This is a genomic window from Changchengzhania lutea (assembly GCF_006974145.1).
Classification (GTDB): Bacteria; Bacteroidota; Bacteroidia; order Flavobacteriales; family Flavobacteriaceae; genus Changchengzhania; species Changchengzhania lutea.
Map to the genome: position 1 here is coordinate 57672 of NZ_CP039456.1, position 230686 is coordinate 288357.

Sequence of the window (230686 nt, forward strand, 5' to 3'; positions counted from 1 at the left end):
ATGGCGGCAACAATGCCCTTATTTACAGCTGCAGGAAATACAAAACCATCATTATAATCGGTATGTTCACCAATGATATTGATCCTTCCAGGAGAAAATATCATTAATGGTTCTGTCTTAAAAGTCTCCTGAAAACTTGTTCTTATTTTATGTATTAAATTGGTATTCATGGTTGTGGTTTAATTATTATCTATTTTCAGATTCCAACTCATGTGATAAGTGTCATCAGGCTGAAGTACTTTTAAACCAATACCATTATTAAAACTATCTGAAACGCCAGTTGTTGGCTCTATGGCTATAGTATTTTTATGAGGTGGCGTATATAGTTGTAAAAAACAATCTTTTTCAGTGGACGTTATGGCTAGATTGTAATCCGGTGTTTGAAATAAGACACGGTTAGAGTCTAACATAAAACAATCATCCAAGAACCGGTCTTTTATTTTAAGGCCACCATCATACCCGTTAGGAATAATTCCTTCAGTTATATTACGTTTATCTAGCTTTAGTTTTAAATTAGAGTCAAAAATAAATGAACTGTTATACAGGTCGCTGCTCAAAAAATAAGGATGCCAGCCTAATGTAAAAGGAAATGCTTTAGAGTCGGTGTTTTTTATTTCTACATTTAAATCTAGCGTGCTTTCTGTCAAAACATACTCTAAATAAATGGAATACGTGAAAGGGAATCCATTGGTCGTTTGTGTTTCATGATATACAAACTTTAATGCGGCATATGCTTTAGTAGTCTTTTCATCAATAAGCTTAAAGGTTTTATTATAAACCAAGCCATGTAGGGCATTGTTTAGCTTCTTTTCATTAATATCAAATTGATAGGTGTTACCTTTAAATTCATATATACCATCCTTTATTCTATTCGCAAATGGAAATAAAATTGAGGAAGCATAGGTGTTGGCATAAGTCAAAGGACTTAAATTTTTTATTATATGATGATTCTTTAGAACTAACTCTTGCAGACTTCCACCCTCATTCAGATAAATTTTAGCATATAGGTTATTTTCAGAATTTTTAACTTCTAAATGGTTTAAATCTCTATGGTGTTTAATTCTAAACATTTTAATTACTTATAAAGATTAATTACTTATAAAGAATTTCTAATGATTAAATGGTGTGGGTTTTCTATTTGAATATGTTCATTGTTTGAAATCATTTCTGCCAATCGTTTCCCCATAGCATCAAAATCTGTTGAGATGGTTGTAATACCCCCTTCAACAATTTCTTTAAGTAGGGTATCATTATATGATATCACTCCTATATCTTTTGCAAGAACAAATGATTTTTGTTTCATTTTTTTGATGACCTCCAGTAAGCTCCTATCATCAGGAATAATATATAGTTCACCTTTTTCTATGTCCTTATTTTGTAAAGCGTTTATAATCTCAAAAGACATTTTGCTTTTTTGACAAAACCTATTAAACCCTTTTAACATGCCTTGAGGTTGTTTATCTTCAGCAAAGACTAATACAAGCTTCTTATATTTTTCTATCAAGTGATAAGCCTTATTAAGGTTATCAAAAATGGCATTTTCAAAATTTTGGTAAATAGCAGGGTATTCAGACAGGTCTTCATGAATTTGATCTAATATGTATACTCTGTCACTTGGCAACATTTTCACAAAATTATTTGCGCTTTTTATATTTGCGGGCATGATTACATAATAGTTGTAACTCCCTGAGTTATCTTCTATTAATTTTCTGAAACTATTTTCATTGAAATGATGAAAGTAGATTTCCACTTGAATATTATCTCCTAAATTTTCTAAAAACGAATTATATAAATCTTCTTTAAAAGAATTTAACTCATCAAACAGTAAAAAGATTTTTTGTACAACGTCTATATTCACACTTGAAACGTAATAACCTTTGCCTACTATGGACTGGATTATTCCTCGTGCCTTTAATTCATTAAAAGCAGTAAGCACAGTATCTCTTGAGAGCGAATTTTGGTCTTTTATACTATTTAGCGAAGGTAGTTTATCGCCTTTTTTTAAAGCACCACTTACTATAGCGTCTTCAACTGAAGTAACAATTTGTTTGTACTTAGGAGTACCTGATGATTCTTTAATTGCTACGATTCCCATGGAACAAAAGTATAAAAAAATCTACAAAAAACCAAACTAGTAGGTACTAGTAGCTAAATACTAAATAAAAATTATATATTTGTATCTAGGATTTAATAGGATAACGATGAGAAGTAAAATTATAGTAACACGCGGTTGCGGTTATATTGGATCGCACACAGTCATAGAATTAATTGAAAACGATTTTGAGGTTGTGATACTGGATGACTTATCAAATTCAACTAAAAAAAACGCTAGTGCGTATAAATAAAATAACTGGCGTAAATCCTAAATTCATAAAAATTGATTTAAAAGATACACTAGCAACACATAGTGTCTTTAATGAACATAAGGACGCAAGTGGTGTTATACATTTTGTGGCTCACAAAGCTGTAGGAGAAGCTGTGGACCAACCCCTTAAATATTATAAAAACAACTTCTATTCGTTATTAAACACTTTAGAGGCCCAAAGTAAGAATGGTATAAATAACTTTATATTTTCTTCTTCTTCTGCAACATTATATGGAATACCAGATATTTTGCTTATAACTGAAAAAAACGAAACTCAACGCCCATTTTCACCTTATGGAAACACGAAAAAAGTTGCTGAAGAAATCTTAGATGATCTTATAAGATCTAATAAAGCATTTTCTGCAATTTCGTTAAGATATTTTAATTCTATCGGAGCTCATGAGTCAGGAGAAATTGGCGAACCGCCTAACGGTATCCCAAACAATTTAATGCCTTACATTACACAAACCGCAGTAGGTATACGTGAAAAATTAATGATTTATGTCAATGACTATCCAACCAAAGATGGAACGCCAATACGAGATTATATTCATATTGTAGATTTAGCAAAAGCACATGTTATTGCCGTAGAGCGTTTACTCAATAAAGACCAAGAAACAGCTTTAGAATTTTTTAATCTTGGTACTGGTATTGGGTATTCTGTACTAGACGTTATAAATGCTTTCGAGGCTGTTACTAACTCTAAGCTCAATTATGAAATTACAGGAAGAAGAGATGGTGATGTTCCTCAGTTTTATGCCGCAACTGATCTTACCAAAGAAAAACTAGGTTGGACAGTACAGAAAGGACTGGATGAAATTGTAAGCTCATCATGGAATTGGGAACAAAACCTTAGAAATGAAACTCAATAAATTATTGTGCTTCAATCTAAAAATACGATTTCGAAAATATCTAAATTGTCTTTAGAAGCATAGAGCGATTCTGTCGCAGCTGTCAATATTGATACAAATTCGATTTAAATGAGAAAATTATTTTTATTGATTTTCAACCACTTACTCTCCTGAAGGTTGTTATTATTATATAAATAGAGCTCATAACAGCTGCGACAGAACTTTTTAACTAGTTCCTATCTATATGCAAGTTTATTATTTATAATCGTTTTTCACGATAATGTTAAAAAAATAATAGTTTTTCACAAAAAAACAACCATTTTTCATGTTATATTTGTAACCATATTCCATAAAGAATAGCCATGAGTAATCGATTTTCACGCAAAGTAATCACTTTTCATGATAGAACACTACCTGAAGAGGGCGCTTTAGCAGGTTATGCCATGCTACTTTATATTTTAGAAGAAGAAACCGGTAGGCGTTTACCACTCCCTAACACTTTAGCACTGGTAACCCATAAACAACAACGTTACAATACCAACCAATGGCAGGTATTTGCAAACAGGTATATGCCTAAGGAAAATGAAATCGCCCATTTAACCTTTGCATTAAAATATGAGGGTATTGATTTACTGATTTTAAAGGAATTCTTTTTATACAGTGGCGACGGCCTTGTAAAGACCATGATGAAGAATGAACCCACCAGCCAATATTCAAGGCGGGTATGGTTTTTATACGAATGGCTATTGGGCGAAAATCTGGACATTCCAGATTTAAAGGTTGGAACCTACGTAGAACTTGTAAGCCCCAAGTTTCAATTTACCGGCCCAGCAGAAAACAGTACGAGACATCGTATAAAAAATAATCTACCTGGAACACGTGAATTTTGCCCGATGATCCGAAGGACAACGAAACTGGAAACCTATATCTCCATAAAATTTCCGGAAATCATAGAAAAAAACCTTAAGGGACGAAATAAAGGTTTAATCCGCAGAACGGCGGCGTTTCTTTTGTTAAAAGACTCCAAGGCCTCTTTTGCCATAGAAGGTGAATACCCCCCAAATATACGAGCCAGAAATTGGGGAAAAGCAATAGGTCAGGCTGGTAAAAAACCATTGACCATACTTGAGATAGAACGCTTACAAGAAATTGTCATAGGCGCTAAAAAACTAAAGCATATGGGAATTCGAACAAGTGAAGGATTTATAGGTGAGCACGACCGAGAAACCTTTATCCCAATGCCCGATCATATCTCAGCAAAGGTGAAGGATTTGAAATCTTTGATGAAAGGTTTGATCGATACCAACAATCTTCTTCAGAACAGTAATTACGATCCTGTTCTGGCTGCAGCCAGTATTGCTTTTGGCTTTGTTTTTATCCACCCACTATCTGACGGAAATGGGCGTATCCATCGCTATTTGATACACCATATTTTGGTACTTATGGGATATACGCAACGTGATATAATTTTTCCTGTTTCGGCAGCAATATTAAACAATATTGGAGATTATCAGGATATTCTGGAAGCATTTTCGTCTCCGAGGCTTGATTTAATTGAATGGAAAGCTACACCCGACCATAATGTCGAAATCACAAATGACACTATTGACCTGTACCGTTATTTTGATGCCACACTTCAAGCTGAATTTCTTTACGAATGTGTCGAGGAAACAATTGATAAAGTAATTCCAGAAGAGCTTGATTTTCTTGAAAAATATGATCAGATGACCCACCAAATCAATGCCTTGGTAACATTACCAGATACCAAAGTAGATTTGCTCATCAAGTTTCTGAACCAGAATAATGGGAAACTTTCAAAGAACAAAAGAGCGAAGGAATTTGAGGAATTGACCAATACGGAAATCAACACTATTGAGGAATTATATGCTACTTTTTTTTGAATTAAGAAACCATTTGGGTTATAAAACCCCTAAAGAAATGTAATTAGAATTTTATCAAAAAAATGTAGCATAGGCTCTAGAAAATTTGTCCGACTTTTTGTTGCAACCCCAACTTAAAATTTAGATCTTTTTATACTCAATGAAATACAAAAATTTTTAATAATACTGACCACTATAATGCAAGTTGTTTATAAAGCAAATTTGACTCTTATAGCTATTTGCTTATTAATGTTTTTTTGAGTAAAAACGTGAATATGCATTAGAAAAATATTTATAAGTACATCAAGATTAACTATATTTGAATTTTGAATGCAATTGCATTCAATTAAGTTCATTTAATTTAAATGTTAAAATCAGGTGCGTTAATCGGTGCCTATATTTGTTAAGCATATACTAACTTTTTGAATATCAGTTGTTTAAAATAATGATTCGAGCCCCAGCCCGGTCACAAAAAAGTTAAGCACTATTGCTTAACTTTTTTTATTTTTACCAACTATATTAATGCGCACGTGGCGGAATTGGTAGACGCGCTGGCTTGAGGGGCCAGTATCCGTTTTAGGATGTGGAAGTTCGAATCTTCTCGTGCGCACATTAATAAGTTCTTGGTTAATTAAACAATTTTACTCCTACCAATCATAAACGCTCACTCCTTTAGAATAAATTTCAACTAAATTTAAATAAATTCTAAAGCCACGCATTGATTTCTAAACTAATATTCCTATTTTTGTTTAATAAAAATGGATTTTAAATGAACAACATTCAGGTTAGCTTCAGTATTAAAGACCTAGAAAACCTTACAGGCATTAAGGCCCATACCATAAGAATTTGGGAAAAACGATACAATTTACTTTGTCCGAATAGAACAGATACGAATATTAGAAATTATAGTTTAGAGAGTTTCCAAAAGCTTCTTAATATTTCATATTTAAATAATAATGGTTTAAAAATTTCTAAAATAGCAAATTTAAAAGAAGAAGAAATCCCTATAAAAGTCAGAGAAATTGCATCTAGAGCCAAAGTAGAGGATCACGCTATTAATGCTTTAAAAATGGCCATGATTAATTTTGATCAGGTTTTATTTTACAGCACGTATAATAACTTACTTGAGAATAAAACCTTCAGTGAAATTTTTTATTCCGTATTCCTACCGTTATTAAATGAAATTGGTCTACTTTGGCAAACAAATACCATTACGCCGGCACATGAACATTTTATTTCCGTTCATATTAAGCAAAAAATATTATTAAATATTGAAAGGCTTCAAAGTTTAGAACCTCAACCTACAACTCGGACTTTCATTTTATTTCTACCAGAAAATGAAATACATGACATCGGTTTGTTGTTTATTAATTATCAATTACGCAGTAAAGGCTACCATACCATATTTTTAGGTGAAAGCGTACCCATGAAAAGCCTTTGTGACTTATTAGAGTTTTTTAAAGAAGTAACATTTGTTTCTTATTTTACAGTGCAACCAGATGAAGCTAGTATTCCAAAATACATTAATGAATTTAATGATTTACTTTTACAAAAATCCAACACCAACTTCTACCTTATGGGGCCAAAATTGGCCTCTTTAAATTTAAAATCTATTCCAAAGCAAATCCATACCTTCACTTCAATTGAAAGTTTAGTGAAAGAACTGTGAAATTTTATTGATATTGTTTAACTTTTAATTATATTTGTTAAACATTATGGAAAGATCTATTAGTATAATCGGTTCTGGGTTTTCATCACTAGCGGCATCTTGCTATCTGGCAAAAGCAGGCCATGACGTTACCATCTTTGAAAAAAACAACACCATTGGAGGTCGTGCAAGGCAATTAAAGCGTGACGGATTCACATTCGATATTGGGCCTACATGGTATTGGATGCCTGATGTTTTCGAACGTTTCTTTTCTGACTTTGGAAAATCTCCAAGCGATTATTACACTTTAGAAAAGCTAAATCCTGCCTACAGCGTTTACTTTGGAAAAAATGACTATATCACTATTGAAGATACTTTAGACAAAATATCTAAAGCCTTTGAGGCAGAAGAACCTGGTAGTTCACTGAAACTTAAAAAGTTTATCGACAATGCAAAAGATAATTATGATATTGCCATTAAAGATTTAGTTTATAATCCAGGTGTAAGTCCTATGGAACTGGTAACTCCTGCCACCATTAAAAAGCTCAATCAATTTTTTAGCAATATAAAAAAGGACGTTAGAAAAGAGTTTAAAAATGACCGCTTAGCCAAAATACTTGAATTCCCTGTACTTTTTTTAGGTGCAAAACCAAGCGACACACCATCCTTTTACAGTTTTATGAATTATGCCGATTTCGGCTTAGGCACATTCCATCCTAAAAATGGCATGTACCAAGTGATATTAGGCATGGAACATTTAGCTAAATCTCTCGGGGTAAAAATAAAAACCAGTGCACCAATTGATTCTATTAGCATAGAACGGGATGTAGCAAATGGTGTAGTTTCAAACGGTGAATCGTTTCCATCAGATATCGTGTTGAGTGGTGCAGACTATCATCATACAGAAACCCTTATTGATAAGACTTACAGACAATATTCTGAAGCCTACTGGAGTAAAAAAACCTTTGCACCGTCGTCGTTGCTTTTCTATGTCGGTTTTGATAAAAAGTTAATCAACGTAAACCATCATACCTTATTTTTTGATGTTGACTTTGATGTACATGCAGCCGATATTTATGACGATCCTAAATGGCCAGACAATCCGCTTTTTTACGCAAGTTTCCCAAGTATAACCGATGAAAATGCAGCACCCGATGGAAAAGAAGCAGGTATATTTTTAATTCCTTTAGCTCCGGGTATTGAAGACTCAGAAGAATTAAGAACGCTGTATTTTGATAAGATTATGACCCGGTTTGAGTCTTTAACATCTCAAAATGTAAAAAATCACGTTATATTTCAAGAGTCCTTTTGTCTAAACGATTTTATTAAAGATTACAACTCTTATAAAGGAAATGCATATGGTATGGCAAATACACTTTTGCAAACTGCCTTTTTAAGACCAAAACTGAAAAGCAAAAAAGTAAGAAATTTATTCTTTACTGGACAGCTAACCGTACCTGGACCTGGTGTTCCACCATCTTTAATATCCGGTAAATTAGTCGCCAATTTAATAATTAAACACTGTAGCAATTAAATATGAAAGCTCTTTTTGATACCGTATCTTATGAGTGCAGTAAAGTGGTTACCAACACTTACAGTACCTCGTTTTCATTGGCTACCAAAATGCTATATAAGTCTATTCGAGGTGATATTTATAACATTTATGGCTTTGTGCGTTTTGCTGATGAAATTGTTGATTCATTTCATGATTATAATAAGGCTGAACTCTTTGAACGGTTCTCACAAGATTTGGATAAGGCTTTGATAGATAAAATTAGTCTAAACCCTATATTAAACTCGTTTCAGCATACATTCCACAAATATCAAATAGATAAAAATCTAGTAGATGCATTTATGAAAAGTATGCGATTAGATTTGCATAAGACGACCTATCTAACAGAACAAGAATATAAAGATTATATTTATGGTTCGGCAGATGTGGTTGGTTTAATGTGCTTGAAAGTATTTGTTAAAGGAGATGCTCAAAAATATGAAGAATTGAAAGATATGGCGATGTCATTGGGTTCTGCGTTTCAGAAGGTTAATTTTTTACGGGATTTGAAAGCCGATCATGAGACCTTAAACCGAACGTATTTTCCTAACACCGATTTGAACCAGCTAGATGAAATTTCAAAAAAAGCGATAATTGATGATATCGAAAGTGATTTTGAAAAAGGCTTGAACGGAATAAAAAAATTGCCTATCGAGGCTAAATTCGGGGTTTTTATGGCATATCGCTACTATAGACAGCTATTAAAAAAGCTAAGACACACTCCCGCATTACAAATAAAAGAGTCAAGAATTAGAGTGTCTAATCCTAAAAAAGTTGAATTGTTCATGCGTAGTTATGTGAAATATCAATTAAAATTAATATAATATCGAGTCATGCAAACACTACTTTGGATATTGGTTTTTTTAGCAACCTATGCCTTTATGGAATTTATGGCGTGGTTTACGCATAAGTACATCATGCATGGTTTTTTATGGAGCCTTCACAAAGACCACCATAAAAAGGACCATGACAGTTGGTTTGAACGCAATGATGCCTTTTTTATTTTCTATGCTGTGGTAAGTATCGGCTTTTTTCTGCTTTGGAAATATACTACCTTTTGGGAAGGCTTACCCATTGGTTTAGGCATATTTGCCTACGGACTGTCTTATTTTATCGTTCATGACATCTTTATTCACCAGCGGTTTAAATTATTTAGAAATGCCAATAATTGGTACGCTAAAGGTGTGAGAAGAGCTCACAAAATGCACCATAAGCACTTAGGAAAATCGGACGGAGAGTGTTTCGGTATGCTATTCGTTCCATTTAAATATTTTAAGAAACCTTAGTGATGGAATTTCTTTATCTCTGGCTTAATTTAGGATCGCTTTCAGTGCCATTTCTTTATAGTTTTCATCCCAAATTAAAATTTTACAAAAAGTGGCCTGGGTTGTTTTTAGGCATCTTTACCATGATGCTTATTTTTATTCCTTGGGATATTATTTTTACCAATTCTGGATTTTGGGGTTTTAACGAAACTTACTTCTTGGGCATTAGCCTTTTTAATCTACCTATTGAAGAATGGTTGTTTTTCATATGTATCCCGTATGCCTGTATATTCACGCATTACGCCCTTTTGCACTACTTCCCGAATATGAAACTTTCTAATAGCATAACCAAAAAAATGAGTTATTTATGTTTCATTGTATTCATGACATTAGCAATTTATAACTATGATAAATGGTACACTTTTGTAAACTTCATCCTAGCAAGTATTTTAATTGTAGTGGTTATTAAGATGAATTTCAACTTGCTCAAATCCTTTTATTTGACTTATTTGGTGATGTTGATTCCCTTTTTTATAGTGAATGGCGTATTAACAGGCAGTTTTATTAAAGATGAAGTGGTTTGGTATAATGATGCAGAAAATTTAGGCCTTCGGTTATTTACCATTCCTATTGAAGATACTATTTATGCCTTCACACTTATTTTAATGACGCTATTTGTTATGAATTTAAAAGGGTTTAAAAAACATAAAGGCTGATTAGTTATTTCATTTTTTTAGCTTCTTCCCAGAATACGTCCATTTCTGCCAAGGTCATGTCCTTTAATGGTTTATTCAACACCTTTGCTTTAGCTTCTAGATATTGAAAGCGCTTTAGAAACTTTTTATTGGTACGTTCTAAGGCATTTTCTGGATTAATATCCAGAAATCTGGCATAATTAACCATAGAAAATAATACGTCTCCAAACTCGCTTTCCATAGCATCCCGATTGCCTAAATCCACTTCGTCCTTAAATTCATAAAGTTCTTCTTCCACTTTTTCCCAAACCTGATTGGGTTCTTCCCAGTCAAATCCAACACCTGCCACTTTTTCCTGAATTCTATTGGCCTTTACTAATGCGGGAAGACTTTTAGGCACACCCTCCAGCACACTTGTTTTACCTTCTTTTAACTTTAAATTTTCCCAATTCCGTTTTACATCCGCTTCATTATCCACTTTCACATCTCCATAAATATGCGGATGTCTACTGATGAGCTTTTCACAGATTCCATTGCAGACATCGGCGATATCAAAATCATGGGTTTCACTTCCAATTTTAGAATAAAAGACGATATGGAGTAGCACATCGCCTAATTCCTTTTTAATCTCATTTAGATCATTATCTAAAATGGCGTCCCCTAATTCATAAGTTTCTTCAATGGTTAAATGCCTTAAGGTTTCCATAGTCTGTTTTTTATCCCACGGACACTGTGCACGCAATTCATCCATAATCGTGAGCAACCTATCAAAAGCCTGTAATTGTTTTTCTCTGGAATTCATTCTATAATGTTTAGGTAATACCAATTATAATGAAAGTTTTTTTGAACAGCAAGAAAACAAAAAATCCAGCTCGAAGCTGGACTTTTTTAAAATCTATTTCTATAAATTATGCATTTAATTTCTTAATTAAATTCAACGCAGAACCATCATTATACCAGCCTATTTGAGCAGCATTATAAGTATGGTTCAATTTGATAAGGTCTTTAGACCCATCGGCATGAACGGCTTCTAAGGTTAATGGCTTACCTGGTGCGAATTCATTTAGATCTATAAAGTTGAATGTGTCATCTTCCAATATTAAATCGTAATCATCTTCTTTCGCAAAAGTTAGCCCCAACATACCTTGTTTTTTAAGGTTTGTTTCATGAATACGAGCAAATGATTTTACAATCACGGCCGCCACTCCCAAGTGTCTTGGTTGCATGGCTGCATGCTCACGAGAAGAGCCTTCTCCATAATTGTGATCACCTACAACAATGGTTTTAATACCTGCTTTTTTATATTCGCGCTGTACATTTGGTACGCCTCCATATTCACCAGTAAGTTGATTCTTTACAAAATTCGTCTTTTGATTGAATGCATTTACCGCTCCAATTAACGTATTATTAGATATATTATCTAAATGACCTCTATAACGCAACCAAGGTCCTGCCATGGAAATATGATCTGTAGTACATTTCCCAAAGGCTTTAATTAGTAATTTAGCCCCTGTTATAGAATCTCCAATAGGTTCAAAAGGGGTTAAAAGCTGTAAGCGCTCAGAATCATCTTTTACAAATACTTCCACCTCGCTACCGTCTTTTTCAGGAGCCAAATAGCCATTATCTTTTACTTCAAAACCTTTTGGTGGTAATTCCCATCCTGTTGGTTCATCAAACATGACTTCCTCGCCGTTCTCATTTATCAACGTATCCTTGAGTGGATTAAAATCTAAACGACCTGCTACAGCAATAGCAGCAGTTAATTCAGGAGACGCCACGAAAGCATGTGTGTTCGGATTTCCATCCGCACGCTTTGCAAAATTTCGATTAAAAGAATGCACAATACTATTTTTTGGTGCATTTTTAGGATCACTATAACGTGCCCATTGTCCAATACATGGTCCACAAGCATTCGTGAATATTTTAGCATCTAGTTTTTCAAAAACATCAAGGATCCCATCACGTTCTGCTGTATACCGCACTTGTTCTGAACCTGGGTTAATCCCCAATTCAGATTTCATTTTCAAGCCTTTATCCAACGCTTGTTGTGCTATAGATGATGCCCGCGATAAATCTTCATAAGAAGAATTGGTACAAGACCCAATTAATCCCCATTCTACTTTAATTGGCCAATCGTTAGCCTTTGCTTTTAAAGACATGGCATCGCCAACTTCTGTAGATAAATCTGGTGTAAACGGTCCGTTTAAAAGTGGCCCTAATTCAGAAAGATCAATATCAATAACCTGATCAAAATACTGCTCAGGATTTGAATATACTTCAGCATCTGCCGTTAAATACTTTCTAATTTTATTCGCTTCATCAGCAACATCTTCTCTATCTGTAGCACGTAAATAACGTTCCATGGAGTCATCATACCCAAAGGTAGAAGTGGTCGCCCCTATTTCGGCACCCATATTACAAATGGTTCCTTTTCCTGTACAGGACATAGACGTTGCTCCAGGTCCAAAATATTCTACAATAGCACCCGTTCCACCTTTCACGGTTAGAATTTCAGCTACTTTTAAAATCACATCTTTAGGTGCGGTCCAACCTGAAAGTTTTCCTGTTAATCTTACACCAATAAGTTTTGGGAATTTCAGCTCCCAAGCCATACCTGCCATGACATCAACAGCATCAGCACCACCAACTCCAATAGCGACCATACCAAGTCCCCCAGCGTTCACCGTATGAGAGTCTGTACCTATCATCATACCACCTGGAAATGCATAATTCTCGAGAACGACTTGATGAATAATTCCAGCTCCTGGTTTCCAAAAACCGATCCCATATTTATTAGACACCGATTCTAAAAAGTCAAAAACTTCGCTACTCACATCGTTAGCGTGTTTTAAATCTGTTTTTGCGCCATCTTTGGCCTGTATAAGGTGATCACAATGTACTGTAGTGGGTACCGCGACTTTAGGCTTTCCAGCTTGCATAAATTGCAATAATGCCATTTGTGCTGTGGCATCTTGACAGGCTATTCTATCTGGAGCAAAGTCTACATAATCTTTTCCCCTTTCAAATGCCTTGGTGGCATTACCATCCCAGAGATGCGAATATAAAATCTTTTCTGAAAGTGTTAATGGTTTTCCTACTATCTCACGTGCTTTATCAACACGCTCTGTCATTTTGGTGTAAACACCCTTAATCATATCTATGTCAAATGCCATTCTGTATTTTGATTAATTATTTTTTAAGTAAAACAAAAGTACAAATAATTGATTCTATTTTAAAATATCTAATGAATACATGAAAATTTAGACTATAATTGAATATTCACCATCATTAACTCCAAAAAACAAAGCTTTTAATAATTTTTATTATAATTAAATGATGAATTGTCAATAATATTAACTATCAAACTGATTTTATGAATATTGAATTATCAAATAATTGAATAATGATTCTCTATACAAGCACATGAATCATCGAATAGACTATCTAAGTTTTAACAAACAGGCTTTTTATAAATTTTGAATCTCTCCACTTCAAAATAGGCTTTTCAAAATATAAATACAATAGATAAGAAGCATAAAATGATCCCATCCAATACAACAATAATATTAATAATTTCATTCCTTGGGACAATGCATCTACTTTTACAAAGTGTTGAATGGTTAACAATACCAATGAATAATTTATAAGGTAGAGACCATAGGACAAAACACTTATCGTCGTTATTTGCTTTTTGAATATTCCATTATCCTTCCATTGAGAAAAGAACGGAAAAAACATAAGCGAGCTAATTGAAACTAGAGGTAGATAAAATACATTATAAAACAATGGTGCATTATCAGGTTGTAAACCATATTTAAAAATAAGCCCATGCATTCCAAAAAATAAAGCGATACCCAAATAGAAGAAAGGTCTCTTAATTTCCTTCCAAATGCTGTTATAATTAGTTGCTAAAAATGCGCCAATAAACCCATAATATATACTGTCGATTCTATAAATTACTACTTTTCTAATATTGTGACTCCAATCCTGCATAGAAACTACATCATAATTTATATGATAATAAATTCTAAAACAAATACTAGCACAAATCACAATTAATGTCATACTTATGAATAGCTCACTCGTGTGACGATTTTTAAAAAATAATATTAAAACATATAATAATAGCGGACCAAAAATATAGGCATATTCTTCAACTGATAAGCTCCAAGCTTCTGTAAAAAAGTCTGGATGTGGATGTGAAAAGTTCTGAAAAAAGGCAAAAAAACTAGCAACGCCAGTAACAACAGTTTTATACAAAAAATAGAATACAATTATATTTAAGATCAGAATTAATAAATAGTTAGGTAAAGTCCTTAACCATCGTCTCATCCAGAAATGGAGAAAATCCTTAAATGAGGTTCTACCCTCATTTATTTGTTTTAAAATAATTTTCCCAATCAAAAATCCACTTAACACAAAAAAGAGATCGACTCCAATGGCACCAAAAAAACGAATGCTTGTTAATAAGAAGTTGGTTTCATTTTTAAAAAGTAACAGTGTGGAATGTGAACATAAAACCATCAAAATAGCTAGTGCTCTAACAACATCTAATCCGAAAATTCTATTTTTATAATTTATATACATCGAAGAAAGCTCAATGTTCGATTAATTAGAATAAGCTCTTAATAATCTGGCCTTCTGAAACGCCTTCGGCTTCGGCTTTGTAGTTTTTAATAATTCTGTGCCGTAAAATACTATGAGCCACCGCTTGTACGTTTTCGATGTCCGGAGAAAATTTACCATGAATCACAGCATGCGTTTTAGCTGCCAATATTAAATTTTGGGAAGCTCTAGGACCTGCACCCCAATCGACATAATTTTTAACTAAATCGCTAGGTGAGTCGCCATTTGGTCTGGTTTTAGACACTATGGTTACTGCATATTCAATAACATTATCTGCCACTGGTATACGTCGAATCAAGTGTTGAAAATCAATTATTTCCTGTGCAGAAAATAACGGGTTCACTTGTACTATGTTATCCGTTGTAGTTGCTTTTACGACTTCTACCTCTTCTTTATAAGATGGATAATCTAAATTGATTGCAAACATGAATCGATCCAACTGCGCCTCCGGCAATGGGTACGTCCCTTCTTGCTCTATCGGGTTTTGTGTAGCCAACACAAAATATGGCAAACTTAATTGATAATGATGCCCGGCAACGGTAACTGACCGTTCTTGCATGGCTTCTAATAAAGCGGCTTGAGTTTTTGGTGGAGTTCTATTAATCTCATCAGCAAGAATGATATTAGCGAAAATAGGTCCTTTAATGAATTTAAAGTGCCGGTCTTCATCGAGTATTTCACTTCCAAGAATATCACTTGGCATTAAATCTGGCGTGAATTGAATACGTTTAAAATCAAGACCTAAAGCCTGAGCTATGGTATTGACCATGAGTGTTTTTGCCAACCCTGGCACACCAATAAGCAATGAGTGTCCGCCAGAAAAAATTGAAATCAATATTTGATTTACGACGTCGTCTTGCCCAATGATAACCTTGGCTATTTCAGTTCTTAAATCTTTATATCGATTAACAAATTGTTCTACAGCAGCAACATCTGACATTTAATGTTATTGTTTTAACCAGTTACCAGAAAACTCACAATTTTTATGAGAATCGCCAATTTTAATATAAGTGTCTAAAATTTTCTCTTCTTGCCATTTCTCAATAGTTTGAACACGCTTTTCATTAAGCGCCAATTCTTTGATTTTTAAATAATCACGGGCATAATCAGCTTCATGTTCATCAATTCTATCTGTAACCATTAAAATTTTGAATTTTTTGTTACCCGTTCGGTCTTCTTCTGTTAAAACAAGACTAACTTCATTGTCTTTTAAATTTTGGATTTGAGAATACAATTCCGGATCCATTCGGGTCAATTCAAAATTATAATCTTGTGTTTGCGGATTAATAAGCTGCCCACCATCATTACGTGTTTCTTTCTCATCACTAGCTTCACGAGCGGCATCAGCAAAAGAAATATCACCTTTAACAATACGTTCTCGAACTTTATTCAATCGTTCTCGAGCTTCCTTAACAGCATCATCTGATACTTTAGGAATTAGTAGAATGTGACTTACATCATATTCCTGCCCTCTAATTTTTTCTAAATAAATAATATGATATCCATACTCTGTCTCAACAGGCTCAGAAATTTCACCCTCTTGAAGTGAAAATGCCGCTTGCCTAAATTCCTTTACCATTCTAGGCTGTTTTCTGTTTAATACATATTTTCCACCTGTACTTATAGAAGCCTTATCGTCTGTGTACAACACCACTTTTGAACGAAAACTTGCTCCGTTTTCCAATACGTCTGCTTTAAAGCCTTTAAGCCTATCGATAACCTTTTGTTTTTCATCTTCAGCAACCTTTGGCTCTGCTACAATTTGTGCTACTTTTAATTCGGTTCCAAATGTAGGACGCTCTTCCTTTGGTATTTTATTAAAGAAAATTCGAACTTCTTCTGGTGTTACTTCTAACTCTTCAACAATTTTAGCTTGCATTTTTTGAGCAAGTTGGTTGCTTTTGTTGATTTCGAACATCTCATCCTTAAAACTCTTTTCATCATCCTTTTTATAGAATTCCAGAAGTTTTTCCATAGAGCCATTAAATTGAGGTAAAAATTGTTCAATTTGATAATCTACATTTTTACGAATTTCGGCATCAGAGACAACAATACTATCCTGAATGGCATGATGCGCATATAATTTATCCTCTAGTAATTTTCCGAACAACTGACATGGTTCGATCTCTTTTGTATTTACACCTTGGGCTTCTAATTGCAAAAATGCCTTATCTATGTCTGATTCTAAAACAATAAAATCGCCAACAACAGCCGCAACACCATCTACTTTTCGCGGCTTCATGGTAGTTACTGAGTCTACTTTTACGGTTTGTGGCACTACTAACGAATCTACTTCCTGACTCGCTTCGACAACTTCCGTTTCATCTTTTATGATTTCTTGAGCTTGGGCTACATTCATAACACACAGCCCCATGCTTAAGATAAATAGGTGCTTCAAATTAATCGTAAACTTCAAATTCTTTGTTTTTAATAGCATCTTTTGTTATATCTTTTTCTAATTCCCTAATACGTTCTAACTTTCTTTTATTAATAACAATTTGATTTATGGTAGGTCTTACATATTCAAGTGGTGCTGTATCACTACGTAATAAAACGTCATTAATTTGCATCAAATATACTCCTAATGAATCTTTGAGTTGTACAAAATTAGATTTTTTTAACAGTTGTTTTTTGTTCTCTTGGGTTACCGCTGGAATTTTATCGACAACCTGACTTAATTTAATCCAAATGGAATCATTTAATGAATAGGATTTAAACTGAATGGACATGGAATCCAATTCTCTTTTATCCGTTTCATTGAAGCGCTGAAACTTATTTTTAATATTCCTGAAATCTATAATATCTTCCTCAACGTGAATGTATCTGAATTTCAAAAGTTCTTCGTTAAGTTTAAATACAGCTTTATTGGCATTATAGTAATCTTCGGCTTCTTGTTTGGTAATTAAGGAGTCCATGCTCCGTCTTACCAAAGCTTCAATATAGGCCTTCGTATATAAATCGTCCTTATACTGAACAACCAATTTATCAAAGGCTTCTTGTTTTTCATCGCTTAAATTACGCATGGCGCCATCAACAAATAATTGCTGTGTTGCCCAGCGATTGATAAAATTTTGAACCACCAGTGTACTATCTTCTGCGGTGGCATCTTCTGAAACTAAATCTTTTAAATCTTCTTGGTACAAGTACGTATCGTTAACACGTGCCACTGGTATTCTTTCGTCCGCGGTTTTAAAAACCTCACAAGACGTTAAGACTACTAATACGAATATTACAATGAGACCTTTAAATCGCACTTATTGATTTTTAATGATTGATTTTACTTTATCCAAACTTTCCTGATTAATGACAACCTTATATTTATTATGAAGTTCTTCCATCCACTGCGCTTCTTTAAAGGTTTGGTAATCCCCTATAACCATACCTCTAGCCTCTTCAAAAGATTTTTGAGATTTTGGTAATATAGCTGTTACTTGGATAACTACAAAGCCATCGTTGTGATTGTATATTTTGGAAACGCCCTTTTTGAATTGAAAATCTTTGGGGATGGCTTGATGACTAACGTCCATGGTATCTGTAGTAAAGATAACATTAATGTCTTCATTACTATTTACAAGAGATTTAATTTGTTCGATAGCCATACCTTTTTCCAATAGCTTTCTAACTTTTTTAAGTGTTTTTTGTTGAGCGGAAGACGCTACAGTCGCCTCTATACGTTTTGGGAACGTATAATCATTCTTATGTGTATCATAGAAATTCCTGATTTCTGTTGAATCAGTTTTAGACGTATTCCAAATGGTGGTTTCCATTAAATCAAACAACAACAGGCCGTCTCTATATTCTGCAAGGATATTGGCAAATTCTTTATTTTCATATTCCAGATTAGCCTCTTGATAATCAACCAAATTCTTGTTTAAAAATGCTTGATATTTTGATGCTAACATGTCTGCTATAGATTTATTAATACGCATAGAACCTTGTGTTTTTAAAAGGTAATCTGCAAAATCCTGAAACAAAAACTGCTTATTTCCTATTTTTACCAGTGGTTTGTCCGCTTCGAAATCACTATTCAATTGCCATGTGTTTTTAAAGTAATCGTCATTTAAAATAGCTTCAAAATAAGGTAGTGCTGGTTGATTATCTGATATATCATATTTTGCTTTTAACTTTCTTATCAAAGCATCGTCAATTAAATTAGAACGATCATCGCGTTTTACCTTAGCTTCTAGCTCAGATTTCATTTCCTCAAATATACCTATTGGCTTTTTAGCTAGGAGCTTTACAATATGCCATCCAAATTTACTTTGAAACGGTTTCGAAACATCACCAACATCCTCTAATGCAAAGGCAGCATCCTCAAATTTTGAAGCGCTTAATTCACCTCCCGAAAACGGATTTAACACTCCTCCCTTTCCTGCTGAATTGGTATCGTCTGAAAATTCCTTTGCTAACGCTTCAAAATCTCCGCCTTGATTTAATCTTTTGTAAATCTCTTTTATTTTTTCTTCCGGGCTTTCATTTAGGCTGTCGTTAGGTTTACTAACTTTCATTATATGAGCAACGGTACGTTCTCCTCGAGACTTTCGTTTATCCAGAACTTTTAGGAAATGATACCCAAACCGGGTTCTAAATATTTCTGAGATTTCGCCAACTTCTGTATTAAAAGCTACCGTTTCAAATGTATACACCATTTTAAAACCAGAAAAATAGCCCAATTCTTCTCCAAAAATAGTTTTGCCATTATGCACCTCTTTTCTCAGGCTTTCAAAATCTCCATTTAAAGCGCGCTCCCTTAACTTTGAAATAGTATTGTAAGCCACTAAGGTGTCTGCTGGACTGGCATTGTCTAAAACACGTACCAAAATATGGTTGGCTTTGACCTCATTGGAAATTCTATCATAGGCTTCAGCTACCAATTCTTCAGTAACCTCAGTATTCGTTAAAAAGCCTTTGGCCAATTGCTTTTTGTAATTAGCCAATTCTCTTTTATAACTCTCCTTTTCATTCAAACTTAAAGCCTGTGCTTCCTTTAGCTTTAATTTATAATTAGTAAATAATTTTAAATATTCATTGACATCTTTTTGAGATTCATCTTGAACCAAGTCTAAATTCTTGTTATATACCCGAATAAATTCTGACACATAAACAGGGGTTCCGTCCACAGTAAAAAGGATTTTTTTCTGACTTGATTGGGCATTTATTTTTAATAGAGCAACCGTTAGTAATAACGTGATGATATATTTTAATTTCATGTAGGTGATTTTTTAATGGTTACAAAAATACTAATATTAACCTATAATACAAGTTGCATTAACAAACGCTTTTCATGTTAATTTAGTATCTTTCATTTTAATAATACGGCTTTTGTTTTAAGTCATTTATATTAATACCTGATATTAAAAAATCTATGCGTCAATTAAAACTTATCTGGGATTTTCGTGGTCCTGATGCAAATAAAATAGCACAACACCATGAAATTCATCTCAAGGAATATATTATTTCAGAAAAATTAGACATTACCATTACAGGCGTTGAAAACCTGAGCGATATACATACTATAGCTTTTCTGGTTGTTAATGAAGATATGATGAAACCGATTAGAAATACCTTAAAACCGCACAGAGGTCAAGTCTATTTAGCCAGTTCGTAGTAATGTGAGTTCCACGTAAAAGCAGTTCTGTTTTAGGATAAAAGCTAATTATATTGGTAATTGTTCCCTTGAGCATTAACGAGGTCAAAATATATTTTGATCGAAGGTAGCTTACGAAGTAAGTCGAAAGGCCTTGAAAATCGATAAATTTTATAGGTTTCGACTGTGCTCAACCTGACATTAAAACATAAATTACTTATTTATAATTAATTATAGACATGGTTATATTGAACTCACGTTAGTAGATTAACTCGCAATTGTTGGTCTCTAAATTGTTAAAAAAGCACACCGTATTTGGACTTTATGACAAGTTTTCTAAGACTTTAAGGAAATTACCTAGAATAATTAGGGGACTCTTTAGTAATAGTCACGTCATGCGGATGGCTTTCATTAATTCCGCTAGCGGTAATTTTCACAAACTGACCTGTTTCTTTTAACATTTCAATATCTTTTGCACCACAATAACCCATACCTGCGCGTAAACCACCAATAAATTGGTGAATGCTTTCATATAAATCACCTTTATAAGGCACACGCCCTACAATACCTTCTGGAACCAGTTTTTTTATATCGTCTTCGACGTCTTGAAAATAACGGTCTTTACTGCCTTCTTTCATGGCTTCTACTGAACCCATGCCTCGATAGGATTTAAATTTACGCCCTTCATAAATAATAGTTTCCCCAGGAGATTCCTTGGTTCCTGCCAATAATGATCCTAGCATCACGGTATCTGCTCCTGCCGCTATAGCTTTGGGGATATCACCTGTGTAACGGATACCACCATCTGCGATAACTGGAACTCCAGTACCTTTAATGGCACTAGCCACGTCTAAAACGGCTGAGAATTGTGGAAAACCAACGCCTGCAACAACTCGTGTTGTACAAATAGAACCTGGACCAATCCCCACTTTAACGGCATCGGCACCCGCTTCGACTAAATATTTCGCAGCTGCTCCTGTTGCGATATTACCAACAATTACATCAAGTTTTGGGAACTTTCCCTTTATTTCCTTTAATACAGATACCACTCCTTTAGTGTGGCCATGTGCGGTATCAATAACCACTGCATCTACACCAGCGTTAACTAAAGCTTCTGCTCTTTCTACTGCATCAGCTGTAACGCCTATGGCAGCAGCTACCCGTAATCGACCAAACTGGTCTTTATTGGCATTTGGTTTTTGACTAAGTTTTGTGATATCTCTAAATGTGATTAATCCTGATAACTTAAAATCATCATCAACAATTAATAATTTTTCGATTTTATGTTCCTGAAGAATTTTTTCAGCATCATGCAAAGAGGTGCCAACTGCAGCGGTAACCAAATTTTCACTGGTCATAACTTCGGTAATGGGTCTTTTGTTTTCATGCTCAAAACGTAAATCACGATTGGTTACGATACCCTTTAAAGTCCCATGGTCATCAACAATAGGAATACCTCCAATGCCATATTCTGCCATATAACGTTTGGCATGCTTAACTTTTGCTGTTAATGGCAAGGTCACAGGATCGATAATCATCCCACTTTCTGCACGTTTTACACGTCTCACCTTTAGCGCTTGAGCTTCGATAGACATGTTTTTATGTAACACGCCTATACCACCCTCTTGCGCCATGGCAATAGCCATTTTGCTTTCTGTAACCGTATCCATGGCCGCAGAAACAATGGGCACATTAATGGTTATGTTACGCGTGAATTTTGTTTGAATACTAACTTCCCGAGGAAGCACTTCTGAAAAGGCAGGAACTAAAAGAACGTCATCATAGGTTAAACCTTCTCCGACTATTTTATCTTGATGTGAATTCATGTTGCAATTACGTTATAATTGCATGCAAATCTACGCATTTTTTTTCATTTGAAATTATAAAACAATATCCAAATAAGGGGTGCTTGAAATTTAAATGAATTCGCTAAACCCGCGATGCTATTTACTTGTGGGTCGCAGTAGTTGTTTTAGAATGATTGCCACAGAAAAAGTAAATGTAAGTGTCATTAAAACACCAGAAATCATGACGATATATTTCATCCAAATAAATCCTGACCACATTAAGTATAAGCCACCAAAAGTGAGTAGGACAGAGAAGAAAGGTTCAATCATTAAAAATAATTTGAGTTTTCCATTGAGCTTGGTAATACTGACCAATCCTCCTAATAAAAAGAATATAATAGACATAGAAAGAATGTGTCCATGCACTAAGGTTAGCATTTCTCGATCACTCTTTTTAAAGCGCAGTATCTCGGCTTTTTCATCTGCCTCATTTCCTAAATAATGCTCTTCAATACCATTCGGGTTTGCTGAGGATGTTTCTTCTACAAAAAGCAATCCTGTGTAGAACCCAATACTTAATACCACAACAAAAGCCCCTATTAATAATTTAATCTCTTTGGGGAGCGTTACTATTAATCCGTTTAATGGCATTTACAAAATGTTTTTGGTGTGAAGTATTTTTAAAGATTGTAATAAATTATTCATAGCATTGGTCATAGATCGCACCGAAATAGTGGCTCCTGAAATACCAACAATATTATCACCATATTTTAATATATCGTTCTGGGTTTTTCCTATAAACTGCTTGAGCCAACGTTTACTTCCTATCTCACCTCCATATTCTTCTCGATATATGAGTACTTTGGTTTTTAGCACAATCAGGTTTTTATCTAATATTACCAAATAATCAAACTGAGCTGTTTTACTTACAGCTTTAGATATATAGGCATACCCCAAAAGCGCCTCGTTGGACTCTATTTTGAATAAGTTATCTTTTCCAAATTTTGAAGGAAGTTCTTTGTTGGTTTCTGACTCTAAAATGATGTTCGTTAAATTGAAATCTTCAATGCTAAATACGTTTCTTATTTCTTTATCTACTTTCTTTTGAATATTCTTAGGAAGACCAAAGGAGAGCATCATTAAAGCCAAAAAAAATAAAGAAGCCAATTTATAATTCATGTTGCAAAAGTATTACTTTTATTATTATTGCAAGTACAATGCCAATGAGGCATTGTACTGCATATTTTTGATACTTCTAGTTATGGCAATTGAATTCCTGATTGGATTAGAACCAAACTCCAATCCCAAAATTAAGCCTGTTCGCTACATCTGCCCCAGCTTGTGCATTATCTCTAAACTGATAATCTCCTTTTAAAACAACCCCCGATGCAATGTGATAGCTTAAACCCGTGGTTAAATCATTTCTGTTATAAGCATCATTTCGTGGTAAACTGCCATCTGTATTTGCATGGGTGTCATATTGCTCGTAACGGGCAAAGGCAAACAAACGTTGTTGTTTTTCTTGAGATAACAGATTAAACGCACCTTCTAGATACCAACCTTGAAGCGCACTACCTAAATCTTTTCCTGTCAGATCATTATACGCTTCAGTTCCTGAAAGCGAGCCGTACACGTATTGACCTCTTGCCGTAAACCTTTGGAATGCGTAACGCGCATCCAATCCTACCATAGAAATACCAATATTGGCACCGTCAATGTCCTCGACATCATCATCGGCTTGAGTATCACCAAAATAGCCTGAAAGCCCTAATCGCAATCCTGGAATTCCGTAATAGTCAAACTTAGCAGAAAATGTTGGACTATCAATAGTTGATTGAATGGCTTTTTGACGACCACTGCGCAATCCGTTAGATCCTTTTAAATAACCATTAACACCTCCTGAGCCATCAAAAGATGTGGATTTAAAACCATTGAAAATATAAGCTTGATAGCCTAAAGAAATTTCATTGAATCTCCCCGCTACACCAAACCCGATTTCACGCCATGTACTTGGTATAATTACATTGTCTACAGCTGGACGTTCCACTCCGTTAAACGTTGTAGGTTCATGAAATTCATTAATAATACCGAAAGGCACAAGCATTAATCCACCACGCAAACTCACGCTATTGCCAACAGCATAATTTACAAAGGCCTGTTCAATGAATACCTCTTCTACATGTTCAAATTCTACCTCAGTTACAAATTGCGTTTTATCATTAAACTTATACCCAAATAACAACACCAAACGTTGCACATCTAACTCACCGTTTAGAGCTTCTGGTTGGTTGTATGTAACTTCTCCATAGGCACCAACCGTCACAGCCTTACCATAATTACCTGATAAAAGGCGTTGTGCTGCATTAAGTTGTTGCTGAGGGTTAAATGTTATGGAATCTTGTAAAGTTTGGGCACTTGCTATAGATGCCAGCAGGACAGAAAAAAGGAATACTGATTTTCTCATTTTAAAATTGATTTGTTATTTTTATTTAGACTAATTATAAATAATACTTGATTTAAAGTTGCAAATATAAAAGACATAATTAATTGCACAAAGTTTATTTAGAATAAATTTAAATAAACTTTTATAAGAAACATAAATACTTATTATACAGCACATTAAAAAATAAAAAAATTAATGATATATACTAAATATTTTTGTCGCCTCATTATATGCACTCTCAAAACTAAGGGCATTGAGGGTATTATTTTTTTTGGAAGTAAAATAGGACAGTAATTTTTCTGTAGGCATATTGCCTGTTAGTTCATCCTTAGCCATGGGGCAACCACCAAAGCCTTGAATGGCACCATCAAAACGATTGCAGCCTGCTTTGTATGCAGCATCAACCTTTTCGAACCAAGTGCTAGGTGTGGTATGTAAATGTGCTCCAAATTCAATATTGGAATATGACGGTATTAGACTGGAGAACAGGTACCCAATACTTTCTGGATCTGAACTTCCTATGGTATCACTTAAGGATAGTATCTTTACGCCCATATTGCTCAAGCGTTCGGTCCATTGCCCTACTATCTCAACATTCCACGGGTCACCGTAGGGGTTTCCAAATCCCATAGAAATATAAACCACAACTTCCTTATTCACCTTGTTAGCAATTTCTAAAATTTCAGAAAGTGTCACTACAGACTGTGCAATGGTTTTATGCGTATTTCGCATTTGAAAGTTTTCGGAAATAGAAAACGGATAGCCTAAATAATCAATTTCTTTATATTGACAAGCATCTTGAGCACCTCTTTGATTGGCTACAATAGCTAATAATTTACTATTGGTTTTTGACAGATCCAATTGTGCCAAAACCTCAGCAGTGTCTACCATTTGAGGAATGGCTTTAGGCGACACAAAGCTACCAAAATCGATACTATCAAAACCCACACGAAGCAACGATTGGATATACTGAACCTTTTTTTCGGTAGGTATAAAGGCCTTAATGCCTTGCATAGCATCTCTAGGGCACTCAATAATTTTTAATGGTTTTGGCATGGCATCTTCAATATAGAACGATAAAAATACTATTTATTTTGTAAGAGGACATCATTGTAATCAACATAAAATACTCTTAATATTAATGAAATTTTATATGAAATAATTATCCTCTTATATTCTATCTGTAAAAGAAAAATTTGGAATGCGTTGAGCCGTTTCAAAACCTTCGTTAAAGAGGGATTATTGTCTAAATTCAATTTGAATCCTCATTTATTAAAGCACCTTTATCCAATTTACTTTATATCTAAAATTTACAATTCAATATAAAAACGCTTCATTCTATAGTAGAAAAGTTTGATTTATTGAAATTAGCCGAAAAATTCAGCGCTTAAACGTCTTTATTCTTATTGGGTACTTTATGGATTTACATTTGTTAAAATGTTTCGCCCCAATGAAAAATTTTATCACAAAAACCTATGTCTTCTTGATGCCTATACTCCTATTGGTATCCTTTCAAATTTCTGGACAAAATACATTAGATACATCTTGCGGAACAATAACGACTGAGCAATCTCTCGAATATTTTAAGCACATAAAATCGCAAATAAAAGTTCACGAACAAAATTTCATGACACTAGCAACTGCAAAGTCAAGTTCAAAACGTGAGGTTATAAATTCCATTCCTGTAAAGGCACATATTATTAGGACGTCGAATGGAACTGGCGGATTTAATAATTCAGATTTAGATGCTGCCATAGCTCACATGAATAGTATTTATGCCGATGCTTATATGGAATTTTTTCTATGTGATGGCATTAACTATATTCACGATGACGCCTATTATAGTTTTAACAAATCTACTGAAGGTGATTTAACAGAAACCCATAATGTGAATGGATTGATAAATATTTATTTCACCAATCACATTACCAACAATTCAGACACCAGTATTTGTGGTTATACAAATAACGAAGCTAGAAATGACTTTATAGTAATAAAAAATGATTGTGCCAAAAACAACTCGACGCTGGCTCATGAAATGGGACATTTCTTCTCACTAATGCATACACACGGTCCTGACGATATTGAATTGACTACAGAACGCGTTGATGGCAGTAATTGTGACACCGATGGTGACGGTATTTGTGATACACCTGCAGACCCATTGCTAACTCATACTACAGTAAACAATTTTTGTCAATATACAGGAGATAAAACTGATGCCAATGGAGATACATATGCCCCAGATACCAATAACATCATGTCGTATTCTAGAAAAGGTTGCAGAAATCAGTTTACACCACAGCAATTGGCGCGTATATATGCTTTTTATCAAACAGCAAAAAGCTATTTAGCTTGCCCTTCATTTAATGCTAATTTTAGTGCAGATATTTCACAAACTTGTGAAGAATCACTAACCGTAAATTTTACGAATAACTGCTCGGATATTACACAATGGCAATGGGATATTGATAGCGACGGCATTATAGATTACAATATTCAAAACCCAGCACACACATATTCTACAGGTAATTATGATGTAACACTCACTGCATCCAATAAATCAAAAACCATTACCAAAACATTCTCTAATTTTATTAAAGTAGGCGTCCAAACCGATTTTTTAAATGAGGAATTTGAAAATATTGCTATGATTGGTGAAAGTGGGTGGACAGCAAATGATCTGTCGGGAAACGGCTATAATTGGTTACTAAAAAAAGGCGAAACAAATTCAGAAAATACAGGTCCTCTTTTGAAAAACCCTGAAAATAAAGTCAATACTTATATTTATGCTGAAGCTACTGGAGTAAAACCAAATGACGTAACAGAACTCATTTCCCCTTGCATATATGTAGCCCATCAAAACTCTGCCATCGAATTTGCATATCACATGTTTGGAAATGGTGTCGGCGAATTACACGTAGATATAAAAACAGATTACGGTTATATTTACAATGATGTTATTGAGCCATTATATGGAAGTCAACAAAATAATCAAAGTGATGGTTTTTTTACCCAGGATATTGATTTATCATCCTATGCAAACCAAACTATCTCTATTCGTTTTAGAGCTGTAAGAGGTGTTAATTGGGATGGAGATATAGCCCTTGACAACATTTTTGTTAAAATCATTTCAGTTCCTATTTCCGATGATCCTGTTAAAGTGTACCCAAACCCCATAAAAGGGGATGTTGTCTATGTGAAAACAAATAGTTTCCAAGAGTTATCTACTACCTACAATATTTCCAATTTAGAAGGACAAATATTTGCATCAGGTACTTTATCAGGTACAAATCAGCCTATTAATATTAGTTTACTATCTTCCGGAATGTATTTGTTGACTATCAAAAACAAGGAAACTTCTATTACAAAAAAGATAATAAAATAGATTTATTTTTCTTTAAACCTAAGTTCGAGTCATTCGGAAAATCCAAGATATATTTTCTACACATTATTTTTATTGCCATGTTGAGTGCAGATGAAACCTCAGTAATCTTTAAGTTTTAAGCACCTTTCAACAAGTTTCACCTGCTACTTTCAATGAAAACTCACTTTCGTTTCAGTAATGCTCAAGACGCTATTTGCCTAAATTTTGTGTTTAAAATTCAAGGATTTTAATTTATTATTTATCGCACTCAGGTTTTAAAAAGAATGGCTTTGTTAATGCGTTTGATTAAGCTCGGTCCCTCATAAATAAACCCTGTGTAAATTTGAATTAAATCGGCACCAGCATCAAGCTTTTCTATAGCGTCCTCTGCTGAGTGAATGCCGCCAACCCCAATAATGGGGAATGCCTTTTTACTTTTTTCGGCAAGGTATTTTATAACCTGAGTGCTCTTATCTTTAATAGGCTGTCCGCTTAATCCACCATTTCCAATGGAAGCCAGTTGTTCGTCTGATGCCTTCAATCCCCTTCTGTCAACCGATGTATTGCTAGCTATCACACCGTCAAGTTTGGTGGTCGCAACAAGTTCCACAATTTCATCTAATTGGTTATTGTTTAAATCTGGTGCTATTTTTAGTAAAATTGGCTTTTGAATTTTAAACAAATTATTTGCTTTTTTTACCGCTCCAATTAATTCTTCTAAATAATCCTTGTCATTTAATTTAGCATGACTCCCTACATTGGGGCAACTTACATTGAGCACAAAATAATCCACATAAGGGTGCAGCGCTCTAAAACAAGTGAGGTAATCTTCGGTGTAATGCTCTGGCTTTGTATTCGTGTTTTTTCCAATATTTCCACCTATGATTAATTTACCTTTATTCTTTTTAAGTTGATGTATGGCGGCTTCCAATCCTTCATTATTAAAGCCCATACGATTAATAATCCCTTTATCATCTTTAAGCCTAAACAGTCTTTTCTTTGGATTGCCTGATTGTCCTTTAGGCGTAACGGTTCCTATTTCTATAAAACCAAATCCGAAATTAGCCAGTTCATTGTACAACACCGCATTTTTATCAAATCCTGCCGCTAATCCTACAGGATTTTTGAAGCTTAGACCGAATAACTGGCGCTCCAATCTTTTGTCTTCAATCACAAAAAGACTTCTTAAAAGCGACGTGAAACCAGGGATCTTCGATGAGAATTTAATTAAAGAAAAGGTGACGTGATGAATTTTTTCAGGATCGAAACAAAAAAATAAAGGACGGAGTAAGGTTTTGTACATCAGTATTATTTATGCAAAAATACTTCTAATTAAAAAATCAAACAATTCAAAACCAAAAAAAATTAATAGTTGTATTTTTGATAGCAGATTGAACCTTTTCTTATAGACCGAAAAATTCCTTCTATTTTACTCAAAATTTGCTAAACTTTACATCATTATGATTTCAAAAGAACACATTATAAAACGCTTTGTTAATTACGTTACTATTGATACCGAATCTGACCCTAATTCTGATACCACGCCTAGCACCATGAAACAATGGGATTTGGCAAACAAATTAGTAGAGGAATTAAAAGGCATTGGTATGACCGATGTGACCATTGATGATAATGCATATATTATGGCCACGCTACCAAGTAATGTAGCGCATGAAGTTCCTACTATTGGTTTTGTGTCGCATTTTGATACGTCGCCAGATTTTACAGGAAAAAATGTAAAACCACAGATTATTGAAAATTATGATGGTAATGATATTCTGTTAAACGAAGAAAAAAATATTGTGCTATCGCCCAGTTATTTTGATGATTTATTGCTGTACAAAGGGCAAACCTTAATCACTACCGATGGCACCACGCTATTAGGCGCTGATGATAAAGCGGGTATTTGCGAAATTGTTAGTGCTATGGAATATCTACTTCAGCATCCAGAGATTAAACACGGAAAGATTCGTGTTGGATTTACCCCCGATGAAGAAATAGGCAGAGGCGCCCATAAATTCGATGTGGAAAAATTTGGTGCAGATTGGGCCTATACCATGGATGGGAGTCAAGTTGGCGAATTAGAATATGAAAATTTTAATGCCGCAGGAGCTGTCGTAAAAGTAGAAGGCAAAATAGTGCATCCTGGATATGCCAAGGGAAAAATGGTAAATTCTATGTATATCGCTCAGGAATTTATAAACTCCCTCCCACGCTTAGAAACTCCAGAACATACGCAAGATTACGAAGGCTTTTTTCACTTAAGTTCTATTGAAGGTAAGGTAGAAGAAACCGTATTACACTATATTATTAGAGACCATGATATGGGGCATTTTGAAGCACGTAAAGAGGTGATGGAAAAGCTAACGAACGAATTAAACGCTCAATATGGTAGAGAAGTGATTCAAATCACTATTACAGACCAGTATTTCAATATGAAAGAAAAAGTAGAACCCGTCATGCATATTGTTGACATTGCCGAAGAGGCGATGAAACAACTAGGTATTAGACCCTTAATTAAACCTATAAGAGGTGGAACGGATGGTTCTCAATTAAGTTATATGGGATTACCCTGCCCTAATATTTTTGCAGGTGGCCATAACTTTCATGGGCGTTACGAATATGTACCTGTAGAGAGCATGATAAAGGCTACTGAGGTTATTTGTAAGATTGCGGAACTGACTGCTATTGCTAAGAATTAGTATCTTGTAAAAGATTAAAAGAAACTCAAAAAATTCTCGATATGAAAAAAATCCATTCCGTTGAAGAATACATAGAAGATCACGCTCATTTTTCTGATGCTTTAGTTCTTCTACGAGATATTATTAATGCAACTGAATTGTCTGAAAGCATAAAATGGAACAGCCCCGTTTATACCCTAAATGATAAAAATGTTTTAGGTTTAGGGGCTTTTAAAAATCACTTTGGTATTTGGTTTTTTAATGGCGTGTTTTTAAAAGATGAACACAACCTGTTAATGAACACTCAAGAAGAAAAGACAAAAGCCTTGCGCCAGATGCGGTTTGAATCTATTAAAGCTATTGATAAAAACGTGGTTTTAGCTTATATAAAAGAAGCTATTGAAAATCAAAAACTAGGTAAGGAAATTAAACCTGACCGTAAAACCAAAACGGTTACTATTCCAGAATTATTGAAAACCGCTATAAATACAAACAGCTCATTAAAAAAAAGCTTTGCTGCCTTATCACCATATAAGCAACGTGAGTATTGTGAATACATTGCTACTGCAAAACGAGACGCTACAAAACTAACACGCTTAGAAAAAATAAAACCCTTGATACTTCAAGGGCTTGGATTAAACGATAAATATAAGAACTGTTAATTTCTTATAATAACGTGAATAATGGATAAGAAAAAGAGTGTTTTTAATTTGAATTAATATCTGATATTCAGTCTATTAATAGTATAGAAACACTCAAAATGCTTAGAGATAAAGTTACAGAATTCTTTGTGAAATTAGATGATTTCGGGCAAGAATTTGCTCAAAACATGGAAAATCATCCAAAATTAGTAGAGACCAAGGTTAAAAGACGTAATCGAAAAGGCAAATTATCTGATTCCGAGATGATGGGCATCTATCTGCTTTTTCATTTTGGACAGTTTGCAAACTTCAAACATTTTTATCTGCAATATGTTTGTAAACATTTAAACGACCTGTTCCCTGATCTGGTGAGCTATGAACGTTTTACGGCACGTCAAGAAAGAGTGCTGCTGTATTTGAAATATAGAGGTCTGGGCAAGTCAAGAGGAATCAATTATATCGATTCCACACTTCTAAGGGTATGCCATATCAAAAGAGAGAAACAGAACAAAGTATTCAAGGGTATGGCAGAAAAGGGAAAATCCACAATGGGCTGGTTCTTAGGCTTCAAACTGCATTTGATCATTAATGGCAAAGGGGAGCTCTTATCCTTTTACCTGACCAAGGGCAATGTAGGTGACAGGAATATTGAGCTTATGGCCGCCATGACAAAAGAAGTCTTCGGTAAGTTGTTTGGGGATAAAGGTTATATATCAAGAGCCCTTTCAGAGCTTTTGTTTCAAGATGGTATCCAGCTTGACACCAAAGTGAGAAAGAACATGAAAAAGCAAAACCTGTCTGATGTGGATGCTATCCTGCTAAGAAAAAGGGCTTTGGTGGAGTCTGTAAATGACGAACTTAAGAACAGTGCCTATTTAAGTCGCATGCTTAGAAAAAATAAAGCCCTTGATAAGAGTCGCCTTCCAATTTTAATATAGTTGCTTTTCAACGATTTGTTAAATGCGTTTTGCCTTTTTGGCAAGTTTTGCAGCCTTCTTCTCTTTAGGAGTTAAGGCGGCTTCTTTCTTTACATTCTTTTTTGAGTCTTGTGATTTTGCCATTATAATTTATATTAGGATTAAAATTTTTAAATATTATGCTTTCAGTACAACTCTAAATCTAGCTTTGCCTTCTTCAAGATGGGCTAATGCTTCATTAACTTCATCCATTTTGAATTCTTCAACCGTAGGGTAAATGTCATGTCTTACGCAGAATTCCAACATTTTTCTAGTTAATGCAATGCTTCCCAAAGGACTTCCTCCAACAGATTTTTCTGCTGAGATCAAACTAAATGCAGGGATTTCCATAGGTTCTAACACGGCACCTACGGTGTGCAACTTTCCTTGAGGGGCTAGTGCCGTTAAATAGGAATTCCAATCTAAACTCACATTGGTCGTATTTAAAATAAAGTTTAAACTACCAGCTATACCCTCTAGTTCTTTTGGATCTCTGGAATTGATCACTTGGTGTGCGCCCATTTTCAGAATCTGATCTTTTTTATCTGGGTTAGAACTAAAAGCGATGACCTCACATCCCCAAGCTTTTAAAAACTTAAGTGCCAAATGGCCTAAACCACCTATGCCAATAACGCCCACTTTATCTGTAGGTTGAACTCCTGATAATACAATGGGGTTAAAAACCGTAATGCCTCCACAAAATAAAGGTCCAGCCTTTGCCATGTCTAGCCCCTCTGGTAAGAGAGTTGTCCAAGACCAATGACCTCTAACCACATCTGCAAAACCACCGTGTCGTCCAATAATAGTGCCTTCTGCGTCGCCGCATAAATGCTGTTTCCCATCAACACATTGGTTGCAATGCATACAGGATGCCGAGTACCAGCCCATGCCTACTTTATCACCAACTTTTAAACTTTTTACTTCGCTGCCTACCGCCGAAACTTCACCAACAATTTCATGACCTGGCACAAAGGGATATTGCGTCATGCCCCACTCATTATTTAGCATGCTTAAATCTGAATGGCACACACCACAATAATGAACTTTAATATCTACTTGCTCATTTCCTGTTTCCGGTAATTCATATTGAAAATTTTCTAGCTTACCTCCTAGCTCTGAGGCTGCATATGCATTTACTTTCATATTTTATTTTTTTATTTAGCAATTTTTCTGATTGTGTTAAAGATACTGTATAAAAAGCCACATTGAAAATATTCAATGGTTATTTAGCTTGAATTTTCATTATAGCACAAAAGTTTATTTTCAATAACGAATGGAACTGGGATTCAATACCTGCTCCTTTTTCTGAAAATATTACGAAAGACAAAACCTCACCCAAGCATGGAAATAAAAAAATCCTATAGACTATGATCCATAATCTCCTGTACCACTTCAGGATTTAATAAGGTGCTCGTATCTCCTAAATTATCGGTCTCTTTACAAGCAATCTTACGTAAAATACGCCGCATGATTTTGCCGGAACGTGTTTTTGGCAAACCGCTTGTAAACTGAATTTTATCCAGTTTAGCAATAGGGCCGATTTGTTCTGTGATAATCTGATTAATTTCCATTTTAAGATTATTTTGATCTCTGCCCTTACCTGTTTCTTTCAAAATAACATAACCATACAAAGCATTGCCTTTAATATCATGCGGAAAGCCTACGATAGCAGATTCTGCAACAGCCGGGTGTTCATTCACGGCATCTTCAATAGGCGCTGTTCCTAAATTATGACCTGATACGATAATAACATCATCCACGCGACCGGTAATCCTGTAATAACCAACCTCATCACGTAATGCACCATCACCCGTAAAATATTGGTTTTTAAAAGCTGAAAAATAGGTGTCTTTATAACGCTGATGATTGCCCCAAATGGTACGTGCCATACTTGGCCATGGAAATTTAATACACAGACGCCCATCCACTTGATTGCCGGTAATTTCCTGCCCGTTTTCATCCATTAATGCGGGTTGAATACCAGGAAACGGCAAGGTGGCATAGGTTGGTTTTGTCGGAGTGACAAAAGGAATCGGTGTTATCATAATCCCACCTGTTTCGGTTTGCCACCATGTATCTACAATGGGGCTTTTCTTTTTACCTATATTATCATTATACCAATGCCATGCCTCTTCATTAATAGGTTCGCCTACTGACCCAAGCACTTTTAATGATGATAGGTCGTGCTTTTCAACAAGTCCAACACCTTCTTTTGCTAATGCACGAATGGCGGTTGGTGCCGTATAGAACTGATTGATCTTATGCTTATCTATAATTTCCCAAAAGCGCCCGAAATCCGGATAACTCGGCACGCCTTCAAACATTACCGTCGTAGAGCCATTAGCTAAAGGGCCGTAAACAATATAACTGTGGCCCGTTATCCAGCCAATATCTGCGGTGCACCAATAGATGTCATCTTCTTTGTATTGGAAAACGTTTTTAAAGGTGTAGGCCGTATAAACCATATAACCTGCCGTGGTATGCACCATTCCCTTTGGTTTTCCTGTTGAACCAGATGTATACAGGATGAACAATGGATCTTCCGCATCCATAATTTCGGCTTTACAGTCTACTGAGGCGGCATCTAATAGTGGCGTTAACCAATGGTCGCGACCATCTTTCATAGTAATATCAGAGTTTGTTCGCTTTGCAACCAAAACCGTATGCACACCATCACAACTTTCTAGTGCTTCATCCACGATACCTTTTAAATCAATAGTTTTTGTACCTCGATACGAACCATCACTGGTTATTACCATGTTACAATCTGAATCATTAATTCGTGTGGATAAGGCTATCGCGGAAAAACCAGCAAATACCACGGAATGGATAGCACCGATTCTTGCACAGGCCAATACTGAAATAGCCAATTCTGGAATCATAGGTAAATAAATACACACCCGGTCTCCTTTTTTAATCCCTTGCTCTTTTAAAACATTGGCAAACTGATTGACCCGTTTATATAATTGATAGTATGTAATATGTTCTGCTTCTTCTGAAGGATTGTTGGGTTCAAATAAAATAGCCGTTTTATCACCTCGTGTCGCTAAATGTCTGTCGATACAGTTTTCGGTAATATTTAGTTTTGCTCCCTCAAACCATTTGACTTCTGGTTTTGAAAAATCCCAACTGAGTACCTTATCCCATTTTTTACGCCACATAAAATGCTCTTCGGCAATTTCTTCCCAAAAATTTTCGGGTTCACGAATGGACTTTCTGTATACTTGATAATACTCTTCTAAATGTTTGATGTGGTAATTACTCATCTTTATTCCTTGTTGATTTGTTTATGCGTTGATTTGTTCCATTGATAAATCAGTTAATGGTTTAATCGTTGAACTCTTAATTATCAATTGCCAATTGTCAATTTTTTAATGATCAGTTGCTTCACTTGCTCCACTTGGTATTCTAATATTTTCTACAATCTCTTGAACCTCTAGGGGCGGTGGCGGTGTGAATTTCATAATACTAATAGACACTATAAAATTAAGAATCATTGCCACACTTCCAAAACCTTCTGGAGAAATTCCAAACCACCATTCACTTTTATCTGGTAAAACTTCATCAAACCAACCTAACTTGTATTTAATCATATAGAGCAGCATTGCAATAATACCGACGATCATACCTGCTATAGCTCCCTCTTTGTTCATGCGTTTATAAAAAATTCCTAAAATTATGGCTGGAAAAAATGAGGCTGCGGCCAAACCAAAGGCCAATGCCACTACAGCTGCAACAAAGCCCGGTGGATTAATTCCGAAGTAACCTGCAACACATACCGCACCAACAGCAGACAAACGGGCTGCAATGAGTTCTCCTTTTTCTGTGATTGACGGCTTTATAATTTTCTTTATTAAATCATGTGATACTGATGAGGAAATCACTAATAATAATCCTGCAGCGGTGGAGAGTGCTGCTGCTAAACCTCCTGCTGCCACTAAGGCAATAACCCAATTTGGTAATTTTGCGATTTCAGGATTGGCTAGTACCATAATATCACGGTCTACAGTTAATTCATTATTGCTTTCATCAGCAACATATTGGATTAAACCATCTTTATTTTTATCATTGAAGGTTATCAATCCCGTTGTTTCCCACTTCTTGAACCATTGTGGCACTGCATTATAAGGTTGATTGGAAACCGTTTCAATCATATTTGTTCTTGCAAAAACGGCAACAGCAGGAGCTGTAGTATATAAAATCACAATTAACAACAGCGCGATTCCTGCCGATTTACGAGCGTCCTTTACGCGCTTCACTGTAAAAAATCGAACAATAACGTGTGGCAATCCGGCAGTTCCTACCATGAGTGCTAATGTAATGGCGAAGACATCGATTAATGACTTTGAACCCTCGGTATATTCGGCAAAACCAAGTTCAGTACTTAATCCGTCTAATTTATCTAATAAATAAGTTCCTGATCCATCTGCCAACTCACTTCCAAAACCTAATTGCGGAATCGGATTTCCCGTCATCTGAATCGAAATAAAGATGGCAGGCACCATAAAAGCAAAAATAAGGACACAATACTGAGCTACCTGAGTATATGTAATGCCTTTCATTCCTCCCAAAACAGCATAAAATAAAACAATGAGCATGCCTATAATAACCCCTGTATTGATATCGACCTCCAAGAACCTAGAGAACACAATACCCACACCTCGCATTTGTCCGGCGACATATGTGAAGGACACTAAAAGCGCACAAAACACGGCAACAATTCTTGCCGTTTTTGAATAGTATCGATCCCCAATAAAATCTGGAACGGTGAATTTTCCAAACTTACGTAAATAAGGCGCTAGTAATAAGGCCAGCAAAACGTAGCCTCCTGTCCAACCCATGAGGTACACAGCACCATCATAGCCTGCAAATGAGATGATTCCTGCCATGGAAATAAAAGAGGCAGCGCTCATCCAATCTGCTGCAGTGGCCATGCCATTAGCCAATGGGGACACACCACCACCAGCAACATAAAATTCTTTTGTAGAGCCTGCTCTTGACCAAATGGCAATCCCGATGTACAATGTAAAGGTGATCCCTACTAAAATATAGGTCCAGTTTTGGATACTTAGTGATTCTGCGACCAATAAACTATTCATCATATCCGAATTTTTTATCGAGTTTATTCATTAATCTCACATACACAAAAATCAATATTACAAACACATACATAGACCCCTGTTGCGCAAACCAAAAGCCTAATTTAAAGCCACCAACCTTAATGGTGTTAAGAGCGTCTTTAAATATAATTCCTGCACCGTAGGATACTGCAAACCAAATGGCAAGCAATATCAGCACATATTTAATATTGGCGTTCCAATATGCTGTGGCGTGAGTTTGTTTCATAATGATTTATGTTCTTTTAATCGTTTTGTGTACGCTTTAAATTCTTTAACCACTTTTGGGGCAAGGATTAAAGTAGCGGTCATCGTGGGAATCGCCATTAGGGCAAATGCACCATCAATTAAATTTAACATCATGCTAAATGGTGTCGTTACCGCCAATATGATACTGATAATATAGATGTAATTATAATAGTGTTTCTTATCGTCTCCAATTAAAAATGACATGCATTTTGTCCCGTAATAAGAATAAGAAAACAAAGAACTCACGCTAAAAATCAAGACACAGAGCATGAGTAAATAATTCCCGATTCCGGGCATCGCGTTATTAAATGCTGAAGCTGTTAAACTCACGCCGTTATTGGATGTGGTTTCCCAAACACCCGTCACTAAAATAGCCAAAGCCGTAAGTGTACATACTACCAAAGTATCGATGGCAGGCCCTAACATAGCGACCAAACCTTCTCTTACAGGTTCATCTGTTTTTGCGGCACCGTGTGCCATAGGCGCTGTACCAATACCAGCCTCATTTGAAAACGCACCACGCCTTATTCCCAATAAAATCAATGCCCCTAGAACACCTCCTAAAAATGGATCCCCTTTAAAGTTATCGGCGCTAAATGCATCGGTAATTATCAACAAGAAATATTTTGGAACAACATCATAATTAATAACCAATATAATAATGACTAAAACGAAATACAAGATCACCATAGATGGTACCATTTTAGAGGCTGCGTTACTTATGCGGTCCAATCCGCCTAGAATAATAAAACTCGTTAAGGTGACTAAAACAAATGCTATAACTGCATTAGAAGCGAGACCGACTTCGACACCATTCGGGATTAAAACAATATCGTTGATGGCTTGCGTTAGCTGATTAACATTTACTACTGGCAAAGCGCCTATCATTCCAAAAAAGCTAAACATAATAGCTAGGGGTTTCCATGATTTGCCAAGACCTTCCATAATAAAATACATGGGGCCTCCTTGCAATTGGCCGGCGCTATCTTTCCCACGATACATAATGGCTAAGGTTGATGTAAAAAACTTTGTAGACATGCCAACTACGGCGCTCACCCACATCCAAAACATGGCTCCAGGACCACCAATGGAGATAGCCACCGCAACCCCAGCAATATTCCCCATGCCAATGGTTGAGGATAGTGCTGTCGTTAGAGCTTTGAAGTGACTGATTTGTCCGGGATCATTTGGATCATCGTATTTACCACGCAACACCTGAACAGCATGTCCTATAAAACGAAAGGGAATGAATCGTGATAATATTAACAAGTATAAACCGCCACCAATAAGCAAAATGACCAAAGGTAATCCCCATGCATATGCAGCAAACTGTTCTACGATTTCATTCATATGATCCTCATTTGTTTATATGAGTCTATAAATATATCAATTAACTTTACATCAATTCACTTTTCTTTGAAATTCATAATTTATGATCAAATAGCCACTATTCATTTATGTAAAAAACTAACTTCGCATAATTTTAAAAACCTAAAAACTCAAATGATAGTTTCCCCAACACTATAACTATGGATTTACAAGATGACTTTACTAATGAAACCATAACGCTTACGCCTGATTATGAAGGAGACGTGATAGCAACGCTCATTTCTTCTAAAAATAACAAAGGCAATCGAGGTAGCCTGTTATATCTTCATGGATATATCGATTATTTTTTTCACCCTCATGTAAGTGAACAATCCCATGCCAATGGGTTAGACTTTTATGCGCTTGATCTTCGGAAATATGGAAGGTCTCTTTTAGAACATCAACATCCCAATTATTGCAAGACTATTGAAGAATATTATGAAGAACTGTCTATCGTGCTTCGTAAAATAAAAAATGAAAATAAGGCGCCTTTACACATATTGGCGCACTCTACAGGAGGATTGATAGCGAGTAACTATATGAATAATGGTGAGGAAAGGCATCTCGTTTCTGGGCTTATTCTAAATTCCCCTTTTCTTAACTTAAATCAGCCAAGAATTTTAAAATCATTGAGTTCTATAGTATCTCGGGGTATTTCTAGATTATTTCCATATGCAAAAGTCAATGGTGCTCTCGCCTCCGTTTATGCCAAAAGCATTCATCAAGATTTTTATGGTGAATGGGATTTTAACTTGGATTTGAAACCCATAAAAGGATTCCCCACTTATTTTAAATGGGTTGTTGCCGTAATGGAAAGCCAGAAAAAATTGGAGCAGTCAAAAATTGAAGTTCCCATTCTGGTTATGCACGCCTCTAAATCTGCAAAAATATCAACATTTTCTGAGGAAGCGATGCGAAAAGATATTGTGCTCAATGTTGACGATATAAAACGTATAGGGATGACCTTAGGTGAAAACGTAACACTTTTAGAAATTGAAGATGCACAGCATGATATTCTTCTATCTTCAAAAGAAGTTAGAACGAAAGCTTTTGAAAAACTTTTTGATTGGTTAGCAGAAAATTGATTGATTGCTGTTATTGCAGTACATGACAAAAATGTCGCAGCCATTGATATTTTGGATATCGGTAATTTGATGGAAATTAAAATAATTGATGATTATTATCCAGGTGCTGATAAGACCAATAATATTTTAAAAATTTAAAAACAGATAATTTTAGCTTAAAAAATAGCTTATTCCCGCCTACTCTTAAAGTTCTTGTATTAATGTAAAAGTGGTTTCTGGTTACAAAAATTCATTCTAATCCCGAGAACTATGGCTCTAGTTTACTAGTGCGTTGTTTTAGTAATATGTCTTCAACATAAACATGTTTGACACATTAGATAATTAAAAGTAAACCTACTTGCAGGAACGATCGTAAATCTGAGGATAATAGATAAGAAATTAAAGTATTAAGCCACGAATTACACTAATTAGCACGAATAAATGAGCTTAGCCCATTTAAAATTCGTGGAGTGATTGAACAAAATGATATCACGAATAGAAAAATCTAAAGATTTTTCAAACATTAGTGATCATTAGTGTAATTCGTGGCAAATACCAATAATATCAACGCACTAGTAAACTAGAGCCAAAACTATTTATAACCAACAATAGTAACATGAGACCTTATAAGATTTACGTCGTGCGTTTTGATCGACTAAGAAATAATTCGGTCTTTAAACATATCTTTGTTGTTTATATGTTATCTATTTTCTACCAATTCATGCACAATAAATTAATCATAGTTTTACTTTTATTCTTTGGATTTAGCTTTGCCTCTGCTCAAAATTCTCAGATTCTAATTACTGGAAAAGTTTTAGAAAGCAATAATAACCTGCCTGTAGAGTATGCCACAATATCAGTATTAGACAACAATTCAAAAAAACCTTTAACAGGAACCATAACGTCTCAAGATGGTACATTCTCTATTAAAACAAACGGCACCAACTTCTATATTGAAGTTAGTTTTATGGGCTACAAAACTAAGGCTTTTCAAAATTTCGAAATTATAAAAAATACAGTTGATTTAAAAACAATCATTTTATCTGAAGACAATCAATCTTTAGATGAAGTTGTTATTCGTGCCGAAAAATCTCAAATGGAATTTAAATTGGACAAACGGGTATTTAATGTAGGTACCGATTTAAGTTCATCGGGCGCCAGTTCGCTAGAGGTTTTAAATAGTATCCCATCAGTTAACGTAAATATCGAGGGTACAGTAAGTTTAAGAGGTAGCCAAGGTGTGCAAATACTTATCAACGGTAAGCCATCGGTTCTCGCAAGTGCAGATGGCAATGCCTTAGGAAGTATTACCGCAGATATGATTGATAAAATAGAGGTTATTACCAATCCCTCTGCAAAGTATGATGCCGAAGGCACTTCAGGTATCATAAACATCATTCTTAAAAAGTCTGAAAAAAAAGGTTTAAACGGGTCTGCTACTTTAAATTTTGGAGTTCCCAATAGCAACAGTTTTGGTTTAAGCGTAAACAAACGTACCGAAAAGTTTAATCTGTTTAGCCAATTGGGTTTTGGGATTCGCACCTATCCAGATACGCGTAAATCCATTAATCAAGATTTATTAAATAATACCACTATCAATAGCTTTGGTGAAAGTGAATTTGATGAGAAATTCAGTAACATACTCATTGGAACCGATTATCATATTAACGATAATAACGTGATAACCCTTTCGGGGTCTTATGCTTATGAAGTAGAAGACCAAAGTTCAATAACTAATTTTAATAAAAGTGATGGGTCCAACACAACGACGGATAGCTGGTTACGTAATGAAAGAACAGAAGCTAAAAACCCAAAATTACGTTACGAATTACAGTATAAAAAGAATTTTAAAAGACATGAAGACCAAAGTTTATTGTTTAGCGCTTTAGGAAGTTCTTTTCGTAAAGACCAATTTTCAGATTTTAAAAATAATACTATTGTTGGCGATGATGACGATTTTCAACAAAAAACACGCACCGATTACACCTTAGAAGATTACACGTTTAAATTAGACTATACGCATCCGTTTTTAGAAAAATACACTATAGAAACAGGCTCACAATATGCTATAAATAGCGTATCCAACGATTTTGCAGTCAGCGACTTCATTAATAACGACTGGGTCAACAATCCAGATTTAACCAATATTTTTGATTTTGATCAAAAGGTTTTAGGCATTTATACCACTGCCGCTTACGAAGGTGATATTTGGGGACTTAAACTTGGGATTCGATTAGAAAACACAAATCTTAGTACGGTATTAAAAACCACTAATGAACGAAATGAAAGCGATTACACTAACTTGTTTCCTAGTATTCACACGTCGTATAAAATGAATGATAATTTTTCATTACAAGCTGGGTATTCAAAACGAATAAGACGCCCCGGTTTAAGGGATTTAAATCCGTTTTCAAACATTCGAAATAATTTTAGTATCTCGACCGGTAACCCAGATTTACAGCCAGAATACACAGATTCTTATGAGGTTACCAGCATCCATAAAATTGGTAAAGCCTCATTGAGTTTTAGTTTATATAACCGCTATACGGTTGATGTAGTAGAACGTATTTCAACATTTAAAAATAATGTAAGCCTCTCCCAACCAGAAAATGTGGGCACCAATACCACCACGGGTTTTGAGGCCAACGGAAAATATGCGCCCACAAATTGGTTCTCAATACATGGCGATTTTAATATAAATTACTTTTCTAGAAAAGGTTTTTTTGAAATGGTGTCTTTTGATTTTAAAGGCAATCAATGGGCCACTAACCTGACCACTAAATTTAAACTTCCGGCGGAATTTGATTTAGAAATCTCTGGCGATTATAGATCTAAATATAAAACCGTTCAAAACGACATTGCAGATAATCTTTTTGCTGATCTTGGTTTAAGAAAAAAGATTCTTAAGGGAAAAGTGATTTTAAACTTAAGTATTCGCGATGTTTTTGCATCTAGAATAGACCAAACCACCACAACGCAACCAGACTTTTACTTGTTTAATAGCAGGCAACGCGGACGCTTTGTAACTTTTGGTGTTAGTTATGGTTTTGGTAAAGGTGAGGCTATGGAGTTTTCAGGACAACGCAGACGCTAGCCATTTTTAAAGTTTAGATAAAAAGAAAACCTAATAGTTAATAAATCTTCGTAAATATCTTCAAAACATGACAAAAGTAAGCTTTTTGACTCTGTGATATTAGTAATTTTATAGCATAAAAATTTATCATATTATGAAAACGAAACTTAGTTTACTTTTTTTAACTATTTTATTAGCTGCAGTGTCTTGCAAACAAGCACCTAAAACAGCGCATACTATAGAAAACGAAAATACTCATCACTGGAGTTATTCCGGTGAAACCTCACCAGAACATTGGATAGAAATTGAAAAAAACTCCAATTGTGACGGTAAGCACCAATCACCTATTAACATCATTAATAAAGATGTAGACTCCATAAATTCAAAAAGTGATTTAAAGATTTTATATACACCAACCACGCTTATTAGCAAAGTAGAAAACAACGGACATTCCATTCAATTTGATTTTGAAGCGGGAGATTCCATAAATTATAAAAATAACACCTATAACCTAAAACAAATTCATTTCCACGAGCCCTCTGAACACAAAATAAATGGCGTTATCTATCCTATTGAAATGCATTTGGTCCACGTGAGCAAATCAGGAAAACTGACAGTTTTAGGCTTTTTGGGAGAAGAGGGGGATGAAAGCCAATTATTTGAGTTTTTTGAAAGTTTTTTACCTATAGAAAATGAAACCACAAAAGACATTCATCAAGAAATTGATTTATCCAGTATGTTTTTAAATGCCAAAAATTATTATTCATATTCTGGCTCCTTAACCACACCACCATGTACCGAAGGTGTTAATTGGATTGTATTTAAACAGCCTATTATTTTGTCTGTTGAAGAAGTACTAAAGCTTAAAAACAATATGCCCATTAATAATTATAGAAATGAACAGCCTTTGAATGAGCGGGTTGTTGAGTATAATCACTAACGTTTAAATATTTATAACTTTTTCTTCATTATTGACTGCTCCAATACCAATGATATTGAGCTGCCAACCGGCGGAAGCGACGGGCAAGTTCATAAAGAAGGGTAGTTCTGGAAACTACGCTTGGGTAAACCAAACCGCAGATTATGAGTAGTATCGTGGAACTATTTTAAATACGCCAGAACATTCGCTTCAATACGCTCCTGAATGTTTGAGACATCCCCTTTTATAAATGTCTCACCAGTAATATTTTCATACAGCTCGATGTAACGTTCGCTCACCGTTTCAATATACTCATCGCTCATGGCAGGTACTGTTTGCCCTTCCAGACCTTGAAAATTATTGGCAATCAACCATTGGCGTACAAATTCTTTAGAGAGTTGCTTTTGCGCTTCTCCGCTATCTTGTCGCTTTTGATAGCCATCCGCATAAAAATAACGTGAGGAATCGGGTGTGTGTATTTCATCAATGAGCACAATTTGTCCGTCTTTGGTCTTTCCAAACTCGTATTTGGTATCCACTAAAATTAAACCTCTTGATGCCGCAATCTCACTTCCACGCTGAAACAATTTACGTGTATAATCTTCTAATACCAGATAATCTTCTTCGGAAACAATGCCCCGCTTTAAAATATCTTCTCTAGAAATATCCTCATCGTGGTCGCCCATTTCCGCTTTGGTGGCTGGGGTAATAATGGGTTCTGGAAACTTATCGTTTTCTTTAAGGCCCTCTGGCATATAGACGCCACATAATATACGCTTTCCAGCTTTATACTCTCGGGCAGCGTGTCCAGACATATAACCGCGAATGACCATTTCTACCTTGAATGGTTCACATAAATGACCGACGGCTACATTCGGATCTGGAGTGGCCAGTAACCAATTGGGAACAAGATCTTGAGTTGCTGCCATCATTTTAGTGGCAATCTGATTAAGTATTTGCCCTTTGTAAGGAATGCCTTTGGGCATCACAACATCAAAAGCAGAAAGTCGATCTGTAGCAACCATTACCAATTGCTTATCATCTATGTTATATACTTCTCGTACTTTTCCTTTATAAACACTTTTTTTACCTGGAAAATTAAAATTGGTATCTATTATGGTGTTACTCATTATTGTTTATTCGTTTATGAGTTGATTTGTTTAATTGTTTAATTGTTTAATTTTAAAAACTACATACTGCGACAGAAAACTGATCACTGATTGACGTTTAGCCCCGATTGATGCGGCATCCTTTTTTGCCATTAAAGCAAAAAAGATATAGCGGAAAGCGGGATATAGCTTCAAAAAAAAAAAATACTTTAATACTTTTTCATCGTACTTCAATAAACACTATGTGACATATAGTTTTCCTGCCATACGGCAACTGAATGCGGCCCACTGAACTCCTACTCCCTATTCTCTATGCTTTTATAGGCTTCGATCACTTTCTTAACGAGTTTATGACGAATAACGTCTTTGTCATCCAGAAAAACCATCCCGACACCATCTACATTCTTTAAAATCAGTAGCGCCTCTTTAAGCCCGGAAATGGTACGTCGCGGTAAATCGATTTGTCCAGGATCTCCCGTTAACAAGAACTTAGCATGTTTACCCATTCGTGTTAAAAACATTTTCATTTGGGCATGCGTGGTATTCTGCCCTTCATCTAAAATAACAAAAGCATTATCCAGCGTTCGCCCGCGCATAAATGCCAATGGTGCAATTTGGATGGTTCCATTTTCGATATAGTGCGTTAACTTTTCTGGCGCAATCATATCTCGTAAGGCATCGTATAGGGGTTGCATGTATGGATCTAATTTTTCTTTTAAATCGCCTGGTAAAAACCCAAGGTTCTCCCCAGCTTCAACCGCTGGCCGAGTTAAAATAATGCGCTTCACTTCTTTGTTTTTAAGCGCTTGAACCGCTAAAGCTACCCCCGTATAGGTTTTTCCTGTACCTGCGGGACCAATGGCGAATACCATATCGTTTTTACGCATGAGCTCAACCATCTTGCGCTGGTTGGCTGTTTGGGCTTTTATAAGCTTTCCCCCTACGCCATGAACAATGACTTCGCCACTTTGTTTGGAGGTTGAGTAATCGTCGCTACTTTGACTGGTTAAAACACGCTCGATCACATTTTCATCTAGCTTATTGTATTTGGCAAAATGCTTTAAGAGCATGGTGATACGACGGTCAAATTCTTCAAGTAATTCCTCATCGCCAAAAGCTTTAATGGTATTCCCTCGGGCGACGATCTTAAGTTTGGGGAAGTATTTTTTTAGAAGTTCAATATTGGCGTTTTGGGCTCCAAAAAATTCTTTTGGAGTGATTTCTTCAAGTTCGATTATAATTTCGTTCAAAGGCTAGGTTTTAGATTAAATTCAACAAAATATTTTATGCTATAATTTGTTATTAAGATTAAATGATAGATTCAGTTTCTAAAATTTTTTAATATTTAAAACTCTTTATAAATCTATGCATTTTCTGCTATAATCCTAAAACGAAAACGAAAAATTTATGTAGGTTTGTTAAAACTCAAATATATATAAATTTGAGTGACCTAACGTTAAAAACATATCAACAATTTGCCAATGGCAATCATCACATTAACAACCGATTTTGGTGAAAAAGATCACTTTGCTGGCGCAACAAAAGGCGCTATATACAGTGAGCTCCCCGATGTTAAAATTGTTGATATCTCGCATTCTGTATCGCCATTTAGTATTCCAGAGGCGGCCTATATCATTCAAAATGCCTATAGTAGTTTTCCTAAGGGGACGATTCATATTATAGGAATTGATTCTGAGATAAATCCTGAAAACAAACATATTGCCATTAAGCTGGACGATCATTTTTTTATTTGTGCCAATAATGGGATTATGAGTATGATCTGTTCTGAAATTGTTCCTGAAAAAATTGTTGAAATTAATATTCATGATAAAATCCAAACCAGTTTTCCTGTTTTGGATGTTTTTGTAAAAGTAGCCTGTCATATTGCACGAGGTGGTACGTTAGAAGTGATAGGGAAAAGCATTGAAAACATAAAACCGATAAAACATATTGTGCCTTATGTTAATGACGATAAAACACAAATTATTGGTAGTGTGATTTACATCGATAACTATGGTAATGTGGTGACCAATATTAAGCGATCATTTTTTGAAGCGGTGCAAAAGGGACGCAATTTTGAAATTTCTGCACGTAATTACAAATTCAAAAAAATACATCATAAATACAGCGACATTGTAAACTTTGAAATAGATGAAGACAAACGCAATGATGAAGGCCGTAAATTAGTCGTTTTTAATTCAGGTAATTTTCTGGAAATTGCCTTGTATAAAAGCAATACGACTACGGTTGGTAGTGCCTCTAGTTTAATGGGGCTTGGTATTATGGATACGGTGAGCATTAATTTTACGGCATCCTCCGCACTTCCAAAAGCAAATGAAGGTCTTTTATAAATAAATTATGATAGTAAGAATTGTTAAAATGGGATTTCAGGAGGATAAAATTGATGAATTTCTGAACCATTTTAATACCAATAAAAATAACATTAGGGATTTTGAAGGTTGTGAATTTTTAGAATTGTATCGAGATAAAAACGAACAGCATATTTTTTTTACTTATAGTTACTGGCAGTCCGAAAATCATTTGAGTACATACAGAAGCTCTGACTTATTCAAATTGGTTTGGTCTAAAACAAAACCATTATTCAGTCAAAAACCAGAGGCTTGGAGTGTAGAAAAATTAGAAAGTTTAAAATAGTCAATACATGCTAGCCATTTTTAAAAAAGAGATTAACGCCTTTTTCGCCTCACCAATTGGCTATTTGGTGATTGCCATCTTCCTATTGCTTAATGGTTTGTTTTTATGGCTTTTTAAAGGCGAATTCAATATTCTGGATTATGGCTTTGCCGACCTATCCGCATTCTTCTTATTATCCCCTTGGATTTTGACTTTCTTAATTCCTGCGGTAACCATGCGGAGTTTTTCAGATGAAAAAAAACAAGGTACTTTAGAGTTGCTACTCACCAAACCCATAACACATACCAATATTGTTTTAGGTAAATATTTTGGGGCCTTTACTCTAATTGTTATTGCCCTAATACCAACATTACTTTACGTTTACACGGTTTATCAATTAGGCAGTCCTATTGGCAATTTAGATATGGGAAGCATTATTTGCTCTTACTTTGGCTTACTCTTTTTAATAGCTGCGTATACGGCGATTGGTATATTTTCATCTACTCTTACAGATAATCAAATTGTGGCGTTCATCACAGCGGTACTTTTATCCTTGTTGTTCTATATTGGTTTTGAAGGCCTCGCGGAGGTTTTATCAAGTACGTTCATTGAGCAACTGGGGATAAATTACCACTATAGCAGCATGAGCAGAGGTGTTATAGATACGAGTGATATGCTTTATTTTTTAAGTATAACATTTGTATTTATTGGTTTTACTGTTAGAAGTATTAGAAACCGACCTTATAACAAGAAAGACCTTTTATACTTCTTATTGTTTCCATTGGTATTACTGATTGTGAATATTTTTACGAGCACCTTACATAACCGATTTGATCTAACCACAGACCAGCGTTACACTTTAAGCGATGCCGCTATTGGTATTATAAAAGATGTTGAATCGCCAATTTCTGTAGATGTGTTTTTGAATGGTGATGATTTTCCTTCTGAATTTAGACGCTTACAAAGCGAGACAAAACAACTGCTGGAAGAGTTTGCCGAAGAAAACAAATACATCCAGTTCCAATTCATTAATCCGTTACAGGACGATGCCATGCGCGATCGAAATATGCAACAATTGAGTGAGCGCGGATTGAAACCGATGCAGCTCAGCGTAACAGAAAACGGAAAATCGTCACAAGCCGTTATCTTCCCATGGGCGCTTGCAAGTTATAATGGCCAAACGGTAACTATCCCCTTGATTAAAAATAAAATTGGGATGTCTCAACAGGAATTGGTGACCAATTCTATTCAGAATTTAGAATATGCTTTTGCTGATGGATTTTCAAAACTCACAAAAACCAAAAGTAAAAAGATTGCCATATTAAAAGGAAATAAACAATTAGATGATATTTATATTGCAGACTTTCTGAAAAAACTGGGGGAATATTATTTAATTGCGCCTTTTACATTAGACAGTATTTCTAAAAACGCCTCACAAACCTTAACGAAATTAAAAAATTTCGATCTTATAATTTCTGCAAAACCTACTGAGCCTTTTTCAGAAGAAGAGAAATATGCTTTAGATCAGTATACCATGCATGGTGGTAAAAGTTTATGGCTCATCGATGCTGTGGCCATGGAAAAAGATAGTTTGTACAACGATACAGGAAGTAATTTTGCAGTCGCAAGAGATTTAAATCTAACCGATTTTTTCTTCACATATGGTCTTAGAATAAATCCGTTACTTGTTAGTACACTCTACTCTGCACCTATTACATTAGCTATGGGAACAGGCAGTGACTCACAATTTCAAAATTTACGTTGGCCATATTCACCATTAGCAGCTACCAATAACAAACATGCTATTGTGAATAATCTGAATTTCGTCCGGTTTGATTTTGCAAATCCCATCGATACCCTAAAAAATAATATTAAAAAAACCATTTTACTAGAAACTGCTGCATTAACCAACTTAGAAGGTATACCACGGGAAATTAGTTTAGATGTGGTAACCAAAGAACAAAACCTTGAGCAATTCAATAAAGGCAAACAAGCACTCGCTATATTATTAGAAGGTCAGTTTGCTTCAAACTATAAGAATCGTATCAAACCTTTTAGCCTTCAAAATCATAAGGATTCAGGAGAGCTTTCAAAGATTATAATCATTTCAGATGGTGATGTGATTAAAAATGATGTCATTAAAAATGCGCCTCAAGAATTAGGTTTCGACCGTTGGACGGGACAGACCTATGCTAATAAAGAATTTTTATTGAACGCTGTAAATTATTTACTCGATGATACGGGACTTATAAACATTCGATCCAAGGAAATTACCGTGGTCTTTTTGGATCAGCAAAAAATAGCCTCCCAAAAAATCATGTGGCAAGTTGTTAACATCCTGTTACCGATCGTCTTACTCGCACTCTTTGGGTTCTTATTTTTATTCATTAGAAAGAAAAAATACAGCACTTAAATGTTAATAAGTTTGTTTCTTAAATTACGCTGTAAAGGATATATTTGTAGGTAGTATTAGTCAAAATTTAAACGCAGTAACTTAGATGAAATTTATAGTATCAAGTACCTATTTATTAAAGCAACTTCAAGTTTTAGGCGGTGTTATTAACAGTTCAAACACTTTACCTATTTTAGATAATTTCTTATTTGAATTAGACCATACAAAACTAACCGTTTCAGCGAGTGATTTAGAAACCACAATGGCTTCTACTTTAGATGTTGAAAGCGATAGTGAAGGTAGCGTGGCTATTCCAGCACGATTGTTACTAGATACTTTAAAAACATTTCCAGAACAACCGCTAACCTTTGTGGTTGAAGATAATAATACGGTAGAAATTAGCTCCAACCATGGTAAATATGCTTTGGCTTATGCTAATGGTGAAGAGTTTCCAAAGGCTGTCGCTTTAGAAGATCCTAGCACGACCATTGTTACAGGCGATGTTTTAGCTACAGCAATAAGTAAAACTATTTTTGCAGCTGGAAATGACGATTTAAGACCCGTAATGAGCGGCGTCTTTTTTCAATTTTCAACCGAAGGCTTAACTTTTGTTGCTACAGATGCCCACAAACTGGTGAAGTACACACGTGAAGACGTTAAAGCAAATCAAGTGGCTGAATTCATTATGCCTAAAAAACCCTTAACTTTATTAAAGGGTATTTTAGTGGCTAGTGAGGATGATGTGACTATTGAATATAATGAATCTAACGCTAAATTTACTTTTGAAAATTCTGAATTAATTTGTCGTTTAATTGACGGTAAATACCCTAATTATGAAGCGGTCATACCAAAAGAAAACCCGAATAAATTGGTTATAGATAGAACGCAGTTTCTAAATTCTGTGCGCCGTGTTAGTATTTTCTCTAATAAGACCACGCACCAAATCCGTTTAAAAATCGCTGGTGCAGAACTTAATATTTCTGCAGAAGATATAGATTATAGTAATAAAGCCGAGGAGCGTTTAACCTGTGATTATCAAGGGGACGATATGCAAATAGGCTTCAATTCAAGATTTTTAACCGAGATGTTAAATAATCTAAGCTCAGAAAATGTACAATTGGAAATGAGCATGCCAAATAGAGCAGGTATTTTAACACCCGTTGATGGCCTAGATGAAGGTGAGCATATTACGATGTTGGTTATGCCTGTTATGTTGAATAATTAATAGGCATTCCTGTAGATTCTGGAGTCTCATAATACAAAAGCAGTAATCTTAATTGGGTTGCTGCTTTTTTTTTACTCTTGGCTTTGTCAGAAAAAAATGATAACTTAGTTTAACAATCGATAAGTTTCATTGAAACTGAAACTTACCTTTGCCTTGTGCTTCATTAAAAAAACGAAATGAGAAATCAAATCTGGGCTGAATTATGTAATTTAAGATTCAAAGGCTATTGTCTGAATTTTTTAATGGGTAAATTTCAAAAATGGGATAGGAATATTAATATATTTTTAGCAGTAGCATCATCAGGAAGTATTGCAGCTTGGGCAATTTGGGACAGTAGTCCTCTACTTTGGGGAGGAATAATTGCTTTATCTCAAGTAATAACGGTGATAAAACCCTATTTCCCTTATTATAAGTATGTTAAAGAATTGAACTCAAAATATCTAAAAATTGATGTTTTAAATATTGAATTTGAGCGATTGTGGTACAAAATGCAAAATGGGTTAATTACAACTGAACAATCAGCTGACACATATTTTGAATATAAAAAAGAAATTGCAGAAATATTAAACTTCAATGATGACACTTTATTTGAAATAGGACAGAATATTAAAAATAAATCAAATTTAAGGATGAAGATTTATCTTAAAAATAATTACGGAATTGATATAAATATCAACAATTAAATATAACGATATGCCAGACAAAAAAGACAAAGGCTCTTTAAATGAAGACCAAGGAAGAAGAATTACTGAAAGACCAAATTCTGAACCTATAATTAAAAGTGACGTTCCTGATTTCGGATTTACACCTCCTCCGCCTGAACCTAATACAGACAGGACTGTGGAAGAAGGGAAAAAAGAATAACGAAAGCACAACACCGCTAAAAATAATTGCGGTTTAGTGCTAAAACAAAGGTAGTTGCGGGTTTGCTGCATCTAATTTTCCTGCGGAAAATCCTCGCACGCAAACCCGCAACTATTGTACATAAACGCTCCAAAAATAAAACAACTTTCGATTTAAAATTTAAACTAGCAAACTCCTGCGTTAAGGATTGCAGTGAAACATTTATGTTCATGAATTCATTAATATAAAATAGAAATTCATGAATAAAAGCTCGCAGTGAGGTACGAGCGAGAACTTGTAGCGAAAAGCCTGGCCCCCTTTTTGGGGTAACGCCCAAATTTTAAACAAAAAAAACGCCCACTAAAAGTGAGCATTTTATTTATCTCATAACTAATAAACTAATTAATAAAATTAAGAGATAAAGGATATTTTGGTGTTTCACCACGACTCGCTTTTACTGCATTTATTATGGGGAATATTACAGAAATTAAGCCTAAAGCTATAAATCCTAAAAGTCCCAAGCCGAATAATAATATGAGTGGGATACATAATAAACAGTATACGATTAAACTTAACTGAAAGTTTATGATGTTTTTACCATGTGCATCCATTTGATACACCTTTTCTTTTTGAGTTAGCCACAATATTAATGGTAAAATCAAACTTCCAAAACCAGTAACTAATGTAATTAACTGACTTAAATGGGCGATGACTATAAGTTGATTATCTTGTCTCATGATGATGATTTTTTGATTGATACTTATATGACGCATAGTTCATCAAAATGTTACAAAAATCATGAAAAATTAATCTATTAATAACCTAAGTTTAACACATAAACTTTTAATTATCAATTAGTTATTGAAATCCTGCAAGGTCTTATTTTGACCTTGTAGGTATTAGAATAACAAAATATACCTACAAGGTTTTCAAAACCTTGCAGGATATGAAAGAGAATTATTTGTTGTTGAAATTCAAGTTGTTGAGTTTTTGAATATGAATCGAACTCAGGTCAATAGACTAATTATCAGTATCTGACTTTAATATTAAAAGCGGAATATCTATTTTATAAGCAAAAGTTTCAACCGCATGCCTTTTAAATAAGCGTTCTAAAAAAGTATGTTTTTCACCTACCATGGCAAGCATGTCTACATCATTATTTATGATGAATTCCTGTACCGTTTCAAATAAATTAGTATTGGTGCTATTTAGAAAATCTTCAGAAGTTGCGTGACATAATTCTTTTATGGAATCTATATTTTGGGTTTGGTGGGGTGTTCTATTTTGCTCATAGTTAACATGCACGACCTTGATGTTTGAACTAAGAATCCGATGAATCTCAGACAAGGGTTTTAAAGTTTTTAAATCGTACGACGTGGAAAAACTATTTATTACAGCGATATTTTTTACTTCTTTAAATTTCGAGTCTTTTGGAATGACCAAAACTGGGGCTTTACAACGTTGAATGACTCTAACCGTATTGCTACCAAACACCACTTTTTCTATACCAGCAGCACCTTTGGTCCCCATAATTATTAAATCTATAGGTGTTTTTTCTGTTATTTGATTGATTGAATCAATAAAATTATCATAATCTACACTTGCGAAAAAGGTGTGTTTTTTATTTTTATATTTTCCTTCCGCTCGCGATATAATATTTGCAATCGATTGTTTGGCTGCCTTAATAATGGTGTTATAAATAGTAGTTGATGCTGAAACTATCAGCATATCATCAGTAATAAAGGATGATGCCTTTTGTACATTATGAATGTAGAACTCACAAGGGCTGTCTCTAAATAATTCCAAGGCATAATCAATGGCATTAAATGAATTATTTGAGAAATCCGTAGGTAACAAAATACGTGTCATCAGTTAAGAAATTGAAATCTTAGTAAAAGTATATCTCCATAAATTTATAAACTATGACAATTATCATTAAATCAGCTAATTGTGTTTTGGCATAAAAAAATGCCGACATTAAATGATATAACATGTTGTTTTTAATATAATTGATGACGTTGATTTTGAAGATATTGAAATAAATTAACATGTCTTTTCCTAGATATTAATATCTTCGTCTTTGTTTAAAATAATGTCTTTAAAATCAAAGGTTTAAAAATTATAATGTTTTGTTAACTTGCAGGCTTAAAGATGATTAAAAGTCGGACTCTAATATGAAATCGTTTTGCATACTTTTAGCCACATTTATGGTAGGTACCTGTGCCTCTCCAAGATATACTGCTAGAATTGAGAATATTAAAAATAACATCATCCTTTCAGATAGCGCACTAGTTATTAAGTATGCCAATACCATTACTTCCGAAGAACTAAAAAAACAGCTTTATATTTTTTCTTCAGATGAATTTGAAGGCCGTAAAACTGGAGAGATTGGTCAAAAGCGTGCCACTAAGTTTCTTAAAGATTATTATATTAAGGAAAATATTTCTTCACCATTAGGGGGTTCCAGTTATTATCAAACCGTGCCTGAAAGTTTTTTAAATGAAAGTAATACAGCATCTCAAAATGTCCTAGCGTATATAGAAGGGGCTCAAAAGCCTGATGAGGTAATTATTATATCGGCACATTTAGATCATTTAGGAGTTTCAGATGGTGGTGAAATTTTTAATGGGGCCGATGATGACGGCTCTGGCACAGTAGCCCTTATGGAAATGGCACAAGCCTTTCATATTGCAAAACTGGAAGGTCATGGGCCCAAACGCAGCATTTTATTCCTTCATGTAACAGCTGAAGAAATCGGCAAAAAAGGCTCTGAATACTATACACGATATCCCGTTTTTCCCCTAGAAAATACCGTTTGCAATCTCAATATAGATATGATAGGAAGAGTAGATGACGAACATAAAAACGACACGAACTATATCTATTTAATAGGAACGGATAGAATTAGCAGAGAACTGCATTACGTTTCTGAAAAAGTTAATAATACATATACTCATATTAATTTGGATTATAGATATAATATAGAGGATGAAAGCAATCATTATTATTCAAGATCCGACCAATATAACTTCGCGATACATGATATTCCAGTAATATTCTATTTCAACGGCGAGCATAAAGACTATCATGAAATCTCTGACACACCTGATAAAATAGCCTACGACTTACTTGAAAAACGCACCAAACTCATTTTTGCAACAGCATGGCAACTAGCCAATCAAACGTATCGCTTAAAAACAGATGAAAACAACGAACTGTTAAAATAGACTCAAAATTTATTGGTCTATAGCAACAATTTTGTAATATCGTCTTGTAATATCCAGTTAAATGAAAAAAACAGCACTTCTACTCCTTTCTTTTATAATGATGTCTTGTAGTACGTCACAAAATAAAAGTACAACTTCAAGTCAAGGCACCCCAAAAGTTTTCGCTAATAGCATCACCGCCACAGAACTTAAGGAAAACTTATATATGTATGCTTCCGACGAATTTGAAGGCAGGAAAACAGGGGAACCTGGACAAAAGAAAGCTGTCGAGTTTATAAAGAAATATTATATCGATAATGGCATCCCTTCTCCAATTTCTGAAGGTGATTATTTCCAAGAGATTCCAGCATCGTTTTTTAATGGAGGGATTAAGGACTCTGAGAATGTGTTAGCTTTTATAAAAGGCTCTGAAAAGCCAGATGAAATTATCGTGATTTCTGCTCATTTAGACCATATAGGTATCTCTGGGAACGACATCAATAATGGTGCAGACGATGATGGTTCTGGAACGGTAGCCATTTTGGAGATTGCCGAAGCATTTAAACAAGCCGCTGATAATGGACAATCGCCAAAGCGTTCTATTTTATTTTTGCATGTTACAGGTGAAGAAATTGGATTATACGGATCGCTTTATTATACAGATGTGGATCCAGTATTTCCGCTTGAAAATACGGTTGCTAACTTAAATATAGACATGATTGGACGTGTGGATCCCAAACATGAAGACAGCAGAAATTACGTCTATTTAATAGGTTCAGATAAACTGAGTCAGGAATTACATGATGTTTCAGAAGCTGTAAACAAAGCGTTTATTAATTTAGAATTTGATTATACGTATAATGACGATAATGACCCGAATCGCTTTTATTACCGTTCAGACCATTATAACTTTGCAAAAAACAATATCCCTGTCATATTTTATTTTAATGGCACACATGCAGATTATCACAGACCAACTGACACGCCTGATAAAATTGAATATGATTTACTGGAAACACGAACACGCTTGATTTTTCATACGGCCTGGGAATTGGCAAATCGTGAGGAGCGAATTAAGTTGGATTAATTTCGAATCTATAGAAACAAAAAAAGCCTTTCAAGAAATTGAAAGGCTTTTGCTTTTTGGGTGGAAGACCGGATTCGAACCGGCGACCCTTGGTACCACAAACCAATGCTCTAACCAACTGAGCTACAACCACCATGTAACTTGCATTTTGTAATGCGTGTGCAAATGTAATTGATTTCAATCTTTTCTACAAAGACTTTTTTTAATATTTTCTATTGTGAATCAAAATAAAATAGCCAGTTACCTTAACTACTTTAAATCGAACAAGCTATCAACAGCAACATAGCGCTCAACGGTAAAACCCTCTGCATGCTCCACACCGACCAATCGTCCTAAATCTCGGGATCTATATATTATGCTGTCCGTAAAATTTTTACTTGAAATGGGTGTCTCTGGTTCTTTGCTGTTTTTATCATAAAACTGTGTTTTATAAGCTAGTACAGAAGCCATTTTTTGATCAATAAATCCAGAAATGTCAACGGCGACATCAGGTTCTAAATTTTTCCACTGAATATAATGATATACCTGTTTAGGACGCCATGGCACCTGAGTTAAGCCAGCCTCATCTAAAGTTTCTACTTTAATCAATCCGCTTAAAAAACAGGCATTGCTCACCAAATCACTCCCCTTTCCATGGTCTATATGTCTATCGTCAATGGCATTACAAATCACAATGTCTGGTTGGTATTTTCGAATCATTTTTATGACTTCTAATTGATGATTTTTATCATTTATAAAAAACCCATCAGCAAATCCAAGGTTTTCTCGAACGCAAACACCCAAAATATGAGCAGCATCATGAGCTTCAACATTTCTGGTTTTGGCTGTGCCCCGAGTTCCTAATTCACCTCTAGTTAAATCGATAATACCCACTTTTTTTCCTTTTGAAACCTCTTTGGCCAGGGTGCCACCGCAACCCAATTCAACATCATCTGGATGTGCGCCAATGGCAAGAATATCTAATTTCATATGTTAATTCTCTTATTATGTCACTATAAAAATACGCTTTTAAGTATCATTTCTAAACACTTCAAATTGAATTTTACCAGAAATTTTACGAATATATAAAAACACACTACCACTATCACGTTTTCGTTTTCTGCATTGATAATTTAAAGAGTCCAAAACCTATAAATATTGAAAAGTGACACACTCCTTGAAAGTATGACATTAGTCATAATACGTCGTCTATATACAGTGTAATTTTATACTATATTTACTAACATATATTTAAGATATGATCTATTTAATGCTTCTCATTTTAGTTATCACCATCGGTCTCTTTGCTTGGGGGAAGTTTACACCAGATATTGTTGCATTGATTTCTATGTTGAGTTTGTTTTTAACAGGAATTTTAGACGCTACCGAAACTTTAAGTGGCTTTAGCAACCCAACCGTAATTATGATTGCCGCACTTTTTATTATAGGTGAAGGGATTGCTCAAACAGGCTGGACGGCCATGGCGGGAAAGAAATTTGTTGAATGGGCTGGAAAAAGCGTGCCAAAATTATTAGTTATCGTCACCTTAGGTGCTGGCGTATTGTCTGGATTTGTTAGTAATACAGGAACTGTCGCTACCTTGATGCCACTAACTATATCATCTGCCTGGAGCATAGGCACATTGCCTTCCAAAATGTTAATGCCTGTAGCTTTTGGTTCCAATACTGGCGGTTTATTAACCTTAACGGGGACGCCTCCAAACATTATTGCTAGCAATGCTTTAATAGATGCAGGTTTTAGAGGATTTTCATTTTTTGAATTTTCATTAATAGGTATTCCTTTATTAATTATTGCATTAGTTTATTTTAGATATATAGGATACAAACTGTTGCCTAAAAATAAAACCAATAACAAACCAGTAAATATAGAATCAACCTTACACAATTGGATTGAAGCTTATAAAATTGACACTGGTTATTACAGATTGAGAGTCAGATCCATATCACCACTATTAAACACTAAATTGGAAGAATGGCAATTTGAAAAAGAATATAATGTCTCTATTATTCGTGTAAAAAGAAGACATCCAAATGTTTTAAAAGGGATACCTGCTTTTATAGAGTTCCCTAATCCTACTACCGAGTTTCTTTACCATGATATTATTACGGTAAAAGGAGAAACTGAAGCCATCAATAAAATGATGATTACGTTCAGGTTGGGGCTTTTACCATTAGAACCTATTACCGATGAATTAAAGCATAACCTGATCAATCAAGAGGTTGGCATGACAGAAGTGATTGTAAACCCCAATTCCATGTTAGTTGGAAGAAAATACAAATTAGGAGATTACTTTAAACGATTTGGGATTCAGCTCCTAGCAGCATCAAGAAATACTAAACCTATACTAGACAAAGAAATAACTGTTAAAGCTGGTGATGCCTTTTTAATCCGTGGGACCTGGGAGCATATAGACGACTTAAAAAAGCAACACGAAAATCTAGTTATTATAGGAAGTCCAGAAGGTATGGCAAAAAACGTAGAAAGCCTTAATTCTAAATCGTATATCGCTCTAGCTGCCTTAATACTCATGATTGTGCTTATGGTCTTTAACATAGTTCCTGGATCTATTGCTGCCCTTATTTCAGCGGGAGTGGTCTTACTAACAGGTTGTGTACCTATTTCAAAAGCTTACAAAGGTATCAGCTGGACTAGTGTGGTTATGATTGCGGCTATGATACCTATGGGGATTGCGCTGCAAAAAACAGGAACCGCACAAGTTATTGCAAACGGATTGGTAAACTATTTAGGCGCTATACATCCTATACTATTACTTGGTGGTGTGTTTTTATTAACAACAACCTTTAGTCAAGTTATAAATAATTCCGCAACAGCGGTACTAATGGCACCAATTGCCATTCTAGCTGCGAGTTCCTTGAATCTATCGGCAGAACCATTTATGATAGTAGTCGCTATAAGTGCATCAACAGCATTTTTAACACCAATAGGTACAACAACAAACGCCATGGTAATGACTGCAGGTGGCTATAAGTTTATGAACTACTTAAAAGTAGGCGCACCGCTATTGCTCATGTTTTTTATAATAACACTCATACTCGTGCCAATAATATGGCCATTTTAAAATAAATTATCAATAAGAACCTTAAAATTGAATAAAAATGGAAACAACAGGAAAAACATTAAAATGTCCGGATTTAAAACAATACGGAATCAAAAATGCTAAAGTAAGTTGGAACTTAGCTCCAGAGGAGCTTCAGAAAATAACCATTGAAAAAGGCATGGGGAAAGAGACAGCAAACGGAACACTTGCCATTAACACCGGTAAATTTACGGGTCGTTCGCCTCAAGATCGTTTTCTTGTAAAAGACGATTATACGGCTGATAAAGTTTGGTGGGGAAAAACAAACAAAGCTGTTTCTCCTGAGAATTTTAATAAGCTAAAAAATGAAATTACAAAATATTTATCTGGTAAAGAAATTTATGCAAGAGATGGCTATGTTTGTGCAGAGCCAGAATATAGAACAAATATTAGAACAGTAACCGAATTACCTTGGTCTAATATGTTTGTTTACAACATGTTTTTAAGACCTAGTCAAAAAGAACTAGAAAACTTTAAAGAAGATTGGTTAATTCTTTGTGCTCCAGGATATGTTTGCCCAGAGCCAGCTGCTTTTGGTATCCGTCAAGGTAATTTCTCAATACTTGACTTTACTCAAAAAATTGCTTTAGTTGGAGGATCTGCTTATACAGGTGAAATGAAAAAAGGTATTTTCTCTGCATTAAACATGATTTTACCAACAGAAAGAAACGTGCTACCTATGCACTGTTCAGCAAATGTTGGCAAAAAAGGAGATACCGCGATATTCTTTGGATTATCAGGAACAGGAAAGACTACCTTATCTGCCGATCCAGACAGAAAACTTATTGGTGATGATGAACATGGTTGGACAGCAGATAATACTATTTTCAACTTTGAAGGTGGATGTTATGCAAAAGTAATTGACCTAACTGAAGAAAAAGAACCAGATATTTTTAGAGCGGTAAAACCAGGTGCTATACTTGAAAATGTTGTGTTTAAGGAAGATGGTGAACCTGATTATATGGATAGCAGCATTACACAAAATACACGTGTAAGTTACCCTATTCATCATATAGACAATATTCAGGAAACACTTTATGCAAACAACCCAAAAAATATCTTCTTTTTAACTTGTGATGCTTTTGGAGTTTTACCTCCAGTATCTAAATTGACACCAGGTCAAGCAGCATATCATTTTATTTCTGGATATACTGCTAAAGTAGCAGGAACAGAAGCGGGTATTACAGAGCCAGTGCCATCATTCTCTGCTTGTTTTGGTGAACCATTTATGCCATTACACCCTACTGTTTATGGAGAAATGTTAAGTAAAAAAATGACAGAAGCTGGTGTAAACGTTTGGTTAATTAATACAGGATGGAGCGCAGGACCTTACGGTGTTGGATCTCGAATAAAATTAAAATATACAAGAGCCATGATTACTGCAATCCTAAACGGAGAATTGGATAATGTTGATTACGAACAAAACTTCATATTTGGATTATTTATGCCAAAATATTGTCCTGGTGTGCCATCAGAGATTTTAGACCCCATGAATACTTGGTTACAAAAAGGAGCTTACGTTGGTAAAGCGATTCACTTAGCGCACTCATTTCACTTAAATTTTGAGAAATTTGCCCAACAAGCCTCTGAACAAATTATTGAAGGTGGACCACTAATTGATGAACATCATCACTTACACGAACACTTTTAATAGGTTCTTATTAACTGTAAAAGGAGCTCAAATTGAGCTCCTTTTACAGTTTTGTTATACTAATTTGTATTTCTGAACTTGTTTTCAGAACCTTGAATAAAAAAATTCTTGAAACCGACTATCCTCGAGGCAGAGCCATCGGAGAATTATTTAGATTAAACTTAATAATTATTAAAAGAGAACCTGAAACAAGCTCAGGTTGATGAAAAATAAAACATAAAACCATGAAGTACTTATTAATCACATTAGTGATTATTATTTCTATAACTAATGCCTTTTCACAAACAACTCCTGAAGATAAATTTGGAGCGTGGTACATGCTAGATGGCACGCATAGAATTTCAGATAAGGTTAGTATTAAAACAGGATTTCAATTGCGTTCTTTTGAAGTTTTAGATAACATGAATCTATTATTTTATTATACTGGAATCAATTACCATTTAAACAAAAAAACAACCCTAACAATTGCTTATAACTATTTGGATATTGATAGAAGTTTTTTAATTTCTGGTGAAAACCATCTTTATGAAAATAGACCTTATGAGCAAATTAGCTATAAACAGGAAACTTTCAAATTACCGATATATCATAGGTTAAGACTTGAGCATCGATTTTTAAACTTTAAACATCAACATACCACTTTAAATAGATTTCGTTATCGATTAGGAACAAAAATCAAGTTAAATGATAAGTTGTTTATAAACGTTAATAATGAAATTTTCGCTAACACGAAAGACCAAGTATTTACTGAAAATAGATTTTATGCGGCGTTAGGAATAAATATTTCAAAATCAAATAATATTCAAATAGGGTATTTAAATCACGAAATCAATAAATTGAATTTAAACCGACTACAAGTGGGTTTATTCTTTAAAACCGATTTAAGAAAGAAAAAAGAAAATTAAAATTTTAATATTTGGAGTGACGTTCAATTGATGAGGTATCGTAAGCTATATAAAATATAGTTTTCGATACTTTTTCATTTAAAAGTCCAAGCTACTATTCTTGAGATTTTATTTCCCTGGCTCATATTAATCGTTTTAACATCCGTTGCTCCTAACTTTTTTAGAGAGGTATACATCCCTTTTACTAAATCTTTTTTTGACACTAATATGGTAAACCAAATACATTGTGTTTTAAACAAAGAACTTTCATAAAGATAATTATGAATAAAAGCTTTTTCTCCGCCTTTATACCACAACTCGTTTTGAGTTCCTGAAAAGTTTCTAACAACCTTGTCTCCTTCCCTATTTAAGCCTTTTAGTTTTTTAGTAGTTACCTCTAAAGCTTCAGCTTCTGATTTATAAAATGGCGGATTACACATCGATACTGAAAACTTTTCGTCATCTTTTAATACACTTTTAAAAATTTGAGTGTCATCTTTTTGATGTCTTAAAGAAATGGAATCACTAAACCCATTTTTATCAATAATTTTCTGTGTATGATTTAATGCATTATTGTCAATATCTGTGGCTACAAAGTCCCAGCCATATTCGGCATGCCCTAAAATAGGATAAATGCAACTCGCTCCTGTGCCAATATCTAGAACTTTAATTTCTTTTGTAATCCCAGATTTTTTTAATAAATCTGAGAGGTTATGAATATAATCGACACGTCCAGGAATTGGAGGGCATAAATTCGTGTCTGGAAATTGCCAAAAATTGATTCCGTAATGTACTTTCAATAAAGCCGTATTCAAAGCTTTTACGGCTTTAGGATGTGCAAAATCAATAGTTTTTGTTTCGTATTTATTTACGAATACAAACGGTTCTAAATCTGGAAATGCCTTAAGTAACACATTAAAATCGTAACCAGACTTATGTTTATTATTCGGATGAAAATTGGGTTTTTTATTGATAGTTTTCTGTTTTTAAATATTAAACTTCAACACGTTTCCAGTGTCCTTTTTTAAACCAAATGATGGCTACAATAGCAATCAAAACTTCTGCTAAGGTAATCGCCCAAAATACGCCGCTAGGTCCAAAATCTAAAGTGATGGCCATGACATAGGCAAACGGTAATTGTAATAACCAAAAGCAGACAAAGTTTATATACGTTGGTGTTTTTGTATCTCCAGCACCGTTAAATGCGTTAATGACAACCATCCCATAGCCATAAAAAACATAACCCGCTGCAATAATACGTAAACACAAACTTCCATATTTAACCACGTTTGGTGTCGTAGTAAACAATATAATTATTTGTGGTGCAAACACTAAATATATAATAGAAACAAGTCCCATAAATATGGCGCTGTACTTGCCAGTTTTCCAAACAGACTGTTCGGCACGTTCTGGTTTTTTAGCACCCAAGTTTTGTCCAACTAATGTGGCTGCGGCATTACTCATGCCCCAAGCCGGCATTAACGTAAACATCATGACCCGAATGGCTATGGTATACCCTGCTAACACTTCGCTCCCAAATTCACTCATAATACGCATTAAAAACACCCAAGATGAAGTTCCTATTAAAAACTGGCCAATGCCACCAAGCGAGACTCTAATTAAATTTAACATAACCCCAACGCGTAATACTAAATCTTTAACGCCTACTTTTATTCGGCTATAGCCATAAAATAAAATAGCCAGTTGAAAAAGAACAGCTGTACCACGGCCAATGGTGGTAGCGATGGCGGCACCTTCCACACCAAATGCCGGAACGGGTCCAAAACCAAATATAAAGATAGGATCTAATATAATATTAAGACCATTAGATAAAATGAGTGTCCACATAGCAACCGATGCATCACCAGCGCCACGAAAAATAGCATTAATTAAAAATAGTAACATGATGGTAATATTCCCTCCCATTAATACCTGGGTGTACCCATACCCTTCTGCTATTAAATCAGGTTCTGCACCCATTAAACCTAAAATCTCTTTTGGATATATAATGCCAATAACGCTAATAATAGCTGCTACAAACACACCTAAAAATATCACCTGAACTGCCGCGTTGGAGGCGCCTTTTAAGTCCTTCTCCCCTACGCGTCGTGCTACCACAGCCGTGGCCGCCATACTTAAACCAATGGCTACCGCATAAACTAAGGTAATAACCGATTCGGTTAGACCGATAGTAGCAACCGCATTAACGCTAACTTGCGATACATACATAATATCTACCAGCGCAAAAATGGATTCCATGAGCATTTCTAATATCATGGGAATGGACAACATAAATACGGCCTTACGGATACTCCCGGAGGTGAACTCTTGATCCTTGCCGGAAACAGCAAGTTTAAAATATTTAAATAATTGTTTTAAGGACATTTTATTTGATTGCATTTTGAAAAATATAAAATAATAGACATCACTAAACACCAAAAGCGTTTAGTAGTTTTTTGTCCGAGAGAATCTCGATACAGTACGGAAGTGAATTTATACAATCATAAAGTACAAATATGATTAAATTAAATTAGAACTGCAAAATAGTTTTTGGGAGTTTGGTTGCTATTCTTTTATCTTCGCCGATAAATTATACATATGTTAAAAGCGGTTTTGTTTGATATGGATGGGGTGATTGTTGATAGTGAGCCCCTGCACAATAAGGCATATCATTACATGTTTGATGAAGTACAGATTGAGGTATCTGAAGCGCTTTACGAATCCTTTACAGGTCAATCCACCTTAAGCATATGCAAACATTTGGTGGAGAATTTTAGTTTAAGTCATATACCAGAAACCTTAGTGGCTATCAAACGTCGCTACTTTAAAACATTGTTTGAGAATGATCCAGACTTTCAATTAATGGATGATGTTTTAGCTTTAATACAGAATTACCATGCTAATGGCATCACACTTGTTTTAGCATCGTCTGCTTCTATGCCTAACATTAACCGTGTTTTTGAACGATTTGATTTGAACCCGTATTTTAAAGCAAAATTAAGTGGTGCTGATTTAAAAGCGTCTAAACCACACCCCGAAATTTTTATTAAAGCTTCTGAAGCAAGCGGATTTAAAAGAGAAGAATGCTTAGTAATTGAAGATTCTACAAATGGTATTAAAGCCGCAAATGCCGCTAATATTTTTTGTGTTGGCTATGATAGTTTTCATTCTAAAAACCAAGATTATACCCAAGCCAATTTGGTTGTAAACGATTTTAAGAACATACATTTTAACAAGATAAAAGACTTACTTTAATTCAAAAAGCTAAGGTTTACCTCCTGTTAAAATATTATATGTTCTGTTCTTGTTTCGCCTTTTCAATAATAGCCTTTAAACGATCTTTACGAAGTTGTGCTTCTACTTTTTTCTTCTTTTTCTTTTGATCCATAAGCTTTGAATGCTTCGCTTTGTTCTTTGTGTTTTTGTCCCTGCCAGTTTTTCCCATATCATTTATTTTGACTTTAGAAGCTTATTTTGCTCTTCCATAAGTTCGCTTATTTGTGATAGTAGTTCGATATCTTTTGGGGTTACTACAGTTTTATCTTTAGAATCTTGCGCTTTCGTTTTTAAGCGATTCATAAATTTTACAACGATGAACACTGTAAATCCAATGATTAAGAAATCTAAAACAGCTTCCCCTAAAGCACCATAACCAATGGCCACTTCTTCTGTTATTATTTTATCTGCATTATCTGTTACCGCTTCTTTTAGGATGATTCGTTTATGTGCAAAATTCACCCCATCCGTCAGTAATGATAACGGAGGTAAAAACACTTTTTTGACCAAGACATCGATAACTTTATTGAAGGATGCACCAATGATGATACCAATGGCCATATCCATCATATTTCCTTTTACGGCAAATTCTTTAAATTCTTTAAAAAGTGACATGAGTAATATTATTTTTTATTTATGCTTTGCAAAGATAATTAGTTTTCAGCTCCTAATTTTCAATTATTATTTTGATTTTTATCTGCTATTTAGCAGATAACTTTAATTATCCTCTATTTAGCAGATAATTTAAAATATCTGTTGTTTAGCAGATAATTTTGATTATCTCATCAAAAAAACATAAATTTGAACATACCCCTGAAGACATGACAAGTATTATTACTGGTGATATTATAAACTCAAGAGAAAGTGAACCAAAAAAATGGTTAAACGCACTCAAGAACACCTTAACTACTTTTGGAGATTCCCCTAAAACATGGGAGATTTTTAGAGGCGATAGTTTTCAACTCGAAATAAAACCAGAACATGCATTAAAGGCTGCAATCTTAATTAAAGCCATCATAAAAATCTATAAAAATATAGATGTTAGAATTGCTATTGGTTTGGGTAAAAAAACATATGATTCAGATAAAATTACCGAATCTAACGGAAGTGCATTTGTAAACTCAGGGGAATGTTTTGAAAATATGAAAAACAATACACTTGCGGTTAAATCTGATTTTGAAGCTTTTAATACTACAATAAATATCATGCTGGAACTCGCCCAATTAACCATGAATAATTGGAGTGCAACTTCTTCGGAAATTATTAAGACATCATTAGAAAACCCTCAATTAAACCAAGGACAAATCGCAAAATTATTAGGCAAATCACAAAGTAATATTAGTGAAGGCCTTAAACGTGGTGGTTTTGATGAAATCACGAAACTATTAGACTACTATAAAACTCAAGTCAAAACAATATGTTAGCATTAATCATAAAGCTCATATTAGCCCACATTATTGGTGACTTTGTATTGCAACCTGCAAGTTGGGTTATTCATAAAGAAATTCATAAACATAAATCCAAATTTTTGTATTGGCATATTCTGTTGCATTTATGTGCGCTAGTGCTCGTGCTACAATTTAACTTTACCTATTGGTTAGGTATACTAATCATCATCATAACACATTATTTTATTGACCTTATCAAACTTCTGCTAAAACCAAAACTAAACTCCCGATTACTTTTTGGCTTAGACCAATTGGCGCATTTAATAGTTATAGTTTTGGTTGTAAAAATCTATGAGCCTTATCAATTTAATTTCGATATTCTTTTCGCTACGGAAACCTTACTATTAATCACTAGCTTATTATGTGTCACCTCAGTATCCTCCATAATTATGAAAACCATTATTTCTAAATGGAACTTAAAAGAAGATGGGATTGAAGAAGCCTCATTAAAGAGTGCTGGAGCTTATATTGGTATTCTGGAACGTTTATTTGTATTCGGTTTTATTATTATGAATTACTGGGAAGGCATTGGTTTTTTAATAGCCGCGAAATCTGTATTTAGATTTAGCGATCTTTCAAAAGCCAAAGACCGGAAACTTACAGAATACATCTTAATTGGCACCCTGTTAAGTTTTGGTTTAGCTATACTATTTGGACTGGGCTATGAGTATGTTTCTATGCTCATTAAAAACTAATTGACTCTATAATAATTACGAATCCTTAATTACTTTTTATAGTACTTTGCATAACCTCTGTAAGCAAAAAATCCTAACATAGCGACAATTCCGCAGGCAATACTTATAAATTTCACACTCACAATTTGATCGCCACTAGCGTAAGAATGTAAGCCTGCCAAATAGAAATTAACGCCAAAATAGGTCATCAAAATACTTGAAAAAGCAATAATAGACATGAGATTGAAAAACCATCGTCCACGCAATCCTGGGATTAATCGCATATGAATAACAAAGGCATACACCATGATACTAATAAGTGCCCAGGTTTCTTTAGGGTCCCAACCCCAATAACGTCCCCAGCTTTCATTGGCCCACATGCCGCCTAAAAAATTTCCTATGGTTAGCATGACCAATCCCACAGTTAATGCCATTTCATTAATTATGGTAAGCTCCTTGATATTGAGAAGCATTTTATCCTTATTCTTTTTAGTGGTAAAAATCATAAGTAGTAAAGACACGACACCTAAAATCATTCCTAAAGTAAAGGGACCATAACTTGCCACAATAACAGCCACATGAATCATGAGCCAATAACTATTTAATACCGGTTGCAAATTAGCAATTGCTGGATCCATCCAATTCCAATGGGCAATCATCAAAATCATCGCCGTAACAAATGCCGTTGAAGCAATAGTTAAATCACTTTTTCTTCCAAAGGCCAGACCAAAAAACATCGTGGCCCATGCCACATAAATCATAGACTCGTAGGCATCACTCCACGGAGCGTGCCCTGAAATATACCAACGCGCTATAAGACCAAGCGTATGCAAAATAAATAGGCCTAAAACAATACCTTTAAAAACATTAATGGTAATGGTTATTGCCTTGCTTTTCTCTTTAAAGATCTGAATGATCAACACGATAAACAACAGCACACCGGCATACATGTACCAGCTGTAGAGTTTTTTAAAAATATCATATTTATTGTATAAAACTTCTGTATTTACTTTCTCGTCGCTCAACATCACCGTGCCTCCATATTGATGCTGAGTCTTTTTGAAAGCATTTAAAATTTTTGAAGCTTCAGAAAAATCTCCCGTTTGTTTTGCACGATTTAAAGTTTGCAAATAGGCTAAAAACCCATTTTTAATAAAATTACTGTATAATGAATCCTCAATTTTATGATTTTCATATTTATAATCGTAAGCAGAAATCCATTTGTTATTTTTATCATTAGGGAGCGGATAGATTTTTAAGGAACGACCTTCAATCGTATTGAACAACAAGGTTACACGCTGATCTGTCTCCTTAAATTCTTTTTGAAATCCATTAGGCACTTGCGCTTTGTATGCTTCATTTAAAAATGGTGCTAATTTATAAGCGCCCTTATTGGTAAAAAAATCTGCCAGAGTCACATACTTTTCTTCTTTTGAAACCCCGATAAGGCTACGAATAGAATCTCCTTTTTTTGGCTTCAAATAAATAATTGGCACATTATACCAAAGCAACGGACTTTCCTGAATTGATAAGAATACTTGATTTGCATTTAAATCTGTATAGGTGTCACTTTTACTCAGTTTACGGAGCATTTCTGAAGCATACGTATTTACAGGCATCATGCGTCCACCCATATCCTGAATCACCAATTTACCAAATTCGTCAGCATGCGCTTTTGGTGCGACATTGGCCAACAAAATAGAATCTATCTGAGCTTTGTTTGGCCGTGAATGGTCATGACCATCATTTTCAGAATGTTCTTGCGCATAACCAGTTAAGCCAAAGGACAACAGCAAAATCATGGTCATTTTTGCTTTTTTAGATTTAATTTTATTAAGCTGAACTTTTAAATCTCCAAAGCGTGAATATTTGCTAAATAAAATGGCCATCATGCCAAAATACAGCATAAAATACCCGATGTATGTTATAAGTGTTCCCCAATAATCATGATTTACAGAAAGAATGGTCCCTTTTTCATCTGGATCAAAACCAGATTGAAAAAAACGATAGCCACCGTGGTCCAAAATATTATTCATGAAAATTTTATAATCATAATTTCCTTCTTGTTCATCTATTACAGTCACCTCACTGGAATATGCAGAATATCCTTTTTCTGTTCCTGGGTAACGTTCTGCTTCAAAATCGTTCAATTTTAATTGAAAAGGCAATTCCAAAACTTTAGAACCATACTTGAATGCAAAATCCAAACCTCCAACTTCTAATTGCTTAAAAGCGCTGTTCGTACCCTTACCACCTAACAAACCGATGGTTTTAGTTTCTCCATTTGTGGTCACCTTCAATGAGACACCATCTTCATCATTCTTTAATATTTTTGATTTCGGAACAATATCAAAATACCCCTTTACTACAGGTTTTGGAAATACGAGCTGCATAACGCCAATGACGTACCTTGAACGCAGTAGAAGCGGTTGTACGCTATCTTTAACCAATGTCCCCTCGGCGCGGGTTGCCATGGTCATGTATTCCCCTTCAAAAGGCGACTTAATGGTGAGTTCATCATTATTATAAGTAATATTAATAGCACCTTCCGTAGGTTTATTAAGTGCAAATAATACATTGTGAATATTTTGAACTTCTCCTGTCTTTAAAAAGTGATTGTGCGCACCAGACGTTCCTGCCTCTACGACTTTGAGATATTCAATCCCATTTTCATCTGGAATAATATCTTCCTCAGCACCAACAATAAACTTCTCCAATTCAATGGTTATAGGTTGTTTATTGTATTTCGTTTCAACTTTAAAATCATTCTCCAAACGTCCGGAAAAATCAACTTCACGCTCAATGGGTAAACGCTGTGGCACACCATCAATGACATAATCCCCATCAATATATGCCGATATATATGTTTTTTGAGATAGAAATTTATTTTCTGTAGCACCTTCCCTTATGGCCATCATACCTTCAAAACTGGCATATCTGGTAATAAATGCGCCCAATAGAATAAAAATGAATGATAAGTGCAGAATAAGCGTTGCCCATTTTTCTTTTTTATACAGTCTGAATCTAATAATGTTACCAGAAAAATTAATAACAAAAAACACCATAATGGCCTCAAACCACCAAGCATTGTAAATTAAATTTCTAGTGTAGGGTGTTGGCGAAGTATCCTGACCGGCATCTAAAATAGTGCCTGTAGCCATAGCTACAGCAAAGGCAATGAATAAAAACGCGGTAAGTCGGGTCGAGAAAAGAATTTTGGCAAGTTTATTTTGCATAATATAGGTCCTTTTAAGGTCATGCAAATTTAAGTATTTTCCTTGATTTTTTAATGAGATTCAGCCTAATAAAGTGTTATAATTTCGTCTGTCTTGCCTCAAAAATTTTAAGATGCAAAAAAGTGCTCATTTTTCTTGCCCGCCGTTTGGCATTTTCGGCATAATCGCCTTCAAAAAGTTCATCAATAGTTTGAAACCATAAGTTTAACCACACACCAAAATGCTGTTCACTTATACTGTTGTGATGCGCTTGATCTACATTAATATGAGCTTCTAGAGGATTACCTAAGTATTTTGTTTTCAAAAACAAACTCGCTTCCCAAAAGGTAGTTAAGTGCTCAAGGTGTGCATCCCAATCCTTTATGGTATCATTAAAAAATGGTGCTAACAAGTCATTATCTCTAACTTTTTTATAAAATGAAGCTACTAGCAAATATATGTCTTCTCGTGTTTTAATATCTTTCTTCATAATTAAAACAAAGATACGTGATTAGGCTTTTGTATGTCTTAATATTACTTATTTTTGCTACATGATTTCAGTTAGTATCCTTGGCGCAGGCAATGTTGCAACACATTTATTTAAAGCTTTTAATAATAGCGAACAAATTACTGTTAAGCAGTGGTATAGTCGTGACTTAAAGGCTATTGGTAGATATAAAAATGTAGTAAATATCATCGACGATGTAAAAATGTTAAAAGATGCCGATGTATACATTCTGGCGGTAAGTGACGATGCCGTTTCCAAATTATCATCAGAGCTTCCCTTTAAAGATAAGCTGGTAGTTCATACCTCAGGGAGTGTAGGTGTTTATGATATTGACAAGAAAAATGAACGTGGTGTTTTTTATCCGCTACAAACTTTTAGTAAAGACACAACTATGGATTTTGCCAACGTTCCTATTTGTATAGAAACCATTCATAAAAAAAATTATCCGTTATTAAAAGCATTGGCACAGTCTATAGGAAGTCCATCAAAGAGAGTAAATAGCGACCAAAGGGGCGTATTGCATTTAGCTGCCGTATTTGTGAATAATTTTACAAATCAGCTATATAGAATTGGTCATGAAATCACAGAGTCGGAAGGTGCTGAGTTTGATCTGTTAAAACCACTCATTCAAGAAACGGCACATAAAATTCAAACCATATCGCCATTTAAAGCGCAAACAGGTCCTGCAAAACGGAATGACAAAAAAACCATTAAAAGACACTTAAAGGCTTTAAAAACGGAACATCATAAAGACATATATAAACTTTTAACAGCATCGATTCAAAGCACACATGGAAGAAAAAAGCTATAAAGAATATTTAGAACATATCACCACGTTTATTTTTGACGTGGATGGGGTACTTACCGATGGTTCAGTAACTGTTACTACCAGTGGTGAGCTATTAAGAGTTATGAACGTAAAGGATGGATATGCCCTTAAAACAGCGATAAATGCCGGATTTAATATGGCAATAATTTCTGGCGGAACCCATGAAGGTGTTCGTATAAGGTTGGAAGGTTTAGGTATATCAGATGTGTATTTGGGTGCCCATAATAAAATAGATCAGCTTAATGACTATTTAAGAAAACATGATGTCAAGGCTGAAAATATATTGTTTATGGGAGATGATATTCCTGATTATCCCGTTATGAAACACATAGGATTTCCGTGTTGCCCACAAGACGCTGTTCCAGAAATAAAAGCAATTTCCAAATACGTATCCCACAAAAAAGGTGGTTATGGAGCCGTTAGAGATGTTATAGAGCAAGTACTAAAAGTTCAAGGGAAATGGAATGGCTATTACGATGCCACATTATAATGAGTTTATTATATTTCACTTTGAAAAAACGCAGCAATTATCCAAATAATCGTTTCAATCTTGGGTTTTATTAATCTTATTCGCTGGAAAAATTTAGTAATGATTGCCTTGACGCAATTACTTATTAAATATGCACTATTAGAACCGTTTGGAGTCCAAACTGCTTTGGATGATTTTGGTATTGCACTATTAATTTTGGCTACGATGTGTATTGCTGCAGCTGGAAACATTATTAATGATATTTATGACGTTGAAACCGATTTTATAAACAAGCCAGAAAAGCTTATTATTGGCAATCAAATTTCTGAAAAAACGGCGTATAATTTATTTATAGCATTCAATTTAGTTGGGGTTGGTATTGGCTTTTATTTGTCGCATGTTGTTGGCAAAAGTGCCTTCTTTTCACTTTTTGTGATTATTTCCGCCTTATTATACGTTTATGCCTCCTACCTAAAACGTATTTTAATTATCGGAAACCTTATAATTTCAGTATTAGTCGCATTAAGTATTATTATAGTTGGGATGTTTGAGCTACTACCAAATATTACGAGTCTCAATCAAGCCACTCATTTTACTTTTTTTAAAATCATTTTAGATTACGCGCTATTTGCATTCGCAATAAATCTCCTTCGTGAAATCGCTAAAGACATCGAAGATATTGACGGTGATTACAAAGCTGGTATGTACACACTCCCTATAGCCATTGGCAGAGAACGGTCTAAACACATTCTATTTGTGCTTAGCCTTATTCCTCTATTGGCCATTTCTTTTTACATAATAAATTCTCTGTATAGAAACCAAATAGCCGTTGGATATTTCTTGATATTTATTATAGCGCCACTTTTTTACTCGTCAATTAAAATCTATATGGCAAAAACAAAAAAAGATTATCATATGATAAGCAGTCTTTTTAAATTGGTCATGCTGTTCGGGATTCTTTCGTTACTTTTATACAAGTACATTTTACTACCCTAATGCTAAAAGACATACTAAAAAATCACCATATTATTCTGGCTTCTGGTTCACCCAGACGTCAGGAATTTTTTAGGGATTTGGGGTTAAGTTTCGAAATTCGCTTAAAACCAGTCAAGGAAGAATACCCAACTCGACTCACACATTTTGAAATCAGTAATTACCTAGCGCAACTTAAAGCACTTCCTTTTAAAGCAGAATTAAAAATTAGAGATATTCTAATTACCAGTGATACCATTGTATGGCATAATAACAAAGCCTTGGGAAAACCCCGTGATGAGAATGAAGCGTATATTATTTTAAAATCGTTAAGCGGGACTACGCATGAGGTTATCACTTCGGTATGCTTTACTACCACAACTTATGAAAAGACCGTTCATGATATCACTAAAGTAAATTTTAAAACTTTAACCCATGACGAGATATGGTATTATATAAATGCCTACAAACCCTTCGATAAAGCGGGTGCGTACGGCATTCAAGAATGGATAGGGCAAATTGGCGTGACTAAAATTGAAGGCTCTTATTTTAATGTTATGGGTTTACCGACCCATGTGGTTTACGAAACGTTAAATGCCATTGCTAAAACCGGCTAAAATTGTAAATTTAGATAATTTCTATACGCTCAATATGAAAAAAATTCTTAAAGTTGAACTCGTATTTTGGATTATTATTGGTATAATCTCACTTATTTTATCCTGCGGAAATAAAAGCAAAAATCCTGAATTAGCAATACATAAATCCCCTGAAACCAATAAGCCAATTGTTAAAGAGCCCTCTGAAGCCTTTAAAAAATATTGGTACGCTGGTGAAGCTGAAATGACATCCTATAAATTAGAACAAGCACGCTACGGTGAAATTAGAAACGGTGAAGCCGTATTAATTTATGTTACTGAAGATTTTTTAACAAATGCTCAAGTGAAAGCTGATGTACAACGTTCTAACACTATTTCTGTACTAAAATTAAATGCCACTAAAAACTTTAATACAGGCATATACCCGTATTCTATAATGCAAAGTACCTTTTATCCCATTTCAAATAATCAACATGCCATTAAAATTTCCAGTTCTATACAAGAATGGTGTGGGCACGTTTATGCACAGCTTAATAATCGCGATAAATTCGAAATCGCTCTACATTCCTACTTCGAAGATGAAGCCGATCAAAACTTCAATATCAATAAGGCTATTTTAGAAAATGAACTATGGACACAACTTCGTATGAATCCTAAATCACTGCCACAAGGGGACTTAAAAATAATTCCTTCTTTTGAATATACGCGCTTACGCCACATCCCAATAAAAGCATACCAAGCATCCGCAACACTAAAACCAAACACTTATAGCATATCTTATCCAGAGCTGAACAGAACGCTCTCTATTCAATTTGAACCTCAATTCCCTTATAGTATATTAGGTTGGACAGAAACCTTTAAAAGTGGTTTTGAACCAAATGCCAAAATACTTACTACAAAGGCAACCAAAATGCAAAGTATTAAATCAGCGTACTGGGGCAAGAATAGAAATAAAGACGAAGCACTTAGAGAAACACTCCAATTAAATTAAAGCCTTATCGTTTTGTAATGTATCTTTGTAACCTACAAAATAGACACGACCAACTATGTTTTTTATAACCTATCAAAATGAATTAATAATAAGCGGATTTGTTCTTCTATTTCTCCTTGTTGTTAGAGTTACTGTAAATTTTGCAGTCACAAAATTAGGGAGACGAACTGGCATTAATGAGGCTCGTATTCGGCTTATTCGTCGTTATATTACCATAACGCTCTTCTTAATGGCAATGTTAATTGAAACCATTGTTTTTGGTACAGAATTTAAAGATTTAGCCCTTATATTCTCTTCCTTATTTGCCATTATTGGTATTGGTCTATTTGCTGTTTGGTCCATATTGAGTAACATCACTTCTGGAATTATCATGTTTTTCAACTTTCCTTACAAAGTGGGTGATAAAATTGAAATACACGATAAAGACTTTCCTATAAGAGCAATTATTGAAGACATAAGAGCTTTTCAACTGCATCTTAGATTAGATAACGGTGATTTAGTTACCTATCCTAATAACCTTATGCTTCAAAAAGCGGTTACACTTATTGAAAAGGACGCCATTGATGATCTGATGGATGCTATATAAATTTTCAATATCTTTATAAGATGAAGTTTCGCACATTAAAAAAAAGAACCGATACTTACAAAAAAAAACTGGGTCAAATTCCTGGTAGTATTATTTATACGGGTAAAAAGCTAGAACAACAGCTTTTTATTGAAGCTTTTGATTTTAATAAAGAACAGTGTATCGTTAAGCAGTTAAGCTCCATTGAGGAGGGTTTTGAATTCAAACTTTCAAACTCTATAACCTGGCTTAATATAAATGGTTTAAACCACGTCGATCAAATTGAAAAAATAGGAGAACATTATGAACTACACCCTTTAGTTCTAGAGGATATTGTTAATATTTCCCAAAGACCTAAAATAGACGACTACGATGATTATATGTTCGTAGTACTTAAAATGCTCTATTATAATGATGATGATGAAATGGTTTCCGAACAAGTCAGTTTTATTTTAGGCGAAAATTATGTGTTATCATTTCAGGAAGCCGACGGCGATGTGTTTGATGAAGTTAGAGAACGTATAAAACAGGCCAAAGGGCGTGTGCGCTCTATGAATGCCGATTATCTTCTGTATGTATTAATTGATGCCGTAGTAGATCATTACTTTGTTATCATTGAAACCTTGGGGAATAAAATTGAGGATTTTGAAACTGAAATTTTCTCAGGCAATGTAGATGATGATATTAGTAAGCATATTCAAGATTTAAAACGCGAAATATTAAAAGTGCGTCGCTCAATTTTTCCGTTGCGCGAAGTGATTAATAGAATCGAAAAAAATGATAGCGCCCTCATTCACAAAAAAACCATTACCTATTATCGTGATATTTACGATCATCTTATTCAAGTTTCTGAAAATATTGATATCTACCGGGAAATGATTTGGAGTTTAATGGATATGTATATGACTACCATTAGCAACAAAATGAATGAAGTTATGAAAGTGCTTACCATTATGGCTTCTATATTTATTCCGCTTACCTTTATCGCTGGTATCTATGGGATGAATTTCGAATACATTCCAGAGTTAAGCTATAGGTATTCCTACTTTATTTTGTGGGGTGTTATGATTGTTCTATTTATTAGCATGCTCATCTATTTCAAAAGAAAAAAGTGGTTGTAAGCAATTAAGTTAAAGAAACATTAAAAGCCATCATCTGGCTGTAATTCTTTCCTATATTTGACTTTTAGCCAACGTCGTCCATATGCAAAAATTTACTTTTTCTATAGTATTACTATTCTTTATAACTGCTATTTCACAGGCACAACAACCTACAAAACCTTCCGCATCAGAAATCTACGAATCCATACAGAAGCTTAATTTTTTAGGCTCGGTATTATATGTAGCTGCACATCCCGATGATGAAAACACTCGACTTATTTCGTACATGTCGAACCAAATGCATGCGCGTACGGCTTATCTATCATTAACTCGTGGTGATGGCGGACAAAACCTGATCGGCTCAGAAATTAGAGAATTATTGGGTGTAATAAGAACGCAAGAATTATTGGCAGCTAGACGAATTGATGGCGGTGAACAACGTTTTACAAGAGCCAATGATTTTGGTTATTCAAAACATCCAGATGAGACCTTATCCATTTGGAATAAAGATGCCGTTTTAAGTGATGTGGTCTTAGCCATTAGGCAGTTTAAACCAGACATAATTATTAACCGTTTTGATCATAGAACGTCCGGAAGTACGCATGGCCACCATACAAGTTCTGCTATGTTAAGTGTAGAAGCTTTTGATTTAGCTAATGACGCCGCTGCATTTCCGGATTTGCTTAAAATTGCTGATGTTTGGCAGCCAAAACGCCTATTTTTCAACACCAGTTGGTGGTTTTATGGAAGTCAAGAAAACTTTGAAAAAGCCGACAAAAGTAATATGCTTAACTTCGATATTGGCGCCTATTACCCTTTAAAAGGTTTGTCTAATAATGAAGTCGCTTCTATAGCAAGTAGCCAACATTTATCTCAAGGATTTGGGCGTTTATCTCAACGTGGTTCTCAAAACGAATACATTGAGTTTTTAAAGGGTGCTTCTTTTGATGGTGGTAAAGACATTTTTGAGGGCATCGACACCTCATGGAACCGGGTTAATGGTGGAGAAGCTATTGGTGAGATTTTATATGATATTCAGGAAAATTTCAACTTCACTCAGCCGTCGAATCATATTCCTAACCTCCTTGATGCTTATAAATTACTGCAAAATATAGACCATGCGCATTGGAGAATTCAAAAAACTAAAGAGTTAAAAAGTATTATAGAAATGTGTGCTGGTTTATACTTGGAAGCTTCCGCGGAAGCCCATCTTGCAACTCCCGGTGATCAGGTAAATGTAAATATTGAAATTTTAAATAGAAGCCAATCACCAATCATTTTGGAAAGTATTAAAACGACTGAGGGTTTAACTATTTCTAAGAAAATTGAACTTACAGATAATACAAAATTCGCTTTTGAGGAGGTCATTAATATTTCTAATAATCAAAGTCCAACCACGCCGTATTGGCTCACTGAAAAAGGATCTTTGGGCATGTACAAAGTGAATGATCTTGCGTTAATTGGTTTGCCCGAAACACCAAGAATGCTAACCGTAGATTTTAATTTACTAATCAATAAGGTGCCAATTACGATTACAAAACCCATTATCAATCGGTTTTCAAAACCAGAGAAAGGTGAATTATATCGTCCGTTTGAAATCATTCCAGAAGCATCCGCTAGAATCACGGAAAAAGTCATCATTTTCGAAAATTCAAGTCAACGGGATATTAGTGTGATTGTTACGGCAGGACGAGACAATCTAGAGGGTGATGTGGAAGTTAGTCATCCCAAGGACTGGCATATCTATCCTGCTAAACAAAAAGTATCCATAACCCATAAAGGTGAAGCGCAGACTTTAATATTTACTGTAATTCCACCGAAAACGGATAGCGAAGGCCATATTAGCCCCGTTGTAAATGTGAATGGAAAAACATACACCAATGAACTTATCACGATTAATTACGAACATATTCCAACTCAAACTGTTTTGCTACCCAGCGAAAGCAAAATAGTCCGTTTGAATATTCAAAAACGGGGTGAAAATATTGGCTATATCCAAGGTGCTGGTGATGTGGTCCCTGAAAGCCTGAGACAAATTGGTTATAACGTGCGGATTCTAAATCCAGAGGACATAACTCCGGAAAATTTGAGTCGATTGGATGCCGTTGTCATTGGTATTAGAGCTTACAACACGGTAGATGAGTTAAAATATAAACAGGATTTACTTTTCGATTTTGTAAAACAAGGCGGTAATATGGTTGTGCAATACAATACCAGTTTCCGATTAAAAGTTGATGCCTTAGCGCCCTTCAATTTAACCTTATCAAGGGATCGCGTTACTGACGAAAATGCTGATGTACGCTTTTTAAACCCAGAACACCCTATTCTTAATTACCCAAATAAAATTACACAAAAAGATTTTGAAGGTTGGACCCAAGAACGCGGTTTGTATTTTCCAAATGAATGGGCGGAAAACTTTGTAGCGATATTATCTATGAACGATAAAAACGAGACGCCAAAGGATGGCAGTTTATTAGTAGCTAAATATGGTAAAGGACATTATATATATACCGGATTAAGTTTCTTTAGAGAATTCCCCGAAGGGATTTCAGGTGCCTATAGATTGTTTGCCAACATGCTCTCTATTGGAAAAGAGAAAATAAAACTAGAAGCTAAATTGAATGACTGAATGAGTAATCAAGACCAACCTAAACAGCCGTGGCTTAAGTTATACTCCATCGTATTAATTGCCAATGCCCTCTATATTTTAGTATTCTATATTATAACTAAAGTCCTATAACCCATGCAAGCTCTAGAATGGATTGATTGGACTGTTTTAATCATCACACTACTTACCATAGTTGGCTATGGGACGTACCAAACACGTGGCAGTCAAAATGTCAAGGATTATTTAAAAGGCGGTAACACCTCAAAATGGTGGACCATTGGATTATCTGTAATGGCAACCCAAGCCAGTGCTATTACTTTTCTCTCCACGCCAGGGCAAGCCTTTAATGACGGTATGGGCTTTGTGCAATTTTATTTTGGCTTACCGATAGCCATGATAGTGATCTGTATGGTGTTTATCCCGCTTTATCACCGGCTTAAAGTATACACGGCTTATGAGTTTTTAGAAAATAGATTCGATTTAAAAACCAGAACCTTAACCGCAATACTATTCTTAATACAACGGGGTTTAGCGGCGGGAATCACCATTTTTGCACCTGCTATTATTCTATCGGTTGTATTAGGTTGGGATTTGCTTTCGCTTAATATTATCATTGGAATCCTCGTGATAATATATACGGTCTCTGGTGGTACTCGTGCAGTGAATGTCACGCAAAAGCACCAAATGGTGGTGATTTTTATTGGAATGCTCGTTGCATTTTTTATAATTGTAAGCAAACTACCTCCAGACATCACATTCAGAAAAGCCTTAGATATTGCTGGTGCGAGTGGCAAAATGGAAGTGCTAGATTTTTCTTTCGATTTAAATAACAGGTATACCTTTTGGAGTGGCATTATTGGTGGCACCTTCTTAATGTTGTCATATTTTGGTACAGACCAAAGCCAAGTGCAACGTTACCTCTCTGGTAAATCTGTTAAGGAAATGCAATTAGGATTGATTTTTAATGGCCTACTAAAAGTACCCATGCAATTCTTCATACTGCTGGTCGGCGTCATGGTATTCGTTTTTTACCAATTTAATGAAGCGCCCATTAATTTTAATCCAACAGCGACTGAACTCGTCCAGAATTCTGAATATGCCGAAGATTTTAAAGTCCTTCAAAAAGAACAACAGCAAATTTTTAATGATAAACAAACCTTAATACAGTCGTACTTAAATACTGAAACTAAAAATGGAGCCGCATATATTGCATTAGCAAATGAAGCGAGTGATGACCTAAGAACCGAAGCGAAACTGTTGATTGATAAAGCAGCCGATAATCAGAACATAAAGATTGAAAGTAATGATAAAGATTATGTCTTTATCCACTTTATTCTAAACAACCTGCCCCGTGGTTTAATTGGCTTACTTCTAGCCGTAATTCTAAGCGCTGCTATGTCGAGTACCTCTAGCGAACTAAACGCTTTAGGCTCTACCACCACGATAGATTTATACAAAAGAAATACGAGCGAGAAAACAGAAACAGAAATGGTGAAGGCTTCAAAATGGTTCACCTTGGCTTGGGGTATTATAGCTATAGGCGTTGCCTGTGTTGCTAATCTTGCGGAGAACCTAATTCAACTCGTGAATATTATTGGTTCTATCTTTTACGGTAATGTATTGGGAATTTTCCTTTTGGCATTTTTCTTCAAGTTTGTAAAAGGCAATGCGGTATTTATAGCTGCACTTATTACTCAGGCAGTTGTCATTGGCCTGTTTTTATTAAATGAATATGAATACATCAACCTGCCTTTTTTATGGTTGAATTTTGTAGGTTGCGTCATAGTTATTAGCATTGCATGTATTTTGCAAGTATTTAACCGAAAAGAAAATGAGTACAGAGCCTAAAACAATTAAATGGGGCATAATCGGTCTTGGAAATATTGCCCACAAATTCGCAGAAGATTTACTAACCGTCAAAGATGCAGAGTTATACGCCGTTGCTTCCAGATCACAGGAAAAAGCGGATGTTTTCGCCACTAAATTTGGTGCTAAAAAAGCGTATAGCAGTTATGAGCTCCTAGCAGAAGATAGCGACCTAGACGCGGTTTATATTGCAACACCACATGTGCTTCATAAGGACAACACCTTATTGTGTTTAGACCATGGCATTGCCGTATTATGTGAAAAACCTTTTGCTATGAATGCAGAGGAAGTATCGCAAATGATCCAAAAAGCAAAAGACAAAAACGTACTATTGATGGAAGGACTGTGGTCGTATTTTCTTCCACATTACCAATTTGTGTTAAAAGAATTAAAGGATAAAAGGTTTGGTAACATTGAAAGACTGGAAGCAGATTTTGGGTTTTATCGTGCTTTTGATGATTCCTCACGTTTATTCAAAAAATCATTAGGAGGTGGTAGTTTATTAGACATCGGTATCTACCCTATCTTTGCTGCACTTTCTACATTGGGAATGCCTTCAAAAATAAGCGCCGTGTCTACCAAATTTCATAACGGTGCTGATTCATCCTGTGATATGACGTTTAAACATCTTCGTGGGGGAAAATCGTATTTAAAAAGTACCCTGTTGGAAGACACCCCGACCGAAGCCGTTTTTTACTGTGAAAGAGGTATTATTAAAATCAATGGTCAATTTCATGCCCCATCTTCAGTAACCTTAATTGAAAATAGCATTGAAAAAAATGTTGCATTTGAATATACTACCCATGGTTACAATTATGAAATAGAACATTTTAATGCACTTTTACAACAGGATAAAAACGAAAGTGATATCATGTCGTTTAAATTCAGTAACATGCTTATTGGTGTTTTGGACACGGTACGAAACCTAATAGATTTAGAATATGAAGTTGAGTAGCACCCTTTTTTATTACAACATCCCTTAAAATAAAAAAATACAGCCTCCAAATAGTTATCTGGAGGCTGTATTTTTATAGTCTATAAATCTAATGATCTAGAAATCTAAGAAATCTGAATTTACATTGATCCCCATTCTTTTAAAGACTCTTTGTTCATTTTAACGTAATCCGCATTTCCAGCTTCTTCTGCACCAGCTAAAGATTTCTTTGCGGCTGCTATAGCTCCTTTTTTATCTCCTGCTTTTGCATAAATTAAAGATTGTTGTCTCAATTGCCAAAACGCTGGCTTCTCTGTCATCGACATGGCCTTGTCCATCCACATCTTAGCTTTATTAATATCTTTCCCTTCAGAGGAATAATACACAGCGGCAGTGTAATAATCTGCAGCAGATGGCCCATTCATCACTTTATCAATGGCTGCAGTAACTGCTTTATCAGTAGGTACTTTAAACTCAACACCTACGTAACTGTTTTCCCAAAGCATACCTAAGGTTGCTCCCGTACTTGATACATCATCAAAAGTCATGGTGAATGACTCAATTTTCATAGGCATTGTGTAAACTGGCACATTGGTTTTAGCTGCAACTTTGGCATCATCCCACTTTCTTGGTGTTCCCCAATTTTCAGTATCTGAATAGAAATATACATCCCAAGATTCTTTCATCGGCTTAGTGAATATAGCATATGGACCCGCTTTTAGCGTATTGCCTGCAATTTCTACATCATTACTAAAGGTAATCATGGTATTCTTATTTGCGCCTGTACGCCACATTTTGTCGTGAGGTACTAAATCGCCAAAAATGGTACGACCGCGCATATTAGGTCTTGAATATTCTAAAACCACATCTGTTAAACCTACTTTTTGTTCCAATTTAGCAGCAGGACTAGGCTGGGGTGTTTCAATTTGAGCATTCACAGAGTAAACCAATGTAAATGTCATCAATACTAAAAGTAATTTTTTCATGTCAATATTGTTTATGAGTTAATTTTATTTAAGATTGTTAAAATTAAACAATCTTACACCTTTAATTGTTAACAAAAACTTAAATTAAGACATTGTGTCTTTACAAAAAATATAAAAATGAAAACCTTTTATGCCGAAGTTATTGGCACCTTTGCCATGGTGTTTTGTGGCTACAGTTAAGATTAGTTGATAAATAAAAGTCATAATATATTATTTTGTTTAACTTTAATGTTTAATTATTAAACATTTTGTACATTTGTTTAAAATTAAATGATATGGCAAAAAAGAAAAATATATCAGCTACAGACATAATTACAATGTATATGGATTATGTTTTGGAACATGATGACAATCCGAAATCAGTTTTTATTTTCGCTAAGCATAACAATTTTGAAGAATCTAAGTTTTATGAATATTTCGCTTCGTTTGAAGCTGTTGAGAAAACAGTTTTCAAAGCGTTCTTTGACAATACGCTCTCAGTGCTTCAGGCCAACGAACCCTATCTAAAGTTTGATGCCAGAAATCAATTGCTAAGCTTTTATTTTACATTTTTTGAAAACTTAACCGCCAATAGAAGCTACGTCGTGTATGCACTCAATAAACACAAAAACAGCTTAAAGGGCTTACGTGTACTTTCAGATTTAAAACATAGCTTCACAAATTATATCGCGCATTTAGATATCGAGATGCTCGATATTAAACAAGATAAGGTAGAGCGACTTCAACAGAAAACCTTGCAAGAATCGGCTTGGTTTCAATTGTTGATTACCATGAAATTTTGGCTAGACGACACTTCACCTTCATTTGAAAAGACCGACATATTTATTGAAAAATCGGTAAACACCAGTTTTGATGTACTAAACATTGTACCACTAAAAAGTGTGATAGATTTTGGCAAATTTATTTTTAAAGAAAAAGTAAATATGCGCTAATCATCATATTACTTTAAAACCGTATTGAATACTATCTTAATTTTAAATCTTCCCATGAGAACCATAGACAAAATACCCATTTCTAAAATACAACGCGCTTCAAAACTAGTCAGTACAGGCGCAAAAGTTGGCGTTAATTATCTTAAATACTACGGCGATAAAATAGTAAATCCAGATGCGGAAGCCAAAGAGCGACTCAACCAAAATAATGCATCCGATATTTATGATGGCTTAAAACAATTAAAAGGCAGTGCCCTTAAAGTCGCTCAAATGCTAAGTATGGAGAAAAGCATTTTGCCTCAGGCGTATGTTGAAAAATTTTCTTTAGCACAATTTTCGGTACCGCCATTATCACCTCCATTGGTTCTAAAAACATTTAAAAAATACTTTGGTAAATCGCCGAATGATATTTATGATACTTTTAATGCAACTTCTGTAAATGCTGCCAGCATTGGTCAAGTCCATATGGCAGAATTAAATGGGAATAAACTTGCTGTGAAAATCCAATATCCAGGAGTTGCACAAAGTATCGCATCAGATTTAGCTATGGTTAAGCCCATAGCCATGAGCATGTTCATTATTAAAGGCAAGGACTCTGATAAATATTTTAAGGAAGTTGAAAATAAACTGGTTGAAGAAACCAACTATATTTTGGAAATTAAACAAAGCAAGGACATAGCCGCTGCTTGTGCGCATGTTCCCAATTTATTATTCCCTAAGTATTATGAGGAATTATCTTCAGAACGTATCATCACCATGGATTATATGGAAGGGGAGCATCTTTCAGAATTTACGGCCATTAATTCAGATCAAGAAAAATCGGATCAACTCGGTCAGGCACTTTGGGATTTCTATATGTTCCAAATTCATAAACTTAGAAAAGTGCATGCCGATCCACACCCTGGAAACTTTCTTGTAACCGATAAAGCGAAATTAGTCGCTTTAGATTTTGGATGTATGAAGCAAATCCCTGACGAATTCTATGTGCCCTATTTTGAACTTGCCAAGCCTGAAAATATTAATAACGAGGCTTATTTTGTTAAGAAATTATATGAATTGGAAATACTGAGGGCAGATGATACCAAACAAGAACTAGAATTTTTTACTGGTATGTTTTATGAGATGCTCAGCTTATTTACAAAGCCTTTTCATCAAGAAGCCTTTGATTTTTCAGATGCCAAGTTTTTTGGCGACATCGCAGAATTAGGAGAACGCTATTCAAAAAGTACCGATTTAAAAAAGATGAACGGTAATAGAGGTTCCAAACATTTTATCTATATTAACAGAACATTCTTTGGCTTGTATAATTTAATGTTCGATTTGAAAGCTAAAGACATTAAAATCAATAACTACATGACTTTATAATGACTTATTTCAATGAAGATGATATTGAAAAATTACACCATTTATACAGAATCAATTTAATAAATAGTTGCTCGGGATATAAGTCTGCCAACTTAATTGGCACAAAATCCCAAGCGGGCATTGAAAACGTAGCTGTATTCAGTTCTGTTACTCATATTGGTTCAAGTCCAGCCATGTTTGGATTTTTTATGAGACCAACCACTGTTATTCGAAATACTTATGAAAACATAAAATCTACGGGTATCTTTACCATTAATCATATTCATAAAAAGATAATTGAAGATGCACACCATACCTCTGCCAAATATGATGCTACTATTTCTGAGTTTGATGTGACTGGATTGAATTCAGAATATAAAAACAACTTTCAAGCACCTTTTGTAAAAGATGCACCTGTTAAATTAGCCATGCAATTTGTGGAAGAATATAACATTACAGCTAATAATACCATTCTATTAATAGGTAAAATAATAGGATTGCACATTAATGATAACCTTATTGAAAAAGATGGTTTTGTAGACTTATCCAAAGCTGAAGTTGCTTCAATAAATGGGTTGGATGGCTATACCGTTGCCGACAATAGGGTTAGATTAGGATATCAAAGGCCTAAATAAAACAAATTCAAAACATGAAAATTCTTGTTACAGGAGCTACTGGCTATATTGGCAAAAGACTAATTCCCTTTTTGATTAATGAAGGGCATCATGTCATTTGCTGTGTTCGAGATGTACTTCGAGCGGATAAAACTTATTTAGAGGAAGACTTAATAGACATTATTGAAGTTGATTTTTTAAAACCAGAGACACTCAAAAATATTCCCGAAGATATCGACGTGGGATACTATTTAATTCACTCCATGTCGAACTCTTCTAAGGATTTTGAATCACTTGAAGAGCGGTGTGCGATTAATTTTAAATCTCAGTTAGAGAAAACAAAAGTAAAACAGGTCATTTATTTAAGCGGTATTACAAATGAGAAAGAACTCTCTAAACATTTACGTTCAAGAAAAAATGTCGAGGATATTTTATCTTCAAAAAATTATGCCCTCACGATTTTAAAGGCAGGCATTATTGTGGGCTCTGGAAGTTCGTCTTTCGAAATCATTAGAGATTTAGTTGAGAAACTCCCCTTCATGATTGCTCCTAAATGGCTCAATACCAAAACTCAACCACTAGCGGTTAGGGATGTTTTATCTTTTTTATCTGGTGCTGCGGGCAATCATGCACTTTACGATAAATCATATGACGTTTTTGGTCCTGAAATACTCACATATAAACAAATGCTACTCCAGTTTGCGGAAGTAAGAGGTTTAAAGCGCTATATTTTAACGGTTCCTGTTATGACTCCAAAATTGTCTTCGTATTGGCTGTATTTTGTCACTTCAACATCTTACAAGTTGGCAACCTCACTGGTAGATAGTATGGGGGTTCAAATTATTGGAAAACCGAGCAATATAAACGAATTGCTTAATGTAAACCCATTAAGTTACAAACAAGCTGTGGCTTTAGCTTTTGAAAAGATAGAGCAAAATAGTATTATTTCCAGTTGGAAGGATTCCATGGTTAGTAGCGGCCGATTAAGAAGTCATTTGCACAAATATATCAACGTTCCAACATTTGGCTGTTTTAAGGACTATAAAGAGCGGCCCGTCAAAGATTCTAAAAAAACCCTTGATAAAATTTGGCGTATTGGTGGTAAAACAGGTTGGTATTACGGTACATTTCTCTGGAAAATTAGAGGTTATATCGATAAACTCTTTGGTGGTATTGGTTTACGGAGAGGTCGCACGAGTCCGACACATCTTGATGTTGGTGATGCTTTGGATTTTTGGCGTGTCATTTTTGCAGATAAGGAACAACAAAAACTGCTTTTGTATGCCGAAATGCGACTTCCTGGAGAAGCTTGGTTAGAATTTAAAATTGAAGATGGTTTACTTAAACAAACAGCAACCTTTAGACCTCGGGGACTTTGGGGGCGGTTATATTGGTATAGTGTATTACCTTTTCACGGGTTTATTTTTACAGGGATGATTAATAAACTTGTTGCAGTTTAACCTACTTTTCTTTGTATAAAAAAAAATCTCCTGATTGGAGATTTTTAAATGATATTTGTCATTGATTATTCCTCTTCGTCTTTACCTTCTTTATCTTTCTTCTCTTCCAGATTATTTAGCAAATCATGCTTTTGCAAAAGATTATACCATTGTACTACTTTTTTAATATCGCTGGCATAAACACGATCTTCATCATATTCCGGGAGCACATCAAAAAAGTATTCTTCTAGTTTATCTTTACTGTCTTTTGGTTTAACGCTAGTAGGTTCGCCGTTCTCTTTTTCTTTAATCTTAGCAAAAACATCTCTTAGAGGCACTTCTTCAGTTAAAGTATAAATAGCAATTTCACTTAAAACACTCACGTTTTGCTGTACACTAACCGACAAACGTTTGTTATCCAATAAAGATTCCGCGACAAAACCGCCTCTAGTTTGAGCCACTAATTTGTATAATCCTGGTTTACCTGAAATGGCTAATATTTTATCTAAACTCATAAATATATTTTCTTAAAAGGCGCAAATATCATGTGTTTATTCATGCCTTGCAAATTTTAGCGTTTCTTTTTTTGATTGGGAAAACGCATTCTGTAATCTACATCTATCTTACCTTTTGATATGTTATTTAATTTCCCTTTAATTAAACGTTTTTTTAGTGTAGATAGTTTATCTGTAAACAAAACACCTTCAATATGGTCGTACTCGTGCTGTATCACTCTTGCAATTAAACCTTTGTAAACTTCAGTATGTTTTTTAAAATGCTCATCAAAATATTCGATAGTAATAATAGGTTGTCTAAAAACATCTTCACGAACATCAGGAATACTTAAGCAGCCTTCGTTAAAAGCCCACTCATCGCCTTCTTCTTTTAATATTTTCGCATTAATAAAAACCTTTTTAAAAACTTTTAATTCTTCTCGCTCTTCATCAGACAGCACCTCATCTTCACCAAAAGGCGACGTATCTACTAAAAATAATCGAATAGGAAGTCCTATTTGTGGTGCTGCTAATCCAACACCAAAAGCGTTATACATGGTATCGTGCATATTTGCTAATAGGGCTTCTAATTTTGGATATTCCTTAGATATGTCTGTTGCTTTCTTTTTTAAAACAGGATCGCCATAGGCAACTATTGGTAAAATCATTATTTTATACTCATTTATTTTGGCAAAAATACAATACTTATTTCAAGAACCCTTCTTGACTTTTTCTATTTCCTAAAAAATGGCTGAAAGCCGCTTATATTTCGTTACTTAGAATATAAATAGCTTTGCAGAATTAAAGTCGCACTAATTTCATCAACTAAGGCTTTATTTTTACGCTGATTCTTTTTTAAACCGCTATCAATCATGGTTTGAAACGCCATTTTAGAAGTAAAACGTTCATCAATCCGTTTTATTGGTATATTAGGAATTAGTGCCTCTAATTTTTTGAGAAATGGTAAAATAAGCGCTTCACTTTCAGACGGTGTGTTATCCATTTGCTTTGGTTCTCCAACTAAAAATAATTCGACTTTCTCCTTCTCTATATAATTTTTCAAAAATGGAAGTAATTCTTTGGTATTAACTGTCGTCAGGCCAGAAGCGATTATCTGGAAGTCATCCGTAACCGCAAGCCCTGTTCGCTTCATCCCATAATCAATTGCTAGTATTCTTGCCATATTCTAATATTTATGCAAAAATACTTTATAAAATAAGAAAGACCATCTTTTCAGATAGCCTTTCTTCAACAGTTTAACCTTAATTATTAATATTTGAAATTGTAATCTATGTGGTTTGACGTCTATTTAATTTAGGAAATAGTAAACTAATATTTCCAACTTTTCTAAGACGGTTTAAATATACCCTAATATCGCTGCTACTTCTCGCAATATTTGCTTTTGCTTCTGCAGCATCAATTAATATATCGTTCTTTTTAACAGGATGCTTTATAGTTAAAGAGTCCTGCAAAACACTAGTATATTTTTCTATTTGAGTGTTAGAAATTGAATCCAAAGAGTTTATTAAAACATCTTCATTGATACTTTGTGCGTTACCTAGAGAGACCGTCAGTAATAAAATTAGTAAGATGTTTAAATTCGCTTTCATTATTTCTAATTGTTTGATGAGCCAAATATATATCCACATAGAAGCTTAAACACAATAAATTAGTTGTAAAGGATTGAAAATTCGATGACTAGAAAATGAGCTGGCTTTTATCGACGAATAGATAAAATGCTTATTTTCATCGCCAATAAGCAGTTTTTCTTCTTCTTAAACACTAAATAATTCATTCAGAGTAAAAAAATGACCATTCATCTCTTAAGGAATTAATAAGTTGAATCAATTTAAAAGAAACCAATTCGATCAAATTCTAAATTTTCATTCTCATTTCTCGTGCTTAGACTATATATTTGCTAAAAATGTAAAACTAATGACCGAATTACGAGATATTATTGAGCAAGCCTGGGAGAATAGAGCCCTTTTAAAAGAAGAACAAACAACCACTGCTATTAGGAAAGTAGTTGATTTACTAGATCAAGGGGTGCTTCGCGTTGCAGAACCTGTTGAAAATGGATGGCAAGTTAATGAATGGGTTAAGAAGGCTGTGGTTTTATATTTTCCTATTCAAAAAATGGAAACCATCGAAGTTGGTGTTTTTGAATACCATGATAAAATTCCATTAAAAACTGGATATGCCGAAAAAGGGATTCGGGTAGTGCCGCATGCAGTGGCTAGACATGGTTCATATATATCAAGTGGCACGATATTGATGCCCAGTTACGTGAATATTGGCGCTTATGTGGACGAAGGCACTATGGTTGATACTTGGGCGACGGTTGGTAGTTGTGCGCAAATTGGAAAAAATGTACATCTCTCTGGTGGTGTTGGCATTGGTGGAGTTCTAGAACCATTACAAGCCGCACCTGTTATTATAGAAGATGGTGCGTTTATAGGCAGTCGTTGTATAGTTGTTGAAGGCGTTCGAGTTGAGAAAGAGGCAGTCTTAGGTGCCAATGTAGTATTAACTATGAGCACCAAGATTATTGACGTGACCGGTGAGGAACCTATTGAAATGAAAGGACAAGTTCCAGCGCGCTCTGTGGTGATTCCAGGAAGCTACGTTAAAGAATTCCCTTCTGGAAAATATAACGTGCCTTGCGCTTTAATTATAGGTAAACGCAAGGAAAGTACTGATAAAAAAACGTCGCTTAACGAGGCGCTTAGAGAACATAATGTGGCTGTGTAAAAGGATATTGATATAACTACTTTATCTTGTGAAATTAAAGTAAGGCTACAAATAACATTCTAAGGTTACAATTAACAATCATGGATATTATATTTAAATTTATCTCAAAATGGGCTCGACAGTTTTATGAAATATGATAAGGAAGCCTCTGGAATTAAAATTGACGCAGTAATAACATGGGTTGATGGTAGTGACATTAACTGGCAAGAAAAAATTAATAGGTATTCTGATGTTAAAATCAATTTTAATGACACCAAGCACAAAAAGCGTTACAACTCTATAGGAGAAATTGATATTGCCATAAAGGGCATTTTAAAATACGCTCCTTTTATAAAGAATATTTATCTAGTTACAGATAATCAGAAACCTGAAGCATTTGATGATTTACAATCTCTAGCAATTGCCAATGGTGTCCAGTTGGAGTTGGTGGATCATACCGTTATTTTTAAAGACTTTGAAGACTGTTTACCCTGTTTTAACTCATGTTCTATAGGGTCTATGTTATTTAGAATTCCTAATCTATCTGAGCATTTTATCATTTTTAACGACGACACATTTTTAATGAGAAGTGCTACCAAAACTGATTTTTTTATTAATGGCCAGCCGATTATCCGGGGACAATGGGAAGATTTTAATGAAAATAGGGAATTTAGAAAATTTTATCACAGCGTCCTTTCCTTAATAGGGAAACCAAAAGATGAAAAAGGAATAAGTTTCAAGAAATTTCAGCAGAATAGTGCCAAACTTGCGGGAACAGATAATTATCTAAGACGATTTCATACACCAGTATGCGTTAGAAAATCGACGTTAGAAAACTTTTTTAAAATAAATAAAATCCTCAAAAATAATGTCAAGCACAGATTTAGAAATGAAAATCAATTTTTGATTTCTTCACTTTCTGAGCATTTGGAAATTAAAAACAGGACATTTCATTATAAATCTAACCCACAATTAACGTATTTTAGATCTTATAAAAACCTGTTTGTCACCAGACTAAAGTTAAAATGGTTTGAAATAGATAACTCTAAATTGTTCGTTACATTTCAGAGCTTGGATATGGCCGAACCTAAGTCTTTGAAATACATACTCAATTGGATAGATCATAGAATAAATTAAATTTTGCTTATCCATAATGTCAAAAGGTATTCGCTATGAATTACAAATTCTTAATATACATTTCCTATAGTTATGCATTGCCTATTGGCAACCCTTTAGAAAGCGAAATTAAGAGACGTGGGTATACAGTTAAATGGTTTAGTGATTTAGAAGATGGGAAAAAAGCTATTTCACTAAAGGACAACGTCATAGATAATATAACAGACCTTATGGGCTATCAACCAGATGTTGTGTTAGCTGCAACAGATGATGTCCCAGATTTTATTACGGGGATTAAAGTGCAGATATTTCATGGGTTTCTAACCTATAAGCGACCGGAGAGGAAGCATGGGGAAGCCCATTTTAGGATTCGTGGTTTTTTTGATTTGTATTGTACACAGGGACCATCAAGTACTAAAGGTTTTTTAAAGCAACAAAAAAAATATCCGCATTTTGAAGTAATAGAAACAGGTTGGAGTAAAGTAGATCCTTTATTTCCTATAGTTAATAAAGAAAAGGGAAATACTATTATGATCGCTTCAACCTTTACTGAGCGTTTAAGCTTAGCGTATAATGATGATGTTTATAAAGAAATTGAAAGCTTATCCGCAGCAGGAATTTTTAATTTTATTATGGTGTTGCATCCAAAACTTCCAGAACACATCATAAGTAAATGGAGATCAATCAATAATGCGCATTTTAAATTTTATGACACCACTAATTTAATCCCCTTATTTAAGAAAGCGGATATTATGTTTGCTGATACTACTTCCGCCATTCAAGAGTTTTTGTTACAAATAAAACCAGTAGTTACCTTTAACCATACACTCGATCATGAGTATCTTATAGATGTAAACAACGCAACGGATCTTGAAAATAAGTTTTCTGAAGCCTTAAAATATCCTAAATCGCTTTTAGCAAGCATAAAAGAATTTGTGAATGAGCTGCATCCCTATAATGATGGAAATTCTTCGCAGCGAATTATAGATGCTACAATCGGTTTTTTACATAAAGATAAAACTTACCTAAAAAGTAAACCGTTGAATTTAATACGGAAATATAAAATAAGAAAACGTCTGAAACACTTCATCTTAAAATCGTATAATCAAGCGTATACTAAGCCTAAACGCTAACTGAGTTTTGTTTGACGATACCAAACTCGGTATATTTTAATTTTTGCCTTTTAGTTTTGCTTCTTATTTTCTTATTCATTTCAGCAGCGACATCATTTTTATACGGACGCTCATGGTAAAGGTGCACACAAATAGCAGAATATCTAATTTGCTTAAACTTTATACCATAATTCATTAAACGCTCCCCAATTTCTCGGTCTTCTCCGCCATACGCCATGCGTTCATCGAAACCATTTACCACAATAATATCTTGTTTCCAACCAGATACATTCATGCCATCGAAGGTTGCTTTCGTTGGTGTAAACGTATTTAAAAACCATTCTTTAAAACCACTAGTTGTTAATTTATTAGACTTAAACGTTTTTGCCAGACCATGAGAACGTAGCCAATTCATGTTAAAGCAAGACTGTTTTTTAATATCACTTTTATGAATTGTATTGGAAATATTTTTAGGCAATTTAAAATAGCCTCCCGATAGAAAACAATTTGCTTTTTTTAATTTCAGATGGGTTTCAACAAAGTCCGCTCTCGGTATACAATCGCCATCCGTGAAAATTAAATAATTAGATGAAGCCTTTAAAATAGCTTTATTTAATATCTTGGTTTTTTGAAAACCTTCATCTTCCTGCCACACGAGTTTTATGTGCAAACTTGAAGATTGGATAAAGTCATCTATAATTTGCTTGGTTTCTAGCGTGGAGCCATCATCAGCTATAATAATTTCAAAATCAGTTTCACTTTGAACTTCATAACCCCAAAGTACCTTTTGCAACCAGACGGGTTGATTATAAGTGCTAATAATTACAGATGTTTTAAATAGTCCCATTATGGCAAAAATAACTATTTTTACCGAACCCTATAGAAAGCAAATGATCAGACTATCTGGAGTTGTAATAACTTTTAATGAAGAGCGAAACATTGAAAAATGCTTGCAATCTTTAGTATCTGTTGTAGATGAAATTGTGGTCGTAGATTCTTTTTCAACAGACAGCACAAAATCCATTTGCGAACAATACAATGTAACATTTATTGAACAAAAATTTTTAGGCTATATCGAGCAGAAAAATTTTGCTCTAAATCAAGCGTCAAATGACCACGTCGTATCGCTCGATGGTGATGAAGCCCTTTCAGAAACGCTTCAAAAGTCAATTATTGAGTTGAAAGAAAATTGGAAATTTGATGGTTACTATTGTAATCGATTCAACAATTTCTGCGGGCAATGGATTAAGTATTCCGATTGGTATCCAAATAAAAAATTACGTGTTTTTAATAGACGAAAAGCGCAATGGCAAGGCATTAATCCGCATGATAACGTTGTATTAAATGACTCTAAAAGGAAAGCAGGTTATTTAAAAGGTGATATTTTACATTGGACTTACCAAACCTACTCTGAATTTAATTTAAAAACTGAACATTTTTCTAATGTGGCGGCGAAAGCTTATTTTGATTTAGGGAAAACAGCCCCAATTTGGAAAATTGCAATCAACCCAACATGGGCATTTTTGAAAGCTTATTTTTTACGATTTGGTTTTCTAGATGGCCTAAACGGATTGGTAATATGTGTACAAACCGCAAATATTACCTTTTTAAAATACACCAAACTTAGAGCGTTAATTGAGAATCAACACTAAATTATTTCCAGAACTTTAACCTTTTTTTAATTCTTTTTTTTCTGTGAAAACGACTTTGAAAACCCTCAGTTTCTTTCCACATTAGATTAAAAATTTTATCGTAATTCTCACCAGTCAATTTAGCGTATTCTTCACTCATGACTTCTACCATAGACTTATGAATGGTTAATCTGGAAAAATTTTTGATTCGAGCTTCAAAATCTAAAGACTCAAATTTCATCCTGTTTAAATCAACTAAATAAAATTCATAATTGGCACCATTCTTTTTAATTAAGGTGTTTCCTGGAGAATGATCTAAGAAATGAATCCCTTTCTCGTGCAAACTGTAAGTGAATTTGGTAAAGGCACGTAAAATATGGTTGTAATCCGGATAATTGAAATTGGTTGTCAGTTCCCTATAGGTCAAATCGCAATCCAGCTGCTCGCTCACATAAAAACTTTCTTTAAAAAGCCAAGACTTAATATATTCAAAATAAGCTAATGGTCTTGGTGTTCCAACTCCTAAACTAATTAGAGTATTGGCATATTCAAAGGAACGTTGCGCTTTACTTTTTCTAAAAAAAGTATAAACAATTTGATTGATAATATTTGGAATCTTAAACGCTTTAATATTCAATAAAACGTCTTCTAAGTCTATAATTTTAATAACATTCCGCTTTCCTTTTCCTCCTTCAATAGACTCAAAATTATGAATTTTAAGATCTAACTTATTCTTGAATCCTTCATCTAAATTTTTATTGAATACTTTAATTTCTTTCATACTATTAAATAAGGCAATTGAGAAATCTATTTGATTTTCTGTTGTAAATTTGCAACGCTACAAATATATGACTCAAAACATGAATGAAGAAATAAATAAAGTGCTACAAATTTTAAAACAAGGAGGCATTATACTTTATCCAACAGATACGGTGTGGGGAATTGGCTGTGATGCGAATAATGAAAAGGCAATCGAAAAAATATACAAACTAAAACAACGCCAAGATAGCAAAGCACTCATTTGCTTGGTCGCCGACGATAGAATGTTGAAGAAATATGTAAAATCTGTACCAAGTGTTGCCTTGGACATTATTGATATTGCAGAAAAACCAACGACCATTATTTACGACGATGCACAAAATCTAGCCAAAAATTTAATTGCAGAAGATGGCACTATTGCCATAAGAATTCCAGATGATGAATTTTGTTATCAAATCGCAAGAAAATTAAATGGAGCCATTGTTTCTACCTCCGCAAATATTAGCGGTCAGCCCAGTCCTAAATCATATAAAGAAATATCTCCCGTCATTTTAAAAGGTGTAGACTATATCGTAAATTTGCACCACGAAAAAATCTGCTCGAAGCCGTCAGCAATTATTAAATTGAGTAATAGCGGTGTGGTCAAAATTATACGCGAGTAGATCCTGAAATTTCATTAATGAATTATAAAGAAGCATTAAGTCACAACATCTTTAAAACCATTTCAAAATCTGCAAAAGCTCTTGATATCGACGCCTATGTTATTGGTGGTTTTGTACGTGATTTTCTTTTAAACCGTGGGGACGCTAAAGACATTGATATTGTTGCTATTGGAGACGGTATTGCATTGGCAAAAGAAGTAGCCAAACAGCTTCCTAATACTCCTAAAGTCCAGGTTTTTAAAACTTATGGTACAGCCATGCTTCGTTATGACGATATTGAAATTGAATTTGTTGGCGCTAGAAAAGAGTCCTATACAGAAGATAGTAGAAACCCTGCTGTAGAAAATGGCTCTTTAGAAGATGATCAAAATCGTAGGGATTTTACAATTAATGCGCTCGCATTGAATTTAAATGAGAATAATTTTGGTGATTTACTTGATCCATTTAATGGTATTGACGATTTAGAAAATAAAATTATTAAAACCCCATTACCCCCAGATATTACTTATAGTGACGACCCATTGCGCATGATGCGTGCTGTTAGGTTTGCGACACAACTTGACTTTTCAATTGAACAAAAATCATTGCAGGCCATTACTGAAAACAATGCGCGTATAAAAATCATCACGAATGAACGTATTGTTGTAGAGCTTCATAAAATATTAGAAAGCAAGAAACCTTCTGTTGGTTTTTTACTATTGGAACAAACTGGATTATTACAGTACATCTTACCTGAACTTACAGCTTTAAAAGGCATTGATGAAGTTGAAGGTCAGAAACACAAAGACAACTTTTACCACACGCTAGAAGTTGTAGATAATATTGCATTACACACCGATGATCTGTGGTTGCGTTGGGCGGCATTATTGCACGATATTGGAAAAGCGCCCACAAAAAAGTTTAGCAAAAAAGTAGGCTGGACGTTTCATGGCCATGAGTTTGAAGGCTCAAAAATGGTGTATCATTTGTTCAAAAGACTTAAAATGCCATTAAATGATAAAATGAAATTCGTTCAAAAAATGGTTTTTATGAGCTCACGCCCTATCGTTCTTGCACAAGATTTAGTAACAGATTCTGCGGTAAGACGTTTGGTATTTGATGCTGGCGAATACGTTGATGATTTAATGACCCTTTGCGAAGCAGACATCACCACCAAAAACCCAAGGAAATTTAATAAATATCATAACAATTTTAAAATTGTAAGAGATAAAATCATTGAAGTAGAAGCGCGCGATCATGTTCGCAATTTTCAACCCCCTATATCTGGTGAAGAAATTATGAAAACATTCAATTTAAAACCATCTCGGGAAATAGGTCTAATAAAAGAGCAAATTAAAGAAGCGATTTTAGAAGGTGAAATTCCTAATGAATACGATGCAGCTTTTAAATTAATGATTGAAAAAGGCAAACTATTGGGGTTAGAAGTAAAAAGTTAAATTTATGTTGACTCTTTTAAGAACAAATTCTGATAATGTAGATTTTAAAAAACTTATTAAAAAGCTTGATGCCTACTTAAAAATTACGGACGGCGATGAGCATGATTTTTACAACCAGTACAATAATATAAATGTGATAAAATATGTTGTAGTCGCTTATTCTGATAATTTAGCTGTTGGCTGTGGTGCCATTAAAGCGTATGATGATAACGCATCTGAAATAAAGCGCATGTTTACAGACAGTGACTTCAGACAAAAAGGTATAGCCTCAAAAATTTTAACTGAACTTGAGCAGTGGTCAAAAGAATTGGGTTTTACAAGTTGCATCTTAGAAACAGGTATAAATCAAAAAGCTGCCATTAAATTATATCGTCATAAAGGTTATAAAGACATACCAAACTATGGTCCATATATTAATGCGCTGAATAGTTTATGTTTTAAAAAGGAATTCATATCATATGAAAAGAGATAATAACAGAGTTGTTTTTTGGTTACTTACAGGTTGCGTATTAATCTTCGTCATGGTTGTTGTTGGTGGCATTACGAGACTCACGCATTCGGGGTTATCTATTTCAAACTACAAACTCATTTCAGGAACCATACCTCCTATGAATGATGTCGAATGGCAGGCTGCTTTCGATTTATACAAACAGTACCCAGAGTATCAAAAGCTAAACAATCAATTTACAATTCAAGATTTTAAAGACATTTACTTTTGGGAGTGGATTCATCGTGTGATAGGTCGTTTTATTGGTTTAGTATTTTTATTGCCTTTCTTATATTTTCTATTTACAAAACAACTATCAAAACCGACGATAAAAAAAGCAATGATTCTATTAATCTTGGGTGCATTTCAAGGATTCTTGGGTTGGTATATGGTCAAAAGTGGCTTAGTAGATAATCCAGATGTAAGCCATTACCGTCTAGCGGCGCATTTAACTACCGCTTTTCTTACTTTTGCTTATACATTCTGGGTGGCATTAGATCTTATTTATCCAAAGAAGAAAGCGATTCACGAACAGTTTAGAAATTTGGTACGTATCGGATTAGTAGTGTTAATAATCCAAATTATATATGGTGCTTTTGTTGCCGGTCTAGATGCTGGCTTCATTCATAATCATTGGCCTATGATGAGTGAAGGTAAGTTTATGCATGAAACTGTATACATTGAACAAAACCCAGTTTACAAAAACTTTATCGAAGGCAAAAGTGGCGTTCAGTTTGTACATAGAATACTAGCTTATCTAGTCGTTGTTTTGATTTTTGGAATCTGGTTGAAATCAAAAAAAATAAGCTTAACAGCGCTGCAATCACAAGGGATTAGCACACTACTAATTATAGTTACCATTCAATTCTTACTTGGTGTTTTTACCATTTTATTGCAAGTTCCAGTATGGTTAGGTGTGGCACATCAAATAGGTGCTTTTTTCTTATTGAGCGCTATGACATTTACGTTACATCGCTTCAGTAAATAATTTTAAAAAACTTACCTTTGCATTTTAAAATTTCAGCATGATTTATAGATTTAGAGTGATACTTGATAATGATACGGAGGATGATATTTTTCGTGATTTAGAAATTCGAGAAACTGATTCTTTAGAAGATTTACATAACATTATCACACAATCCTTTGGTTTTGATGGTACCGAAATGGCATCATTTTACATAAGCAATGATCAATGGGATCAAGGTGAAGAAATTTCATTATTTGATTTAAGTGAAGAATCACCAGCACGTTTAATGAATGCCACATCTATAAATAATGTGGTTCATGAAATGCAGACTAAACTGATTTATGTTTACGATTTTTTGAGCATGTGGACCTTTTATGTGGAGCTAGCTGAAATTGCAGATGAATCTGAAGGTTCAGACTACCCAAATCTCATGTTTGTTCAAGGCCAAGTTCCGGACACGGCACCAGAAAAAATCTTTGAAGCTGATGCTGATGATACCTATTTTGAGGAATTTGAAGATGAGTTAGATGTAGACGATTACAGCGATTTAGATTTTGATGAAAACTGGAATTAAATTAGGTCCTTAGGATTTACATTTTCGTAATTGTGGACGATAAACTCCATAGCACATTTTAAAATATCGCCCATATTCTTGCATCGCTTAAATTTGACGTCTTGTGTATAATCAAAAATATTCATTTTTAATAAGTTGATATTTTCTTTTTTTGAAATGGTATCTGATGCCATACAAGCGATTAACTCATCAATTCTATTGTGAAAACTTTTTAAACGTTTCACCATAATAGAGCGCTCCTCAATCTTATATTGATCGATGGATAATTTTTGAATGGTATCTGCAACCAATTCTACCATTTTAAAATTTTCCTTAAAAAATTGAGGTCGATAAATATTGAATTTTCCTTCATAGGATTGCTGATCAAAATCTATGGCCCTAATATTATACACTACATGGTCGAAATCATGTGTTGGTACAATGACATAATTATAGGAACGCATGTCGCCTAAAAGCCTAATCATACAGCGCTCATTAAATTTTACAAATTCCTTTGCAATTTGGGATTTCTCAGATTTATTACACTTAGGAAGCATATTATTAATAAACTCATCACCAGGAATTCCGGCAATATGTTCTTCAATCAAGGTGTTTTTATACACTAAAAAATTGAGATTATAAGGTGATAACATATGTTCTAATTCCAGCCCGTAAACCCGCGAAGCATCTGCAGTTTTTACATAAAAATAGCTGAAGTTATCATTTAAGATATTCCTGATTTTTATTCTGAAAGGCTTTGAATTTCCAAAAGTGCAAAAATCTATAGCATCTACATTTAAAAACGGAATGGTGCTTTCGGTTCCATCGGAATGTAAAATGGTGTATATTTTTTTTAATGATATCTCAATTTCTTCGCGTTCGTACTCATTATAATAAACGCGTATCCAAAGCGTATCATTGTCATCCTTATCATAAACGACTACAGATCCTTGAAAACGCAACAAATCATCATAAAAAATTGGGATTTTTATGTTCCTGTTATATTCAGAGAGATAATTATGCAAATCATCATTTACTGGAAATGATGGCTTCTTTTTAGAAATTTTTAAATCTTCCATGGGCTTAGATTACTCAAATTTAATGCTTTTATTATTATACTTGTAACAAATTAGATGTACTATCGTCATACTTTATAACTAACCCTTATCGATTTTGATTTTCGATAAAAAATTATTTCAACTTGGAGCCTATACTGACCATCAACAATCTTACAAAAAAATTCGGGTATTTAACCGCTGTTAAAGACTTATCCTTCACTATAAATAAAGGAAACGTTTATGGTATTTTAGGCCCTAATGGCAGCGGAAAATCTACAACATTGGGTATTGTTCTAAACGTTGTGAATAAAACAGAAGGGGATTTTAAATGGTTTGATGGGAATACGTCAAACCACGATGCCTTGAAAAAAGTAGGCGCTATAATTGAAAGTCCAAATTTTTACCCTTATATGAGTGCATACCAAAATTTGAAGCTGGTGTGTAGAATAAAAGGTGTGAATTACAGTAAAATTGATGAAAAATTATCGATTGTAGGTTTGGTGGATAGAAAGGATAGTAAATTCAGAACCTATTCATTAGGAATGAAACAACGATTAGCCATTGCCTCTGCCCTATTGAATGATCCTGAAATTTTAATCTTAGATGAGCCTACAAATGGATTAGATCCTCAAGGGATTCATCAAATTAGAGAAATCATTAAAGAAATAGCACAACAAGGTACCACAATCTTGTTGGCATCCCATCTATTGGATGAAGTAGAAAAAGTATGTACGCATGTGGTAGTGCTTAGAAAGGGCGTAAAACTCTATTCTGGACGTGTAGATGAAATGACTTCTAGTTTTGGCTTTTTTGAACTTAAATGCAATACACCTGATGCTTTGATTTCTCTTTTAGAAAACCACAAATCCTTTGGTAAAATAAAGCAATATGATAACCTGATCACCGCCTTTTTAACCGAACCAATGAAATCGGAAGATTTTAATAAGTTGTTATTTGACAATGGTATTATACTTACGCATCTCGTGCAACGTAAGGAAAGTTTAGAAGAACAGTTTTTACAATTAACCGATAACAACTAACACCACCAAAACCACTCGCATGTTACGACTTTTAAAATTAGAATTACAAAAACTATTGCTTAATAGAACAAGTAAAATCTTGATATTTGTTTCTTTTATACTTCCGTTTTTTGTTATCCTGCTCTCCTCATTAAAAATTAATGTTTTTGGGTTTTTTACTCTAGAATTAGGTGAATTGGGGATTTTTAACTTCCCTGTAATTTGGCATTTAACAACGTTTTTTGCGTCCCAATTTAAATTCTTTTTCGCTATTGTCGTAGTGAGCATGATTGGTAATGAGTACAGCAACAAAACGATCAAGCAAAATTTAATCGATGGTTTAAGCAAGAAAGAATTTATCCTATCAAAATTCTATACCATAGCCTTCTTTTCTTTAATATCAACAGTTTTAATCGCGCTCATTTCATTATGTATTGGCTTATATTATTCTAGCTATAATGAAGTCTCTATTATTATTAGAGAGACTAATTTTCTTGTCGCTTATTTTGTGAAATTAACAGGTTTTTTTAGTCTGTGTTTATTTTTTGGAATGCTTGTAAAACGTTCGGCTTTTGCACTCGCATTTCTATTTATACTCTACATTATTGAATGGATTTTGTTTGGCCTCATCGCATGGCAATCTGATGTAGCATTCGCTGAGAAAATTCAAAATTTCTTTCCTTTAAAATCCATGTATAAATTAATTGATCAACCGTTTCAACGTATTGCCATGAGCAAGTTTCCTGATAAAGGCGATTTAGCTTATGATTTCGCCGTGCATTGGTATGAGATTATCATTGTTTTAGGTTGGACTGCCCTATTTGTGTTTTTATCGTATAGATTATTAAAAAAGCGAGATTTATGATATCTTTGATAGCTATGCTATTTAAAAGATGAAAACAAATTTTGCACTATTTCTATTCTGTTTATTTGCTCTAAGTTGCCTTGGACAAAACGAGGCCTCCAATTGGTACTTTGGAGAAAATGCCGGTATTAATTTTAATATTTTCACAGGTGCAGTTACAGCTCTAAATGACGGACAAATTAATACCCGTGAAGGTTGTGCTTCCATTTCAGATTCCAATGGGGAGTTATTATTTTACACCGATGGGCAAACGGTATATAACCGAACTCATAGTATTATGCAAAACGGAAATGGTCTGCTGGGAGATGAATCTAGTACGCAATCGGCCATTGTAGTGCCAAAACCAAATGACCCTGACATCTATTATATTTTCACCGTGGGTTCTAATCAAACCAATACCGGACTTAATTATTCAGTTGTCGATATGTCCTCAAATTCAGGACTTGGAGGAGTTCAAAATAAAAACGTTAATTTATTATCTAAAAGTGCTGAAAAAATATCAGCTGTGGTTAAAGATTGTGACACCAGATCAATATGGGTAATTACCTTTGGAAACTCTAGCGGCACGCAGAACTTTCCAGTAGACACTTTTTACGCTTATGAAATAAACGAGACTGGCGTAAAAACAACTCCAATTAAATCAACATTTAACCTTAACATTACAGATGTTAGGGGGTACTTAAAATTGTCGCCAGATGGTTCAAAATTAGCCTGTGCTAATGTTGTTAGTGGCTTATACTTGTTTGGCTTTGATGCAGATACTGGAACAGTAACCAATTCCCAAAGATTACAAATTCAAGATCAAAACGACAAACCGTACGGCATTGAGTTTTCTCCAGACAGCAAAAAACTTTATGTCACTTCAACAAACGATTATTTTAATAGAGATGATGCCAGTCAGAATAATAAACCTGAAAACCATTTCGCAGTGTTACTGCAGTATGATTTAACTGTTGCTGATGTGAGTAACAGTATGCGTGTTTTAGACAGGCGTAATAATTACCGGGGTGCACTTCAGTTGGGACCGAACGGAAAGATTTATAGGTCTCTAAGTCTTACTTATGATAAAGGTTTTACGGGTCTAGGCGTTATTAACAATCCAAATGAATTAGGTACTGCAGCATCTTATGAGCATAATGCCATATTCCTAGACGGCAATAATTCTACCCAAGGCTTACCACCTTTTATTGCTTCATTTTTTAATCAACAAATTGATATTATTGGAAATGGAAGTGATACGTCATTCTTAGCACTATGTGAAGGAGAAGAATATACGCTTGTTGCCGAAAAAATTCTTGGTGCAACTTATATTTGGACTCAAGACGGAAAGGGTTTATCTGAGTCTGATTTCGATTTGTTAATTTCAGAAAGTGGTACATACAAAGTTGTTATTGAACCTCCAGGAAATACTATTACCAATGATTGCGGATTTCCACAAGGGGAAGCAAGGGTCGAAGTTTATGAATATCCAGACGCAGTGGATTCCTCTCTCTTTCAATGTGATTTAGACCTTAGCACTGTTGGTATTACGACTTATAATTTAAATGAAGCGACTGAAATTATCACTACAGACTTAACAGATAGAACTGTAACATATTATTTTAATGAAGATGATGCTATTGCTGGGATTAACTCTATTCCGAATATTGACGCTTTTGAAAATAACATTCCTAATCAAGTCATATTTGCTCGTGTTATGGGTGATATTAGCGGGTGTTTTAGCACAGCAAGTCTTACTTTAGGAATAAGTCAAGCAACTGTGGCTAATTATGTTGCACAACCTATTTGCGACGAGATTGATTCTCCCGATGGTATTAACACATTCGACTTAAAAGCTTATTCATCTGAAATAATTGCATCACTTTTAATTCCTGATACCGATTTAGGAGTGAATTATTATAAAACCTTTGATGACGCACTATTAGAACAAAATGAAATTGAAATTTATGAAAACACTAACCCCTATTCACAGGTTATTTATTTTCGTATAGAAAATGTGAATACCAATAATTGTTATGGTATAAATGAAATGCAATTAAAAATAGAAACACTGCCAGAGATTATTGAAGAAGAAACTAGTTATTACTGCCTTAATAAATACCCAAAACCAATAACTCTCAACGCAAGTATTATTAATGGATCATCAAGTGATTTTACATACGATTGGTCCACTGGAGAAACTTCATATGAAATATTAATTAATGAACCTGGTATGTATACAGTACAAGTGACTGATGAAAAAGGGTGTACTAATATTAGAAACATTGCAGTAGAATCATCTAATATTGCCGAATTTAATAGTATTGAAATTGTTGATGCTTCAGAAAACAATAGTATTACCATCATAGTATCCAACGAAGGCGTTTACGAATTTGCCTTATTTAAAAAAGACCAGCTTTATTCGCCATTTCAAACTAGTAATGTTTTTAAAAATGTATCCCCTGGAATTTATAATATTCAAGTTAGAGATATTAAAGGAGGTTGTGGAGTGATTGACAAAACCATATCCGTCATAGGATTCCCAAAATATTTTACACCCAATAACGATGGCGTAAACGATACTTGGAACGTTTTTGGTTTATCAAGAGAGGTTCAGCCCAATTCAAAGATATTCATTTATAACCGTTTCGGTCAATTATTGAAACAACTCGATCCATTAGGAACAGGTTGGGATGGCACCTTTAATGGAAACCCGCTTCCAACAGATGATTATTGGTTTTCAGTAACTCTACAAGACGGTCGAACGTTTAAAAGCCATTTTACGTTAAAACTTTAATCAATTTGAAAAAACATACGAGCTTCATAATTTCATTTTTTTTGTTTCTGTCTGGTATTGTAATTTATGCGCAACAACCAACAGATTGTATTGAATCCGTAACCGTTTGTGGAAATAGCAACGTTAACTTAGATGTAAATGGGATAGGCACACAAGAATTAAGTGGTTCAAATACCTGTTCAAGTCAAGAAAATAATAGTGTTTGGCTCAAAATGACATTAGTAACTAGTGGCACATTAGGGTTTACGCTCACTCCAAATAGTTCTGCTATTACTGAAGATTATGATTTTTTCGTATTTGGTCCAAACGTCCCTTGTAACAATATTGGACAAGCCATAAGGTGTTCCACAACAAACCCGCAGGCTGCAGGGCAAGGTAATAACTTAACAGGAATGAACGCAAGTTCGTCCGATACCTCCGAAGGGCCTGGACCAGATGGAGATAGTTTTGTAAGATGGCTAGACGTTCAAGCTGGTGAAACATACTATATCGTTATTGATAGGCCTATTGGCAATAGCCCATTTACTTTAGATTGGACTGGTACTTCAGAATTCTCAACCCCGCCCATAGATGAATCTAGTGTGTCACCGGAACCTATAAATTTAGAAAGCTGTGATGTTTTTGCACCCTTCGATAATGGTTTTACGGAATTTGATTTAAACCAGAATACCAATCCAATTATTGGGTCGCAGACCGATGTTGTGGTCACTTACCACGCAACAGAGAGTGATGCCAACATCGGAATCAACCCATTAAGCAGTCCCTATTTAAATAAAGAGAATCCACAAATTATTTATACCAGAATAACGAATTCCATTACAGGTTGTTTTGAACTCACCAATTTTGAGTTAAGTGTAAACATAGGTCCAGAAATTAAAACGCCTCAACCTTATTCTATTTGTGATAATGCAGATGATGGGGACAGAAACAATGGGCGGGTTACTTTCGATTTAACAACAAGACAGATTGAGATTTTAAACGGGCTAGATGCTGCTGATTATAATTTTTCCTATTATACACTATTGGCTGATGCTGAAATAAAGAATGCTCCATTACCGAACCCATATTATAATAACATTCCATTTTTGGAACAAATATTTGTAAGAGTTGAAGATGTTCTTAATCCAGATTGTAATACCATTACAACATTAGATTTAGTAGTAAATATAAATCCCGAGGCTTTCGATGCCAATTTGGTGCAATGCGATGAGGACGGTGTAATTGACGGAATTACTATTTTTAACCTTAATGAAGCAGACGAAATTCTTACAGGAGGTATCCCAAATAGATACACAAGATTTTATTCAGACTCTGCTAAAACTAATGAGATTGATGGCAGCAGTTATGTAAATAAGTCTGCATTTCAAATTATTTATGTTGATGTTGTCAATGAGGATACGGGTTGCAGTACGTCTTCAGAATTACGCTTAGAAGTGAGTCTAACGGATTCAGTTGATGCACAATTAACGGAATGCGATGATGACGGAATAGAGGATGGATTTTACAAATTCGATTTAACTAATGCCGAAAGTTTTATAATTGAAGGCCTACCCTCAGGTTTAAATGTATCTTATTTTGAAAGTTATGAAGAAGCCCTTTTGGAAGTGAACAATTTGAGTAGATTATTCACAAATACTAAGCCTTACCTACAAACAATTTTTGCCAGAGTAGAAAATGTAAATGATTGTTATGGTATTAGTGAATTGGATTTAGTGGTTAACGAACTTCCAAATATTTTAGTGGAAGAAATTAGCTATTATTGTTTAAATACGTTTCCAGAACCTATAACGCTTGATGCGGCGCTCATTGATGAAGATCAAAGCAATTACCAATACAATTGGTCTAATGGTTCTACAACTTACGACATTCAAATTAACACAGCAGGCACCTACTCGGTTGTGGTAACTAATGGCAATAATTGCTCGAAAGAAAGAATTATTGTGGTGGAAGACTCAAACATAGCTACTTTTGAAAATATTGATATTATTGACGCGGCAGAAAATAATACCATTACTGTATTTGTTTCCGGTGAAGGCATTTATGAATATAGACTACTTGATGAAAATAATGTAGTCTCTGAGCCATATCAAAGTGACAATGTATTTGAAAATGTGATCCCTGGAATTTATACCGTTTCCGTTAGAGATATTAAAAATAACTGTGGTACGGTAAATAAGGCTTTATCTGTCATTGGGTTTCCAAAATACTTTACGCCTAACAACGATGGCATTAATGATACATGGCAAGTCTATGGCATTTCAAGCATGTTTCAACCAAATTCTAAAATATTGATTTTTAATAGGTTTGGAAAACTGCTAAAGGAGATTAATCCAACTGGAGAAGGATGGAATGGTATGATTAATAACAAAGTTTTACCAAGTGATGATTATTGGTTTTCCATTGTGTTACAAGATGGCAGAATATTTAAGGGTCATTTTACGTTAAAGGTCTAATTATTTAACAATTGATTCATAAATAACCGCATTTTAACCGATTTATTTTGCAGTTCGTCTGAAATAGCTTTACTTTTCAAATGAATTTAACCTGAATGATAAAATTTGTAAAAGCAAATTTATAGAAATGACACCTACATGCTATGACATTTAGAGCTTATATTATTTTAATAGTGCTCCTTTTAAGCAAATGCATTTATTCGCAAGTTATAAATGTTGATGGTTCTATTGGTGTGCAGCCCCTAATAGAAAACAATCTGGTAGATGGCTGTGTGGAAATAACAAATATTACCTCATCAATAAACGGCTCTGTAGATGGGTTGTCAAGTTTCGCATATTTTGAGAAGGGAAACTCAAATTTCCCTTTTGAGAGCGGTATTATGTTATCAAGCGGAAACGCGCCTTCTGGAGGTAATAACCCCAATGTAAATGCTTTGGATGAAGGCACAACAAATTGGGGCACAGACCCAGATTTAGAGGCTGTCTTAGGCATAACTGGAACCGTAAATGCCACATCTATTGAATTTGATTTCGTATCAATTTCCAACCAAGTTCAGTTCAATTACCTCTTTGCCTCCGAAGAGTATTTCGATCTTAATCCCTGTAGTATTTCGGATAGTTTTGTGTTTCTTATTAAAGAAACTGGAAGTGCTGCACCCTATCAAAATTTGGCCGTTGTCCCTGGAACAAATATCCCAGTAAACACAAGAACTATTCACAACGATTTATCTCCAGCATGCGCAGCCGAAAACGAAGCCTATTTTGACGGTTATAATATTGGGGACACGAATTACAATGGAAGAACAACGGTGTTGTCAGCAGGAACGACCATTGTGCCGTACGTGCAGTATCATATTAAATTAGTGATTGCAGATGAAAACGGAACCATTAAAGATTCGGCTGTCTTTATTGAAGGAAATAGCTTTAAAAATATAGATTTAGGTGAAGACATTTTAACATGTGATCCTTCTGTGCCTCTAGATGCTGATATTCAAAACCCTTTAGCTTCATATGCATGGTATTTAGACGGTGTGCTCATTCCTGGAGAAAACAATGCCACTTTAGATGCTGAAGAAAACGGAACTTACCGTGTGGAGGTTACGGTGCCTCTTAATAATTCTGACTGTACAGAGATAGATGAAATTAATGTCGTGGTTAGTTTTGAAGAACCGATGCCCACAATTTCAGATTACTTATTATGTGATGATCCTAGCGCTGACCAAACTGAAGTTTTTAATTTAGCAACGAAAGATGGGGAAATCTCTCCTATCATTCCATTCACTAATGGTTCTTTTACTTATCACCCTTCAGAAACAGATGCAAGAAACAACACAAATAGTATAACGACACCTTATCCTAACGTAACCAATCCACAATCCATATTTGTAAGAGTAGATGATTTAGACAGCGACTGTTTTACCTATACGAGTTTTGATTTAATTGTAAATCAAGTGCCAATAGTTACCGCTCCCTCTCCCTTAGAAATATGCGACGGTGATGACTTACAGGATGGTTATACCTTAATAGATTTAACGCAAAAAGACGTAGAAGTTACAAGTGGATCTGCAAATTTAGTTGTTACCTATCATTATACACAAGCTGATGCAGACACGGGATTAAATCCTATTGTATCGCCCTATGTAAACACCAATACGCCATCAGATACGGTTTATATAAGAGTGCTTGATACTCAAACTGGCTGTTTTAATACAACGTCCCTAGTCGTTGACATCACTAATAGTCCAGATGTCAATAGAGATGTTCAATTTATAGATGCTTGTGATGAAGATCAAGACGGCTTCGCAGCATTTGATTTAACACAAGTCATAGCCGATATTTTACAAGGCCTAACTGGCGTAACCAGAACATTCCACGAAACGTTTACCGATGCGCAAACGGGTGATAATCCTATCGCGAACGAAACAAATTATCAAAATATAAACCTGAACCAGCAAACGGTATATTTAAGGATTTTAGATGATGTTACCGGTTGCGCTTCCGTTGTACCTTTTGAAATTCACACAAACTTATTACTTACCGGAACAGATACGGGTGATTTTGCGCTATGCGACACCAATGATGATGAAAACGATACCTTAAAATTTAATTTAAATACCGTTGAATTATTTATTGCGAATGAGCTTCCTAATATTGAGGTTACGTTTTACGAAGAGGAGGAAGATAGGGATAATGAGGTAAATCCTGTGGATAAAACACAGTTATATGAAGCAACAAGTCCTACTACTTTGTACATTTCCATAACCAATGGTGCTTGTACTGAAGTCTCTGAAATTAGATTAATAGTTAATCCCATTCTACTTTTCAATCCTGTAGACCCTGTGCCCTATTGTGATAATGATGAGGATGGCATTGTTAACATAGATTTCACTTTATTGGACGACCGTATAACAAATGGAAATACCAATTTTGAAGTGCGCTACTACCCCACACAAATAGATGCCGAAAATGACACAAACCAATACCCGCCATCTTATGAAAATTCTGATCCTCTAGAACCCGTATTTGCTAAAATCGTCAATTTAGATACGGGTTGCTCTACTATCAATTCTTTTCAAATTGAAATTATTCCAGCGCCTGCAGCTATATCGCCTACCCCAATATTTATATGTGATGATGACCAAGATGGAGTTTCAACTATCAATTTAGAAGATAAATTATTCGAAATAGTTTCAACAACATCCAATGTTAATATTGATTTCTACACATCGTTTATAAATGCCGAAACGGAGACTGACCCAATTCCTAATCCTACCACTTATATTGCCAATACACAAGATATTTTCGTGCGTGTTGAAAATGACGATACCTTGAAATGTTTTAATATCGTGACCTTAAATATTTTCGTAAATACCTTACCCCAATTTGATACCATTAGTAATTTTCAAATCTGTCAAAATACAGGCAGTAATGTCGCAGACTTTTTATTAGTTGAAAAAGATACTGAAATACTAAATGACCAAACTGGAAAAGAAGTCTATTATTTCGAAAATGAAAGCGATGCACTTAATGGTAATTTAAGTAATGCCATAGATAAAAACGAAAATTATAGAAATACATCAAGCCCTCAAACAATCTATGTTAGGGCTGAGAACACTACAGATTCTGGCTGTTTCAATACAACATCTTTCATATTACAAGTGTCGCCAGACCCTGTTTATAATAATCCCACACCATTTTTTGTTTGTGATGACAGTTCTAATGACGGGGTTAGTGTCTTTGATTTTAATGAAAAGATTGCTGAAATTGAAGCAGGATCAACTGATTTACTAAACATTTCGTTTCATGAAACCTTATCAAAAGCAGAAAACAATCTTGATGCTCTCGATACTACTTATACCAATATTACGAACCCACAGACCGTGTATGTGCGTATTGAAAGTGATGATTCGCTGTGTTATGTTGTAGAAGAATTGGATATCAATATTATTGCAGCACCAGATATTACAGAAGCATCACCACTTGTGCTGTGTGATGATGGTTATGACGGATCGGTGAGTTTCAACTTAGAAAATGCAGACTTTCAAATTCTTGATCGTATCCAAACAAACCTTAGCGTTCATTATTATACAAATTTTGAAGACATCAATCAAGAAGATGGTTTAGACAATACTAATCAAATTCCAGATCCAACAAATTATATATCTAATTCCGCCACAGTTTGGATTAAGGTACTTCAAAATCAGTCAAGTTGTTTTAGCGTTATCCCTTTGGAATTGCAAGTAAATCTGCCTCCAGAATTCAATGCCATAAGCACTATTCCTATTTGTGATAATGATACAAACACCTTCGATCTAAATGAAATAAATCCACTTATTGTCGATGATTTATCCGTGGTCAATATTTCTTATCATGACACACAAACTGATGCCGATGATAATATTAACCCATTGGCGAATACCTATAACTATACAACTAATAACCATATTATTTTTATTAGAATTGCCTATGCGGAAACAGGCTGTCCCATTACCACCTCTTTTAATCTGGTAATAAACGAAAATCCAATAGCAAACCAACCACCAGATTTAACTGATTGTGATGATAATTTCGATGGTGCGCTTGAGTTTGATTTATCGGTTAATTCAAATGCGGTCATTGGTTCTCAAACCGAAAATCTATCGGTTACTTATTACAGTAGTTTTAACAACGCTTTTGATGCTGAAAACCCACTAAGCAATTCGCACGCTGCATTTAACGGTGAAAATGTATTTGTTCGAATAGAAAATAATGACACGGGTTGTTTTGATATTACTGATTTCACCATTTTTGTAGACCCGCTGCCAGTGATACCTATTAATGATATAGTCCCGTTATGTCTTAATGATTTGCCACTAATTATAAATGCTGATACAGGTATCCTTGGAGAAACTTACTCGTGGTCTACAACTGTTAATCCTAGAGTAGATAATTCCACATTGTCAGAAATACAAATAGAACCTACAGAATTGGGTGAATATTCTATTACCGTGACATCACCAGAAGGCTGTCAATTCACTAAAAATTTTACGGTCATTGACTCTGAAGAGGCAACCATTAATTTTACAACTACTGTCGATTTCGCAGACCCAAATAGTATCACTGTGGATGTAAGTGGCATTGGTGATTATGTGTTTATTCTTGACGATGGGGAACCACAAACATCCAATGTATTTGAGAATGTCACCTTCGGTCTACATAACATAACTATCAGGGATTTAAATGGCTGTAAGGATATTATTGAAGAAGTAGTGGTTATTGATGTGCCTAAATTTGTAACCCCGAATAATGATGGTGCTTATGATAGGTGGCATATTGTTGGTATAGAGCAACTCCCAGGCACGGTTGTTTATATATATGATAGATATGGCAAGCTCCTCAAAACCTTGCCTTCTACTTCAATGGGTTGGGACGGTACCTTCAATGGCTATAATATGCCAGCTGATGATTATTGGTTTCTCGCAAAAGTTAAAAAAGACGGTACCGATTTTGATGTCAGAGGACATTTTTCACTAAAACGATAGCATTTAATTTTTGCGTAATTTTGCATAATGCGATTTAAAATTCAATCAGAATTCAAGCCCACTGGTGATCAGCCGCAGGCTATAAAACAACTTGTAGAAGGCTTAAACGTTCAAGAGAAATACCAGACCTTACTTGGTGTTACGGGCTCGGGTAAAACGTTTACTGTAGCCAACGTTATTGAGGATGTTCAAAAACCAACATTGGTTTTAGCCCATAACAAAACGCTGGCAGCCCAACTATATTCAGAATTTAAGCAGTTCTTCCCCGATAACGCCGTTGAATATTTCGTATCCTATTACGACTATTATCAACCAGAAGCCTACATTCCTGTATCTGGAGTTTATATTGAAAAAGACCTCTCTATAAATGAAGAAATAGAAAAAATGCGATTGAGCACCACCTCGTCCTTATTATCGGGACGTCGTGATGTATTGGTGGTAGCGTCGGTATCCTGCTTATACGGTATTGGAAATCCAGTTGAATTTCAAAAAAATGTCATCTCCTTAGAACGTGACCAAGAAATATCCAGAACCAAGCTATTGCATAGACTCGTGCAAAGTTTATATTCTAGAACAGAAGGGGAATTTAAACATGGAAATTTTAGAATCAAAGGCGATACGGTCGATATTTTCCCAAGTTATGCAGATGATGCCTTTAGGGTTCATTTTTTTGGTGATGAGATCGAAGAAATCGAATCTTTTAATATTCAAACCAATCAAGTTGTCGAAAAATACGACCGCCTAAATATCTATCCCGCCAATATGTTTGTTACCTCTCCAGATGTGCTTCAAGGAGCTATTAAAGACATACAAGATGATTTGGTGGAGCAACATGATTATTTTAAAGATATTGGTAAGCACATAGAAGCAAAAAGGCTGAAAGAGCGCACCGAATTTGATTTAGAGATGATTCGTGAATTAGGTTACTGTTCTGGTATTGAAAACTATTCGCGCTATTTAGATGGTAGATTACCAGGTACCAGACCCTTTTGTTTACTCGATTATTTTCCTGATGATTATCTAATGGTGGTAGATGAAAGCCACGTGACCATTTCTCAGGTTCATGCCATGTATGGCGGGGATAGAAGCAGAAAGGAAAATTTAGTGGAGTACGGATTTAGACTTCCCGCGGCTATGGATAATAGACCCTTAAAGTTTGAAGAATTTGAAGCCTTACAAAATCAGGTGATTTATGTCAGTGCCACACCTGCAGATTATGAATTGGAAAAATCGGACGGGGTTTATGTGGAGCAGGTCATTCGGCCAACAGGTTTACTAGATCCTATTATTGAAGTTCGACCTAGTCTAAATCAAATAGATGATTTAATTGAAGAAATTCAGCTACGCGTTGAAAAGGACGAACGTACCTTAGTGACGACATTAACCAAGCGGATGGCCGAAGAACTCACTAAATATTTGGATAGAATTCAAATTCGTTGCAGATATATCCATAGTGATGTAGATACCTTGGAGCGCGTTGAAATTATGCAGGATTTGCGTAAAGGTTTATTTGATGTATTGGTCGGTGTGAATTTATTGCGTGAAGGTTTAGATTTACCAGAAGTCTCTTTAGTGGCCATTTTAGATGCAGATAAGGAAGGTTTTCTAAGATCAAACAGATCGTTGACACAAACCGTGGGTAGAGCTGCAAGAAACTTAAATGGAAAGGCAATTATGTATGCGGATAAAATAACCAAAAGCATGCAAAAAACGATAGATGAAACGGAATACAGACGGGAAAAACAAATAGCATATAACACCAAGCATAACTTAAAACCAAAGGCTTTAAATAAAAGTTTAGATAATGCGCTGTCCAAAAACTCGGTGAGTACATATAGTTACGCATTGGAAGCATTGAAGGCTGCTGAACCAGAAAGTGAATACTTATCAAAACCAGAGTTAGAGAAAAAAATACGGGAGAAGCGTAAACTTATGGAAGAAGCCGCCAAAGCTTTAGATTTTATTATCGCTGCCCAGTTGCGCGATGATATTAAAAGCTATCAGAATAAGCTAGAAAAGCTAAAAGTATAACCTTTTAGCTTTTTTTTGGCCCTTTTAAGGCAATATTTGAGTGATAATAGCTGAAATTATTAGTTATATTGTGTTTTAAAAATATCTATTAATACATCTGGAGGAACAATTTTGTTTGGGAAACTTTCCATTAAGTATAAAACTTTGGTAATAGACTCATGGCTTAACCCCATGCGCAGTCCGAAATTATATAATTTTATAGCACCAGATGATGAATTATCGCTGTCACTATCAATGTTCATTAATAGGACCAGTCTATGAAATTGAACAATACGTTCACTGTGAGATTTTAAATGTGTATAGGTCACAGGATGTTCAATTAAATAATCAAAATCCTCGCGTGCAATATCTAGTTGCTTAGCCACTCCCAAAAGGAAGTGATATTCTATATTCTTTATATCCTTATCGTACTTCGCAAAAGCGATCATTTCAGATAAAAGGCTCAATTTTTCTACTCTATTAATCATTTCTAAGGGATTAAATAATTATACTATAAAGGTACACAGAAAGGTGTTTTATTAATCGTAGATATAATGTCTCTTATCGAAAACACGTACGTATTTTATCGTGATTTTTATTTAGTTCATCATAAAAAAAATGTATATCCAACAAAAAAGGAGAGATTTTCTATGTATTTAACAATCTTTTTTATCAATATCACATAATATAAATAACTGAATATCAATATTTTAATCATAATTAAATGAAAATTGAATTTAAATTATAGAACGTATATTTAAAGTATCTTTACAAAAATCATCAAAACGCTAGAAATACATATTTCGCAAAAAACATTGATTAAATAAGTAATTTCAAAATCTAAATATTCAAAATGACAAATAATGATATTTTAAAAAAATTAAGAGTTGCCTTAAAACTAAGAGATGATGATATTGTTAAGATCTTAGAGCTTGTTGATTTTAGAATTTCAAAAAGTGAACTCGGTGCGTTTTTTAGAAAAGAAGACCACCCAAAGTATATGGAATGTGGTGACCAAATACTAAGAAATTTTTTAAACGGTTTAGTGATCCACTTACGCGGACCGATGCCAAAAAAGCAGGACAAGTCAAAACAAAAAAAGAGCAACGATTAACGTTGCTCTTTTAATTTATGAAGTGGTTTAAACTTTTTTGATTGAAGCGAAAAATAGCTAATTTTTATTCATTTTGAAGATTTTTTTGCACTTCATAGCAACGTTACGAAGTAAAAAAAAGACAAAAAAAGGGATGAAAAGGAGCATTTTGCATCCAATTGAAAAAAGTTTAAACCACTTCTTCTATATATAAAGGTATCTAACCTAAAACCTGTTGTACTTTATCAGCAGCTTCTTGAAACTCTGTAGCACTCATAACATCCAACCCAGAATTGTCAATTAATTCTTTAGCGATATCTGCATTGGTACCTTGTAAACGTACTATGATTGGCACATTTATAGTTCCCATATTTTTATAAGCATCTATAACGCCTTGAGCAACACGGTCACAACGAACAATGCCTCCAAAAATATTAATTAGTATCGCTTTTACAGCTGGATCTTTTAATATGATTTTAAAAGCCGCTTCTACACGGGCAGCATCAGCAGTACCTCCAACATCTAAAAAGTTGGCTGGCTCTCCTCCTGCTTGTTTAATTAAATCCATTGTTGCCATGGCTAAACCTGCTCCATTTACCATACAGCCCACGTTTCCGTCAAGGTCTACATAATTTAAACCTAACTCGCCAGCTTCAACTTCGATAGCACTCTCTTCACGTAAATCACGTAAATCGACATAGTTTTTATGTCTGTAAAGCGCATTATCATCAATAGTTACTTTGGCATCAACAGCCATTATTTTATTATCACTTGTTTTTAAAACAGGATTTATTTCGAATAAAGAAGAATCAGATGCTACGTAAGCTTTATATAAGTTGGTCACGAATTTGGTCATCTCTTTAAAAGCTAAACCAGACAAGCCTAAGTTAAAAGCGATACGTCTTGCTTGAAAAGGCATCAAACCGACGGACGGGTCAACTTCTTCATTAAATATCAAATGCGGCGTCTCTTCAGCAACTGTTTCAATATCCATGCCTCCTTCAGTAGAATACATAATCATATTTCTACCTGTACCACGATTCAATAAAACCGACATATAATATTCTTCGGTTTCAGTTTCACCTGGATAATATACATCTTCAGCTACTAAAACCTGATGCACTTTCTTCCCTTCAGCTGAAGTTTGAGGTGTAATTAGGTTCATTCCAATGATCTTACCAGCAATTTCCTCAACTTCTTGAAGGCTTTTAGCAAGCTTAACACCACCACCTTTTCCACGTCCACCTGCATGAACTTGTGCTTTAATCACATGCCAGCTTGTTCCGGTTTCTGCAGTTAGTTGTTTTGCAGCTGCTACTGCTTCGTAAGCATTTTGTGCCACTATACCACGTTGGATACGCACTCCAAAACTGCTTAAAATTTCTTTACCTTGATATTCGTGTAAATTCATAAGTCACTAAATCGTTTAAGTAGCGCAAAAGTAAATAATCGGTACTAATTAGACTAATATTTTGCACACAATGACCACTAGAATATTTTAATTTCTATATTGTTAAATAATTAACATTTTGTTTAATGTGTATCATTTTTTATTTATTTATTTTTGTTAGTGTACAAAAAAATATCTTTGACCAAAATGTAAATAAAATGAACAATAGTGAATTATTAAACATAGCGAAAGATTTTGGTAGTCCGCTATACGTATATGATGCTGAAAAAATAGAAAGTCAATACAAGCGGCTAACAAATGCCTTTAACAATGTGAAGCATTTAAAAATAAATTACGCCGTTAAAGCGCTCTCTAATATATCTATTCTCAAATTTTTTAATGCGCTTGGTTCCGGTATTGATACAGTCTCTATTCAAGAGGTTCAGTTGGGTTTGGCAGCAGGTTTTTTAGCAGAGCAAATTATATTCACTCCCAATGGTGTATCATTAGATGAAATTGAAGAAGCTGCGGAATTAGGGGTTCAAATTAATATCGATAACCTCTCCATTTTGGAGCAATTTGGCACTAAACACCCTAATGTTCCTGTATGTATACGAATTAACCCACATGTTATGGCCGGTGGAAATAGCAATATTTCTGTAGGTCATATTGATTCAAAATTCGGTATCTCAATCCACCAAATCCCACATTTGCTTCGTATTGTTGAAAACACTAATATGACTATTAACGGCATTCATATGCACACCGGTAGTGACATATTGGATATTGAAGTCTTTCTATATGCCAGTGAAATCCTTTTTGATACTGCCAAACAATTCAAAAATTTAGATTTTATCGATTTTGGGTCTGGATTTAAGGTGCCCTATAAACTGGGAGACATAGAAACCAATATTGAAGAACTTGGTAAAAAATTAAGTGCACGCTTCAATGCCTTCTGTAAAGAATACGGAAAAGAACTAACGCTGGCTTTTGAACCGGGGAAATTTTTAGTGAGTGAATCTGGTTGTTTTTTAACAAAAGTGAATGTCGTAAAACAAACCACATCTACTGTTTTTGCACAAGTAGATTCTGGATTTAATCATTTAATAAGACCGATGCTTTATGGGTCTCACCATGATATTGTAAACATTTCAAACCCTAGTGGGCGAGAGCGTTTTTATACCGTTGTTGGATATATATGTGAAACCGATACCTTTGGCAATAACCGTCGTATCAATGAAATTAATGAAGGAGACACCTTATGCTTCAAAAATGCGGGAGCTTATTGTTTTTCAATGGCGAGTAATTATAATTCAAGATACCGGCCTGCGGAGGTGTTGTGGTATAATAAAACCGCACATTTAATTAGAAAAAGAGAAACCTTTAATGACATTTTACAAAATCAAATAGCTATTGATTTTTCATTAAAAAAAGAAAAATGTTAATTAAATGATTTATTATACATATCGGTTTCTGAAAATACTCAAACTCACTTGAGCATTTTTTATGCTGTATGACATTAATATTATGATGTATATCATTTTTCGTCTAGCAAGTACTTCTACATCTCGTCACCCTGAACTTATTTCAGGGTCTCCTCCCAACCTATTGGGATGCTGAAACAAGTACAGCATGACGAAAACCTGAATATTGCTAGTTAAAAGTAGTAACTGACACAAAAGCAAACAATCAGAATATTTTTCAATAAAAACTGTTAATAGTCAATTATTTTCTTTAATATTATAATTCATTCCCCCTAAGTCTTTTAATTAATAGCAATAAACTAAAAGACTCTAATGCAAAAAATACTCTCAACGCATTATTCCATGTTGAATTTTAAACTGTTTTTACTATTTGAGAAACTTTTATTCACCATACATTCAATCTTCCAAAATAAATGATCGAGCCCATTAAAATATTAATCGTGGAAGATGAGATGATCATTGCCGCAAATATGTCGCTACAACTAACAACTTTGGGTTATAATGTTATAGGCATTATGCCAAAAGGTGAAGATGCCTTATCTCATATAAAGCAAAACCAACCAGACATTATTCTATTGGACATCCATTTAAGAGGCGACCTTACTGGTATTGAGACAGCCAAAATAATACAGGAAGATTATAAAATCCCGATTATTTATGTAACAGCCAATGCGGATGAGGTTCATTTCAATAAAGCTAAAACGACTAACCCCTATGCCTTTATTTCCAAGCCTTTTAAAAAATTAGACTTACAACGGGCTATCGAATTAACGATAAATAGAATCCATTCTGAAAAAGAATTAGATATATCATCTACAGATGAAAAAGCACCTCCATTTATTTTAAGCGATTGTATTTTTGTACGCCATCATGAAAAAATGGTTCGCGTCAACATCAAGGATATTCTTTATATTGAGGCCGAGAGAAACTATTGTCGCATCTATTCTAAAGACAAACAATATTTGTTAGCCACCACACTTAAGGATATAGACAGCAAACTATCACATCAACATTTTTTAAGAGTGCATAGATCTTTTATAGTGAATATATCTCGTATTGATGAAATTGCAACGAGCCATATTGTTATTTCAAGAAAAGCTATTCCTATAAGTTCCGAATCAAAGAAACAGTTGCTACAACATATCCAAAAAGTATAATATTCTCTATCTCTCATTTATGAAAAATCTATTATATTTCCTTTTTATTTTCTTCCATATAGGATATACCCAAGAGACAGGCATTCAAGAGCTTCAGCAAAAATTAAATTCGGAACAGCAAACTGATAATCAACTGGAGATTATAAACGACATGGTAGATACCGCCTTCGGTCAAAATATTGAGCAGGCTTTAAAATTTGCAAAACAAGGTGTAACGTTATCTGAAAGGGCAGACCACAAAGACTGGCAACCAAAATTCTATGAAATGCAAGGCAGAATGCACGCCAACTTATTGCAACTCGATTCGGCAACCCTATTCTTTAACAAAGCGATTAAAGGCTATGAAGCTGTAGATAATTTGAATGGAAAAGCGACAACACTTTTCAAGTTAGCCTGGGTAGATAGAAAAAATGGCGATTTAGAAAATGCATTAAAAAAGGATTTGGCTGGTTTAAAAATCATGGAAACCATGAATAATAAACAAGGTATTTGTGATGGTTTAACCAGGATCTCTGATGATTTAACACGTCAAAACCGATTGACAGAAGCCTTAGAATATGCTAAAAAATCTATAGATATAGCAGAAACCTATAATTTAACTTCAGAAAAATTCTATGTCAATTTTAATGCTGCCAATGTGGCTATGGCATCTGGTGACTACACCCTATCCTACGATTATTATATAAAAGCCTTAGCCATTTCACAGGAACAAAAGTTGGGATTAGCAACAGAAGCAGATGTAACCAATGGTATAGGGAATGCGCTTAAGCGCTTGGGCAAATACGAGCAAGCCATAGAAAAATATAAAAAAAGCTTAGCACTGGCCAAAGCAGCCAATTACGCAAATGCTATAAGTGCCACTATGGCGAATTTGGGTGAGGTGAATATGCTTTTAGGTCATTATGACGAAGCTTTAGTCTATCAGTTGGAAACTGTAAAGCGGCAAGAAAGTTCGAACGATTTTTCTAACCTCATAGAAAATTATAACCATGTAAGTACCATTTACAACAAGTTGGGAAATTATAAAACAGCCTTGAGTTTCAAAGAAAAAGCCTATGACCTTAGAGACAGTATAGCTTCTATTGAAAGTGATGCTAAAATGTCTGAGCTGTTAACCCAATATGAAACTAAAAAGAAAGAAGAAACCATTGCCATTCAAGACAGTAAAATTTCCCAACAAAAATTAATTCAAACCTTAAGTTTTGCTTTTGCAGCCTTACTGTTAGGCCTTTTGGTGTTTGGTTTTATTAGCTACCGCAACCGAAGCAAATCCAACAAATTATTAGCTTCTAAAAATGCTGAGATTGAATTATTGCTAAAGGAAGTACACCATAGGGTAAAAAATAATTTAGAAGTAGTTTCTAGTTTATTAGCGTTACAATCTGCACAAATAGAGGATACAAACACCAAGGAAGCCATGTTAGAAGGTCAGAACCGTGTTAATTCAATTGGTATTGTACACCAAAAATTATATCAAGGTAAAAACCTGGGCGCTATAGAAATGAAGGATTATTTTCTAAATTTAAGTGAAAGTATTATAGATAGTTTTGGGGCAGAAAAAAGGATAAACTTAAGCCTAGCTATGGAACAACTTGACTTAGATATTGATACCGCAGTTCCACTGGGTTTAATAATTAATGAATTATTGACCAATACCGTAAAATATGCATTTCCTCAAAACGACCATGGAAACATTACCATCAGACTAGAAAAACATAATAACAATATACTGCACCTTGAAGTAACTGATGACGGTATTGGTAAATCTGGCATAACCCAAGGCACGGGCTTCGGCTCACAGCTCATTTCGCTACTTACACGGCAATTAAACGGAAGCATGAAAGAAGATAGCAGTAACGGTACTACCTTTATTTTTGACTTTAAACTAAAGCCATCCGCATAGCGCATTAAAATTAATCCTATAGATTTAATTTTCAAGTAATTAACTTACCGGTAAATAAAACACCCCTTTAGGACACTATTTAGCCCCCTTCGTCCTAAATCGCTTGTAAACAATAATTTACATACGTTACTTAGAGTAGATTTAAAAGAATGATTTAGTCATTTTAAGAATTAACCAACAACCAAGCCTACAAGATTATTTGTACTGAACCCGTTTCAGATGCATTCTTGTAGGTTTTTAAATTTAAATAATAAAACATCCATAATTAAACATTTAGTCACACATAAGAATGATTGTATGGATGTTATATGTGACAATATAAAAACAACAAATATAAACACATGAAAAAAGTAGGTGTCATAGGGGGTTCTGGTTTCATAGGAAGCTACATCACAAAAGCCTTTTTAAATCAGGGCTACCAAGTAAAAGTTTCAACTACCAATATTTCCCGTGAAGACAAGTATGAACATCTGATGGTTTTTAATAAATCTGACAATTTACACATCAGCGAATTGGATGTAACAGATAAAATAGCACTAAAGGATTTTGTAAGTGATTGCGATGTAGTTATTCATAGTGGTACCCCATTTATATTAGATGTACAAGATCCAAAATCACAACTATTCGACCCAACTATTAATGGGACTGAGAATTTTTTAGACGTTATAAATAGTACGCCAGGCATTGAAAAAGTAGTGTTTATAGCATCGGTCGCTGCTTGGAACACCAATTTTCCATTTCCTGCGGAACTGAAGAATTTTACAGACACTTTTGATGAAGAGGACACTAGATTTACTAGCACCGAAAGTCACCCATATGCACAAGCAAAATTTATAGCAAATCATATGGTCGACACATTCATAGAGGAAAATCCAGACATCGAGTTTGAAATAAGTTCAGTGTCTCCAGTAATGGTCATGGGGAAATCCCTATCAAAAAGAGAAGATTCCACTTCTGGAGGTTTCCAATATTTAATAAAAAACAACATGGCACCAGACGATTTTATCCAAACACTATATGATAACGATGTGCCTTTAGCCATTGTTGATGTTGAAGACGTTGCCAATGCAACCTTTAAAGCAGCAACTACTTTAGGATTGCACGGTAAGAATTATTTACTAAGCAGTGAAACCTACAAAGTATCTGATGTGCAGGCGATGCTAAATAATGACCCTCCAAAAGAGGACCCAAGTATTATCTACAAAAATGATTTGGCTACAGCCGAATTGGATATTCAGTTTAAACCTGTTATAGAAACACTAAATAGTTATTCAAACTAACAAAAGATGAAAACAACAACGCTGTTAAAACTAGGTCTTTTCTCAATCGCATTGTCGATGGGTCTCATGGGATGTCACCAACCACAAAAAGAACAGGTAAAACACATGGAAACCGTTGAAGCTAAGCCAGAAACTCCTGAATATTTCTTACTGCGCCCTGAAGTTGAAAACGCCTATGGCTACTCACATGCTGTTAAAATTGGTAACGACATAAAGGTATCTGGAGCAGTTAGTATGGATGACGAAGGGAACGCTACATCAATTGGCGATTTGGAACAACAAATGAAGAGCTGCTATTCCGATTTAGAAAAAATATTAAAACATTATGGCTGCACATTCGATGACGTGGTCGTTGAAAACATTTTCACTACCAATATGCCAAAATTTCTAGAAGTTGCTAGTTATAGAAATAGCATCTACAAAAAGCAATTTCCAACGGGATCCTGGTTGGGCGTAAAAGAATTGGCCCTACCGGAGTTCATGATAGAAATAGAACTAGAGATATATAAACCTTAGTAAAATAAAATTAATTAATTAACCAGAAGTGCGGCGTCAGCACGATAAACTCTGACAACCATAAGATGAAAAAAATAACAGTAATTTTTATGATGATGATAATGATCGTCTCATATGCACAGAAAAAAACAAACGGAACCGTTTACATTGACCACCCAGCCATTACAGCCGTTGAAGCCATGACAAAAGCATTTGTAAGTGGCGATTCAACAAAAGTGGCCAGCTATTTAACTGATGATTTTAAAGCCTATAATGGCGTAGGTGTAAATCCGAGAGCCAAAGGACAGGACAAGGCTACATTTTCTAGCAGATCTAAAAGTTGGAACGATGGCTTAGATTATTTTACCATAACTCGCACAAAAGGAGCTTATCCCGATGCTATTGAATACAAAAAAGACAATAATGAAGATGTGGTTTGGGTACAAACCTGGGAAGATATAAAAGGTGTCCATAAAAAAACGGGTGTGAAAGTAAACATGCCCATGCACCGCCTTTTTGTTGTCAACAAAGAGAATAAAATAAAAACCATCATAAATTACACCAACCAAAGTGTTTTTGATGAAATAGGTCGCAGTTATGTAGATAGAACCAATGGTACTATTTATAACCACCACGACAATATCAATACCGTGCGTAAAGCCTTTTATGCCTTCGAAAATTCAGATGTGGACAAATGCTTGAGTTACTTTAGCGATGATGCTTCGTTTTCTAACATCAATTATGAATTTGGAACATCAGATACCAAAGCCGAAACAAAAACAAACTGGGAACAATTCTTAAAAGATTTTGAAATAAAAAATCTAGAAATGATAGGCTATCCCGATTATCTGGAATACGAAATGGGCAACGGACGCGAAGTACTATCATGGTGGAATTATCATCTAATACGAAAATCGGATAAAAAAGAAATTCAACTTCCTTTCCATGCCAGTAGTAGTTTTGATGCCGATGGAAAAATAACTTCACACATGATCTATTACAGCCAAACCATGTTAAGTGCTAAGTAAATAAACAACACCTTATCCCAAAAAGGCAGCAGTTATAATATAACAAAAGCTGCCTTTTTTATAACAAGTTCGGGGTTTCAAGTCATTTCTATAATTACTATAAGCAAAGCACAAACTCAAAACCAACCAAAAATGAAATTAAAGCAATCCTTTATAATAGCGCTTTTATTTGCTATCATCAGCATAATTTCATGGGAATTCTACTGGCGTTCTCAAGGGTACTACCCTACTTTAAATGATGAAAAAGCGCTTTGGGCAATGACGCGTAAAAAAGTTGAAAAGGCAACTGATGACATTGTTGTTTTAGGATCTTCCAGAGCTTATTTTGATATCCAATCTGAACCATGGCAAGAAGCTACTGGAAAAATCCCAATTCAATTAGCATCCACTGGATCTTCGCCATTACCAGCCTTTCATGATATTGTAAACAATACCGATTTCAATGGCACTGTTGTCATGGGCATAGCCCCTGGGTTATTTTTTTCTACTACCTATCCAGAAGCACCACCATGGAAACGGATTCAATCTAAAGTGGAATATTACCAAAATCAAACCTATGCTCAGAGACTAAATAATGCCTTATCTATTCCGTTGCAAAAAAATTTGGTATTAATGTCTTCTGATGAAGAAGAATGGAGCGATGATATCGATTTAAAATCATTGCTCAAAAGAATCCACATTAATGATAGAGCGGGTGAGACTAAACTTCCACCGTTTTATAATTTTGGTGACGTATCTATTCCTAGAAATATAACTATGAGCAAGCGTACCGTTATAGATACTGCTTTTGCTAATACCATAATCAAAATTTGGCATCACTTTGGAAAAACGGCACCTCCTCCAGACAAAGCTGCTACAATGGCCTTTTTTCTTGAAGATCTTAAAAAATTCAAATCCAGAAACGGAAACCTCATCTTAGTCCGATGTCCTTCCAGCGGCGGCGTTAGAACAGGTGAAAACCATGCCTTGTCCAGAACAGAATTCTGGGACGAACTCGTGAAACAAGCTCAAGTTAAAAGCTACCATTTTGAAGATTACGATACCTTAAAGTTCCTTGAATGTCCTGAGGAATCTCATCTCTCAAAGGAAAATGCCTATTATTTTACAAGAGAGCTTTTGAAAATCATAAAAAAAGACAATGCTATTTCTAACACTAAAACCAACTAATCATGTTATTTAACTCTTTAAGTTTCATAGTGTTTCTAGTCATAGTTTTAACACTTTATTATCTAAAACTATTTAATTGGACAGGAAAAAAACGAATGCTGCTTTTAGCCAGTTATGTGTTCTATGGCTTATGGAATCCGCCATTAATCATTTTACTTTGGATCTCTACAATGGTCGACTGGACAGCGGGCAACAAACTATCGGTGGAAGAAAATCAGACCAAACGTAAGTTTTGGCTTCTACTAAGCATGTTTGTTAACTTAGGTTTTCTAGCCTTTTTTAAATATGGGAATTTCTTGTTAGAGAATTTCATATTTGTTATGAATAGTATTGGGGTAGAATACCAAGCAGCACCTATGGACATCATTTTACCCATGGGCATTTCATTCTATACCTTTCAAACCATGTCTTACACGATTGACATTTATAAGAAAAAAATTAAGCCTGCAAAAACCTTTTTAGACTTTGCACTCTATGTTACATTTTTTCCGCAGTTAGTAGCGGGGCCTATTGTAAGGGCAAAAGATTTAATAACGCAATTTTACGAAGAAAAGAAAGCTACAACCAATCAATTTATATGGGGCTTATTTCTTTTAACCATAGGCTTATTTCAAAAAGTGGTTTTGGCAGACACTCTACTGGCCGACACTTCTGATGCTGTTTTTGGTTCAGACGAATTACTACATGGTGTAGATGCTTGGGTTGGGACATTAGCATTTTCAGGTCAAATATTTTTCGACTTTGCTGGCTATTCTACCTGTGCTATTGGTATCGCCCTTATGCTTGGTATTATACTACCAGATAACTTTAAATATCCATATGCATCATTAGGGTTTTCAGACTTATGGCAGCGTTGGCATATATCCCTATCGAGCTGGTTAAAAGATTATTTATACATCCCGCTTGGTGGTAATAAACACGGTATAACACGCATGTATGTTGCTTTAATGCTCACCATGCTTTTAGGAGGTATTTGGCATGGCGCTGCATGGACATTTATGGTTTGGGGAGGCTTACACGGAACGTATTTGATATTAGAGAAACTTCAAATAAAATACCTGCCTTTTCAAATTACCAAATGGAATGGTCTAATACTGGCCTTTATAACCTTCTCTTGCGTAAATATTACTTGGGTGTTTTTTAGAGCAAGACAGTTTGAAACCGCTTGGAATATGATAAAATCAATGTTTTATATGCAGACCGACGGCGTCAAGATTTTAGAAACATTCACAATAATTAGAGTTAGCGTATTAATTGGCATTATGTTTTTATGTCATTGGTTTATGAGAAACTCTTCCATGAGAGCCCTCTCATTAAAAGTTTCTCCTTGGACACTAGGAATCGTTTGGGCCATGATGTGCTTCTTAATTATTATTGCCCAAGGCAGTGGCGAACAATTCATTTATTTTCAATTTTAAAGTATGAAACATTGATAATCAAAGGACATAGAAAAATAAAAAATTTCTTGAAACCGACTATCCTCGAGGCAAAGCCATAGAGGTATTTCGCCGGTTTCATTTTGCCCTTTGGGTCAAAAACCAAAATTTTATATTTTACCTCACCCGGAACTGCCAAAAAGCAGTTCCGACCTCTCCGAAGGAGAGGTAAAGTGGAAACCCCGAGGCAGAGCCATCGGAGAATTATTTAGATTAACAATTTAGAATTAAAACCAGAACAATTTCATTATGGTATGGGTCGAGAGCGCTTTTCTGCGTTATTAGAACCAAAATTTGAAACCATTGCTAAAGCTGATATCCATTGGAATGATAACCATCGTTTTTTAGTGGCTCATAAAGGAAATGACATTAAAGCCTATTCGATAAAAGATTTAACACGTCATGAGGTTGTTAATGATGTTATTGATGGTGTGCCTATTTTTGCTGCTTACTGTATTTTAGCAGATTTAGGTGCTGTTTATAAACGCACTTACGCAGATAAGCTTTTACATTTGCCGTAAGTGGTTACACCTATTACGATCCTAAAGTTTGGGATGGTCTAGATGGTTTTATACTTTGGGATGGAGAAACCGAAAGCCTCTGGTGGCCATTAATTGATAAAGCCGTTTCTGGTGGCTTAAAAGGTGTAAAGCTTCAAAAGTTAGAAGATAGCTATTGGGAAGACACCTCATGGAAAGTTATAAAAGAAAAATATCCAAACGCTAAAATTCTAATCTCTAAGCAAGATTTTAAACGGCCAAAAACATGGAAAAAATACGATGATGTTAGCAATATAGTTGAAAAATATAGTCATTAACTATTCTCTTAGTTTCCCTGAAAAAACAGATACTTTAGAGTTGAACGGGTTACCAGAAGCGCGTCTGAGCACCACTACCTGTCCACAATGCCATAAAGCATCAGATATCGGACCATTAATAATATTCCAAAAGGGAAATCTAGAAGTATCATATTGAGAGATATCTGTGGTGTTCTTCAAAACATCAGAGGCCATTTTAAAATTATATAAAGTTTGCTTTCGCTTGTCTTTAAAAGAAAGTTCTAATTCACTTTGCTTTTCACCTTCTTCAGATATGGTATTGAGAATAAAGTAGGATAAACTTAAAATATGATCTATCGTTTCTGAGCTTGTTCTGCCAGATTCACTTGGTTTGTAGCTTAAATCCATAGCTCGTAAACCCTCCGTAGCCCAGTAATACCTAAACCCTAAACCGTCAATCATTCTAGCGGCGACCGTGCCTGCTGTATAATTCTCTGATGGCTCCGGAATTTCGTAATATGGCAACTTTTCTTCAAGCATATCTTGTGCGTTTAATTGAGTAATAACAAGAACCATCACACCAAGTATAATTTTATTCATCTTAATTTCTAGTCTTTTATCTGTGTGTCTTTATTTATAGGGTTTACACCATATTTATCAAACAAATACACCAATGCCGTCATTGTTGCAGCACCAAGTTCCAACTCCCGTTTATTTACCGCATCAAATGTATCGTTGCTGGCATGGTGATGATCAAAATAGCGTTGTGAGTCTGGTCTTAAACCAGCAAGCACATTCGATTTTGTTTTTAATGGCCCAACGTCTGCACCGCTTCCACCCTTTTCAAAATAGTGAATAAGATAAGGTTTGAATAGTGGTTGCCAACTTAACACTTGATTAAAAGTAGCATCGTTACAATCGAAACTAAACCCACGAGGTGTAAACCCACCTGAATCACTTTCCAAAGCAAATACATGGTTTTCACCTTTTTGTTTTGCAAGCTCAGCATATTTTTTACCGCCACGTAAACCGTTTTCTTCATTCATAAACAACACGACTCTGATGCTTCGTTTTGGTTTTATTCCTGACTCTTTTAGTAATCTTAAAACATCCATAGATTGCACCACTCCTGCGCCATCGTCATGAGCACCATCTCCTAAATCCCAAGAATCTAAATGGCCCCCTACAATCATGTATTCATCTGGAAATTCACTTCCTGTAATTTCTCCAATCACATTATAGGATTGCACATCTTTTAACTGGCGGCAATTTTGCTTAAAATAAAAATTAACAGCGGGGTCTAATTGTAGCATGGTACTCAGTAATTCGGCATCGTTGGTGCTTATAGCTGCAGATGGAATACGCTGCTCATTAGGTAAATCATTATAAGTCATACTACCTGTATGTGGTAAATCATCCATCCTCAAATTCATAGAACGCACAATAACCCCAACAGCGCCATATTTTGCAGCTTCAACAGCTCCCATATAGCGTTGGTTTACGCAACCGCCGTAAGCCTCAAACGTAAGTATTAAATCGGCTTGCATGGACCTGTTATAAAACACAATTTTGCCTTCAATTTCAGCTTTGCCCAAAGCCTCTAGATCTTCAAAATTCTTAACTTCAATAACATTTGCTTTTAAACCTAAAGCCGGCGTTGCAACAGAGCCGCCCAAAGCACAAATATTTACTGTGGTCGTTTTTCCGGATTCCGATTCTATAAACGCGTATTCTTTAATGCCCCTCACCCATTTTGGCACCATAACAGGTTGTAACCAGACTTTGTTCAACCCTAACTTTTCAAGTTCTTCTTTGGTGTATTCCACGGCTTTTTCGGCATTTAGAGAACCTGACAAACGCCCACCGATTTGATTAGATAAATGATTTAACCATGCGTAACTTTTCCCATTGGTTAGGGCTTTTTTGTAAATATCTTTAATGACTTGCTCATCTGTTTGTGATTGAACGTTCACAGACACTAAGAATAAACAAAAGATAAGCGTAAATTTCAATTTATACATAGTAACATTTTTAAGCTAAAAATAGTTCTTATTGATTGGATTGTTTCTAAAGAAATCATAAAAGTTTTAAACTCTCACAATCATTCGCTTTTAAGTTGTTTTTTATATTGCTCCAAGTTATCCTTAATATCCTCATCGAGCTCTGGTTCTTGAATATTGGTGTACTGACTTAATGTGTCATACATTATTTTAGCTACAATGTAACGTGCTGTGGGTTTATCGTCTGCGGGAATGTTATACCAAGGTGCGTAGTCTTTAGATGTTCTATTTATAGCATCTTCATAGCAAGCCTGATACTCATCCCATAGTTTGCGCTCTTTTAAATCGCCTGGTGAGAATTTCCAGTTCTTTTCTTGTTTTTCGAGGCGTCGCAATAGTCGGTTTTTTTGTTCGTCCTTAGATAGATTCAGAAAAAACTTAAAGATAATAGTACCATTATCTGCAATGTGCTTTTCAAAATTATTGATCTGTTCAAAACGCTTATCCCAAAAAGCGTCATTAATATCTTCAACTGAATTGATATTTGGAATATTTTCACCTAAAATATACTCTGGATGCACTCGAGTGACCAAAACATTTTCATAGTGCGTTCTATTAAAAATTCCGAATTTCCCACGTTCTGGTAATGCTATATAATGACGCCACAAATAGTCATGACTTAATTCTAACTCCGTTGGCACTTTAAAACTATGTACTATTATACCTCTAACGTTAAATTCATTAAACACTTCCCGTACTAAACTGTCCTTACCCGATGTGTCCATGCCTTGCAAACAAACTAAAACGGCATATTTATCATGGGCATACATGGTATTCTGTAGTTTAGCAAGCTTACGACTTATTTTTTGCTGTTCTTTTTCTATATTCTTTTCGCCTTCATTTAGATCAAAGGTTGTGGGTTGGTTTTTAATATCAATTTTGGAAGTTATTTTAAAATCATCAATTTCTATTTTCTTCATAGTTTCAGTGTATACATTAATTTTTTATAAATATAGTAAATCCATAATTTCGATGAACGGTACATTACTTCGTGGTCTTTTTGATACATTTGCTCACCTACTTATTAATATAGCTCCAAATATTATGGAAAAAAAATACATTTTTTTGTTATTCCTATCCCTATCATTATTTAGTTTTGGTCAAACAAATTGTGAGGATGCCAACTCAGATTTAATTTATGCCTATTCTAATGTAAAATCGTCTTATGATTCAAACAATATTAGTCATTTAAAGTATTACGCCAATAAATCCCTAGAGGCTTTTAATCGTTCTAAAAAAAGTTTAGAAAATTGTGGTTGTGATGCGGCCTATAACCTAAGTTATGATGCCGCGGAACTTTTAGCTAAGGTTGAAAATGAAGCGACTTTTGAAGATGGTCGCTTTTATGTTAAACGCGCCAGAGAGATAGCAAAACAGAGTATTACTGAGCTTGATAAATGTACGGTACCTACTACCGAAACAAACGATTTGTTAGCCTTAGAAAATGAACAAGAAAGACTTGAGCAAATGCAAAATGCTTTAAAAGCGGAAGAAGCTGCTATTAAGGCAAAACTTGTAGCCCAAAAGCAACAGACATTAGCGCTGAAAAAAGAAGTTTTAATCAATGTTTATAAACAAGCTATGTCGTCAAATCTTGAAACGTATAACAGCACATTGGAAGTTTGCGATTGTGCCGATAAGCCATTAAAAGATGTGTCTAGCAATACCGATGAGATTAGCACAAAAAGTCTTGAAGATATTAAATCACATTTTATAGAAAACATGAAGGATTTGGCATCCAACTATCTCGCTCAGCTTGATCTCTGTTTGGATGATTAACTTTATTTATTTATATCAGTTTCATCATCCTCTTGATAAACCAATGGATGATCTTCAATACCCAAGCCAACAATTTTAATAATGCTGGTGACCGCGTTGAACAGCATGAGCACGACACTAATTAAGCCACCGCTCAGTAAAGATGAAATGCCTAAACTGGCGTAATAAATTGAAGTATACCAAGTACTGGGAACATTATCTGCCTCTGTAATTGGGATATTAAATAACTGAAATGCGATCATAGAGACCACGAATACAATTGTATCAATTTTTGCAATGAGCAACACGTGCCTATAATGTTCTTCATTTAATTTGGATTTGGTGCTGGAGCTCACACTTAAAAGCGTTAATAATAAGGCTAGAATAGTTGCGGAAGCCAAGACAATGGTATTACACAAGGTATTGATACCTGGTAATGAAGACTTTATTAAAACCTTAGCCTCGTAACCACTTAAATTACCCAAAAAATAGGCTCCCAATCCTGTAATTATAGCAGCGATGATACCGCCATAAAGCGCTCTTTTATTATATACTGTTAGTTTTATCATGTTTTTTTATTTTGAAGCAAATAGTTTAACGTCTGTTTCACTTACCTCAGTTCCACCTAAAATAATTAAACGTTCTACGACATTTCGAAGTTCTCTAATATTCCCAGTCCAATCGTAATCTTGCAATAATTTTATGGCTTTATCTGAAAAGGTTTTTTGTACAGTGCCTTGCTCTGTTGATATTTTTTTGGTGAAATAGTCGATTAACAATGGAATATCTTCCCGTCGTTCGTTCAATGCTGGTACATTTATTAGAATCACTGCCAGTCTATGATACAAATCCTCTCTGAATCTACCTTCAGCTATTTCCTTTTTTAAGTTTTTATTGGTAGCAGCTACTACTCTAACGTCTACCTTAATATCCCTATCACTACCTACACGTTGAATTTTACTTTCTTGCAATGCTCTCAAGACTTTGGCTTGCGCCGATAAACTCATATCACCAATTTCATCTAAGAAAATGGTCCCGCCATTGGCTGCTTCAAATTTACCTGCTCTATCTTTTGCGGCACTGGTAAAGGCACCTTTGACATGACCGAAAAGTTCACTTTCAATAAGTTCACTTGGTATCGCGGCACAATTAACTTCAATCATATTACCCTTGGCACGATTACTTTTTTGATGTAGCCAATGCGCCACTAGTTCTTTTCCCGTTCCATTGGGACCTGTTATTAATACTCTGGCATCTGTGGGCGCCACTTTATCGATAATATCCTTAATTTGAGAAATGGCATCGCTATCACCAATCATTTCATACTTTTTACTGACCTTCTTTTTAAGAATTTTATTCTCGACTACTAATTCTTTTCGGTCTAATGCATTTCTGACCGTATTCAATAATCGATTTAAATCGGGCGGTTTGGAAATATAATCAAAGGCACCTAAGCGCATGGTGTTGACGGCTGTATCTAAATCGCCATGACCAGAAATCATAACAATAGGGATTTCTGGTTTAATTTTTTTTACCGCTTCCAACACTTCAACACCATCCATTTTCGGCATTTTTATGTCACACAGTATCAAATCAAAATCTTCATTTTTAATCTTTTCAATACCCGCTAAACCATCTTCAGCTTCATCAACATGGTAGCCTTCATTTTCTTCAGAAAGTATTTTAACAAGCACCCGTCTTATTGCTGCTTCATCTTCTACTATTAATATTTTTGACATCTTATATTTTAAATTTAATTCCTGATCTTAAATAGAACGCATTCACGTCATCCAATTTAAAGACCTCATCTCTATTTTCGTTACGTAAAACATTATTTAATCTGAACGTATACCCCGTATATAAATAACCGACTACATGCTTGGTAAAACCATATTCATAACCCACTCCCCCTACTACTACGGACAATGATACGTTATCTACATTTTTTCCGTTAACTACAGAAGGTTCTTGCAAATGCGCCAAATAACCATCTAAACCTACAAAGGCTTGAATGTCGTTATTTTCATTGATAGCATATTTTAAGTTCGATTTTGGCACGCCTACACTAAAGCTCCAAGTGTCATTAATTTCCCTAAAATAACTAACAAAAGGCAACGGGAATGGAATACCGGTAGTCGCATTATAAGTTAAACCTAAAATTAATCGATATGGGCTTTTTAAACTTTCTTCCTTCGTTCTGTCGTTAATAAAATAGATTCCACCGTTCATAAATATATCATCAGAAGTAATGGATTTTGTTAATGTGGATGCTATCCTAGGATTGAATTTTGCACCAAAACGCCATTTTTCATTCATTTTAAAGGTATAGCCCAGACTGAAATCGATAATATTTATAGTTTCTACTTTTTCTGTATCAAATGGATACTTGTCCTCTAAATTTAGAATAATTCTATTGTACTCGCCTCCAATAATTAGATAAGACTCCTTTTTCATTTCAATAGGATAATTCAACATGGCCCTCAAACGTGTATATTGATCTTCTGAATTACTCTTAGGAATAAAAGAGTATTCCAAACGTGCCAAATCCGTGAGTTGTGCATATACAGAGGTTGACATAAATATAAAGCACACAATAAAGAGGCATTTCAACGATTTAGGTATCATAACTTATTATTTAGGGGTATTATTATCATCATCATTCACGGACTTTCCGTTTGAATCTTTCATACGTATTTGTACATTTTGATCTGGTTTTTGAATGATATGAAGATCCCTTTGAGGAAATGGAATGCTCACGTTGTTCTCTCTAAACAACTTATCAATTTCAAAACGAATATCACTTTTAGGAAACTGTGCCTTAAAACTATCATTGATCGTGAAAACAATTTTAAAATCCAAAGAACTTTCGCCAAAATCTGTAAAAACAACAGTAGGTTCAGGAGAACCAATTACATCTGGGTGTGTACTGGCGGCTTGAATCAATAACTTTTTAACCAATTGCACATCACTGCCGTAAGCCACCCCAACACTTACAGCCTCTCTTGTGGTTGTCCCATTTTGAGTCCAGTTGTATAAACTATTTTCTAAATATAAATGATTAGGAATGACCAATACTTTATTATCGATAGTGACCGCTCTTGTAGTTCTAAGCTTAATTTCTTCTACCCGACCTACTTTACCTTCAATTTCAATAATATCACCAACGTGAACCGATTGATCAATCAAAATAAACACCCCAGATATAATATCTTGAAAGAGGGTTTGTAATGCCAAACCAATACCGATAAGCAATGCGGCAGAAGCGGCAAACACTGCTGTAACGTTAACACCCAAAGAATTGAGTGTAATTAATAATATGATGATATATATGAGCCATTGAAAATAGCCGAAGACCACATTAAATTTAACTTTATCTGGTTTTGGTAAATTTCGGGTAAGCACCCTCAATACGAGCCTTAACAATAATGTTGTAATAAATATAACGGTGATAACGATAAGCACATCTTGAACAGAAATACTGATTTCCTCAGTAAAATCATAATGCTGATCTAGCACCGATCTAATCTTTTCCCAAGCAGAACTTTCCTTAATGGCCTCCTCTATCTTTTCTAAATCTTGATTCATATTAATATTTAATCCACTTTATAAGTTCTTTATAACTTGGTTTTTTTCCATACATTAAAATACCCACACGGTAAATTTTTGCTGCAAACCACACGGTAAAAATAAATGTAGCAATTAAAATTGACAGTGATAGTACCTGTTGCCAAATGGGTACACCAAATGGTATCCGCATTAGCATCACCACTGGAGACGTTAACGGTATAAATGAAAACACCGTTGAGACCGTCCCATGCGGATCTTCAATTACTGTAAAAAAGCCTATATATACTGCCAGAATTAACGGCATCATGATAGGCAGTAAAAATTGTTGTGTATCGGTTTCATTATCAACAGCCGCACCAATGGCCGCATAAAACGAACTGTACAGTAAATAGCCAGCAATAAAGAACAGAATAAATGCCACTATTAAATTAGTGATAGGGAGATTGTAAAATGCGGTAATGAAATCTTGAACTTGCATATTGGCATCTGGATTGGTCATGGCCTGTTGCATCATATCCTGCTGTGGCGTTTGCACTTGTGCAATATCGATTCCGAAAATAGACGATACGATAACTGCTAAAAGTACTGCTAAAATAATCCAAATGATAAATTGGGTAATACCTGCTAAAGAGGTTCCTATAATTTTCCCCAACATCAATTGCATGGGTTTTACTGATGATATAATGATCTCTATAATACGACTCGTTTTCTCCTCAATGACGCTTCGCATAATCATATTGCCGTATATGATGATAAACATAAATAACAAATAACCCGCAGCTCCACCAAAAATGAGCTTGACAACGCTATCCGTTTTTGAGGTTCTTTCACCTTTAAAACTCTCTTGTTCAATTGTAACTTGCATTTTAGAGGCTTTAATCATGGCGACATCTACACCTTTATTTTCCAACTTAATGTTAGTTAATTTATTACTAACCTGACTTTCTAAATCTGATATGAGACTCAGTGAAGGAGATTCTTCTGAGTAAAATTTGATGTGATTGGAAACTTGATTAACCTCTTTAAACCTATCAATGTGAAGTAAGCCAAAAGCACCACTTTCTTTTGAAAGTTCTTTAGCGTCTTCCAATGACATATTTTCGAGAATATGATAGGTTATATTATCGGTATTTGAAAAAACATCAGATACCAATCCAGATTCATCCAAAACAGAAACAACACGAACTTTATCATTGTTAATTTGTGATAAGTAGGCCACTACGCTAAATAAGGCAATCATAATGATTGGACTTAGAAAGGTCATGACTATAAAGGATTTATTTTTAACCTTGGTTAAATATTCACGCTTTATAATGAGTGGTAAATGGTTCATATAAATTAGTTATTCTTAACGGTTTGAATAAAGATATCGTTGACATTGGGAATCAATTCAACAAAATGAGATACCTCGCCTTTTGAGGTAAGGTAATTTAAAAGATCATTAGGTTTTTCGTGTGTTTCCAGTTTAATATTTAATTTTAAATCATCTTCCAAACTTTTAAAATTCGCTGGTGACAACTCATATTTCGAAGACAATTCGCTTTTTAACATATCGTTATTTGCTGTTCTAATACCGACTTCAAACGTGTTAATTTTATATTGCCTTTTTACATCAATCAGCTTACCGTCTAAGATTTTATTTGATTTGTGAATTAGAGCAATATCGTCACAAAGCTCTTCAACAGACTCCATCCTGTGCGTTGAAAAAATCACGGTTGCCCCTTCTTCTCGTAATCTTAAAATTTCATCTTTTATTAAATTAGCATTGATGGGGTCAAAGCCAGAAAACGGTTCATCAAATATTAAGAGTTTAGGTTGATGCAACACCGTTACAATAAACTGTATTTTTTGCGCCATCCCTTTGGAAAGTTCCTGTATTTTCTTATTCCACCAGTCGCCAATTTCTAAACGTTCAAACCAAAATTTCAATCGCGCTTTGGCCTCGGCTTTACTTAAGCCTTTTAATTGCGCTAAATATAGTGCCTGTTCACCCACTTTCATTGATTTATACAAACCCCGCTCCTCTGGTAAATAACCAATATCCTTTATGTGCATATCATTCAACGGTTCTCCATCTAAAATTACTGACCCCGAATCTGGCATGGTTATTTGGTTAATCACTCTAATCAAGGTGGTTTTCCCAGCGCCATTAGGCCCTAAAAGCCCAAAAATACTACCCTCAGGAACCATTATAGAAATATTATTTAAGGCAGTGTGATTTCCAAAATTTTTAGAAACATTATGAACTTCAAGTAAGTTACTCATTCTTATTTTTTAGCTGATCTCATTCGTGGTAAATATATTAAATGTTAAACGAGAAGTTTAACCCAAACGGTACAATTTAAGACTTTAATTGCTGAATGCTTAAAGATTGTGAGGTATATGAAAACAATATGGTATTAAAAACAAAACCCACCCTTAAAAAAATTAAGGATGGGAAAAAAATTGCTATGAAAAAGAAAAATTACCACTAGCGTTAACTAGTGATACATCAAATATAGTTTTTTTTTCTCAAATAGAGAAAAACTATAGCGTAAGTTATCTAAAAAAATCACTCACAGATATATTAGTAACTTTGATGTATGTTTAAGAAAACATATCTTTCACTTTCTCAAAAAATGATTTGTCTGAACTTTCTGGTTTTGGTGCAAAATGCTCATCATCCTGCATGGCTTCAAAAAATTCCTTTTGTTGTTTATTTAGGGTCTTTGGGGTCCAAACATTCACGTGTACCAGTAAATCTCCTTTGCCATACCCGTTAATATTTGGGATTCCTTTTCCGCGCAAGCGCAATATTTTACCCGACTGAACGCCAGCCTCTACTTTAATGCGCACTTTACCTGTAACGGTATCAATTTCTTTTGAGGTTCCTAAAACCGCATCTGGGTAACTCACATACAAATCGTAATGCAAATTATCTCCTTCACGTTGTAATTTATCATGATCAACTTCTTCGATAGCGACAAGTAAATCTCCTGAAATCCCATTGCCTGGTGCTTCATTTCCTTTTCCTGACACTTTGAGCTGCATACCATCAACAACGCCTGGCGGAATTTTAATCGATACTGTTTCCTCTGCTACTTTTAAACCTTGTGCATCAGCATCTGCAGGTTTCTTATCTATAGTTTGACCCGCACCACCACAAGCATTACATGGCGCTGCTGTTTGCATTCTTCCTAAAATAGTATTGGTAATGCGCGTTACTTGTCCGCTACCGTTACAGGTAGGACACGTTCTATATGTAGTACCAGGAGCCTGAACTTTACGTTTGACTTTTATTTTCTTTTCAACGCCGTTAGCTATTTCTTCTAAAGTGAGTTTTACGCGGATGCGCAAATTACTGCCTTTTACACGACGCTGACCGCCACCGCCGCCAAATCCTGAAAAACCGCCGCCACCACCAAAAGCACCACCGAAGATATCTCCAAACTGACTGAATATATCATCCATATTCATACCGCCACCGTTGAAGCCACCACCGTTTTCGAACGCTTGATGACCAAATTGATCATACCGTGCTTTCTTGTCGCCATCGCTTAAAATCTCGTAAGCCTCCGCGGCCTCTTTAAATTTAGTTTCGGCTTCCTTATCATCAGGATTTTTATCAGGATGATGTTCAATCGCCTTTTTACGGTATGCTTTTTTAATTTCTGCCGTAGATGCACTTTTATTGACACCCAATATTTCGTAGTAATCTCTTTTCGCCATGGTTTTGGTTTATTGTCCGATAACAACTTTTGGAAAACGAATAACTTTATCTCCTAATTTGTAGCCCTTCTCTATGATATCTATAATTTTCCCTTTTAAATCATCGGTAGGCGCTGGTATTTGTGTTATGGCCTCATGATTATCAGCATTAAAAGCTTCCCCTTTTTCAACTTTGATGACTTTTAAACCTTTTTGCTCTAAGGTATTTACCAATTTCTGATAAATTAAAAGCACCCCTTTTCTTAATTCTTCTGCCTCTTTGTCTTCTTCAATATGACTTAAAGCACGTTCAAAATCATCAAGAACAGGTAACATGGTTTTCATGACATCTTCACTAGCCGTTGAAAATAATTCAATACGTTCTCTAGAGGTACGTTTTTTATAATTTTCAAACTCAGCAAAAAGTCTTAAAAATTTCTCTTTTTCTTGTTTTAGTTCGCCCTCAAGCTTTTCTTCGACCGTTTCTTCAATAACCTCTTGCTCATCAACTTCAACAGTTTCATTCTCAAAACCATCTACTTGTTGGTCTTCAATATCTTGTGTTTTATGCTTCTTACTCATTACTGTATATAATTTTTACAAACTCTAAATTAAGTTGGCAAAAGTACTGCCATTATTATAAAAATGCCATAATGTCATTACTTTATTTGTACTAAGCATTAAAATAATTTTGTTTAATTATTGTTTTAATAAATAAAACAATTTGTTTAAATTTGCGACCTAACACTAAAACAATTAATTAGATATGAAAAACAAATTTGCAACAATTTTTATAATGAGCGCCTTAACAGTTTCTGTTATGGGCTGTAAGGATAAGGCTAACGAAGCTACTACTACAGAAGCTGAAGAAGTCATGACCCCAGAAGTGGTTACAGACAAATATATAGCTGATGTTGAAACCTCTACTATTACCTGGACGGGCTACAAGCCCACTGGATCCCATACTGGTAATATCAACTTAGAAAATGGTGTTTTAAATACTGCTGATGGTAAAATTGCCGGTGGAACGTTTTTAATAGATATGGCTTCTTTAAAAGATGGGGAAGGCAGTGCTAAATTAGAAGGCCATTTAAAAAGTCCTGATTTTTTCGATGTTGAAAATCATCCTACGGCAGCTTTTGAAATTACAGGTTTAGAAGAAGTTGATGGCAAAATGATGTTATCTGGAAATTTAGCGCTTAAAGATGTTAAAAACAATGTAACATTCCCTGTTTCTGTAAGCAATGACGGCGACATGATGACGCTTACTAGCGACACCTTTACTATTGATCGTTCTAAATGGAATGTAAAATACGGCTCTAAATCATTTTTTGATGATTTAGGCGATAAATTTATTAATGATGATATAGAGTTAAAAATCATGGTAAAAGCTAAAAAAGCTTAAGTATCACATAATTGCACATAAATTATAACGAAACCGCTTGATTTATTTAAGCGGTTTTTTTATGTTCTATTATTAATAAGATTAATTAGTTAAGAATAAATTTATTAGTTGTTGTAGCCCTCTTTATATCTACTACTTTCATTTAGTTCCAATCGTCTAATAATCGATTATTTTAGTATATTTTCTATAAGTGATTTTCTAGAATCAAAAATTTTGTTTAATTTATTATTAAAATTGTTAAACATTTTGTAAATTTGAAAAAAATGATATCAAGTGATTTTAAATTCTACATTTAAAAATAGAGAAGAAAAACAAATTCTTTTAGATTTGGTAGGGCGTCCGTTTTCTTTTTTTGAGACATTAAAATTAAGAGGTGTTGGATCGAAACGTATGATTGTTGATGATGTGAGTCCAAACCTTAAATCTTACATGAATTCGGTGGCAGATATAAATTATGCCAATATAGAGTTACGAACTGGTGGCATCCTTATTTACATTAATAAAGGCTTAAAAAAATTTACCTGGGCAATTCCGTATTATCAGCTCGTCATGTATAAAACAAATGGTGCCAGTATTCATGCTCAAGGCAAGTATGTTCATTTTTTGAATAATATTTTTTTTAAAGAAAACAAAACATTTTTTAGTAAAATGCTCGATAAAAAAATTGAATACGATACAAAATACAACTTTTATCCAGCATGAATTTAAGTGTCGAAGCAATTGATAGAATAATTGAAATAGCCTTGGAAGACCGAACCACTTTTGAAGCAATAGAATTTCAGTTCGGTTTAAAAGAACAAGAAGTGATTGGTTTAATGCGCTATGAAATGATACCTAGTAGTTTCAAAATGTGGAGTAAACGGGTGCAGGGAAGAAAGACCAAGCATGAAAAATTAGGAGGTTTTGATAAAGGCCGATTTAAATGCTCAAGACAAAAACAAATCACTCAAAACAGTATTTCTAAAAGATAGAGAATCAGTAATTAATTAACTTTTAAATATTTACATTATGGAATTAATCGATAGGGCCTTAGCGTTTGAACAGACCAAAATGAGATCATTATCCACTAGTGATAGGGTGAAGCTTTCTAGAGAAGCCAAAGCTCTAATATTGGGATTAAATGAGATATATAAAGTTAAGAAAGACGAAAAAATCATGGATATCATGAAACGCTTAACTGTTATAAAGAGAAAAATTGAAAAGCGGTTAAAAGGAAAGCCGTTGGTAGCCTAATTATTTAAAGAAGAATATAAAAAGGTGCTTAATCAAATAAAATATTAAATTTTACTTAATTAATCTCTATTAAAATAGTAAATCTGTCAAATTTTATTATATTGTGAAATTGTGAAAATAACAAGATTTCACGAGTTATTAAATTAGATTAAAGATTAAAACATTATGGAGATTATTGATAAAGCTTTAGCATTTGAGCAACGCAGACATACGTTTAAAACAACGAGTGAGCGTATTGAATCGTCTAGAGAAGTTAAAGCCCTTATTTTAGACTTAAACACAATATATAAAGAAAAAAAAGATCCTGAAATTATGGATTTGATGAAGCGGTTAACCGTAATCAAACAGAAAATTGAAAAGCGCCTTAAAGGTAGGCCTTAGAAAAACCCTAATTAAATAATGAAAACAATTATAGTTGTTGGCGGAAGTAAAGGAATAGGAAACGCCATTATAAACAGTCTTCTTCAACACTATAAAGTCATTAATATTAGTAGAACTGCTCCAGAGCAATCGCACAATCATTTATCACATTACACTTGTGATATCCTTGAAGATGAATTACCAGAATTAAATTCAGCTGATGGATTGGTGTATTGCCCTGGAAGCATTAATTTAAAACCAATAAATAGATTACGCTTAGAAGATTTTAGAGCAGATTTTGAAATCAATGTTCTGGGCGCCGTAAAATCTATTCAAGCATACTTACCTCTTCTTAAAAAAAGTACAAACCCTGCCATTTTATTGTTTAGCACGGTAGCCAGTAAATTAGGCATGCCATATCATGCTAGTATTGCCACGGCAAAATCTGGTGTTGAGGGCTTGGTAAAATCATTAGGAGCAGAACTCGCCCCACACATACGTATCAATGCCATTGCTCCAACCGTAACTAACACAGATTTAGCATCGAAGCTCTTGCGCAATGAAAAGATGATTGAAAACATCACGGATAGACACCCGCTTAAAAAGTTCTTAGAACCCAACGAAGTAGCGCATTTAGCAGAATTTCTGTTATCTGACAAAGCCCTCTCGATGTCAGGACAAGTTTTTGAAATGGATTGTGGCATTGTAAGTTTTAAAATTTAGGCAATGAATCCTCTAAAAATCTTTGCAGCGACGCTTTTTTCAAAGTCAGAACATTCAAAAAGCAATGTTCAAACATCTATTTATAATATCACCATTAAATCCCTCAGTGGTGAACCCGTATCGTTTTCAGACTTTAAAGGAAAATACATACTCATTGTTAACGTCGCCTCTAAATGTGGTTTCACAACGCAGTATAAACAACTCCAAGAATTACATGAATTATACGGAGACAAATTACAGGTTATTGGTGTGCCCTGTAATCAATTTGGAAATCAGGAACCTGGAGATTCCAGTGCTATCGAATCTTTTTGTGAAATAAATTATGGCGCTACATTCTTGATCACGGAAAAAGTAGATGTAAAAGGAAACAACCAGCATCCGTTGTATAAATGGCTCACGCAAAAGAATAAAAATGGAAAATCTAATTCTACAGTCAAGTGGAATTTTCAAAAATACTTAGTGAATAAAGAAGGGTATTTAGCAGATTATTATTTTTCTACAACGAGTCCTTTAGCACCTAAAATAGTAAATCGTTTAAAATAAAACTATGTTTAAATTATTCAAGAAGAAGACAAAGCTTGAAAAGCTACAAGAGCAATATAAATCTCTTATGAAAGATTGGCATGCTTTATCTACAACAAATCGTACTGAAAGCGATAGGAAATACGCTGAAGCTGAAGCCATTTCAAAAGAAATAGAACAGCTTTTAAAATAGGTTTATGAAATTTCTAAAAACCGTTTTTGTTTTCCTAATTATTAACTTTGGAGCACTAGCCATTGGTAGCCTACTCATGGCAAATGGGCCAATGACAGATTGGTACAATAGTCTCAATCAAGCACCATGGACACCTCCTGGTTGGGTATTTGGAACGGCTTGGACTACTATAATGATCTGCTTTTCTGTATATATGGCATACCTATACTTTGAGCATCCAAGCACTAAGTTAAAATTGATGTTTTTGGTACAGTTTATACTTAACATCATTTGGAATTACATGTTCTTTAATCAACACATGGTCTTACTCGGGCTTGTTGTTATTGTAGCCTTGACATTAGTGGTTGCTAAATTTTTATTCGGTTATAAAAATCAGCTCAAAGCCAAGAGCTTACTGATATTGCCATATTTTATTTGGCTTATCATCGCCACATCTTTAAATGCTTACATCTTCTTGTACAATTAATTATATGAAAATTTATCGGTTACATAAAAAGCAAAACCTTCCTATCTCCGTTATTCAAGCTTGGGCGTTTTTATCGGATCCTAAAAATCTAAAAATCATTACTCCAGATTATATGGGTTTTCATATACTCTCAGGAGCAGACAGACCTATGTTTACAGGACAAATAATTCAATATATTGTCACGCCTGTTTTGGGGATCAAAACCAAGTGGGTTACTGAGATTACACATTCTGAAGAAAACAAATATTTTGTTGACGAGCAACGCTTTGGCCCTTATGCCCTTTGGCACCATAAGCATTTTATAAAAGCTATAGATGGCGGTGTTGAAATGGAAGACATTATTGATTATAAAGTGCCATTTGGGATTTTGGGCCAACTTGTGCATCCCATATTGGTAAAACCTAAATTGGAAGAAATATTTAATTACAGAACTAAAAAATTAGAAGCACTCTTTGGCAAATATTAACATGAAACATCCATAACTAAAACTTGATACCCAAGTGAAATGATTAAATGGATGTCGCATGTGACCAATAAAAAACAATAAATATAAACACATGAAACAGCCTATAAATATTTTTTGGTTTCGCCGTGATCTAAGACTAGATGATAATGTTGGTTTCTACGAAGCTCTAAATGGCAATCTTCCCGTATTACCGATATTTATTTTTGATTCAGACATTTTACAAAAACTACCAAAAACTGATGCTCGTGTGACGTTTATTTACCAAACGTTACAAAAGTTACGCAGCACTTTACAAAACAAACACAGCAGTAGCATCGGTTTATATTATGGCAAACCGCTTGACATTCACAAACAGTTAGTTGACAGCTACGATATAAATACAGTCTATACCAATCATGATTATGAACCTTATGCGACTAAACGTGACACTGAGATTGGTCACTTTTTATCGCAAAATGCTATTCCATTTCAAACTTATAAAGATCAGGTCATATTTGAAAAAGACGAGATCGTAAAGAAGGATGGCACACCATATATGGTATATACGCCTTATATGAAACTATGGAAACAGACCTTTAGATCCCAAAAACTTAAGATCTTCGATACAGCCAACCACTTAAATAATTTAATTAATCAGGTAGACTTACCCGATTTGAATTTATCCGACATAGGATTTGAAACGTCTGATCAAAAAGTTGCTAGCTATACCGTAACACCATCACTTATTCAACACTATGAAAGCACCCGAAATTTTCCTGCGAAAGATACGACATCTCGATTAGGACCACATTTGCGTTTTGGCACGGTCAGCATCAGGAAGATCGTAAACAAGTCCATTGCTGAGAATAATGAGATTTTTTGGCAGGAATTGATTTGGCGTGAATTTTTCACTCAAATCCTATGGCATTTTCCACATACTGAAACCAAAAGCTTTAAACCGCAATACGACCGTATTGAATGGCGAAATAATGAAATAGAATTCAAAGCTTGGTGCAATGGAGAAACGGGGTACCCTTTGGTCGATGCGGGAATGCGGCAATTAAATGAAACTGGTTTTATGCACAACAGGGTTAGAATGCTAGTAGGGAGTTTTTTATGCAAGCATTTACTTATCGATTGGCGCTGGGGAGAATCTTATTTTGCCGAGAAACTCCACGATTACGATATGGCCAGTAACGTAGGGAACTGGCAATGGGTGGCAGGCTCTGGGGTAGATGCCTCTCCTTATTTCAGGATTTTCAATCCCATGACACAAATTGAAAAGTTCGATAAACAACTTAATTATATTAAAACTTGGGCACCCGATTTTCAAGAGCTTACCTACCCTAGACCTATTGTGGAACATAAATTTGCTAGAGAACGTGCTTTACAGGTTTATAAAGAGGCTTTGAACTAATATTTCTAAACTTCATTGATTAATCATTTTACAAAAAAAATTTCGCTTATTGATTTAATAATACGCTTCGGTTATACATCAACACCTCAATTTCAACTATAAATCAATCTTCTATATAGAAATCAATCCATAGTTTTTATATGATAAAAGTCACCTAATAAAGTCTATTAATTTAATACTTTTAAGCGTATTTGAAATTTTGATGATTTAACTCTAAGCCAGATGACCGATTTACAAATTGCTAAAACCATTACCCTAAAACCTATTACAACTATAGCTGAAAAATTGGGTATCCAACCAGAACAAATTGAAATGTATGGCAAATACAAGGCTAAATTACCATTAAAAGCCATAAACAAAAAGGTGGCCGATAATAGTAATTTGATTCTAGTTTCGGCCATTTCGCCCACACCTGCAGGTGAAGGAAAAACAACCATGTCCATCGGTTTGTCTGAAGGTTTAAATAGATTGAATAAAAAGGCAACCGTAGTATTGAGAGAGCCATCCTTAGGGCCTGTTTTTGGAATTAAAGGTGGTGCTACTGGTGGTGGATACTCCCAGGTACTGCCTATGGAAGATATCAATCTGCATTTTACTGGCGACTTTTCCGCAATTGAAAAAGCGCATAATTTATTAGCCGCAATTATTGATAATAATATTCAAAGCAAGACCAACTCGCTACGCATAGACTCCAGAACGATAAGCTGGAAACGCGTGGTCGATATGAACGATCGTGCCTTAAGACGCGTTATCGTAGGTTTAGGTGGTACCACATCGGGTGTCCCAAGAGAAACTGGTTTTGATATTACAGCAGCTTCAGAAATTATGGCTATTCTGTGTTTAGCTGAAAACTTGATAGACCTAAAAACACGTTTGGGTAACATTTTTGTAGGTTATACCTATGACAAAAAACCCATTTACGCTAAAGATTTAAAAGCGGAAGGCGCCATGGCCGTGTTACTAAAGGACGCCATAAAACCTAATTTGGTGCAGACTATTGAAAGCAACCCTGCCATCATTCATGGCGGCCCATTTGCAAATATTGCCCAAGGCACTAATTCTGTTATTGCTACCCTAATGGGGATGTCGCATTCTGAGTATACCGTTACGGAAGCTGGTTTTGGATTTGATTTGGGTGCGGAGAAGTTCTTTGATATTAAATGTCAAAGTGCTGGACTTAAACCCAAAGCGGTCGTACTAACCACAACCATTCGCGCCTTAAAATACCATGGTGGTGCCGATTTAAAAGCACTTACTACAGAAAACTTAGACGCCTTAAAAAAAGGACTTCCCAATTTGGAAAAGCATCTTGAAAACATCTCTAAGTTTAAAGTGGTATCCATTATTGCTATTAATAAATTTACAACTGATACGGACGCTGAAATCAAGCTCATTACAGAGTTTGCCGAATCAAAAGGTGTACGCGTGGCTTTAGCAGATGTTTGGGGCAAGGGCGGTGAAGGTGCTCTTGATTTAGCAAAATCAGTTATAGATGCTGTGGAATCCAATACGTCTAACTTCACACCTTTATACAATTGGAACGCTAGTGTAACAGATAAAATTGAAACCATCTGTACCGAAATTTATGGTGCGGAATACGTCGATTACACCTCTAAAGCCAAAACTCATTTAAATAAAATAAACCATTTAGGATTAGATCATCTACCCATTTGTATTGCAAAGACCCAAAAATCACTTTCAGATAATCCGAAGCTGTTAGGTCGCCCAAAGGATTTTATCATTACGGTTAGAGAAATTGAAATAGCCTCTGGTGCCGGTTTTTTAATTCCAATAACAGGAGATATTATGCGGATGCCCGGGTTGCCAGCACATCCAGCTTCAGAAGGCATTGATATTAATGATGATGGTGAAATTACAGGATTGTTTTAAAGGTCATTAAAATTAAAAACCTACTCAACCCGCTCAATATGAGCGCCAATAGCACGTAAACGCTCATCAATGTTTTCGTAACCACGATCAATCTGTTCAATATTTTGAATAGACGAGGTTCCTTTTGCAGAAAGCGCAGCAATTAATAAGGACACCCCCGCACGAATATCTGGAGAGGTCATCGTGGTGGCTTTTAAAGTGGATTTGAAATCGTGCCCGATAACGGTCGCACGATGCGGATCGCATAAAATAATTTTAGCGCCCATATCGATCAACTTATCTACAAAGAATAATCGGCTCTCAAACATTTTTTGATGTACCAAAACACTTCCTCTTGCCTGTGTGGCCACTACCAAAATTATACTTAATAGGTCTGGTGTAAACCCAGGCCATGGCGCATCAGAAATAGTTAAAATGGAACCATCGATAAAACTTTGTATTTCGTAACCATCGGTATGCGCAGGAATATGAATATCATCCCCTTGTTTTTCAACGGTAATTCCTAATTTTCTAAAAACGTTAGGTATCACGCCAAGGTCATCCCAACTCACATTTGTAATGGTCAGTTCGCTTTTGGTCATGGCAGCCAATCCTATCCAACTCCCAATTTCAATCATATCAGGGAGCATGGTATGATCTGTTCCACCCAAACTATCAACACCGTCAATAATCAACATGTTTGATCCTAAGCCGCTAATTTTAGCACCCATGCGATTTAGCATTTTACAAAGTTGCTGCAAATAAGGCTCGCATGCCGCGTTATAAATAGTGGTTTGACCATCTGCTAAAACGGCGGCCATAACAATATTGGCAGTTCCTGTTACAGAAGCTTCTTCAAGAAGCATATAGGTACCTTTTAATTTATCGGCTTCAACACCATAAAACTGATCTTCTTTACTGTATCTAAATTTGGCACCCAGTTTAATAAGCCCTTCAAAGTGTGTATCTAAGCGTCTTCGACCTATTTTATCACCACCTGGTTTTGGTATATAACCTTTGCCAAATCGTGCTAATAACGGACCAACAATCATGATAGACCCTCGTAAACCGCGTCCATCTATCTTGAACTCTTCAGACTCTAAGTACTTTAAATTAACATCATCAGCTTGAAAGGAATAAGATCCCTGTTTGAGCTTCTCAATTTTTACACCCAGTTTTTTAAGTAACTGAATGAGCTTGTTAACATCTACGATGTCTGGAATATTATTGATTGTAACAACGTCTGGAGTGAGAAGTACGGCACATAAAATTTGTAATGCTTCATTTTTGGCACCTTGTGGTTGAATACTTCCTTTTAATTGGTGCCCACCTTCAATTTTAAATGTTCCCATACTGTAATTTAGTAGCGTTTTCTTTGTCGGTTACTCGAAGACTTTTTATGATGGCCTCCTTTTTTAGAGCTGCTTGAACTGTATTTGGTTTTTGTGCGCAATAAGTTGCTTGAATCGGAAAGTTCTTCTTCAGAATTTCGTAAATCTAAAGAGCCATTCGATAATTCATATAAGTGATTATAGATTACAATATCCTCCACAGTATCCTTGTTCCAATTTAAGAAACACTTCTTCATGTGGTTTGCGATCGTATAAACTAAAGCTTCCTTAAGTTCGCCGTCTTCCCAAGTATTAGCAACATCAATCATGGTTTTGATATTGTTTCCGTAGAATCTATATTTTGGAAAATTCTGTGGATATTTTAAAGGTTCCGGTCGTTCTTCTAAAAGCTCTTTAGTAGGTTTGGGATACGGCGAATCTACATCCAATTCAAAATTGGCCATAATAAACAACTGATCCCAAAGCTTGTGCTGAAAATCTGGAACATCTCTTAAATGCGGTTGCATATTACCCATTATCGAGATAATGGCCTTGGCTAATTTATTACGCTCTTCTTTGGATTCTTTTGTTTTAGCGTAATTAATCATTTTTTGCATATGGCGTCCATATTCGGGAATGATTAAATGTTCACGCTCTGTGTTATATTCTAAATTGTCTATCAAAATTATTGTGTAGAGTTAAATATTTGTGCACGTAGTTACTATGCCTGCGCAAAATACAAAAAAAAATTAAAGGCTTATCACCCCTTCCACCTTTTCTGCAACTTCTTTATATTTTTCAACAACCTGATCTGGATTACGCATCAATAGATTAATTGAAACACTGGTATATTTGCCATTTTTGGAAGCTGTAGTATTGATTACAGCGCCCATATTATCAAAAACAGACTCTATTTTGGCAATATTCTTTACATCTGTTTTAATGATGAATTTGTACAAATACTCTGCTGGCCAACTACTCGTTTCGTGAAGTTGTCCTTTTAATTTTTCGTAGAATTCGTCTGAATTTGGAGGTGTGCCCATTGTAATTTATAAAATGCAAATATACATTTTCATCTGTATAAATTAAATTATTTTTTAGGGTGATATGTAATACAAAACATGAACTATTGTATTTAAATAAACTTTTGCAGCGGATGTTTTTCCATACATTTTTTTTATAGCAGTTAAATTCCGAATTTTACATCCAAAATATTGCCAATTTGAATACTAAGAAAATAGTAATTACAGGTGGTCCCGGAACAGGGAAGTCTTCAATAATTAATGAATTAATAAAACGAGGTTACACATGTCTTGAAGAAATTTCTAGAGCGGTAACCTTAGACGCACAGGAACAAGGTATTGATCAGCTTTTTTTAACAAAGCCCTTATTATTTAGCGAATTACTTTTAAAAGGGAGGAAGCAACAATATAAAGACGTCAAAAATTTAGACAGTAATGTGGTGTTTTTTGATAGAGGAATCCCAGATATTGTAGCTTATATGGATTTTATTGGTGACAAGTATCCGCAAAAATTCATCAATGCTTGTGAGCGTTACCCTTATAATCAAGTATTCATTCTTAAGCCTTGGCAAGAAATTTATACCATTGATAATGAGCGTTACGAAGATTTTGATCAAGCTTTGAAAATCCACGATCACCTTTTGAGCACCTATCAAAATTATAATTATAAGTTATTGGATGTCCCTTTTGACACTGTTGAACGTAGAGCAGATTTTATATTACAATCCATTACTATGTAACGTGGCGCATCCTATAAACATACTAGAACGCTATTGGAAGTACACGGCATTTAAAGCTGGGCAAGAAGCCATTATCAATGCGGTTTTAGAGGGCGAAGACACTTTTGCATTACTACCAACTGGTGGTGGTAAATCTTTATGTTTTCAAATTCCTGCATTAGCTAAGGAAGGTATTTGCATCGTTATTTCTCCCTTAATTGCACTTATGAAAAACCAAGTGCAACAACTTCAAGACAAAGGTATTAAGGCCATGTGCATTACTAGCGGCATACCTTACAGTGAGCTGGATACGATGCTTGATAATTGTATTTATGGTAACTATAAATTTTTATATTTATCGCCAGAGCGCTTACAACAAGAATTGGTACAGCATCGTATTGAACAAATGAACGTTAATCTAATTGCGGTGGACGAAGCCCATTGTATCTCACAATGGGGCAGTGATTTTAGACCCGCTTATAAAAATATTGTCAGCTTAAGACGACTTCATCCCCATATAAATATTATTGCGCTCACCGCATCTGCAAAACCAGAAGTGGTTGATGATATTATTAAAGAACTCGATTTTATTCATCCCAAAATTTTTAAACACTCGTTTTACAGACCCAATTTAGCATACATGGTTTTTCATGAAAATGACAAATATTATAGATTGGAAACGATTTTAAAGAAGTACAAAGCGTCTTCTATTGTATATGTTCGCAATAGAAAATCGACTCATGAAATCAGTTCATTTTTAAATTCAAAAAACATTTTGACAACGTTTTATCACGGCGGTCTCTCCAATAATGAAAAGGATACGCGTATGAATGATTGGTTGACAAATAAGAAACAGGTTATGGTGGCTACAAATGCCTTTGGTATGGGTATTGACAAGCCAGATGTTAAAACCGTGATTCATTTAAATTTACCAGAAAGCATTGAAAGTTATTTCCAAGAAGCAGGACGTGCTGGTAGAAATGATGAAAAAGCGTTTGCTGTGATATTGAAGAACAACAGCGATTCTGTACTAGTTAAAAATCAATTTTTAAATGTGCTCCCAAAAGTAGATTTTGTTAAGCAAGTATACAGAAAATTATGTAATTATTTTCAAATATCTTATGGAGAAGGGGCCTTAACGACACATAACTTCAACTTTAATACCTTTGCGAAAACCTATAAATTTAGTAGTATGCTTTGCTATAATGCTCTATTGATATTGGATAGAAATAGCATTATAAGTCTCACAAATCAATTCAAGAATAATGCCTCTGCCCAATTTATAATTAGCAGCGCCGCTCTTTTTAATTATTTAGAAACACATCAAGATTTCAATATCATCGTAAAATCGATACTTAGAATGTACGGTGGCATATTTGACCATGATACTAAAATAAACACAGTTAGAATAGCAGAAAAGGCATCGGTTTCTGAGCAGAAACTCATAGAAACTTTAAGTAAGTTAGAGCACGATAATATTATTACCTTAAATTTAGCTAAAACTGATGCGCAAGTAACATTCCTTCAGCCTCGTGAAGATGATAAAACCATCAATAGAATTGCGTCCATTATTGAGCAGCAAAACAAACTAAAGACCAATCAGGTTAGCGCCATGCTTCGTTATATTGAAGACGATTCGACATGTAAAAGCATGCAGCTTCTATCCTATTTCGGGGAAAAAGACCTAAAACCTTGTGGTATTTGTTCAGTCTGTATCAAGAAAAAGCCAAATCAGCCTAAAAAAGGCAGCAAATCGCTCAAAAATCAGATCATTACTTTGCTCGAATCTGGTGATTTATCCTCAAGAGCTATTATTCAAAATTTGGATGATACTGAGGTAAACATAAAAGCGATGTTGAAACTCTTGTTAGAGCATAATATCATAATTATTACGAAAACAAACACCTTTAAACTAAGTCATATATAAAGATGCTTCAATGATGTAATAGTCTAAATTAAAAATGAGGCATTTCAAAATAAAAATAAACCATGAAAGATTTGAGAATCGTATTTATGGGTACCCCAGATTTTGCGGTAGCCACTTTAAAAACCCTAGTTGAGCACAACTATAATATAGTTGGTGTTATTACGGCGCCAGACAGACCTGCAGGCCGCGGTAGAAAACTAAACGAGAGTGCTGTGAAGCAATATGCTAAATCACAGCATCTTCATGTTTTGCAACCTACTAATTTAAAAAGCAACACCTTTCTAGAAGCATTAAAATCTTTAAAAGCCAATTTGCATATTGTAGTCGCCTTTAGAATGTTACCAAAAGTCGTATGGCAAATGCCAGAATATGGTACATTCAATCTGCATGCGTCCTTACTACCTAATTACAGAGGTGCAGCTCCAATAAATTGGGCTATTATTAATGACGAGACAAAAACAGGCGTTTCCACATTTTTTATTGACGAAAAAATTGATACAGGTGAAATGATTCTACAAGATGAAATAACCATAGATCCCAAAGAAAATGCAGGAAGTTTGCACAATAAATTAATGGATTTAGGAAGTACTTTGGTTTTAAAAACAGTACAGCTAATCGAGAAGGGTGATGTCAAAACCACACCTCAAATAGATTCTACAAATATTCAAACGGCGTATAAACTGAACAAAACCAACAGTAAAATTGATTGGACAGCATCACTAGATACCATTTACAATAAAGTACGAGGCTTGAGCCCTTACCCAGGGGCATGGAGTACATTAATGAATGGAAGCGACACATTAGATATTAAAATATATGAGGTAGAAAAAGAAGTTACTAAGCACAATGAAAAAATTGGAAGCCTATTAACTTCTAAAGACACCTTAAAAGTTGCCGCAGCAAATGGTTACATATTAATCAAGGAAATAAAGCTTCCAGGGAAGCGCAGCTTAGACATTAAATCCTTACTTAATGGCTATACTTTTCACGCTGATGCCAAAGTGCTGTAAACCCTTATTAACACTCATATTTAAAAAATCCGACGAAATGCATATCTGTTATTAACAAATGGGCTAAGTTATCAACAATACTATGTATTTCCCTTGCTATTACTTGCATGGTTGCATAATCCGTATAAATTTGTAGAGGATTTAACAAAATGTTTAACCAATTTATTAATATTTTAAAATTTACATTATGAACAAAACAGATTTAATTGATGCAATGGCAGAACACGCAGGTATTACTAAGGCAGCTGCAAAAAAAGCTTTAGAATGTGCGCTTATCGAAATTGAAGGTGCTTTACAAAAAGGCAATAGAGTTTCATTAGTAGGATTTGGTTCTTGGTCAGTTTCCAAAAGAGCGGCAAGAGAAGGAAGAAACCCTCAAACAGGGCAAACTATTAAAATTAAAGCTAAAAACGTTGTTAAGTTTAAGGCTGGATCAGATTTATCAAGTGCAGTAAACTAAGTTTTACTACAAATATATTATTTAAAAGCCTTCAAATGTTGAAGGCTTTTTCTTTATATATGAATAAACAGTTGCATTTTTAAAAAATAAATATTAGATTTAATTTATAATTCCTTGATATATGGTAACAACTAAACCGAAAAAAGGAGATTTATTAATCGCTGAGCCTTCCATAATTGGTGATATTTCTTTCAATCGTTCAATTGTATTGCTTGCTGACCATTCCGATGAAGGATCGATTGGCTTCATTTTAAATAAACCCTTAGAGTATACAATAAATGAATTGGTACCAGAGGTGGAAGCTACGTTTAAAGTATATAACGGCGGTCCTGTGGAGCAGGATAATCTGTATTTTATTCACAAAGTACCAGAATTAATACCAGATAGCATTGAAATTTCATTAGGTATTTTTTGGGGAGGCGATTTTAGCAAGGTGGCAGAATTAATCCATAATAATACTATTGAAGAAAATGATATTCGTTTCTTCTTAGGATATTCCGGTTGGGATAGTGAGCAACTAGAAAATGAATTAAAAAGTAATTCTTGGGTGGTAACCGAAAACAGCTACAAAAATCATATTATAGAGAAGCCTTATGAATCGTTTTGGAAAGAAAAAATGTTAGAATTTGGTGGCGATTATGTTATCTGGTCCAATGCCCCAGAAAACCCAAATTACAACTAAGACAATCTGATCTTTATATTCAGCTTCTGCAAGAGTACTTTTGAGATGTCGTTTTTAAACAATTTTTTCCTGTATTTCGAAATAGGCTGTACACCAGTTATCACGTTCGTAATAAAAATTTCATCCGCTTGTTGCAATTCAAATGGTGATACAGATTCTTCAAATAATTGGTAATCTGGTAGTTCAACAATAATCTCAATGATTTGTTTTCGCATAACACCCTTCAAACAGCCATCCGATAAAGGTGGCGTTTTTATAATATGCTTCTTAATAACAAAAATGTTTCCATTTAAGGCTTCAACCACGTGTTTATTCGTATTTAGCAATAAACAATTACTCAAATTATTTTCTTGAGCATAAATACTTCCCACCACATTAATCGCTTTATTATTGGTTTTCAATGTAGACAGCAAACCTGGTGATACAAAGAAATCTTTAAATAAATCTACCTCATAAGCGCCATCATCAAAAATATAAAAATCATTTTCTATAGGCTTCGTGGTAACTACAAAACTGATGTGATTACTTTCTGGTAAATACAAACCGCCATCGTTTCTAAAAACAGATAATTTTATACGTGCAGACGCATTAGATAAATGATTTGCCTTTAGAGTTGTTTGGATCTCATTTTCTAAAAATTCCATAGTGAAATTCATAGGGATTTCCATGCGCATAATACGCATTGACGCCATGAGCCTGAAATAATGATCTTCCCAAAAAAGTATTTTGCCATAAGATGTTCTAATCGTTTCAAATAAAGAATCACCATAAGCATAACCCCTGTTTTGAACAGATAATTGTTTAGAATCCTCTAAAATAGTTCCGTTAAAATTAATCATAAAAAAATGTCCAACTCTATATTTTTTAAGAGTCGGACAAATATAATTTAAAATTGGCAATACCTTTTAGGAAGAACCCAATACTTGTTTTAAACTAGAGATTTGGTTTTCCCAAAGCATTTTGGCTTCATCAACTTCATCATCCTCTGCAAAATCTGTAACCATTAACGAAACGTCTTTGGTAATTTCATCTACCTGAATCTTAATTTCAAAATATGAAGTATCATCGTCGTCGTCATTTATCCACCTAAATTTAATACGCTCCCCTGTTTTTTTACTTAACAATTTTGCTTGCTCTTCACTATCATCCCATATAAAAGTAAATAATTCACCACGAGAATTTACATTATCCGAAAACCATTCAGACAAGCCTGAAGGCGTAGAAATATATTGATACAATAATTGCGGTGATGCGTGAATTGGGAATTCTATATCAAATTTTACTTTATCGTCCATAAGTAGCTAAAAATTTATATTGCCAATATATACATTAATTGATAAGTACTACAACTATTTTTAATAATAATTTAGCTAGGTTATGTTTGCTGACAATAATATTGTTTTTATATTTGCAGCCTTAAATTATGGCGAGGTAGCTCAGTTGGTTAGAGCGTCGGATTCATAACCCGGAGGTCGGGGGATCGTGCCCCCCTCTCGCTACAAATTTATGAAGCCTTTGTTTACAGTGCGTACAACACTTTTTACAATGGCTTCTTTACTTAAAATACTATCTACCGAATACGCAACCGAATACAAAATGAAGCGTTATAAGAAGCCTAATATCTATCATGGTGGCAAAGACTTTGATTTGTCAAAAAGATGGTACGTATATTATTCTTTTCTTAATCCTGACACCAATCAATTCGAGCGCCAAAACCCAATTTATTTAAAAATAAATCAACGGCACAAAACAAAAAGAGACAGGCTCTATCACTTCAAAGCGCTCAGAAATGCTCTAGAAAATTTATTAAAAAGAGGTTACTCGCCGTATGATATTGATGAGAGCGAATTTCACACTGCTTCTAATGCGCTTGATGCTGCATTAAACATTAAAAAGAAGGATGTAAAAGAAACCACTTATAAAGATTACTATAATAGGGTTTCTCAGTTCAAAAAATATTTAAAAAATAGAGGGTTTAGATATTCCTACATTTCAGATATCGATAAAAAATGTGTCATTGGGTTCCTAAATACATTTGATGGCCCTAAAAACAGGAATAATACCAAGGCAGCTTTAAGTTCAATTTTTTCAGTGCTTGCAGATCAGGACTATATTAAAACAAACTTTATTAAAGAAATTCAGAATAAATCGGTTAGAAAAAAATCGAAAACCCTTGTTGATGATAAATACTTTACTGAAGCTGAAAAGCTCTTAAAAGAAAACGATTTCATGCTCTTTATGTATGTTGATCTGGTGAGTGTGATGTTCTGGAGGACCATAGAGAATGTTAGAATTGAGATTAAAGATATCGACTTTATTAAAGGCACCATGAGCGTCGACACAAAGTCAAAAGATTCTAAAACGAAAATTATTCCTAGCTTTATAGAATTAAATTTAAAAGAATTTGTTGGCCATAGAAAAGGCAGACTTTTTGAACTCAACGCTAAAAGCGATATCGATAAACGTAACTATATGACAAATCGTTTTAGAAAATTTCGTTCGAAGCACAATCTGAATCCTAAGTTAACGCCCTATATGTTTAGGCATTATAGAATTACAAAGTTCTATTTAAAACTGAGAGAATCCTTATCTAAAGAAGACACTATTAAAAAACTTAGTTTAATTACCGGCCATACTTCATCTGCTATTTGGGAGTACATCCATGTTAATGATATTGAACTTCCAGAAGATTATAGCGAATTATTTAATTAGAATAAAACCAATAATGGCCGCGCCACCGAATATGACATTTCGAGTATTGCGACGTTTAAGTCGCTTAATTTCTTTTTCTGAAAGCCTATTTTTATCTTTACTATTTAAGATTTGAGCATCCTTATTATCTACTAATTTACTATACTCAAAAATTTGTTTTTCTAAATTTAGGATTATTAATTTTTGATTTTTGATTAATTGATCTGCTGCATCTAATTCTGCTAAAACGACAGGATAGGCTTCTAAGGTTGAAACGATTTCTTTTTTACTCTCAACCGGGATGTTTATAGGTTGTGAGTATGCTATCGAGTTTGCTATCAGGATAAGCATCAACATTGCTAGGTATTTCATCACGTATTATTTTAAATTTACTTTTAACATCTATTAGGCTATCCACTTTAATTTGCTGTTTTTGGGTCAAGTATTTTAATTTTAAAATGCTATCATTAATTTTTAGAGCTTCATCAACTAAAATTTTATTTTGCTTTTTGAGGTCCTTAATTTTTTCTTTGTAATCTAAAGCTTCATCTTTATTCTTTACAATAACAAGCATAATTAATGCACCGATGACTATGCATATGGTATATTTCCAAAGGTTATGCATATTAAAAACCTTCAAATTTATCTTTCAACCATTTCCACAAACTTGGAACGTTTAATAAAATATAAGTTATTGCCGTAGCAAAAGCCCAAAATTTACCTAATACCACTGTAAGGAATAAGCCTAATAATACTACTATGGCTTCTGTTGTTTTAAAAAAATCTTCTAATTTCATGGTTTATGTATTTAGTTAATAAAATAGTTTTTGCTTCAATTGTTTATAAACGTTCTCACCAGGACACAAAGTAGGGCTCGTGTCTCTATGCCCTCTTATACCTATGATATGAAATGTTTTACACAACGCATCAGATAGCTGATTTGCTGAATTATAAGCCTCTTTAGATAATAAGTATGTTTCGTAATTACCCACGAAAACAACCCCTATACTATTTGTATTTTGTCCGCTATCGTGCCATGTGGTTTCTTCAATATCATTTACAGCATACACGCTACCATCTTCGTAAATAGCAAAATGATACGCAAATTCTGCAAAGCCTCTTTTAATTTGATCTTTAGCGATGCTCTCAACGGTTTGATTTTTGTTACCAGCTGTGTGATGGAAAGTAATGTATAAAGGCTTCTCTAAAGTTCTTTTTTTGAAAGCCTTTGTTAAATGTTTGGGCAGTGTTCCCGTTTTAACGGTTTCGCCGCTTTCAAGAACAACGTCTTCTCCTGTGTAGTTAAATATGGTCACGCCTGTCCCCATCATAAGGGTAATTATTAATGCAATAGCTCTATTTTTCATTAGTATGCAGTTTTTAACAACTTTTGGATGTTGGGCTTAAACCCATTATTGTTGTTTAGATTAAAAATTGTTTTTTCAGCTAAAGTGAATTCTGAATCTGTATGCTTTGCAATACTGACATAAACCAAAAAATCATTATCCTCATCTATTGGCAATCGAGATATCGGTAACATCCTTGCGTGTTTTACACCTTCTGTCTCATAAAAATGTTTTAAGATCTGAGATGCCATTTTAGCAGTTTCAACATCAAAAAAACCATAATACTCTGTGTCTTTTAACATTTTAACATAATGAGGGTCTAATTCTACATTCGTGTAAACACGAACAGCATCTAATCTTTCATAACCATTTTTATAAAAATCGATAATAGCATCCGCCGATTTAAAAGAGCTTTTACCATTTCTTGCTGTTAATATTAGAATTCTATCTGCAGAAGTAGTTTTAAATATTCTTTCTACACAATCTTGTATAGAATTAACAATTACCAGTTTTATTATATCATCGTAAAAGCTTAATTTTTCATGTTGTTCAGTTTTTAAAAATTTTAATTCTTCCTGCTCGATTCTTAGTTTTTTGTTCTCAAGCTGTAAATTTTCTATTTCTAGTTTTTTCTTTTTTTGATCTCCTTTATATTTTAAAAGGCCCAATATGAATGCGGTAATAGCACCGATAAAGCCAACTACATCTAAATCCATTAAAACCTATTTAAACCTAATTTTAACTTAATAAGTTACTAATGAATAAATAATTGTGACAAATAAATAATTCTACTGTTTCCTTTTTCGGTAGTTTCTCACAATTTTAAAAAGGCATAAGGCTTGCGTTTTCTTAAATAATTCGCTTGGTGTTGATATTTATAGGCTTCTATCTCAAAAACAATGTTTCTATATGCTAAATTCCAATTCTTGTACTTTAAGTATTTTATTAAGAAATCAAGAAAATACCAAACGAAAAAAAACACAAGCAACAGCTCTAATTGCTGTCTTAAATGAATTTTTTCGTGGTTTAGTCTTACTGGGTTTATGTATTCTTTTTTCTTAAAAAATATAAATGGAAATAGCGCTATTGCCGCATATCCATTTGGAACTAAATATTTGTTTATTATCACCATAGTATTAAACTGTCAATATAACATTCGCACACCAGTAAGTACCGTCGTATACAAGAATTGCTAGCCTGCCATCATTGATGGATATTGATGAAACGTTAGTTGTTGTTAATAAATCTATACCATTGCCCTGAATCAGAACCCCGCCATTAATACGCTTAATATAAATTACTCTTCCAATATACCTGTTAGATGTAGGCAGGTAAATATTTGTAGTTCCTGTATTATAACAAGAGATATAATCTTCTGAACCTGATACATAATGACTAGATCCAGTTATTGTTTTTACATTAATGAAAAACCCGTAGGATTTTAATCCAAAAAACAAACCCCCATAACTAGGCGCGGGGTCACTTGATGAATTTGAGGCCATGCCCACAACTCCACATATTGCATTGTTGCTTGAGTATGCCGTTCTGTCCAATTTACCATTTCCAAGCCCAACGACTGATCCTTTAATTTCAATTCCAGAACTGGCAGGCAACGCTTGAGTTCCTGCGAAGTTTGCAAAGACCCCCTCACTGTCTACATATGAAACTCCTGAATTTTGGAACGAATCTCCAGTATGCCTAGCTTCTATCCTCCCATTTGCACTATCTAACTCTAAAGTGTGCTCGTATGTTCTTGTGCCCCCTGAACCGGTATAGGTCGTTATAGGGCTTATCAATGTTAGTTTTCCGTTTGTACCATCTAATTGTGCCCTAGGACTTCCATTATATTCGGCCTGTGAGGTGATTTTACCGTTTTGGATTATCCAATCAGCAATATTGGCATTTTCTGATAATAATGTATTGGTTGCAACGCTTTCAAACTGAGCTCCAAAACTTTCCCAATTAGAAGCTGACCACGCCAGCGCAACTCCATCTGTTCCATTATATATATAATATACATCGTCGGTATATTTAACCACATCCCTTCGCTTATCGTTGTTATAATAAACTTCCGAAGCGGAGAACAAACCCCTAAAAACAATGCTCGGACCTGTTTGTCCATCAGATCCATTAACACCATCTACACCATCGGCACCATCGGCACCATTGTCTCCCTTAAATTTTGACCAAGTATAATCTGTTTTATCAGTGCTTTCGGTAGCGGTGGTTTTGTTGACCGCTATACCAATATAAAGCGTACTGGCCGTTGGTATGTCGTATAATCCAGTACCATCTGCGCTATCGGAATATTTAACCCAAGTGTAAGTGGTTTGTCCATCTGCTCCAGCTGGGCCTGGAACTCCTTCTCCTGATAGCAAAGCCCAAGTATAATCACCTGGCGTATTGCTTTCTAAGGGACTGGTTTTGTTATAGGCAAAACCTATAAAAGTTTTTCCGGTTGGGTCATTTGTTATTCCGGTACCGTTAACATCATCTGCGTAACGTATCCATGTATAAGTTGGTTGTCCGTCCGCTCCGTCCACTCCTTGAATGCCCTGTGGCCCTTGAGCACCATCAAGACCATCCGCTCCGTCCTCGCCTTTATCTACATATAGCTCATAATACGTGGGATTTGGTGGAGCTGTTCCAACTATAGTTGAAAGTGTATGATAAACAACACCATTATAGGTGAACGTATCTCCCTCATTATAGGTTGTTCCTATATTAAAAAGACCCCTATAATTGGTTATGTTTATGGGTACTCCTGCGGATGTCTGTATAACACTTCCCTTAATGGTCAGTTTATTGGGATTGGTAACGTTCCAATCCAAACTGCTGTTGCTGTCACCTATAAAAAATTGACCTGTATCTAAATCAAAGTAATTTATGCCATCAACTGATTGCACCCTTCCCGTAGTTATAAATTTACCATTTATGGTTGTCTGTCCATAGGTAAGGCTGATACCTCTAACGCCGTTTTGAGCAGAATGGATCACGCCTATAAGAAAGTAATAATAAGTAGATCCTGTGTCTACCTTATATTGTATTGAGGTGGACAAAAAATCCCCCGTAGTTCCACTTCTATTGCATCTGGCATATATGTAGTAATACTGATTTAAATCTGCATGTGTTTTAACGGCGCCAGTTAGTGACCATTCTTTTATCGTGTCCTCTATTTGAAAATGAACCAAGACTCCATTGCCTATATTTGTTTTATTGGGATCCGATTGATAATTTGCCTCAATTAACAATTCACGAATCAAGAACTGTTGACTTTTGCTTCCTACGGTAAGCATATTGGTCTCGATGCTCAATGGCCGTATATTTCCTGTGTCAAAATACCCATCAGGATCAAATACAGAATCCCGTAGCTCGTCAATATTTCTTAAATTTCTGCGTATCCTGTTATAATGAACGGTTCTATCATACCTTTCAATAGTTATGTTATCATCTAATTCACCTAGGCCTCCTAAAACTTTTGTAATATAATTTACGGTTAATTTATCGCCTACCTTAATCGAATATATATAAGGGTTCGATAAACTTTGGGTAATATTTAATATCCTCGTTTGATATTCGATTTCAAAATCATCATCCTTGACGGTCACCAAATCCCCTACATTTAATTGAATAAGATTTTCTCTTAAATATGGGGGGTGGGGCAATATGGAATAAATAACGTTAGGCTTGCTGTTTAAATTAATATATTCTGTCGCTTTGACGAGTAATTCAGCCTCTGCATTATTTATGTAAATTTGAGGCATAATAATATCGTGCAGCACATATTCATCTCCAATATTGGGTTTAAGTGTTGCGTTTGGCAATACCAATCCGTTCTCATCTTCATAAGATATAATCTCGAACTGTTTTAAAGAACTATTATAATTAAGGATTTCAAAATCATATCCCGCTAAATCCCCGGTATTGAATGTCACCTTTGCTTTTACCCCCGGCATCAGCTGGTCGTTTAAATTAAAATCAATACCAGAATCAATAAATATAAATTCATCAGGACCTAACGACGTAATTGTGCCCTCTCTATGTGGATAGATATCATCAAATGTCACTACACCTTCAATAGCCCCAAACAAACCAGTGTTCTGTTCAATGGGATTGATCTTTAATCGTTTACTGCCATAATCATTTGTAATGTTTCGCTCTCCCCCAAAAGCATACAATCGTGTTACCAAGCTTGTGTCTGATATTTTTTGTCGTTCAATATGTCTTAATCCTTGTTTAAACTGAAATACTAGAGCGGTGTCAACACCGATTTTGTCAACAAAATTAATAGTGGTGCCATCTGTTGAAAATTCAAATTCTTTACCAAATTCACTTGCAATTTGTTGAAGCACCAACAAACAATTAGAATTAGAAAAGTTTAAGTTTTTAACATCTGTTGCGGGTACGGTACCTAATTGGTAAAAAGATTCTCCTGCAAGCCTATTAAGGTTTACCACAAGCAGGTTTGCAAATTTTTGTAGATCGCCCAACAAAAAGAACTCTCCTTGACTATCCAATAAATATACAGCATTTAGTAATCTATAGATATCACTACCAAATTCAAGGTTGTACTGAATTTGATTGGTTTGAATCTTTTTAACAGAAGGCTGTTTAAAAATTGTATATTTCTTCCCTCTCCAATTTATATAATCGCCTATCTTAAATTCATAATAATGCTCTAAGGTAAAATTAGATTGTACAACATCTTCCCCTTGTAATTCTTGTTTTAGCTGTGTGTTGTTATCAATTTCTAAAGATAATAACTCGTATATGCCCCTGTATATTATCATATTAATATTTCTTGAGTGCTTTAACCTTTTTAATTAAATGCTGTGCCGTTCCAATGTTCAACAGTAAGAGTTTCTGTGTTTTTATATTCTGCTAATAATTTTATTTCAGTATAATTATTAAGTCCACCTATAGTTGGTCTTTGAGACGTTGTGCCAGATTTACCACCTGTGTAAACTTTTCTAAATTGTGTGTCTGTAGGTATGTACATAATGACATCATTTGCTCCTGGAGGTGTCACAAAAGAGAATGTACTGCCTGTGAGAGTATAGTCTGTTGTCAACACCTGTAAACTATTGTTTACCAATAGTTGATACCCTGCTGCTGGAATTCCTGTAACCGTCCAATCTGTTTCTGTGCCAGTAAATGTTGCGCTAGGTGCTGTTTGTGCAAAATCTTCACGCATAATATAAAATTCATCACTTGAATAAGCATCGCCATTTTCTCCAAACCAATCAACTATAAGAGTAGAAGTTAAATTAGAATTACCTACCTCGTCGTGTCTTACAACAATTCTATAACTATTATTACCTGTTCTCGGATTTACGCTTTCTGTTGGATCTGAAGAATACCAACCATTTTCAACTGCTCCTTGATTTTCGTTACTATTTCTATAAGAAGGTGTGTCTGTTGATAACCATGTTTCACTTACTCCAGCGCCTTGAGCTGATGAATTATTAGTGATTATTTTTAAAAAAGCACTAACTCTTGGTACATGAATGACATAAGCTTCATCTCCGTCAATAGTGTTTGGCTTAGCATTAAATCTCGTGTTCGCTCCAAATGAATGAACACCCCATTTACCATAACTTCCATAGTTAGAGTCAATGATATTATCAAATTCCCTTGTACTTTCGTCAACATCTATAGACCCATAACTTCCATATTTTGACAATGTTTGAGCGTCGATGCTCCAAGTGTTGTCAATAACACTTTTAAGAGCTTTGGTCACTCCTAATGTAGCCATAGAACCGCTTGTACTTACCACGTTTATAAAGTGGTTACCTTTTACTTCCGCGCCTTCTACATCCACATAAAGTCTACCTAAAGTGACACCTGTATTGGCAAAATTAGGATTATCAGTAAACACCTTAACAAAGTTGTCTTTAATAATTGTTCTTCTATGAAAACCATTAGAGAAATAATCGCCTACATCGGTAATGTTTAGAGGATTAAAACTTGTCTCTTCAACCATTGGAGGATAACCTCCAGTTCCTTGTTGGGTGTCTGGATAATTTGTAAAATACATCTTATTTCCAGTAATATGAGCTCCACCTGCTCTGGCATCTATTGTGCCATTATAAAATTTATTATCTACAATCGTAGCATTACCAGTCGTTTCTTCAACAGAATCCTGCGGTGAATAGTAGCCGTCGTTTATGAATATACAATCTCGAACGGTAGTGTTTATTGACCCCCAATGGTCTTGCAAGCCACCACCAAAATTACTGTCAAACGTAACCCTAATAAATGAAACGTTCCATTGTCCTCTATTAGCCTTATCAACTATACTACTGTTGCTCGATTCCATGTCTACTCCAGAACTTGTGCTATGGGTCATGTATCTACCATAAGCTAAGCCTGTACCAGAACCTACTCCAGTCGAAATGAATGTTTCGCCTACTGTAGGTGTTCCAGAAGCGCCTATCGAAGTCCAGTTTGTATCACCTAAAGAATAGATAGTATATTGATGTGCAGGTTGAATTTGAAATGCTTCATGCATACCAAGAACCTTTCCCGTATGTGAAAATTCACAATCATAAAATGTGATGTCTGAATGACCAACATTTGCGAGCCCTGTTCTATAATTATATAAAGCCTTGCAATTTTTAAATGAGCCTCCTAAACCCGCATCTACACCAGATGAAGTTCCAAGAACAAAGCCATCCATAACACAATATTGTGCGGTTACATTTTCAAATTGTGGGTTTTTACAAGATTTAATAGCAAATCCATGTTGTGAGTTTTTAGATGAAACTCCAGTCATATACATATTTCGTTGGAATATATTTCCATCGTATGTTAAATCTTTAACTACTAGATTGTCACAATAACTAAATGCAAATCCCCTGTTATCAAGAACATTTGTTTGGTTTGGGTTTGCTTTAATGGTTGCACCGTTTCCTAATATTGTTAAGTTTGTATAATTAGAAAATTCAAAACCTTGCAACTCGCCTACATAATTGCTTCCGCTATCTGGAACAACATCTGTAAAATCACCATCAGATATACCCAAGAACGGATTTGTAGTATAGCCATAATCCGGATTAGTACCATCACCTTGCATCATTCTTGCTTTTGGTGGTACAGAAATAATACCTCCTGTCAATGGTGTCACAGACATTGCATTTTGTACAGCTTTATGGTCTGATAGCGCTCCATTTAAAGTTGCTGGATAAACAGTATTATCAACTAGATGTTCATTTTTATTAGGGCCAAACCATTCTATATATACTATTTTATCAAGGCACTCTCCAGTGATAGTTCCGCTCTGGTCAAAATACACAGCGTTCGGGTTTCCGTCTGTCCTAAAATTTCCCAAATTAATAGAAGTGAAATTGGTTAATTTGCCACCCCCGTCTTTTAGTGTGATGTTGTAAGCGGAAAGATCTATAACAGCACCAGCACAATCTATATCGGCTTGTAGTTCCCATATTCTATTGGCATTAGTACTTTGGTCTCCAGTAATATCGCTAATGTCATTAACGATATAAATATTAGGGTTCGTACTTCCCCCTCCACCAGACGGCCCTTGTGGCCCTTCTGGTCCAACCAAAGATGCTAACCAAGTAGCTTCATCACCCACATAGCCATTTGCAACAGCTACTTCGTATGCGCTATCCCCATCGGCACCTGCAGCTCCACCACTTAGCTCAACAGCCTTAACTTTGGTTGCTAACTCATCTACAGAATTATAACCAGCTTGTGATGATTTTGTTCTGTCGTCCAATTCTTTAATCAACTCAGCACCTTCTGCTGCCGAATATTGATTATTGTTCCATTCTCTTATCGTTTTTTGTACCATAATATTATCTTTGAAAAATTCCTGTTTTAAATAAATTGTATTCGAAAAGTGATTCTTTTATTTTTTTCTGATTTCCGTTAAAGAACAGGGTTGAACCGAATAAAGAATCCGTAAAAAGACCAACCTGACTAAAAATGTTTAGGTATATAGTAAATTGAATTTTCTCTTTCTCAATTTTTACTGAAAACCCATCTGTTATAAAACATTTATAATCAACACTTTTATAGACCACTTGTCTAAAATCACTTTGTGACAGTAGTTTTTTTAATCTGTTTATATTGTTTATATAATCATCAGATTTTAGCATATGACACTTGATCTCGATGTTTTTAAATGTCCTAAAATCTGTTAATTGTTTTTGAGGCGTGCTCGTTGTAATACGAGATTGCTTTAAGGTGGCAATATTATCGTTAAGCTTAACGATCTCGGTTAACACCTTAAAGTCTGAGAATAGACTATATCCATCTATAGTTAAATATAATCCGCCAACGGCCGCGGGAATTGCACCTATAAACATCGGTTCTTCTTCAACAAAAACAAGTCTATAGACTACATTCAAGTCATTAAAGTGCTTTAATTTATTGACCTCTTTTAGTTTTACATTAAAAGTTCCGAATTCATTAGTTATAGGAAAAAAACCAACTATAGAACTCAATTCATTTACCGATTGATTAAATGTTTTTAATGTTAAGCGATTATCGAAAAAAACATCAATTTTAAATTCCCTGCTTTTCCAAAATAAATCATCTTCATGTACAAGTGGCTCAATATATTCGCCCCAATCATAAAATGTTTCTCCTAACCTTGAGGGCATATCAAGAAACCCATAAAAATTTATAGGTATAAATCCATAATCACTATATGGTTTACCGTTTATCATCCTGTCAACCCTTTAGATTCAAATTGAGAGATAGCCGTTTCTATATTAGACATCTTAATATCAATGCTTTCCAGATACCTGTTGTAGGTTGTATTTTGAACGATTTCGGATAAATAGAGCGAGCTTTGTTGCGCTATTTGAATACCGTTTGATACATCTATTCTAATGCTGTTAAGTGTGCCTGCCAATATATTAGCCGTATCTTCTGTGATTGTAGAAATTGCCCCGGACAAGCCTTTCCTGCTTGAATCATCACTTCCCAATGCGCCTATTCCAGATTCCTCTAATATTTGATTGATGGCGTCCAAATCGCTTTCTGCCCCGTTAATCATTTGAGCGTATAGGTTGCGCAACGACTCAATTTCCTCTGCCGTATAATTACTATCTGATCCTGCATCGGCAAAGGCATCATAAAACTTCTCTATCTCTTTCTCTAAATATTTAATTTGAAACGCCTGCAATAATGCGTCCTGCATTAGATCTTTAAAATCGTCCGCAAAATCTGCAACGCTTCGCTTGCCCTCTTTTAATCCTGAAATGATGCTATCAACAATGGTTTGTTCTGTGGTACCTGTATATAGCTCGTCGAGCTGCTCTCTTAATTCTTGAGCCTTGCGCCTAGCGTCTTCTGCTTTTTGCTCAAACTCTTCGAGCTTTGCAGGATCCGTTCCGCTTCCTTTACCTTTTTTACCAATTCTTACTCCTAAGAATTTAACTTCCTTACGCGCTGCAAGCTCTGCCTCGGTTGCTAATTTGGTCTGTTCTTCGAGGTCTTTTAAATCTTCAATAGCTTGCTTTCTGCCTGTGACCCTATCTTTACCAACACTTTGAGAAATTACATAGTCTAATTTATCGATAGCTTTTTCCAAGTCTTTTATAGCCGCTTCAAATTTTGGTGTATCTGAATCTATTTCAACTGTTATAGCAGAATTTAGGACTTTTAAACCCCCACTAATAATATCTAAAGGATTGCCAGATGCTATCCCTTTAGCAATATCTCCAGCACCTTGAGCAACTCCTGCTAATTGATCTAGTAGTTGCCCCATATCCTCGTCACCAAACTTTTTAAATAAGGATGATGCCTCTGATAAAACCCCTGAAACTTCTTGAAAAGTACCAGAAATGTTATTTCCTATTTGTTCCCCGGCAGACTGAATATTGCTTTCGGCCTCGGCTGCTTCTTTAGATCCTTTTTTGGCTACTTTAAGCTTTTTTTGCCAATATTTTATATACGCCCTAAGCGCTTTATTGTTTAAATCGCCTAGGCTACGGGTAAGGTTTTCATATAGGTTTTGCTCTTCGTTAACAGCTCTGTTTGCAATATCCAATTCTTTACGCTTTGCATCGATCTTAGCTTGAAGTATATCCCTTTCAGATTGAGTTATAGCAGCTTTACGCTTTTCTTCCAATTGCTTTATCTGTCTTTCAATTGCATTTATTGAAGTGGTATCAATTTTAACATCCTCTACAGTAGGATTAGGTTTTAAAGCGCTAACGGCTTTTTGTATTTCTCTAGGCTTAAGATTTAGATTATTTTGTGATGCAGTATCTACAATAGCTTTCTTTTTCGCTTCGTTTTCTTGAAACTCTTTTAACTGGCTTCTTAAGTACTCAGTAAAATTTGCACCTTGTTTTAAAAGCGTTTCAAACTCTTTATCTGCGGCTTCTTTCCCTAATTGAGCAACATAGTTATTGTAACTATCGTATTGTTTTTTTCGCTCTTTTAAATCATCCTCAAAACGCTCGATATCTGTTCTATCATCATCACTTGAGCCAGATGGATTTGGTTTAAAATTGAAAAAGGCTTCACGTTTTTTGGCGGCTTCTTTAATTTCCTTATTTTCTGAGGCCAAGTAATCCTTAAGTATGTTTTTATTTGATTTGTACTGCTCGGCCGTTACATTACCAATCTTTTCAAGATCAGTTATTATCTTAATTCTGTTTTTATAAGCAGTCTCTACATCTTCAAACCCTGAATCTTTAAACTGTGAAATATCCTGTTCTTTTGAAGCTGCATTAATCCTTCTTATGGCTTCCTCCCTACCTTCGGCACGCTTAAGGTCTAGTTTTAGGGCTTTTTCATTTTTTTGGAGTATTTCATCAACTATAGATGTTTGTGTAATTAATTCTTTATTTAGTTTTTTTTCATTTTCTACCAAATAAAATAATTGCTGACCTAATTTGCTAAATCCAGTTCCAGTTCCTAATCCTTTTATAGCAGTAATACCTAAAGATTTTTCTCCTTCATCTATTTGTTTTCTAACATCCTTAAAAATTTCTTCATTAGGTAATGAATAATCAATATTTATTTTTAATCCTTTATTATCAGCTACTTGTTGAATTTTAGAAAGTTGATCATTAATTTCACTTTGTACATCTTCGATTTTAATTTCAATATTACCTTGCTTTTCAAGTTCTTTTTGAAAATCTTGTTGACGTTGAGCAAACTTATAGCGTGTTTTATAGGCTTCATTTACTTTATCCAAAATGCCTAGCAACTCTGTATTTGTTACTTTTTCAGCATCTACACCTTTTAAAAATTCAGGGTATTCTTTTATAATATCTTGAATCAGTTTTTTACGCTCATCACTCTCTTCATTTAATCTGCCTAATTGCGTTTTTAATTCAAATACTTTTAATCGTTGGTCATCAAAACTTTTCTTTAGTTTTTCACTATCCGCTAGGGTGTCATCAAACAAACCGTTTAAAGCTCCAGCGATATCATTACTCATATCAAGAACTGCATCTCCAACGCCTTTTGTGGTGGCTTTAATTCTATTACTAAATATCTCCCATTGATTAGCATTTGTAGAAGTTATCGTTTTAAAAGACCTATCCACACTTCCTGCAGCATCTTTCATCGCTTCCAAATCATCAGCAGCGCCTTGCATATTTGGTCCAGCAATACCTATAATAGCGTTAACAGCTTCTATTCTACCTGCTAGCTCCTTTAGTTTGTTTTGGCTACCATCTGCTTGTTCAAATAGTTTTTGAAGTCCTTCCTGGAGTGACAATGTTTTAAATGCGCCATCTCCCAATACTTCATTTGCGGCAATAACAGCCGAACGTATTTGTGTCATAGCTACACTTGCGGGAACACCCTGTTTTGTAAGTGTAGAAATTGCGGCACCTATTTCTTGAAATGAGATATTGCTTGATGCCGCTAAAGGTGCTACGGTTGCAATTTGACTTGAAAGTTCTTCAAAAGATATCTTACCACGGTCAACGGTCGCAAACATAATATCTGCGACTTCCTGAGCATCTTGGGTGGTTAATTTGAATGCATTTAAAATAGTAGTTAAACCATCAGCGGCAACCGCAGTTTCAGTAACACCAGCAGTAGCAGATTTAGAAGCTATTTCTAAAATGTTTAAAGCATCTCCAGCTTCAAAGCCAGCACCTATAATTTCATAAAGACCATTTGCTAATTTATCAGGCGGTTCGGTGCCCAAACGCTTATAAATATCAAAAACGTTTTTTTGGAGCTTGCTAAATTCTTTTTCAGAAACATTGGCAATGGTCTTAACTTCGGCCATAGCAGATTCAAAACTCTCGGCCATTTTATAGCCCTCATTAGCTATAATGGTAAATGCGCCAACTGCAGCAACTGCTAAAGCAGCAAACGGGTTTATCTTAGATATACCACTTGCCATGCTCTGTATAATATTTACAGCATCTAATTTACCACGTTGTAAACCACTGTTATCTATTGCCGTAGCAAAAAACAATGAATTATCTCCACTAACCACACCCATGAAAAAAGACTTTTTTTAAAAGTATTTGGTTGCTCGCTCTTAAAGAATTAATTTGCGGTCTGGTTTCGGTAGTTTCTCTAAGTTTATGTTTAAGCTCATTATAGGTAAAAGCTCATCAAGAATGTTTCAAAAGGCAGTCCATACAGCTTTGTTTTTGGGTGGCACTATTGAGGGCGATAAAATAATCGTAGTTGTAAATGAAGATATGAAGGCCTACCAAAAGCTATTCCCATTATTTAGATTAAATGTTTTAAGCTGGAAAAACACAAGGGCTTATTGTGATGGTAAAAAAGTAAATCCTTATCGGTTTATGTTGAAAATGGACCAGCAAAGACAAACCTTTTACGCTCAAGTTTTAGAGCAAATTGATGACGGCCATTTATTTGATGAAACCGAACCGTTTTTGTATTACAAAAGAGAAGGCAATAGATTCTATTTTCAAGGGATTGATACCCGCTTCCATCTTGATTTTAAAGACAGAGTGTTATTTGATTTTGTGGATAAATACAATGTTGGTGATATTGTTTATTTTGAGTAGAAATGAACTGTAAAATAATACTTGACAGTTCAAAAAAAAAGACACACCCGTCGATGCGCCTTCATTGTCAATTTTAAAAATAACTACAAAATGAATAGTTATGCTTTTACCAATTGGTAATCTTTTATGACAGTTTCAATGTTTGTTTGAAATGTTATCTCTTCGTTTTTTAATGTTACAGCAATTATATAATCTTGTGGAGACTCTATATTAGAACAACTTATATCTATAATCTCAAAAACTTCATCTTTAAGTTTTCGTTTTTGATTGATATGTACTTCTGCAAAATAACCCATGAAGCAAATATAAGCTGATTGCTTATATTTTTATTGAGGTTAACCGTAATCTAAATAATAATAGTATGTGAATTTTGTGAATTTTCAACCTGAACCTTATCATGAGCCATGACACAACTATAAGTCTCTGCTTTTACATTTGAATTGTCCCAAGCTTCAACCTTTGAAAAATCTTTGGCAGTAACCCTGCAATTATGAAACACATCAGCTGCACAGTTTTTTAATTCAATTTCAGTATCATTAAAACCTGTAACAAAGGAACTATCAAAAGCTTTGCATTTTGCGTTATCAAAAAGAATAATTCTACTATGGCCAACGGCTTCAATTTCAACATCTTTTAAGCCAATAGCAAAACCATTATTTATGTTTACGGATCCTTTATAAAATATATTGTTTTCGGATAATTTTTCCTCAGAGAACCATTCTATGAGTTCATCGGTTGTGATGCTTCCAGTATTAATTGTCCATTCTATGTTATCAATAAGTAATTCCCAGCAATCAGATTCATTAAAATTAAGGTGCAATTTCTTAAGCTTTAACCAAAATCCTTTACAAAGTGTGTTCTCTGAAAAGTTAGCTTCTTTTAATCGTTCAAAAAAGATGTTGAATTTAGTTTCCATGTTTTGCTAGTATATCAAATAATGTTTTTGGCTCTTTTTCTTTTTCGCGCTCTTCTTTGGTTTTTACTTTTGGCACCGATGCCGATAATAGAATTAAATTCTGAAAGGAAATTTGTCTAAAAACAAAATCGAATGTGTAATTATAATAATTAGAAACGCTCCCTATTAATTGGTAGGGGTTGAATCGTTTTTCGGGTTCATCATCATCGGATTGCTGGTGCTTGCAATTTGGAAAGAGTTCAAAAAAAAATCAGTCTGTAATTTTAGAACACTTTCATAGAACAGCATGTACAGCTCTTTAGCTGTTACGTTGTTCAAAATAAACGAAACATACCAATCCGGATAATCATCTTGTTTTCCATGTGCAAGAATAGAAAATACCTGAGCCATTTCGGAACGGTACCTTACAGCTTCATCAATATTTAAATCTTTAGATTCTCTAATATCCTCAGGGATGCCCATAACTATTGAAGCGCATTTTGATAACACTTCTAAAGTTGGAGGTTTTACAGTAAACTTTAAGGTTTGTTTTCCCTTTAAATCATCTGGGAGCATTGATGCATCTTTAACATCAATAGTATACGTTGTTGGCTTTTCTATCAAAGCCTTGAGTATGTCTTGCTTCTGTTTGTCCATATTCTAAAAAAAGGGTTTCTTAAATTCATAAAAAACCCTTCAAACTAAACTAAAAAACTAAACTTGGAATTTTATTTCGAAAGGCGCGCCTTCAACACTTGCAGCCGATACTGGAGTATTAGCCGTAAGTTGGACGTCCAATGAAAGCAATCCGTTTTTTGTGATATTACCGTCGAATTTCGCTACTACTTTAGCATAAGCAAATGTAATTTCTGTTTTTTTGCCTTCGGTCACGTCTGTTGTAATAACTACCGATAAATATTTATTTGGTACTGTTTTAGGAGCACTCCATACTTTATTGATATCATCCCAAGCGCCACCCATAAGCATGACCGCGCTATCTCCCGTAACTTCGTAAAGTTTAAAGTTTGCGGTTGCTGGATTAGCACCTGTGTTTACTGTTAAATAAGAATCATCTTGCTCTGTTGAAATAGTTTCTTCAGTAGCTTCACTTCCTGTTAAGGTCAATGAATTTAATACTACTGCCGCGAATGTCGTTAAAGTTGCGCCTACTACCCCGTCTCCAGGTAAACCGATCTCGATTTTTTCGACACCTCTGATATTATCTGATTTTGCCATTTTTTACAATGTTTGAAATGTTAATTTTAAATTATAGAAATACATGCTATCTCTGTCTTTGTCTTTGAAAATGCCCTTATCATCATCAATTTGAAATGAAAGGCCATCATAAATGTTATCTTTTACAAGTGGCAATACCACTGCTAATATATCTTGAAACCTATTTAAATTAGCCCTTCCAGATATGACCTCCGGTACATAAATATTCAAATTGGCATAACCAACCTGTAGATATCTGTTCGGATTTGTCAACGTCTTTACTGATATGTTTTCTAACTGATCGCCATCCGGCACATCATTTATATAAACCTTTCCTGTAATTTCATCTGTTACAGATGCCACATTCAGTACTTTGTATAATTTAGATGCTATATCAATACTAGATTTCACTATATTAAACTTTTTATAATTGAACCTAATTCATCACTATCTGGTGATGACCCCGTAATTACATCGAAACCTTTAGCCTCTACATAAGCAGCATAACTCATGCCTGCCACTCCAATTAATACATATCCCTTTGGATATTTTAAAGCAATCTCGTTTGCAAAACTTTGCGCTTGCGACTGACCTTCTGTATTACCTTGAAAATTACGATCTTCTATCTTGCCATCTATTAGAATAATATATCCTATAGAGCTTCTTAGATTTCCAGTTCTATCTGTATAATTACCACTTATTCTCGCCTCATTTACAAATTGCTCTCCAATATATTGAAGCGTTTGCAGTGCTTTATTATCAACATCTTTTTGAAGTTGATTAAAAATGCTTTCAATTTGCTTGCCTTTAAATAGCGCTCTTATTCCAGCCATATCTCGCAGTGTGTTTGATAGGGAAATAATTGTACGATTTTAAACTGCTTGCCGTTAAATACAAAATTTTGACCATCATACTGAAACACGTTCGCCCCAAAATTTTTACAATAAAACTTAGCTGAATAATCCAAAGTCTTTTGTTGTGAATTTGGCTCAAATCTTCCCTGTAATATTGTTTCAACTTTTGTTGATGTTGATATGCCATCGGCATTATCGACTTCAGTTGCAACTACAATTTTACCTGTATGTGGATATCTAGTAATCATTGCTAGCGTCTGAAACACCTACATTAATGGGTTGCGGACTGTATTCTAAAGCTTTAGAATCTTCATATTTGTTGTATAATGCCAACGCTCTATTTTTTAAGAGCGACGTATTATATTCAACAGATAGTTGACCTTCTTTAAACTTAGGCAACAGCACTTTATCCATATATAGATCAGCGGTTACTAACTCAACATCTTTCAAAGAACTTTCTGTATAGGTAGCAGACCCATCAATAGATCTGCTACTTAACACAGTATTTATGTGGTTTACAGAAACATCTATAAACACAGGATTAGCTTGTATGGCTTCAAGAACCGTCATTATATGCTAGCTACCAACTCAGCTTCAAACAATACGATACCTTCTTTTGAGAGTGCATCTATTTTGTTTGATAACGTGCTGTCTTGCTGTGCAACAGTTGCCACAGGCACTTGTTTATCTACTTCACGCGCTGCGTTAATACCAGCTACAACAGATACTTTAGTATAATTCGTTCCGTTATAATTGAAATTAGCATCGCCTTCTGTTTGTGCGTCATCATCTGATTCGGCTTCGTTTGTGTCCATGATATAGATAGAGTCAACATTGTCCAAAACAGGAATTGCGAGCGCTTGTACACTTGTATTTTCCTTCAAAGGATTGTTGGTTCTAAATAAAGAGCCTAAAATGAAGTCATCAATAACGCTATATTCAACATTTTCAACAGGATGGTCAACTTCGGCTAATTCGCCATAAGTTAAAGTTCCCATATCTAAAGTAGAAGTCAAGGTTACGTTACCTCGTTTCCATGGCTCAACTGCTACTTTTTTACCACCTTTTTCAATTTGTACCATCTTATCAATTATGATAAGCGTTACTCCAAATTCATCGGTTAAATAGCTTTGGATATCCTCTTTTTTCAATCTAAAAATTAAAGCAGCATCTACTTTTTGAAACCCTGCAAAAGCATCTTTAAGTTGTGCATTCTTTTTAAAGAGATTAAAAGTGGTTTTATCCATCCATAGATATTTTAATGCATGTCCGTTGCCTCTAGCTTTATTGATAACATTTTCAATATCATCAACTGGCGTTGCATTGGCGTCATTCCAAAGTTTCCCAACTCCAAACTGATTTCCTGATGGAATACCAAAATCAATACGAATCCCTACACCTGTGTTATTAGTATCGTCAATAAGCGTTACACCTTCAGACATAGCTTGTAAGAACATGATATCTAATCGCTCATGAACGCCTTTTACACTATCAGCCAAATCTTCAAAAATCTTTTGAACCAATTGAAGCTCTTTACCACCTCTGGCTTTTAAGTTTTTTAAGGCTTGTAATGCGCTTTCAGTTAAAGCCTTAATCATTCCTAATTTTGGCACTTCACCTTCTGCAGAAGCGTAAGAACCTCTTTTCTTCAATGAAAGTTCAGAATCTAAAGAAACAACATCGGCAGCCACAACACTTGTGTTAGAGCTTAATGATTGCCATTTCATATCTGTAGAGAAATCCTTCTTTAAATACTTTTTGTATTCATACTGAATTTCATTTTCCGTATCGTTTACCTTTTCGGTAATACCTTTTGCTATACTTGGAAAGTATTTAGCAATATAGTTTTTGAATATTGATGCTACCATGGCCTTATTCGTTTATAAATCTGATTAAACTTAAATCCGTTTTAGCACCTGCGGGCACGGCATATTTTACCCACGCTTCATTTACTGTTCCGCGAACCAAGATTGCAGCTTGTGCATTTGTTGTAAGAATTGAAGCGATCAAAATACCTGCATAGGAATATCCAGCAGGTTTCGTTCCTGATGTTGGAAGCGGTTTAAAAATCTTACCAGTGGCATCATCTACGATTATAACATGTCCGGCAGATATCTCTGTATCACCAAATCCTGTTACATCCAAAGTTCTGCCCCCAGCTACCGTTTCCAAACATTTTGTAATTACCACCGAATCATTGGTGGTATCTACGCTGTTTTTACTCGTTAAATTAGCTGTTGCCATTTTTTCGTTTTTTAAAGATTAAATTAAATTAGCTACAATAGCATCAACATCTTCTTTGTTGGCTTCATCATTTTTAGATTGCCCCCCAACAGGTAAGCCTCTTCCAGAATTATCTCCCACAATAGCTGTGTGAATTTCTTGGTGTTCGGATTCTAAGGATTTTACTTGATCTTCGAATGATGTTTCGCTTTCTAAATCGATTCTGGACAACCACTTCTCTTTGAGTTTGTCTGGTAGAGCTTCGGATTTTGTAATAGCAGCTTTTGCTTGTTCTAATTTAGATTCAGTGGTTTTAGATTTTTCGATTCCGTCAACCTTTTCCATTAAAGCTTTTGCCCAAGCAGGCATTTTATTATCATTGTTTTGCGCGCCATCTTCGTCATCATCATTGTCATCTCCATCAATTTGCTTGAAGTATTTATCCTTAAATGTCTTAATGCCGGCAGTTACTTTTTTATCGTGCTCACTTTGCAATGATTTAGATAATTTAAGCACGCCGTCGAATCCATTTTTTTCGATAAAATCTGCAAATTCTTGAGATCCCAATACTTGAGAAAAGTCTAATTGTGAATCATTAGATTGAGTTGATTGCAATGAGATTATAATCCCCTCAATTTGATCTTCAGATGTAATATTAATGTTCTGTGCAAGTTCCTCGTTAAGCCCTGCCTTTTTGAGTGCCTTTTTGAGTTTCCCTTTTAACATAGTAGATAATTTAGATTATTATTAGATGTTAAAAGTATATTGCAAACCAAATACAATAAAGAGATTGCTGCTTATTTGTCGGTAGTTTCCTTTAATAAGTCGATTTGAATCGTTTTTGTGGATGTAAAAAGCATTTCTGAAGCCTCAATCATTAAACTTTTAATATTTTTTTTGTTTTGGTTTTTTAAAAAATACCAATCGACAAATAGTTTTCGTTTTTCAAGTAGGCGTTTGTTCCTTTTCATTTTTTCCAAGTTTTCGTTAATTCCGTTTAGTTTTAGGTAGTATTCAAATTGATGATGGCTTTCTACAATGTGATTGAATTGTACAAATAATTCTTCTGGCGTTATGTTTAATCCGTGATCTATAATGTACTGTTCTACTGATTGTAATAAGTCCAAATTCGCTTATTTAGTTTTTAATGTTGATTTTTTAAGAGCAAACCCATCCTTGGTATTCTTAAAATTATCCCTTATAAAATAAGGCTTACTGCTTAATCCTTTAATTTTATCGGCGTTCTCTTGTAGGTATTTATTTGCTCTATTTGGTATGGCGCTTATAAACTTGTTATCCGCAATAGACTTGCCTTTAAGTTGCTTAATAAAATCCTGCTTTGATGCTAGTTTGGTAGTGGTGAAGCATAGGCAATTAGCGTGCCATCCAACAAATTTAAATTCTTTTGGATAGTCGCCAACTAATTCGTCGCAATTATGAACCACTACTCCGTTAACTATATATGAATTATCTTCTTCAACTTGAAAATTCCATTTAGTTATAGGTGTAGTTTGCTTTTGTTTATAGTGTCTAACCTTTGAAATTGGATATTCTAAAAACTCATATTTTTCTTCATGATTATAAACAACTCTTTGAATTTCATCAGAAACACTTTTTAAATCATTTCTTATTTGACTTCCTTTAAATCTTAGAACCATATAACCCATAGATTCTAATTCACGTTGTCTTTCTAAGTCCTTTTTTACTGTCTTTGAGTGCCAAAAATCACCATCACATTCAATTATAATTTTGTAGTCGCTTAATACAAAATCAGGTTTAAAGTATCTTCTCTGTCCGTTTGGTTTTTTTGCTTTGTTTCTAAAAACTATTTTTTGTGTTTCGTTGCTTATTTTTAACTCACTTAATAACCATTGCATTTTTTTTTCTATAAAAGAACGGTTGTGCGAATTACCAAGTGCTTGAGCTGATTTTCTAATGTTTTCTGGTTGAATAAATGGATGTGTACCATTTTTCATTTTTCTATCAGATATCGCTTTTAATGACTTTGTCCTTTTGGCTATAGCGGATTTAGACGTTATGTTTTTTACATTTTCTCCTGAATTAACCCAATCCTCAAGATATGGTATTCTACCACCATTATCTTTAATGACTTTCATTCTTTTTTCTGAAACCGACTTTACGTGCTCAGGGTTTTTCCATTGATTTGTAGCTGTGTTTCTTGAAGAACATGATTTTGAACAATATTCTCTATACATTGGAATTTTAGTATCACATGATTTACATCTAGTTGCTAAAATTTTAATAACATTACCAGTTTTAGCCGAATCAATTCTTTTCCATTCTCCATTGATTAAAAAAGGATGATTTGAGGTTGCAGAAATGTTCTTTGTTTTACTTCTATTATCATAAGGCACTTCGTATTGGATTTCAGTTTTATCAACATCATAACAAGTACTTTTAAATAATTTCGATACTTTTCTAAATCTACCTTTATGGGTTAAAACTAAATCTCCGGCTTCTATGTCTTTTATGTACTTCTGTCCTTTGGACGTAGTTATTTTATATTGCCATGCTGTAAAACAAATATCATATTTAGGATGAGCCGGACTTAAATTAACGGTAACTCCTAAAACAAATGGCAGTTTCTTTCTACGTTCAAAATCGGCAGTTCTGTAAGCTATATTAACTTCGTTTCTGGCCAATCGCAAAGCATTTTTATACGATGAACGATATACACCTCGACCAGGTTTGAAATTTTTGGCAGGATCACTTAGCTTTAATCTGCCGGTAGTCTTATCTCGAAGTCTTCTAAAACGTCTTGTTGGATGTTTAAGGTAGCGTTGCAAGTCTTTTGCTAAAGATGTGGCGCTTCTGCCCTCAGTTAATCCCGATGCAATGAAATATTCTAATTGACCTTTGGTTTGTTTGGAAAGATTCCAAACCCGATCAGATAAATTCAACCCGTTTTGAGAACGTTTTAAAAAAGCTTGAAGAGCTTCGGTGTTTCTTTGAAAGAATATACCGTCATTAGGTAGTGTAATCCCTTTTATATAGTCATTAACCATAACATCGTTATGGGTGTTAGATAATTCCCAGGCTTTAGACGATTGGCCATAAATATGGTTCAGAATTATAGGGCGGTGCTTGCTTAAAACGTTATCTACCGCTTTTTTAACGGTTTTGTTTTTAAACCATAATTTGGAACTATTGTTGACTTTATACTTCTTTAACACAGCTGCCAAGTCTCTGGCCATAGATGCATATATCTTACTTAATGATGCATCTTGGTTTGATAATAGGCTTAGGAGCTGTTTATGATTTGGCATTTAATTTAATCTTTAGATTTAACCTTATGCTTTTCAACAAACTGATCAAAAGACAAATTACCATCCACGAACAAAGTTGTGTCTGTTTTTTTTGAAATATTATGCTTTACCAAAACATTGTGATAGTGGTTTGAATATCCATAGGCCACAGTTAAAGTGGTTTTGGTTTCATTAATAATTTCCTGTTTATCAAAATCTTTTGTTTTTGAAAACGCTTCAATTTTCTCTTCTTTTTTTGTTGCCATTTTAATATAGATTTCTGGTTAAACTTATGGGGTTAATCCCAAATTCACCATCGATAGATGGTTTATAAGCTTCACTTTCACAAAGCATTCTTGCTTTTATTTTTTTACGATGACCGCCTGCTATAACAATAATATCTGCATCAAACATTGTAGTAGAGATTGGTTCAATAGATTTTATTTCAAAAGACTTAATTCTTACTGTAATTAGCTTCTTTAAATCTGACTTACTGTGTTTTGTTTTCCACGTTTTATTTGTAAGCGCGTACATCTTTTTAAAATCAAGATCTTTCCAAGCTTGTAGAAATGAATTTATTTTAGTTTGGGCTTCATTTTTCATTAATACCTAATTTTATTAATGTATTTTGAATTGATGTTAACTCATAATCATATACCTCTATCTCGTATCCATTATTAGAGACAGCTATTTTTACACCTTCTTTTCTAATTATAATACCAACAACTATGTGTATTTTTTGTTCTTCGTCAGTTATTAAATAAACCGTTTGCCCTATTTGAAAAGGCACTTTAATTTCATTCATATCCATTTGGGTGCTTTTCTTTTGTTGTTTTTAATTGAAAATAAATTGTTTTGCCCCCAAATATTATAGACCTGGGATAGTGAGCATCCGCAAGCTTTAGCTGTTGATTTAGCAATTAAATTGCCATGACATGCTAATATTTTATCTTTTAATTTCATTAACACTTTTTAAATCCTTTAATAGAATGCCTTTTAGTTGAAGCATAGTGTGGGTTTCTAATCTTATTCGTTTTACTGTGTACTATTCTCAAGCCCCTAACCTCATTAATCTTTTTTACGGTATGCTTTGGATTACCACCAAACAAAACCCATTTGAGTTTTATAAAAAAGATTCTTATGTTTTTAAAGAGCTTCATTATGGATTTAAACCTTATCAGATTCTAATTGATTTAGATAGATCTCCTTTTTTCCGATTTTTTGCTGAATGATATTTTTCTTTTTAGCTAATTCCGCTTTTTCATTTTCTAATTCGTCTAGCCTCCTATTGTAATGGTCAATATCATTTTGAACTAAGGCTTGTTTTTTTTCAATCATCTCATTTGGTGTCATATATAATTTTGATTATTTATTGTATATAATTTTCGATAAACATTGTATTAATTAACAGTATCTCCCAACTCCAATTGCCCTTCAGATTTAATATTCTCAAGTTCTTCATCATTATTGTTGACTAAGGGGTTAAAGCTAACGGCTGTTTTTTGGCTCATAACAGGCTTGTTACCCGTGGCATCAGATAATATTTCAATAATTTCCTTAAGGTTTTCAGGGAGCACACTCGTAAATTCTACATCAATCTTTAATGCATCCAGTTTGGCCTTAAGGCTAGTATTAGATATATTGGATATCCCGGCCTTCATGACATTGATTATCCGACTAATTAAAATTTGATAATCGCCCTTACCTTCCTTAGCTTTTAACATGGGACCTAAGAACATAAGTTTTAAGGCAATTCCAGATATATTACCTATGCCTTTTACGTTATCGAAAGATAGATCCGGCGTATCTGTGAGCCCATATATTAATGCCTTTTCTGTTTCAAATTCAAGCTTTAAAGCCTCTGGTGCACGATCCCAACCAATTACTTCTAGATCGGCTTCAATAACATTCCCTTTATCGGTTTCAACGATATCCAATTTAACCATTTTGCCTGTTTCATCTTTTTTAGGAATCGATTTAACAGCACCTTTCACTTTGTACATGGGCGAGGCGAAATAATCATTGGTGTCCCCAAACTTAGAGAAAGACATCTCGAATCTATCAATTAAGTCTTGAACCTCCCACCACTCAGGATGGTCCTGTGATAAATATACCGCGGGGATCTTTTTAAATAAATTTGTCTCTTTGTTTTCTTCTACCCAATCTTTAGATGTTCTCTTAAATGTATATTTAACGTCATTCGTCCACACATATAAATAGCCAACATCCTTATCGCTTTCTTTGGTAGTGTATTCCCATCCAAAGGCAATCATATCTCCAAAGGCATCAAACACAGGCAATAGCTTTCCGTTTTTAGAGGTTTTAAGACTGGATTTTATCTTAACTTCCTTCTCACCTTCCTTTTTAACATCAAAAAATATGATGGCTGCCTCGGTTTCAGATTTAACTGCTCTGCATAGTTTTAGCAACATAGGATCCATTCGCAAATCATCCCATAAATCGATTATTGCTAAAAAGGCGTCTTTGTTTTGATCATCGCTTTGGTCCTGATTTTTTCGTTCAACCAATTTCACAGGGTTTCCAAATAGAAAAGTCGATGCTGTTTTTACAATCTGGCGCTGAAAAGGAATAGGGATTTTAGTGACTTTGATCGTTTCGTTTTTTGAGATTTTATCTTTACGTTTTCCTACCTGTGTGTCCCTTATATCACGCTCATTATTGAACTCTTTGGTATAGTTCTCGACATCGGGCTTTTTAGACATCATAGGAATAGCCTCATTAATTTTACCCGTTTTTAATAATTCTAAAAAATCCATATTTTTCTAATTGTGGCGAATTCGCCGTATTTAAAACAACCCGAGGTCGTTTGCGCTTATTTCTGTTTCGTGAACGTAAATTTTAGGCATAATATCAAAGTATTCATTCATCATAAAACCGTCTAGTAAATCAGGACTACCCCCTGTTAAATACTTTTGTTTCATTTCGTCTTTACCAATCAATCTAACAGGCTCTTCATCTCGTTGGACTTTGGTTTTAATAGCTTTTCTTTCAAACATCAATCGCTGCCGAACTGTCATTTTATCATCATACATGGTATTGGCAACGTTTTCAGAAATAAAGCTTTCGCTTCGTGAAACGCGTTCACCCGAATAGATGAAGCATTGTGTTTTTAGATTGTAGAATTTTCTTTTATCGTTTGTTTCAATAGCTTTAGATCCATTATGAAAAGCTATAGCACCTTCAATAAAACCATTGTTCTCACCTCCAATAAATGCACCCACGCCATCTGCATCGTAAATAACTTTAGAGTTTCCAACTTGGTGTTTACTTTGAAAAAGGGTAATTGCATCAATAACATCTTTCCCAGATGATTTATCAATAATCAGAATATCTTCTAATCGATAGCCTTCAAAATAGCTTATGATAAGCTTATCCTTACCGCCCATTGCGACATCAACAGTAATTCTTTTATCTGAGGGTTTTACGAAATTATTTTTAAATACATCCCTGAAATGATTATAATCATAAACGTCTGAAGGATTTAATGACACTTTCCAGTTACCGTCGAGAAGTTGCAGCTTTGAGTCTGAACTCTGAGCTGCTAAGTTTGCTAAATACTCAGGATTTACACTTAAAAGCGCTTTGTTTTCATAAACAGAGCCACCAATAAACGTAAGTGATTTGATAAAGTTTTCTGGAGGTAAACCTGCTTTTTCTGATAAAGGAAAAATAAAATATGAGGCTTTTTTAATGCATTCATCTACAGTGCTCGCCCAAATCATGGTATCACCATCTTTGGCAAAATATCTTATAACACCTTGTCGTTCTGGAATTGGAAAACCATCATCACCTATCCACCATTTAATAATTTCGTATAACCAACTATCAGGATCAGGATTGCAGGTTGCTCTAACTCTTGGTTTTACACCACAGGTTGAACGGTTACGTGATAAAAGATAAAAGAAAGTGTCTTTTGAAAAGTGTGTAAGCTCATCAAGCCCAATAAATGGTATCTGAGAACCTTGCCATGAAGTTACATTCTTTTCATGTTCTAAATGGCTGAATTTTAGTTTTGATCCGGTAGGAAACGTCCAATTTAATTGCGTTTCATTAGCTTTACCAGCAACATACGGATATAACTTTTTGCTTTCATCCCACAAACCACCAGCTGCTGTAATTTGTGGCGTTGTTCTTCTGAATATAACAGCATTAAAATCAGGTATCTTAATATCCCTTAACGGGTCTAAAAGCAACGAAAATGTTTTACCAGCTCCAGCAGCACCACCACCAATAACAATATCAGCACTAGAAGAAAGTGCCATCATCTGATATCCTGGTTGTGGCGAAATTACCTTAGCCTCTGCCATTGTCAGGAATATTAAAAATAACAACGTTATTTGATTCCTTTTGATTATTGTCTTTTTCATAACCACCTAAGTGTTTCATAAGTTCAATTATGTTTGCCCTACGGCTTGATAATTTCAGTTTCTTGGTATAGCCTACTGTAACAGGGCCATCTTTAATTTCATCAATATCCAAACCTTCAATAACCAATCTAGTGTCTTTAGGGATATCTTTTAAAAGCTTCATCGTTCCATCATCGTTAAAAATATCAGCAACATCAAATTTTGACATTAACGAAAGCATTTGGACACAATCATCAACATTCATTTTATTTCTTTCCCTAATGTCTTTTTGAAGTTTTTTGATATATTCTTTTACCTTAACAGACCTTAACAGCCGACTAGCTTGGTTTTCTGCTGTTTTAATGGAATATCCAGAACGAATAGCTGCTTGTTTTCCGTTTAAATCTTTGACATATTCTTGACAGAAACGTTTCTTTTTTGGGGTAAGCTTTATTTCTTTAGATGTTGCCATATGTCTTAAAAAAAGATAGTCTTTCCTATCAGTCAGAATCACTATTCAATTCGGTCAGATAATTCTTTTTGATAATCATCTGCTTGATACACAAATACACTTACCAGTACTAGATATTGATTTACTACACTTATCAATTCAACAGGATGGACTTCTCCAACAACTGCATTGATTTCCGAATTTTGGCTCAGGTCAGTAGTAGTTAAACTGAATCCCGTTGCACTCACAATCAGTGAGAATACAATTAGAAGCCGCGAAATCGCTTTCATTAATTTTTAATATTATGCTTCGGTAAAATCAACATAGTATTCTTTACCAATTTCAAAGGCGTTTGATCCCTCAGTTTCATTTGAAATTTGCAGATTAATTAAACCTGCAGGTGTATATTTAGAAAATGATTTATTCTCATCACTTCCATCAATTACTGGTGAAAATGAAACATGTTTACTTTCGTTTTGTGAATCTTCTACTAATTCAACACATTCAAATTTTGCTCTTACTTTTGACATAATTCTAAATGTTTTTTCGCGTTATATGACATACATTGACATCAAAAATAACACATTATGTTATAAAATCAATAATTTTTTTAAATCTTTTTCAATATTTTGATAATTATTTGCTGTGTAACGCAATACTTTCCAACCCATAATTTGAGCTAAATTATATTTTTCACAGTCTGTTGTAAAACCTTTTATCGTGGTGTGCCGGCTCTTTTTAGAGAATATACCTTCGTATTCAATAGCAATTTTCAAATCTGGTAATGCCCAATCAAAACGAAATTTTCTAACATCATCAAACTGTAGCTCTTCAACATAGTTTTCAATCATACCTTCACGTTTGAGCACCCAAAGCAATGTCTTAATCGATTTTTTTCCTGCCGAAATCTTGCCATTTATGATATTTTTTTTTACTAAAACGTTAGATTTATTTTTATTTTCTTTGAAATTGTGCTTCAAATTGAGCCTATCTAAGTCTTTTTTGGTCCAGGACATAGCTAAAACGGTAAATCATCCTTCTCATCTTCGATAGGAACGTTTTTAGTTCCAAAAGCATCCTCAGGTTTTTGAACCGGCGGCGGTAGCGGTTCCCAAACATCATCAGGGTTAGGTAAATCCTCAAATCGCATGTATTTTAATTTACAACCAACACGAGTATAACCTGTTAAGCCTTCTCTGATTTTAGCTACGTCAATTTCACATTGATCTTTAGTAGACCCTCTTTCATCATCATCCCATTCATCGATTTTATAATATTCCGGGCGGTAAATAAAAGCAACAACATCTGCATCTTGTTCAATAGCTCCTGACTCTCTTAAATCGGACAAAATTGGGCGTTTACTACCTCCTCTAGTTTCTACAGCTCTTGAGAGTTGAGACAAAGCAATTATGGGTATTTCGAATTCCTTTGCTATGCCTTTTAAAGTTCTTGAAATGTATGATATCTCCTGTTCTCGATTTCCGAAACTCTTTTTACCAGACACTTCCATTAGTTGTAAATAATCTATATAAACAATTTTAACACCGTTCTGTCTTACCCACTTGCCAATGATTGTTTTTGCACTCATAATATTCAAATTACCTTCGTCGTGCATTTGAATAGGTAAGTTGGATATTTTAAAACCTTCTTTTTTTAAAACTTCTCTTTCTGACGGAGTTTGTTTTTTTGGATCTTTAATTCTTTCAGCATCAATTGAAAATTCCTCTGCAGCTAATCTTCCAATAATTTGAATGTTCATCATTTCCAATGACAGGATACCAACTGGAATTTTTAATTTTGCTTGATGCTTAGCCTCATTTAAAATAAGTGCTGTTTTGCCCATTCCTGGACGAGCTGCTATAATAATTAAATCGCCAGGGTAATAGCTTAGTTTTCTACTAAGTAATTTGCTTGGAATTCCTGCTGTTGGATTTTGGTTATTTTCTAAAAATTTATCATAACCGGACTTTAAGTCTGTTGGTTTCTTTCGTAGCAACCATTTTGATGTGTCATCCAAAGATCTTTGCGACTCTTCAAGTAAATCGAAAACGTCTTTTGTTTCATCATAAGACTCTTCAATCATTTGACTGGCAACCCAAATAGCGTGGCGTTTAACGTAGGTTTGCATTATAATTCTACAATGATAATCTATGTGAGCTGATGAAGTAACGTTTTGTGATAATTCAATTAGATAGAAATCGCCGCCTATCAATTCTAATTTTTTTTTGCTTTTAAGTTTTGTAGAAACCGTTAATAAATCAATTGGCTCGCTATCTGTGAACAAATCCAGCATGGCCAAGTAAATATGCCGATGCGCTTCTTTGTAAAACACAGTATCGTTGTCGCTTATAATTTCTACAATCTCCGACATAACATATTTAAATTGAAGTGCACACCCAAGTATTGATTTTTCGTAATCGATAGCCTGAGGAGGAATTTTACCTTTTTCAAGGGTTATAACAGAACTTCTATCTAATTTTAAGTTTGATATTTGTTTTGGTTGATTCATTTTAAAATCGGTTTCTTTTTTGAGGTTTATGGGTTTGATCTGTTTTCTGAAATTTTTGTTTGTCTTTTATTTCGTTTTTTATCCAAGTGTTAAGGAGCATTTTAAATTGTGGCATTAGCTGTTTTGGTTCAAATTCAATTTCATCTTTAGATAACATAAAATCCATTTTATTATTAAAATATTTTATGAGTTCTTCTTTATCTGAAATCATTCTATGATTTTGCATCCATAATTCATCCAAACGTTGTTGGTTAAATTTTTTTAAAATATGAAATGGGGTTAAATTTTTTATACTCTCCTTTTCTTTTATTTCCTCTTCTTTACTATACTCTTCTTTACTTTGTGGGTTTCCGTCACCTTTAAGGTTACTTTTTATAGGTTTAGGGTTACTTTTTGCTAGTTTCCGTATCCCTAAACTACTTAAAAGTATGAGTAATGAATTTTTATCTATACATTCATTTTTACGTTTCTTGTAAGCGTCTTTTATACTTTCTGTGAATTTTTCATTAAATAAAATGTTATTTTCCTCCCATAATTGTTTATCAAATTCCTTCAATCTTACTAGATCGTTTATAATATTTTTAAGCAATTCCTCACTTATTAAACATCGGTCTGACAGAAACATAATTTGTACTTCATCGGATAAGTCTAAATAATGAAAATCCGTATTACCTAGCTCTTCTAGTATTTTAAACCACGTTGCATATCCATCGTTTTTATATTTTTTTTCTAGGTAACTCATTTTCTTACCATGATTTACGGGATGTGGAAAATATTCTACTTTATTTAATTGATGTCTGGCCATAGTCTAATATTTTTTATTTGTGAAGTGGATAACACACGCATCGTGAGCATCTTCTGTAAACCAGCTCCAAAAATCGGTAGTAGATAAACCATCATTTTCCTCTATTTTAAAACGGTTTAACTGTTCAGTTATATGATCGTCAATAAATACAAATTCAGAATCAGCTAGGACTTGACATTTTTGAATACCCACTTCCCCCTTTCCAAGAATTTTAATAGATTTTTGAGGAGATATAAAAGGTCTGTCGGTCCAAGTTCTAACATGAAGCTCTGCAACGCCTGCATTTACTTCATCAATCTTTTTCTTCCAATGCTTATAGCTTTTTCTAAGCGTGTGTATTTTTGTGCCATCTAATACCTTATCTGGAAATCCTGTAAATTCCCCAGCTCTAGGATGTGCCTTTAAAAATCTAGTCGATACTATTATTACATGTTTTTTCATTATGAAATTATTTTAATTCTTTCGCCAATAGCTTTACTTAATTCTACCATATCAAACAAAGTTGGTACCGATAATTTATATTCTATGGATTTTAAATAATAAAGGCCGTCATCGTAATAATCTGGATTCAATTCCATGCTCCAAGATTTACGTTTCATAATTGCAGATACGTATGCTGTTGAAAACAATCCCCCAAAAGGATCTCCCACAATTTCACCTTCATTTGTGTATTGAAAAATCAAACGTTCAATAAGATCTAACTGAAGTGGACAAATATGCTTTTCTTTTTTACGATTAGCTTGATTGGCATTTAGGGTTTTAAGCCTATTTACATCATTCATCACATCAGGGCCATTTGGACGGTTCATAAGAGTCATCATTTTTTTTGATAGCTTTCCAGCTTGATCTAAAGTCTCAGATGCTTCAATATGAAGTTGATAATCATATGGTACCACTCTACAATATTCCTTCCACCATGCATAAATGGTTTTCGGGTTCATGGTTTCTGCCTGTTCTAAGGTTAAAAAGCGATTACCGTTACTTTGCCAAATAGCATGCGCATCTAATTGCCATCGTGCTAAAGAATAAGTTTCTTTACATTTTGCTACAGGCAAATCTGCATAAGCATTATTATCATCGCTAGGTGTTTTTCTGAAGAGCAAAATGTATTCTGGCAATCCACATCCCATTTTAGTACTATCTTTTACAAGTTCACCCCACGTTAATCTGTAGGTTTGATTATTTTCTTGTACCACATCCGTAGGTACGGTAATTTTACCTATTAAATGAAATCCGTGCTTTGTAAAGCTTCTTACAGTTTCACCGCTAAAATCATCAATACTCGTATAACTGATACCTTTTTGATATCCGTAACGAATCCTATCCTTAACATGAACGGCACATATTCGCCCAGGTATTAAAGATTTTAAAAGTTTAGGAACTAAATAATCCATCTGCTTAAAGAACTTTTCATTTGTTGCATTGTGACCAAAGTCGTTATAATTGTTACTATACTCGTAATGATTGCCAAACGGTATAGATGTAACTATTAAACCAGTACTATTTTCCTCAATGTAATCCATTGCTTTAACGCAATCTTGATTCCACACTTTAGCGTCACCAACTATAGCAGATCTCTCATTATTAAAAATTTTTCTTTTCATATCACTTGAAATTTTATTTGTATTAAGGCCATATTCTCTAACCAGATTGATCATTTCGGTTTGAAGCTCGATGTGCCGCTTCCATTTCGCTTTGAGTTCTTTTAGTACCTCACGTTCATTTTGTGTGTGAATGATGTAAATATGAACTTCTTTGTCTTGTTTAAATCGATATATCCGATGAACTGCTTGAATGAAATCATTGAACTTATAATCGATTCCAACAAATATGGCACGACTGCAATGATGTTGAAAATTACATCCTGAACCTGCTATCTTTGGTTTGGTTGATAAGATTTGAAATTTGCCTTCAGAATAATCAATTAGTAATTTTTCTTTATGTTCATTGGTTTGAGAACCATAAACAGATTTTAAAACCACATCTTTATTACATCGCTTTTCTATGGCCACACGTTCAGCTTCGCGATGATGCCAAAGTATTACATTTGAATAAGGGAATTCATTTTCAATAATTTCAAAAGCCTTGTTAACACGTAAATCTATGGTTTCAGATTTCTCTCGAGATGTATCAATAAGACTTTTAGTAACGTCTTTAAACATCACTAATTTACCACCTTTGTTGATAATGGGCTTATTGCTTAAATTTTCAACCTCTATTTCGTGGATGTGCATTTTAGGTAAATCATACCCATCATCGCTATAACCTAAATCACTTGGCTTATTTATAAAAACAGCCCAACTGCTCACCCATTTCCAAAAGTCCTCGCGCTGTGTATCATTTAGTTTTAAGTTACCTGCTTTTTTAGGATCACGTTTAAAGAATTGAGTAAGTGCATGACCTCGATCAATAACACCTAAAAATTGCGCATAGTTTAATATCTCTATGTAATTATTAGGTGTAGGCGTGGCTGTGAAAACAAATCGATAAGGTACTTTAGAAAAATGCTTGAGCACATAATTTGTGGTTTCGGTTTTTAAGTTTCTTAGAACAGATGCTTCATCAAAAGAAATCCCACCAAATTTTGAGGCATCGATATCTCCTTTACGGATCCGTTCGTAGTTTGTTAGATAAATGATTGGTTTAATGTCTTCAATGCTATCAGTATCGGTTATGTATATAATTTCAATTCCGTTATTAAGCATTTCATTATCGCGCTTAAATTCACCAATAACACCCAACGGTAAACCGATTAAAAAAGGCTTTTTAGTTTTCTTAATTATCTGTTCGGCAATAGCTAATTGCATGACGGTTTTACCTAAACCAAAGGATGCAAATACAGCTCTACGACCTCCTTCTAAACTCCATTTAGTGATGTCTTTTTGATGGTCCATAAGTATTTTAGGCAGTGCATTGCTTTTTACCTTAAAACCGTAAGATTCTGCGATAATTATTTTATCTTTTATAAAATTATTGTAACTCATTTATTAGAAGTATTAAATAGCTTGTCTTATGGTTTTTAATGAATTATTTGAAACGTGGTAATATATTTCCGTGGTCTTTGTGTTTTGGTGCCCCATTGATTTTGAAAGTGGAGCGAGTTCAGTTCCGTTGTCAAGGGCGTATGTAGCGAAACTATGCCTAAGAAAATGGAAAGATGCTTTTTGGTGTATGTGCTTTTTAACGATTCGCTGAATACTTGATTGAGAGTATTTATTTTTAAACTGTCCATTAAACACATAATCTTTAGGTTTATATTGCTTCCAATATTCTGTTAACAGATCAATCATGTTGTCGTTTAGAATGGTTGTACGGTCTTTTCGTCCTTTTCCGTTGATTACAGTCAAGGTGTTTCTTTTCCGGTCAAGGTGCTCCCATTTTAGATTTATGACCTCGGATATGCGCAACCCACAGCTTAGACCAAGAGATAAAATAGCCTTATGTTTTAAATTATTTATTTTGTTTATTTTTTCTGCTAATAATTCAGCATCAATAATCTTTGGCAACTTCTTTTCTTTCCTGGGTCTGACAATGTTTAAAGTATTTAACTTTCTGCCAACAACATTTATATAAAGAAATTTAACTGAACTAATAATTTGGTTTTGTTGCGATATCGAGGTGTAAGGATATGATTCTAAATAATTTTCAGCTTCTTTAACCGAAATATGATATACATCCTTATTGAAACTAATTAAGAACTTTTCAGAGTAACTAAGATAAGTTTTTATAGTCTGTTCAGAATAGTTTCTAAACCTCAATTTTTTTTCTAACTTTTCGAGAGTTGACTTGCTTTTTTTGTTCATAATCAGTTATTTAAGTTATATGGTTGATATATAATAGTTACCTGCAAGTGCTAAGTTCCTGTTTCAATCAAAGGTTCGTGCATTTTATCCGTAACAATATTTTTTTTCTTCCCTTCTTTTTTCTCACTCATACCTTTTAAAATATGCGTAATAACATCTACAGTCCAACCATTACCAATCATTTTATAACGTTGGCTATTGCTTACGTGGTTTGTGTAATTATCTGGTACTGTTTGTAATCTTTCACATTCAATCGGTGTTAGTTTTCTAAACCAATCATTTGTTACTTTACATAAGTTTTGAGAAGAAGCAGTTAAACAATTACTTTTTTCTAACATTAAACGTCCTCGTCTTGTTTTGCTTTTTATAAAAGTCAAGTCAATACATTGTCCTGGACCTACTTCAACAAATCCTTTTTTAGTTGCTTCTGGTATTACCCAAACAATTTGCCTTCTACTTTTAGAAATATATTGAGAAGCATTAGTGCCTTTAAAATAATTTGCATCAATACAATAAGCCTTATCTCTATCAACTTCCCCAGATTCTAAAATTGTTTCTAATAAAATACCTTTGTCTTTTGGCACTTCAACACCTGGTATATTAGTCCAATAAAGCCTATCTCTTGTTTGCCCAGAAACTAATTTAGAGTTTATTCTAATTGGCTCAACACCTAAAGCATCTGTAATTACATCTTGCCACTCTTGTTTCATCTTTACGTTTTCTAACAAGAATAATAAATTAGGGTTTTCGCTTTTCAAGTCTTTTAGAAGTCTTACATATTCCCAAAACAATCTACTTTTACCATCAAACCCAGATTGATCACCACCTCTACTAAAACTTTGGCAAGGACTACCGCCTGCAAATAATTGTATCTTATTAGAGCCAAATGTTTGTTTTGTAATAAACTCAATATTACCTAATTGTATAGTGTTTGGATAATTTGCTTGCGTTACTTTCATTGCGTATTTATCAATTTCAGAAGCAAAATACTTATTTATTGGTATTCCTAATTTATCAAGTGCAATCTGCAAACAACTCATTCCATCAAAACAAGACAGTACGTTTAGTTTTGCTTCCTGCGTCAGCAATTTGCCATCGCTCAAAAAAATATTATTACTAATTTTAGTCATTATTCAAAGTTTTGTTATTATCAATCGCACCAGTCAGGTAATTGAGTAGACGGGTGACGACTTAAAAGTCGTCACTGCGCCTCTCACACCACCGTACGTACGGGTCTCGTATACGGCGGTTCACCAAATTGAAGTTTGCGTATTATTAATGTAATCTAACAAAGGTTTATACCCTTTTCGTTTAAGTCTAGAGACTGTAATAGTAGTCTTTAGAATAGGACTTTGAGCAACTGCCCAGCCTCCCATTCTTGTTCTACTCCAAGCATAGGCTTGTCCGATTTCTATACCTAATTGAATTAGGTTTTTACGTTTCCGTTCTAGTTTCTTCCAATCGTGCCAAATACAATAGCGCAACCGATTTCTTAGCCACTCATCTAGCTTTTTACTTTTTGCATAGATGTTGGTTAAGCGGTAATTGTTCATCCAGCCTCGGCAGACTTGATTAAGTCGTTCGAGTCGTTCTAACAACGACATGGGTTTGGTTTTCTTGGTTATACTTTTTAGGTTACGTTTAAACTTTGCCCAACTTTTATTGGCTACCACTAGTACATATTGTCCTTTTACACCCTTTTTATAGATGGGTACAAAACCATGCCCGAGTAACTCAAAGTTTACAGGTCTGCGGATGCCACTTTTGGCTTTGTTTATAGGTAATTTAAGTTTATCTTTTAAGAAGACAAACAGTCTATTTCCTATTTGTTTAGCCTCGCTTTTGCTTTTGGCGTAAACGCTAAAATCATCAGCGTAGCGAACATAACGCAAGCCCATGCTTTTCATTTCTTTGTCCAAAACATCTAACATAATATTAGATAATAAGGGACTAATTGGACTGCCTTGCGGGATGCCTTTTCTGCGCTTTTGGAGTTTTCCATCTATTAATATGGGAACTCTAAGCCATTTTCGGATTAATCGCAAAGTGGTCGGACATTTTACCTTGTGGTAAATAAGTTGCAGTAAGATACAGTGGTCTACTTGGTCAAAGAATCCTTCTAAATCAATATCTACAATATCTTGATAACCAGAATTGATATACGTTTGAGCTTGTAATACTGCTTTTTGGATGTTCTTTTGTGGACGGAAACCGTAACTAACGGGTTCAAAATCATATTCAAAATGAACCATTAATTGTTGACTTACCGCTTTTTGAAGCCACCTATCGACTACAGTTGGTATTCCTAATAGTCGGGTTTTACCCTGTCCTTTTGGAATGGTTACTCCTAATATTGAATTTGGATTATAGCTGTTTGTGCGAATAGTCGATAGTATAGTCGAACGGTTTTCTAATATATAAGCGGAAAGCTCCGTTGTTTTCATACCATCTACACCGCTCGCGCCTTTATTGCGCTCCACTTGTCGTGTTGCTTTAAAAAGGTTTGTTGCTGATAATACGTTTTCAATCATAGGTTTAATAATTCGTGTACTCCTGTTGGTTTAAAACTAGGCTAGCTAGGCATCCTAATCGAATTCCAACGTAATTTAATGTTCTGTCCTTCCCTACTTGTGAGACCATCTGAGGTATTGCCTCAACTCGTTTCCCGTAGGTACTATGACCTCTGCTGACTTCTCCAAATAACCAACTCGTAGTTTTGGAGACCTCCCCAGGTAATGACATCTTCTTTCTCTCAATCACTGCCGTATCTACATATTTACCCTTTTGGTGTTCGTTGGGCGTTACAATGATGTGCTTGCTTACCCAAGTAAATATGCCTCTGTATACGATTTCTGTTCGTCAGTACCGAGTTTTGTAGTTCCGCTTCCTTCAGATAGAACCTCACGGTTTTCACCCTTGCGACTTACTAATGCTTCAAGACGTTACTCCTGTACATAAGGGACTTGCACCCTCTAGATTAATTATTTACCTTTCCGTAAATAAAAGATGCCCATGCTGGGCACACACACGGTATATAATGCATTGCGAAAAGCAACGCACCATATACCAATACGTTAGCAGTAATATCACAAACCACCGTTTTTAATTTCATCAAATCGTTCTTTAGAAACTATTATCTCTTGCCTTAATGTTCCACTTTTAATAAGGTCTGTGAGGTGTTTTTGCTGATTAGATTGCATTACTATAATTTGTTCAAGTATTTTATAAACGTCACCACCTCTTAACAAGTGTTCTATGCAATTAGCAAAAACGGCATTATTCTGGTATAATTCCAAACCATTGTCAAACTTGGCAAGTAAGGTATTAATACTACTGCTAATTGAGTAGACGGGTGACGACTTAAAAGTCGTCACTGCGCCTCTCACACCACCGTACGTACGGGTCTCGTATACGGCGGTTCACCAAATTGAAGTTTGCGTATTATTAATGTAATCTAACAAAGGTTTATACCCTTTTCGTTTAAGTCTAGAGACTGTAATAGTAGTCTTTAGAATAGGACTTTGAGCAACTGCCCAGCCTCCCATTCTTGTTCTACTCCAAGCATAGGCTTGTCCGATTTCTATACCTAATTGAATTAGGTTTTTACGTTTCCGTTCTAGTTTCTTCCAATCGTGCCAAATACAATAGCGCAACCGATTTCTTAGCCACTCATCTAGCTTTTTACTTTTTGCATAGATGTTGGTTAAGCGGTAATTGTTCATCCAGCCTCGGCAGACTTGATTAAGTCGTTCGAGTCGTTCTAACAACGACATGGGTTTGGTTTTCTTGGTTATACTTTTTAGGTTACGTTTAAACTTTGCCCAACTTTTATTGGCTACCACTAGTACATATTGTCCTTTTACACCCTTTTTATAGATGGGTACAAAACCATGCCCGAGTAACTCAAAGTTTACAGGTCTGCGGATGCCACTTTTGGCTTTGTTTATAGGTAATTTAAGTTTATCTTTTAAGAAGACAAACAGTCTATTTCCTATTTGTTTAGCCTCGCTTTTGCTTTTGGCGTAAACGCTAAAATCATCAGCGTAGCGAACATAACGCAAGCCCATGCTTTTCATTTCTTTGTCCAAAACATCTAACATAATATTAGATAATAAGGGACTAATTGGACTGCCTTGCGGGATGCCTTTTCTGCGCTTTTGGAGTTTTCCATCTATTAATATGGGAACTCTAAGCCATTTTCGGATTAATCGCAAAGTGGTCGGACATTTTACCTTGTGGTAAATAAGTTGCAGTAAGATACAGTGGTCTACTTGGTCAAAGAATCCTTCTAAATCAATATCTACAATATCTTGATAACCAGAATTGATATACGTTTGAGCTTGTAATACTGCTTTTTGGATGTTCTTTTGTGGACGGAAACCGTAACTAACGGGTTCAAAATCATATTCAAAATGAACCATTAATTGTTGACTTACCGCTTTTTGAAGCCACCTATCGACTACAGTTGGTATTCCTAATAGTCGGGTTTTACCCTGTCCTTTTGGAATGGTTACTCCTAATATTGAATTTGGATTATAGCTGTTTGTGCGAATAGTCGATAGTATAGTCGAACGGTTTTCTAATATATAAGCGGAAAGCTCCGTTGTTTTCATACCATCTACACCGCTCGCGCCTTTATTGCGCTCCACTTGTCGTGTTGCTTTAAAAAGGTTTGTTGCTGATAATACGTTTTCAATCATAGGTTTAATAATTCGTGTACTCCTGTTGGTTTAAAACTAGGCTAGCTAGGCATCCTAATCGAATTCCAACGTAATTTAATGTTCTGTCCTTCCCTACTTGTGAGACCATCTGAGGTATTGCCTCAACTCGTTTCCCGTAGGTACTATGACCTCTGCTGACTTCTCCAAATAACCAACTCGTAGTTTTGGAGACCTCCCCAGGTAATGACATCTTCTTTCTCTCAATCACTGCCGTATCTACATATTTACCCTTTTGGTGTTCGTTGGGCGTTACAATGATGTGCTTGCTTACCCAAGTAAATATGCCTCTGTATACGATTTCTGTTCGTCAGTACCGAGTTTTGTAGTTCCGCTTCCTTCAGATAGAACCTCACGGTTTTCACCCTTGCGACTTACTAATGCTTCAAGACGTTACTCCTGTACATAAGGGACTTGCACCCTCTAGATTAATTATTTACCTTTCCGTAAATAAAAGATGCCCATGCTGGGCACACACACCGTGTATATCACATTGCTTGGCTCCGTGTTTTTTAAGTAAGTCCATTTTTTCTTGTATTTTATTTACTAGTTTAGTATTAGATTCAATCCTATCGCTTATCTCTTTGTCCGTGAAACTCATTGTTTATTTATTAAGGTTAGTATTTAATTCAGCAACGTGGCATACACGCATTACGTTGTAAACAATTAAAATATGCCTACATTCCGCCTATCCAATCAGCTAGTTTTTCACCATCATTTAACACCTCGTTTAATTCCTTGTTTTCTAACCTAAGTTTTTTAACTTCTTTTTCAATCCGTTTAAATACCTCGTTTTTATCTTCAGATTTACCTTGTTTCAACCCAGCGTTATAGGCTTTTTCCGCAACTATTTTAAAGTTCAATGCTAAATCATAGCGTTTAGCGTATTGTTTTGCCGTCATATTTTAAAAGATTTACAATTGAGTAGACGGGTGACGACTTAAAAGTCGTCACTGCGCCTCTCACACCACCGTACGTACGGGTCTCGTATACGGCGGTTCACCAAATTGAAGTTTGCGTATTATTAATGTAATCTAACAAAGGTTTATACCCTTTTCGTTTAAGTCTAGAGACTGTAATAGTAGTCTTTAGAATAGGACTTTGAGCAACTGCCCAGCCTCCCATTCTTGTTCTACTCCAAGCATAGGCTTGTCCGATTTCTATACCTAATTGAATTAGGTTTTTACGTTTCCGTTCTAGTTTCTTCCAATCGTGCCAAATACAATAGCGCAACCGATTTCTTAGCCACTCATCTAGCTTTTTACTTTTTGCATAGATGTTGGTTAAGCGGTAATTGTTCATCCAGCCTCGGCAGACTTGATTAAGTCGTTCGAGTCGTTCTAACAACGACATGGGTTTGGTTTTCTTGGTTATACTTTTTAGGTTACGTTTAAACTTTGCCCAACTTTTATTGGCTACCACTAGTACATATTGTCCTTTTACACCCTTTTTATAGATGGGTACAAAACCATGCCCGAGTAACTCAAAGTTTACAGGTCTGCGGATGCCACTTTTGGCTTTGTTTATAGGTAATTTAAGTTTATCTTTTAAGAAGACAAACAGTCTATTTCCTATTTGTTTAGCCTCGCTTTTGCTTTTGGCGTAAACGCTAAAATCATCAGCGTAGCGAACATAACGCAAGCCCATGCTTTTCATTTCTTTGTCCAAAACATCTAACATAATATTAGATAATAAGGGACTAATTGGACTGCCTTGCGGGATGCCTTTTCTGCGCTTTTGGAGTTTTCCATCTATTAATATGGGAACTCTAAGCCATTTTCGGATTAATCGCAAAGTGGTCGGACATTTTACCTTGTGGTAAATAAGTTGCAGTAAGATACAGTGGTCTACTTGGTCAAAGAATCCTTCTAAATCAATATCTACAATATCTTGATAACCAGAATTGATATACGTTTGAGCTTGTAATACTGCTTTTTGGATGTTCTTTTGTGGACGGAAACCGTAACTAACGGGTTCAAAATCATATTCAAAATGAACCATTAATTGTTGACTTACCGCTTTTTGAAGCCACCTATCGACTACAGTTGGTATTCCTAATAGTCGGGTTTTACCCTGTCCTTTTGGAATGGTTACTCCTAATATTGAATTTGGATTATAGCTGTTTGTGCGAATAGTCGATAGTATAGTCGAACGGTTTTCTAATATATAAGCGGAAAGCTCCGTTGTTTTCATACCATCTACACCGCTCGCGCCTTTATTGCGCTCCACTTGTCGTGTTGCTTTAAAAAGGTTTGTTGCTGATAATACGTTTTCAATCATAGGTTTAATAATTCGTGTACTCCTGTTGGTTTAAAACTAGGCTAGCTAGGCATCCTAATCGAATTCCAACGTAATTTAATGTTCTGTCCTTCCCTACTTGTGAGACCATCTGAGGTATTGCCTCAACTCGTTTCCCGTAGGTACTATGACCTCTGCTGACTTCTCCAAATAACCAACTCGTAGTTTTGGAGACCTCCCCAGGTAATGACATCTTCTTTCTCTCAATCACTGCCGTATCTACATATTTACCCTTTTGGTGTTCGTTGGGCGTTACAATGATGTGCTTGCTTACCCAAGTAAATATGCCTCTGTATACGATTTCTGTTCGTCAGTACCGAGTTTTGTAGTTCCGCTTCCTTCAGATAGAACCTCACGGTTTTCACCCTTGCGACTTACTAATGCTTCAAGACGTTACTCCTGTACATAAGGGACTTGCACCCTCTAGATTAATTATTTACCTTTCCGTAAATAAAAGATGCCCATGCTGGGCACACACACCGTATAAAAACAAAAGCTATTAATTGCCTTTTCGGTGTTTGGTTATTATTTATTTAGTTCCATCATTATAAATGAGGTTATTATTTTATTTATCCGCTTCAATTTTTATACTAAACGTTAGAGGTCATTGTGCAAGCACCATAAATCAAACCAGTAAAATTATCCACGAGTGATAGAAAATCCTAGCTTATTTAGAGCAGACAGTACACATCTCAAATCACCTGTATCAATTCTATTATTGGGAGTTTCTAATCCAATGGATTTTCTATAACTCTTAATGTAGTTATTGCTTTGCAACTTTAATTTCAATAACTCAAATTCTTTTACTTCTAATTTTGTTTCTGCCATAATTTTAATAGTTTCTAAAGATTTATTCAATGACCTCTAACTCGCAACGTATGTCTACGCATCAACTAAGGTCTTTTCTTATTTATTATTTTGTTTGAGTACTAGCTTACAAAACGCCATCTAACACAGTTTATACTTCATAGATGCACAGCCATAGCTTCTTGTGTGTATGCTGCGCATCCACGAAGCATAGACGTTGACCGTTCTAGAGAATAAAAATAAAAAATAGGCGACTCACGGTTGCGGCTGTATGGGTACGCAACGCTTCATAGACTCGTCTATAAATCATAGCGCACTTATATATTTTCTATTTGTAAACTCCGTTACATAGGTATTAACCATTTCTTTTTCATAAAGTGATTTCAAAGATTTACCTACGTGCATTTGCCCATAAGAACCTCCAAGTTCCCACGCTATCTGTGAGCAAGTTTTATAATCATCTTTGATTATTTCTAATACTCTCTTTTGAAAATTTGTCATTTTACCCTGTGTTTAATAAGAATCCAACTGCCAGATACATCCTCTACTAGTAATTTTGTAGTTGACGTAATATGTAAAGTTGCCGTTTCGGTTTTTATCGATAAATTATTGCAGTCACCTATACTTTCAACCCTCCCTTGCCATCCTGCATAAGCAGTAACGCCAAATCCTAAATGATTAGGGTTTCTATCTGACACCATTACTTTATCTCCTATTTTTATTTCCATATCTCTCTAAATTTGTCGGCTGTGCCGCCACGCCTATTTTTTATTTTAACTCTCAAGAACACAGTATATAAATCAGCAGAAAAAACCGCTTCATATACTTATTCGTTACCAAAAATAAAAAAGGGCGCTCACTCATACGTAATCAAGGCATACTAATTTACCTTTTAGTAATCCAAAGTTTTCTTTTTTATTATCAGTTCCACATAATGGTTTGTAAAATTCTTTTTCTTGTTCTGTTAGGTTTTTTAAATAAGGTTCGCAACGCTTCTGCACTTGTATTAATCCAAACCAAGAACAGAATAAAGATGGTGCAACCCATTCATACATATTGCCATCATACTTTGCGTTTTTAAAGTTTTTACAATATTTTCTTTCAGACCAATTAGCCACGCAGCCTTGTAAAAAATGGTCGTGGTCGTATTTAAAATTCGGTATTTTAATAGCGTACTTGCCAACTAAAAACACAATCCTTGTTATTCCTTTTAAATCTATTTTCATACCATTGCTTATTTGCCCTCGTACCTCACGCACGCCATTTTTAACTATTGGTAACACCGTGTATAACCCAACCAATACCAGTTAAATCAATGTTTTTAATTTCGCTCAATTGTGGTTCTATACTTAAAAATAAGTTTCCGTTCACTTTTTTAAGCATTGGCACAAGGTTTCCAAATGTTTTTTGGTCAACAGGAGAGCAACCAAACCATACATTTTTTGGTGGGTTAATTTCCCAATCAAATGGTATGTATTTATTTATATTACTTGGTCTTTTAGTCAAAAACAAAAAGGTTAAGTTGTTGTATTTACCATCAGAAATTCTACTAAACAATTCGTCTCTTAAATCGCCTGTATTTTCAGCTAATAAAGTTTTGTTAGATATTGGTTTTGGTTTTTCAAAAATATCCATCATAGAACCAACAAAAACTCTAACATTAATTCCTTTTTGTTCAGCTTCTTTTTGGTATTTATTCAAATCACTAAAAGAAGATTTTATTCGTTTTCGGTCTTTTCCTTCGCCCCAAATATCATTTCCCCATCTATGAGATAAAGTTTCCGCATAACAATTATCGCATCCAGCGTGTACTTTTGTACAGCCCCACCATAAATTAACAGTATGGTCTGTCCATTCAATTTTACTGTTCTTTGCCATAGTTTTGTTTGTTATAATAAATCATCGTGTAATTCAAGCATTTTAACAAGTCTGTTTCGTTCTTTTTCTGTTTGAGATTCTGCGCTCATAAGAACTTCATATGCATTTAAGACAGTTTCATCTTGGCTACCACATTCAGGACAATGAGAATCCATATAGTCGATTATGTGTAAGCAGTCTAAGCATTGGTAATAACTTCCTGTAAATTCCATTTTTATTTGTTTAAGTTTTCTATTAATCATGTATTTCCATTGTTTTCGGGCTTTTTCTTCATGGTCTGAAACTAAATTCAAATATTGCAAACCATAAGGGAGTTTGTTGTTCTTCATCTTTTTACCAACATATCTGCCTACGTATTCATATTCGGTCATTTTATTTGTTTTTTTACTGCACACACCAAGAAACTATCTAATTCACGTCCGTTTGTAGAATTAGGGTTAAAATAAAACCTATCTCCAGTTTCATTTTCTAAGTAATGTTTAAATGGGTCTTCAATATTTAATATCAGTTCTATTTTTAATTCCATTCTGATTAATTTTTTAGCAAATACAATTTCTAATATTAGTTCCGCACGATTCACAGATTCCACCACTAAAGTATTCTGGATTTTTTCTTTTATATGCGTAATGTTTTGTTTCAATATCATCTTTTTGTTTTATCAAAGTTTCAACTTGTGTAAATAAGGCTTCGTTTACTTCCTTTAATTTGTCCATTTCTCTACTTTTAATTTCGTCTTGGTCATTTGAACCAATTACATATGCTGTTATTACATCGCCTTTATATGTCTTAGGATCTATATTCACGTTTTTTACATAATTTTCAGCCCTATTGTCAATATCATTTTCAAGTTCTTCAATGCTATCGTAATATTTAATTCCCATTTCCCCACGACAATCATTCATATAACACGCTTGGTCGTAGTCCTCAATTAAAATACCCTTTTTGCCATTTTGGCAAACATCACAAGTGCATTTTAAATCACATCTATAAACAGTCTTACCTATCCTGTCAGTAAACCATTTTCTTTGTTCTAAATACTTTTTTTCGCCTTCGGTCATTTTATTTGTTTATCTAGTTATTGGGGATTAATGATATTCATCAGTTCAGCTTCCCATTTTTTTATTGTAGCTGATGCTTTTTTAGGGTCGTACATACTTCCTTGATAGTAAAGGTATTCAGCAAAAATTGGATCATCGTTTCGTTTTTTGCATATTCCTAAATAGATCCAGTCAACATGCCCGGTCAGCTCAAACCAAACATCATATTCATCATTTGTGTTGGCGGAAATTGCCAATCCAAACAAATTGTTAAGCTTCTTTTTAAGAGCCACAGTGGGCTTGCTTGTCGATATCGTTCTCATAATATTTTTTTTATTAGGGTTATCCTCTTTTTTTTATACCAATCTGGCTTGTTAAAAACAATATCTCCGTCAACTAAAAGTTCAACACCTGTTAACTGGATAGGTATTTGTTTGTTCCCACCGGTTGTTTTTGTAAACGGCAACATATAAGACCCTTCCCCGTATTCTTCCGTTGGCATTGGTCTTTGTGCGATAACATCCTCGATATGTACCCCTTTCCAGAATTCACCGACTTTCCATATAATTTTGTACATGTAATGTTTTTTTCGTCTAGCTCCGGTAAAGTGGTAAACCTTGACAAGAGAGCCATGGGTAATATCTTTTCCGTTTTTGTCAGTGTAAAATTGTGTTTTCATGATGTTAGTTTTTAGTTTATCATCCAAATGCCTCCAGGGTTTTCTTTTGGTCGATATGGTGGATTTGGTAATTCCATCCAATGAGTAATGGTGTGAAATTCATTTATACAAATCTTCATTTTAAAATGGGTGTACATTAAATTCAATAGTAACGCCTGCATCTGCAATCGTGACCGTTTTTTGTGTTGCTTTGGTAATGCGATCTTTAAAGGCTAAGGCATCACTATTACTATCGGAAAGATGTATCAATACAATGTTGTTAACCTTAGATAAATCGTTTGCTAAAAGCGTGCTCTCACAGGTATCAATACTCATGTGGTTCTTAATGATTCTGTTTCTAAGGAATTCCATATCGTTAAGTTTTCGCTTGGCAATCGCTTCATCGTAGTTGGCTTCGATAATAATGTTGTGAAGGTTTGGAAAGGTGTACTTGCAGAAAATTAGATCTGTAATAAACAGTACGTTTCCGCATTCTGGATGATAGATATGAAAACCGCATGGCTCAACAGCATCGTGTAACACATCAAAGGCCATAATTTTAAATTTGCCTAACTGAAACATCTTGTGATACTCAAAAGACTTAGCGCGATGATTTGATGATGTTTGCAGTGCTGCATGTGTGCCTCTAGTGGCATGCACATCTATCCCGTAATTCATTACGTCTTTTACAGATTTTGCGTGATCAAGGTGTTCATGTGTGACAATGGCACCTACCAATTTTGAAAAGTCGAAATTGAAAGCGTTCTTTATATCGCTAAAACGTACGCCACATTCTATGAGCAATGCTTCATCTTGGGATTGTAAGATGTAAGCATTGCCTTTAGAACCGCTATTAACTATTTTTAGTTTCATACTAGAATCCTGGACTAGATGCTTTAGTAGTTTCCTTTTCAGCTTCTATAGCTTCATTGTGCAAAGCTTCAAATTCCTTATCCTTAGATTCTGTAAGTGATTTAGTTTCATCTTCCTGAATCACACCATCGGCATCAATAGTAATCTCTTGCCCGTTGGCTTGGGTTTGAATGAGTTCTTGAATCTCTCTATCATTTGCCTGAGCTTCGTTTTCTAAAGTGCGCGATAAGAAATCATCAATCTTATTAGAATCGATATTCACTTTATCCCAACAATGGCGCTTCAATGTTTTCATAAACATCTCTTCTTCCCATCCTTCAATAGTTTCCTTTCCAGATTTTTTGCCATTGACCCACTTATCCTTTTCGCCTCCCCAAAATTCAGGAGATGCATATTTGGGTTTACGCTTTTCAATCTGACCTCTAGTCATTACAACCAGCTTATTCTTTTCAGGATTATCGCTGTACATTTGGTAATAGAAGCCACCTTCTAATTCGCCACGATCAAAATCGTTTATGATATCAAACTCATAACCTTCAACTTTGCGTTCAGAGTTTTTCTTTAAGGACTTAAAGTGATCTGTAGAATATTTAAGTTCAAAGATTACTTGATCCGGAACATCAAATCCATACTTACGAGCTTTTAATTCTAAACCGTTAAAACCTTCCATTAAATTAATGTCGTATTTATCGGTTTTGTTATTCTTGTAAGGAATTGGGCTGATGTGATTCTTCTGCATAGGATCTAATCCGATGCTAGAATATGCAACCACATCTAATGCGAGCTTGTGCATGTTTACATTTGCCCAAGTTAAAGGCAACGCATCGCGATACTGTTCTGTCTTTGCCAGGCGTTTAGTTTCGGCTTCACCTAAAACAGAATCTACCTTTATAAAATAGTTCTGAATTAGTTTTCTCTGAAACGATGTAAGCTCTACAGCTTCACTGTTTAATCCTGTTGGAAATTCTTTGATTACGGCTTGTGTAAACCGTTCTGATGGTGTAGCGTTTTTCATTGTTGCTACTGCGTTTTTTGTACTCATAGTTATTTTGATTTATAGATTATTTATTAATGTGTTGAAGGCATTACTACCTTATAAGAATATTCCCTTTCATTTATCTTTTTAAATTCTGTGAAGTAGGTCTGAAAATGAGCATCAAAAGAGTCTTTTTTCAATTCATTTCTTTTTTCAGCAGAAATAGCGGGTTTCAAAAAACCAGTGCAAAATGATTTAATAACATGCTCAGAGTAATCAATTTCAGAATTATTTTTTATTGTGTAGCTGTAATAACTATCACCATATCTTCTTCTTTGACCAGCCTCATGGTTGATAACTTCAAAAATATATGTCTTAGGTTTTGGTAAATAATTATTCATAACTACGCTGTTTGAAGTTCTTTACTAAGTTTATACTCTTCATAAGTTTGAGGCACATCCGACACGCGTAATTCAATATCTGGCTTAGACACGATCAAATTAACAACCTGAGATTCCGTATCTATCAATTCAGAGACACTCTCACGGTTATCGATAAATATTGGTGCTGTGACTTTGTAATGCTGGCAAAGCGTGTTAATAATATCTACACCTGCATTAATACGACTTGCATTATTGGCATCGCTAAACGGCACACCTTTAATTAATGCTTTACACGTTGGTACTTCACCACCGTTAATCTGCGTTTCAAACAGTTTAAAGTCTACATACTTAAAGCGTTGGTTAACGGAATTCTCTATACGTGTAGATTTTTCCTTTTCGAAAGCTTCCATTGTAAAGAGTTCTTTTTCTAGATCTGCAATAGATTGTGCTAGTTGAGTTTCTTCTTTTGAAAGTTCTGCGATACGCTTATTAGAAGCTTCAATCTGTTGCTCTTTTTGAAGCTGTGATTTAATTTCGTCGCGTTCAGCATTCAGCCTATTTAATTCTTCTTTAAGTTCTGAAGTGTCCACCTTTGGCCTGTTGGCTAAGGATTCTCTTTTGGTAGCGATATCTGAGGTTTTAGAATCAAAAAATAGTTTTTCAGAGTTCATTAAATCAGCATAGATTTCTATCTGCGTTTTAGAGGTTGAAGATGCTTTAAGTTGTTCTGATAAATCGGCACGTTTTTCCCAGGCAATTTTATTGCTTTCCTGAAGCATTCCTAATTCCTTCGTCAATTCAAGTAAATTATTTTCTAAGGTCATTTTTTGACCAGATAAGGATTGACCTCTATCGGTAATGCTTTTTAGTTTTGCATTTTTGTTGCTGGTAAAATGTTCTTGAAGGTCTTTCTTTTTATCCTCAATATCTGAGGCTTCAAAATCTCTTTTGCAAGTAGGACACGCACAATCTGCATCGTCCATTTTAAATACCTTAGCATTCTCAACTTCCCATTGCGCTCTTAAATCTTTAATGCTTTTATCAAGATCACCTATCTGATTAGCATAACTCGATGTCTTAGAGTTGTTAATTGAGATTGCAGAATCATTGGATTTTATCTCATGGTCCACAGCATCAATTTTGCGCTGAATTTCTCTAGGTAAATTTTGAGACTCATTAAAATCTGCTGATGCCTTTTGGTTAATCTCATGCTTTTTATTACTGATTTCAGTCTCAATAGCATGGATTTCTTTTTGGATGACAGACTGTGAATCTATATCGGCCTGCTGTGCCTTTAGTTTGTCTGAAACTTTATCGTTAACCGATTCAATAGCCTTGGTCTTTATCTCTAAATCTGCCTTTAATTTGGTAAAATCTAAATCTACAGGTTTACTTCTTTCAACTTCATCGATACGAGTTGGTAAGGTTTGCAGTTCTTTTTTTGATTTTAGAACTTTAGAGTTCAACTCTTTTTTATATTCATCAATAGACTTACTAGAGTTTAGAACGTTGGTTAACTTTAATACTTCAGATTTGTTTTCAATATTTGAAATGGCATCTAAAACTTCAATGTCAGATATATTTCCAGCCATATCTATCAAAACATCTCTTTGCTTTAACCAATGCAAACTATTAAATGCTGTTGTGCTAGTGATCATTTTAAAAATGTTTTCATCGACGATTGCATTAATTTTAGATGAAAATTCAGATGCTTTCATGGGTACGCCATTCCACTCATAAACTGTATTATTCCCTTTCAAAACAGCAATTAATGAACCTTTTGGTTTAGTCCAGTCTTGACGCATAATTCTTGTAAGTTCTACTCGCTCGCCATCTACATGAAGTATAGAAGTAACCTGCACTTCAAGTTTTGGTATAACATTATTTTTTAAGTCCAATCTTTGAACCTCAAAAGATTTTCTGTCCGTACTGTCCTTTCCAAAAAGAAGCCATATAAAAGCATCGAAAACCGATGTTTTACCAACAGCATTGGCACCGTAAATAAATGTTTCTTTGGAAAGCTCGTTTAATTCTAGGCTACGAATCCCCTTAAAATTCGTTAGCTTTAATGATTTGATTCTGATTGTTTTCATGATTTATAGATTTAATTTATTTAAGTGCTTTTTCGATTGCAATTCTTGCTTTAGCTTGATTGCCAATTGAATTATATTCTACTAATTCTTGTAATGCTTTTAAAAGTTCTGGAGCTGCAGCAATTAGTTTCATGTCATTAACTTGTTCAGTACTCATAGCAACAGGATAACTAACAATATGTGTTTTTCCAGCCCAAACCATTGTGCCGTTTCCATTTAAACCCCATTGCCCTTTAGTTCCTTTAAATTCCATATCTAAGCCGTTTTATTTTTCAATTTATAGTGCTTAATCAGGCCGTTCATTATTATTTTTTCTCGAGTGTTTAAATCGTTATAGGTTTTTCCTTTTAAGGTGATGCGGCCTTTGTTCACCTCAAGACTTAGATCAACTTTCATGGCTTACAAAAATTTGTTTTTGCATTTCCAAATACACAGGATTTACATCCATGCCCGTAGAATAAGATATCATGGCATAGGTTATTTTTTCAGCCACCTCACTACCTTCAACGCAGCTTAAAAGGTGGTGATAAAAGTTAGCCAGATCTTCATCGGTTTTAGTTTCCTGATGTGCATCATAAAGATTAAATAACCCTAAATTGATGAGTGGGTTTCCTACTTCGATTTTTTTTAGTAAATTTGACATACGATTCTGATTTATAATTAGATTCTGATTTATAGATTAAGCCATTCCCCTAGAATGGCTTTTTTCGTTTATGGGCTTTATAAATAGCCTCACAAGCTGTATAGATAGCCGAAGTAACCACTATGGTTAGTAAAACTTCGTAAATTGTAATTTGGGTAATATCTATCATGCTATTTTGTTTTTAAAGTAATTTCCTTGTAAAAGCTGTTTCTCATAGTAATTTTCCAATAGTGAAAATTCTGGGTCTGTTTTAACAACAGGCTCATACTCTACACCGTTAATGACTATGATTTTTGCGTTCACAGCGCTTGAACTTTTTCATTTTTATTTTTTATCTCTTCGGTAATTTCATCTGAGACGGTTTTAACATCAGATAAAAGCGATTGAATAACGCTCTGGTCTTTTCTTCCATTTTTTAAAATAGAAGCAACATTTTGGTTGGTATGACCAAAATCATTGTAAAGCCTGTTTTTTGCACCAGGCGGCATGCTATCCCATGCTTCTTTCAATTTTTCAAGGCTTGTTTTTTCTTTCATTATATATTGTAAATTTTATGTTTATGCAGTTATCTGATATCTTGCTCTATTTGTCATAGAACGCGATACTCTTACCGTTTTCCTTTGACGTTGTTCTACATTTATTTTTCTTGGCATAAGAATTAAACATTGTGCAAATACAAATAATATTACTATCATAATTTTATAAAACCCTTTAGGATTTTCCAAAGACAAAACAAACATTGCTGATAAATGAGCTAATGTTCTTGCACCAGATTTTTTTTTACTTTTTTTAATATGCGTATCAACAGTCGATGGAGATATAAATAATCTAGTTGCAGCTTCTTTAACCGTATATCCTTTAGATATTTCGGCAACAACTTCATTTTCTCTGTTAGTTAATAGTTCTATCATATCCCTTATTTTCGGTATTTACAGGAAACCATTTTGTAACATTCATAGTTTTTTGTTACTTTGGTTTGTAATACAATACAAATATAAAATCAATTGCATTATTCTGCAAGTTTTTATTGCAATATTTTGCATTTAAATTTAAAATAATGTTTAATAGGCTTAAAATCAAGGAAATAAGAGAAGCTAAAAACTTAACTCAAGATGATATCGTTAGGCTTTCTGGTATACCAAAACGAAGTTATAACGATTATGAGAGCGGAAAAACAGACATACCATCCTCAAGGTTGCAGCATATTGCAAAAGCCTTAGATGTAACGGTCGGTGTTATTTTTGGATTTAGTGATCCAGAAACTAGAGAAGGGTATGAGGATATGGTTTTTAAAGATTTCAATAAATATAAACCTGTTTTAGTTGATGATAGTAAAGCAAGCCTTAAGCATAGTGAAGATATACAAACAATAGATGATATGGTTTACTTAAAAGTTTTAGAAGTATTAAAACCGTATTTAAATAAAATCGAATTACAAGACGCTAAATTAGCAGAACTAGTTACTAGGTTGGGGTTGGTCGAAGAAAAAGTTTAATCGTTTACTTTGTCAATAGATTCTATAAAAACAGAAGTTAGTATTTTAATTTTTTCTGAACATTGAGTTAATAATCCTTTTCTAATTGTGTTTCTTTCTTCGGTCGTAAATTTATCTTTATTCTCCTCAAACCAAATAGCTTTTTTAAGTAAGTTACTCATATTTGGTCCCCTTTCTTTTTAAATAAAAATAAAGTAGTATAATTAAAAAAACTATACCAAAATTCACTAATACTTTTACACTAACACCATTAACAGCATGTTTTCGATTATTTAAAATATTAATAAACAATTGAAAAACTAACATAATTAAAGGCGCTAACATTACAAACCTGTACTGCTTTCCTTTACTATTAATAAATGCAAAAATCCAACCTGAAATAGCTACAACATACATTGAGACGAAAAACAAGCCCATACGAAGAGAAGAATAACCACTAAAGCCATCCTTCTCATTAAAAAAAGTAAAATCGTGTATATAAGGTAAAAACGATATTAGAACTATTAATATCGCTATTAATAAATTATATATCCGTTTCTTTTGGTTCGTCTTTTTCAATCTGAACTTCTTCTTGATTTAAATCTTGTTTAGTACAAGAAGTTAATCCAATTGCAAAAACCATTAAGGTTAATGCAAAAACTTTTGTAAGCTTTTTCATTTGATAAAAATTTAAGGTTAATAGATTCCTTTGTTTACCAAATAACTTTACTTAAATATGTTCGTTGGATTAACTACTTTATTGCTATTAATTATTACAAAGAGGGAATAATTATAAAGCATTTAATACTTTATAAATCTAGGAAATATTCTTTTAACAAAACTGTGGTTTAACCACAATATTTTCTGTGGTTAAACCGTATTTAATCCAATAATAGAGAAATAACCGACAAACTATACAACTTTCTTACATTTTTTCGATGAAATACACCTTTTTTAACAATGTTCATATAACATTTGATATCATCATCCCTTTTTTTAGGTATTTTATGTTTCCCGTTTTGTTTAGAAACTATTATTTTGTTACTTTGGTTTGTAATACAATACAAATGTACAATGAAAAGAATTTTGTTATTCTTTGTGATTCCTTTTTTTATTTTAAGTTCTTTCGTTTCTTATTGCCAAAATGAAGGATTTTATTACCCTAATGGTGATTTAATTTCTAAAAACATTGATCAATCAATTAACAGTATTTTAGAATTACACTTTCCAGACATAAATCAGATAACAGTTCATTCAAAAAGCTGTGATAATTATGAGGTGGTTTTTAAAAAATTTACTGAAACAACGCTATTTGTTTTAGGGGAATTCCCTAAATCTAAACGATCATTAAAAAAGTGCATTGAAGCCTATAACGTTATTAATGATTACTCAAGAGAATCTTTTAAGTCAACTCTTGATGATCTAATAGAAAAAAGCGAAGGCAGCAAACAAGTGTTCAATATATTTGGAAACCCACAAAGAGAAACAATATATAAAGAGTTAGGAAGTGAAATAACAATTTATAATTACAACAAGTATTATGGAACCGTGAAGTTTGATCTAATATTTGAGAATGATAAACTGATTAGATATATAAAATATTGATATGGAAAATCAAATAGACTCTAAAATCTACATAAGTGACGAGCGCATGCTCTTGTTGATTGACATATTAAAAGCAAATAGCATTATCCGTTTTGATTCGGACTTTTGTGATTCTATCGGTTTACTAAGGCAGACCTTAACCAAAATTAAAAAAGGCGAGAAGCATTTTACTCCAGATCATATTAGAAATGTCATATTAGTTTATAAAGCTGATGCGAACTGGATATTCGGAATTGGAGACCAGATATTTTTAAACAAAAATTACAACAAACAGCATACTAAACCGAATACAAAAGATAAAATTTTAACCAATTAATCAACGTAAACACCGGCATTTTTAAGCGGTTATTAAATTCATAACCCGGAGGTCGGGGGATCGTGCCCCCCTCTCGCTACCATTAAATACAGTACAAACCGAAGATTACTCTTCGGTTTTTTTATTACAGGTACAACATAGGTACAACAAATGACTTTTTTATAAGGATAGTTATCAATATAAATCATTTAAAACTAAATCCTATTAATTTCATATCTAGGCTACCTTGTTTAGTTTCTTGATTAAGAAAAACCACAGGTATGTTTCTTATTTGTTAAAGGTCGACTTTATAGGTGCATTTTTATGAAATACTTCTATTTTCCTTTTAAAAATTATATTTATTAGTAGCACGAAACTTAAACCACTAACCTACTTAGTTATAAATTTATTGACTTTAGCTTAATATTAACTAATTAAAATTCATCAATTGCGTTTTATTATTAATTACTGATGTTACGCACAAAATTATTAAATTTCATTTATGAATGTTAATAACCTTTTAGACTTATATACTGACTATTTGTTGGTGACGCCCACTTATAGTACAGCAACAGGTTTGTCATTAGTGACAGATAATAGTGTTGGTCATGACCAAATAACACGGTTGTTATCTAGTAAAATAGACTCAAGAACCTTATGGCTAGAAGCTAAAGCTATGGTTCAAGAAATTAAGTCATCAGATGGATTGTTAATTATTGATGATTCCATTGAACCCAAAAAACACACAAAAACCAATCCTTTAATAAATTGGCACTACGACCATTGCAGTGGTAAAAGCGTTAAAGGCGTAAATTTTATAAGCTCCTATTATTATAGTCCTAAGTATGATATGGGTCTTCCTGTAGGTGTTGAGTTTGTAAAGAAAGATGTAGCCGTTTTAGGCAAGCATGGAAAACCTTCTTTTAAAAGTAAAGAAACCAAGAATGAAATGATGCGTCGCATGGTAGTCCAAGCAAACTACAACATAGGTTTTAAGTATGTTTTGGTAGACAGTTGGTTTTCATCATCAGAGAATATGAGCTGTATCGCACAAGACTGCAATTCAGATTTTATAATGGCCCTTAAACCAAACCGGGTCGTAGCATTAAGTGAAGAAGATAAAGCACAAGGCATTTATCAAAGTATTGAATCTTTAACGCTGGAAGAGCGTACTATGTCAGTTTATTTAAAACAATATAGCAACCCTATATTGATAACTAAGCAAGTCTTCAAAAACGGAGAAGGTAGTACTGGTACGCTTTATCTAGCTACAAGTGATTTAAACTTAGATTGCCAGAGTCTTACTGCAATCTATCAAAAACGGTGGAAAGTAGAGGGATTTTTTCGCTCCATTAAAAACAACACCGCTTTTGCCAAAGCACCAACGAAAACAATACAAACACAACAAGCTCATTTTACAGCATCTATGATAGCGTATATGAAACTTGAACGGTTAAAAATTAGAAACAGTAAAAATCATTATGCAATGAAAAGCGAAATATGGCTTACCGTTACTAAAGCAGCTTGGAAACAATTAGAAGAGTTATCAACATCAAATAGCAATTTCAAGAAAATTGCTGCGTAACATCAGTTAAGTAAAAGAAAATGCTATCAATTATATTTTGAAATATAGTTATTAGTACTACTTTTAGACTATTACAATTTACTAGTCTTAAATTCGCGCTTAAAAAACAATACTTTTTAAATCTAAATTATTTGTTTAGTTTTCAAATTAATGACTTAAAGAGGTTTTTTTAAGAATATTATATTTCTTTGTATTTAATTGGGTTAAAAATATATCTAAAAATCAAATTTTTTACAAAATAATTCTTAATCGGTTTTTTACAAGTTGATATATAACACCGTTTTTAATGAAACATTTTATATATATAAAGTTAATAACAACTATTATTTTAGTCTTTACAATTTACAATGCGGATGGACAAGAAATCCCTCCATTAGTGAAATTCACTCCTGAAAATTACGGCGGTGATAAACAAAACTGGTCAATTTCCCAATCATCAAATAAATTTATATATGTTGCAAATAACGAAGGCCTTTTAGAATATAATGGAGCTAAATGGACCATATTTCCTTCTCCAAATAAAACAATTATAAGGGCGGTTCTTGTTGTTGGTGAGAAGATCTATACAGGCTGTTACATGGAATTTGGGTTTTGGGAAAAAGACAAGTTTGGAAAATTACAATATACCTCATTAGTTCCAAAGTTGAAAGAACCCATGATTGAAGATGAACATATTTGGAATATTATCACATATGATCAATGGATTGTTTTTCAAACTCATAATAGAATTTATTTTTATAACACTGATAATGAAAAATATACCATTATCAATTCTAATAATATCATTACAAAAATTTTTAATGTTGAAAATGTTATTTATTATCATGTGAGTAATGAAGGCGTATATAAAATTGAAGAAGGAAAATCTAAACTAATTCTTGAAGCTCCTATGTTTAAAGACGATAGGGTAATAAATATATTTTCAACTCAAGAAGGGCAACTTATCCAAACAAGAGAGTCAGGTTTTTACACATTAATAAACGACAATGTGTCTTTATGGCAAATCCCTGCAAAGGATACTCTTCAAAACATAAATGTTTTTAACAGTATTCAACTTCAAGACAAAAGCTTTATACTAGGTACAATAAAAAAAGGTGTTATTTATTTAAGCAAAGATGGAGAAATTGAATATCGAATTGACCGTAGTAATGGACTTAGTAACAATACAGCATTATGCTTATTTGAAGACAAAGATAATAACATATGGGTTGGACTAGATAACGGAATTGATTGTATTAATATAAAATCTCCAATAAGTGTTTTTAATGATGATAAAGGTAATATAGGTACGGTTTATGCATCAACTGTTTTTAACAATATATTATATTTAGGTACTAATCAAGGGTTGTTTTATAAAAAAGCTGAAGGACAAGAATCATTTAAATTTATTGAAGGCACTGCAGGACAGGTCTGGAGTTTATTTTCGTTCAATGACGAGTTATTTTGTGGTCATCATTCTGGGATATTCATCGTAAATAATACTACAGCACGTCAAATATCTAATGAGCCCGGTACTTGGGGTTTTAGACCAATTCCCAACAAAAAAAATGAATTACTATTTGGCAATTATGGAGGCTTGAATGTTTTATCAAAAAATCAAGGAATTTGGAAATTAAAGAATAAGATTCAAGGATTTAATAGCTCTGCTCGACATTTTGAAATAGGTAAAGATAATGATGTTTTTATAAGTCATGGCTATAAGGGATTATTTAGGCTTACACTTAATAAAGATTTCACATTGGTAAAGAACTTATTTTTAGACTCCTCAATTCCCATTGGCAATAATTCAAGCCTCATAAAATATAAAGAACGTATTTTATACACATTCGAGGGAGGTATTATGGCTTATGATGATTTTAAGAGTCGTTTTATAAAAGATTCTATACTTAGTCCTCTTATTACAGATTTACAATATACAACTGGAAAACTTGTTGTGGACAAAACACAGAAACTATGGTCTTTTTCTGAAGACAATATTAGCTACGTAAGTTCAAATCCCATTACCAACGAATTCAAAATCAATAGGATTGCTATTCCTTCAAGGTTAAGAAAAGGACAAATAGGATATGAAAATATTTCACTAGTTGAAAATAATAAATACCTATTAGGTCTTACCGATGGATATATAACTATAGATATTTCCCAGTTTAATCAACAAACAAATGAATCTGAAATAGAATTAAACTCAATCAGCCTAAGAGATGTTGATGCTAACAATACAAATGTAAATTTGAATGATTTTGGAGATTTTGATTATAGCTATAATACTGTAGCATTTAATTATAGTGTTCCAGAATACAATAAATATGAAATAGTAAAATATCAATACAAACTCGTAGGAAGATATAATAAATGGAGTGATTGGATAGAAACATCCGAAATTATTTTTGAAAATTTAAGTTTCGGCAACTATAGTTTCATTGTTAGAGCCAAAATAGGTAATAAATTAACCAATAATACAATAAGCTATGATTTTAAAATTAATCGACCATGGTATTTATCAAATGTTGCTTTGTTATTATATTTATTTAGTTTATTTACTATCTCATTTATTATCCACAAGGCTTATAAGAATTACTATAAAAAACAACACGAACACAAATATCTAGAGAGAGAACAATTAATTATCAGAATTAAAAACGAAAAACTAAATGAGGCTATAGAAAATAAAAATAGAGAGCTGGCAATTTCTACTATGAGTATCATTAAAAAAAATGAAGTGTTGAGTAGCATAAAAAAAGAATTAAAAAATACAAAAAAACCCAATAACGAGTCAGTAATAAAATTAATTGACAGTAACATAAATAATAATAAAGATTGGAAATTTCTTGAAGAAGCCTTCAATAATGTTGACAAAGATTTTTTAGACAAAGTAAAAAATGCCTACCCGGAAATGACACCCAATGATTTACGCTTTTGTGCCTATTTGCGATTAAACCTTACTTCCAAAGAAATTGCACCATTACTTAATATATCTGTAAGAAGTGTTGAAACAAGACGTTACAGACTTAGAAAACGAATGAATTTGCCACATGACACTAGTTTAACTGACCACATCTTAAAAATTTAACACTACTACATAGCTATTATTCACTACGACATTACTACTACAATCCAATTTTAGGTTAGTTGTTTTTTTTTCTTAAAAATTTAATATTTTAAATATTCTATTGTTATTACTGAGATACCCGATAAATTAATGAGTGCTAAATTATGAGAATGAGTTTTTGTAGTAGTGTTTTTTATTAATATGGCAATTTTTGAAGTTAAATTTACAAAATATCTTAACTATTCAAACAATAAGTTAGGATATCAATAATTTAAACTAAACTCAATAATTTATGAAATTAGAATTACCCTCAAAAGGAGTAAAACTGCTTTTTTCGCTTTTTGTACTCTTAAATTTTGGGATTGTCACAGCACAATCACAAAAAACAGTCACAGGCACGGTATTATCTTCTGAAGATAACATGCCATTACCCGGAGCTTCCGTCTTAATTAAAGGTACTAATAATGGAACGTCAACAGATTTTGATGGCAAATTCATATTAAATGTAACTTCTGACTCTGCAACATTAATAATTTCTTATATAGGTTATCAAACTCAAGAAGTTACAGTATCCAACGAACCACTGATAATTAAACTATTGACAGATGCAAATGCTCTAGACGAAGTTGTAGTAGTAGGATATGGTACTCAGAGAAAGAGTAATCTAGTTGGCTCTGTTGCAAGTGTAGATTTGGATGAAGCTACGGTTGTTCCAACCACCAATGTTGCGGAAATGTTAAGAGGTAGGGCAGCTGGTGTTCAAATTAATTTAGCTGATGCTCGACCGGGTGGAAATTCAGAAATTTTAATCCGTGGCAAGGTATCTTTAGTAGGAAATGAGCCATTAATTATTGTGGATGGGGTCCCATTTGACAATATTAATGATGTAGCGTCTGATGACATCTCTTCTATCGAGGTCCTAAAAGATGCGGCTTCTACCGCAATTTATGGCGCTAGAGCAGCAAACGGCGTCATACTTATTACTACTAAGAGAGGTAAAGAAGGTAAAATAAATGTGAATTACCATGGTTATACAACCACGCAGCGCTTAACTAAAAACTTTGACCTATTTAGTGGTGAAGAATTTGCTGATTTAAGAAGAGAGGCAAATCGGGATCGAACTACAGGTGAATTTCTGTCTGATGACAATATCTTTAGTGAATTTGAACTAGAAGCCATAGCTAATGGAAATTTCGTGAATTGGGAAGATCTAATTTTACAGGACGCCGTTTTACAAAGCCACTCTTTAAGTGTTTCCAGTGGTACAGAATCGACTAAAATTTATTCAAGTCTTAACTATTTTAAACAAGATGGTTTAATTCCTAGTTCTAGTTTTGAGAGAGGAACTTTAAAACTTAACATTGATCAAAAGATTAGTAAAAAGCTAAGTATGCAGGCAAATGTAAATTTCCAAACTAACACACAAGACAATGAAAGTAGTTCAATAGGCTTTATTTCTATCTCTCCTTTAGCCATCCCTTTTGATGAAAATGGTGATTTGGTTCAAAGACCTTTAGGAGAATCCCATTTTCAAATAAACCCTTTATGGAATATTAGAGAATCTACAAACGAAACGAGAACAACTCTTACTGATATCAATCTTACAGCGACATACAATTTCATACCGAATTTGTCTTATAAGCTAAATGCATTTTTAAGAAATAGAAATGCTGAGCAAGGTATTTATCGTACACGTCTGCATTCACAAGGGGATGAAGGTATTGATGGATTTGCCACTATAGCTACTAAACTTTATAAAGAATATTTAATTGAGAATATTGTAAACTACAATCCACAATTAAACGAATCCCACAACTTAGACTTTACATTTGTAAATGCGATAAGTGAGCGAAAAACCAACACCACTAGCATTGATAAATCAGGTTTTGCTAATGATAACCTTAGTTATAATGGTGCTGCAACAGTTTTATCTGATCCAATAAGAAATGTGGAACGGAGAAGATTAGTTTCTTTTTTAGGTAGAGCAAGATATAGTTTTTTAGACAAATATTTATTTGAATTAACCACTAGAGCAGATGCGTCATCTGTTTTTGCAGAAGATAATAAATGGGGATACTTCCCTGCTGCAGCTTTTGCTTGGAAAATGCATGAAGAATCATTTTTAAAAGATAACGAAAGTATTAACGAAATGAAATTTAGAGTCACTTACGGATCTACGGGTAATGAAGGGATAGATCCTAGAGAATCACTCGGTGTTGCTGATAATTTGCCTTATGTGTTTGGTGGGGTTACATCTGGGGGGTTTGCAGCTTCAACCAGATTACCTAATCCTAATCTTCAATGGGAAACCACCACCACTTTTAATGTAGGACTGGATTTTGGTTTATTCAACAATCTGCTTAGTGGTACCTTAGAATATTATAAAGCCAACACCAAAGATTTTTTATTAGACCGTTTTGTTCCAGGGATTACTGGTTTCTCTGTAACACGTTTTAATATTGGTGAGGTTCAGAATGAAGGTTTTGAAGCAACTCTAAATACGAATATTATTAAAAAAACTGACTTACAATGGTCAGTAGGAGTCATATTTTCAACCAATGACAATAAAGTGCTAAAATTGACAGGTGAATTGGATGAAGATGGTATACCGCTTGAACTTCCATACACGGGGCCAAATTTCCAACAATTACGTTTAAAAGTAGGTGAGCCTATAAATAATATTTGGCTACCTCAATTTGATGGTATTTGGCAAGTAGGTGATGATCTAACAGTCATCTCTCCAAACCCTTTACCTGGAGATGTTAGGGTAATCGATCAAAATGGCGATGGTATAATTGACCAAAAAGATAATATTTATACAAGCCAAGATCCAGATTGGTTTGGTACCATTACAACAAACTTTAATTACAAAGGCTTTGAATTATTTGTAGACTTTTATATTGTAGAAGGTGCAACAAAACGAAATCCTTTCTTTTCGAATGGCGAGTTTTTTAAAGGAGCTATTAATGGGATAAGAATACCATATTATACTCCTGAAAATCCTTCGACTGTATATCCAAGACCAAGGGCAGATACCGCTTCTCAGCTTTTCCCTTTTTCAATTAGAGATGCTTCATATTCGAGACTTAGAACCTTAACATTGGGGTATAATATCCCAGAAAATGTAGTGAGCAAAATAGGTTTAAAAAGTGCTAAGATATATGGTACGGCTACAAACTTATTTACAATAACGGATTACAAATCATATAGCCCGGAAAATAATCCGAATGAGTTTCCAGATTCAAAAGGCTTAACATTGGGTGTTAAATTAGGATTTTAATAAAAAAATAAAAAACATGAAAAATTTATTTAAAAATAGAAAGTGCATATTGTTAATATGCACTTTGTTTATCCTCGGATCTTGTCAAGAATTTCTTGAAGACGAGCTACTTTCTGAAACCTCGGTCAATTTCTTATACAGCACCCCTGAAGGGCTTGAAACTGGTGTCATAGGACTATATACACTAAACCGAGGACTATATGAGCAAACCTTTTGGAATGGCGCCATTCCGTTAATAGTACAATCAAAATCAGATTTGGTTTTTGGTAGAGGCGGAGAAATATCTCTATTTAGCAGATTGGCATGGGGTGCAACTCTTGGTGATACGGGAGTTAACGGGGGCCATGGTAATTATTGGACACATTACTACAAATTGGTGGACAGAGCCAACGGCATTATAAAAGGTGCCGAAAATTTAACAGGGATTGATAAAGCTCAAAAAAATAGAATAATTGCAGAAGCTAAATGTATGCGAGCCAATTCATATTTTACCCTTTATAGATTGTTCAACAATATTTTTATTTCAACAGAGCCTACAACTCCAGAAAATGCTTTTGATAAACCAGATAATAAGTCTTCAGAAGAAGAAATATTTGCACTTTTAAGAAGCGATCTTGATTTTGCCATTGCTAATTTAGAATGGACAACTCCAGAGTTTGGTAGGTTTACACAAGCGTCGGCAAGACATATTAGAGCTAAAGTAGCCATGTGGGAAGGAGATTGGAGTGAAGCTGCGGCACAAACTGATGCTATAATTAATAATGGTAGTTATAGTCTAGAGCCAAATACTGCGGAAGTATTTAAAGGTGGTTTAAGCAGAAATGAGACACTTTTTGCTATTCAATATGAAAGAGACGTAATTGGCGGCGGAGGTCGTAATTTCATGAACTGGAGTAGTGTTGCTAATTGTGCTTTAGCACCTGGAGTTTTAAAATCTCTTGAAAACGGAGGTAGTGGTGCAGCTTTTATGACGTTGAACAAATATGTAAGAAACCTTCTTACTGAGGATCCAAATGATACCAGAACTAAAAACACCTATTATATATTCCAATATTTCTTTAATGATCCAGCTACTTTACCTGCTGGAAAGAATATAGGTGACCCTTTAGATTTATATGATGAGAATAGTACAGATAGAAATGAATTTACAAGGTTTTATCAAAGGCAAAATCCAGGGGTTCTTAAATTTCTTGATGAAGAGGCAGAACCTACAGATCGAAATCATATAAAAAATATCATGGTTTATCGTTTAGCGGAAACTTATTTAATTGGTGCAGAAGCGCATATGAGAAGTGGTAATAATGCAAAAGCTTTAGAATATATCAATATTGTTAGAAATAGGTCAAATACGGCAAGTATTTCAACTATAGATCAAGAAGCAATTTTGGATGAAAGAGCAAGGGAATTAGCTTTTGAAGGACAGCGCTGGTACACACTTAAAAGAATGGGAGTATTGTTAGAGTACCTACAAGATCATATGGGCAATGATAATTATAATCAAACCTATGCTACTGGAGATCCTCGTCTATTAATACAGGAGCACATGAAAAACTGGGTTATTCCTGAAGCTCAAATTAATCTTTTGGGACCTAATTATCCTCAAAATGATGGGTATTAATTAAACTATTGAAGTTGTCATTTCATTGCAATTCTTTCTTTATTTTAATTATTACATTAAGTTCTTTTACATAAGCTCAAAAATATGAATACAAATGGCAAAATGATATAAACATAGGATAGCCTGAACGGAGGATTCCCCTTGCAAAAGGGGATTCTTTTTACAGGAAGTTCGTCAAATAGATTTTGGAAAGATCCTACCAAAGATTTGAAAAATGACAGTATTTTAAACAGAAGTTTTGGTGGTTCAAAAATTAAAGGTCTAATAGAAAAATTCAATCAGGATATTTTAAAATTTCAGCAAAAAAACATTAGTCATTTATTCTGGCAACAATAATGTACAAGACGGTAATTCTTTCGAAAATGTTTACTGAGAGTTCTTTTACACTATATGCACTATTAAAGCAAAATCATCAAACAAATCTCGAAAAAAGAAGTAGAAGTATAATTTTAAAAAAATACAATTATGATAAAGTCCTTTATAATAAAGGCATTACTGTTATCCCCTATTATTAGTGTATCGCAAGACTTAATAATTAATACTTTAAACAGGAATGTAACAACCTTAAACGGTACATGGAACTATATTGTAGACCCTTACGAAACTGGTTACTATAATTATAGATATCAACCATATGATCAACTACCAGAAAAAAATAATTCAGCGTTTTTCAATAATTACCACGCAAAAGACAAATTAGAATTAGTTGAGTACAATTTTGATAAATCTCCTACGCTTACTGTTCCTGGTGATTGGAATTCGCAAAATGATAAATTGTTTTATTACGAAGGTACTATTTGGTATAAACGATCTTTTGATTATAGTCTCTCAGACAAAAACAATCGTTTATACCTTTATTTCGGAGCCATAAATTATAAAGCGGAAGTTTATTTAAACGGAACAAAACTTGGTACTCACGAAGGTGGTTTTACACCTTTCAATTTTGAAGTTACATCTGTAATAAAAGAAAAAGACAACTATTTAGTTGTTAAAGTAGATAATACCCGATTTAAAGAAGCTATCCCAACTATAAATACAGATTGGTGGAATTATGGGGGTATTACCAGAGACGTTAAAATAATTGAAGAGCCATCTACCTTTATTAAGGACTACAGCATTCAACTCAAAAAAGATAAAAACAAAATAATCAATGGCTATATTAAATTAGACGATTCTAAAAGCAATGAAAATGTAACCCTTTCTATCCCTGAATTGCATATTAATAAATTATTAAAGACTGATGCTAGTGGTAATGTGCAATTTGAAATATCATCAAACAAAATAAACTTTTGGTCTCCAGAGTCGCCCAAACTCTATGACGTATACATTAAAACAGATTATCAAACACTAAAAGACGAAATAGGATTTAGAACTATTGAAACCAAAGGACCGGATATTCTTTTAAACGGAAAATCGATTTTTCTAAAAGGCATTTGTATTCATGAAGAAAATGCCATGCGTGGCGCCAGAGCCTATAATGACGCAGATGCATTGGTAGCACTAAATTGGGCTAAAGAATTAGGTTGTAATTATGTAAGATTGGCACATTACCCACATAATGAGCATATAATAAAGCTTGCCGACAAAATGGGGCTAATGGTTTGGGAAGAAATACCAGTGTATTGGACAGTAGATTTTACCAATAACAACTCATTAAACAATGCTAAAAACCAGTTATCAGAAGCCATTACACGAGACAAAAACAGAGCCGCTATTATAATCTGGTCAATGGCGAATGAAACACCTCCATCTGGCCCTAGAAACACATTTTTAAAGTCCTTAATAAGTCATACTAAAAGTATGGATACAACCAGACTTATTAGTGCTGCTTTAGAAAAACATAATATAGATGGTGTAAATATATTGGATGATGAAATAGGTAATTATTTAGACATAGTAGCTTTTAACCAATACACAGGATGGTATGGAGGTTCATTAGAAGAAGCACCAAATGCAAAGTGGGATATCAAGTTTAATAAACCCGTGGTAATTTCAGAGTTTGGCGGTGGCGCTTTACAAGGGCTTTATGGAACAATAAAAGAACGTTGGACTGAAGAATATCAGGAATATTTATACCAACAGAATCTAAAAATGATTGAGAAGATTCCAAATATAAGAGGTACAAGCCCATGGATTTTAAATGACTTTCGATCACCTAAAAGAGTGCTTCCAGATATTCAAGATGGCTGGAATAGAAAAGGACTGATTTCGAATCATGGCATTAAAAAGAAAGCTTTTTATATCATGCAAGATTTTTATAAAAAAATTAAAAAGAAATATGAATAAGTACTTTTTTGAAAATATTAATAAAGTTAATTTGTTTTTTATTAGTTTGAGCAGTTTGATTCTGCTGTTTTCATGCCATAAAAGCAAGAAAGCAGCAGTTTTCACAAAAAAATATGAATTGGTCTGGGCTGATGAGTTTGAAGGTAACAGTATTAATTTAAATAATTGGTCTTTCGTTGTATGGAACGAAGGTAAAGTAAACAATGAATGGCAAAAGTATGTTGAAAGCGCCGATAATTATAAAGTAGAAAATGGAATCCTTTCTATAATTGCAACCAAAACAGGTGAAAACAAAAAGGATGGTTATACATCTACACGATTGTCGAGTCAAAAAAAACAAGAATTCAAATATGGTCGCATTGAATTTAGAGCAAAAATGCCATCTGGAACAGGGACTTGGCCTGCGTTGTGGATGCTAGGTTCAAATCGCAATGAAGTTGGTTGGCCTAAATGCGGAGAAATTGATATTATGGAATATGTTGGATACCAACCAAATACTACACATTCTAATATCCATACCCAAAATGATTATGGATATACAGATAATAAAGTATCCATTAACTTAAAAACGGCTGAAGAAGAGTTTCACAACTATGGCATTATTTGGACGGAAGATGCAATTCAATTTTATATTGATTCACCTCATAATATAAAAAACACTTATTCTCCAATTAATAAAACCCCAGACAATTGGGCTTATAGCCAACCCTTTTACTTGATTATGAATTTTGCTGTTGGTGGTACTTGGGGAGGTAGAGAAGGTGTAGATAAAACTATTTGGCCTCAAATCATGGAAGTAGATTACGTTAGAGTTTATCAATTAAGATAAATTGAATGACAAAATATTTATTAAGCACATTAATAATAGTGATACTTGCTGGCTGTAAGTCATCAGCTGAATTAAATTTTTCAGTTATGACCTATAATGTTAGGCATGGTTCAGCAGACGATAGAGAAAACTCATGGGAATATCGTAAAGACAATTTATCATCATTAATAAAAAAACACAATCCAGATTTTTTAGGAACTCAAGAAGGCTTACCGTTTCAAATAGATCATATAAACTCAGCATTACCAAATCATAGTTTTACAGGTGAAGACAGGGACGGTAATGGTAAAGGAGAATATTCTGCTATTTTTTTTAATCAACTTAAATATAATGTTTTAAAGCAACATACTTTCCGGCTGTCTCCTACCCCAAATACAGTTTCAAAAGGATGGGATGCAACGTATCCAAGAATTTGTACTTACGGATTATTTAAAGACAAAAAGACCAATATTCAATTGTGGGTTCCTAATACACATTTAGACCATATAGGAGTAATGGCTAGAGAACAAAGTGTACCAATGATATTGAATAAAATAAAAGAAATTAACACAGAAAATTTACCGGGTATTTTTATGGGAGATTTGAATGTAGAACCAGAAAGCACACCTATTCTAACCTTAAAGTCTTCATTAGACGACTCAAAAGAAATTTCTATTGAAAACCCTTTGGGTCCAGAAGGCTCTTTTAATGCATTTCAATTCAATGTTCCTGTTAACAAAAGAATAGATTACATATTCGTTTCTAAAAACAAAAAACTAAAAGTCAAAAAATATGCAGTATTGAGTGATCCAATAGATTTAAAATACCCTTCAGATCACTTCCCTTTTTACACAGAATTAACAACAAATACTAGTCAATGAAAAATATTAACCAAATATTAATACTTACCTTATCAATTGCCTTTTTATTTAATTGTGAAAACAAGAACAAAAAAGGAAACAGTAATACTAATGATATAATTGAACAACAAGTAGATTCTGTTTTGGCCTTAATGACTCTTAAGGAAAAGGTAGGACAAATGAACCAATTTAATGGTAGTTGGGATTTAACAGGTCCTGCATCAAACGTTAGCAACCAAGAAAAGTTAGAAAGACTTAAAAATGGTGAAGTTGGTTCAATGCTTAACGTGTTATCGGTAAAAGCAACTAGAGAAGCTCAAAAACTAGTTATGGATAATTCACGATTAAAAATTCCTTTAATTATTGGCTATGATGTCATTCATGGTTATAAAACCATATTTCCAGTTCCATTAGGAGAAAGTGCTAGTTGGGATTTAGATATCATTAAAAAATCTGCTGAAATAGCCGCTAACGAAGCATCCGCGGCTGGTGTAAACTGGACATTTTCTCCAATGATAGACATTTCCCGAGATGCGCGTTGGGGTAGAATTATGGAAAGCTCTGGAGAAGACCCCTTTTTAACAGCAAAAATTGGTGTAGCAAAAGTACAGGGATACCAAGGAGGTGATTTATCTAAAAACAATACCATTGCTGCTTGCGCTAAACATTTTGCAGGCTATGGCTTTGCAGAAGCTGGTAGAGATTATAACACAGTAAACATTGGTGAATATGAACTACACAACACTGTTTTACCACCATTTAAAGCAGTTGCAGAAGCTGGAGTAGCCACTTTTATGAATTCATTTAATGAAATTGATGGTATTCCTGCTACAGGTCACAAAGAAATTCAAAGAAACGTTTTAAAAGGCGATTGGAATTGGGATGGGTTTATCGTTTCTGATTGGGGCTCGATTGGGGAAATGATTACACATGGTTATGCAAAAGACAAAAAACATGCTGCTGAAATAGCAGCCAACGCAGGTAGCGATATGGATATGGAATCTTATGCTTATGTGGGCTATTTAGAAGAATTAGTAAACGAAGGCAAAGTTAATATTACTTTAATAGATAATGCTGTTAAAAGGATATTAAGGGTGAAATTCAGATTGGGATTATTTGATGACCCATATAAATACTGTAATGAGGAACGTGAAAAGAATGAAATTTACACAGAAGAAAATCAAGCATTCTCACGTGAAGTTGCAAAAAAATCTATCGTTCTACTAAAAAATGAAAATAACATCTTGCCATTAAGTAAAAACATAAAAAACATTGCAGTAATTGGACCTTTAGCAGACGATAAAGATACGCCTATTGGAAATTGGAGAGCCAAAGGAGGCAGAGATACCGCAATCTCATTGTTAGAGGGTATTAAAAACGCAGTGCTACCTTCAGCCAAAGTAACTTATGCTAAAGGTTGTGACATTGTAATTAATAAAGAAATCGGGCGTACATTTTTATTACCACTAAAATTTGCCAATACAGATAAATCTGGTTTTCCTGCCGCTGTAAACACTGCAAAAAATGCGGATGTAGTTATTCTGGCTATTGGTGAAGTTGCATTACAAACTGGAGAAGGGAGAAGTCAGACCAATATTGGTTTTGCAGGTGTCCAACAAGATTTGTTAGAAGTAATTTTAAAGGTAAATAAAAATGTAGTTATTACCTTAATGAATGGTAGGCCAATGGATATTTCTTGGGCTTCAGAAAACGTACCGTCCATATTAGAATGCTGGCAATTAGGATCTCAATCGGGGAATGCCATTGCTGATGTTTTATTTGGCGATTACAATCCATCAGGGAAATTACCTGTTTCATTTCCCCACAATGTAGGGCAAGAGCCATTATATTACAATCAAAAGATGACCGGAAGACCTTTCAATCCAACTCATGTTACTTTTTCTGCCTATAGAGATGCACCAAAAACAGCTCTGTACCCTTTTGGTTATGGCTTGAGTTATACAACTTTTGAATACAAAAACTTAACCTTAGATAAAAACGAAATTCTGGCTGATGGGGAAATAAAAGTTTCTGTTGATGTAATTAACACTGGAGATAGAGATGGAGAAGAGGTTGTTCAATTATACATTCGAGATTTGGTTGGAAGCTTAACCCGACCAATAAAAGAATTAAAAGGGTTTGAAAAAATTATGCTAAAAGCTGGAGAGACAAAAACCATTAATTTTACTATAAATGGAGAATTGTTACAGTTTTATACCATTAATAAAATATGGGAAGTTGAACCAGGTGATTTTGAACTTTGGGTTGGTGGGGATTCAACAACAAAATTGAAATCAAACTTTGCGGTTAAAGAGTAAGATCTTGAGTATTAAAAAGATTGTATTATCTATACTAATAACATGTTCTTTAACAATAAAAAATTTCTTGAAACCGACTATTCTCGAGGCAAAGCCATAGAGGTATTTCGCCGGTTTCATTTTGGTCTTTGGGCCAAAAACCGAAATTTTGTATTTTACCTCACCCGGAACTGCCAAAAAGCAGTTTCGACCTCTCCGAAGGAGAGGTAAAGCGGAAACCCCGTAGAGCCGTCGGGGAATTATTTAGATTAAAACTATTCAAAATTCATTTATTATGGTTTTAACACTTATTGAACTAAAATTACAATGTTACAAATTAAATAAATTTGGTAAATACATTGAAATCTCTGGAATATAAGTGATTAAAAGCAACACTATTACCATAATTAATAAAAATGGCAATAAGGGCTTAACCACTTGAGAAACCGATACATTCGCTATTCCGCTCCCAACAAAAAGTATGGTGCCAACTGGTGGTGTACAGAGTCCTATACATAAATTAAGCACCAATACGATTCCAAAATGCACAGGATGCATTCCCAATGCGACTACAACAGGTAAGAAAATAGGCGTAAAAATAAGTACTGCAGGCGTCATATCCATAAACGTTCCAATAATCAACAACACCAAGTTAATAACCAAAAATATAACGATTTTATTACTGAACTGCTCTAATAAAAAGCCGCTAATAAGCTCTGGAATCCCTTCAAAGGAGAACAGCCAGGACATCGCCATCGATGTACAAATCAAAAACATCACCACAGCTGTTGTTTTTGCACTGGTCAATAAGATATCTGAAAAATCCTTAACCTCTACGTCACCATAAATCAAAGCCAAAACCGCAGCATACAAAACAGCAATAGCTGAAGCTTCCGTTGCTGTAAAAATACCGGCAACAATACCCCCCACAACAATCACCAATAACAATAAACTAAAAAATGCCTTTCTAAAATAGGTCCAAATCAATCCTATAGGCGCACGACTTCCTTTTGCAAATTTTCGAGTTATCGCTACAAAAGCGATATAAGCCATAATAGCAACCCCTAACAAAATACCAGGCAAATAACCTGCTATAAATAAAGCCGCTACAGATGCCGTACCTCCACTTGCAAGAGCATAAACGATTAATATATTACTTGGTGGAATTAACAATCCCGTGGTTGATGATGTTATATTTACAGATGCACTAAATTCTCTAGGGTAACCTTCTTCTTCCATTCTATCGGTCATGATACTTCCAATTGCAGAGGTTGCTGCAATGGCCGAACCAGAAATGGCACCAAATAACATAGATGCTAACACATTGACATAAGCTAAACCTCCTGGTAAACTTGCCACTAAAGATTTAGCAAAATTTATCAATCTGTTGGCGATACCACCACGTTTCATAATTTCTCCTGCCAGTACAAAAAACGGAATCGCTAATAATGCAAAACTATCTATTCCTGTTGTCATCCGCTGTGCAATGGTAGTTATTCCAGGTAGGTTATCAATATTAAGTAATAAACTTATCGTTGTAGAAATGCCAATACTATAAGCTACTGGAACTTTTAACATTAACAATGTAAAAAAACTTGCAAATAAAACGATGATACTTATGACTTCTATACTCATGTTTAGTCGGTTATTTTATTAGCATTAATTTTTGATAAATGATATATGGAGAAACACATCATTAAAAGACCACTTAAAGGCATAATAGCATAGATACAACCAAGAGGAATTCTTAATGTACCAGATAGTTGACCTAAGTGAAGCGTTGTATAAACTAAATTAAAACCACCGATGACCATAACTACTAGTGCAAAAAGAAAAATACATAGCTCAATAAAGATCAAGGCTTTCTTTTGGTTTTTTCTTGAAAACTTTTGAAAAAGGAAATCCATGGATAAGTGCTGCCGCTTTGCACTTAAATAAGCTGCCCCTAAAATAGATAGCCATATTAACGAAAATCTTGCCAACTCTTCTGTAAAAGCAAAAGATGTATTTAATATATACCTAGAAAACACCTGACCTAATACATCTATAACCAATAGACCAAAAATAGATATCAAGAAAATTTCCATGATTCTACATGCCTTATTGAAAAGAACATCTGCTAGCTTCATAATGATTGATTTTTAATTTTATTGATAATGGCACTCATTTCTGGATGCTCTTTCATAAAGGTCTCTAAAACAGATTTCGATTGTTCTTGAAATAGTGATTTGTCTGGAATAATAATTTCAACCCCAGCTTTTTTGGCTGTAGCCATTGATTTTTCCACAGATTCATTCCAAAATTGCTTTTGGGCTTGTGAAGATTCGTCTGCAGCTTCTTGAACCCAAACTTTTTCTTGATCGGATAATGTATCCCAATATTTTGTGCCAATTAAAAGTACATCTGGCACCGAAGAGTGTTGGTCCAAGGTATAATATTTACTGACTTCATAATGATTTGAAGACACAAACGAAGGCGGGTTATTTTCTGCACCATCAACCACACCTTGTTGTATTGCGGTATATAATTCACCATAAGCCATAGGCGTTGCTGAACCTCCCAACGCATTAACCATGTTTATCGCCATTTGGTTGTTCATTACGCGAATCTTAAGCCCTTTTAAATCTTCTGGAATGCGAATGGGCTTGGAACTCGTATAGAAGCTACGACTCCCTGCATCATAATAACACAAGCCTCTTAACCAAAATTTTTCACCTTTTTGCAAAATAGACTTTCCAACTTCACCTTCTAAAACATCGAATTGATGCTGTTTGTCCCTAAATAAATAAGGAATGCCCAAAACATGGTATTCGGGCACAAAGTTGGATAATGTTGCAGCACTCACTTTGGTAATGGCAACGCTCCCTATTTGAAGTAATTCTAAAACCTCTCTCTCTGAACCTAGTT

At 34.4% G+C, this 230686-nt stretch carries 229 protein-coding genes, 3 tRNA genes and 1 pseudogene (2 of these 233 only partly in view); 104 read left to right on the forward strand and 129 right to left on the reverse strand.

The annotated features are described in order from the left end of the window. The 3 genes in view from galK to FAF07_RS00270 are tightly spaced (at most 26 nt apart) and all read right to left on the reverse strand, a layout consistent with a single transcriptional unit that may run on beyond the window. Window positions 1–170, reverse strand: partial view of a galactokinase gene (gene galK / locus FAF07_RS00260; RefSeq protein WP_142783201.1) — the start only. The gene continues 982 nt to the left of window position 1, outside the view; 170 of the gene's 1152 nt are visible here — the first part of the coding sequence; its start codon is at window positions 168–170; its stop codon lies beyond the left edge, outside the window. Between the two features lie 9 nt (window positions 171–179). Next, on the reverse strand, window positions 180–1070 hold the full coding sequence (locus tag FAF07_RS00265) for an aldose 1-epimerase (protein WP_142783202.1): 891 nt from the start codon (window positions 1068–1070) through the stop codon (window positions 180–182). A gap of 26 nt (window positions 1071–1096) precedes the next feature. Continuing rightward, entirely contained in the window at window positions 1097–2095 is a 999-nt protein-coding gene (locus FAF07_RS00270) for a GntR family transcriptional regulator (RefSeq protein WP_142783203.1), read from the reverse strand. Between the two features lie 236 nt (window positions 2096–2331). On the opposite strand from FAF07_RS00270, the gene galE reads away from it, so the two are divergent. The 8 genes from galE to FAF07_RS00310 all read left to right on the forward strand — a co-directional run bounded on the left by galE (window position 2332) and on the right by FAF07_RS00310 (window position 10277). Further along, complete coding sequence (galE, locus tag FAF07_RS00275) at window positions 2332–3237, forward strand: UDP-glucose 4-epimerase GalE (protein ID WP_394344962.1); 906 nt, start codon at window positions 2332–2334, stop codon at window positions 3235–3237. Window positions 3238–3578: 341 nt separating this feature from the next. After that, window positions 3579–5117, forward strand: coding sequence for a Fic family protein (locus FAF07_RS00280; protein WP_142783204.1), 1539 nt, complete (start codon window positions 3579–3581; stop codon window positions 5115–5117). A gap of 503 nt (window positions 5118–5620) precedes the next feature. Continuing rightward, window positions 5621–5706 (forward strand) — tRNA-Leu (locus FAF07_RS00285). Window positions 5707–5865: 159 nt separating this feature from the next. Beyond that, window positions 5866–6765 carry a MerR family transcriptional regulator gene (locus tag FAF07_RS00290; protein ID WP_142783205.1) on the forward strand — a complete coding sequence of 300 codons (900 nt, stop codon included), beginning with the start codon at window positions 5866–5868 and terminating at the stop codon, window positions 6763–6765. Window positions 6766–6811: 46 nt separating this feature from the next. After that, the gene (locus FAF07_RS00295; protein ID WP_142783206.1) at window positions 6812–8278 is read left to right on the forward strand and encodes a phytoene desaturase family protein; all 1467 of its coding nucleotides are present in this window, start codon (window positions 6812–6814) and stop codon (window positions 8276–8278) included. A 2-nt stretch (window positions 8279–8280) separates the two neighbouring features. Next, the gene (locus tag FAF07_RS00300) at window positions 8281–9120 is read left to right on the forward strand and encodes a phytoene/squalene synthase family protein (RefSeq protein WP_142783207.1); all 840 of its coding nucleotides are present in this window, start codon (window positions 8281–8283) and stop codon (window positions 9118–9120) included. 9 nt (window positions 9121–9129) lie between these two features. After that, window positions 9130–9582, forward strand: a complete 453-nt coding sequence (locus FAF07_RS00305) for a sterol desaturase family protein (RefSeq protein WP_142783208.1) — start codon at window positions 9130–9132, stop codon at window positions 9580–9582. Between the two features lie 2 nt (window positions 9583–9584). Next, the gene (locus FAF07_RS00310) at window positions 9585–10277 is read left to right on the forward strand and encodes a lycopene cyclase domain-containing protein (protein WP_142783209.1); all 693 of its coding nucleotides are present in this window, start codon (window positions 9585–9587) and stop codon (window positions 10275–10277) included. Window positions 10278–10281: 4 nt separating this feature from the next. On the opposite strand, the gene mazG is transcribed toward FAF07_RS00310, so the two are convergent. The 7 genes from mazG to FAF07_RS00345 form a co-directional block, all read right to left on the reverse strand. Next, window positions 10282–11058 (reverse strand): nucleoside triphosphate pyrophosphohydrolase, encoded by a 777-nt coding sequence (gene mazG / locus FAF07_RS00315; protein ID WP_142783210.1) that lies wholly within the window; start codon window positions 11056–11058, stop codon window positions 10282–10284. 106 nt (window positions 11059–11164) lie between these two features. Further along, entirely contained in the window at window positions 11165–13432 is a 2268-nt protein-coding gene (locus FAF07_RS00320; protein WP_142783211.1) for an aconitate hydratase, read from the reverse strand. A gap of 271 nt (window positions 13433–13703) precedes the next feature. Further along, window positions 13704–14846 carry an acyltransferase family protein gene (locus tag FAF07_RS00325; protein ID WP_142783212.1) on the reverse strand — a complete coding sequence of 381 codons (1143 nt, stop codon included), beginning with the start codon at window positions 14844–14846 and terminating at the stop codon, window positions 13704–13706. A gap of 25 nt (window positions 14847–14871) precedes the next feature. Further along, entirely contained in the window at window positions 14872–15825 is a 954-nt protein-coding gene (locus FAF07_RS00330; protein ID WP_142783213.1) for an AAA family ATPase, read from the reverse strand. Window positions 15826–15831: 6 nt separating this feature from the next. Continuing rightward, window positions 15832–17322 carry a peptidylprolyl isomerase gene (locus FAF07_RS00335; protein WP_142783214.1) on the reverse strand — a complete coding sequence of 497 codons (1491 nt, stop codon included), beginning with the start codon at window positions 17320–17322 and terminating at the stop codon, window positions 15832–15834. Beyond that, window positions 17285–18139 carry a peptidyl-prolyl cis-trans isomerase gene (locus FAF07_RS00340; RefSeq protein WP_142783215.1) on the reverse strand — a complete coding sequence of 285 codons (855 nt, stop codon included), beginning with the start codon at window positions 18137–18139 and terminating at the stop codon, window positions 17285–17287. Before FAF07_RS00340 ends, FAF07_RS00335 begins: the two co-directional genes overlap by 38 nt. Further along, window positions 18140–20095, reverse strand: coding sequence for a peptidylprolyl isomerase (locus FAF07_RS00345; RefSeq protein WP_142783216.1), 1956 nt, complete (start codon window positions 20093–20095; stop codon window positions 18140–18142). It lies immediately after the preceding gene. A gap of 155 nt (window positions 20096–20250) precedes the next feature. On the opposite strand from FAF07_RS00345, the gene FAF07_RS00350 reads away from it, so the two are divergent. Continuing rightward, the gene (locus FAF07_RS00350; RefSeq protein ID WP_142783217.1) at window positions 20251–20493 is read left to right on the forward strand and encodes a hypothetical protein; all 243 of its coding nucleotides are present in this window, start codon (window positions 20251–20253) and stop codon (window positions 20491–20493) included. A gap of 332 nt (window positions 20494–20825) precedes the next feature. Here FAF07_RS00350 and guaB read toward each other — a convergent pair whose 3' ends face one another. From guaB to FAF07_RS00375, 5 genes are all read right to left on the reverse strand, one after another. Further along, entirely contained in the window at window positions 20826–22298 is a 1473-nt protein-coding gene (gene guaB / locus FAF07_RS00355; protein ID WP_142783218.1) for an IMP dehydrogenase, read from the reverse strand. A 117-nt stretch (window positions 22299–22415) separates the two neighbouring features. After that, window positions 22416–22910, reverse strand: a complete 495-nt coding sequence (locus FAF07_RS00360) for a hypothetical protein (RefSeq protein WP_142783219.1) — start codon at window positions 22908–22910, stop codon at window positions 22416–22418. Continuing rightward, window positions 22911–23438, reverse strand: a complete 528-nt coding sequence (locus tag FAF07_RS00365) for an FMN-binding protein (RefSeq protein WP_142783220.1) — start codon at window positions 23436–23438, stop codon at window positions 22911–22913. It abuts the gene before it with no gap. 106 nt (window positions 23439–23544) lie between these two features. Beyond that, a complete protein-coding gene (locus tag FAF07_RS00370) occupies window positions 23545–24723 on the reverse strand; it encodes a hypothetical protein (RefSeq protein WP_142783221.1) in 1179 nt (392 codons plus the stop codon). 171 nt (window positions 24724–24894) lie between these two features. Next, window positions 24895–25758, reverse strand: a complete 864-nt coding sequence (locus FAF07_RS00375; RefSeq protein ID WP_142783222.1) for a hydroxymethylglutaryl-CoA lyase — start codon at window positions 25756–25758, stop codon at window positions 24895–24897. Between the two features lie 394 nt (window positions 25759–26152). On the opposite strand from FAF07_RS00375, the gene FAF07_RS00380 reads away from it, so the two are divergent. Then, on the forward strand, window positions 26153–28090 hold the full coding sequence (locus FAF07_RS00380; protein WP_185956482.1) for a T9SS-dependent choice-of-anchor J family protein: 1938 nt from the start codon (window positions 26153–26155) through the stop codon (window positions 28088–28090). A gap of 247 nt (window positions 28091–28337) precedes the next feature. Here the strand turns inward: FAF07_RS00380 and FAF07_RS00385 are convergent, their stop codons facing one another. Then, on the reverse strand, window positions 28338–29372 hold the full coding sequence (locus FAF07_RS00385; protein ID WP_142783224.1) for a quinone-dependent dihydroorotate dehydrogenase: 1035 nt from the start codon (window positions 29370–29372) through the stop codon (window positions 28338–28340). A 157-nt stretch (window positions 29373–29529) separates the two neighbouring features. On the opposite strand from FAF07_RS00385, the gene pepT reads away from it, so the two are divergent. The 3 genes and pseudogenes from pepT to FAF07_RS00400 all read left to right on the forward strand — a co-directional run. Next, window positions 29530–30771, forward strand: a complete 1242-nt coding sequence (gene pepT, locus FAF07_RS00390; protein WP_142783225.1) for a peptidase T — start codon at window positions 29530–29532, stop codon at window positions 30769–30771. A 41-nt stretch (window positions 30772–30812) separates the two neighbouring features. Next, the gene (locus FAF07_RS00395) at window positions 30813–31412 is read left to right on the forward strand and encodes a YdeI/OmpD-associated family protein (RefSeq protein ID WP_142783226.1); all 600 of its coding nucleotides are present in this window, start codon (window positions 30813–30815) and stop codon (window positions 31410–31412) included. Window positions 31413–31510: 98 nt separating this feature from the next. After that, a pseudogene (locus tag FAF07_RS00400) lies at window positions 31511–32266 on the forward strand (IS982 family transposase); the annotation flags it as partial. Window positions 32267–32485: 219 nt separating this feature from the next. On the opposite strand, the gene ahr reads toward FAF07_RS00400, so the two are convergent. From ahr to FAF07_RS00425, 5 genes are all read right to left on the reverse strand, one after another. Continuing rightward, on the reverse strand, window positions 32486–33490 hold the full coding sequence (gene ahr, locus FAF07_RS00405; protein WP_142783228.1) for an NADPH-dependent aldehyde reductase Ahr: 1005 nt from the start codon (window positions 33488–33490) through the stop codon (window positions 32486–32488). A 215-nt stretch (window positions 33491–33705) separates the two neighbouring features. Beyond that, window positions 33706–35613: an acetate--CoA ligase gene (acs, locus tag FAF07_RS00410; protein WP_142783229.1), complete on the reverse strand. Its 1908-nt coding sequence runs from the start codon at window positions 35611–35613 to the stop codon at window positions 33706–33708. Window positions 35614–35718: 105 nt separating this feature from the next. Next, entirely contained in the window at window positions 35719–37449 is a 1731-nt protein-coding gene (locus FAF07_RS00415; RefSeq protein WP_142783230.1) for a sodium:solute symporter family protein, read from the reverse strand. Then, complete coding sequence (locus tag FAF07_RS00420) at window positions 37439–37693, reverse strand: DUF4212 domain-containing protein (protein ID WP_142783231.1); 255 nt, start codon at window positions 37691–37693, stop codon at window positions 37439–37441. Before FAF07_RS00420 ends, FAF07_RS00415 begins: the two co-directional genes overlap by 11 nt. Then, on the reverse strand, window positions 37690–39063 hold the full coding sequence (locus FAF07_RS00425) for an alanine/glycine:cation symporter family protein (protein WP_142783232.1): 1374 nt from the start codon (window positions 39061–39063) through the stop codon (window positions 37690–37692). The genes FAF07_RS00420 and FAF07_RS00425 overlap by 4 nt, the downstream gene beginning before the upstream one ends. A gap of 179 nt (window positions 39064–39242) precedes the next feature. Between FAF07_RS00425 and FAF07_RS00430 the strand changes: the two genes are divergently transcribed. From FAF07_RS00430 to FAF07_RS00440, 4 genes are all read left to right on the forward strand, one after another. Continuing rightward, entirely contained in the window at window positions 39243–40166 is a 924-nt protein-coding gene (locus FAF07_RS00430; RefSeq protein ID WP_142783233.1) for an alpha/beta hydrolase, read from the forward strand. Beyond that, window positions 40167–40304: a hypothetical protein gene (locus FAF07_RS18400; RefSeq protein ID WP_185956483.1), complete on the forward strand. Its 138-nt coding sequence runs from the start codon at window positions 40167–40169 to the stop codon at window positions 40302–40304. It begins immediately after the preceding gene. A 562-nt stretch (window positions 40305–40866) separates the two neighbouring features. Next, window positions 40867–43239, forward strand: coding sequence for a TonB-dependent receptor domain-containing protein (locus FAF07_RS00435; protein WP_142786505.1), 2373 nt, complete (start codon window positions 40867–40869; stop codon window positions 43237–43239). A gap of 133 nt (window positions 43240–43372) precedes the next feature. Then, window positions 43373–44158 carry a carbonic anhydrase gene (locus FAF07_RS00440; protein ID WP_142783234.1) on the forward strand — a complete coding sequence of 262 codons (786 nt, stop codon included), beginning with the start codon at window positions 43373–43375 and terminating at the stop codon, window positions 44156–44158. Window positions 44159–44319: 161 nt separating this feature from the next. Here FAF07_RS00440 and FAF07_RS00445 read toward each other — a convergent pair whose 3' ends face one another. Continuing rightward, window positions 44320–45267 carry a phosphoribosylaminoimidazolesuccinocarboxamide synthase gene (locus FAF07_RS00445; protein ID WP_142783235.1) on the reverse strand — a complete coding sequence of 316 codons (948 nt, stop codon included), beginning with the start codon at window positions 45265–45267 and terminating at the stop codon, window positions 44320–44322. Between the two features lie 275 nt (window positions 45268–45542). Then, complete coding sequence (locus FAF07_RS00450) at window positions 45543–46496, reverse strand: PhoH family protein (RefSeq protein ID WP_142783236.1); 954 nt, start codon at window positions 46494–46496, stop codon at window positions 45543–45545. 231 nt (window positions 46497–46727) lie between these two features. Here FAF07_RS00450 and FAF07_RS00455 point away from each other — a divergent pair, with 231 nt between their 5' ends. The 6 genes from FAF07_RS00455 (at window position 46728) to FAF07_RS18405 (ending at window position 52361) form a co-directional block, all read left to right on the forward strand. Further along, window positions 46728–47597 carry an SAM hydrolase/SAM-dependent halogenase family protein gene (locus tag FAF07_RS00455; protein ID WP_142783237.1) on the forward strand — a complete coding sequence of 290 codons (870 nt, stop codon included), beginning with the start codon at window positions 46728–46730 and terminating at the stop codon, window positions 47595–47597. Window positions 47598–47604: 7 nt separating this feature from the next. Then, window positions 47605–47901, forward strand: coding sequence for a putative quinol monooxygenase (locus FAF07_RS00460; RefSeq protein WP_142783238.1), 297 nt, complete (start codon window positions 47605–47607; stop codon window positions 47899–47901). A 7-nt stretch (window positions 47902–47908) separates the two neighbouring features. Then, a complete protein-coding gene (gene gldG, locus FAF07_RS00465) occupies window positions 47909–50293 on the forward strand; it encodes a gliding motility-associated ABC transporter substrate-binding protein GldG (protein WP_142783239.1) in 2385 nt (794 codons plus the stop codon). Window positions 50294–50378: 85 nt separating this feature from the next. After that, entirely contained in the window at window positions 50379–51497 is a 1119-nt protein-coding gene (dnaN, locus tag FAF07_RS00470) for a DNA polymerase III subunit beta (RefSeq protein WP_142783240.1), read from the forward strand. 176 nt (window positions 51498–51673) lie between these two features. After that, on the forward strand, window positions 51674–52180 hold the full coding sequence (locus FAF07_RS00475; protein WP_142783241.1) for a hypothetical protein: 507 nt from the start codon (window positions 51674–51676) through the stop codon (window positions 52178–52180). A 10-nt stretch (window positions 52181–52190) separates the two neighbouring features. Further along, on the forward strand, window positions 52191–52361 hold the full coding sequence (locus tag FAF07_RS18405; protein ID WP_185956484.1) for a hypothetical protein: 171 nt from the start codon (window positions 52191–52193) through the stop codon (window positions 52359–52361). Between the two features lie 377 nt (window positions 52362–52738). Here FAF07_RS18405 and FAF07_RS00480 read toward each other — a convergent pair whose 3' ends face one another. Together FAF07_RS00480 and FAF07_RS00485 are read right to left on the reverse strand one after the other, a co-directional pair. Next, window positions 52739–53077 (reverse strand): DUF4870 domain-containing protein, encoded by a 339-nt coding sequence (locus tag FAF07_RS00480; protein WP_142783242.1) that lies wholly within the window; start codon window positions 53075–53077, stop codon window positions 52739–52741. Window positions 53078–53360: 283 nt separating this feature from the next. Continuing rightward, on the reverse strand, window positions 53361–54209 hold the full coding sequence (locus FAF07_RS00485) for a universal stress protein (protein WP_142783243.1): 849 nt from the start codon (window positions 54207–54209) through the stop codon (window positions 53361–53363). Window positions 54210–54514: 305 nt separating this feature from the next. On the opposite strand from FAF07_RS00485, the gene FAF07_RS00490 reads away from it, so the two are divergent. Next, window positions 54515–55567 carry a M28 family peptidase gene (locus FAF07_RS00490; RefSeq protein ID WP_142783244.1) on the forward strand — a complete coding sequence of 351 codons (1053 nt, stop codon included), beginning with the start codon at window positions 54515–54517 and terminating at the stop codon, window positions 55565–55567. A gap of 61 nt (window positions 55568–55628) precedes the next feature. Continuing rightward, on the forward strand, window positions 55629–56633 hold the full coding sequence (locus FAF07_RS00495; RefSeq protein WP_142783245.1) for a M28 family metallopeptidase: 1005 nt from the start codon (window positions 55629–55631) through the stop codon (window positions 56631–56633). A gap of 58 nt (window positions 56634–56691) precedes the next feature. Here the strand turns inward: FAF07_RS00495 and FAF07_RS00500 are convergent. Both FAF07_RS00500 and bshB1 read right to left on the reverse strand, forming a co-directional pair. After that, window positions 56692–56767, reverse strand: a tRNA-His gene (locus tag FAF07_RS00500). A gap of 115 nt (window positions 56768–56882) precedes the next feature. After that, window positions 56883–57602: a bacillithiol biosynthesis deacetylase BshB1 gene (gene bshB1, locus FAF07_RS00505; protein WP_142783246.1), complete on the reverse strand. Its 720-nt coding sequence runs from the start codon at window positions 57600–57602 to the stop codon at window positions 56883–56885. 280 nt (window positions 57603–57882) lie between these two features. Here bshB1 and FAF07_RS00510 point away from each other — a divergent pair, with 280 nt between their 5' ends. The 3 genes from FAF07_RS00510 to FAF07_RS00520 all read left to right on the forward strand — a co-directional run bounded on the left by FAF07_RS00510 (window position 57883) and on the right by FAF07_RS00520 (window position 62286). After that, window positions 57883–59712, forward strand: coding sequence for an SLC13 family permease (locus FAF07_RS00510; RefSeq protein ID WP_142783247.1), 1830 nt, complete (start codon window positions 57883–57885; stop codon window positions 59710–59712). A gap of 37 nt (window positions 59713–59749) precedes the next feature. After that, window positions 59750–61381: a phosphoenolpyruvate carboxykinase (ATP) gene (gene pckA / locus FAF07_RS00515; RefSeq protein ID WP_142783248.1), complete on the forward strand. Its 1632-nt coding sequence runs from the start codon at window positions 59750–59752 to the stop codon at window positions 61379–61381. Between the two features lie 224 nt (window positions 61382–61605). Further along, window positions 61606–62286, forward strand: a complete 681-nt coding sequence (locus FAF07_RS00520; protein ID WP_142783249.1) for a DUF2490 domain-containing protein — start codon at window positions 61606–61608, stop codon at window positions 62284–62286. Window positions 62287–62360: 74 nt separating this feature from the next. On the opposite strand, the gene rlmF is transcribed toward FAF07_RS00520, so the two are convergent. Both rlmF and FAF07_RS00530 read right to left on the reverse strand, forming a co-directional pair. After that, window positions 62361–63179: a 23S rRNA (adenine(1618)-N(6))-methyltransferase RlmF gene (rlmF, locus tag FAF07_RS00525; RefSeq protein WP_246067742.1), complete on the reverse strand. Its 819-nt coding sequence runs from the start codon at window positions 63177–63179 to the stop codon at window positions 62361–62363. Between the two features lie 79 nt (window positions 63180–63258). Then, window positions 63259–64665, reverse strand: a complete 1407-nt coding sequence (locus FAF07_RS00530; RefSeq protein ID WP_142783251.1) for an MATE family efflux transporter — start codon at window positions 64663–64665, stop codon at window positions 63259–63261. A gap of 198 nt (window positions 64666–64863) precedes the next feature. Between FAF07_RS00530 and FAF07_RS00535 the strand changes: the two genes are divergently transcribed. Further along, window positions 64864–65520 (forward strand): HAD family hydrolase, encoded by a 657-nt coding sequence (locus tag FAF07_RS00535; protein ID WP_142783252.1) that lies wholly within the window; start codon window positions 64864–64866, stop codon window positions 65518–65520. A 34-nt stretch (window positions 65521–65554) separates the two neighbouring features. On the opposite strand, the gene FAF07_RS18410 is transcribed toward FAF07_RS00535, so the two are convergent. Next, the gene (locus FAF07_RS18410) at window positions 65555–65710 is read right to left on the reverse strand and encodes a hypothetical protein (protein ID WP_185956485.1); all 156 of its coding nucleotides are present in this window, start codon (window positions 65708–65710) and stop codon (window positions 65555–65557) included. A 5-nt stretch (window positions 65711–65715) separates the two neighbouring features. Further along, window positions 65716–66156 (reverse strand): large conductance mechanosensitive channel protein MscL, encoded by a 441-nt coding sequence (mscL, locus tag FAF07_RS00540; protein ID WP_142783253.1) that lies wholly within the window; start codon window positions 66154–66156, stop codon window positions 65716–65718. Between the two features lie 206 nt (window positions 66157–66362). Between mscL and FAF07_RS00545 the strand changes: the two genes are divergently transcribed. Continuing rightward, window positions 66363–66965, forward strand: a complete 603-nt coding sequence (locus FAF07_RS00545) for a SatD family protein (RefSeq protein ID WP_142786506.1) — start codon at window positions 66363–66365, stop codon at window positions 66963–66965. Next, a complete protein-coding gene (locus FAF07_RS00550) occupies window positions 66959–67684 on the forward strand; it encodes a DUF3307 domain-containing protein (protein WP_142783254.1) in 726 nt (241 codons plus the stop codon). Before FAF07_RS00545 ends, FAF07_RS00550 begins: the two co-directional genes overlap by 7 nt. 29 nt (window positions 67685–67713) lie before the next feature. Here FAF07_RS00550 and ccsA read toward each other — a convergent pair whose 3' ends face one another. Continuing rightward, entirely contained in the window at window positions 67714–70899 is a 3186-nt protein-coding gene (gene ccsA / locus FAF07_RS00555) for a cytochrome c biogenesis protein CcsA (protein WP_142783255.1), read from the reverse strand. Between the two features lie 76 nt (window positions 70900–70975). After that, complete coding sequence (locus tag FAF07_RS00560) at window positions 70976–71368, reverse strand: group III truncated hemoglobin (RefSeq protein WP_142783256.1); 393 nt, start codon at window positions 71366–71368, stop codon at window positions 70976–70978. Between the two features lie 61 nt (window positions 71369–71429). Between FAF07_RS00560 and FAF07_RS00565 the strand changes: the two genes are divergently transcribed. The 10 genes from FAF07_RS00565 to FAF07_RS00610 all read left to right on the forward strand — a co-directional run bounded on the left by FAF07_RS00565 (window position 71430) and on the right by FAF07_RS00610 (window position 82337). Then, on the forward strand, window positions 71430–72197 hold the full coding sequence (locus FAF07_RS00565) for a Rossmann-like and DUF2520 domain-containing protein (RefSeq protein ID WP_142783257.1): 768 nt from the start codon (window positions 71430–71432) through the stop codon (window positions 72195–72197). Beyond that, window positions 72178–72705, forward strand: coding sequence for a KdsC family phosphatase (locus FAF07_RS00570; RefSeq protein WP_142783258.1), 528 nt, complete (start codon window positions 72178–72180; stop codon window positions 72703–72705). The genes FAF07_RS00565 and FAF07_RS00570 overlap by 20 nt, the downstream gene beginning before the upstream one ends. A 99-nt stretch (window positions 72706–72804) precedes the next feature. Continuing rightward, on the forward strand, window positions 72805–73680 hold the full coding sequence (locus FAF07_RS00575) for a geranylgeranylglycerol-phosphate geranylgeranyltransferase (RefSeq protein WP_246067743.1): 876 nt from the start codon (window positions 72805–72807) through the stop codon (window positions 73678–73680). Continuing rightward, on the forward strand, window positions 73680–74273 hold the full coding sequence (locus FAF07_RS00580; protein ID WP_142783260.1) for a Maf family nucleotide pyrophosphatase: 594 nt from the start codon (window positions 73680–73682) through the stop codon (window positions 74271–74273). Before FAF07_RS00575 ends, FAF07_RS00580 begins: the two co-directional genes overlap by 1 nt. A 34-nt stretch (window positions 74274–74307) precedes the next feature. Then, window positions 74308–75243, forward strand: a complete 936-nt coding sequence (locus tag FAF07_RS00585; RefSeq protein WP_142783261.1) for a septum formation inhibitor Maf — start codon at window positions 74308–74310, stop codon at window positions 75241–75243. A gap of 55 nt (window positions 75244–75298) precedes the next feature. Continuing rightward, window positions 75299–75829, forward strand: coding sequence for a mechanosensitive ion channel domain-containing protein (locus FAF07_RS00590; protein ID WP_142783262.1), 531 nt, complete (start codon window positions 75299–75301; stop codon window positions 75827–75829). Between the two features lie 20 nt (window positions 75830–75849). After that, window positions 75850–76929 carry a magnesium/cobalt transporter CorA gene (gene corA / locus FAF07_RS00595; RefSeq protein WP_142783263.1) on the forward strand — a complete coding sequence of 360 codons (1080 nt, stop codon included), beginning with the start codon at window positions 75850–75852 and terminating at the stop codon, window positions 76927–76929. Window positions 76930–77011: 82 nt separating this feature from the next. Then, window positions 77012–79537 carry a PIG-L family deacetylase gene (locus FAF07_RS00600; protein ID WP_142783264.1) on the forward strand — a complete coding sequence of 842 codons (2526 nt, stop codon included), beginning with the start codon at window positions 77012–77014 and terminating at the stop codon, window positions 79535–79537. A 114-nt stretch (window positions 79538–79651) separates the two neighbouring features. After that, window positions 79652–81364 (forward strand): sodium:solute symporter, encoded by a 1713-nt coding sequence (locus tag FAF07_RS00605; RefSeq protein WP_142783265.1) that lies wholly within the window; start codon window positions 79652–79654, stop codon window positions 81362–81364. Next, the gene (locus FAF07_RS00610; RefSeq protein WP_142783266.1) at window positions 81348–82337 is read left to right on the forward strand and encodes a Gfo/Idh/MocA family protein; all 990 of its coding nucleotides are present in this window, start codon (window positions 81348–81350) and stop codon (window positions 82335–82337) included. Before FAF07_RS00605 ends, FAF07_RS00610 begins: the two co-directional genes overlap by 17 nt. 119 nt (window positions 82338–82456) lie before the next feature. On the opposite strand, the gene FAF07_RS00615 is transcribed toward FAF07_RS00610, so the two are convergent. Beyond that, window positions 82457–83302, reverse strand: coding sequence for a DUF2911 domain-containing protein (locus tag FAF07_RS00615; RefSeq protein WP_142783267.1), 846 nt, complete (start codon window positions 83300–83302; stop codon window positions 82457–82459). Window positions 83303–83577: 275 nt separating this feature from the next. Here FAF07_RS00615 and FAF07_RS00620 point away from each other — a divergent pair, with 275 nt between their 5' ends. Genes FAF07_RS00620 through FAF07_RS00635 form a run of 4 tightly spaced genes read left to right on the forward strand, consistent with a single transcriptional unit; the run spans window position 83578 to window position 87652 of the window. Further along, the gene (locus FAF07_RS00620) at window positions 83578–84234 is read left to right on the forward strand and encodes a TetR family transcriptional regulator C-terminal domain-containing protein (RefSeq protein ID WP_142783268.1); all 657 of its coding nucleotides are present in this window, start codon (window positions 83578–83580) and stop codon (window positions 84232–84234) included. 54 nt (window positions 84235–84288) lie between these two features. Continuing rightward, a complete protein-coding gene (locus FAF07_RS00625; RefSeq protein WP_142783269.1) occupies window positions 84289–85599 on the forward strand; it encodes an ABC1 kinase family protein in 1311 nt (436 codons plus the stop codon). Next, window positions 85599–86213 (forward strand): flavin reductase family protein, encoded by a 615-nt coding sequence (locus FAF07_RS00630; RefSeq protein ID WP_142783270.1) that lies wholly within the window; start codon window positions 85599–85601, stop codon window positions 86211–86213. Before FAF07_RS00625 ends, FAF07_RS00630 begins: the two co-directional genes overlap by 1 nt. A gap of 14 nt (window positions 86214–86227) precedes the next feature. Next, window positions 86228–87652 (forward strand): SDR family oxidoreductase, encoded by a 1425-nt coding sequence (locus tag FAF07_RS00635; protein ID WP_142783271.1) that lies wholly within the window; start codon window positions 86228–86230, stop codon window positions 87650–87652. Between the two features lie 65 nt (window positions 87653–87717). Here the strand turns inward: FAF07_RS00635 and FAF07_RS00640 are convergent, their stop codons facing one another. The 4 genes from FAF07_RS00640 to FAF07_RS00655 form a co-directional block, all read right to left on the reverse strand. After that, the gene (locus FAF07_RS00640) at window positions 87718–88146 is read right to left on the reverse strand and encodes a DUF5606 family protein (RefSeq protein ID WP_142783272.1); all 429 of its coding nucleotides are present in this window, start codon (window positions 88144–88146) and stop codon (window positions 87718–87720) included. 56 nt (window positions 88147–88202) lie between these two features. Further along, entirely contained in the window at window positions 88203–88793 is a 591-nt protein-coding gene (gene def, locus FAF07_RS00645) for a peptide deformylase (RefSeq protein WP_142783273.1), read from the reverse strand. A gap of 104 nt (window positions 88794–88897) precedes the next feature. After that, window positions 88898–89308 (reverse strand): Holliday junction resolvase RuvX, encoded by a 411-nt coding sequence (gene ruvX, locus FAF07_RS00650; RefSeq protein ID WP_142783274.1) that lies wholly within the window; start codon window positions 89306–89308, stop codon window positions 88898–88900. 106 nt (window positions 89309–89414) lie between these two features. Further along, window positions 89415–89735: a hypothetical protein gene (locus FAF07_RS00655; protein ID WP_142783275.1), complete on the reverse strand. Its 321-nt coding sequence runs from the start codon at window positions 89733–89735 to the stop codon at window positions 89415–89417. A gap of 325 nt (window positions 89736–90060) precedes the next feature. Between FAF07_RS00655 and FAF07_RS00660 the strand changes: the two genes are divergently transcribed. The 3 genes from FAF07_RS00660 to FAF07_RS00670 all read left to right on the forward strand — a co-directional run bounded on the left by FAF07_RS00660 (window position 90061) and on the right by FAF07_RS00670 (window position 93104). Continuing rightward, window positions 90061–90876: a 2,3,4,5-tetrahydropyridine-2,6-dicarboxylate N-succinyltransferase gene (locus FAF07_RS00660; protein ID WP_142783276.1), complete on the forward strand. Its 816-nt coding sequence runs from the start codon at window positions 90061–90063 to the stop codon at window positions 90874–90876. Window positions 90877–91002: 126 nt separating this feature from the next. After that, on the forward strand, window positions 91003–91992 hold the full coding sequence (locus FAF07_RS00665) for a Stealth CR1 domain-containing protein (RefSeq protein WP_142783277.1): 990 nt from the start codon (window positions 91003–91005) through the stop codon (window positions 91990–91992). 35 nt (window positions 91993–92027) lie between these two features. Continuing rightward, window positions 92028–93104 carry a CDP-glycerol glycerophosphotransferase gene (locus FAF07_RS00670; RefSeq protein WP_142783278.1) on the forward strand — a complete coding sequence of 359 codons (1077 nt, stop codon included), beginning with the start codon at window positions 92028–92030 and terminating at the stop codon, window positions 93102–93104. On the opposite strand, the gene FAF07_RS00675 is transcribed toward FAF07_RS00670, so the two are convergent. Continuing rightward, a complete protein-coding gene (locus tag FAF07_RS00675; protein ID WP_142783279.1) occupies window positions 93094–93930 on the reverse strand; it encodes a glycosyltransferase family 2 protein in 837 nt (278 codons plus the stop codon). The two genes, FAF07_RS00670 and FAF07_RS00675, sit on opposite strands and share 11 nt — an antisense overlap. A gap of 1 nt (window position 93931) precedes the next feature. On the opposite strand from FAF07_RS00675, the gene FAF07_RS00680 reads away from it, so the two are divergent. Further along, entirely contained in the window at window positions 93932–94735 is an 804-nt protein-coding gene (locus FAF07_RS00680; RefSeq protein WP_246067744.1) for a glycosyltransferase family 2 protein, read from the forward strand. Window position 94736: 1 nt separating this feature from the next. On the opposite strand, the gene FAF07_RS00685 is transcribed toward FAF07_RS00680, so the two are convergent. Continuing rightward, complete coding sequence (locus FAF07_RS00685) at window positions 94737–95495, reverse strand: lipopolysaccharide kinase InaA family protein (RefSeq protein ID WP_142783280.1); 759 nt, start codon at window positions 95493–95495, stop codon at window positions 94737–94739. Window positions 95496–95574: 79 nt separating this feature from the next. On the opposite strand from FAF07_RS00685, the gene FAF07_RS00690 reads away from it, so the two are divergent. Genes FAF07_RS00690 through FAF07_RS00710 form a run of 5 tightly spaced genes read left to right on the forward strand, consistent with a single transcriptional unit; the run spans window position 95575 to window position 99599 of the window. Next, window positions 95575–96135 carry an L-threonylcarbamoyladenylate synthase gene (locus FAF07_RS00690; RefSeq protein WP_142783281.1) on the forward strand — a complete coding sequence of 187 codons (561 nt, stop codon included), beginning with the start codon at window positions 95575–95577 and terminating at the stop codon, window positions 96133–96135. Window positions 96136–96152: 17 nt separating this feature from the next. Beyond that, entirely contained in the window at window positions 96153–97571 is a 1419-nt protein-coding gene (locus tag FAF07_RS00695) for a CCA tRNA nucleotidyltransferase (RefSeq protein ID WP_142783282.1), read from the forward strand. Between the two features lie 4 nt (window positions 97572–97575). Next, window positions 97576–98043: a GNAT family N-acetyltransferase gene (locus tag FAF07_RS00700; protein ID WP_142783283.1), complete on the forward strand. Its 468-nt coding sequence runs from the start codon at window positions 97576–97578 to the stop codon at window positions 98041–98043. Beyond that, a complete protein-coding gene (locus FAF07_RS00705) occupies window positions 98030–99046 on the forward strand; it encodes a COX15/CtaA family protein (RefSeq protein WP_142783284.1) in 1017 nt (338 codons plus the stop codon). Before FAF07_RS00700 ends, FAF07_RS00705 begins: the two co-directional genes overlap by 14 nt. 37 nt (window positions 99047–99083) lie before the next feature. Continuing rightward, complete coding sequence (locus FAF07_RS00710) at window positions 99084–99599, forward strand: IS1096 element passenger TnpR family protein (RefSeq protein ID WP_142783285.1); 516 nt, start codon at window positions 99084–99086, stop codon at window positions 99597–99599. Here FAF07_RS00710 and FAF07_RS00715 read toward each other — a convergent pair. Further along, window positions 99596–100657: a hypothetical protein gene (locus FAF07_RS00715; RefSeq protein WP_142783286.1), complete on the reverse strand. Its 1062-nt coding sequence runs from the start codon at window positions 100655–100657 to the stop codon at window positions 99596–99598. The genes FAF07_RS00710 and FAF07_RS00715 overlap by 4 nt on opposite strands. Before the next feature lie 122 nt (window positions 100658–100779). On the opposite strand from FAF07_RS00715, the gene FAF07_RS00720 reads away from it, so the two are divergent. From FAF07_RS00720 to uvrB, 6 genes are all read left to right on the forward strand, one after another. Next, entirely contained in the window at window positions 100780–101676 is an 897-nt protein-coding gene (locus tag FAF07_RS00720) for an ABC transporter ATP-binding protein (protein ID WP_142783287.1), read from the forward strand. Window positions 101677–101695: 19 nt separating this feature from the next. Beyond that, on the forward strand, window positions 101696–102520 hold the full coding sequence (locus FAF07_RS00725; protein ID WP_142783288.1) for an ABC transporter permease: 825 nt from the start codon (window positions 101696–101698) through the stop codon (window positions 102518–102520). Window positions 102521–102548: 28 nt separating this feature from the next. After that, a complete protein-coding gene (locus FAF07_RS00730) occupies window positions 102549–105296 on the forward strand; it encodes a T9SS type B sorting domain-containing protein (protein WP_142783289.1) in 2748 nt (915 codons plus the stop codon). A 5-nt stretch (window positions 105297–105301) separates the two neighbouring features. Continuing rightward, a complete protein-coding gene (locus FAF07_RS00735) occupies window positions 105302–107749 on the forward strand; it encodes a T9SS type B sorting domain-containing protein (RefSeq protein WP_246067745.1) in 2448 nt (815 codons plus the stop codon). Window positions 107750–107892: 143 nt separating this feature from the next. Next, window positions 107893–112770 carry a T9SS type B sorting domain-containing protein gene (locus FAF07_RS00740; RefSeq protein ID WP_142783291.1) on the forward strand — a complete coding sequence of 1626 codons (4878 nt, stop codon included), beginning with the start codon at window positions 107893–107895 and terminating at the stop codon, window positions 112768–112770. Between the two features lie 27 nt (window positions 112771–112797). Continuing rightward, window positions 112798–114801 (forward strand): excinuclease ABC subunit UvrB, encoded by a 2004-nt coding sequence (gene uvrB / locus FAF07_RS00745; protein WP_142783292.1) that lies wholly within the window; start codon window positions 112798–112800, stop codon window positions 114799–114801. A 59-nt stretch (window positions 114802–114860) separates the two neighbouring features. On the opposite strand, the gene FAF07_RS00750 is transcribed toward uvrB, so the two are convergent. Next, a complete protein-coding gene (locus tag FAF07_RS00750) occupies window positions 114861–115268 on the reverse strand; it encodes a TerB family tellurite resistance protein (RefSeq protein ID WP_142783293.1) in 408 nt (135 codons plus the stop codon). A gap of 365 nt (window positions 115269–115633) precedes the next feature. Between FAF07_RS00750 and FAF07_RS00755 the strand changes: the two genes are divergently transcribed. Further along, window positions 115634–115894 (forward strand): DUF1456 family protein, encoded by a 261-nt coding sequence (locus FAF07_RS00755; protein WP_142783294.1) that lies wholly within the window; start codon window positions 115634–115636, stop codon window positions 115892–115894. Between the two features lie 199 nt (window positions 115895–116093). Here FAF07_RS00755 and sucC read toward each other — a convergent pair whose 3' ends face one another. Beyond that, window positions 116094–117284 (reverse strand): ADP-forming succinate--CoA ligase subunit beta, encoded by a 1191-nt coding sequence (gene sucC, locus FAF07_RS00760; protein ID WP_142783295.1) that lies wholly within the window; start codon window positions 117282–117284, stop codon window positions 116094–116096. A 197-nt stretch (window positions 117285–117481) separates the two neighbouring features. Here sucC and lysA point away from each other — a divergent pair, with 197 nt between their 5' ends. The 10 genes from lysA to FAF07_RS19030 all read left to right on the forward strand — a co-directional run bounded on the left by lysA (window position 117482) and on the right by FAF07_RS19030 (window position 128030). After that, window positions 117482–118708: a diaminopimelate decarboxylase gene (lysA, locus tag FAF07_RS00765; RefSeq protein WP_142783296.1), complete on the forward strand. Its 1227-nt coding sequence runs from the start codon at window positions 117482–117484 to the stop codon at window positions 118706–118708. Window positions 118709–119160: 452 nt separating this feature from the next. After that, on the forward strand, window positions 119161–119904 hold the full coding sequence (locus tag FAF07_RS00770) for a LytR/AlgR family response regulator transcription factor (protein WP_142783297.1): 744 nt from the start codon (window positions 119161–119163) through the stop codon (window positions 119902–119904). A 19-nt stretch (window positions 119905–119923) separates the two neighbouring features. After that, window positions 119924–121807 carry a tetratricopeptide repeat-containing sensor histidine kinase gene (locus FAF07_RS00775; protein WP_142783298.1) on the forward strand — a complete coding sequence of 628 codons (1884 nt, stop codon included), beginning with the start codon at window positions 119924–119926 and terminating at the stop codon, window positions 121805–121807. A gap of 341 nt (window positions 121808–122148) precedes the next feature. Next, the gene (locus tag FAF07_RS00780; protein WP_142783299.1) at window positions 122149–123087 is read left to right on the forward strand and encodes an NAD-dependent epimerase/dehydratase family protein; all 939 of its coding nucleotides are present in this window, start codon (window positions 122149–122151) and stop codon (window positions 123085–123087) included. Window positions 123088–123192: 105 nt separating this feature from the next. After that, complete coding sequence (locus tag FAF07_RS00785) at window positions 123193–123603, forward strand: RidA family protein (protein WP_246067746.1); 411 nt, start codon at window positions 123193–123195, stop codon at window positions 123601–123603. Between the two features lie 65 nt (window positions 123604–123668). Next, a complete protein-coding gene (locus tag FAF07_RS00790; protein ID WP_142783301.1) occupies window positions 123669–124610 on the forward strand; it encodes a nuclear transport factor 2 family protein in 942 nt (313 codons plus the stop codon). Window positions 124611–124742: 132 nt separating this feature from the next. Next, window positions 124743–125777, forward strand: coding sequence for a hypothetical protein (locus tag FAF07_RS00795; protein ID WP_142783302.1), 1035 nt, complete (start codon window positions 124743–124745; stop codon window positions 125775–125777). Window positions 125778–125872: 95 nt separating this feature from the next. After that, window positions 125873–127195, forward strand: a complete 1323-nt coding sequence (locus FAF07_RS00800; protein ID WP_246067747.1) for an MBOAT family O-acyltransferase — start codon at window positions 125873–125875, stop codon at window positions 127193–127195. A 272-nt stretch (window positions 127196–127467) separates the two neighbouring features. Next, the gene (locus tag FAF07_RS18945) at window positions 127468–127734 is read left to right on the forward strand and encodes a DUF3179 domain-containing (seleno)protein (RefSeq protein WP_142783304.1); all 267 of its coding nucleotides are present in this window, start codon (window positions 127468–127470) and stop codon (window positions 127732–127734) included. Window positions 127735–127826: 92 nt separating this feature from the next. Then, complete coding sequence (locus FAF07_RS19030; RefSeq protein WP_394344969.1) at window positions 127827–128030, forward strand: hypothetical protein; 204 nt, start codon at window positions 127827–127829, stop codon at window positions 128028–128030. Here FAF07_RS19030 and FAF07_RS00815 read toward each other — a convergent pair whose 3' ends face one another. From FAF07_RS00815 to FAF07_RS00825, 3 genes are all read right to left on the reverse strand, one after another. Beyond that, on the reverse strand, window positions 128031–128591 hold the full coding sequence (locus FAF07_RS00815) for a hypothetical protein (RefSeq protein WP_142783305.1): 561 nt from the start codon (window positions 128589–128591) through the stop codon (window positions 128031–128033). Between the two features lie 8 nt (window positions 128592–128599). Continuing rightward, the gene (locus FAF07_RS00820; protein ID WP_142783306.1) at window positions 128600–130012 is read right to left on the reverse strand and encodes a M20/M25/M40 family metallo-hydrolase; all 1413 of its coding nucleotides are present in this window, start codon (window positions 130010–130012) and stop codon (window positions 128600–128602) included. 80 nt (window positions 130013–130092) lie between these two features. Beyond that, window positions 130093–130971, reverse strand: a complete 879-nt coding sequence (locus FAF07_RS00825; RefSeq protein WP_142783307.1) for a PPK2 family polyphosphate kinase — start codon at window positions 130969–130971, stop codon at window positions 130093–130095. 52 nt (window positions 130972–131023) lie between these two features. Here FAF07_RS00825 and FAF07_RS00830 point away from each other — a divergent pair, with 52 nt between their 5' ends. Continuing rightward, window positions 131024–131830, forward strand: coding sequence for a hypothetical protein (locus FAF07_RS00830; protein WP_142783308.1), 807 nt, complete (start codon window positions 131024–131026; stop codon window positions 131828–131830). Between the two features lie 2 nt (window positions 131831–131832). Here FAF07_RS00830 and FAF07_RS00835 read toward each other — a convergent pair whose 3' ends face one another. From FAF07_RS00835 to FAF07_RS00870, 8 genes are all read right to left on the reverse strand, one after another. Then, the gene (locus tag FAF07_RS00835; protein WP_142783309.1) at window positions 131833–132378 is read right to left on the reverse strand and encodes a hypothetical protein; all 546 of its coding nucleotides are present in this window, start codon (window positions 132376–132378) and stop codon (window positions 131833–131835) included. Between the two features lie 6 nt (window positions 132379–132384). Continuing rightward, window positions 132385–133548, reverse strand: a complete 1164-nt coding sequence (locus tag FAF07_RS00840) for a sigma-54-dependent transcriptional regulator (RefSeq protein WP_142783310.1) — start codon at window positions 133546–133548, stop codon at window positions 132385–132387. A 1-nt stretch (window position 133549) separates the two neighbouring features. Continuing rightward, window positions 133550–134386: a DUF6268 family outer membrane beta-barrel protein gene (locus FAF07_RS00845; protein ID WP_246067748.1), complete on the reverse strand. Its 837-nt coding sequence runs from the start codon at window positions 134384–134386 to the stop codon at window positions 133550–133552. Window positions 134387–134440: 54 nt separating this feature from the next. Further along, window positions 134441–135394: a mechanosensitive ion channel family protein gene (locus tag FAF07_RS00850; protein ID WP_142783311.1), complete on the reverse strand. Its 954-nt coding sequence runs from the start codon at window positions 135392–135394 to the stop codon at window positions 134441–134443. 1 nt (window position 135395) lies between these two features. After that, entirely contained in the window at window positions 135396–136709 is a 1314-nt protein-coding gene (locus FAF07_RS00855) for an ABC transporter permease (protein WP_142783312.1), read from the reverse strand. Between the two features lie 5 nt (window positions 136710–136714). Continuing rightward, a complete protein-coding gene (locus FAF07_RS00860; protein WP_142783313.1) occupies window positions 136715–137641 on the reverse strand; it encodes an ABC transporter ATP-binding protein in 927 nt (308 codons plus the stop codon). 321 nt (window positions 137642–137962) lie between these two features. Further along, window positions 137963–139084, reverse strand: a complete 1122-nt coding sequence (gene dnaJ / locus FAF07_RS00865; protein ID WP_142783314.1) for a molecular chaperone DnaJ — start codon at window positions 139082–139084, stop codon at window positions 137963–137965. Window positions 139085–139093: 9 nt separating this feature from the next. Continuing rightward, the gene (locus FAF07_RS00870; RefSeq protein WP_142783315.1) at window positions 139094–139645 is read right to left on the reverse strand and encodes a nucleotide exchange factor GrpE; all 552 of its coding nucleotides are present in this window, start codon (window positions 139643–139645) and stop codon (window positions 139094–139096) included. A gap of 184 nt (window positions 139646–139829) precedes the next feature. Here FAF07_RS00870 and FAF07_RS00875 point away from each other — a divergent pair, with 184 nt between their 5' ends. From FAF07_RS00875 to FAF07_RS00930, 12 genes are all read left to right on the forward strand, one after another. Then, window positions 139830–140468, forward strand: coding sequence for a YceI family protein (locus FAF07_RS00875; RefSeq protein WP_142783316.1), 639 nt, complete (start codon window positions 139830–139832; stop codon window positions 140466–140468). Window positions 140469–140741: 273 nt separating this feature from the next. Then, complete coding sequence (locus FAF07_RS00880; RefSeq protein ID WP_142783317.1) at window positions 140742–141170, forward strand: hypothetical protein; 429 nt, start codon at window positions 140742–140744, stop codon at window positions 141168–141170. Then, window positions 141167–141439: a TIGR03643 family protein gene (locus FAF07_RS00885; RefSeq protein WP_142783318.1), complete on the forward strand. Its 273-nt coding sequence runs from the start codon at window positions 141167–141169 to the stop codon at window positions 141437–141439. The genes FAF07_RS00880 and FAF07_RS00885 overlap by 4 nt, the downstream gene beginning before the upstream one ends. Before the next feature lie 37 nt (window positions 141440–141476). Then, window positions 141477–141701 carry a hypothetical protein gene (locus FAF07_RS00890; protein WP_142783319.1) on the forward strand — a complete coding sequence of 75 codons (225 nt, stop codon included), beginning with the start codon at window positions 141477–141479 and terminating at the stop codon, window positions 141699–141701. Between the two features lie 165 nt (window positions 141702–141866). After that, the gene (locus tag FAF07_RS00895; RefSeq protein WP_142783320.1) at window positions 141867–142082 is read left to right on the forward strand and encodes a hypothetical protein; all 216 of its coding nucleotides are present in this window, start codon (window positions 141867–141869) and stop codon (window positions 142080–142082) included. A gap of 18 nt (window positions 142083–142100) precedes the next feature. Beyond that, complete coding sequence (locus FAF07_RS00900; RefSeq protein ID WP_142783321.1) at window positions 142101–142784, forward strand: SDR family NAD(P)-dependent oxidoreductase; 684 nt, start codon at window positions 142101–142103, stop codon at window positions 142782–142784. 3 nt (window positions 142785–142787) lie between these two features. Beyond that, window positions 142788–143327, forward strand: a complete 540-nt coding sequence (locus FAF07_RS00905) for a glutathione peroxidase (RefSeq protein ID WP_142783322.1) — start codon at window positions 142788–142790, stop codon at window positions 143325–143327. 4 nt (window positions 143328–143331) lie between these two features. Beyond that, on the forward strand, window positions 143332–143499 hold the full coding sequence (locus FAF07_RS00910; protein ID WP_142783323.1) for a Lacal_2735 family protein: 168 nt from the start codon (window positions 143332–143334) through the stop codon (window positions 143497–143499). Window positions 143500–143503: 4 nt separating this feature from the next. Then, a complete protein-coding gene (locus FAF07_RS00915) occupies window positions 143504–143965 on the forward strand; it encodes a TspO/MBR family protein (RefSeq protein ID WP_142783324.1) in 462 nt (153 codons plus the stop codon). Between the two features lie 4 nt (window positions 143966–143969). Then, on the forward strand, window positions 143970–144431 hold the full coding sequence (locus FAF07_RS00920) for an SRPBCC family protein (RefSeq protein ID WP_142783325.1): 462 nt from the start codon (window positions 143970–143972) through the stop codon (window positions 144429–144431). 91 nt (window positions 144432–144522) lie between these two features. Further along, a complete protein-coding gene (locus FAF07_RS00925; RefSeq protein ID WP_142783326.1) occupies window positions 144523–145827 on the forward strand; it encodes a cryptochrome/photolyase family protein in 1305 nt (434 codons plus the stop codon). A 222-nt stretch (window positions 145828–146049) separates the two neighbouring features. Further along, window positions 146050–147717 (forward strand): formate--tetrahydrofolate ligase, encoded by a 1668-nt coding sequence (locus FAF07_RS00930; protein ID WP_142783327.1) that lies wholly within the window; start codon window positions 146050–146052, stop codon window positions 147715–147717. A 20-nt stretch (window positions 147718–147737) separates the two neighbouring features. Here FAF07_RS00930 and murA read toward each other — a convergent pair whose 3' ends face one another. From murA to FAF07_RS00945, 3 genes are all read right to left on the reverse strand, one after another. Continuing rightward, window positions 147738–149048, reverse strand: a complete 1311-nt coding sequence (gene murA, locus FAF07_RS00935; RefSeq protein WP_142783328.1) for a UDP-N-acetylglucosamine 1-carboxyvinyltransferase — start codon at window positions 149046–149048, stop codon at window positions 147738–147740. 8 nt (window positions 149049–149056) lie between these two features. Further along, entirely contained in the window at window positions 149057–149710 is a 654-nt protein-coding gene (locus FAF07_RS00940) for a DUF4290 domain-containing protein (RefSeq protein ID WP_142783329.1), read from the reverse strand. Between the two features lie 66 nt (window positions 149711–149776). Next, on the reverse strand, window positions 149777–150070 hold the full coding sequence (locus FAF07_RS00945) for a DUF493 family protein (protein WP_142783330.1): 294 nt from the start codon (window positions 150068–150070) through the stop codon (window positions 149777–149779). Between the two features lie 179 nt (window positions 150071–150249). On the opposite strand from FAF07_RS00945, the gene FAF07_RS00950 reads away from it, so the two are divergent. From FAF07_RS00950 to FAF07_RS00970, 5 genes are all read left to right on the forward strand, one after another. Beyond that, window positions 150250–150789, forward strand: coding sequence for an AAA family ATPase (locus FAF07_RS00950; RefSeq protein ID WP_142783331.1), 540 nt, complete (start codon window positions 150250–150252; stop codon window positions 150787–150789). A 1-nt stretch (window position 150790) separates the two neighbouring features. Continuing rightward, a complete protein-coding gene (locus FAF07_RS00955) occupies window positions 150791–152695 on the forward strand; it encodes a RecQ family ATP-dependent DNA helicase (RefSeq protein WP_142786510.1) in 1905 nt (634 codons plus the stop codon). Between the two features lie 62 nt (window positions 152696–152757). Continuing rightward, on the forward strand, window positions 152758–153705 hold the full coding sequence (gene fmt / locus FAF07_RS00960; RefSeq protein WP_142783332.1) for a methionyl-tRNA formyltransferase: 948 nt from the start codon (window positions 152758–152760) through the stop codon (window positions 153703–153705). 187 nt (window positions 153706–153892) lie between these two features. Continuing rightward, on the forward strand, window positions 153893–154165 hold the full coding sequence (locus FAF07_RS00965) for an HU family DNA-binding protein (RefSeq protein WP_142783333.1): 273 nt from the start codon (window positions 153893–153895) through the stop codon (window positions 154163–154165). A 121-nt stretch (window positions 154166–154286) separates the two neighbouring features. Further along, entirely contained in the window at window positions 154287–154847 is a 561-nt protein-coding gene (locus FAF07_RS00970; RefSeq protein ID WP_142783334.1) for a YqgE/AlgH family protein, read from the forward strand. Here the strand turns inward: FAF07_RS00970 and FAF07_RS00975 are convergent. Next, window positions 154844–155686: an aminotransferase class IV gene (locus FAF07_RS00975; RefSeq protein WP_142783335.1), complete on the reverse strand. Its 843-nt coding sequence runs from the start codon at window positions 155684–155686 to the stop codon at window positions 154844–154846. The genes FAF07_RS00970 and FAF07_RS00975 overlap by 4 nt on opposite strands. Window positions 155687–155752: 66 nt before the next feature. Beyond that, window positions 155753–156142, reverse strand: coding sequence for an START-like domain-containing protein (locus FAF07_RS00980; protein ID WP_142783336.1), 390 nt, complete (start codon window positions 156140–156142; stop codon window positions 155753–155755). Window positions 156143–156272: 130 nt separating this feature from the next. Here FAF07_RS00980 and FAF07_RS00985 point away from each other — a divergent pair. Both FAF07_RS00985 and FAF07_RS00990 read left to right on the forward strand, forming a co-directional pair. Beyond that, window positions 156273–156346: transfer RNA gene (locus tag FAF07_RS00985), tRNA-Met, on the forward strand. Between the two features lie 46 nt (window positions 156347–156392). Further along, the gene (locus FAF07_RS00990; protein ID WP_185956486.1) at window positions 156393–157559 is read left to right on the forward strand and encodes a tyrosine-type recombinase/integrase; all 1167 of its coding nucleotides are present in this window, start codon (window positions 156393–156395) and stop codon (window positions 157557–157559) included. Here the strand turns inward: FAF07_RS00990 and FAF07_RS00995 are convergent. The 10 genes from FAF07_RS00995 to FAF07_RS01030 form a co-directional block, all read right to left on the reverse strand. Then, a complete protein-coding gene (locus FAF07_RS00995) occupies window positions 157548–157910 on the reverse strand; it encodes a hypothetical protein (protein ID WP_142783338.1) in 363 nt (120 codons plus the stop codon). The genes FAF07_RS00990 and FAF07_RS00995 overlap by 12 nt on opposite strands. Then, window positions 157831–158112: a hypothetical protein gene (locus FAF07_RS18415; protein WP_185956487.1), complete on the reverse strand. Its 282-nt coding sequence runs from the start codon at window positions 158110–158112 to the stop codon at window positions 157831–157833. Before FAF07_RS18415 ends, FAF07_RS00995 begins: the two co-directional genes overlap by 80 nt. 52 nt (window positions 158113–158164) lie before the next feature. Beyond that, the gene (locus tag FAF07_RS18420; RefSeq protein WP_185956488.1) at window positions 158165–158335 is read right to left on the reverse strand and encodes a hypothetical protein; all 171 of its coding nucleotides are present in this window, start codon (window positions 158333–158335) and stop codon (window positions 158165–158167) included. A gap of 15 nt (window positions 158336–158350) precedes the next feature. Further along, window positions 158351–158905: a peptidoglycan recognition protein family protein gene (locus tag FAF07_RS01000; RefSeq protein ID WP_142783339.1), complete on the reverse strand. Its 555-nt coding sequence runs from the start codon at window positions 158903–158905 to the stop codon at window positions 158351–158353. Continuing rightward, window positions 158905–159600 (reverse strand): hypothetical protein, encoded by a 696-nt coding sequence (locus FAF07_RS01005; RefSeq protein ID WP_142783340.1) that lies wholly within the window; start codon window positions 159598–159600, stop codon window positions 158905–158907. The genes FAF07_RS01000 and FAF07_RS01005 overlap by 1 nt, the downstream gene beginning before the upstream one ends. Window positions 159601–159698: 98 nt before the next feature. Beyond that, window positions 159699–160016, reverse strand: coding sequence for a hypothetical protein (locus FAF07_RS18740; protein ID WP_142783341.1), 318 nt, complete (start codon window positions 160014–160016; stop codon window positions 159699–159701). A 4-nt stretch (window positions 160017–160020) separates the two neighbouring features. Beyond that, the gene (locus FAF07_RS01015; protein WP_142783342.1) at window positions 160021–163674 is read right to left on the reverse strand and encodes a phage tail protein; all 3654 of its coding nucleotides are present in this window, start codon (window positions 163672–163674) and stop codon (window positions 160021–160023) included. A 29-nt stretch (window positions 163675–163703) separates the two neighbouring features. Beyond that, on the reverse strand, window positions 163704–166697 hold the full coding sequence (locus FAF07_RS01020) for a hypothetical protein (RefSeq protein WP_142783343.1): 2994 nt from the start codon (window positions 166695–166697) through the stop codon (window positions 163704–163706). 4 nt (window positions 166698–166701) lie between these two features. Further along, complete coding sequence (locus tag FAF07_RS01025; RefSeq protein ID WP_142783344.1) at window positions 166702–167577, reverse strand: hypothetical protein; 876 nt, start codon at window positions 167575–167577, stop codon at window positions 166702–166704. Beyond that, window positions 167574–171332 carry a phage tail tape measure protein gene (locus FAF07_RS01030; protein ID WP_142783345.1) on the reverse strand — a complete coding sequence of 1253 codons (3759 nt, stop codon included), beginning with the start codon at window positions 171330–171332 and terminating at the stop codon, window positions 167574–167576. The genes FAF07_RS01025 and FAF07_RS01030 overlap by 4 nt, the downstream gene beginning before the upstream one ends. 85 nt (window positions 171333–171417) lie before the next feature. Here FAF07_RS01030 and FAF07_RS01035 point away from each other — a divergent pair, with 85 nt between their 5' ends. Further along, window positions 171418–171870, forward strand: coding sequence for a hypothetical protein (locus FAF07_RS01035; protein ID WP_142783346.1), 453 nt, complete (start codon window positions 171418–171420; stop codon window positions 171868–171870). A gap of 98 nt (window positions 171871–171968) precedes the next feature. Here the strand turns inward: FAF07_RS01035 and FAF07_RS01040 are convergent, their stop codons facing one another. The 55 genes from FAF07_RS01040 to FAF07_RS01295 form a co-directional block, all read right to left on the reverse strand. Beyond that, window positions 171969–172166 carry a hypothetical protein gene (locus tag FAF07_RS01040; protein ID WP_142783347.1) on the reverse strand — a complete coding sequence of 66 codons (198 nt, stop codon included), beginning with the start codon at window positions 172164–172166 and terminating at the stop codon, window positions 171969–171971. A 50-nt stretch (window positions 172167–172216) separates the two neighbouring features. After that, window positions 172217–172786, reverse strand: a complete 570-nt coding sequence (locus tag FAF07_RS01045; RefSeq protein ID WP_142783348.1) for a hypothetical protein — start codon at window positions 172784–172786, stop codon at window positions 172217–172219. Window positions 172787–172951: 165 nt separating this feature from the next. Further along, window positions 172952–173422 carry a hypothetical protein gene (locus FAF07_RS01050; RefSeq protein ID WP_142783349.1) on the reverse strand — a complete coding sequence of 157 codons (471 nt, stop codon included), beginning with the start codon at window positions 173420–173422 and terminating at the stop codon, window positions 172952–172954. A gap of 57 nt (window positions 173423–173479) precedes the next feature. Next, complete coding sequence (locus FAF07_RS01055) at window positions 173480–174001, reverse strand: hypothetical protein (protein ID WP_142783350.1); 522 nt, start codon at window positions 173999–174001, stop codon at window positions 173480–173482. A gap of 3 nt (window positions 174002–174004) precedes the next feature. After that, window positions 174005–174391, reverse strand: a complete 387-nt coding sequence (locus FAF07_RS01060) for a hypothetical protein (protein WP_142783351.1) — start codon at window positions 174389–174391, stop codon at window positions 174005–174007. Then, window positions 174391–174813 carry a hypothetical protein gene (locus FAF07_RS01065; protein WP_142783352.1) on the reverse strand — a complete coding sequence of 141 codons (423 nt, stop codon included), beginning with the start codon at window positions 174811–174813 and terminating at the stop codon, window positions 174391–174393. The genes FAF07_RS01060 and FAF07_RS01065 overlap by 1 nt, the downstream gene beginning before the upstream one ends. Beyond that, entirely contained in the window at window positions 174801–175082 is a 282-nt protein-coding gene (locus FAF07_RS01070) for a hypothetical protein (protein WP_142783353.1), read from the reverse strand. The genes FAF07_RS01065 and FAF07_RS01070 overlap by 13 nt, the downstream gene beginning before the upstream one ends. Then, window positions 175072–175404, reverse strand: coding sequence for a DUF6706 family protein (locus tag FAF07_RS01075; RefSeq protein WP_142783354.1), 333 nt, complete (start codon window positions 175402–175404; stop codon window positions 175072–175074). Before FAF07_RS01075 ends, FAF07_RS01070 begins: the two co-directional genes overlap by 11 nt. Further along, on the reverse strand, window positions 175404–176702 hold the full coding sequence (locus tag FAF07_RS01080; RefSeq protein WP_142783355.1) for a major capsid protein: 1299 nt from the start codon (window positions 176700–176702) through the stop codon (window positions 175404–175406). Before FAF07_RS01080 ends, FAF07_RS01075 begins: the two co-directional genes overlap by 1 nt. A 4-nt stretch (window positions 176703–176706) precedes the next feature. Then, a complete protein-coding gene (locus FAF07_RS01085) occupies window positions 176707–177078 on the reverse strand; it encodes a hypothetical protein (RefSeq protein ID WP_142783356.1) in 372 nt (123 codons plus the stop codon). 18 nt (window positions 177079–177096) lie between these two features. Then, window positions 177097–177783: a hypothetical protein gene (locus FAF07_RS01090; RefSeq protein WP_142783357.1), complete on the reverse strand. Its 687-nt coding sequence runs from the start codon at window positions 177781–177783 to the stop codon at window positions 177097–177099. A 71-nt stretch (window positions 177784–177854) separates the two neighbouring features. Then, entirely contained in the window at window positions 177855–178184 is a 330-nt protein-coding gene (locus FAF07_RS01095) for a hypothetical protein (protein ID WP_142783358.1), read from the reverse strand. Window positions 178185–178190: 6 nt separating this feature from the next. Further along, complete coding sequence (locus tag FAF07_RS01100; protein WP_142783359.1) at window positions 178191–180344, reverse strand: DUF559 domain-containing protein; 2154 nt, start codon at window positions 180342–180344, stop codon at window positions 178191–178193. A 5-nt stretch (window positions 180345–180349) separates the two neighbouring features. Beyond that, complete coding sequence (locus tag FAF07_RS01105; protein WP_142783360.1) at window positions 180350–180589, reverse strand: hypothetical protein; 240 nt, start codon at window positions 180587–180589, stop codon at window positions 180350–180352. Between the two features lies 1 nt (window position 180590). Then, window positions 180591–180926 carry a hypothetical protein gene (locus FAF07_RS01110; protein ID WP_142783361.1) on the reverse strand — a complete coding sequence of 112 codons (336 nt, stop codon included), beginning with the start codon at window positions 180924–180926 and terminating at the stop codon, window positions 180591–180593. Further along, window positions 180916–181128 carry a hypothetical protein gene (locus FAF07_RS01115; protein WP_142783362.1) on the reverse strand — a complete coding sequence of 71 codons (213 nt, stop codon included), beginning with the start codon at window positions 181126–181128 and terminating at the stop codon, window positions 180916–180918. The genes FAF07_RS01110 and FAF07_RS01115 overlap by 11 nt, the downstream gene beginning before the upstream one ends. Continuing rightward, window positions 181125–181286, reverse strand: coding sequence for a hypothetical protein (locus FAF07_RS18425; protein WP_185956489.1), 162 nt, complete (start codon window positions 181284–181286; stop codon window positions 181125–181127). Before FAF07_RS18425 ends, FAF07_RS01115 begins: the two co-directional genes overlap by 4 nt. Before the next feature lie 204 nt (window positions 181287–181490). After that, a complete protein-coding gene (locus FAF07_RS01120) occupies window positions 181491–181676 on the reverse strand; it encodes a hypothetical protein (protein WP_142783363.1) in 186 nt (61 codons plus the stop codon). Window positions 181677–181723: 47 nt separating this feature from the next. Next, entirely contained in the window at window positions 181724–183100 is a 1377-nt protein-coding gene (locus FAF07_RS01125) for a phage portal protein (protein WP_142783364.1), read from the reverse strand. A gap of 30 nt (window positions 183101–183130) precedes the next feature. After that, on the reverse strand, window positions 183131–184651 hold the full coding sequence (locus FAF07_RS01130) for a terminase large subunit domain-containing protein (RefSeq protein WP_185956490.1): 1521 nt from the start codon (window positions 184649–184651) through the stop codon (window positions 183131–183133). Then, the gene (locus FAF07_RS01135) at window positions 184638–185162 is read right to left on the reverse strand and encodes a terminase small subunit (RefSeq protein WP_142783366.1); all 525 of its coding nucleotides are present in this window, start codon (window positions 185160–185162) and stop codon (window positions 184638–184640) included. Before FAF07_RS01135 ends, FAF07_RS01130 begins: the two co-directional genes overlap by 14 nt. Before the next feature lie 41 nt (window positions 185163–185203). Continuing rightward, window positions 185204–185389, reverse strand: coding sequence for a hypothetical protein (locus FAF07_RS01140; protein ID WP_142783367.1), 186 nt, complete (start codon window positions 185387–185389; stop codon window positions 185204–185206). Between the two features lie 54 nt (window positions 185390–185443). Beyond that, the gene (locus FAF07_RS01145) at window positions 185444–185671 is read right to left on the reverse strand and encodes a hypothetical protein (protein ID WP_142783368.1); all 228 of its coding nucleotides are present in this window, start codon (window positions 185669–185671) and stop codon (window positions 185444–185446) included. Window positions 185672–185731: 60 nt separating this feature from the next. Continuing rightward, window positions 185732–186157 carry a hypothetical protein gene (locus FAF07_RS01150; protein WP_142783369.1) on the reverse strand — a complete coding sequence of 142 codons (426 nt, stop codon included), beginning with the start codon at window positions 186155–186157 and terminating at the stop codon, window positions 185732–185734. Window positions 186158–186159: 2 nt separating this feature from the next. Next, window positions 186160–187650, reverse strand: a complete 1491-nt coding sequence (locus tag FAF07_RS01155) for a replicative DNA helicase (RefSeq protein ID WP_142783370.1) — start codon at window positions 187648–187650, stop codon at window positions 186160–186162. 1 nt (window position 187651) lies between these two features. Then, window positions 187652–188455 carry a DUF4373 domain-containing protein gene (locus FAF07_RS01160; RefSeq protein ID WP_142783371.1) on the reverse strand — a complete coding sequence of 268 codons (804 nt, stop codon included), beginning with the start codon at window positions 188453–188455 and terminating at the stop codon, window positions 187652–187654. A gap of 3 nt (window positions 188456–188458) precedes the next feature. Further along, on the reverse strand, window positions 188459–188896 hold the full coding sequence (locus tag FAF07_RS01165) for a hypothetical protein (protein ID WP_142783372.1): 438 nt from the start codon (window positions 188894–188896) through the stop codon (window positions 188459–188461). Then, window positions 188896–191439 carry a DNA methyltransferase gene (locus FAF07_RS01170; RefSeq protein ID WP_142783373.1) on the reverse strand — a complete coding sequence of 848 codons (2544 nt, stop codon included), beginning with the start codon at window positions 191437–191439 and terminating at the stop codon, window positions 188896–188898. Before FAF07_RS01170 ends, FAF07_RS01165 begins: the two co-directional genes overlap by 1 nt. 12 nt (window positions 191440–191451) lie before the next feature. Then, a complete protein-coding gene (locus tag FAF07_RS01175) occupies window positions 191452–192258 on the reverse strand; it encodes a tyrosine-type recombinase/integrase (protein ID WP_142783374.1) in 807 nt (268 codons plus the stop codon). A 50-nt stretch (window positions 192259–192308) separates the two neighbouring features. Further along, window positions 192309–193388: a DNA cytosine methyltransferase gene (locus tag FAF07_RS01180; protein ID WP_142783375.1), complete on the reverse strand. Its 1080-nt coding sequence runs from the start codon at window positions 193386–193388 to the stop codon at window positions 192309–192311. Window positions 193389–193508: 120 nt separating this feature from the next. Continuing rightward, complete coding sequence (gene ltrA, locus FAF07_RS01185) at window positions 193509–194789, reverse strand: group II intron reverse transcriptase/maturase (protein ID WP_142783376.1); 1281 nt, start codon at window positions 194787–194789, stop codon at window positions 193509–193511. 555 nt (window positions 194790–195344) lie between these two features. Beyond that, on the reverse strand, window positions 195345–195554 hold the full coding sequence (locus FAF07_RS01190; protein WP_142783377.1) for a hypothetical protein: 210 nt from the start codon (window positions 195552–195554) through the stop codon (window positions 195345–195347). A gap of 123 nt (window positions 195555–195677) precedes the next feature. After that, window positions 195678–196958 carry a group II intron reverse transcriptase/maturase gene (ltrA, locus tag FAF07_RS01195; RefSeq protein WP_142783376.1) on the reverse strand — a complete coding sequence of 427 codons (1281 nt, stop codon included), beginning with the start codon at window positions 196956–196958 and terminating at the stop codon, window positions 195678–195680. A 695-nt stretch (window positions 196959–197653) separates the two neighbouring features. Continuing rightward, the gene (locus tag FAF07_RS01200) at window positions 197654–197878 is read right to left on the reverse strand and encodes a hypothetical protein (RefSeq protein WP_142783378.1); all 225 of its coding nucleotides are present in this window, start codon (window positions 197876–197878) and stop codon (window positions 197654–197656) included. Between the two features lie 97 nt (window positions 197879–197975). Next, complete coding sequence (gene ltrA, locus FAF07_RS01205) at window positions 197976–199256, reverse strand: group II intron reverse transcriptase/maturase (RefSeq protein WP_142783376.1); 1281 nt, start codon at window positions 199254–199256, stop codon at window positions 197976–197978. Between the two features lie 657 nt (window positions 199257–199913). Beyond that, the gene (locus tag FAF07_RS01210; protein WP_142783379.1) at window positions 199914–200102 is read right to left on the reverse strand and encodes a hypothetical protein; all 189 of its coding nucleotides are present in this window, start codon (window positions 200100–200102) and stop codon (window positions 199914–199916) included. Between the two features lie 285 nt (window positions 200103–200387). Beyond that, window positions 200388–200582, reverse strand: coding sequence for a hypothetical protein (locus FAF07_RS01215; RefSeq protein WP_142783380.1), 195 nt, complete (start codon window positions 200580–200582; stop codon window positions 200388–200390). After that, a complete protein-coding gene (locus FAF07_RS01220; RefSeq protein ID WP_142783381.1) occupies window positions 200579–200809 on the reverse strand; it encodes a hypothetical protein in 231 nt (76 codons plus the stop codon). The genes FAF07_RS01215 and FAF07_RS01220 overlap by 4 nt, the downstream gene beginning before the upstream one ends. A 132-nt stretch (window positions 200810–200941) precedes the next feature. After that, on the reverse strand, window positions 200942–201307 hold the full coding sequence (locus FAF07_RS01225; RefSeq protein ID WP_142783382.1) for a hypothetical protein: 366 nt from the start codon (window positions 201305–201307) through the stop codon (window positions 200942–200944). Window positions 201308–201347: 40 nt separating this feature from the next. Next, window positions 201348–201959, reverse strand: a complete 612-nt coding sequence (locus tag FAF07_RS01230; RefSeq protein WP_142783383.1) for a DUF5131 family protein — start codon at window positions 201957–201959, stop codon at window positions 201348–201350. Window positions 201960–201970: 11 nt separating this feature from the next. Beyond that, window positions 201971–202330, reverse strand: coding sequence for a hypothetical protein (locus tag FAF07_RS01235; RefSeq protein WP_142783384.1), 360 nt, complete (start codon window positions 202328–202330; stop codon window positions 201971–201973). Continuing rightward, complete coding sequence (locus FAF07_RS18430; protein WP_185956491.1) at window positions 202327–202485, reverse strand: hypothetical protein; 159 nt, start codon at window positions 202483–202485, stop codon at window positions 202327–202329. The genes FAF07_RS01235 and FAF07_RS18430 overlap by 4 nt, the downstream gene beginning before the upstream one ends. Window positions 202486–202498: 13 nt before the next feature. Further along, on the reverse strand, window positions 202499–203017 hold the full coding sequence (locus FAF07_RS01240; RefSeq protein WP_142783385.1) for a hypothetical protein: 519 nt from the start codon (window positions 203015–203017) through the stop codon (window positions 202499–202501). 17 nt (window positions 203018–203034) lie between these two features. Continuing rightward, complete coding sequence (locus FAF07_RS01245) at window positions 203035–203319, reverse strand: hypothetical protein (RefSeq protein ID WP_142783386.1); 285 nt, start codon at window positions 203317–203319, stop codon at window positions 203035–203037. After that, the gene (locus tag FAF07_RS01250) at window positions 203316–203675 is read right to left on the reverse strand and encodes a hypothetical protein (protein WP_142783387.1); all 360 of its coding nucleotides are present in this window, start codon (window positions 203673–203675) and stop codon (window positions 203316–203318) included. The genes FAF07_RS01245 and FAF07_RS01250 overlap by 4 nt, the downstream gene beginning before the upstream one ends. Window positions 203676–203686: 11 nt before the next feature. Further along, window positions 203687–203794, reverse strand: coding sequence for a DUF551 domain-containing protein (locus FAF07_RS01255; protein WP_142783388.1), 108 nt, complete (start codon window positions 203792–203794; stop codon window positions 203687–203689). A 1-nt stretch (window position 203795) separates the two neighbouring features. Further along, window positions 203796–204527 carry an MBL fold metallo-hydrolase gene (locus tag FAF07_RS01260; protein WP_142783389.1) on the reverse strand — a complete coding sequence of 244 codons (732 nt, stop codon included), beginning with the start codon at window positions 204525–204527 and terminating at the stop codon, window positions 203796–203798. Between the two features lies 1 nt (window position 204528). Beyond that, window positions 204529–205569, reverse strand: a complete 1041-nt coding sequence (locus FAF07_RS01265; protein WP_142783390.1) for a recombinase family protein — start codon at window positions 205567–205569, stop codon at window positions 204529–204531. A gap of 26 nt (window positions 205570–205595) precedes the next feature. After that, complete coding sequence (locus tag FAF07_RS01270; protein WP_142783391.1) at window positions 205596–205904, reverse strand: hypothetical protein; 309 nt, start codon at window positions 205902–205904, stop codon at window positions 205596–205598. 2 nt (window positions 205905–205906) lie between these two features. Continuing rightward, the gene (locus tag FAF07_RS01275; protein ID WP_142783392.1) at window positions 205907–207979 is read right to left on the reverse strand and encodes an AAA family ATPase; all 2073 of its coding nucleotides are present in this window, start codon (window positions 207977–207979) and stop codon (window positions 205907–205909) included. A 16-nt stretch (window positions 207980–207995) separates the two neighbouring features. Further along, window positions 207996–208232, reverse strand: a complete 237-nt coding sequence (locus FAF07_RS01280) for a hypothetical protein (protein WP_142783393.1) — start codon at window positions 208230–208232, stop codon at window positions 207996–207998. A 132-nt stretch (window positions 208233–208364) separates the two neighbouring features. Continuing rightward, a complete protein-coding gene (locus FAF07_RS01285) occupies window positions 208365–208622 on the reverse strand; it encodes a hypothetical protein (protein WP_142783394.1) in 258 nt (85 codons plus the stop codon). A 165-nt stretch (window positions 208623–208787) separates the two neighbouring features. After that, on the reverse strand, window positions 208788–208925 hold the full coding sequence (locus FAF07_RS18435; RefSeq protein ID WP_185956492.1) for a hypothetical protein: 138 nt from the start codon (window positions 208923–208925) through the stop codon (window positions 208788–208790). Beyond that, window positions 208922–209158, reverse strand: coding sequence for a hypothetical protein (locus FAF07_RS01290; RefSeq protein ID WP_142783395.1), 237 nt, complete (start codon window positions 209156–209158; stop codon window positions 208922–208924). The genes FAF07_RS18435 and FAF07_RS01290 overlap by 4 nt, the downstream gene beginning before the upstream one ends. A gap of 21 nt (window positions 209159–209179) precedes the next feature. Beyond that, window positions 209180–209533 carry a response regulator transcription factor gene (locus FAF07_RS01295; RefSeq protein WP_142783396.1) on the reverse strand — a complete coding sequence of 118 codons (354 nt, stop codon included), beginning with the start codon at window positions 209531–209533 and terminating at the stop codon, window positions 209180–209182. A gap of 146 nt (window positions 209534–209679) precedes the next feature. Between FAF07_RS01295 and FAF07_RS01300 the strand changes: the two genes are divergently transcribed. Then, window positions 209680–210117 (forward strand): helix-turn-helix domain-containing protein, encoded by a 438-nt coding sequence (locus tag FAF07_RS01300; protein ID WP_142783397.1) that lies wholly within the window; start codon window positions 209680–209682, stop codon window positions 210115–210117. Here the strand turns inward: FAF07_RS01300 and FAF07_RS18440 are convergent. After that, window positions 210114–210278, reverse strand: coding sequence for a hypothetical protein (locus tag FAF07_RS18440; RefSeq protein WP_185956493.1), 165 nt, complete (start codon window positions 210276–210278; stop codon window positions 210114–210116). The two genes, FAF07_RS01300 and FAF07_RS18440, sit on opposite strands and share 4 nt — an antisense overlap. 362 nt (window positions 210279–210640) lie before the next feature. Beyond that, window positions 210641–210775 carry a hypothetical protein gene (locus tag FAF07_RS18950; RefSeq protein ID WP_262710938.1) on the reverse strand — a complete coding sequence of 45 codons (135 nt, stop codon included), beginning with the start codon at window positions 210773–210775 and terminating at the stop codon, window positions 210641–210643. A 395-nt stretch (window positions 210776–211170) separates the two neighbouring features. On the opposite strand from FAF07_RS18950, the gene FAF07_RS01305 reads away from it, so the two are divergent. The 11 genes from FAF07_RS01305 (at window position 211171) to bglX (ending at window position 227800) form a co-directional block, all read left to right on the forward strand. Beyond that, complete coding sequence (locus FAF07_RS01305; protein WP_142783398.1) at window positions 211171–211701, forward strand: hypothetical protein; 531 nt, start codon at window positions 211171–211173, stop codon at window positions 211699–211701. 1 nt (window position 211702) lies between these two features. Beyond that, window positions 211703–212017: a hypothetical protein gene (locus tag FAF07_RS01310; RefSeq protein ID WP_142783399.1), complete on the forward strand. Its 315-nt coding sequence runs from the start codon at window positions 211703–211705 to the stop codon at window positions 212015–212017. 481 nt (window positions 212018–212498) lie between these two features. After that, entirely contained in the window at window positions 212499–213581 is a 1083-nt protein-coding gene (locus FAF07_RS01315; RefSeq protein WP_142783400.1) for an IS701 family transposase, read from the forward strand. A 286-nt stretch (window positions 213582–213867) separates the two neighbouring features. Further along, complete coding sequence (locus FAF07_RS01320) at window positions 213868–216651, forward strand: helix-turn-helix and ligand-binding sensor domain-containing protein (RefSeq protein ID WP_142783401.1); 2784 nt, start codon at window positions 213868–213870, stop codon at window positions 216649–216651. Between the two features lie 271 nt (window positions 216652–216922). Then, window positions 216923–219910: a SusC/RagA family TonB-linked outer membrane protein gene (locus FAF07_RS01325; RefSeq protein WP_142783402.1), complete on the forward strand. Its 2988-nt coding sequence runs from the start codon at window positions 216923–216925 to the stop codon at window positions 219908–219910. 16 nt (window positions 219911–219926) lie between these two features. Further along, on the forward strand, window positions 219927–221528 hold the full coding sequence (locus FAF07_RS01330; RefSeq protein WP_142783403.1) for a RagB/SusD family nutrient uptake outer membrane protein: 1602 nt from the start codon (window positions 219927–219929) through the stop codon (window positions 221526–221528). A gap of 141 nt (window positions 221529–221669) precedes the next feature. After that, window positions 221670–221864 (forward strand): hypothetical protein, encoded by a 195-nt coding sequence (locus tag FAF07_RS18645; RefSeq protein WP_221930769.1) that lies wholly within the window; start codon window positions 221670–221672, stop codon window positions 221862–221864. A gap of 129 nt (window positions 221865–221993) precedes the next feature. Next, window positions 221994–223814, forward strand: a complete 1821-nt coding sequence (locus tag FAF07_RS01335; RefSeq protein WP_142783404.1) for a glycoside hydrolase family 2 protein — start codon at window positions 221994–221996, stop codon at window positions 223812–223814. Continuing rightward, complete coding sequence (locus tag FAF07_RS01340) at window positions 223807–224643, forward strand: glycoside hydrolase family 16 protein (protein WP_185956494.1); 837 nt, start codon at window positions 223807–223809, stop codon at window positions 224641–224643. The genes FAF07_RS01335 and FAF07_RS01340 overlap by 8 nt, the downstream gene beginning before the upstream one ends. Window positions 224644–224648: 5 nt before the next feature. Continuing rightward, window positions 224649–225503: an endonuclease/exonuclease/phosphatase family protein gene (locus tag FAF07_RS01345; protein WP_142783406.1), complete on the forward strand. Its 855-nt coding sequence runs from the start codon at window positions 224649–224651 to the stop codon at window positions 225501–225503. Beyond that, the gene (gene bglX, locus FAF07_RS01350) at window positions 225500–227800 is read left to right on the forward strand and encodes a beta-glucosidase BglX (RefSeq protein ID WP_142783407.1); all 2301 of its coding nucleotides are present in this window, start codon (window positions 225500–225502) and stop codon (window positions 227798–227800) included. The genes FAF07_RS01345 and bglX overlap by 4 nt, the downstream gene beginning before the upstream one ends. 309 nt (window positions 227801–228109) lie before the next feature. Here the strand turns inward: bglX and FAF07_RS01355 are convergent, their stop codons facing one another. The 3 genes in view from FAF07_RS01355 to FAF07_RS01365 are tightly spaced (at most 2 nt apart) and all read right to left on the reverse strand, a layout consistent with a single transcriptional unit that may run on beyond the window. Then, a complete protein-coding gene (locus FAF07_RS01355; protein WP_185956495.1) occupies window positions 228110–229414 on the reverse strand; it encodes a TRAP transporter large permease in 1305 nt (434 codons plus the stop codon). Window positions 229415–229416: 2 nt separating this feature from the next. Further along, window positions 229417–229908, reverse strand: coding sequence for a TRAP transporter small permease (locus FAF07_RS01360; RefSeq protein ID WP_142783408.1), 492 nt, complete (start codon window positions 229906–229908; stop codon window positions 229417–229419). Continuing rightward, window positions 229905–230686: the 3' portion of a TRAP transporter substrate-binding protein gene (locus tag FAF07_RS01365; protein ID WP_142783409.1), read on the reverse strand. The gene runs 199 nt beyond the window's last position; only the last 782 of its 981 coding nucleotides appear in the window; its start codon lies off the right edge, out of view; it ends in the stop codon at window positions 229905–229907. The genes FAF07_RS01360 and FAF07_RS01365 overlap by 4 nt, the downstream gene beginning before the upstream one ends.

Excerpts from the sequence above, each read along its gene's own strand:
- FAF07_RS01295 (WP_142783396.1), bottom strand. The coding sequence starts at position 209,533 with ATGATAGAACTATTAACTAACAGAGAAAATGAAGTTGTTGCCGAAATA.
- ltrA (WP_142783376.1), bottom strand. The coding sequence starts at position 194,789 with ATGATTGAAAACGTATTATCAGCAACAAACCTTTTTAAAGCAACACGA.
- FAF07_RS01175 (WP_142783374.1), bottom strand. The coding sequence starts at position 192,258 with ATGAACAAAAAAAGCAAGTCAACTCTCGAAAAGTTAGAAAAAAAATTG.
- FAF07_RS00520 (WP_142783249.1), top strand. The coding sequence starts at position 61,606 with ATGAAGTACTTATTAATCACATTAGTGATTATTATTTCTATAACTAAT.
- FAF07_RS00585 (WP_142783261.1), top strand. The coding sequence starts at position 74,308 with ATGAAAAAAATTCTTAAAGTTGAACTCGTATTTTGGATTATTATTGGT.
- pepT (WP_142783225.1), top strand. The coding sequence starts at position 29,530 with ATGATTTCAAAAGAACACATTATAAAACGCTTTGTTAATTACGTTACT.
- FAF07_RS01265 (WP_142783390.1), bottom strand. The coding sequence starts at position 205,569 with ATGAGTACAAAAAACGCAGTAGCAACAATGAAAAACGCTACACCATCA.
- FAF07_RS00965 (WP_142783333.1), top strand. The coding sequence starts at position 153,893 with ATGAACAAAACAGATTTAATTGATGCAATGGCAGAACACGCAGGTATT.
- FAF07_RS00840 (WP_142783310.1), bottom strand. The coding sequence starts at position 133,548 with ATGTCAAAAATATTAATAGTAGAAGATGAAGCAGCAATAAGACGGGTG.
- FAF07_RS00910 (WP_142783323.1), top strand. The coding sequence starts at position 143,332 with ATGTTTAAATTATTCAAGAAGAAGACAAAGCTTGAAAAGCTACAAGAG.
- FAF07_RS00570 (WP_142783258.1), top strand. The coding sequence starts at position 72,178 with ATGGAAGAAAAAAGCTATAAAGAATATTTAGAACATATCACCACGTTT.
- FAF07_RS01105 (WP_142783360.1), bottom strand. The coding sequence starts at position 180,589 with ATGGCAACAAAAAAAGAAGAGAAAATTGAAGCGTTTTCAAAAACAAAA.
- FAF07_RS00440 (WP_142783234.1), top strand. The coding sequence starts at position 43,373 with ATGAAAACGAAACTTAGTTTACTTTTTTTAACTATTTTATTAGCTGCA.
- FAF07_RS00660 (WP_142783276.1), top strand. The coding sequence starts at position 90,061 with ATGACCGAATTACGAGATATTATTGAGCAAGCCTGGGAGAATAGAGCC.
- FAF07_RS00475 (WP_142783241.1), top strand. The coding sequence starts at position 51,674 with ATGAGAAATCAAATCTGGGCTGAATTATGTAATTTAAGATTCAAAGGC.
- FAF07_RS18430 (WP_185956491.1), bottom strand. The coding sequence starts at position 202,485 with ATGGAATTAAAAATAGAACTGATATTAAATATTGAAGACCCATTTAAA.
- FAF07_RS00845 (WP_246067748.1), bottom strand. The coding sequence starts at position 134,386 with ATGTCAACCTCTGTATATGCACAACTCACGGATTTGGCACGTTTGGAA.
- FAF07_RS00885 (WP_142783318.1), top strand. The coding sequence starts at position 141,167 with ATGAATTTAAGTGTCGAAGCAATTGATAGAATAATTGAAATAGCCTTG.
- mazG (WP_142783210.1), bottom strand. The coding sequence starts at position 11,058 with ATGAATTCCAGAGAAAAACAATTACAGGCTTTTGATAGGTTGCTCACG.
- FAF07_RS00920 (WP_142783325.1), top strand. The coding sequence starts at position 143,970 with ATGAAAATTTATCGGTTACATAAAAAGCAAAACCTTCCTATCTCCGTT.
- ruvX (WP_142783274.1), bottom strand. The coding sequence starts at position 89,308 with ATGGCAAGAATACTAGCAATTGATTATGGGATGAAGCGAACAGGGCTT.
- FAF07_RS00345 (WP_142783216.1), bottom strand. The coding sequence starts at position 20,095 with ATGAAATTAAAATATATCATCACGTTATTACTAACGGTTGCTCTATTA.
- FAF07_RS00580 (WP_142783260.1), top strand. The coding sequence starts at position 73,680 with ATGCTAAAAGACATACTAAAAAATCACCATATTATTCTGGCTTCTGGT.
- FAF07_RS00310 (WP_142783209.1), top strand. The coding sequence starts at position 9,585 with ATGGAATTTCTTTATCTCTGGCTTAATTTAGGATCGCTTTCAGTGCCA.
- FAF07_RS01355 (WP_185956495.1), bottom strand. The coding sequence starts at position 229,414 with ATGAGTATAGAAGTCATAAGTATCATCGTTTTATTTGCAAGTTTTTTT.
- FAF07_RS00415 (WP_142783230.1), bottom strand. The coding sequence starts at position 37,449 with ATGATGAATAGTTTATTGGTCGCAGAATCACTAAGTATCCAAAACTGG.
- FAF07_RS01270 (WP_142783391.1), bottom strand. The coding sequence starts at position 205,904 with ATGAATAATTATTTACCAAAACCTAAGACATATATTTTTGAAGTTATC.
- FAF07_RS00480 (WP_142783242.1), bottom strand. The coding sequence starts at position 53,077 with ATGAGACAAGATAATCAACTTATAGTCATCGCCCATTTAAGTCAGTTA.
- FAF07_RS00835 (WP_142783309.1), bottom strand. The coding sequence starts at position 132,378 with ATGATAAAACTAACAGTATATAATAAAAGAGCGCTTTATGGCGGTATC.
- FAF07_RS01235 (WP_142783384.1), bottom strand. The coding sequence starts at position 202,330 with ATGACCGAATATGAATACGTAGGCAGATATGTTGGTAAAAAGATGAAG.
- FAF07_RS00530 (WP_142783251.1), bottom strand. The coding sequence starts at position 64,665 with ATGCAATCAAATAAAATGTCCTTAAAACAATTATTTAAATATTTTAAA.
- FAF07_RS01240 (WP_142783385.1), bottom strand. The coding sequence starts at position 203,017 with ATGACCGAAGGCGAAAAAAAGTATTTAGAACAAAGAAAATGGTTTACT.
- FAF07_RS01335 (WP_142783404.1), top strand. The coding sequence starts at position 221,994 with ATGATAAAGTCCTTTATAATAAAGGCATTACTGTTATCCCCTATTATT.
- FAF07_RS01220 (WP_142783381.1), bottom strand. The coding sequence starts at position 200,809 with ATGGAAATAAAAATAGGAGATAAAGTAATGGTGTCAGATAGAAACCCT.
- dnaJ (WP_142783314.1), bottom strand. The coding sequence starts at position 139,084 with ATGGCGAAAAGAGATTACTACGAAATATTGGGTGTCAATAAAAGTGCA.
- FAF07_RS00730 (WP_142783289.1), top strand. The coding sequence starts at position 102,549 with ATGAAAACAAATTTTGCACTATTTCTATTCTGTTTATTTGCTCTAAGT.
- FAF07_RS01285 (WP_142783394.1), bottom strand. The coding sequence starts at position 208,622 with ATGTCAAATTTACTAAAAAAAATCGAAGTAGGAAACCCACTCATCAAT.
- FAF07_RS01345 (WP_142783406.1), top strand. The coding sequence starts at position 224,649 with ATGACAAAATATTTATTAAGCACATTAATAATAGTGATACTTGCTGGC.
- FAF07_RS01155 (WP_142783370.1), bottom strand. The coding sequence starts at position 187,650 with ATGAATCAACCAAAACAAATATCAAACTTAAAATTAGATAGAAGTTCT.
- FAF07_RS01215 (WP_142783380.1), bottom strand. The coding sequence starts at position 200,582 with ATGACAAATTTTCAAAAGAGAGTATTAGAAATAATCAAAGATGATTAT.
- FAF07_RS01135 (WP_142783366.1), bottom strand. The coding sequence starts at position 185,162 with ATGGCAACATCTAAAGAAATAAAGCTTACCCCAAAAAAGAAACGTTTC.
- FAF07_RS00495 (WP_142783245.1), top strand. The coding sequence starts at position 55,629 with ATGAAAAAAACAGCACTTCTACTCCTTTCTTTTATAATGATGTCTTGT.
- FAF07_RS00715 (WP_142783286.1), bottom strand. The coding sequence starts at position 100,657 with ATGGAAGATTTAAAAATTTCTAAAAAGAAGCCATCATTTCCAGTAAAT.
- FAF07_RS01255 (WP_142783388.1), bottom strand. The coding sequence starts at position 203,794 with ATGAAGATTTGTATAAATGAATTTCACACCATTACTCATTGGATGGAA.
- FAF07_RS01315 (WP_142783400.1), top strand. The coding sequence starts at position 212,499 with ATGAATGTTAATAACCTTTTAGACTTATATACTGACTATTTGTTGGTG.
- FAF07_RS00800 (WP_246067747.1), top strand. The coding sequence starts at position 125,873 with ATGCTGCTTTTAGCCAGTTATGTGTTCTATGGCTTATGGAATCCGCCA.
- FAF07_RS00870 (WP_142783315.1), bottom strand. The coding sequence starts at position 139,645 with ATGAGTAAGAAGCATAAAACACAAGATATTGAAGACCAACAAGTAGAT.
- FAF07_RS00300 (WP_142783207.1), top strand. The coding sequence starts at position 8,281 with ATGAAAGCTCTTTTTGATACCGTATCTTATGAGTGCAGTAAAGTGGTT.
- FAF07_RS00380 (WP_185956482.1), top strand. The coding sequence starts at position 26,153 with ATGAAAAATTTTATCACAAAAACCTATGTCTTCTTGATGCCTATACTC.
- FAF07_RS00980 (WP_142783336.1), bottom strand. The coding sequence starts at position 156,142 with ATGGACGATAAAGTAAAATTTGATATAGAATTCCCAATTCACGCATCA.
- FAF07_RS00975 (WP_142783335.1), bottom strand. The coding sequence starts at position 155,686 with ATGATTAATTTTAACGGAACTATTTTAGAGGATTCTAAACAATTATCT.
- FAF07_RS00795 (WP_142783302.1), top strand. The coding sequence starts at position 124,743 with ATGAAATTAAAGCAATCCTTTATAATAGCGCTTTTATTTGCTATCATC.
- FAF07_RS00785 (WP_246067746.1), top strand. The coding sequence starts at position 123,193 with ATGGAAACCGTTGAAGCTAAGCCAGAAACTCCTGAATATTTCTTACTG.
- FAF07_RS00435 (WP_142786505.1), top strand. The coding sequence starts at position 40,867 with ATGCACAATAAATTAATCATAGTTTTACTTTTATTCTTTGGATTTAGC.
- FAF07_RS01340 (WP_185956494.1), top strand. The coding sequence starts at position 223,807 with ATGAATAAGTACTTTTTTGAAAATATTAATAAAGTTAATTTGTTTTTT.
- FAF07_RS00460 (WP_142783238.1), top strand. The coding sequence starts at position 47,605 with ATGATAGTAAGAATTGTTAAAATGGGATTTCAGGAGGATAAAATTGAT.
- FAF07_RS01000 (WP_142783339.1), bottom strand. The coding sequence starts at position 158,905 with ATGAAAAATAGAGCTATTGCATTAATAATTACCCTTATGATGGGGACA.
- lysA (WP_142783296.1), top strand. The coding sequence starts at position 117,482 with ATGAACAATAGTGAATTATTAAACATAGCGAAAGATTTTGGTAGTCCG.
- FAF07_RS00825 (WP_142783307.1), bottom strand. The coding sequence starts at position 130,971 with ATGAAGAAAATAGAAATTGATGATTTTAAAATAACTTCCAAAATTGAT.
- FAF07_RS00265 (WP_142783202.1), bottom strand. The coding sequence starts at position 1,070 with ATGTTTAGAATTAAACACCATAGAGATTTAAACCATTTAGAAGTTAAA.
- FAF07_RS01085 (WP_142783356.1), bottom strand. The coding sequence starts at position 177,078 with ATGGCAACAGCTAATTTAACGAGTAAAAACAGCGTAGATACCACCAAT.
- FAF07_RS00820 (WP_142783306.1), bottom strand. The coding sequence starts at position 130,012 with ATGTATAAATTGAAATTTACGCTTATCTTTTGTTTATTCTTAGTGTCT.
- FAF07_RS00565 (WP_142783257.1), top strand. The coding sequence starts at position 71,430 with ATGATTTCAGTTAGTATCCTTGGCGCAGGCAATGTTGCAACACATTTA.
- FAF07_RS00915 (WP_142783324.1), top strand. The coding sequence starts at position 143,504 with ATGAAATTTCTAAAAACCGTTTTTGTTTTCCTAATTATTAACTTTGGA.
- FAF07_RS00370 (WP_142783221.1), bottom strand. The coding sequence starts at position 24,723 with ATGAGAAAATCAGTATTCCTTTTTTCTGTCCTGCTGGCATCTATAGCA.
- FAF07_RS00295 (WP_142783206.1), top strand. The coding sequence starts at position 6,812 with ATGGAAAGATCTATTAGTATAATCGGTTCTGGGTTTTCATCACTAGCG.
- FAF07_RS01055 (WP_142783350.1), bottom strand. The coding sequence starts at position 174,001 with ATGGCAAAATCAGATAATATCAGAGGTGTCGAAAAAATCGAGATCGGT.
- guaB (WP_142783218.1), bottom strand. The coding sequence starts at position 22,298 with ATGAATTCACATCAAGATAAAATAGTCGGAGAAGGTTTAACCTATGAT.
- FAF07_RS00680 (WP_246067744.1), top strand. The coding sequence starts at position 93,932 with ATGGCAAAAATAACTATTTTTACCGAACCCTATAGAAAGCAAATGATC.
- FAF07_RS00895 (WP_142783320.1), top strand. The coding sequence starts at position 141,867 with ATGGAGATTATTGATAAAGCTTTAGCATTTGAGCAACGCAGACATACG.
- pckA (WP_142783248.1), top strand. The coding sequence starts at position 59,750 with ATGGAAACAACAGGAAAAACATTAAAATGTCCGGATTTAAAACAATAC.
- FAF07_RS01125 (WP_142783364.1), bottom strand. The coding sequence starts at position 183,100 with ATGGATTTTTTAGAATTATTAAAAACGGGTAAAATTAATGAGGCTATT.
- FAF07_RS00830 (WP_142783308.1), top strand. The coding sequence starts at position 131,024 with ATGAACGGTACATTACTTCGTGGTCTTTTTGATACATTTGCTCACCTA.
- FAF07_RS01330 (WP_142783403.1), top strand. The coding sequence starts at position 219,927 with ATGAAAAATTTATTTAAAAATAGAAAGTGCATATTGTTAATATGCACT.
- FAF07_RS01065 (WP_142783352.1), bottom strand. The coding sequence starts at position 174,813 with ATGGCTGGAATAAGAGCGCTATTTAAAGGCAAGCAAATTGAAAGCATT.
- FAF07_RS18420 (WP_185956488.1), bottom strand. The coding sequence starts at position 158,335 with ATGAAATTAGAAGATTTTTTTAAAACAACAGAAGCCATAGTAGTATTA.
- FAF07_RS01230 (WP_142783383.1), bottom strand. The coding sequence starts at position 201,959 with ATGGCAAAGAACAGTAAAATTGAATGGACAGACCATACTGTTAATTTA.
- FAF07_RS00700 (WP_142783283.1), top strand. The coding sequence starts at position 97,576 with ATGTTGACTCTTTTAAGAACAAATTCTGATAATGTAGATTTTAAAAAA.
- FAF07_RS00875 (WP_142783316.1), top strand. The coding sequence starts at position 139,830 with ATGAAAAACAAATTTGCAACAATTTTTATAATGAGCGCCTTAACAGTT.
- FAF07_RS01100 (WP_142783359.1), bottom strand. The coding sequence starts at position 180,344 with ATGCCAAATCATAAACAGCTCCTAAGCCTATTATCAAACCAAGATGCA.
- FAF07_RS00320 (WP_142783211.1), bottom strand. The coding sequence starts at position 13,432 with ATGGCATTTGACATAGATATGATTAAGGGTGTTTACACCAAAATGACA.
- FAF07_RS18740 (WP_142783341.1), bottom strand. The coding sequence starts at position 160,016 with ATGGTGATAATAAACAAATATTTAGTTCCAAATGGATATGCGGCAATA.
- FAF07_RS00780 (WP_142783299.1), top strand. The coding sequence starts at position 122,149 with ATGAAAAAAGTAGGTGTCATAGGGGGTTCTGGTTTCATAGGAAGCTAC.
- FAF07_RS00925 (WP_142783326.1), top strand. The coding sequence starts at position 144,523 with ATGAAACAGCCTATAAATATTTTTTGGTTTCGCCGTGATCTAAGACTA.
- FAF07_RS01025 (WP_142783344.1), bottom strand. The coding sequence starts at position 167,577 with ATGATAAACGGTAAACCATATAGTGATTATGGATTTATACCTATAAAT.
- FAF07_RS00815 (WP_142783305.1), bottom strand. The coding sequence starts at position 128,591 with ATGAATAAAATTATACTTGGTGTGATGGTTCTTGTTATTACTCAATTA.
- FAF07_RS01035 (WP_142783346.1), top strand. The coding sequence starts at position 171,418 with ATGTTTAAGCTCATTATAGGTAAAAGCTCATCAAGAATGTTTCAAAAG.
- FAF07_RS01160 (WP_142783371.1), bottom strand. The coding sequence starts at position 188,455 with ATGGCCAGACATCAATTAAATAAAGTAGAATATTTTCCACATCCCGTA.
- FAF07_RS01080 (WP_142783355.1), bottom strand. The coding sequence starts at position 176,702 with ATGGTAGCATCAATATTCAAAAACTATATTGCTAAATACTTTCCAAGT.
- FAF07_RS00385 (WP_142783224.1), bottom strand. The coding sequence starts at position 29,372 with ATGTACAAAACCTTACTCCGTCCTTTATTTTTTTGTTTCGATCCTGAA.
- FAF07_RS00425 (WP_142783232.1), bottom strand. The coding sequence starts at position 39,063 with ATGAATGAAATCGTAGAACAGTTTGCTGCATATGCATGGGGATTACCT.
- FAF07_RS00600 (WP_142783264.1), top strand. The coding sequence starts at position 77,012 with ATGCAAAAATTTACTTTTTCTATAGTATTACTATTCTTTATAACTGCT.
- corA (WP_142783263.1), top strand. The coding sequence starts at position 75,850 with ATGAAGTTTCGCACATTAAAAAAAAGAACCGATACTTACAAAAAAAAA.
- FAF07_RS01245 (WP_142783386.1), bottom strand. The coding sequence starts at position 203,319 with ATGAGAACGATATCGACAAGCAAGCCCACTGTGGCTCTTAAAAAGAAG.
- FAF07_RS00485 (WP_142783243.1), bottom strand. The coding sequence starts at position 54,209 with ATGACACGTATTTTGTTACCTACGGATTTCTCAAATAATTCATTTAAT.
- FAF07_RS18945 (WP_142783304.1), top strand. The coding sequence starts at position 127,468 with ATGGGTCGAGAGCGCTTTTCTGCGTTATTAGAACCAAAATTTGAAACC.
- FAF07_RS00990 (WP_185956486.1), top strand. The coding sequence starts at position 156,393 with ATGGCTTCTTTACTTAAAATACTATCTACCGAATACGCAACCGAATAC.
- FAF07_RS00560 (WP_142783256.1), bottom strand. The coding sequence starts at position 71,368 with ATGAAGAAAGATATTAAAACACGAGAAGACATATATTTGCTAGTAGCT.
- FAF07_RS01120 (WP_142783363.1), bottom strand. The coding sequence starts at position 181,676 with ATGACACCAAATGAGATGATTGAAAAAAAACAAGCCTTAGTTCAAAAT.
- FAF07_RS00590 (WP_142783262.1), top strand. The coding sequence starts at position 75,299 with ATGTTTTTTATAACCTATCAAAATGAATTAATAATAAGCGGATTTGTT.
- FAF07_RS00445 (WP_142783235.1), bottom strand. The coding sequence starts at position 45,267 with ATGAGTAACACCATAATAGATACCAATTTTAATTTTCCAGGTAAAAAA.
- FAF07_RS01210 (WP_142783379.1), bottom strand. The coding sequence starts at position 200,102 with ATGGCAGAAACAAAATTAGAAGTAAAAGAATTTGAGTTATTGAAATTA.
- FAF07_RS00575 (WP_246067743.1), top strand. The coding sequence starts at position 72,805 with ATGATTGCCTTGACGCAATTACTTATTAAATATGCACTATTAGAACCG.
- FAF07_RS01040 (WP_142783347.1), bottom strand. The coding sequence starts at position 172,166 with ATGGGTTATTTTGCAGAAGTACATATCAATCAAAAACGAAAACTTAAA.
- FAF07_RS00395 (WP_142783226.1), top strand. The coding sequence starts at position 30,813 with ATGAAAAAAATCCATTCCGTTGAAGAATACATAGAAGATCACGCTCAT.
- sucC (WP_142783295.1), bottom strand. The coding sequence starts at position 117,284 with ATGAATTTACACGAATATCAAGGTAAAGAAATTTTAAGCAGTTTTGGA.
- FAF07_RS00655 (WP_142783275.1), bottom strand. The coding sequence starts at position 89,735 with ATGAAAGCGAATTTAAACATCTTACTAATTTTATTACTGACGGTCTCT.
- FAF07_RS00455 (WP_142783237.1), top strand. The coding sequence starts at position 46,728 with ATGGCAATCATCACATTAACAACCGATTTTGGTGAAAAAGATCACTTT.
- FAF07_RS00550 (WP_142783254.1), top strand. The coding sequence starts at position 66,959 with ATGTTAGCATTAATCATAAAGCTCATATTAGCCCACATTATTGGTGAC.
- FAF07_RS01180 (WP_142783375.1), bottom strand. The coding sequence starts at position 193,388 with ATGACTAAAATTAGTAATAATATTTTTTTGAGCGATGGCAAATTGCTG.
- FAF07_RS18440 (WP_185956493.1), bottom strand. The coding sequence starts at position 210,278 with ATGAGTAACTTACTTAAAAAAGCTATTTGGTTTGAGGAGAATAAAGAT.
- FAF07_RS01020 (WP_142783343.1), bottom strand. The coding sequence starts at position 166,697 with ATGGTACAAAAAACGATAAGAGAATGGAACAATAATCAATATTCGGCA.
- FAF07_RS00890 (WP_142783319.1), top strand. The coding sequence starts at position 141,477 with ATGGAATTAATCGATAGGGCCTTAGCGTTTGAACAGACCAAAATGAGA.
- FAF07_RS00775 (WP_142783298.1), top strand. The coding sequence starts at position 119,924 with ATGAAAAATCTATTATATTTCCTTTTTATTTTCTTCCATATAGGATAT.
- FAF07_RS00605 (WP_142783265.1), top strand. The coding sequence starts at position 79,652 with ATGCAAGCTCTAGAATGGATTGATTGGACTGTTTTAATCATCACACTA.
- FAF07_RS00610 (WP_142783266.1), top strand. The coding sequence starts at position 81,348 with ATGAGTACAGAGCCTAAAACAATTAAATGGGGCATAATCGGTCTTGGA.
- FAF07_RS01165 (WP_142783372.1), bottom strand. The coding sequence starts at position 188,896 with ATGAAAAAACATGTAATAATAGTATCGACTAGATTTTTAAAGGCACAT.
- mscL (WP_142783253.1), bottom strand. The coding sequence starts at position 66,156 with ATGTCACTTTTTAAAGAATTTAAAGAATTTGCCGTAAAAGGAAATATG.
- FAF07_RS00665 (WP_142783277.1), top strand. The coding sequence starts at position 91,003 with ATGAAATATGATAAGGAAGCCTCTGGAATTAAAATTGACGCAGTAATA.
- FAF07_RS00635 (WP_142783271.1), top strand. The coding sequence starts at position 86,228 with ATGAAAATTCTTGTTACAGGAGCTACTGGCTATATTGGCAAAAGACTA.
- FAF07_RS00755 (WP_142783294.1), top strand. The coding sequence starts at position 115,634 with ATGACAAATAATGATATTTTAAAAAAATTAAGAGTTGCCTTAAAACTA.
- FAF07_RS01070 (WP_142783353.1), bottom strand. The coding sequence starts at position 175,082 with ATGATTACTAGATATCCACATACAGGTAAAATTGTAGTTGCAACTGAA.
- FAF07_RS00545 (WP_142786506.1), top strand. The coding sequence starts at position 66,363 with ATGACAAGTATTATTACTGGTGATATTATAAACTCAAGAGAAAGTGAA.
- FAF07_RS01300 (WP_142783397.1), top strand. The coding sequence starts at position 209,680 with ATGTTTAATAGGCTTAAAATCAAGGAAATAAGAGAAGCTAAAAACTTA.
- FAF07_RS00420 (WP_142783231.1), bottom strand. The coding sequence starts at position 37,693 with ATGAAACAAACTCACGCCACAGCATATTGGAACGCCAATATTAAATAT.
- FAF07_RS00510 (WP_142783247.1), top strand. The coding sequence starts at position 57,883 with ATGCTTCTCATTTTAGTTATCACCATCGGTCTCTTTGCTTGGGGGAAG.
- FAF07_RS00360 (WP_142783219.1), bottom strand. The coding sequence starts at position 22,910 with ATGCCATTAAACGGATTAATAGTAACGCTCCCCAAAGAGATTAAATTA.
- FAF07_RS01075 (WP_142783354.1), bottom strand. The coding sequence starts at position 175,404 with ATGACGGTTCTTGAAGCCATACAAGCTAATCCTGTGTTTATAGATGTT.
- FAF07_RS00490 (WP_142783244.1), top strand. The coding sequence starts at position 54,515 with ATGAAATCGTTTTGCATACTTTTAGCCACATTTATGGTAGGTACCTGT.
- FAF07_RS00725 (WP_142783288.1), top strand. The coding sequence starts at position 101,696 with ATGTTACGACTTTTAAAATTAGAATTACAAAAACTATTGCTTAATAGA.
- FAF07_RS01280 (WP_142783393.1), bottom strand. The coding sequence starts at position 208,232 with ATGGAATTTAAAGGAACTAAAGGGCAATGGGGTTTAAATGGAAACGGC.
- FAF07_RS01090 (WP_142783357.1), bottom strand. The coding sequence starts at position 177,783 with ATGTTAAAAGGGAAACTCAAAAAGGCACTCAAAAAGGCAGGGCTTAAC.
- FAF07_RS00750 (WP_142783293.1), bottom strand. The coding sequence starts at position 115,268 with ATGATTAATAGAGTAGAAAAATTGAGCCTTTTATCTGAAATGATCGCT.
- FAF07_RS18405 (WP_185956484.1), top strand. The coding sequence starts at position 52,191 with ATGCCAGACAAAAAAGACAAAGGCTCTTTAAATGAAGACCAAGGAAGA.
- FAF07_RS00365 (WP_142783220.1), bottom strand. The coding sequence starts at position 23,438 with ATGAATTATAAATTGGCTTCTTTATTTTTTTTGGCTTTAATGATGCTC.
- FAF07_RS00695 (WP_142783282.1), top strand. The coding sequence starts at position 96,153 with ATGAATTATAAAGAAGCATTAAGTCACAACATCTTTAAAACCATTTCA.
- FAF07_RS18950 (WP_262710938.1), bottom strand. The coding sequence starts at position 210,775 with ATGAAAAAGCTTACAAAAGTTTTTGCATTAACCTTAATGGTTTTTGCA.
- FAF07_RS00860 (WP_142783313.1), bottom strand. The coding sequence starts at position 137,641 with ATGAGTAACTTACTTGAAGTTCATAATGTTTCTAAAAATTTTGGAAAT.
- FAF07_RS00770 (WP_142783297.1), top strand. The coding sequence starts at position 119,161 with ATGATCGAGCCCATTAAAATATTAATCGTGGAAGATGAGATGATCATT.
- FAF07_RS01305 (WP_142783398.1), top strand. The coding sequence starts at position 211,171 with ATGAAAAGAATTTTGTTATTCTTTGTGATTCCTTTTTTTATTTTAAGT.
- FAF07_RS00705 (WP_142783284.1), top strand. The coding sequence starts at position 98,030 with ATGAAAAGAGATAATAACAGAGTTGTTTTTTGGTTACTTACAGGTTGC.
- def (WP_142783273.1), bottom strand. The coding sequence starts at position 88,793 with ATGATTTTACCAATAGTTGCCTATGGCGATCCTGTTTTAAAAAAGAAA.
- FAF07_RS00790 (WP_142783301.1), top strand. The coding sequence starts at position 123,669 with ATGAAAAAAATAACAGTAATTTTTATGATGATGATAATGATCGTCTCA.
- FAF07_RS00330 (WP_142783213.1), bottom strand. The coding sequence starts at position 15,825 with ATGTCAGATGTTGCTGCTGTAGAACAATTTGTTAATCGATATAAAGAT.
- FAF07_RS00855 (WP_142783312.1), bottom strand. The coding sequence starts at position 136,709 with ATGAACCATTTACCACTCATTATAAAGCGTGAATATTTAACCAAGGTT.
- FAF07_RS01050 (WP_142783349.1), bottom strand. The coding sequence starts at position 173,422 with ATGGACAAACAGAAGCAAGACATACTCAAGGCTTTGATAGAAAAGCCA.
- bglX (WP_142783407.1), top strand. The coding sequence starts at position 225,500 with ATGAAAAATATTAACCAAATATTAATACTTACCTTATCAATTGCCTTT.
- FAF07_RS01115 (WP_142783362.1), bottom strand. The coding sequence starts at position 181,128 with ATGAATGAAATTAAAGTGCCTTTTCAAATAGGGCAAACGGTTTATTTA.
- FAF07_RS00620 (WP_142783268.1), top strand. The coding sequence starts at position 83,578 with ATGGCAAAAAAGAAAAATATATCAGCTACAGACATAATTACAATGTAT.
- dnaN (WP_142783240.1), top strand. The coding sequence starts at position 50,379 with ATGAAATTTATAGTATCAAGTACCTATTTATTAAAGCAACTTCAAGTT.
- fmt (WP_142783332.1), top strand. The coding sequence starts at position 152,758 with ATGAAAGATTTGAGAATCGTATTTATGGGTACCCCAGATTTTGCGGTA.
- FAF07_RS00280 (WP_142783204.1), top strand. The coding sequence starts at position 3,579 with ATGAGTAATCGATTTTCACGCAAAGTAATCACTTTTCATGATAGAACA.
- FAF07_RS00270 (WP_142783203.1), bottom strand. The coding sequence starts at position 2,095 with ATGGGAATCGTAGCAATTAAAGAATCATCAGGTACTCCTAAGTACAAA.
- uvrB (WP_142783292.1), top strand. The coding sequence starts at position 112,798 with ATGCGATTTAAAATTCAATCAGAATTCAAGCCCACTGGTGATCAGCCG.
- ltrA (WP_142783376.1), bottom strand. The coding sequence starts at position 199,256 with ATGATTGAAAACGTATTATCAGCAACAAACCTTTTTAAAGCAACACGA.
- FAF07_RS01030 (WP_142783345.1), bottom strand. The coding sequence starts at position 171,332 with ATGGGTGTGGTTAGTGGAGATAATTCATTGTTTTTTGCTACGGCAATA.
- FAF07_RS00325 (WP_142783212.1), bottom strand. The coding sequence starts at position 14,846 with ATGTATATAAATTATAAAAATAGAATTTTCGGATTAGATGTTGTTAGA.
- FAF07_RS00640 (WP_142783272.1), bottom strand. The coding sequence starts at position 88,146 with ATGAGTTTAGATAAAATATTAGCCATTTCAGGTAAACCAGGATTATAC.
- FAF07_RS00630 (WP_142783270.1), top strand. The coding sequence starts at position 85,599 with ATGACTTATTTCAATGAAGATGATATTGAAAAATTACACCATTTATAC.
- FAF07_RS01045 (WP_142783348.1), bottom strand. The coding sequence starts at position 172,786 with ATGGAAACTAAATTCAACATCTTTTTTGAACGATTAAAAGAAGCTAAC.
- FAF07_RS00850 (WP_142783311.1), bottom strand. The coding sequence starts at position 135,394 with ATGAATCAAGATTTAGAAAAGATAGAGGAGGCCATTAAGGAAAGTTCT.
- bshB1 (WP_142783246.1), bottom strand. The coding sequence starts at position 57,602 with ATGAAATTAGATATTCTTGCCATTGGCGCACATCCAGATGATGTTGAA.
- ltrA (WP_142783376.1), bottom strand. The coding sequence starts at position 196,958 with ATGATTGAAAACGTATTATCAGCAACAAACCTTTTTAAAGCAACACGA.
- acs (WP_142783229.1), bottom strand. The coding sequence starts at position 35,613 with ATGAGTAATTACCACATCAAACATTTAGAAGAGTATTATCAAGTATAC.
- FAF07_RS01275 (WP_142783392.1), bottom strand. The coding sequence starts at position 207,979 with ATGAAAACAATCAGAATCAAATCATTAAAGCTAACGAATTTTAAGGGG.
- FAF07_RS01110 (WP_142783361.1), bottom strand. The coding sequence starts at position 180,926 with ATGAAAAATGAAGCCCAAACTAAAATAAATTCATTTCTACAAGCTTGG.
- ccsA (WP_142783255.1), bottom strand. The coding sequence starts at position 70,899 with ATGCAAAATAAACTTGCCAAAATTCTTTTCTCGACCCGACTTACCGCG.
- FAF07_RS00945 (WP_142783330.1), bottom strand. The coding sequence starts at position 150,070 with ATGGGCACACCTCCAAATTCAGACGAATTCTACGAAAAATTAAAAGGA.
- FAF07_RS01225 (WP_142783382.1), bottom strand. The coding sequence starts at position 201,307 with ATGAAAATAGATTTAAAAGGAATAACAAGGATTGTGTTTTTAGTTGGC.
- gldG (WP_142783239.1), top strand. The coding sequence starts at position 47,909 with ATGCTAGCCATTTTTAAAAAAGAGATTAACGCCTTTTTCGCCTCACCA.
- FAF07_RS00375 (WP_142783222.1), bottom strand. The coding sequence starts at position 25,758 with ATGCCAAAACCATTAAAAATTATTGAGTGCCCTAGAGATGCTATGCAA.
- FAF07_RS01130 (WP_185956490.1), bottom strand. The coding sequence starts at position 184,651 with ATGGCAGAGGCTAAGGTAATTTCGCCACAACCAGGATATCAGATGATG.
- FAF07_RS00970 (WP_142783334.1), top strand. The coding sequence starts at position 154,287 with ATGGTAACAACTAAACCGAAAAAAGGAGATTTATTAATCGCTGAGCCT.
- FAF07_RS00625 (WP_142783269.1), top strand. The coding sequence starts at position 84,289 with ATGAGAACCATAGACAAAATACCCATTTCTAAAATACAACGCGCTTCA.
- FAF07_RS00615 (WP_142783267.1), bottom strand. The coding sequence starts at position 83,302 with ATGAAAAAATTACTTTTAGTATTGATGACATTTACATTGGTTTACTCT.
- FAF07_RS18415 (WP_185956487.1), bottom strand. The coding sequence starts at position 158,112 with ATGCTTGTTATTGTAAAGAATAAAGATGAAGCTTTAGATTACAAAGAA.
- FAF07_RS01150 (WP_142783369.1), bottom strand. The coding sequence starts at position 186,157 with ATGTCCTGGACCAAAAAAGACTTAGATAGGCTCAATTTGAAGCACAAT.
- FAF07_RS18410 (WP_185956485.1), bottom strand. The coding sequence starts at position 65,710 with ATGGGAAAAACTGGCAGGGACAAAAACACAAAGAACAAAGCGAAGCAT.
- FAF07_RS01015 (WP_142783342.1), bottom strand. The coding sequence starts at position 163,674 with ATGATAATATACAGGGGCATATACGAGTTATTATCTTTAGAAATTGAT.
- ahr (WP_142783228.1), bottom strand. The coding sequence starts at position 33,490 with ATGAAAGTAAATGCATATGCAGCCTCAGAGCTAGGAGGTAAGCTAGAA.
- FAF07_RS00710 (WP_142783285.1), top strand. The coding sequence starts at position 99,084 with ATGATTTATAGATTTAGAGTGATACTTGATAATGATACGGAGGATGAT.
- FAF07_RS01360 (WP_142783408.1), bottom strand. The coding sequence starts at position 229,908 with ATGAAGCTAGCAGATGTTCTTTTCAATAAGGCATGTAGAATCATGGAA.
- FAF07_RS00905 (WP_142783322.1), top strand. The coding sequence starts at position 142,788 with ATGAATCCTCTAAAAATCTTTGCAGCGACGCTTTTTTCAAAGTCAGAA.
- FAF07_RS00535 (WP_142783252.1), top strand. The coding sequence starts at position 64,864 with ATGTTAAAAGCGGTTTTGTTTGATATGGATGGGGTGATTGTTGATAGT.
- FAF07_RS18425 (WP_185956489.1), bottom strand. The coding sequence starts at position 181,286 with ATGAAATTAAAAGATAAAATATTAGCATGTCATGGCAATTTAATTGCT.
- FAF07_RS01005 (WP_142783340.1), bottom strand. The coding sequence starts at position 159,600 with ATGGATTTAGATGTAGTTGGCTTTATCGGTGCTATTACCGCATTCATA.
- murA (WP_142783328.1), bottom strand. The coding sequence starts at position 149,048 with ATGGGAACATTTAAAATTGAAGGTGGGCACCAATTAAAAGGAAGTATT.
- FAF07_RS01320 (WP_142783401.1), top strand. The coding sequence starts at position 213,868 with ATGAAACATTTTATATATATAAAGTTAATAACAACTATTATTTTAGTC.
- FAF07_RS00350 (WP_142783217.1), top strand. The coding sequence starts at position 20,251 with ATGCGTCAATTAAAACTTATCTGGGATTTTCGTGGTCCTGATGCAAAT.
- FAF07_RS00430 (WP_142783233.1), top strand. The coding sequence starts at position 39,243 with ATGGATTTACAAGATGACTTTACTAATGAAACCATAACGCTTACGCCT.
- FAF07_RS01325 (WP_142783402.1), top strand. The coding sequence starts at position 216,923 with ATGAAATTAGAATTACCCTCAAAAGGAGTAAAACTGCTTTTTTCGCTT.
- FAF07_RS00995 (WP_142783338.1), bottom strand. The coding sequence starts at position 157,910 with ATGAAATACCTAGCAATGTTGATGCTTATCCTGATAGCAAACTCGATA.
- FAF07_RS00930 (WP_142783327.1), top strand. The coding sequence starts at position 146,050 with ATGACCGATTTACAAATTGCTAAAACCATTACCCTAAAACCTATTACA.
- FAF07_RS00290 (WP_142783205.1), top strand. The coding sequence starts at position 5,866 with ATGAACAACATTCAGGTTAGCTTCAGTATTAAAGACCTAGAAAACCTT.
- FAF07_RS00670 (WP_142783278.1), top strand. The coding sequence starts at position 92,028 with ATGAATTACAAATTCTTAATATACATTTCCTATAGTTATGCATTGCCT.
- FAF07_RS01260 (WP_142783389.1), bottom strand. The coding sequence starts at position 204,527 with ATGAAACTAAAAATAGTTAATAGCGGTTCTAAAGGCAATGCTTACATC.
- FAF07_RS00690 (WP_142783281.1), top strand. The coding sequence starts at position 95,575 with ATGAATGAAGAAATAAATAAAGTGCTACAAATTTTAAAACAAGGAGGC.
- FAF07_RS00685 (WP_142783280.1), bottom strand. The coding sequence starts at position 95,495 with ATGAAAGAAATTAAAGTATTCAATAAAAATTTAGATGAAGGATTCAAG.
- FAF07_RS00335 (WP_142783214.1), bottom strand. The coding sequence starts at position 17,322 with ATGCTATTAAAAACAAAGAATTTGAAGTTTACGATTAATTTGAAGCAC.
- FAF07_RS00900 (WP_142783321.1), top strand. The coding sequence starts at position 142,101 with ATGAAAACAATTATAGTTGTTGGCGGAAGTAAAGGAATAGGAAACGCC.
- FAF07_RS01310 (WP_142783399.1), top strand. The coding sequence starts at position 211,703 with ATGGAAAATCAAATAGACTCTAAAATCTACATAAGTGACGAGCGCATG.
- FAF07_RS00675 (WP_142783279.1), bottom strand. The coding sequence starts at position 93,930 with ATGGGACTATTTAAAACATCTGTAATTATTAGCACTTATAATCAACCC.
- FAF07_RS01145 (WP_142783368.1), bottom strand. The coding sequence starts at position 185,671 with ATGTCAAAAGTAAGAGCAAAATTTGAATGTGTTGAATTAGTAGAAGAT.
- FAF07_RS00740 (WP_142783291.1), top strand. The coding sequence starts at position 107,893 with ATGACATTTAGAGCTTATATTATTTTAATAGTGCTCCTTTTAAGCAAA.
- FAF07_RS00305 (WP_142783208.1), top strand. The coding sequence starts at position 9,130 with ATGCAAACACTACTTTGGATATTGGTTTTTTTAGCAACCTATGCCTTT.
- FAF07_RS01170 (WP_142783373.1), bottom strand. The coding sequence starts at position 191,439 with ATGAGTTACAATAATTTTATAAAAGATAAAATAATTATCGCAGAATCT.
- FAF07_RS01290 (WP_142783395.1), bottom strand. The coding sequence starts at position 209,158 with ATGAAAGAAAAAACAAGCCTTGAAAAATTGAAAGAAGCATGGGATAGC.
- FAF07_RS01200 (WP_142783378.1), bottom strand. The coding sequence starts at position 197,878 with ATGACGGCAAAACAATACGCTAAACGCTATGATTTAGCATTGAACTTT.
- FAF07_RS01250 (WP_142783387.1), bottom strand. The coding sequence starts at position 203,675 with ATGAAAACACAATTTTACACTGACAAAAACGGAAAAGATATTACCCAT.